The organism is Mycobacterium sp. 4858, from assembly GCF_900240975.1.
In the GTDB taxonomy this organism is placed as follows: domain Bacteria; phylum Actinomycetota; class Actinomycetes; order Mycobacteriales; family Mycobacteriaceae; genus Mycobacterium.
Genome location: NZ_LT968776.1, coordinates 734,170 through 963,343, shown reverse-complemented (window position 1 = coordinate 963,343; position 229,174 = coordinate 734,170). Strand labels below are relative to the sequence as shown.

The 229,174-nt window shown below is 68.4% G+C and carries 215 protein-coding genes, 1 tRNA gene, 1 other RNA gene and 4 pseudogenes (1 of these 221 cut by a window edge); 122 read left to right on the top strand and 99 right to left on the bottom strand.

Annotation, left to right across the window (positions count from 1 at the left end; genetic code table 11):
• Positions 1-98, bottom strand: the beginning of a protein-coding gene (locus tag C1737_RS12990) for an MmpS family transport accessory protein (RefSeq protein ID WP_102418588.1). 625 nt of this gene lie to the left of the window's left edge; only the first 98 of its 723 coding nucleotides appear in the window; it begins with the start codon at positions 96-98; the stop codon falls past the left edge of the window.
• A gap of 206 nt (positions 99-304) precedes the next feature.
• On the opposite strand from C1737_RS12990, the gene C1737_RS12985 reads away from it, so the two are divergent.
• Positions 305-574, top strand: coding sequence for a DUF3107 domain-containing protein (locus C1737_RS12985; RefSeq protein WP_067921359.1), 270 nt, complete (start codon positions 305-307; stop codon positions 572-574).
• On the opposite strand, the gene C1737_RS12980 is transcribed toward C1737_RS12985, so the two are convergent.
• The gene (locus C1737_RS12980) at positions 561-1,247 is read right to left on the bottom strand and encodes a TetR/AcrR family transcriptional regulator (RefSeq protein WP_067921339.1); all 687 of its coding nucleotides are present in this window, start codon (positions 1,245-1,247) and stop codon (positions 561-563) included. The two genes, C1737_RS12985 and C1737_RS12980, sit on opposite strands and share 14 nt — an antisense overlap.
• A gap of 201 nt (positions 1,248-1,448) precedes the next feature.
• Here C1737_RS12980 and C1737_RS12975 point away from each other — a divergent pair, with 201 nt between their 5' ends.
• The 3 genes from C1737_RS12975 to C1737_RS12965 all read left to right on the top strand — a co-directional run bounded on the left by C1737_RS12975 (position 1,449) and on the right by C1737_RS12965 (position 4,710).
• Positions 1,449-2,483 (top strand): DUF3152 domain-containing protein, encoded by a 1,035-nt coding sequence (locus C1737_RS12975; protein WP_231980525.1) that lies wholly within the window; start codon positions 1,449-1,451, stop codon positions 2,481-2,483.
• 93 nt (positions 2,484-2,576) lie between these two features.
• On the top strand, positions 2,577-3,764 hold the full coding sequence (gene moeZ, locus C1737_RS12970; protein ID WP_102418587.1) for an adenylyltransferase/sulfurtransferase MoeZ: 1,188 nt from the start codon (positions 2,577-2,579) through the stop codon (positions 3,762-3,764).
• A 91-nt stretch (positions 3,765-3,855) separates the two neighbouring features.
• Positions 3,856-4,710 (top strand): TIGR02569 family protein, encoded by an 855-nt coding sequence (locus C1737_RS12965; protein WP_067921345.1) that lies wholly within the window; start codon positions 3,856-3,858, stop codon positions 4,708-4,710.
• On the opposite strand, the gene C1737_RS12960 is transcribed toward C1737_RS12965, so the two are convergent.
• From C1737_RS12960 to C1737_RS12950, 3 genes are read right to left on the bottom strand one after another with little or no spacing between them, the layout of a single operon-like run.
• Positions 4,707-5,009, bottom strand: a complete 303-nt coding sequence (locus C1737_RS12960; RefSeq protein ID WP_067921347.1) for an MGMT family protein — start codon at positions 5,007-5,009, stop codon at positions 4,707-4,709. The genes C1737_RS12965 and C1737_RS12960 overlap by 4 nt on opposite strands.
• Before the next feature lie 2 nt (positions 5,010-5,011).
• On the bottom strand, positions 5,012-5,797 hold the full coding sequence (locus C1737_RS12955; protein WP_067921349.1) for an alpha/beta fold hydrolase: 786 nt from the start codon (positions 5,795-5,797) through the stop codon (positions 5,012-5,014).
• A gap of 40 nt (positions 5,798-5,837) precedes the next feature.
• Complete coding sequence (locus C1737_RS12950; protein ID WP_067921351.1) at positions 5,838-6,041, bottom strand: hypothetical protein; 204 nt, start codon at positions 6,039-6,041, stop codon at positions 5,838-5,840.
• A gap of 110 nt (positions 6,042-6,151) precedes the next feature.
• Between C1737_RS12950 and C1737_RS12945 the strand changes: the two genes are divergently transcribed.
• The 4 genes from C1737_RS12945 to nudC all read left to right on the top strand — a co-directional run bounded on the left by C1737_RS12945 (position 6,152) and on the right by nudC (position 14,657).
• Positions 6,152-9,289, top strand: a complete 3,138-nt coding sequence (locus tag C1737_RS12945; RefSeq protein ID WP_102418586.1) for an ATP-dependent DNA helicase — start codon at positions 6,152-6,154, stop codon at positions 9,287-9,289.
• The gene (locus C1737_RS12940; RefSeq protein ID WP_369807561.1) at positions 9,256-12,564 is read left to right on the top strand and encodes an ATP-dependent helicase; all 3,309 of its coding nucleotides are present in this window, start codon (positions 9,256-9,258) and stop codon (positions 12,562-12,564) included. The genes C1737_RS12945 and C1737_RS12940 overlap by 34 nt, the downstream gene beginning before the upstream one ends.
• A gap of 90 nt (positions 12,565-12,654) precedes the next feature.
• Positions 12,655-13,725: a TrkA family potassium uptake protein gene (locus C1737_RS12935; protein ID WP_068098002.1), complete on the top strand. Its 1,071-nt coding sequence runs from the start codon at positions 12,655-12,657 to the stop codon at positions 13,723-13,725.
• The gene (gene nudC, locus C1737_RS12930; protein WP_102418585.1) at positions 13,725-14,657 is read left to right on the top strand and encodes an NAD(+) diphosphatase; all 933 of its coding nucleotides are present in this window, start codon (positions 13,725-13,727) and stop codon (positions 14,655-14,657) included. Before C1737_RS12935 ends, nudC begins: the two co-directional genes overlap by 1 nt.
• Before the next feature lie 3 nt (positions 14,658-14,660).
• Here the strand turns inward: nudC and C1737_RS12925 are convergent, their stop codons facing one another.
• Positions 14,661-15,341, bottom strand: coding sequence for a sensor domain-containing protein (locus C1737_RS12925; RefSeq protein WP_102418584.1), 681 nt, complete (start codon positions 15,339-15,341; stop codon positions 14,661-14,663).
• A gap of 78 nt (positions 15,342-15,419) precedes the next feature.
• Positions 15,420-15,674, bottom strand: a complete 255-nt coding sequence (mrx1, locus tag C1737_RS12920) for a mycoredoxin Mrx1 (RefSeq protein WP_067923583.1) — start codon at positions 15,672-15,674, stop codon at positions 15,420-15,422.
• A 135-nt stretch (positions 15,675-15,809) separates the two neighbouring features.
• On the opposite strand from mrx1, the gene C1737_RS12915 reads away from it, so the two are divergent.
• From C1737_RS12915 to C1737_RS12910, 3 genes are all read left to right on the top strand, one after another.
• The gene (locus tag C1737_RS12915; protein ID WP_199182966.1) at positions 15,810-17,921 is read left to right on the top strand and encodes an ATP-dependent DNA helicase UvrD2; all 2,112 of its coding nucleotides are present in this window, start codon (positions 15,810-15,812) and stop codon (positions 17,919-17,921) included.
• 98 nt (positions 17,922-18,019) lie between these two features.
• Entirely contained in the window at positions 18,020-18,178 is a 159-nt protein-coding gene (locus C1737_RS26860; protein ID WP_199183016.1) for a hypothetical protein, read from the top strand.
• A 135-nt stretch (positions 18,179-18,313) separates the two neighbouring features.
• Positions 18,314-18,583 carry a WhiB family transcriptional regulator gene (locus tag C1737_RS12910; RefSeq protein ID WP_067923580.1) on the top strand — a complete coding sequence of 90 codons (270 nt, stop codon included), beginning with the start codon at positions 18,314-18,316 and terminating at the stop codon, positions 18,581-18,583.
• On the opposite strand, the gene C1737_RS12905 is transcribed toward C1737_RS12910, so the two are convergent.
• Entirely contained in the window at positions 18,580-19,923 is a 1,344-nt protein-coding gene (locus C1737_RS12905) for an AarF/ABC1/UbiB kinase family protein (RefSeq protein ID WP_067923577.1), read from the bottom strand. The two genes, C1737_RS12910 and C1737_RS12905, sit on opposite strands and share 4 nt — an antisense overlap.
• A gap of 140 nt (positions 19,924-20,063) precedes the next feature.
• On the opposite strand from C1737_RS12905, the gene C1737_RS26855 reads away from it, so the two are divergent.
• Positions 20,064-20,237, top strand: a complete 174-nt coding sequence (locus C1737_RS26855; protein ID WP_197516316.1) for a hypothetical protein — start codon at positions 20,064-20,066, stop codon at positions 20,235-20,237.
• Between the two features lie 10 nt (positions 20,238-20,247).
• On the opposite strand, the gene C1737_RS12900 is transcribed toward C1737_RS26855, so the two are convergent.
• Positions 20,248-21,054, bottom strand: a complete 807-nt coding sequence (locus C1737_RS12900; RefSeq protein ID WP_142393499.1) for a TOMM precursor leader peptide-binding protein — start codon at positions 21,052-21,054, stop codon at positions 20,248-20,250.
• A gap of 545 nt (positions 21,055-21,599) precedes the next feature.
• Positions 21,600-22,961 carry a zinc-dependent metalloprotease gene (locus tag C1737_RS12895; protein ID WP_199182835.1) on the bottom strand — a complete coding sequence of 454 codons (1,362 nt, stop codon included), beginning with the start codon at positions 22,959-22,961 and terminating at the stop codon, positions 21,600-21,602.
• Positions 22,962-23,038: 77 nt separating this feature from the next.
• Between C1737_RS12895 and C1737_RS12890 the strand changes: the two genes are divergently transcribed.
• From C1737_RS12890 to C1737_RS12870, 4 genes are all read left to right on the top strand, one after another.
• Positions 23,039-24,061, top strand: coding sequence for a PDZ domain-containing protein (locus C1737_RS12890; protein WP_102419927.1), 1,023 nt, complete (start codon positions 23,039-23,041; stop codon positions 24,059-24,061).
• 81 nt (positions 24,062-24,142) lie between these two features.
• The gene (locus C1737_RS12885; RefSeq protein ID WP_233214748.1) at positions 24,143-27,973 is read left to right on the top strand and encodes a UPF0182 family protein; all 3,831 of its coding nucleotides are present in this window, start codon (positions 24,143-24,145) and stop codon (positions 27,971-27,973) included.
• 76 nt (positions 27,974-28,049) lie between these two features.
• A complete protein-coding gene (locus tag C1737_RS12875) occupies positions 28,050-29,747 on the top strand; it encodes a thiamine pyrophosphate-dependent enzyme (RefSeq protein ID WP_158243967.1) in 1,698 nt (565 codons plus the stop codon).
• Positions 29,748-29,841: 94 nt separating this feature from the next.
• Entirely contained in the window at positions 29,842-31,089 is a 1,248-nt protein-coding gene (locus tag C1737_RS12870; protein WP_233214832.1) for an FAD-dependent oxidoreductase, read from the top strand.
• A gap of 163 nt (positions 31,090-31,252) precedes the next feature.
• Here C1737_RS12870 and C1737_RS12865 read toward each other — a convergent pair whose 3' ends face one another.
• Entirely contained in the window at positions 31,253-32,167 is a 915-nt protein-coding gene (locus tag C1737_RS12865; protein WP_233214831.1) for a GlxA family transcriptional regulator, read from the bottom strand.
• A 230-nt stretch (positions 32,168-32,397) separates the two neighbouring features.
• On the opposite strand from C1737_RS12865, the gene C1737_RS12860 reads away from it, so the two are divergent.
• From C1737_RS12860 to C1737_RS12830, 7 genes are all read left to right on the top strand, one after another.
• The gene (locus C1737_RS12860; RefSeq protein WP_102419926.1) at positions 32,398-33,048 is read left to right on the top strand and encodes an HD domain-containing protein; all 651 of its coding nucleotides are present in this window, start codon (positions 32,398-32,400) and stop codon (positions 33,046-33,048) included.
• A gap of 542 nt (positions 33,049-33,590) precedes the next feature.
• Complete coding sequence (locus C1737_RS12855) at positions 33,591-34,241, top strand: HD domain-containing protein (protein ID WP_068011544.1); 651 nt, start codon at positions 33,591-33,593, stop codon at positions 34,239-34,241.
• A 17-nt stretch (positions 34,242-34,258) separates the two neighbouring features.
• Positions 34,259-34,963 (top strand): nitroreductase family protein, encoded by a 705-nt coding sequence (locus C1737_RS12850; protein ID WP_102418578.1) that lies wholly within the window; start codon positions 34,259-34,261, stop codon positions 34,961-34,963.
• 100 nt (positions 34,964-35,063) lie between these two features.
• Positions 35,064-35,648, top strand: coding sequence for a cupin domain-containing protein (locus C1737_RS12845; RefSeq protein ID WP_369807560.1), 585 nt, complete (start codon positions 35,064-35,066; stop codon positions 35,646-35,648).
• 47 nt (positions 35,649-35,695) lie between these two features.
• Positions 35,696-38,407: an AAA family ATPase gene (locus tag C1737_RS12840; RefSeq protein ID WP_199182833.1), complete on the top strand. Its 2,712-nt coding sequence runs from the start codon at positions 35,696-35,698 to the stop codon at positions 38,405-38,407.
• A 27-nt stretch (positions 38,408-38,434) separates the two neighbouring features.
• A complete protein-coding gene (locus C1737_RS12835; protein WP_102418576.1) occupies positions 38,435-41,233 on the top strand; it encodes a LuxR family transcriptional regulator in 2,799 nt (932 codons plus the stop codon).
• A 108-nt stretch (positions 41,234-41,341) separates the two neighbouring features.
• Positions 41,342-42,247: an SDR family NAD(P)-dependent oxidoreductase gene (locus tag C1737_RS12830; protein ID WP_068093835.1), complete on the top strand. Its 906-nt coding sequence runs from the start codon at positions 41,342-41,344 to the stop codon at positions 42,245-42,247.
• Between the two features lie 37 nt (positions 42,248-42,284).
• On the opposite strand, the gene C1737_RS12825 is transcribed toward C1737_RS12830, so the two are convergent.
• Entirely contained in the window at positions 42,285-43,229 is a 945-nt protein-coding gene (locus C1737_RS12825) for a GlxA family transcriptional regulator (RefSeq protein ID WP_068093827.1), read from the bottom strand.
• Positions 43,230-43,401: 172 nt separating this feature from the next.
• Between C1737_RS12825 and C1737_RS12820 the strand changes: the two are divergent.
• From C1737_RS12820 to C1737_RS12780, 9 genes and pseudogenes are all read left to right on the top strand, one after another.
• Positions 43,402-43,843 (top strand): annotated as a pseudogene (locus C1737_RS12820) (HD domain-containing protein); the annotation flags it as partial.
• 73 nt (positions 43,844-43,916) lie between these two features.
• Positions 43,917-44,267, top strand: coding sequence for a hypothetical protein (locus tag C1737_RS12815; protein ID WP_102418575.1), 351 nt, complete (start codon positions 43,917-43,919; stop codon positions 44,265-44,267).
• Positions 44,268-44,580: 313 nt separating this feature from the next.
• The gene (locus C1737_RS12810) at positions 44,581-45,210 is read left to right on the top strand and encodes a UbiX family flavin prenyltransferase (protein WP_102418574.1); all 630 of its coding nucleotides are present in this window, start codon (positions 44,581-44,583) and stop codon (positions 45,208-45,210) included.
• Between the two features lie 35 nt (positions 45,211-45,245).
• Positions 45,246-46,838 (top strand): UbiD family decarboxylase, encoded by a 1,593-nt coding sequence (locus C1737_RS12805; protein ID WP_102418573.1) that lies wholly within the window; start codon positions 45,246-45,248, stop codon positions 46,836-46,838.
• A gap of 56 nt (positions 46,839-46,894) precedes the next feature.
• On the top strand, positions 46,895-47,803 hold the full coding sequence (locus C1737_RS12800; RefSeq protein WP_233214745.1) for an alpha/beta hydrolase: 909 nt from the start codon (positions 46,895-46,897) through the stop codon (positions 47,801-47,803).
• Positions 47,803-48,426, top strand: coding sequence for a DsbA family protein (locus C1737_RS12795; RefSeq protein ID WP_102418572.1), 624 nt, complete (start codon positions 47,803-47,805; stop codon positions 48,424-48,426). Before C1737_RS12800 ends, C1737_RS12795 begins: the two co-directional genes overlap by 1 nt.
• Positions 48,423-49,436, top strand: coding sequence for an LLM class flavin-dependent oxidoreductase (locus C1737_RS12790; protein ID WP_102418571.1), 1,014 nt, complete (start codon positions 48,423-48,425; stop codon positions 49,434-49,436). The genes C1737_RS12795 and C1737_RS12790 overlap by 4 nt, the downstream gene beginning before the upstream one ends.
• 28 nt (positions 49,437-49,464) lie before the next feature.
• On the top strand, positions 49,465-50,238 hold the full coding sequence (locus C1737_RS12785; protein ID WP_102418570.1) for an SDR family NAD(P)-dependent oxidoreductase: 774 nt from the start codon (positions 49,465-49,467) through the stop codon (positions 50,236-50,238).
• Positions 50,239-50,616: 378 nt separating this feature from the next.
• Positions 50,617-52,242, top strand: a complete 1,626-nt coding sequence (locus C1737_RS12780) for a GMC family oxidoreductase (protein WP_102418569.1) — start codon at positions 50,617-50,619, stop codon at positions 52,240-52,242.
• 28 nt (positions 52,243-52,270) lie between these two features.
• Here C1737_RS12780 and C1737_RS12775 read toward each other — a convergent pair whose 3' ends face one another.
• Complete coding sequence (locus C1737_RS12775) at positions 52,271-52,957, bottom strand: helix-turn-helix domain-containing protein (protein ID WP_199182831.1); 687 nt, start codon at positions 52,955-52,957, stop codon at positions 52,271-52,273.
• 251 nt (positions 52,958-53,208) lie between these two features.
• Here C1737_RS12775 and C1737_RS12770 point away from each other — a divergent pair, with 251 nt between their 5' ends.
• The 3 genes from C1737_RS12770 (at position 53,209) to C1737_RS12760 (ending at position 55,351) form a co-directional block, all read left to right on the top strand.
• Positions 53,209-53,919: a nitroreductase family protein gene (locus C1737_RS12770; protein WP_102418567.1), complete on the top strand. Its 711-nt coding sequence runs from the start codon at positions 53,209-53,211 to the stop codon at positions 53,917-53,919.
• A gap of 46 nt (positions 53,920-53,965) precedes the next feature.
• Positions 53,966-55,006: a methyltransferase gene (locus C1737_RS12765; RefSeq protein ID WP_102418566.1), complete on the top strand. Its 1,041-nt coding sequence runs from the start codon at positions 53,966-53,968 to the stop codon at positions 55,004-55,006.
• Positions 55,007-55,274: 268 nt separating this feature from the next.
• Positions 55,275-55,351 (top strand) — tRNA-Met (locus tag C1737_RS12760).
• A gap of 45 nt (positions 55,352-55,396) precedes the next feature.
• On the opposite strand, the gene C1737_RS12755 is transcribed toward C1737_RS12760, so the two are convergent.
• The 8 genes and pseudogenes from C1737_RS12755 to C1737_RS12730 form a co-directional block, all read right to left on the bottom strand.
• Complete coding sequence (locus C1737_RS12755) at positions 55,397-56,590, bottom strand: IS481 family transposase (RefSeq protein WP_102418565.1); 1,194 nt, start codon at positions 56,588-56,590, stop codon at positions 55,397-55,399.
• A 127-nt stretch (positions 56,591-56,717) separates the two neighbouring features.
• On the bottom strand, positions 56,718-56,924 hold the full coding sequence (locus tag C1737_RS27150; RefSeq protein WP_233214865.1) for a hypothetical protein: 207 nt from the start codon (positions 56,922-56,924) through the stop codon (positions 56,718-56,720).
• The gene (locus C1737_RS27145) at positions 56,858-57,445 is read right to left on the bottom strand and encodes an integrase core domain-containing protein (RefSeq protein ID WP_233214830.1); all 588 of its coding nucleotides are present in this window, start codon (positions 57,443-57,445) and stop codon (positions 56,858-56,860) included. Before C1737_RS27145 ends, C1737_RS27150 begins: the two co-directional genes overlap by 67 nt.
• A gap of 142 nt (positions 57,446-57,587) precedes the next feature.
• Positions 57,588-57,791, bottom strand: a pseudogene (locus tag C1737_RS27375) (helix-turn-helix domain-containing protein); the annotation flags it as partial.
• A gap of 150 nt (positions 57,792-57,941) precedes the next feature.
• Positions 57,942-58,829, bottom strand: coding sequence for a universal stress protein (locus C1737_RS12745; RefSeq protein ID WP_102418564.1), 888 nt, complete (start codon positions 58,827-58,829; stop codon positions 57,942-57,944).
• A gap of 53 nt (positions 58,830-58,882) precedes the next feature.
• The gene (locus tag C1737_RS12740; protein WP_067926538.1) at positions 58,883-59,314 is read right to left on the bottom strand and encodes a DUF2267 domain-containing protein; all 432 of its coding nucleotides are present in this window, start codon (positions 59,312-59,314) and stop codon (positions 58,883-58,885) included.
• 306 nt (positions 59,315-59,620) lie between these two features.
• Positions 59,621-60,109 (bottom strand): glutathione peroxidase, encoded by a 489-nt coding sequence (locus C1737_RS12735; RefSeq protein ID WP_068093803.1) that lies wholly within the window; start codon positions 60,107-60,109, stop codon positions 59,621-59,623.
• Positions 60,110-60,137: 28 nt separating this feature from the next.
• The gene (locus C1737_RS12730; RefSeq protein WP_102418563.1) at positions 60,138-62,876 is read right to left on the bottom strand and encodes a LuxR C-terminal-related transcriptional regulator; all 2,739 of its coding nucleotides are present in this window, start codon (positions 62,874-62,876) and stop codon (positions 60,138-60,140) included.
• 306 nt (positions 62,877-63,182) lie between these two features.
• Here C1737_RS12730 and C1737_RS12725 point away from each other — a divergent pair, with 306 nt between their 5' ends.
• The 10 genes from C1737_RS12725 (at position 63,183) to C1737_RS12680 (ending at position 73,328) form a co-directional block, all read left to right on the top strand.
• Entirely contained in the window at positions 63,183-63,857 is a 675-nt protein-coding gene (locus C1737_RS12725; RefSeq protein ID WP_102418562.1) for a TetR/AcrR family transcriptional regulator, read from the top strand.
• 288 nt (positions 63,858-64,145) lie between these two features.
• A complete protein-coding gene (locus C1737_RS12720; protein ID WP_102418561.1) occupies positions 64,146-65,438 on the top strand; it encodes an MCE family protein in 1,293 nt (430 codons plus the stop codon).
• A gap of 56 nt (positions 65,439-65,494) precedes the next feature.
• Positions 65,495-66,679 carry a cation:proton antiporter gene (locus tag C1737_RS12715; RefSeq protein WP_102418560.1) on the top strand — a complete coding sequence of 395 codons (1,185 nt, stop codon included), beginning with the start codon at positions 65,495-65,497 and terminating at the stop codon, positions 66,677-66,679.
• A gap of 87 nt (positions 66,680-66,766) precedes the next feature.
• Positions 66,767-67,033 carry a hypothetical protein gene (locus C1737_RS12710; RefSeq protein ID WP_068098411.1) on the top strand — a complete coding sequence of 89 codons (267 nt, stop codon included), beginning with the start codon at positions 66,767-66,769 and terminating at the stop codon, positions 67,031-67,033.
• A 111-nt stretch (positions 67,034-67,144) separates the two neighbouring features.
• Complete coding sequence (locus tag C1737_RS12705; protein WP_102418559.1) at positions 67,145-68,143, top strand: NAD(P)H nitroreductase; 999 nt, start codon at positions 67,145-67,147, stop codon at positions 68,141-68,143.
• 672 nt (positions 68,144-68,815) lie between these two features.
• A complete protein-coding gene (locus tag C1737_RS12700; RefSeq protein WP_102419923.1) occupies positions 68,816-69,940 on the top strand; it encodes a 4Fe-4S dicluster domain-containing protein in 1,125 nt (374 codons plus the stop codon).
• 19 nt (positions 69,941-69,959) lie between these two features.
• The gene (locus C1737_RS12695; protein ID WP_102418558.1) at positions 69,960-70,775 is read left to right on the top strand and encodes an FAD/NAD(P)-binding protein; all 816 of its coding nucleotides are present in this window, start codon (positions 69,960-69,962) and stop codon (positions 70,773-70,775) included.
• Positions 70,775-71,542 (top strand): oxidoreductase, encoded by a 768-nt coding sequence (locus C1737_RS12690; protein ID WP_067919841.1) that lies wholly within the window; start codon positions 70,775-70,777, stop codon positions 71,540-71,542. The genes C1737_RS12695 and C1737_RS12690 overlap by 1 nt, the downstream gene beginning before the upstream one ends.
• The gene (locus C1737_RS12685) at positions 71,539-72,831 is read left to right on the top strand and encodes a Ni/Fe hydrogenase subunit alpha (protein WP_102418557.1); all 1,293 of its coding nucleotides are present in this window, start codon (positions 71,539-71,541) and stop codon (positions 72,829-72,831) included. Before C1737_RS12690 ends, C1737_RS12685 begins: the two co-directional genes overlap by 4 nt.
• A complete protein-coding gene (locus C1737_RS12680) occupies positions 72,828-73,328 on the top strand; it encodes a hydrogenase maturation protease (RefSeq protein ID WP_102418556.1) in 501 nt (166 codons plus the stop codon). The genes C1737_RS12685 and C1737_RS12680 overlap by 4 nt, the downstream gene beginning before the upstream one ends.
• Here C1737_RS12680 and C1737_RS12675 read toward each other — a convergent pair.
• From C1737_RS12675 to C1737_RS12665, 3 genes are read right to left on the bottom strand one after another with little or no spacing between them, the layout of a single operon-like run.
• Positions 73,279-73,683, bottom strand: a complete 405-nt coding sequence (locus tag C1737_RS12675; protein WP_067919849.1) for a DUF302 domain-containing protein — start codon at positions 73,681-73,683, stop codon at positions 73,279-73,281. The two genes, C1737_RS12680 and C1737_RS12675, sit on opposite strands and share 50 nt — an antisense overlap.
• 17 nt (positions 73,684-73,700) lie before the next feature.
• Complete coding sequence (locus C1737_RS12670; protein WP_233214744.1) at positions 73,701-75,107, bottom strand: trypsin-like peptidase domain-containing protein; 1,407 nt, start codon at positions 75,105-75,107, stop codon at positions 73,701-73,703.
• 11 nt (positions 75,108-75,118) lie between these two features.
• Positions 75,119-75,316, bottom strand: coding sequence for a hypothetical protein (locus C1737_RS12665; protein WP_142393457.1), 198 nt, complete (start codon positions 75,314-75,316; stop codon positions 75,119-75,121).
• 217 nt (positions 75,317-75,533) lie between these two features.
• Here C1737_RS12665 and C1737_RS12660 point away from each other — a divergent pair, with 217 nt between their 5' ends.
• The 7 genes from C1737_RS12660 (at position 75,534) to C1737_RS12630 (ending at position 81,878) form a co-directional block, all read left to right on the top strand.
• On the top strand, positions 75,534-76,019 hold the full coding sequence (locus tag C1737_RS12660) for a flavodoxin family protein (RefSeq protein WP_102418553.1): 486 nt from the start codon (positions 75,534-75,536) through the stop codon (positions 76,017-76,019).
• Positions 76,020-76,173: 154 nt separating this feature from the next.
• Positions 76,174-77,004, top strand: a complete 831-nt coding sequence (locus tag C1737_RS12655) for a slipin family protein (RefSeq protein ID WP_067919855.1) — start codon at positions 76,174-76,176, stop codon at positions 77,002-77,004.
• A gap of 21 nt (positions 77,005-77,025) precedes the next feature.
• Positions 77,026-78,090 (top strand): acyltransferase, encoded by a 1,065-nt coding sequence (locus tag C1737_RS12650; protein ID WP_102418552.1) that lies wholly within the window; start codon positions 77,026-77,028, stop codon positions 78,088-78,090.
• Positions 78,091-78,130: 40 nt separating this feature from the next.
• Positions 78,131-78,931 (top strand): sigma 54 modulation/S30EA ribosomal C-terminal domain-containing protein, encoded by an 801-nt coding sequence (locus C1737_RS12645; protein ID WP_068098396.1) that lies wholly within the window; start codon positions 78,131-78,133, stop codon positions 78,929-78,931.
• Positions 78,932-79,024: 93 nt separating this feature from the next.
• Entirely contained in the window at positions 79,025-79,666 is a 642-nt protein-coding gene (locus C1737_RS12640) for a hypothetical protein (protein WP_102418551.1), read from the top strand.
• A 17-nt stretch (positions 79,667-79,683) separates the two neighbouring features.
• A complete protein-coding gene (locus C1737_RS12635; protein ID WP_102418550.1) occupies positions 79,684-80,475 on the top strand; it encodes a universal stress protein in 792 nt (263 codons plus the stop codon).
• Positions 80,451-81,878, top strand: coding sequence for a bifunctional lysylphosphatidylglycerol flippase/synthetase MprF (locus tag C1737_RS12630; RefSeq protein WP_102418549.1), 1,428 nt, complete (start codon positions 80,451-80,453; stop codon positions 81,876-81,878). The genes C1737_RS12635 and C1737_RS12630 overlap by 25 nt, the downstream gene beginning before the upstream one ends.
• A gap of 8 nt (positions 81,879-81,886) precedes the next feature.
• Here the strand turns inward: C1737_RS12630 and C1737_RS12625 are convergent, their stop codons facing one another.
• The 7 genes from C1737_RS12625 to acsA form a co-directional block, all read right to left on the bottom strand.
• A complete protein-coding gene (locus tag C1737_RS12625; RefSeq protein WP_067919867.1) occupies positions 81,887-82,303 on the bottom strand; it encodes a pyridoxamine 5'-phosphate oxidase family protein in 417 nt (138 codons plus the stop codon).
• Positions 82,304-82,403: 100 nt separating this feature from the next.
• Positions 82,404-83,396, bottom strand: a complete 993-nt coding sequence (locus tag C1737_RS12620) for an NAD(P)H nitroreductase (RefSeq protein ID WP_304442221.1) — start codon at positions 83,394-83,396, stop codon at positions 82,404-82,406.
• A 52-nt stretch (positions 83,397-83,448) separates the two neighbouring features.
• Positions 83,449-83,700 (bottom strand): acyl carrier protein, encoded by a 252-nt coding sequence (locus C1737_RS12615; RefSeq protein WP_102418548.1) that lies wholly within the window; start codon positions 83,698-83,700, stop codon positions 83,449-83,451.
• Positions 83,701-83,706: 6 nt separating this feature from the next.
• Complete coding sequence (locus C1737_RS12610; RefSeq protein ID WP_102418547.1) at positions 83,707-84,918, bottom strand: dihydrolipoamide acetyltransferase family protein; 1,212 nt, start codon at positions 84,916-84,918, stop codon at positions 83,707-83,709.
• Positions 84,915-85,892: an alpha-ketoacid dehydrogenase subunit beta gene (locus tag C1737_RS12605; protein ID WP_067919874.1), complete on the bottom strand. Its 978-nt coding sequence runs from the start codon at positions 85,890-85,892 to the stop codon at positions 84,915-84,917. The genes C1737_RS12610 and C1737_RS12605 overlap by 4 nt, the downstream gene beginning before the upstream one ends.
• The gene (gene pdhA, locus C1737_RS12600; protein ID WP_102419921.1) at positions 85,889-86,860 is read right to left on the bottom strand and encodes a pyruvate dehydrogenase (acetyl-transferring) E1 component subunit alpha; all 972 of its coding nucleotides are present in this window, start codon (positions 86,858-86,860) and stop codon (positions 85,889-85,891) included. Before pdhA ends, C1737_RS12605 begins: the two co-directional genes overlap by 4 nt.
• Before the next feature lie 50 nt (positions 86,861-86,910).
• Positions 86,911-88,710 (bottom strand): acetate--CoA ligase, encoded by a 1,800-nt coding sequence (acsA, locus tag C1737_RS12595; RefSeq protein WP_102418546.1) that lies wholly within the window; start codon positions 88,708-88,710, stop codon positions 86,911-86,913.
• Between the two features lie 194 nt (positions 88,711-88,904).
• On the opposite strand from acsA, the gene C1737_RS12590 reads away from it, so the two are divergent.
• From C1737_RS12590 to C1737_RS12535, 12 genes are all read left to right on the top strand, one after another.
• Positions 88,905-89,882 carry an NAD(P)H nitroreductase gene (locus C1737_RS12590; RefSeq protein ID WP_102418545.1) on the top strand — a complete coding sequence of 326 codons (978 nt, stop codon included), beginning with the start codon at positions 88,905-88,907 and terminating at the stop codon, positions 89,880-89,882.
• Between the two features lie 44 nt (positions 89,883-89,926).
• Positions 89,927-90,196 (top strand): DUF1918 domain-containing protein, encoded by a 270-nt coding sequence (locus C1737_RS12585; RefSeq protein ID WP_102418544.1) that lies wholly within the window; start codon positions 89,927-89,929, stop codon positions 90,194-90,196.
• Positions 90,197-90,204: 8 nt separating this feature from the next.
• On the top strand, positions 90,205-90,444 hold the full coding sequence (locus C1737_RS12580) for a hypothetical protein (protein WP_102418543.1): 240 nt from the start codon (positions 90,205-90,207) through the stop codon (positions 90,442-90,444).
• A 65-nt stretch (positions 90,445-90,509) separates the two neighbouring features.
• Positions 90,510-92,582 carry an erythromycin esterase family protein gene (locus C1737_RS12575; protein ID WP_197516445.1) on the top strand — a complete coding sequence of 691 codons (2,073 nt, stop codon included), beginning with the start codon at positions 90,510-90,512 and terminating at the stop codon, positions 92,580-92,582.
• Between the two features lie 15 nt (positions 92,583-92,597).
• Positions 92,598-93,602 carry a 1-phosphofructokinase family hexose kinase gene (locus C1737_RS12570; protein WP_068098403.1) on the top strand — a complete coding sequence of 335 codons (1,005 nt, stop codon included), beginning with the start codon at positions 92,598-92,600 and terminating at the stop codon, positions 93,600-93,602.
• A 70-nt stretch (positions 93,603-93,672) separates the two neighbouring features.
• Positions 93,673-94,443 carry a universal stress protein gene (locus C1737_RS12565; protein ID WP_068098404.1) on the top strand — a complete coding sequence of 257 codons (771 nt, stop codon included), beginning with the start codon at positions 93,673-93,675 and terminating at the stop codon, positions 94,441-94,443.
• 35 nt (positions 94,444-94,478) lie between these two features.
• The gene (locus C1737_RS12560) at positions 94,479-95,303 is read left to right on the top strand and encodes a universal stress protein (RefSeq protein WP_067919892.1); all 825 of its coding nucleotides are present in this window, start codon (positions 94,479-94,481) and stop codon (positions 95,301-95,303) included.
• Positions 95,304-95,361: 58 nt separating this feature from the next.
• Complete coding sequence (locus C1737_RS12555) at positions 95,362-96,030, top strand: response regulator transcription factor (RefSeq protein WP_067919894.1); 669 nt, start codon at positions 95,362-95,364, stop codon at positions 96,028-96,030.
• Between the two features lie 180 nt (positions 96,031-96,210).
• Entirely contained in the window at positions 96,211-97,857 is a 1,647-nt protein-coding gene (locus C1737_RS12550; RefSeq protein ID WP_199182965.1) for a GAF domain-containing sensor histidine kinase, read from the top strand.
• A gap of 87 nt (positions 97,858-97,944) precedes the next feature.
• Entirely contained in the window at positions 97,945-98,478 is a 534-nt protein-coding gene (locus C1737_RS12545; protein WP_158243966.1) for a GNAT family N-acetyltransferase, read from the top strand.
• A gap of 10 nt (positions 98,479-98,488) precedes the next feature.
• Entirely contained in the window at positions 98,489-99,367 is an 879-nt protein-coding gene (locus C1737_RS12540) for a universal stress protein (RefSeq protein WP_102418541.1), read from the top strand.
• Between the two features lie 30 nt (positions 99,368-99,397).
• The gene (locus C1737_RS12535; RefSeq protein WP_067919902.1) at positions 99,398-99,766 is read left to right on the top strand and encodes an STAS/SEC14 domain-containing protein; all 369 of its coding nucleotides are present in this window, start codon (positions 99,398-99,400) and stop codon (positions 99,764-99,766) included.
• 9 nt (positions 99,767-99,775) lie between these two features.
• On the opposite strand, the gene C1737_RS12530 is transcribed toward C1737_RS12535, so the two are convergent.
• Together C1737_RS12530 and otsB are read right to left on the bottom strand one after the other, a co-directional pair.
• Positions 99,776-100,591 carry a universal stress protein gene (locus C1737_RS12530; protein WP_067919904.1) on the bottom strand — a complete coding sequence of 272 codons (816 nt, stop codon included), beginning with the start codon at positions 100,589-100,591 and terminating at the stop codon, positions 99,776-99,778.
• Positions 100,592-100,713: 122 nt separating this feature from the next.
• Positions 100,714-104,349: a trehalose-phosphatase gene (otsB, locus tag C1737_RS12525; RefSeq protein ID WP_369807559.1), complete on the bottom strand. Its 3,636-nt coding sequence runs from the start codon at positions 104,347-104,349 to the stop codon at positions 100,714-100,716.
• A gap of 187 nt (positions 104,350-104,536) precedes the next feature.
• On the opposite strand from otsB, the gene C1737_RS12520 reads away from it, so the two are divergent.
• The 5 genes from C1737_RS12520 to C1737_RS12500 all read left to right on the top strand — a co-directional run bounded on the left by C1737_RS12520 (position 104,537) and on the right by C1737_RS12500 (position 110,034).
• Positions 104,537-105,424, top strand: a complete 888-nt coding sequence (locus tag C1737_RS12520; RefSeq protein ID WP_102419920.1) for a universal stress protein — start codon at positions 104,537-104,539, stop codon at positions 105,422-105,424.
• 15 nt (positions 105,425-105,439) lie between these two features.
• Entirely contained in the window at positions 105,440-106,900 is a 1,461-nt protein-coding gene (locus C1737_RS12515; RefSeq protein WP_102418539.1) for a bifunctional aminoglycoside phosphotransferase/ATP-binding protein, read from the top strand.
• 99 nt (positions 106,901-106,999) lie between these two features.
• Positions 107,000-107,998 carry an NAD(P)H nitroreductase gene (locus C1737_RS12510; protein WP_102418538.1) on the top strand — a complete coding sequence of 333 codons (999 nt, stop codon included), beginning with the start codon at positions 107,000-107,002 and terminating at the stop codon, positions 107,996-107,998.
• Between the two features lie 49 nt (positions 107,999-108,047).
• Positions 108,048-109,163 carry a 3-oxoacyl-ACP synthase III family protein gene (locus tag C1737_RS12505; protein WP_068096676.1) on the top strand — a complete coding sequence of 372 codons (1,116 nt, stop codon included), beginning with the start codon at positions 108,048-108,050 and terminating at the stop codon, positions 109,161-109,163.
• On the top strand, positions 109,147-110,034 hold the full coding sequence (locus C1737_RS12500; RefSeq protein WP_068096651.1) for a 3-oxoacyl-ACP synthase: 888 nt from the start codon (positions 109,147-109,149) through the stop codon (positions 110,032-110,034). Before C1737_RS12505 ends, C1737_RS12500 begins: the two co-directional genes overlap by 17 nt.
• 88 nt (positions 110,035-110,122) lie before the next feature.
• On the opposite strand, the gene ppsA is transcribed toward C1737_RS12500, so the two are convergent.
• Complete coding sequence (ppsA, locus tag C1737_RS12495; protein WP_102418537.1) at positions 110,123-112,528, bottom strand: phosphoenolpyruvate synthase; 2,406 nt, start codon at positions 112,526-112,528, stop codon at positions 110,123-110,125.
• Between the two features lie 247 nt (positions 112,529-112,775).
• Between ppsA and C1737_RS12490 the strand changes: the two genes are divergently transcribed.
• Positions 112,776-114,152 carry a wax ester/triacylglycerol synthase family O-acyltransferase gene (locus tag C1737_RS12490; protein WP_068096653.1) on the top strand — a complete coding sequence of 459 codons (1,377 nt, stop codon included), beginning with the start codon at positions 112,776-112,778 and terminating at the stop codon, positions 114,150-114,152.
• Here the strand turns inward: C1737_RS12490 and C1737_RS12485 are convergent.
• The gene (locus C1737_RS12485) at positions 114,147-114,827 is read right to left on the bottom strand and encodes a PAS and ANTAR domain-containing protein (RefSeq protein WP_067918088.1); all 681 of its coding nucleotides are present in this window, start codon (positions 114,825-114,827) and stop codon (positions 114,147-114,149) included. The two genes, C1737_RS12490 and C1737_RS12485, sit on opposite strands and share 6 nt — an antisense overlap.
• Before the next feature lie 88 nt (positions 114,828-114,915).
• A complete protein-coding gene (locus C1737_RS12480) occupies positions 114,916-115,365 on the bottom strand; it encodes an Hsp20/alpha crystallin family protein (protein ID WP_067918113.1) in 450 nt (149 codons plus the stop codon).
• 144 nt (positions 115,366-115,509) lie between these two features.
• Here C1737_RS12480 and C1737_RS12475 point away from each other — a divergent pair, with 144 nt between their 5' ends.
• The 7 genes from C1737_RS12475 to C1737_RS12445 all read left to right on the top strand — a co-directional run bounded on the left by C1737_RS12475 (position 115,510) and on the right by C1737_RS12445 (position 123,710).
• Positions 115,510-115,887: a helix-turn-helix transcriptional regulator gene (locus C1737_RS12475; RefSeq protein ID WP_067918087.1), complete on the top strand. Its 378-nt coding sequence runs from the start codon at positions 115,510-115,512 to the stop codon at positions 115,885-115,887.
• 78 nt (positions 115,888-115,965) lie between these two features.
• Entirely contained in the window at positions 115,966-116,502 is a 537-nt protein-coding gene (locus tag C1737_RS12470) for a DUF1360 domain-containing protein (RefSeq protein ID WP_068096658.1), read from the top strand.
• A gap of 287 nt (positions 116,503-116,789) precedes the next feature.
• Positions 116,790-117,497 (top strand): GAF and ANTAR domain-containing protein, encoded by a 708-nt coding sequence (locus C1737_RS12465; RefSeq protein ID WP_068096660.1) that lies wholly within the window; start codon positions 116,790-116,792, stop codon positions 117,495-117,497.
• Positions 117,498-117,551: 54 nt separating this feature from the next.
• Entirely contained in the window at positions 117,552-118,733 is a 1,182-nt protein-coding gene (locus C1737_RS12460) for a zinc-dependent alcohol dehydrogenase (protein WP_102418536.1), read from the top strand.
• 69 nt (positions 118,734-118,802) lie between these two features.
• Complete coding sequence (glgX, locus tag C1737_RS12455; RefSeq protein WP_102418535.1) at positions 118,803-120,953, top strand: glycogen debranching protein GlgX; 2,151 nt, start codon at positions 118,803-118,805, stop codon at positions 120,951-120,953.
• A gap of 143 nt (positions 120,954-121,096) precedes the next feature.
• A complete protein-coding gene (locus C1737_RS12450) occupies positions 121,097-122,851 on the top strand; it encodes a sensor domain-containing diguanylate cyclase (protein WP_102418534.1) in 1,755 nt (584 codons plus the stop codon).
• A 91-nt stretch (positions 122,852-122,942) separates the two neighbouring features.
• Complete coding sequence (locus C1737_RS12445) at positions 122,943-123,710, top strand: SDR family oxidoreductase (protein ID WP_102418533.1); 768 nt, start codon at positions 122,943-122,945, stop codon at positions 123,708-123,710.
• Between the two features lie 109 nt (positions 123,711-123,819).
• Here the strand turns inward: C1737_RS12445 and C1737_RS12440 are convergent, their stop codons facing one another.
• The 3 genes and pseudogenes from C1737_RS12440 to C1737_RS12430 all read right to left on the bottom strand — a co-directional run bounded on the left by C1737_RS12440 (position 123,820) and on the right by C1737_RS12430 (position 126,845).
• Complete coding sequence (locus C1737_RS12440; protein WP_102419919.1) at positions 123,820-124,788, bottom strand: aldo/keto reductase; 969 nt, start codon at positions 124,786-124,788, stop codon at positions 123,820-123,822.
• 10 nt (positions 124,789-124,798) lie between these two features.
• Positions 124,799-125,763 (bottom strand): annotated as a pseudogene (locus tag C1737_RS12435) (sensor domain-containing protein).
• Positions 125,764-125,807: 44 nt separating this feature from the next.
• Positions 125,808-126,845, bottom strand: coding sequence for a hypothetical protein (locus C1737_RS12430; protein WP_102418532.1), 1,038 nt, complete (start codon positions 126,843-126,845; stop codon positions 125,808-125,810).
• A 148-nt stretch (positions 126,846-126,993) separates the two neighbouring features.
• Here C1737_RS12430 and C1737_RS12425 point away from each other — a divergent pair, with 148 nt between their 5' ends.
• A complete protein-coding gene (locus tag C1737_RS12425; RefSeq protein WP_067918069.1) occupies positions 126,994-127,554 on the top strand; it encodes a hemerythrin domain-containing protein in 561 nt (186 codons plus the stop codon).
• Between the two features lie 67 nt (positions 127,555-127,621).
• On the top strand, positions 127,622-128,281 hold the full coding sequence (locus C1737_RS12420) for a UdgX family uracil-DNA binding protein (RefSeq protein WP_102418531.1): 660 nt from the start codon (positions 127,622-127,624) through the stop codon (positions 128,279-128,281).
• 12 nt (positions 128,282-128,293) lie between these two features.
• Here C1737_RS12420 and C1737_RS12415 read toward each other — a convergent pair whose 3' ends face one another.
• From C1737_RS12415 to C1737_RS12395, 5 genes are all read right to left on the bottom strand, one after another.
• Positions 128,294-130,087, bottom strand: a complete 1,794-nt coding sequence (locus tag C1737_RS12415; RefSeq protein WP_102418530.1) for a thiamine pyrophosphate-requiring protein — start codon at positions 130,085-130,087, stop codon at positions 128,294-128,296.
• A gap of 308 nt (positions 130,088-130,395) precedes the next feature.
• The gene (locus C1737_RS12410; RefSeq protein WP_102418529.1) at positions 130,396-131,451 is read right to left on the bottom strand and encodes a DNA topoisomerase IB; all 1,056 of its coding nucleotides are present in this window, start codon (positions 131,449-131,451) and stop codon (positions 130,396-130,398) included.
• A 120-nt stretch (positions 131,452-131,571) separates the two neighbouring features.
• Entirely contained in the window at positions 131,572-131,967 is a 396-nt protein-coding gene (locus C1737_RS12405; protein WP_102418528.1) for a heme-binding protein, read from the bottom strand.
• 280 nt (positions 131,968-132,247) lie between these two features.
• The gene (locus tag C1737_RS12400; RefSeq protein ID WP_068097025.1) at positions 132,248-132,655 is read right to left on the bottom strand and encodes an STAS domain-containing protein; all 408 of its coding nucleotides are present in this window, start codon (positions 132,653-132,655) and stop codon (positions 132,248-132,250) included.
• 239 nt (positions 132,656-132,894) lie between these two features.
• Positions 132,895-133,734, bottom strand: a complete 840-nt coding sequence (locus C1737_RS12395) for an SDR family oxidoreductase (protein WP_102418527.1) — start codon at positions 133,732-133,734, stop codon at positions 132,895-132,897.
• Between the two features lie 172 nt (positions 133,735-133,906).
• Here C1737_RS12395 and C1737_RS12390 point away from each other — a divergent pair, with 172 nt between their 5' ends.
• Complete coding sequence (locus C1737_RS12390) at positions 133,907-134,143, top strand: general stress protein CsbD (protein ID WP_067918059.1); 237 nt, start codon at positions 133,907-133,909, stop codon at positions 134,141-134,143.
• Positions 134,144-134,286: 143 nt separating this feature from the next.
• Positions 134,287-134,583, top strand: coding sequence for a DUF3349 domain-containing protein (locus tag C1737_RS12385; protein WP_102418526.1), 297 nt, complete (start codon positions 134,287-134,289; stop codon positions 134,581-134,583).
• Positions 134,584-134,593: 10 nt separating this feature from the next.
• Here the strand turns inward: C1737_RS12385 and C1737_RS12380 are convergent, their stop codons facing one another.
• The 3 genes from C1737_RS12380 to C1737_RS12370 are packed head-to-tail and all read right to left on the bottom strand — an operon-like array spanning position 134,594 to position 137,134.
• Positions 134,594-135,358 (bottom strand): endonuclease/exonuclease/phosphatase family protein, encoded by a 765-nt coding sequence (locus C1737_RS12380; protein ID WP_068097014.1) that lies wholly within the window; start codon positions 135,356-135,358, stop codon positions 134,594-134,596.
• A 52-nt stretch (positions 135,359-135,410) separates the two neighbouring features.
• Positions 135,411-136,184, bottom strand: coding sequence for a PIG-L deacetylase family protein (locus tag C1737_RS12375; RefSeq protein ID WP_068097012.1), 774 nt, complete (start codon positions 136,182-136,184; stop codon positions 135,411-135,413).
• An 8-nt stretch (positions 136,185-136,192) separates the two neighbouring features.
• Positions 136,193-137,134 (bottom strand): acyl-CoA dehydrogenase family protein, encoded by a 942-nt coding sequence (locus C1737_RS12370; protein ID WP_067918053.1) that lies wholly within the window; start codon positions 137,132-137,134, stop codon positions 136,193-136,195.
• A 341-nt stretch (positions 137,135-137,475) separates the two neighbouring features.
• On the opposite strand from C1737_RS12370, the gene C1737_RS12360 reads away from it, so the two are divergent.
• Positions 137,476-138,081, top strand: coding sequence for a nucleotidyltransferase (locus tag C1737_RS12360; RefSeq protein WP_068097009.1), 606 nt, complete (start codon positions 137,476-137,478; stop codon positions 138,079-138,081).
• Here C1737_RS12360 and C1737_RS12355 read toward each other — a convergent pair.
• A complete protein-coding gene (locus C1737_RS12355; RefSeq protein ID WP_007168278.1) occupies positions 138,075-138,332 on the bottom strand; it encodes a hypothetical protein in 258 nt (85 codons plus the stop codon). The genes C1737_RS12360 and C1737_RS12355 overlap by 7 nt on opposite strands.
• A gap of 155 nt (positions 138,333-138,487) precedes the next feature.
• On the opposite strand from C1737_RS12355, the gene C1737_RS12350 reads away from it, so the two are divergent.
• The 3 genes from C1737_RS12350 to C1737_RS12340 are packed head-to-tail and all read left to right on the top strand — an operon-like array spanning position 138,488 to position 142,152.
• On the top strand, positions 138,488-139,504 hold the full coding sequence (locus tag C1737_RS12350; RefSeq protein WP_068097006.1) for a chemotaxis protein CheB: 1,017 nt from the start codon (positions 138,488-138,490) through the stop codon (positions 139,502-139,504).
• Positions 139,497-140,255, top strand: a complete 759-nt coding sequence (locus C1737_RS12345; protein ID WP_102419918.1) for an STAS domain-containing protein — start codon at positions 139,497-139,499, stop codon at positions 140,253-140,255. The genes C1737_RS12350 and C1737_RS12345 overlap by 8 nt, the downstream gene beginning before the upstream one ends.
• Before the next feature lie 55 nt (positions 140,256-140,310).
• Positions 140,311-142,152, top strand: coding sequence for a CheR family methyltransferase (locus C1737_RS12340; RefSeq protein ID WP_068097003.1), 1,842 nt, complete (start codon positions 140,311-140,313; stop codon positions 142,150-142,152).
• 5 nt (positions 142,153-142,157) lie between these two features.
• Here C1737_RS12340 and C1737_RS12335 read toward each other — a convergent pair whose 3' ends face one another.
• The gene (locus C1737_RS12335; protein WP_068097000.1) at positions 142,158-143,042 is read right to left on the bottom strand and encodes a chemotaxis protein CheB; all 885 of its coding nucleotides are present in this window, start codon (positions 143,040-143,042) and stop codon (positions 142,158-142,160) included.
• A 184-nt stretch (positions 143,043-143,226) separates the two neighbouring features.
• Between C1737_RS12335 and C1737_RS12330 the strand changes: the two genes are divergently transcribed.
• The 3 genes from C1737_RS12330 (at position 143,227) to C1737_RS12320 (ending at position 146,350) form a co-directional block, all read left to right on the top strand.
• A complete protein-coding gene (locus tag C1737_RS12330; RefSeq protein WP_068096997.1) occupies positions 143,227-144,393 on the top strand; it encodes a glycosyltransferase in 1,167 nt (388 codons plus the stop codon).
• 42 nt (positions 144,394-144,435) lie between these two features.
• Positions 144,436-145,530, top strand: coding sequence for a helix-turn-helix transcriptional regulator (locus C1737_RS12325; protein WP_102418524.1), 1,095 nt, complete (start codon positions 144,436-144,438; stop codon positions 145,528-145,530).
• Positions 145,531-145,834: 304 nt separating this feature from the next.
• The gene (locus tag C1737_RS12320) at positions 145,835-146,350 is read left to right on the top strand and encodes an STAS domain-containing protein (RefSeq protein ID WP_082972992.1); all 516 of its coding nucleotides are present in this window, start codon (positions 145,835-145,837) and stop codon (positions 146,348-146,350) included.
• On the opposite strand, the gene C1737_RS12315 is transcribed toward C1737_RS12320, so the two are convergent.
• Positions 146,347-147,705, bottom strand: a complete 1,359-nt coding sequence (locus C1737_RS12315) for an FAD-dependent oxidoreductase (protein WP_068097061.1) — start codon at positions 147,703-147,705, stop codon at positions 146,347-146,349. The genes C1737_RS12320 and C1737_RS12315 overlap by 4 nt on opposite strands.
• 131 nt (positions 147,706-147,836) lie before the next feature.
• Here C1737_RS12315 and C1737_RS12310 point away from each other — a divergent pair, with 131 nt between their 5' ends.
• Positions 147,837-148,793 carry an alpha/beta fold hydrolase gene (locus tag C1737_RS12310; protein WP_068096996.1) on the top strand — a complete coding sequence of 319 codons (957 nt, stop codon included), beginning with the start codon at positions 147,837-147,839 and terminating at the stop codon, positions 148,791-148,793.
• Here the strand turns inward: C1737_RS12310 and C1737_RS12305 are convergent.
• Positions 148,788-150,134, bottom strand: a complete 1,347-nt coding sequence (locus tag C1737_RS12305; RefSeq protein WP_068097059.1) for a flavin monoamine oxidase family protein — start codon at positions 150,132-150,134, stop codon at positions 148,788-148,790. The genes C1737_RS12310 and C1737_RS12305 overlap by 6 nt on opposite strands.
• A 198-nt stretch (positions 150,135-150,332) precedes the next feature.
• Here C1737_RS12305 and C1737_RS12300 point away from each other — a divergent pair, with 198 nt between their 5' ends.
• Positions 150,333-151,571 (top strand): MFS transporter, encoded by a 1,239-nt coding sequence (locus tag C1737_RS12300; protein WP_102419916.1) that lies wholly within the window; start codon positions 150,333-150,335, stop codon positions 151,569-151,571.
• A 4-nt stretch (positions 151,572-151,575) separates the two neighbouring features.
• The gene (locus C1737_RS12295; RefSeq protein WP_102418521.1) at positions 151,576-152,952 is read left to right on the top strand and encodes an LLM class flavin-dependent oxidoreductase; all 1,377 of its coding nucleotides are present in this window, start codon (positions 151,576-151,578) and stop codon (positions 152,950-152,952) included.
• Here the strand turns inward: C1737_RS12295 and C1737_RS12290 are convergent.
• Together C1737_RS12290 and C1737_RS12285 are read right to left on the bottom strand one after the other, a co-directional pair.
• Entirely contained in the window at positions 152,935-154,050 is a 1,116-nt protein-coding gene (locus C1737_RS12290; protein WP_102418518.1) for a hypothetical protein, read from the bottom strand. The genes C1737_RS12295 and C1737_RS12290 overlap by 18 nt on opposite strands.
• Positions 154,050-155,186, bottom strand: coding sequence for a phosphotransferase family protein (locus C1737_RS12285; protein WP_067922136.1), 1,137 nt, complete (start codon positions 155,184-155,186; stop codon positions 154,050-154,052). The genes C1737_RS12290 and C1737_RS12285 overlap by 1 nt, the downstream gene beginning before the upstream one ends.
• A gap of 73 nt (positions 155,187-155,259) precedes the next feature.
• On the opposite strand from C1737_RS12285, the gene C1737_RS12280 reads away from it, so the two are divergent.
• Together C1737_RS12280 and C1737_RS12275 are read left to right on the top strand one after the other, a co-directional pair.
• Positions 155,260-155,862 carry a TetR/AcrR family transcriptional regulator gene (locus C1737_RS12280; protein WP_102418515.1) on the top strand — a complete coding sequence of 201 codons (603 nt, stop codon included), beginning with the start codon at positions 155,260-155,262 and terminating at the stop codon, positions 155,860-155,862.
• Positions 155,859-156,749 (top strand): SDR family NAD(P)-dependent oxidoreductase, encoded by an 891-nt coding sequence (locus C1737_RS12275; RefSeq protein ID WP_102418512.1) that lies wholly within the window; start codon positions 155,859-155,861, stop codon positions 156,747-156,749. Before C1737_RS12280 ends, C1737_RS12275 begins: the two co-directional genes overlap by 4 nt.
• Here the strand turns inward: C1737_RS12275 and C1737_RS12270 are convergent.
• The gene (locus C1737_RS12270) at positions 156,746-157,351 is read right to left on the bottom strand and encodes a class I SAM-dependent methyltransferase (protein ID WP_068096954.1); all 606 of its coding nucleotides are present in this window, start codon (positions 157,349-157,351) and stop codon (positions 156,746-156,748) included. The two genes, C1737_RS12275 and C1737_RS12270, sit on opposite strands and share 4 nt — an antisense overlap.
• A 194-nt stretch (positions 157,352-157,545) precedes the next feature.
• Between C1737_RS12270 and C1737_RS12265 the strand changes: the two genes are divergently transcribed.
• The 5 genes from C1737_RS12265 to C1737_RS12245 are packed head-to-tail and all read left to right on the top strand — an operon-like array spanning position 157,546 to position 161,667.
• Positions 157,546-158,487 (top strand): DUF4129 domain-containing protein, encoded by a 942-nt coding sequence (locus tag C1737_RS12265; protein ID WP_068096951.1) that lies wholly within the window; start codon positions 157,546-157,548, stop codon positions 158,485-158,487.
• On the top strand, positions 158,484-158,966 hold the full coding sequence (locus C1737_RS12260; RefSeq protein WP_102418509.1) for a hypothetical protein: 483 nt from the start codon (positions 158,484-158,486) through the stop codon (positions 158,964-158,966). Before C1737_RS12265 ends, C1737_RS12260 begins: the two co-directional genes overlap by 4 nt.
• The gene (locus tag C1737_RS12255) at positions 158,963-159,937 is read left to right on the top strand and encodes a MoxR family ATPase (protein ID WP_102418507.1); all 975 of its coding nucleotides are present in this window, start codon (positions 158,963-158,965) and stop codon (positions 159,935-159,937) included. Before C1737_RS12260 ends, C1737_RS12255 begins: the two co-directional genes overlap by 4 nt.
• Positions 159,938-159,944: 7 nt before the next feature.
• A complete protein-coding gene (locus C1737_RS12250) occupies positions 159,945-161,210 on the top strand; it encodes a DUF58 domain-containing protein (RefSeq protein ID WP_102418504.1) in 1,266 nt (421 codons plus the stop codon).
• Positions 161,203-161,667, top strand: a complete 465-nt coding sequence (locus C1737_RS12245; RefSeq protein WP_199182830.1) for a hypothetical protein — start codon at positions 161,203-161,205, stop codon at positions 161,665-161,667. The genes C1737_RS12250 and C1737_RS12245 overlap by 8 nt, the downstream gene beginning before the upstream one ends.
• 2 nt (positions 161,668-161,669) lie before the next feature.
• Here C1737_RS12245 and nuoN read toward each other — a convergent pair whose 3' ends face one another.
• The 27 genes and pseudogenes from nuoN to C1737_RS12110 all read right to left on the bottom strand — a co-directional run bounded on the left by nuoN (position 161,670) and on the right by C1737_RS12110 (position 188,659).
• Positions 161,670-163,259 carry an NADH-quinone oxidoreductase subunit NuoN gene (nuoN, locus tag C1737_RS12240; RefSeq protein WP_102418498.1) on the bottom strand — a complete coding sequence of 530 codons (1,590 nt, stop codon included), beginning with the start codon at positions 163,257-163,259 and terminating at the stop codon, positions 161,670-161,672.
• Positions 163,256-164,887, bottom strand: a complete 1,632-nt coding sequence (locus tag C1737_RS12235; protein WP_199182829.1) for an NADH-quinone oxidoreductase subunit M — start codon at positions 164,885-164,887, stop codon at positions 163,256-163,258. The genes nuoN and C1737_RS12235 overlap by 4 nt, the downstream gene beginning before the upstream one ends.
• Positions 164,884-166,770, bottom strand: a complete 1,887-nt coding sequence (gene nuoL / locus C1737_RS12230; RefSeq protein ID WP_102418493.1) for an NADH-quinone oxidoreductase subunit L — start codon at positions 166,768-166,770, stop codon at positions 164,884-164,886. Before nuoL ends, C1737_RS12235 begins: the two co-directional genes overlap by 4 nt.
• Before the next feature lie 21 nt (positions 166,771-166,791).
• Positions 166,792-167,091, bottom strand: coding sequence for an NADH-quinone oxidoreductase subunit NuoK (gene nuoK / locus C1737_RS12225; protein WP_007168303.1), 300 nt, complete (start codon positions 167,089-167,091; stop codon positions 166,792-166,794).
• Positions 167,088-167,876, bottom strand: a complete 789-nt coding sequence (locus tag C1737_RS12220) for an NADH-quinone oxidoreductase subunit J (RefSeq protein WP_102419915.1) — start codon at positions 167,874-167,876, stop codon at positions 167,088-167,090. Before C1737_RS12220 ends, nuoK begins: the two co-directional genes overlap by 4 nt.
• Positions 167,877-167,896: 20 nt before the next feature.
• Positions 167,897-168,460, bottom strand: a pseudogene (nuoI, locus tag C1737_RS12215) (NADH-quinone oxidoreductase subunit NuoI); the annotation flags it as partial.
• Positions 168,435-169,697, bottom strand: a complete 1,263-nt coding sequence (nuoH, locus tag C1737_RS12210; protein WP_067920082.1) for an NADH-quinone oxidoreductase subunit NuoH — start codon at positions 169,695-169,697, stop codon at positions 168,435-168,437. The pseudogene nuoI and the gene nuoH, both read right to left, overlap by 26 nt.
• 5 nt (positions 169,698-169,702) lie before the next feature.
• On the bottom strand, positions 169,703-172,129 hold the full coding sequence (locus C1737_RS12205) for an NADH-quinone oxidoreductase subunit G (RefSeq protein WP_102418487.1): 2,427 nt from the start codon (positions 172,127-172,129) through the stop codon (positions 169,703-169,705).
• Between the two features lie 7 nt (positions 172,130-172,136).
• Positions 172,137-173,465, bottom strand: coding sequence for an NADH-quinone oxidoreductase subunit NuoF (gene nuoF, locus C1737_RS12200; RefSeq protein ID WP_102418485.1), 1,329 nt, complete (start codon positions 173,463-173,465; stop codon positions 172,137-172,139).
• Complete coding sequence (gene nuoE / locus C1737_RS12195; RefSeq protein WP_102418482.1) at positions 173,462-174,220, bottom strand: NADH-quinone oxidoreductase subunit NuoE; 759 nt, start codon at positions 174,218-174,220, stop codon at positions 173,462-173,464. The genes nuoF and nuoE overlap by 4 nt, the downstream gene beginning before the upstream one ends.
• Positions 174,217-175,554, bottom strand: coding sequence for an NADH dehydrogenase (quinone) subunit D (nuoD, locus tag C1737_RS12190; protein WP_102418480.1), 1,338 nt, complete (start codon positions 175,552-175,554; stop codon positions 174,217-174,219). Before nuoD ends, nuoE begins: the two co-directional genes overlap by 4 nt.
• The gene (locus C1737_RS12185; protein ID WP_102418477.1) at positions 175,554-176,279 is read right to left on the bottom strand and encodes an NADH-quinone oxidoreductase subunit C; all 726 of its coding nucleotides are present in this window, start codon (positions 176,277-176,279) and stop codon (positions 175,554-175,556) included. The genes nuoD and C1737_RS12185 overlap by 1 nt, the downstream gene beginning before the upstream one ends.
• On the bottom strand, positions 176,276-176,830 hold the full coding sequence (locus C1737_RS12180; protein WP_066989771.1) for an NADH-quinone oxidoreductase subunit B family protein: 555 nt from the start codon (positions 176,828-176,830) through the stop codon (positions 176,276-176,278). Before C1737_RS12180 ends, C1737_RS12185 begins: the two co-directional genes overlap by 4 nt.
• A gap of 7 nt (positions 176,831-176,837) precedes the next feature.
• Entirely contained in the window at positions 176,838-177,215 is a 378-nt protein-coding gene (locus C1737_RS12175; RefSeq protein WP_007168313.1) for an NADH-quinone oxidoreductase subunit A, read from the bottom strand.
• Between the two features lie 272 nt (positions 177,216-177,487).
• Positions 177,488-177,901: a response regulator transcription factor gene (locus tag C1737_RS12170; protein ID WP_068062302.1), complete on the bottom strand. Its 414-nt coding sequence runs from the start codon at positions 177,899-177,901 to the stop codon at positions 177,488-177,490.
• A 30-nt stretch (positions 177,902-177,931) separates the two neighbouring features.
• Positions 177,932-178,468 carry a YceI family protein gene (locus C1737_RS12165; protein ID WP_199182828.1) on the bottom strand — a complete coding sequence of 179 codons (537 nt, stop codon included), beginning with the start codon at positions 178,466-178,468 and terminating at the stop codon, positions 177,932-177,934.
• 33 nt (positions 178,469-178,501) lie between these two features.
• Positions 178,502-178,891, bottom strand: a complete 390-nt coding sequence (locus C1737_RS12160) for a nuclear transport factor 2 family protein (protein ID WP_102418471.1) — start codon at positions 178,889-178,891, stop codon at positions 178,502-178,504.
• A 27-nt stretch (positions 178,892-178,918) separates the two neighbouring features.
• Complete coding sequence (locus tag C1737_RS12155; protein ID WP_068096916.1) at positions 178,919-179,266, bottom strand: DUF6285 domain-containing protein; 348 nt, start codon at positions 179,264-179,266, stop codon at positions 178,919-178,921.
• Positions 179,263-180,252: a phosphotransferase family protein gene (locus C1737_RS12150; protein WP_102418468.1), complete on the bottom strand. Its 990-nt coding sequence runs from the start codon at positions 180,250-180,252 to the stop codon at positions 179,263-179,265. Before C1737_RS12150 ends, C1737_RS12155 begins: the two co-directional genes overlap by 4 nt.
• Positions 180,249-181,484 carry an acyl-CoA dehydrogenase family protein gene (locus tag C1737_RS12145; protein WP_102418465.1) on the bottom strand — a complete coding sequence of 412 codons (1,236 nt, stop codon included), beginning with the start codon at positions 181,482-181,484 and terminating at the stop codon, positions 180,249-180,251. The genes C1737_RS12150 and C1737_RS12145 overlap by 4 nt, the downstream gene beginning before the upstream one ends.
• 17 nt (positions 181,485-181,501) lie before the next feature.
• A complete protein-coding gene (locus tag C1737_RS12140) occupies positions 181,502-182,116 on the bottom strand; it encodes a TetR/AcrR family transcriptional regulator (RefSeq protein ID WP_102418462.1) in 615 nt (204 codons plus the stop codon).
• Positions 182,116-183,012 carry a hydroxymethylglutaryl-CoA lyase gene (locus C1737_RS12135; RefSeq protein WP_102418459.1) on the bottom strand — a complete coding sequence of 299 codons (897 nt, stop codon included), beginning with the start codon at positions 183,010-183,012 and terminating at the stop codon, positions 182,116-182,118. Before C1737_RS12135 ends, C1737_RS12140 begins: the two co-directional genes overlap by 1 nt.
• Entirely contained in the window at positions 183,009-184,214 is a 1,206-nt protein-coding gene (locus tag C1737_RS12130; RefSeq protein WP_102418456.1) for a CaiB/BaiF CoA-transferase family protein, read from the bottom strand. Before C1737_RS12130 ends, C1737_RS12135 begins: the two co-directional genes overlap by 4 nt.
• Positions 184,211-185,392, bottom strand: coding sequence for a S9 family peptidase (locus C1737_RS12125; protein ID WP_102418453.1), 1,182 nt, complete (start codon positions 185,390-185,392; stop codon positions 184,211-184,213). The genes C1737_RS12130 and C1737_RS12125 overlap by 4 nt, the downstream gene beginning before the upstream one ends.
• Before the next feature lie 2 nt (positions 185,393-185,394).
• Positions 185,395-186,486, bottom strand: a complete 1,092-nt coding sequence (locus C1737_RS12120; RefSeq protein ID WP_102418450.1) for a homogentisate 1,2-dioxygenase — start codon at positions 186,484-186,486, stop codon at positions 185,395-185,397.
• A 180-nt stretch (positions 186,487-186,666) separates the two neighbouring features.
• Complete coding sequence (locus C1737_RS12115) at positions 186,667-187,638, bottom strand: NADPH:quinone oxidoreductase family protein (protein WP_102418448.1); 972 nt, start codon at positions 187,636-187,638, stop codon at positions 186,667-186,669.
• Positions 187,639-187,660: 22 nt separating this feature from the next.
• Positions 187,661-188,659, bottom strand: a complete 999-nt coding sequence (locus tag C1737_RS12110) for an acryloyl-CoA reductase (RefSeq protein ID WP_067919648.1) — start codon at positions 188,657-188,659, stop codon at positions 187,661-187,663.
• 22 nt (positions 188,660-188,681) lie between these two features.
• On the opposite strand from C1737_RS12110, the gene C1737_RS12105 reads away from it, so the two are divergent.
• Positions 188,682-189,539 (top strand): oxidoreductase, encoded by an 858-nt coding sequence (locus tag C1737_RS12105; RefSeq protein ID WP_102418445.1) that lies wholly within the window; start codon positions 188,682-188,684, stop codon positions 189,537-189,539.
• Between the two features lie 80 nt (positions 189,540-189,619).
• Here C1737_RS12105 and C1737_RS12100 read toward each other — a convergent pair whose 3' ends face one another.
• The 3 genes from C1737_RS12100 to C1737_RS12090 form a co-directional block, all read right to left on the bottom strand.
• Positions 189,620-190,825, bottom strand: coding sequence for an acyl-CoA dehydrogenase family protein (locus C1737_RS12100; RefSeq protein ID WP_067923985.1), 1,206 nt, complete (start codon positions 190,823-190,825; stop codon positions 189,620-189,622).
• Between the two features lie 36 nt (positions 190,826-190,861).
• On the bottom strand, positions 190,862-192,268 hold the full coding sequence (locus C1737_RS12095) for an acyl-CoA dehydrogenase family protein (RefSeq protein ID WP_068094533.1): 1,407 nt from the start codon (positions 192,266-192,268) through the stop codon (positions 190,862-190,864).
• 78 nt (positions 192,269-192,346) lie between these two features.
• The gene (locus tag C1737_RS12090; RefSeq protein ID WP_102418443.1) at positions 192,347-193,135 is read right to left on the bottom strand and encodes an inositol monophosphatase family protein; all 789 of its coding nucleotides are present in this window, start codon (positions 193,133-193,135) and stop codon (positions 192,347-192,349) included.
• Positions 193,136-193,168: 33 nt separating this feature from the next.
• Between C1737_RS12090 and C1737_RS12085 the strand changes: the two genes are divergently transcribed.
• A complete protein-coding gene (locus C1737_RS12085) occupies positions 193,169-193,498 on the top strand; it encodes a hypothetical protein (protein WP_068094524.1) in 330 nt (109 codons plus the stop codon).
• A 19-nt stretch (positions 193,499-193,517) separates the two neighbouring features.
• On the opposite strand, the gene C1737_RS12080 is transcribed toward C1737_RS12085, so the two are convergent.
• Genes C1737_RS12080 through C1737_RS12070 form a run of 3 tightly spaced genes read right to left on the bottom strand, consistent with a single transcriptional unit; the run spans position 193,518 to position 197,266 of the window.
• Positions 193,518-194,315, bottom strand: coding sequence for a slipin family protein (locus C1737_RS12080; protein WP_068094521.1), 798 nt, complete (start codon positions 194,313-194,315; stop codon positions 193,518-193,520).
• Positions 194,312-194,938 carry a hypothetical protein gene (locus C1737_RS12075; protein ID WP_102418440.1) on the bottom strand — a complete coding sequence of 209 codons (627 nt, stop codon included), beginning with the start codon at positions 194,936-194,938 and terminating at the stop codon, positions 194,312-194,314. The genes C1737_RS12080 and C1737_RS12075 overlap by 4 nt, the downstream gene beginning before the upstream one ends.
• Positions 194,939-194,941: 3 nt before the next feature.
• Complete coding sequence (locus C1737_RS12070) at positions 194,942-197,266, bottom strand: nitric-oxide reductase large subunit (RefSeq protein WP_068094518.1); 2,325 nt, start codon at positions 197,264-197,266, stop codon at positions 194,942-194,944.
• Positions 197,267-197,503: 237 nt separating this feature from the next.
• Between C1737_RS12070 and C1737_RS12065 the strand changes: the two genes are divergently transcribed.
• Both C1737_RS12065 and C1737_RS12060 read left to right on the top strand, forming a co-directional pair.
• Positions 197,504-198,301, top strand: a complete 798-nt coding sequence (locus C1737_RS12065) for a universal stress protein (protein WP_068094516.1) — start codon at positions 197,504-197,506, stop codon at positions 198,299-198,301.
• Between the two features lie 8 nt (positions 198,302-198,309).
• Positions 198,310-198,726: a group III truncated hemoglobin gene (locus C1737_RS12060; RefSeq protein ID WP_067916792.1), complete on the top strand. Its 417-nt coding sequence runs from the start codon at positions 198,310-198,312 to the stop codon at positions 198,724-198,726.
• On the opposite strand, the gene C1737_RS12055 is transcribed toward C1737_RS12060, so the two are convergent.
• Positions 198,727-200,094, bottom strand: a complete 1,368-nt coding sequence (locus C1737_RS12055) for an FAD-dependent oxidoreductase (RefSeq protein WP_102418438.1) — start codon at positions 200,092-200,094, stop codon at positions 198,727-198,729.
• A gap of 163 nt (positions 200,095-200,257) precedes the next feature.
• Here C1737_RS12055 and prfB point away from each other — a divergent pair, with 163 nt between their 5' ends.
• From prfB to C1737_RS26715, 10 genes are all read left to right on the top strand, one after another.
• Positions 200,258-201,379 carry a peptide chain release factor 2 gene (gene prfB / locus C1737_RS12050; protein WP_068094508.1) on the top strand — a complete coding sequence of 374 codons (1,122 nt, stop codon included), beginning with the start codon at positions 200,258-200,260 and terminating at the stop codon, positions 201,377-201,379.
• The gene (locus C1737_RS12045) at positions 201,369-202,364 is read left to right on the top strand and encodes a mechanosensitive ion channel family protein (protein WP_068094505.1); all 996 of its coding nucleotides are present in this window, start codon (positions 201,369-201,371) and stop codon (positions 202,362-202,364) included. Before prfB ends, C1737_RS12045 begins: the two co-directional genes overlap by 11 nt.
• A complete protein-coding gene (locus C1737_RS12040; protein WP_102418435.1) occupies positions 202,361-202,846 on the top strand; it encodes a hypothetical protein in 486 nt (161 codons plus the stop codon). Before C1737_RS12045 ends, C1737_RS12040 begins: the two co-directional genes overlap by 4 nt.
• 43 nt (positions 202,847-202,889) lie before the next feature.
• Positions 202,890-203,579: a cell division ATP-binding protein FtsE gene (gene ftsE / locus C1737_RS12035; protein WP_067920955.1), complete on the top strand. Its 690-nt coding sequence runs from the start codon at positions 202,890-202,892 to the stop codon at positions 203,577-203,579.
• The gene (gene ftsX, locus C1737_RS12030; protein ID WP_067920953.1) at positions 203,580-204,473 is read left to right on the top strand and encodes a permease-like cell division protein FtsX; all 894 of its coding nucleotides are present in this window, start codon (positions 203,580-203,582) and stop codon (positions 204,471-204,473) included.
• 2 nt (positions 204,474-204,475) lie between these two features.
• Positions 204,476-204,985: an SsrA-binding protein SmpB gene (gene smpB / locus C1737_RS12025; protein ID WP_067920951.1), complete on the top strand. Its 510-nt coding sequence runs from the start codon at positions 204,476-204,478 to the stop codon at positions 204,983-204,985.
• Complete coding sequence (locus C1737_RS12020) at positions 204,982-205,827, top strand: EamA family transporter (RefSeq protein WP_142393456.1); 846 nt, start codon at positions 204,982-204,984, stop codon at positions 205,825-205,827. Before smpB ends, C1737_RS12020 begins: the two co-directional genes overlap by 4 nt.
• A gap of 34 nt (positions 205,828-205,861) precedes the next feature.
• Complete coding sequence (locus C1737_RS12015; RefSeq protein ID WP_102418432.1) at positions 205,862-206,707, top strand: maleylpyruvate isomerase family mycothiol-dependent enzyme; 846 nt, start codon at positions 205,862-205,864, stop codon at positions 206,705-206,707.
• Positions 206,708-206,795: 88 nt separating this feature from the next.
• Positions 206,796-207,163, top strand: a transfer-messenger RNA (tmRNA) gene (ssrA, locus tag C1737_RS12010).
• A 1,802-nt stretch (positions 207,164-208,965) separates the two neighbouring features.
• Positions 208,966-209,196, top strand: a complete 231-nt coding sequence (locus C1737_RS26715) for a hypothetical protein (protein ID WP_158243965.1) — start codon at positions 208,966-208,968, stop codon at positions 209,194-209,196.
• Between the two features lie 122 nt (positions 209,197-209,318).
• Here the strand turns inward: C1737_RS26715 and C1737_RS12000 are convergent, their stop codons facing one another.
• The 3 genes from C1737_RS12000 to C1737_RS11990 form a co-directional block, all read right to left on the bottom strand.
• Positions 209,319-209,537 (bottom strand): ANTAR domain-containing protein, encoded by a 219-nt coding sequence (locus C1737_RS12000; RefSeq protein WP_067920943.1) that lies wholly within the window; start codon positions 209,535-209,537, stop codon positions 209,319-209,321.
• Positions 209,538-209,541: 4 nt separating this feature from the next.
• Positions 209,542-209,775, bottom strand: a complete 234-nt coding sequence (locus C1737_RS11995) for a hypothetical protein (RefSeq protein WP_102418429.1) — start codon at positions 209,773-209,775, stop codon at positions 209,542-209,544.
• Between the two features lie 187 nt (positions 209,776-209,962).
• On the bottom strand, positions 209,963-210,538 hold the full coding sequence (locus C1737_RS11990) for a peptidoglycan recognition family protein (RefSeq protein ID WP_255413416.1): 576 nt from the start codon (positions 210,536-210,538) through the stop codon (positions 209,963-209,965).
• Positions 210,539-210,879: 341 nt separating this feature from the next.
• Here C1737_RS11990 and C1737_RS11985 point away from each other — a divergent pair, with 341 nt between their 5' ends.
• On the top strand, positions 210,880-212,343 hold the full coding sequence (locus tag C1737_RS11985) for a serine hydrolase domain-containing protein (RefSeq protein ID WP_102419912.1): 1,464 nt from the start codon (positions 210,880-210,882) through the stop codon (positions 212,341-212,343).
• Here C1737_RS11985 and C1737_RS11980 read toward each other — a convergent pair.
• Entirely contained in the window at positions 212,340-213,026 is a 687-nt protein-coding gene (locus C1737_RS11980) for a M15 family metallopeptidase (protein ID WP_102418425.1), read from the bottom strand. The two genes, C1737_RS11985 and C1737_RS11980, sit on opposite strands and share 4 nt — an antisense overlap.
• A 209-nt stretch (positions 213,027-213,235) precedes the next feature.
• Here C1737_RS11980 and C1737_RS11975 point away from each other — a divergent pair, with 209 nt between their 5' ends.
• Positions 213,236-214,534, top strand: coding sequence for an MFS transporter (locus tag C1737_RS11975; protein WP_067920933.1), 1,299 nt, complete (start codon positions 213,236-213,238; stop codon positions 214,532-214,534).
• Positions 214,535-214,547: 13 nt separating this feature from the next.
• Here C1737_RS11975 and C1737_RS11970 read toward each other — a convergent pair whose 3' ends face one another.
• The gene (locus C1737_RS11970; protein WP_067920965.1) at positions 214,548-215,447 is read right to left on the bottom strand and encodes a universal stress protein; all 900 of its coding nucleotides are present in this window, start codon (positions 215,445-215,447) and stop codon (positions 214,548-214,550) included.
• A 208-nt stretch (positions 215,448-215,655) separates the two neighbouring features.
• Between C1737_RS11970 and C1737_RS11965 the strand changes: the two genes are divergently transcribed.
• The gene (locus C1737_RS11965) at positions 215,656-216,387 is read left to right on the top strand and encodes a class I SAM-dependent methyltransferase (protein ID WP_067920931.1); all 732 of its coding nucleotides are present in this window, start codon (positions 215,656-215,658) and stop codon (positions 216,385-216,387) included.
• 12 nt (positions 216,388-216,399) lie between these two features.
• Here C1737_RS11965 and C1737_RS11960 read toward each other — a convergent pair whose 3' ends face one another.
• Complete coding sequence (locus tag C1737_RS11960) at positions 216,400-217,599, bottom strand: glycosyltransferase (RefSeq protein ID WP_102418423.1); 1,200 nt, start codon at positions 217,597-217,599, stop codon at positions 216,400-216,402.
• On the bottom strand, positions 217,596-218,549 hold the full coding sequence (locus C1737_RS11955) for a UDP-glucuronic acid decarboxylase family protein (protein ID WP_102418421.1): 954 nt from the start codon (positions 218,547-218,549) through the stop codon (positions 217,596-217,598). Before C1737_RS11955 ends, C1737_RS11960 begins: the two co-directional genes overlap by 4 nt.
• 253 nt (positions 218,550-218,802) lie before the next feature.
• Between C1737_RS11955 and C1737_RS11950 the strand changes: the two genes are divergently transcribed.
• Positions 218,803-219,147, top strand: coding sequence for a hypothetical protein (locus C1737_RS11950; RefSeq protein WP_142393455.1), 345 nt, complete (start codon positions 218,803-218,805; stop codon positions 219,145-219,147).
• A 313-nt stretch (positions 219,148-219,460) separates the two neighbouring features.
• Here C1737_RS11950 and C1737_RS11940 read toward each other — a convergent pair whose 3' ends face one another.
• Positions 219,461-221,239: an NAD-binding protein gene (locus tag C1737_RS11940; RefSeq protein ID WP_102418417.1), complete on the bottom strand. Its 1,779-nt coding sequence runs from the start codon at positions 221,237-221,239 to the stop codon at positions 219,461-219,463.
• Positions 221,240-221,532: 293 nt separating this feature from the next.
• On the opposite strand from C1737_RS11940, the gene glnA reads away from it, so the two are divergent.
• Together glnA and C1737_RS11930 are read left to right on the top strand one after the other, a co-directional pair.
• Positions 221,533-222,969 carry a type I glutamate--ammonia ligase gene (gene glnA / locus C1737_RS11935; RefSeq protein ID WP_067920922.1) on the top strand — a complete coding sequence of 479 codons (1,437 nt, stop codon included), beginning with the start codon at positions 221,533-221,535 and terminating at the stop codon, positions 222,967-222,969.
• A gap of 56 nt (positions 222,970-223,025) precedes the next feature.
• Positions 223,026-224,015: a DMT family transporter gene (locus C1737_RS11930; RefSeq protein ID WP_199182827.1), complete on the top strand. Its 990-nt coding sequence runs from the start codon at positions 223,026-223,028 to the stop codon at positions 224,013-224,015.
• Here the strand turns inward: C1737_RS11930 and C1737_RS11925 are convergent.
• The gene (locus C1737_RS11925; RefSeq protein WP_102418414.1) at positions 223,934-224,797 is read right to left on the bottom strand and encodes a phytanoyl-CoA dioxygenase family protein; all 864 of its coding nucleotides are present in this window, start codon (positions 224,795-224,797) and stop codon (positions 223,934-223,936) included. The two genes, C1737_RS11930 and C1737_RS11925, sit on opposite strands and share 82 nt — an antisense overlap.
• A gap of 121 nt (positions 224,798-224,918) precedes the next feature.
• On the opposite strand from C1737_RS11925, the gene C1737_RS11920 reads away from it, so the two are divergent.
• The 4 genes from C1737_RS11920 to C1737_RS11905 are packed head-to-tail and all read left to right on the top strand — an operon-like array spanning position 224,919 to position 227,073.
• A complete protein-coding gene (locus C1737_RS11920; RefSeq protein WP_068094542.1) occupies positions 224,919-225,320 on the top strand; it encodes a DUF732 domain-containing protein in 402 nt (133 codons plus the stop codon).
• A gap of 31 nt (positions 225,321-225,351) precedes the next feature.
• A complete protein-coding gene (locus C1737_RS11915) occupies positions 225,352-225,771 on the top strand; it encodes a YkvA family protein (protein ID WP_102418411.1) in 420 nt (139 codons plus the stop codon).
• A gap of 46 nt (positions 225,772-225,817) precedes the next feature.
• Positions 225,818-226,240, top strand: coding sequence for a DUF4267 domain-containing protein (locus C1737_RS11910; RefSeq protein WP_102418409.1), 423 nt, complete (start codon positions 225,818-225,820; stop codon positions 226,238-226,240).
• A 5-nt stretch (positions 226,241-226,245) separates the two neighbouring features.
• Positions 226,246-227,073, top strand: coding sequence for an LLM class F420-dependent oxidoreductase (locus C1737_RS11905; RefSeq protein WP_102418407.1), 828 nt, complete (start codon positions 226,246-226,248; stop codon positions 227,071-227,073).
• A 2-nt stretch (positions 227,074-227,075) separates the two neighbouring features.
• Here the strand turns inward: C1737_RS11905 and C1737_RS11900 are convergent, their stop codons facing one another.
• Both C1737_RS11900 and C1737_RS11895 read right to left on the bottom strand, forming a co-directional pair.
• A complete protein-coding gene (locus C1737_RS11900) occupies positions 227,076-228,521 on the bottom strand; it encodes a YdiU family protein (RefSeq protein ID WP_197516337.1) in 1,446 nt (481 codons plus the stop codon).
• A 53-nt stretch (positions 228,522-228,574) separates the two neighbouring features.
• Entirely contained in the window at positions 228,575-229,147 is a 573-nt protein-coding gene (locus C1737_RS11895) for a hemerythrin domain-containing protein (RefSeq protein WP_068094462.1), read from the bottom strand.
• Positions 229,148-229,174: the final 27 nt, after the last annotated feature.

Sequence of the window (229,174 nt, the reverse complement as noted above, 5' to 3'; positions counted from 1 at the left end):
TAGTCGCCCTCGGGGTAGGAGTCGGCTTCGTAGAGCTCATCGGTCTCGTCGTCGGGGTAGTCCCGCACCCTGTCGAGATCGGCCAGTGTGGTACCCATGGTGCCGAAGTTAGCGATGTGAAAGCACGGATCGGCCGTCGAACCCCGCAGTGCACACAGCTGGAAGCGAATCGTTATCCGCCCGCGACCGGGGCTTCGCCCGCCGCGAACCGCGTGGCGGGGACCGTCGGGGATGCCGGCCCGCCGCGTCCACTAGCCTGCAGCTGACAGGTCTGTCGACTTCAATACCTACGGAAGGGGTGACCGTGGAGGTCAAGATCGGTATTACGGACAGTCCGCGCGAGCTGGTGCTCTCCAGCGCGCAGACGCCGGCCGAAGTCGAAGAGCTGGTCAGCGCGGCGCTGAGCGAGGGGCCGGGCCTGCTGAGGCTGAACGACGAGCGGGGCCGCCGCTTCCTGGTGCACACCAGCAAGATCGCCTATGTCGAGATCGGGCCGGCCGACTCGCGCCGGGTCGGCTTCGGTATCGGCGCCGAAGTCGGCAAACTCACCGGGAAGGGCGCTAAAGGCGAGTAAGCGGCACGTGTGACAGCCCGCCCCAGGCGAACTGGACGGTGCCCTCGACGGCGTCCGCCTTGGAGATCGGGCGGTCGGAGTCCAGCCAGTAGCGGGCGCAGTCGACGCTGATGCCGACCAGTCCCACCGCGATCATCCGGGCGCGGTGCGGGTCCAGGCCCGAGTCCGCGCTGATCAACGCGAACACCGCGTCGATGCACGACTCGGTGGCGACCCGCACCTGCGCGGCCACCTCGGGTTCGGTGACGTAGTCGTTCTCGAAGATCAGGCGGTAACCCTGGCTGTCGTGCTCGATGAAGTCGAAGAACGCCTGGACCGCCGCGTGCAACCGCCTGCGGTTGTCGGTGGTGGTGTTCAACGCCTGCTGCACGCCGGAGACCAGGTTCTCGACGTGCCGGGCGAGCACCGCCAGGTAGAGCTCGAGTTTGCTCGAAAAGTGTTGATACAAAACCGGTTTGCTGACCCCGGCGCGCTCGGCGATCTCGTCCATACCGGCGGCGTGATAGCCGCGGTCGACGAACACATCGCTGGCCACGATGAGCAGCTGGCCCCGGCGCTCGTCCCGGGGCAACCGGTTGCCGCGTCGGCTCGAGGCCGCGATGCCGTCCCCGGGCCGACCGCGGTCGGCCGACTTGACGGCACGCCGCGCCGCGGGTTTGGCGAGTTCGCTCATCGAGTCCTCATCTGATGTGTCGGCAACCGGCCGCCGGCACCAGTGGGCCAGCCGCGCGCGGCTCGTTGCGAGAGACATTACTACCCGAGCCATGCCCGCCGTTGTCGTCGCCGCCGTCGTCGCAGGCAGAAAGCGGTGTCGCCCGGCGCATTCGGGCGCGCCAAGGACGGCCGCACCGGCCGACTGTGTAATCCTGGGGAAATGACGTCCCAGCGGCCTTCGCGCGGCACCGGTCGCGTGCCGGTGCTGCGGGACGAGTGGCGGGAACCGCTTCGCGCCCTGCGCGACCCGGTCGCCCGCGACGCCGGACGGGCAAGGGCCGACCGGGAGCGGCCGCGGCAGTGGCGCAAACAGACCTGGCTGGGACGGTTCGTGTCCACCTACGGCTGGCGCGCGTACGCGCTGCCCGTTCTGGCGGTGGTGACCGTGCTGGTGGTCTACCAGACGATCACCGGCACCAGCGCCAGGAAGCCGGCAGCCAATCAGCCCATCCAGAGCCCGCAGGCGATCGGCGCGGTGGGCACGTCGATCATCGACGCGCCGCCACGCGGACTCGCGGCGTTCGACGCGAACCTGCCCGCCGGGACGCTACCGGACGGCGGCCCGTTCACCGAGGCGGGCGACAAGACATGGCACGTGGTGCCCGGCACGACGCCGCAGATCGGCCAGGGCACCGTCAAGGTTTTTCACTACACCGTCGAGGTGGAGAACGGCATCGACGAGACCATGTTCGGCGGCGACACCGCGTTCGCCGAGATGGTCGACCAGACGCTGGCCAACCCGAAGGGCTGGACCCACAACCCGCAATTCGCGTTCATCCGGATCGACGGAACCAATGGCGGAAACCCCGACTTCCGGATCTCCCTGGTGTCCCCGGTGACGGTCCGGGAGGGCTGCGGCTACGAATTTCGCCTTGAGACGTCCTGCTACAACCCGTCGTTCGGCAAGGACCGGCAGTCGCGGGTCTTCATCAACGAGGCGCGCTGGGTGCGCGGGGCCGTCCCCTTCGAGGGCGACGTCGGTTCGTATCGCCAGTACGTGATCAACCACGAGGTCGGCCACGCCATCGGGTACGTGCGCCACGAACCCTGCGAGCAGCAGGGCGCTTTGGCGCCGGTGATGATGCAGCAGACGTTCTCCACGTCGAACGACGATGCCGCCCAGTTCGACCCGGATTTCGTCAAGGCCGACGGGAAGACCTGCCGATTCAACCCCTGGCCGTTCCCGATCGCCTGACCGGTGAGTTGAATTCATTGCCGTGCACTTCTGCGGCTGGTGTGATGGTTGTGGACGACGAACCGCAGATCGAGACCGAGGAGATGTTCGGGCGTGTCGACATCCCAGACCGCACTGCCGCCTCTCGTGGAGCCGGCGGGGGAGCTGACCCGCGATGAGGTGGCCCGCTACAGCCGCCATCTGATCATTCCCGACCTGGGCGTGGACGGGCAGAAGCGGCTCAAGAACGCCCGGGTGCTGGTGATCGGCGCCGGCGGGCTCGGCGCGCCGGCGCTGCTGTACCTGGCCGCGGCCGGCGTCGGAACGATCGGCATCGTGGATTTCGACGTCGTCGACGAGTCCAACCTGCAGCGCCAGATCATCCACGGCGTGGCCGACGTCGGGCGGTCCAAGGCCCAATCCGCGCGGGAGTCGATCGCCGCGATCAACCCGCTGGTCCGGGTGCGCCTGCACGAGTTCCGGCTGGACTCGAGCAACGCCGTCGACCTGTTCGTGCAGTACGACCTGATCGTGGACGGCACCGACAACTTCGCCACCCGGTACCTGGTCAACGACGCCGCCGTGCTGGCCGGCAGGCCGTACGTGTGGGGGTCGATCTACCGGTTCGAGGGTCAGGTCTCGGTGTTCTGGGAGGATGCGCCCGGCGGTCGGGGCCTCAACTACCGCGACCTCTACCCCGAACCGCCGCCGCCCGGCACGGTGCCGTCGTGCGCGGAGGGGGGCGTGCTGGGCATCGTGTGCGCCTCGGTCGCATCGGTGATGGGCACCGAGGCGATCAAACTCATCACCGGGCTCGGAGAGTCGCTGCTGGGCCGGTTGATGCTCTACGACGCGCTGGAAATGTCCTACCGCACCATTGCGATCCGCAAGGACCCTGCGGCGCCGAAGGTCACCGAGTTGATCGACTACGAGCAGTATTGCGGCGCGGCGGCCGGCGACGTCGGTTCGCCCGTCGCCGGCTCCGCCATCACCCCGCGGGAACTGCGGGAGCTGCTGGATTCGGGCAGGAAGCTGGCGCTGATCGACGTCCGCGAGCCGGTCGAATGGGAGATCAACCACATCGACGGGGCCCAGTTGATCCCGCAGTCCTCGATCGATTCCGGTGACGGTCTGGCAAAGCTGCCGCAGGACCGGATGCCGGTGCTGTACTGCAAGACGGGTGTGCGGTCGGCCGCGGCCCTGGCGGCGGTGCGCAAGGCCGGATTCTCCGACGCGGTGCATCTGCAGGGCGGCATTGTGGCGTGGGCGCAGCAGATGCAACCCGACATGGTCATGTACTGACCCGATACGCCGTGCTTTTGGGCGGCGACCCGCCGCGCCCGGCTTCGCCGCGCTCGCGATCGCCGCAGGTCCCCTCGTCTAAGCTTCCCGTGTGAATGTCGAGCCACCGCCGGAGCATGTGCTGGCGGCGTTTGGTTTGACCGGTGTGCAGCCCGTCTATCTGGGCGCTAGCTGGGAGGGCGGCTGGCGCTGCGGCGAAGTCGTCCTGTCACTGGTAGCCGACCACGCCAGGGCGGCCTGGTCGGCCCGGGTGCGGGAGACGCTGTTCGTCGACGGGGTTCGGCTGGCCCGCCCGGTCCGCTCGACGGACGGCCGATACGTGGTTTCCGGGTGGCGGGCGGACACCTTCGTCGCCGGAACGCCCGAGCCCCGCCATGACGAGGTGGTCTCGGCGGCGGTACGCCTGCACGAGGCCACCGGCAAACTGGAACGCCCCCGATTCCTGACCCAGGGGCCCACCGCGCCGTGGGGCGACGTCGACATCTTCATCGCCGCCGACCGCGCCGCCTGGGAGGAACGGCCGCTGGCCTCCGTGCCCCCGGGCGCCCGGACCGCTCCGCCGACGGCCGACGCCCAGCGGTCGGTGGAGCTGATCAACCAGCTGGCCACCTTGCGCCGGCCGACCAAGAGCCCGAACCAGGTGGTGCACGGAGACCTTTACGGCACAGTGCTTTTCGTCGGCACCGCGGCCCCGGGCATCACCGACATCACCCCCTACTGGCGGCCCGCGTCCTGGGCGGCCGGTGTCGTCGTCGTCGACGCCCTGTCCTGGGGTGAGGCCGACGACGGACTCATCGAGCGCTGGAACGCGTTGCCGGAATGGCCGCAGATGTTGTTGCGCGCCTTGATGTTCCGGCTCGCGGTCCATGCGTTGCATCCGCGGTCGACGGCCGAGGCGTTCCCCGGGCTGGCCCGCACCGCGGCGCTGGTCCGGCTGGTTCTCTAGCGACCGAAGTCGTGACGGATTTCGCGCAGCGCGATCCTGCCGTCGGTGGCCAGGACGCCCTCGGCGCGCAGTAGCTCCAGCTGCCGGGTGGTCAGGTGACGCGCCGGGCGCCCCGAGGCGGTGATCACCCGGTGCCACGGCAAATCCGAGGAGTCGGTCCGCATGATCCACCCGACGATGCGCGGGCTGGAAAGCCCTGCGACGTCGGCGATGTCGCCGTAGGTCGCGACCCTGCCGGACGGTATCGCCGCGACCAGCGCGCGCACCCGCTCGATCTGCTCGTCGGTCACCGGCGCCACGATCAGCCGGCTCCCAGCAGCTCGCGCGTCAGCGCCGCCACCTCCGCCGGCGCCGCGTAGGGCACCATGTGGTTGCAGTCGAAGTCCAGCAGCCGGAACCCCGATCCCAACCGGTCCTGCAGGCCGGTGATCAACTGGTCGCCGACGTACGGCGGCGACGTGCGCTTGGCCCGCACCAGCACCGTCGCCGTCCCGGCTGGCGGGAACACGATGTCGCGAGCCAGCTCGCTCCAGTACGCCATCATCGCCGGCAGGCTGACGCGCCAGCCGTACCGGCCGCCCGGCAGCTCGATCAGGTGCTCGTCGATCTCGGCGTCGAGCAGGGCGGGGTCCACATCCGACCAGGAGCCGTGCAGCTTTTCCAGGCGCGCCTCCCCGGCGTCGGGGTAGTCGGGCGAGGACAACATCGCGTCGGCGATCTCGCGCATCCACGCGCCGTCCAGTCCGACCGCCGGGTCGAGGAGCAGCAGCGCGGCAACGAGGTCCGGCCGCGTCGCGGCCAGCTGCATGGCGAGCCCGCCGCCGAAGGAGTGCCCCACCACCAGCACCGGCGCCTCGGCCACGTCGTCGAGCAGCGCGGCCATCGCGGCGACGTTGGCGTCGATGCTCCACGGCGCGTCCCACGACGACCTGCCGTGGCCGATCAGATCCGGTGCAGCGAAGGCGATTTCGGGCAGCAGGCCGGCCAGCTGCTGCCAGCGCTGCCCGTGGCCGGTCAACCCGTGCAGCGCCAGCACGCGCACCGGACCGGGCGGCCCGTAACGGTGTACGTGGAGGTCGGCGGTCACCGGTCGACCGCGCCGGCCGTGGACACGGCCGCTCGCGGGCTCAGCGCCCGTCCTCCCACTCGTCGTCGGTGGGGACGACGTAGGCCTGCTCGATCACGTCGGCCTCGTTCGCCTCGCGGTCGGCGGTGGTCAGATATTCGGTGTCCAAGCCGGCCTCGTCATCGAAGTCGACGGGCTGCAGCTGTTCCGCGGCGTCGCCCTCGGGCGCTTCGTCGCTGGGAAAGCCGCGTTCGACGTCTGTCACGATTACCTACCTTCCTGACCGTTGGTCGGGCTGTTCGCGGACTCCAGCGTAGGGGCCGCCGGCGGTTCGGGTTGGACCGACTTGTCAGACCCTGGTGATTGCATGCAGCCATGTCGTACACCTGGGACAGCGAGGCGCGGGCTCTGCTGCTGCCCGGTGCGCGCGGGCCGGTCCGGGTGCTGGGCGGGCCCGGCACCGGCAAGAGCAGCCTGCTGGTCGATGCCGCGGTCGCTCAGATCGACGCCGGCCTGGACCCGCAATCGGTTCTGCTGCTTACCGGTTCAGGCCGGCTGGGGACGACGGCGCGCGCCACGTTGACGACGGCGTTGCTGCGGCCCCGGGCCACCGGCCCCTGCCGGACCGCCGTCCGAGAACCGTTGGTGCGCACGGTGCACGGTTACGCGTACGCGGTCTTGCGGCGGGCCGCCGAGCGGGCCGGCGATGCGCCCCCTCGGCTGGTCACCAGCGCCGAACAGGACGCCATCATCAGGGAGTTGCTCGCCGGCGACCTCGAGGACGGCCCGCGCGGGGCGACGGCGTGGCCCGCCCATCTACACCCCGCGCTGACCACCGCGGGCTTCGCCACCGAGCTGCGAAACATGTTGGCGCGCTGCGCCGAACGCGGAGTGGACCCGCAGGAGCTGGAGCGCCTGGGCCGTCGTCACCGGCGACCGGAATGGGCGGCCGCCGGCCGGTTCGCCCGGCAGTACGAGCAGGTGATGCTGCTGCGGGCGGCGGTGGGAACGGCGGCCCCCCAGGCGACGACGCCCGCCCTGGGCGCCGCCGAGCTGGTGGGCGCCGCCCTGGAGGCCTTCGCCGTCGACCCCGAGCTGCTGGCCGCCGAGCGGGCGCGGGTGCGGGTCTTGTTGGTCGACGACGCCCAGCAACTCGACCCGCAGGCGGCCCGCCTGGTCCGGGTGCTCGCGGCCGGCGCCGAGCTGGCGTTGATCGCCGGCGATCCCAACCAGGCGGTGTTCGGCTTCCGTGGCGGTGAATCCACCGGGCTGCTGGAGGGCGATGCACCGTCGGTGACGCTGACGGCCTCGCACCGCTGCGCGCCGGCGGTGGCGCGGGCCGTCAGCGGCGTCGCGCGCCGGCTGCCCGGCGGCAGCGGGGGCCGCCGGATCGAGGGCACCGGGCCCGAGGAGGGATCGGTCACGGTGCGCCTGGCCGCGTCGGCGCACGCGGAGGCGGCGATGATCGCCGACACGCTGCGGCGCGCGCACCTGGTCGACGGCGTGCCGTGGTCGCAGATGGCGGTCATCGTCCGCTCGGTGCCGCGGGCCGGCAGCCGGTTGCCGCGCGCGTTGGCCGCCGCGGGGGTGCCGGTGGCCGCGCCCACCGCAAGCGGACCGCTGTCCGACGAGCCCGCGGCCCGGGCGCTGCTCACCGTCCTGTCGGCCACCGCCGACGGGCTCGATGGCGAACGCGCGCTCGCCCTGTTGACCGGTCCCATCGGTCGCGTCGACCCGGTCTCGCTGCGGCAGCTGCGCCGAACACTGCAACGCTCCAACCCGGCCCCGGACGACGCCGCGGAGCTGCTGGCCGGCGCGCTCTGCGCTGACGCGCCGCCGCCGGGCCGGCAGTTCCGCCCGGTGCATCGCGTCCGCGCCGTTCTGGACGCCGCCGCGCGCTGCCATCGTGCGGGCCAAGACCCGCGCTACACCCTGTGGGCCGCCTGGCAGCGCTCCGGCTTGCAGCAGCGCTGGCTGGCGGCCGCCGAACGCGGCGGACCCGCCGGCGCGCAGGCCACCCGCGACCTGGAGGCGGTGACCGCGCTGTTCGACATCACCGATCAATACGTTTCCCGCACGTCGGGCGCGTCGCTGCGCGGCCTCGTCGAGCACGTCGCCGCGCTGCACCTGCCCGGCGTGAACCAGGAGCCGGTCTCGACCGTGGACCAGGTGCGGGTGCTCAGCGCGCACGCCGCATTGGGTCACGAATGGGACCTGGTGGTGATCGCGGGGCTGCAAGAGGGGTTGTGGCCCAACACCGCTCCGCGCGGCGGCGTGCTGGGCACCCAGCGGTTGCTGGACGTGCTTGACGGCGTCACCGGCGACGCGTCGGTGCGGGCGCCCCTTTTGGCCGAGGAACGGCGCCTGCTTGTGGCGGCCATGGGCCGGGCCCGCCGCCGCTTGCTGGTGACGGCCGTGGACAGCGACACCGGCGGAGCGGACTGCGAGGCCGCGCTGCCGTCCGCGTTCTGCGACGAACTTGCCCGGTGGGCAGACGACGGCGGCGACGCCGCGGCCGCGCAACCCGTCTCGGCGCCCCGGGTGCTGTCCGCCGCCGCGCTGGTCGGCCGGCTGCGAGCTGTCGTGTGCGCACCGGACGGCGCCGTCGACGACGCCGAGCGCGCCTGCGCAGCGAGGGAACTGGCGCGACTGGCCCGGGCCGGTGTCCCGGGCGCCGAGCCGGCGGCCTGGCACGGGCTGGTCCCGGTCAGCACCAGCGAACCGCTGCGTGGCGACGGCGAGGCGGTCACGTTGACCCCGTCGACCCTGCAGATGCTCAACGACTGCCCGCTGCGCTGGCTGGCCGAACGGCATGGTGGAACCAACCCGCGTGATCTGCGCTCCACCATCGGTTCGGTGCTGCACGCCCTGGTCGCCGAGCCGCAGCGGAGTGCAACCGAGTTGCTGGCCGAGCTGGACCGCGCGTGGCGGCATCTGCCGTTCGAGGCCGACTGGCATTCGGCCAACGAGCTGGAGCGCCACCGCGCGATGATCGAGGCCTTCGTCGAATGGCGGGTGCGGACCCGGGGCGAGCTGACCGAGGTCGGCGTCGAAGTCGAGATTGACGGAACCCTCGGCGCGTCCGCCGATGGCGGGGGCGAGGTCCGGCTGCACGGACGGGTCGACCGGCTGGAGCGCGACGCCGCCGGCCGCCTGGTGATCGTCGACATCAAGACCGGCAAGACGCCGGTCAGCAAAGACGATGCCCAACAACACGCCCAGCTGGCGATGTATCAGCTGGCCGTGGCCGAGGGAATTGTGACCGGGGAGCCGGCCGATTCCGAACCGGGCGGCGCGCGGCTGGTGTACCTCGGCAAGGCCGGGGCCTCGGGCGCCACCGAGCGCGAACAGGATCCGCTGACGCCGGCCGTCCGCGACGAATGGCGCCGGCTGGTGCGGCGTGCGGCCGAGGCGACCGCCGGGCCCCGGTTCGTCGCCCGGCGCAACGACGGGTGCTCGCACTGCCCCGTGCGGCCCTCGTGCCCGGCCCACGCCGACGGGGCGGCGCAGTGAACGCGCGCTACAGCCCCGCCCAATTAGCTTGCGCGCTAGGGCTTTTCCCACCCACCGAGGAGCAGGCTGCCGTCATCGCGGCACCGCCCGGTCCGCTGGTCGTCATCGCCGGCGCCGGCGCGGGAAAGACCGAGACCATGGCCGCGCGGGTGGTGTGGCTGGTCGCCAACGGCTACGCCGAGCCCGGCCAGGTGCTGGGGCTGACGTTCACCCGCAAGGCCGCCGGCCAGCTGCTGCGCCGGGTGCGGTCCCGGCTGGCCCGGTTGGCCGGCGTCGGGTTGGGCCCCGACGGGGCGGCTCCCGAGGAACCGGCGGGCGTGCCGACGGGCAGCACGTACCACGCCTTCGCGGGGTCGCTGATCCGCGACTACGGGTTGTTGCTGCCCATCGAGCCGGGCACCCGGCTGCTCGGCGAGACCGAGCTGTGGCAGCTGGCCTTCGACGTCGTGAGCGGGTACCGGGGCCAGCTGCATACCGACAAGACCCCCGCCGCGGTGACGTCGATGGTGCTGCGGTTGTGGGGGCAACTGGCCGAACACCTGGTGGACACCCGCCAGCTCGGCGATACCCATCTGGAGCTGGAGCGGCTGATCCACACCCTGCCGGCGGGTCCCTATCAGCGTGAGCGGGGGCCCAGCCAATGGCTGCTGCGGCTGCTGGCCACCCAGACCCAGCGCGCCGAGCTGGTGCCGCTGCTCGACGCGCTGCACGAGCGTATGCGCGCCGCGAAGACCATGGACTTCGGCGTGCAGATGGCCTGCGCGGCGCGGCTTGCGGCGAACTTCCCGCAGGTCGGCGAGGACCTGCGGGGCCGCTACCGGGTGGTGCTGCTCGACGAATACCAGGACACCGGGCACGCCCAGCGGGTCGCCCTGTCGGCGCTGTTCGGCGGTGGCGCCGACGACGGGCTGGCGCTGACCGCCGTCGGCGACCCGATCCAGTCGATCTACGGCTGGCGCGGCGCCTCGGCGACCAACCTGCCGCGCTTCACCACCGACTTCCCCCTCTCCGACGGCAACCCGGCGCCGGTTCTGGAGCTGCGGACGAGCTGGCGCAACCCGCCGCGGACCCTGCAGCTGGCCAACGCCATATCGGCGGAGGCGCGCCGCAGATCGGTCGCCGTCCATGCCCTGCGGCCGCGCCCGGACGCCCCGCCCGGGACCGTCCGCTGCGCATTGCTCGCCGATGTGCAGTCCGAACGGGAGTGGATCGCCGACGAGGTCGCCGCGCGGTACCGGGCGGCCCGGGCCGACGGCGTGAGCCCGCCGACCGCCGCGGTTCTGGTGCGCCGCAACGCCGACGCCGCCCCGATCGCCGACGCCCTGCGCGCCCGGGGAGTCCCGGTCGAGGTGGTCGGACTGGCGGGGCTGCTCTCGGTCCCCGAGGTCGCCGACGTCGTGGCGATGCTGCGGCTGGTCGCCGACCCGACCGCGGGCGCGGCGGCGATGCGGGTGCTCACGGGCCCGCGCTGGCGCCTCGGGGGCCGGGACATCGCCGCGCTCTGGCGGCGCGCCCGCCAACTCGCCGACGCCCCGAGCGCGGGTGCGGCCGCCGCGCCGGAATCGATCGCGATGGCCGCGGGCCCGGACGCCGACGCCGCGTGCCTGGCCGATGCCCTCGCCGATCCCGGCCCGGCCGAAGCGTATTCGGCCGCGGGATATCGGCGCATCGCCGCGGTGGCCGCCGAGCTGCGCGCCCTCCGCGGCCACCTGGGCCATTCGCTGCCGGACCTGGTCGCCGAGGTGCGCCGGGTGCTGGGCGTCGATTGCGAGGTCCGCGCCGCGGCGGGCGCGAACGCGGGCTGGACCGGCACCGAACACCTCGACGCGTTCGCCGACGTCGTCGCCGGCTACGCCGAGCGGGCCGACGCCGCCGGCGGACCGGACCGTTGCGCAACGACATCGGTGTCGGGGCTGCTGGCCTTTCTGGACGTGGCGGAGTCGGTCGAGAACGGGTTGCCGCCCGCCCCGGTGGTGGCCGCGCGTGACCGCGTCCAGGTGCTCACGGTGCACTCCGCCAAGGGGCTGGAGTGGCAGCTGGTGGCGGTGGCGCACCTGTCGGGCGGCGTCTTCCCGTCGACCGCCTCCAGGAGCTCCTGGCTCACCGACGCGGCCGAGCTGCCACCCCTGTTGCGGGGCGACCGCGCCTCGGCGGGCGCACTCGGCATCCCGGTGCTGGACATCACCGACGTCACCAATCGAAAGCAGCTGTCCGACAAGATCTCCGAGCATCGCCGCCAGCTCGAACAGCGGCGCGTCGACGAGGAGCGCCGACTGCTGTATGTCGCCATCACGCGGGCCGAGGACACCCTGTTGGTGTCGGGTCACCATTGGGGTGCCACCGGGATCAAACCGCGCGGCCCGTCGGACTTCCTGTGCGAGATCAAGGAGGTCATCGACCGTTCGGCCGCGGCCGGCGAGCCCTGCGGGGTGGTGGACCGGTGGGCGCCCGCGCCCGCCGACGGTGACCGGAACCCGTTGCGCGACAACACTCTCGAGGCCGTCTGGCCCGCCGACCCGCTGGCCGCCCGGCGCATCGACGTCGAGCGCGGCGCGGCGTTGGTCACCCGTGCGATGTCGGGCGACGGGGGAGAGCGGGGTGCCGACATCGAGGGTTGGGCCACCGACGTCGACGCGCTACTGGCTGAGCGTGCGCGGTTGGCCGCACCGCCCGCCGGGGCGTTGCCCAGCCAGCTGTCGGTGAGCGGCCTGGTGGACCTGGCGCGAGACCCCGCGGGCGCGGTGCGGCGTCTCAGGCATCGGCTGCCGGCCCGCCCGGATCAGCATGCGTTGCTGGGCAACGCATTTCACGCCTGGGTTCAGCAGTTCTACGGCGCCGAGTGCCTGTTCGATCTCGCCGACCTGCCGGGCGCGGCGGACTCCGGCGTGGGCGATACCCGGGAATTGGCCGGGTTGCAGGCCGCGTTCGCCGAATCGCCGTGGGCGGCGCGCACCCCGATCGCCGTGGAGGTGCCGTTCGAGATGCCGATCGGCGCCACTCTGGTGCGGGGCCGGATCGACGCGGTGTTTGCCGACCCCGACGGCGGCGCCACGGTCGTGGACTGGAAGACCGGCGAACCGCCGCACGGATCGGAGGCCATGCGGCAGGCCGCCGTCCAGCTCGCCGTCTACCGCTTGGCGTGGGCCGCGTTGTCGGGTGTTGCGGAATCGTCGGTGCGGACTGCCTTCTATTACGTGCGCGCCCGCACCACGATCGCTCCCGACGATCTGCCCGCTCCCGACGAACTGGCCGGGTTGGTGGCCGGTCCCGGGTGACCCGCGCTGCCCGAGTACCGGGGGCGGGATCGTGGTTTCATTGAGGCGTGCGTGTCTCCTGCGCTGGCGTCGAGCCGATCACGGACCGCCGTGCGCAACGGTAAGTCCCGGCAACTGAGCAGTCTGGAAGAGACGCTGTCCGCCCAGCGAGGCCATCAGTTGGTCGGCGTGGTGCGCATCCCCGAGGAGCACGCCAGCCCCATCCGCGTCATCACCCGCCGGGTGGCCATCGCCTTGGTGGTGTTGTTCGCCGCGGCCGTCATCGTCTACGCGGACCGCAACGGGTACCGCGATGTGCGGGGCCAGCCGCTGACATTCCTGGACTGCGTGTACTTCTCGGCGGTGTCGCTCTCGACGACCGGCTACGGCGACATCACCCCGTACACCGAAACCGCGCGCTTGGTGCACACCCTGATCTTCACGGCGCTGCGGATCGCCTTCCTGGCCGTGTTGGTCGGCACGACCTTGGAAGTGCTCTCCGAGCGGTCCCGGCAAGGGTGGAAGATTCAGCGTTGGAGGAGCAGAGTGCGCAACCACACGATCGTGATCGGCTACGGCACCAAGGGGAAGACGGCGGTCGCCGCCATCCTCGGTGACGAGGCCGCCCAGGGCGACGTCGTCGTCGTCGATACCGATCGGACCACCCTCGAGCACGCCGCCAGCGCCGGGCTGGTCACCGTGCACGGCGACGCCACCAAGGCCGACGTGCTGCGGCTGGCCGGCGCGCAACACGCGGCCTCGATCATCGTGGCCACCAGCCGCGACGACACCGCGGTGCTGGTGACGTTGACCGCGCGGGAGATCGCGCCCAACGCCAAGATCGTGGCGTCCATCCGGGAGGCCGAAAACCAGCACCTGCTACAGCAATCGGGCGCGGACTCGGTGGTGGTGTCCTCGGCGACCGCCGGGCGCCTCCTCGGCCTGGCCACGACCACGCCCAGCGTCGTGCAGATGATCGAGGACCTGCTGACCCCCGACGTCGGGCTGGCGATCGCCGAGCGGGAGGTGGAGCCGGCCGAGGTCGGCGGCTCCCCGCGGCATCTGCGCGACATCGTGCTCGGCGTGGTGCGCGACGGCCAGCTGCTGCGTATCGGGGCGCCCGAGGTGGACGCTGTGGAGGCCAACGACCGGCTGCTCTACATCCGGCAGGCCGGGCACTGATGGCGATCGCGGACTTTCAGCTGCACAACGTCCCGTTGCTGTCGCGTGTCGGTGCCGACCGCGCCGACCAACTGCGCACCGACGTCGAAGCGGCCGCCGCCGGGTGGGCCGACGCGGCGCTGCTGCGGGTGGATTCGCGCAGCCAGGTGCTGGTCGCCGACGGCCGAGTGGTGCTCGGCGCCGCGGCCCGGCTGGGCGACACGCCGCCACCGGATGCGGTGTTCCTGGGCCGCATCGACAACGACCGGCACGTGTGGGCCGTCCGCGGCGCGCTGGAGGCGCCCGAGGACCCGGACGTGCGCGCCGAGGTGGTGAACCTGCGCGGGCTCGGCTCCATCCTGGACGACACCAGCAGCCAGCTGGTGTCGTCGGCGCTCGCGCTGCTCAATTGGCATGACTCCGCCCGGTACAGCTCTGTGGACGGTTCACCGACCAGGCCGGCGCGGGCGGGCTGGGCGCGAGTCAACCCCGTCACCGGTCACGAGGAGTTCCCGCGCATCGACCCGGCGGTGATCTGCCTGGTCCACGACGGCGGTGACCGCGCGGTGCTGGCCCGCCAGGCGGTGTGGCCGGAGCGGATGTTCTCGCTGCTGGCCGGATTCGTCGAGGCCGGTGAATCGTTCGAGGTCTGCGTCGCGCGCGAGATCCGCGAGGAAATCGGCCTGTCCGTAAGCGACGTGCGTTACCTGGGCAGCCAGCCGTGGCCGTTCCCCCGCTCGCTGATGGTCGGCTTCCACGCCGTCGCGGACCCGGCGGAGGACTTCTCGTTCAACGACGGCGAGATCGCCGAGGCGGCCTGGTTCACCCGCGACGAGGTGCGCGCGGCGCTGGCGGCCGGCGACTGGTCCAGTTCGGCGGAGTCGAAATTGCTGCTGCCGGGGTCGATCTCGATCGCGCGGGTGATCATCGAGTCCTGGGCCGCGCTCGACTGACCCCTACTTGATGCGGTCGGTCACCGTCTGCAGGACCGTGTTGGCGACCTGCTCGGTGGGTTCGATGCCGAGCACGCCCACGGACACCAGCACCGAGGACTTCACCGCGTACAGGTGAATCCACCCGTCGGAGCCGAGCTTGAGCGTCTGCGTGTCCGGCTTGTTCAGGACGAAGTCGTAGCCGGTGTGATGCAGCGAAACGCACTGGTCCAGTGTCGCGTTCAGCTGGTTGAGCGCTCCGCGCGCGGCGGTCGCGTCGGGATAGACGGCGACGGTGTTGGTGATCTCGTTGATCGGGGCGATGCCGCCGGGCCTCAGGTCGTCGGTCGAGCCGCTGTAGCCCACCGAGCGGTATTCCTTCCAGCCCCCGGCGAACGTGAGGTCGGTGGATCCGACCGCGCGGCAGGGGCCGGGCGGGCTGCCGACGTTATCGCGCGGTGGTTCGTGCCGGTCGGCATACGAATACGGTTGCAGCCCTTCGAAATTGGCGATGCGACGCGCGTCGGCCAGGCTGATGACCAATGATTCGGCGTAGGCGTGTTCGGGAGCCGTCGCCGCGGTTTTGCTCGGCGGGTGCGAGCACGCCGACACGACCACCGCGGCGCCGCAGGCGATGACGGCCGAAGCCCTGCCCAGCACCGACAGGCGCCGGCGAAAACGGCTCGACCGCGAACTCGACGCCATGGTCACCTATGTTAGGGCCGCGCGGCGAGTCCGATGAGTACTTGGTCAACGCCGGCGGCGTGTCGACGCGCCGGGACCTCAGGCTCCGGTCTCGGCGAGTTTGGCCTTGACCTGGGCCGCACTCGGGTTGGTCAGCGTCGACCCGTCGGCGAACTTCACCGTCGGGACCGTCCTGTTGCCGCCGTTGACCGAACCGACGAACTCGGCCGCCGCGGGGTCCTGCTCGATGTCGACCGCCTGGTAAGGGATTCCGTTGGACTTCAGCACGGTCATCAGGCGGTGGCAGTAGCCACACCACGAGGTGGTGTAGACGGTGATCGGGGCAGAGGTCATAGCCCGTTAACGTAGCCGGGCGGCACCGTGTTCCGCGCCGGGGGCGTCGCGCGCGTGCCGGCGTGTCACGGCAACTCGCCGACGCGCACCGGGCGGCGCCCCGCTTTGTCGGCCTTCGCTGTCAAGATGGACGCCATGCCGACGGTCGCCGACGCCTTGACCGCCGGGCTGGACGACGAGCAGCGCGAGGCGGTGCTGGCTCCGCGCGGCCCGGTCTGTGTGCTCGCGGGCGCCGGGACCGGCAAGACCCGCACCATCACGCACCGCATCGCCCAGCTGGTGGCGAGCGGTCACGTGGCCGCCGGGCAGGTGCTGGCGGTCACCTTCACCCAGCGGGCCGCGGGGGAGATGCGTTCCCGGCTGCGCGCGCTGGACGCCGCCGCGGGCACGGACACCGGCGTCGGCGGGGTGCAGGCCCTGACATTTCACGCCGCCGCGCACCGGCAGCTGCGGTACTTCTGGCCCCGGGTGGTCGGCGACACCGGCTGGCAGCTGCTGGACACCAAGTTCGCGGTGGTGGCGCGGGCGGCCAGCCGCTCCCGGATCAACGCCAGCACCGAGGACGTCCGCGACTTGGCGGGCGAGATCGAGTGGGCCAAGGCGTCGCTGATCGGTCCCGAGGACTACCCGGCCGCCGTGGCGGCGGCCGGCCGGGACATCCCGTTGGACGCCGCCCGGGTCGCGACCGTGTACGCCGCTTACGAGGCGCTGAAGGTTCGCGACGAGTCCGTGACGCTGCTCGACTTCGACGACCTGCTGCTGCACACCGCCGCCGCGATCGAGAACGACGCCGCGGTGGCCGACGAGTTCCGGGGCCGCTACCGCTGCTTCGTCGTCGACGAATACCAGGACGTCACCCCCCTGCAGCAGCGGGTGCTCACGGCGTGGCTCGGCGACCGGGACGACCTGACCGTCGTCGGCGACGCCAACCAGACCATCTATTCGTTCACCGGGGCCTCACCGCGCTTCCTGCTCGACTTCTCGCGGCGCTATCCCGACGCCACTGTGGTCCGCCTGGAACGTGACTACCGCTCCACCCCCCAGGTGGTGTCGCTGGCCAACCAGGTGATCGCCGCGGCGCGCGGCCGGGTCGCCGGCAGCAAGCTGCACCTGGTGGGCCAGCGCCCGCCGGGGCCGGCGCCGTCGTTCCGCGAGCATCCCGACGAACCGGCCGAGGCCGCCGCGGTCGCGGCTTCGATAGCCCGGCTGATCGAATCGGGCACTCCGTCGTCGGAGATCGCCGTGCTGTACCGCGTCAATGCCCAGTCGGAGGCCTATGAGGAGGCGTTGACCGAGGCCGGCATCCCCTATCAGGTCCGGGGCGGCGAGGGGTTCTTCACCCGTCAAGAGATCAAGCAGGCGCTGGTGGCACTGCAGCGGGCGGCCGAGCGCGGTGCCGAAAACGGTTCGGCGGGGCCGCTGCCCGCGGTCGTGCGGGGGGTCCTGGAACCCCTCGGGCTGACGGCGGAGCCGCCGGTCGGCACCCGCGCCCGGGAGCGCTGGGAGGCGCTGACCGCGCTGGCCGAGTTGGTCGACGACGAGGTGGCTCAGCGGCCGCAGCTGGAGCTCACCGGCCTGCTCGCCGAACTCCGGTTGCGCGCGGACGCGCGGCACCCACCGGTGGTGCAGGGCGTCACGCTGGCCTCGCTGCACGCAGCCAAGGGTCTGGAGTGGGATGCGGTGTTCCTGGTCGGCCTGGCCGACGGCACCATGCCCATCTCGCACGCGCTGGCGCACGGCCCCGACAGCGAGGCCGTCGAAGAGGAGCGTCGGCTGCTCTACGTCGGAATCACCAGGGCGCGAACGCATCTGGCGCTCAGCTGGGCGCTGGCCCGCAGCCCCGGCGGGCGGCAGGGCCGCAAGCCGTCACGGTTCCTGAACGGCATCGCGCCGCAGGCGCGCGCCGACGCCACGCCGGCCAAGTCCCGTCGCAACAAGGGCACCGCGACGCGCTGCCGGATCTGCAACAAGGACCTGTCCACCGCGGCGGCGGTCATGCTGCGGCGCTGTGAGACGTGTGCGGCCGACGTCGACGAGGAGTTGCTACTGCGGCTCAAGGCGTGGCGGCTGGACATCGCCAAGGAGCAGAAGGTGCCCGCGTACGTCGTGTTCACCGACAACACGCTGATCGCGATCGCCGAGCTGCGGCCCGACGACGAGGACGCGCTGATCGCCATCCCCGGCATCGGCGCGCGCAAGCTGGAACAGTACGGGCCCGACGTCCTGGAGCTGGTACGCGCACGCTGACCGGTAAAGGCGCAGGTCAGAAAATCGGTTGTGGTGAACGGCGGCGACGATCTACCCTCGAAACCGCGTCCTGCGCTAATGGAAGGAGGGTGGCCGCGATGATCAACGACGTGTTCGGTGTGGGCGTGGCCGTCCTGGCGGCCGCGCTTAAGCATGCCGCCCACACCGCCGTGCCGGCGGCCGCGCTCAAGCATCGCGCCGCCGCCGCCGCGACGAACGCGTCCGTGCGACTCGGGGTCCACCGAATGGCTACGTAACTCCCCGGTTTTCACCGAATGGCCACGGACCCGAAGTCAAGGATCCGTGGCCACAGTCTTTTCGGGCGCAAGCCCGCTACCTGGTCCGGATCCGAACAAGAAGGAAGCCCCGACCAGGAAGCAGGTGAGCAGGACATGCCGGTACTGACCGTCCCCGGACAGCCGTCGGCGGTGTTGCCGTGTCACGCCGGCGACCCCGACCTCTGGTTCGCTGACGCCCCGGCCGACCTCGAGCGCGCCAAGGCCCTCTGCGGGGGCTGCCCGATCCGGCGGCAGTGCCTGGCGTCGGCGCTGGAGCGGGCCGAGCCGTGGGGGGTGTGGGGCGGCGAGATCCTCGACCGGGGCTCGATCCTGACCTTCAAACGACCGCGCGGGCGGCCCCGCAAAGACGAGGCCGCGGCCTAGACGATGGCGCTGTCGGGCTCGGCGAAGCCGGGGATCAGCTCCTCGGACAGCGCCTTGATCGGCACCCGGGCGTCCAGCTGGCACAGGATCGCGGCCACCGAGGCGATGACGCGCATCGGGATGGCCAGCTTGGGCGGCAGGTCCATCTGCCGGGCGGTCTTGATCTGCGACACCGACCGGTCGATCTGGCCCACGGTCATGCGCTGCAGCCACTTGCGCGTGTAGTGGAATTCGTCGACCTCGATGGGCTCGACGTACTGGCGCAGCATCTCGTCGATGTCGCGCACCGACACCTGCTGGCCTTTCTGGATGAACCCGACCTTCTCCATCGTCGGCAACAGCAGGTCGTAGTTCTTGTCGCGGGCCAGGCGGATCGTCATGCCCAGCTCGATCGGGTAGCCGCCCGGAAGGGGGGCGACGGCGCCGAAGTCGATGACGCCCATCCGGTCGTCGGGCAGCAGCATGAAGTTGCCCGGGTGGGCGTCGCCGTGCAGCATCCCCAGCCGTCGCGGCGCGTCGAAGGTGAGCTCGAGCAGCCGCGTGCCGATGAGGTCGCGCTGCTCGCGGGTGCCGGTGCGGATGATCTCGGCCAGCGGCAAGCCGTCGATCCACTCCTGGACCACGACCTTGGGTGCGCTGGCAACGACGTGGGGGATCGCGAAGTGCGGGTGTCCCTCGTAGGCCTTGGCGAACGCGCGCTGGTTGTCGGCCTCCAGCCGGTAGTCGAGTTCCATCTCGGTGCGTTCGACGAGTTCGTCGACGATGCCCTGGACGTCGGCGCCCGGGGCGAGCTGTTTGACCACGCCGACCATCCGCTGCATGGTCTTGAGGTCGGCGCGCAGCGCCTCGTCGGCGCCCGGGTACTGGATCTTGACGGCCACCGGGCGGCCGTCGGACCAGACCGCCTTGTGCACCTGGCCGATGCTGGCCGACGCGACGGGCTTGTCGTCGAACGAACTGAACCGTTCGCGCCACTTGGTGCCCAGCTGGCCGTCGAGCACCCGATGCACCTTGTTGGCCGGCAGCGGCGGGGCATCCTTCTGCAGCTTGGTCAACGCCTCGCGGTACGGCTCGCCGTACTCGTCCGGGATGGCGGCCTCCATGACCGACAGGGCCTGGCCCACCTTCATCGCCCCGCCTTTGAGCTCGCCCAAGACGGTGAACAGCTGGTTGGCGGCTTTCTCCATCAATTCGGCCTGGACTTCGTCCCTCGACTTGCCGGTCAGCCGTTTGCCGAAGCCGAGCGCCGCGCGGCCGGCGAAGCCGACCGGGATGCTGGCCAGCTTCGCGTTCCGCGCCGCACGGCCACGTTTGATGTCTGCCACGTATCCATCATCCATGACGGCCGGCTCGGCTCGCGCTTGATCTTCACAACATCTCCTAGCCGCGCGGCCGGCGGCCGGTGGCCCTAAGTTGTCCTTGCGGGTCGCACCAGCCGGCCCCGCGAAGGACGCTTCCGAAAGGCGGTATCGGCCAGGCTATGTCAGCAAAACAATCGCAGCACGACGCCGCGGACTCCCTGTTCAGGGCGATCATCGAAACGCTGGACAAACACCGCACCGACCGCACCCTGACCGCGGAGATCCTGCACCAGCTCGCGACGGCCTACGAATCGGTGTCGGCGAACGTTCCGGAGCAGGGGCGCCTGGGTTAGTTCCGCGCCGTCAGCACGCGCAGAGCGGATGCCGGGTCCATTCGCGCGCGACGATGACGCCCGCGTTGAGGTCGAATTCCAGTGTGGCGTTCAACGTCTGGGGCTCGGGTACGGCCTCTTGGTTGCGGACCGCCGCGATCACCCGGTTCACCTGGCTCAGCGCCAGCGCCGCGGTCGCCAGCAGCGTGGCCCGGTCGGCCACGCCGACGGTTTCCCGCAGCTGCGCCGAGATCGCCGGCCACGCCGCGTCGCGGTCGCGCCGATGCAGGTCGGCGCAGCCCAGGCAACTGGTGGTGCCGGGGATGACCAGCGGACCGACCAGCCCGACGCCGTCACGGACCCGTACCGGCAGGTGGGGGACGCGCTCGGCGTGCAACTCGCGGACCATGCGGGGATCGGCGACCAGGTAATCGGACAGCACCACCAGGTCGACGGCGCCGACCGACACGGCGGCGTGCGGTTGGCTGCTGTGGGCGATCCGTGCGCCCGAGCAGCGCAACGCCTCGACCAGCAGCTCCGAGAGCGGTCCGCGGCCGTGGATCCGGATGGACGGCGCCCGGCCGCGGGACGTCGCGCATTCGGTGGCGACGCCCGCACCGACCAGCCGGGCGACCAGGTCGCTCAGCCCCGCGGCGTCCTGCAGGCCGCGGTCGGCGGCCCGGCGGCGCAACTCCGAGAGCGGCATCGGTGATCGCATGGACCGCAGCAAGCCGGCCAGCTCCGCCGCGGTCAGGTCACCCGGGGGGCGCACCAGCACGGCCCGGCGGGGATCCCAGCCGACCTGCACCGCGCCGTCGGGGCGCAGCAGCACCGGCATGGCCGGGTCCAGCGCATAGGTGGGAACCGGTGACACGGGTGCACTGTGCCACGCCGGAGGCGATGGGCCCGGTCAGTTATCCACAGGACCAACGTGGGATCGCGTCGCCGTCAACCTTGGCCGTAAGCGTCAGGGTTGTCCGGCCGGTGCGGGCGGCGGCGGCGGCGGTGGTGGGCACGGCTTGCCGCCGCGTATGCCGATGACCGTTCCGTTCGTCGTGGTTACCGGTCCGACCGTCACGCCGCAGGGCCAGTTGGCTATGTTGCCGGGGTCATTCGGGTCCGGGGCAGGATCCGCTTGCGCGAGCCCTGCGCTGAAGGCCAGGGCGACTACCGCCAGCCCCGCAGCGAAGATTGGTTGTGTTCGCATTTCCCCACCTCAATCGATCCGTCCGTAGCCAGCATCGCGTTGCTAGCGTAGTGCACCGGGCCGACCCGATCGACCTTTGCCAAGCATCGCGCACGCTACCCGTAGACGTGGGGAACAGTGCGTGAACTATGCGCGAATTACCTTGTGAGGCAGGGTGTTTCGTGGTATGGCGCGAGTCAGTTTTGCACGGGACCGGGGCCCGGGTCCTCGGGGTTCTCCTCCAGCTTGGCGATCGCCTCGTCGATGCCGCTGGTGTCACCGCCGATGACCCGGTCGATGAAGCCGGCCGGGTCGTCGAGGTCCTCGGCGTCGGGCAACAGGTCGGGGTGTTGCCAGATGGCGTCGCGGGCGTCCACGCCGGCGGCCTCGGTGAGGCGCTCCCACAGGGCGGCGGCTTCGCGCATCTTGCGGGGCCGCAGCTCCAGGCCCACCAGGGTCGCGAACGTCTGCTCGGCCGGACCGCCGGTGGCGCGGCGGCGGCGCAGCGTCTCGCTGAGCGCGGCCGCCCCCGGGATGCGGTCGCCCAGGGCCGCGGTCACCACCACCTGCACCCAGCCCTCGATCAACGCCAGCAGCGTCTCGAGGCGTTCCAGCGCCTGCGTCTGCGCCGGGGTCGCCTTGGGCTCGAAAACGCCTTGTCCCAAGAGGTTTTCGATGGCAGCCGGATCGGACAACGTCGCCGGGTTGAAGTCGCGGGCCAGCTCCTCGATCCCGCTCATGTCGATCTGCATGCCGCGCGCGTAGGCCTCGACGGCGCCCAGCAGCTGGCTCGAGAGCCAGGGCACGTGGCTGAACAGCCGGTGGTGGGCGGCCTCCCGTGCGGCCAGGAACGTCAGGATCTCGCTGCGGGGCTGCTCGAGTCCGGCCGCGAACGACTCGACGGCGTCGGGAAGGATGGCGGCGACGCCCTTGGGCCCCAACGGAAGGCCGATGTCGGTCGACGTCAGCACCTCGCGCGACAGCCGGCCGAGCGCCTGCCCCAGCTGGGAGCCGAACGCCATGCCGCCCATCTGCGACATCACCGCCATCAGCGGGCCGGCCATGCTCTTGGCCTCCTCGGGCAGCGACGACGCCCAGACCGTCGAAATCTGCTGCGCCATCGGGTCGCACAACCGCTTCCACGTCTGGAGGCTGTTGTCGACCCAGTCGGCCGGAGTCCAGCCCACCGCCTTGCTCGTGCCCGCGGGCAGCGCGGTGGCGCCGTCCAGCCAGGTTTCGGCGAGGTGCACCGCGTCGGCGATCGCCGACTGCGTGGTGGCCGGGATCGGCGCCACGAACCCGATCGAGTTGGTCGCCACCCGGCGCGCCAACTCGTAGTTGACCGGTCCCGACGTCTCGCCGCCGGCCATCACGGTGCCGGCGCTGGAAAACATTTGACCGAGCTGGGTGAAGATCTGTCCCAGGTCGCCCATCCCGAACGCCCCGAACGGATCGGAGCCGCCGGACCCCGAGTGGGGGTCCTTCTTCCCGGGTTTGTCGGGGTCTTCTCCGGGGGAGAAGCCGAAAGGCAGGTCAGCCATACCGTCAACGGTACTCACCGCGGGAACCCGAGGGGCGGTCTCGGGTCAGCTTGTGGCTGAACCGGGCGCGTCGGGCGCCGTCTAGTGTGATCGGCGTGAACAGGCGGATTCTGACCTTGATGGTCGCGCTGGTGCCGATCCTGGTCTTCGGCGTGTTGCTCGCGGTGGTGACGGTGCCGTTCGTCTCGCTGGGCCCCGGCCCCACCTTCGACACGCTCGGCGAGGTCGACGGCAAGCAGGTGGTGGCGATCGAGGGCACCGCGACGCATCCGACCACCGGGCACCTGAACATGACCACGGTCTCTCAGCGCGACGAGCTGACCCTGGGGGAGGCGCTGACGCTGTGGCTCTCCGGCCAGGAGCAGCTGGTCCCGCGCGACCTGATCTACCCGCCGGGCAAGTCGCGGGACGAGGTCGACAAGGCCAACAACGCGGACTTCAAGGACTCCGAGGACAGTGCCGAGTACGCCGCCCTGGGCTACCTCAAGTACCCGGCCGCGGTCACCGTCGCGAAGGTCACCGATCCGGGCCCGTCGGCGGGCAAGCTGAAGGACGGCGACGCCATCGACGCCGTCAACGGCACCCCGGTGGCCGACGTCGAGCAGTTCACCGGGCTGCTCAAGGGCACCAAACCCGGTCAGACGGTGACGATCGATTACCGGCGCAAGAACGAACCGGCCGGCGTCACGCAAATTACGCTCGGCGCGAACAAGGACCGCGACTACGGCTTCCTCGGTGTGGCCGTCCTGACCGCGCCCTGGGCGCCTTTCGTGGTCAACTTCAACCTCGCCAACGTGGGCGGCCCGTCGGCCGGCTTGATGTTCAGCCTGGCGGTGGTCGACAAGCTGACCACCGGTGACCTGGCCGGGTCGAAGTTCATCGCGGGGACCGGCACCATCTCGGCCGACGGGAAGGTCGGCCAGATCGGCGGCATCACGCACAAGATGGTCGCGGCCCACGCGGCCGGTGCGACCGTGTTCCTGGTGCCGGCCAAGAACTGTTACGAGGCGAACTCGGACAACCCGTCCGGCCTGCGCCTGGTGAAGGTGGAGACCCTCGGCCAGGCGGTCGAGGCGCTGCACGCGGTCACGTCGGGGGGGCAGCCGCCGACCTGCTGAAAGCACGGCCGGGATCGCAGGTCGCCCGATGCGTAGAGTTGTCACCGTCGATCAATCGAGCAGGGAGCGTAGCCAGTGGGGATGCGGCCCACCGCACGGATGCCGAAGCTGACCCGGCGTAGCCGGATTCTGATCCTGATCGCACTCGGTGTGATCGCTTTGCTGCTCGCCGGTCCGCGGCTGATCGACGCGTATGTGGACTGGCTGTGGTTCGGCGAGCTGGGCTACCGCTCGGTGTTCACGACCGTGCTGGTCACCCGTTTCGTGGTCTTCCTGGTGGCCGGTCTGCTGGTGGGCGGGATCGTGTTCGCCGGTCTGGCGGTGGGCTACCGCACCCGCCCGGTGTTCGTGCCGAGCAACGACAACGACCCGGTGGCCCGCTACCGCGCCGTCGTCCTGTCGAGGTTGCGGCTGGTCGGCATCGGGGTGCCGATCGCGATCGGCCTGCTGGCCGGCATCGTCGCGCAAAGCTATTGGGTGCGAATCCAACTGTTCATGCACGGCGGGGACTTCGGCATCCGGGACCCACAGTTCGGCAAGGATCTCGGCTTCTACGCGTTCGACCTGCCGTTCTACCGGCTGCTGCTCAGCTACCTGTTCGTCGCCGTATTCCTGGCCTTCGTGGCCAACCTGTTGACGCACTACATCTTTGGCGGCATCCGGCTGTCGGGCCGCACCGGCGCGCTGAGCCGCTCGGCCCGCATCCAGCTGGTCACCCTGGTGGGGTTGTTGGTGGTGCTCAAGGCGGTCGCGTACTGGCTGGACCGCTACGAGCTGTTGTCCCACACCCGCGGCGGGAAGCCCTTCACCGGCGCCGGGTACACCGACATCAACGCGGTGCTGCCGGCGAAGCTGATCCTGATGGCGATCGCGTTGATCTGCGCGGGCGCGGTCTTCTCCGCGATCGTCCTGCGCGACTTGCGGATTCCCGCGATCGGCCTGGTGTTGTTGCTGCTGTCGTCGCTGATCGTTGGCGCCGGGTGGCCGCTGATCGTCGAGCAGATCAGCGTCAAACCCAATGCCGCGCAGAAGGAAAGCGAGTACATCGGCCGCAGCATCACCGCGACGCGGCAGGCGTATGGCTTGACCTCGGACGTGGTGACCTATCGCACCTACGCCGGCGACACCCAGGCCACTGCCCAGCAGGTGGCCGACGACCGGGCGACCACCTCCAACATCCGGCTGCTCGACCCGACGATCGTCAGCCCGGCGTTCACGCAGTTCCAGCAGGGCAAGAACTTCTACTATTTCCCCGACCAGCTGTCCATCGACCGGTACGTCGACCGCAACGGCTCGCTGCGCGACTACGTCGTCGCGGCCCGCGAACTCAACCCCGACCGGCTGATCGACAACCAGCGGGACTGGATCAACCGGCACACCGTATACACCCACGGCAACGGGTTCATCGCCTCGCCGGCCAACACGGTGCGCGGAATCGCCAACGACCCCAACCAGAACGGCGGCTATCCCGAATTCCTGGTCAACGTCGTGGGCGCCAACGGCAACGTGGTGTCCGACGGCCCGGCGCAGCTCGACCAGCCGCGCATCTACTACGGCCCGGTCATCTCCAACACGTCGGCCGACTACGCGATCGTCGGACGCAACGGTGCCGACCGCGAGTACGACTACGAGACCAGCGCCGACACCAAGAACTACACCTACACCGGGCTCGGGGGAGTGCCCGTCGGCGACTGGCTGTCGCGCAGCGTGTTCGCCGCCAAGTTCGCAGAGCGAAACTTCCTGTTCTCCAACGTGATCGGCTCCAACAGCCGGATCCTGTTCAACCGCGACCCGGCCCGCCGGGTGGAGGCGGTGGCGCCCTGGCTGACCACCGACAGCTCGGTGTACCCGGCGATCGTCAACAAGCGACTGGTGTGGATCATCGACGGCTACACGACCCTGGACAACTACCCGTATTCCGAACTGACCTCGTTGGAATCGGCCACCGCCGACTCCAACGAGGTGGCCTTCAACAAGCTGGCCCCCAATAAGGACGTCTCCTACATCCGCAACTCGGTGAAGGCCACGGTGGACGCCTATGACGGCACCGTCACGCTGTATCAGCAGGACGAGCAGGATCCGGTGCTCAAGGCGTGGATGCAGGTCTTCCCCGGCACGGTCAAGCCCAAGAGCGACATCACCCCCGAGCTGGCCGAGCACCTGCGCTATCCCGAGGACCTGTTCAAGGTGCAGCGGATGCTGCTGGCCAAATACCACGTCAACGATCCGGTGACGTTCTTCTCCACCTCGGACTTCTGGGATGTGCCGCTGGACCCGAACCCGACCGCCAGCAGCTATCAGCCGCCGTATTACATCGTGGCGAAAAACATTGCCAAGAACGACAATTCGTCTTCGTATCAGCTGACCAGCGCGATGAACAGGTTCAAGCGTGACTATCTGGCGGCCTACATCAGCGCCAGCTCCGACCCGGCGACCTACGGCAGGATCACCGTGCTGACCATCCCGGGCCAGGTCAACGGGCCCAAGCTGGCCAACAACGCGATCACCACCGATCCGGCGGTGTCCCAGGACCTCGGCGTGATCGGGCGCGACAACCAGAACCGGATCCGCTGGGGCAACCTGCTCACCCTGCCGGTGGGGCAGGGTGGCCTGCTGTACGTCGAGCCGGTGTACGCCTCCCCGGGGGCCAGCGACGCCGCGTCGTCGTATCCGCGGCTGATCCGGGTGGCGATGATGTACAACGACAAGATCGGCTACGGCCCGACCGTGCGCGACGCGCTGACCGGATTGTTCGGTCCCGGCGCGGGCGCGGCCGCCACGAACATTCAGGTCACCGACCCGTCCGGCACCGGCGGAACAGCCGCCCCCGCCGGCCGCAGCACCGGGTGCGCCGCCGCCGGTGGCGGCTGTTCCGCCGGTGCCGGACGGGTCGGTGACCCTGTCGCCGGCCAAAGCCGCCGCGCTGCAAGAGATTCAGGCGGCGCTGGGCGCGGCCAAGGACGCGCAGAAGAAGGGCGACTTCGCCGGCTACGGGGCCGCGCTGCAGCGGTTGGACGACGCGATCACCAAGTACAACAACACCAAATAGCTTGCCTTCGTGGTCTGCTGAGCCGCCCTGCGTTAACTGACTACCTGGCCAGACAAACAGATATTGGTTTCTCGGCACTCGGCATAGATCGGACGTGTTCGTGCGTTGCTATTGCGGGGCGTGATCTCGTTGCCGGCAACGGCAGGCTAAAGGAGTCGATGGTGGGCCAGTCCGAAACGGATCGGATGACCGAGTCTATGGCCGGGGGTAGGCATGCGGGCGCGACGGGCGGCTCGTTTCGCCACGACGGTCGCGGCGTCATCGAGAGCGCATTTGAACTGCTGGAACACGTGGGTGCGTTGGAACCGGTGCGGCTGCTTGAGTTGGCGAATGCGAGCGGGATCCCGCGGGAGACGGTCCGTCGACTGCTGCAGCAGTTGATCGCCGTCGGGGCGGTCAGGCGTGACGGTACCCGCTACCGACTCGGCGCGAGCTTGTTGGGGTTGGGTTCGCGGGTGAGCCCGGAGCGGCAATTGCGCGTGGTCGCCCGGCGACCGATCGCCGAACTCGCGACCGCCACGGGGGCTGCGGTTCAGTTGTCTGCGGTGATCGGCGGGGAACCGGTGTTCCTGGACGCGGTGGACGCCCGCGTACCGGTGGGATTCACAGCCGAACCCGGAGCCAAGGTACCGTCGGGCACCGCGGCGGCGCGCGCCTATGCCGAATTAGGCCGTGCCGCACCAATAGTGGATGCCGGCGGCGTACACGCGAATCTCAGCTGTGTTGCCGTAGCGATTCCTCTCGGCGGCAATGCGGCGGCAGCCGTGTCGACTGTCATCGCCCAACGGCGCCCTCCGCTCGGACTGCTGGCTGCCACCAGGGCGACCGGGACCCGCATCGTCAGCCTCCTTCGCACGCCGTGAAAGGGTGACCGGCGGGAAAACCCACTGAGTGGGCACGGGCTGGCCGTGGCCCCCGTCGCTTCTTAACGTCACAAGTGTGACGGGAGATGCGGCCAAGAACGGCGCGGAAGTATTACTGGCGCAGCTGCAATCTCAGGGCGTGGACTGCATTTTCGCCTCTCCCATCGCCGTGATGGCGCCGGTGTGGGAAGCGCTTGCCCGGCGGGCCGATGACATGACGCTGCGCTACTTCCGATGTCGTCATGAGTTGCTTGCGGTAAGCCTGGCATCGGGCTACTACAAGGCCACCGGCCGAAGCCAGATCGTCTTCTTGCCGACATCACTGGGAGTTCAAAACGCGTCGATGGCGCTGAGCACCGCGCTGCAGGAGCGCACACCGATGACGGTGCTGTCGCCCGACACGCTGAGCTATGGCGATGACCCCGACGGGGATCCTGGTGCCGAATGGCCCTCACTGCTCACTGACCATGCTGGCCCGGCCCGCCATGGCGAAGTCGTCGTCAAGTGGGCGAAGCGCGCACGCACGCCTTCGGATCTGGTTCATGAACTCCGGCGCGCCTGCTTCATCGCCGAGTCCGTCCCAACGGGACCAACGTTGCTCGAGGTTCCATTTCAGTTGTTGATGGCCGACGGTCACCCTGAAGTCCCCGCCTGGGTTTCCCCGGCGCCGATTGTCGCGACACCAGAACATATCGACCGAGTGGCCGAAATTCTCGTGGGCGCCACCAATCCCGTCATCATCACCGAACACGGCGGGCGCACCGACGCTGACCGCAACGCCCTAAAAGAAATTGCCGAGGCACTGTCGGCGCCCGTATTCGAATTCTGGAATCCCGCCTATCACAACTTCCCGCGGTCGCATCCGCTGTACGGGGCGGGGCCGGTGGAAGCGGTGTTGGGCGAAGCCGACGCCGTACTCCTGGCCGGCTGCAACGGACTATGGCACCCGCCAAATGCGGTGTTACGCCCAGGATGCGCCGTCATCCACCTCGAGCAAGACCCGCTGCGCCCGCGAGCCGCCTACTGGGGATACCCCACCACCGAGGCGGTCGCGGGCGACCTCTCGCTCAACCTGGCTGGCCTCGCGTCCAATCTGCGAACGCGGTCGGCTGCACGGGTCGAGGCCGGCGAGCGGTGGGCCGGCTTTACGCAGAGCATCCGCGCCCACGGCATCGAAGAGGCCCGCCAATTGGCCTCGCAGGCAACCGATTTCGTGCCAGCAGCCAGCTTGTTCGGCGCGTTGCACGATGCGCTGCCCGAGGACGCGATATGTGTCGATGAGATCACGTCTCAAGTGCCGCAGATGATTCAGTTCCTATACGCCCGCAAGCCTTTCCAGCAGTATCGCGGATGGGCCGGGGCGCTGGGCACCGGGCTGGGCACCGCGCTCGGCGTCAAACTGGCGCGCCCCGGTCAGCCGGTCGTCTGCATCGTCGGCGACGGGGCGTGGCACTACAATCCCGTTCCGGCTGCCCTCGGATTCGCAGAGGAACACGGCGCCCCGCTGTTCATCGTGCTGTGCAACAACCGGCAGTACGCATCCCAGACCCGGAATCTCCTCAAGTACTACCCCGATAGCGCCGCGGTCCGCGAAGCGAACTTCGTCGGCAACGTCATTGAGCCAATGCCCGACTACGTGAAGCAGGCCGAAGCCTACGGCGGCACGGGTGAACGCGTGCAGAAACCCGACGAGCTGGCCGGGGCGGTGAAGCGCGCCCTCGAAGCCGTCGCGTCCGGACAGACGTTCTTGCTCGACGTCATCGTCCAACCGTAGGAGCCAAATGAGTACGACCGATGCAATAGGCGCGGCCGCCGACGGTGTGCCGTTGATCTGGAACGGGGCGGTGCAACATCGTCCGGCTTTGATCGTGCGGGCCGAGTCACCGGGCGACGTACAGCAAACCATCCGTGTGGCGCGTGACCGAGGGATGCGGCTGTCGGTGCTCGGCGGCGGCCACGACTGGGCGGGTCGCGCTGTATGCGACGGCGGTCTGGTGATCGACATGTCCGGGATGCGAAGTGTCACCGTCGATAGCGGGGCCCGGGTCGCAACAGTGGGTGGGGGTGTCATCGCCGCCGACCTGATCGACGCGGTCGCGCCGTACGGGCTGGTCGCCGCTACCGGCAACTGCGGCGGCGTTGGCATCACCGGCCTGACACTCGGCGGGGGCTACGGGCCGCTCAACGGGCGGTTCGGCCTTGCATCAGACAACCTGCTCGGCGCCGAGGTTGTGCTGGCGGATGGTCGGATCGTGAAGGCCGACGCGACTCATGAGCCGGAGCTTTTCTGGGCGCTGCGCGGTGGTGGCGGCAACTTCGGCGTGGTCACTTCCATGCGGGTGCAATTGCATCCGCTCGACCGGTTGATCGGCGGAATGATCCTGTTTCCGTGGTCGCAGGGCGCGACGGTGTGGCGTGGGCTGGATGAGGTGTTGTCGACGGCACCGGATGAGTGGACCGTGCTGAGTGGACTGATGTCGGGCCCGGACGGAAATCCGGCCGTTTTTCTAGCCCCGGCCTGGAGCGGCGATCTTCTTTCAGGCCAAGCCGCCGTCGACGTGCTCACTAAACTCGGAACGCCGCTGAGCGGTCAGGTCGCGCCCATGACGTACCGCGAATGGCTGAGCCTATTCGACGCATGGGATGTCCGTGGACAGTGCTGGGCGATCAACACTCGCACGATCGCGGGCTACACACCGGAGGTCATCGACGCGCTCCTCGAGATCGGCCGGACACTGACCCCGCCGCGCAGCGGCATCTCCATCCATCACTGTCATGGCGCGTCGACCCTCGTCGCCCCGGACCAGACCGCGTTCGCGAACCGCCGCCCACATTTCGTCGTCGAGATCATCGCCGGCTGGGAGGGCGGGGACAGCGTCCGTCATCGCGCCTGGGCCGACGCGGCCTCGGCCGCACTTGCCCCACACGCGCTTCCCGGCGGCTACGCCAACCTGCTCGTGCCCGGCGACCATGAGCAGATCGCAAATGCTTACGGCGAGAACGCCATTCGACTCGTCGCCGCCAAGAAACACTACGACCCCGATGGCGTTTTCACCGCCATTCCACTTCCCGGCGTAAGCGAGGGCAAGAGATCAAATGCCATACATCGCCGATAGTCCGCCGAGATCGAGCCGGAAGTTCCCGCCGGTCGCTTCTTGAAGCTCCCATGCGGTGGCCGCCGCGATGGAGGTGCTGCGCGGGCCAAGTCACCGCCCTGTCCAGCGGCTGCGGGACCGCCATCACATCAATGTGCATGACGGATCAGTATTTCCCCGTCATTCAGCAGCGGGACGCGGTCCGGAATCTGTCCCGGTACGCCTTCGGCGAGACGCCGAGCTGGTCGACGAATACCCGGCGGAGGCTTTCGGTGCTACCGAACCCGGCAAGGCGCGCCGTGTCGGCGACGCTGCGCCCGGCGTCGAGCGCGGCACGCGCGGCGTCGATGCGCACCATCTCGACGTAGCGGGCCGGCGTGGTGCCGAATCCGGACTGGAACAGCCGGGTCAGTTGCCGCGTACTCAGCGAGGCCTGCGCCGCAAGCGTTTTCACGCTGTGATTGGCCGCCGGGTCGGCCGAGATCGCTTCGGTGACCTTGCGCAGCGGGGACTGGGGCGGGGGTTCGGCCTCGACCAGCACCGAGAATTGCGACTGGCCGCCCGCCCGCTTGAGATAGACAACCAACCATCGGGCCACTTCGCGGACCAGCTCGGTGCCGTGATCCATCTCGACGAGCGCCAGCGCCAGGTCGATGCCCGACGACACCCCGGCCGAGGTGAACACGTCGCCGTCGCGGACGAAAAGCGCGTCCGGCTCGACGGCGACGTCGGGAAAAGCGCGGGCGAACAACCGGGCTTCGTGCCAATGCGTGGTGGCGCGCCGGCCGTTGAGCAGGCCGGCCTGCGCCAGGATGAACGAGCCCGTGCAAATCGAGGCCAGTCGTCGGGTCCGCTCCGCGGCCGACTTGACCGCGTCGACAAGCGCGGGATCGATCGCCCGCCGCGGCAGGTTGTCGCTGCCGGCGACCATGATGATGTCGGCCGAATCGATCGACGAAAGCGCGTCCGTGACGCCCAACCGGGCGCCGATCGAGGTCGTGACGTCGCGACCGTCCACCGATGCGATCTTTATGTGATAGTCGGCACCGAATCGGTTGGCTTCGGCGAATACCTCCCCCGCTCCCGCGACGTCCAGCATCGTTACGTCGTCGAAGACGACGATGACCACAACCCGCGACCGCACACCGGCTTCAGCCACGGTCCCATTGTCGCAATCTGTGGGAAAGATGTCGCACCGGCCCGCGGTGACCGGCTAGCGATTGACGATCGCGTCGCGTTCTGTGGTGAAGACGGCTCAAAAGCCCCAGGTGCTCACAGCCGGACGCCCGGAGACTAACAGCCAGTATCGCCCAACTCAGGAGGTTGATCGTGGTCACCCAGCCGATCGAAGCCATCGCCGACATCGTCGTCCCGGACACCAAGCTGGTGCGCGAGGTCACCGACTACATACGCGACGCCGAAGACGATCTGCTCTTCGACCATTCCCGCCGGGTATTCCTGTTCGGTGTGCTGCAGGGCCGGCGCCGGGGACTGCAGCCGGACCTCGAATTGCTATACGCCGGGGCGATGTTTCACGATTTGGGACTCACCGATCGCTACCGCACCTCCACTCTGCGCTTCGAGGTGGACAGCGCCAACGCGGCGCGTGATTTCCTGTTGGAACGCGGGGTCGACCAGGCCGACGCCGCCAAGGTGTGGCTGGGCATCGCGCTGCACACCACGCCCGGCATCCCCGAATTCCTCGAACCCGAAATCGCCTTGGTCACAGCGGGTGTCGAAACCGACGTGCTGGGCATCGGCCGCGAGGACCTGTCTCCCGATGCAATCGCCGCCGTGACGGCCGCCCATCGGCGGCCGGACTTCAAGCGGCGCATCCTGGCCGCCTTCAACGACGGCATGAAGCACCGCCCGCACACCACGTTCGGCACGGTGAATGCGGATGTGCTGCAACACTTCGACCCGGCGTTCCGGCGTGACAACTTCGTGGAGATCATCCTCGACAACTCATGGCCCGAATAGGCGCCGCCCGGCTCGGTGGGTGATGTCGCGAACTGTTCCGCCCGTCGACGATGCTGCGGATCCGCGAAAGCGGTTGTAATCAACGAGATAAGGACACCATGCAACGAAGCGAGAACGACGCCTGCGATCTGGCCACGAGCGTGAGCGCCACCCGACACGATCACGGCGCCTAAGGACGCGTTGAGAACACATGTCGACTTACGTGCTGATTCCCGGTGCCTGGCACGGAGCCTGGTCGTGGCGGCCGGTCGTCGAGCGGCTTCGCGCGGCGGTCACCGGGTGATCACGTTGATGCTGCCCGGAATGACTGACGGTGATAACCCCTGGGGTTATCAGGCGGGGTCCGGCCCATCGTGGTTGCCGGGACGCACAACGGATTGCTCACCCGCCCCGACGAGGTGGCTAAGGCAATCCTCGCCGCTTGACCGGCCGCCTGAATACGCCGCCGATGTCAGATTCTGTGGGAAAGACGGCCGGAACGGCACCGGTGAATGTTTGTGCCGCGTCGCAAGATGGAGGCAGCCAGCGAAGGAGGAGCGATCATGGCAATCCAGTCCATCGAAACCATTGCCGGCATCGTCATCCCCGACACGGCAGTCGTCCGGGACGCAACCGACTTCATTCGCGGCGCCGAAGACGACGTGCTCTTCCACCATTCCCGGCGCGTGTTCCTGTTCGGCGCGCTGCATGGGCGCCGCCTCGGCCTGGTTCCGGACCCGGAACTGCTGTACGTGGGTGCGATGTTCCACGACCTCGGCCTCACGGCGCGCTACGGCTCCTCGAGCCAGCGCTTCGAGATGGACGGCGCCGACGCTGCGCGCGATTTCCTGCTCGAGCGCGGCGTGGAAAAGTCCGACGCCGACAAGGTGTGGCTCGGCATCGCCCTGCACTCGACGCCCGAAGTTCCCGCACGTCTTTGCCCCGAAACCGCCTTGCTTGCAGCCGGTGTCAAGACCGACGTGGTCGGCGTGGGCCGCGACGACCTGGCCCCGGACGCCGTCGACGCGGTGATCGCCGCCCACCCACGTCCCGACTTCAAGAACCGCATCCTTGCGGCTTTCAACGACGGGATGAAGCATCGTCCGGACACCACCTTCGGCACGATGAACGACGACGTGCTGGCGCACTTCGATCCCACGTTCAAGCGGGGGAACATGGTCGACTTCATTCTCGGCAGCAGCTGGCCCGAATAGCCGAAAGGAGCAGACAAATGGAGATCCACGAGGCGCTGTACACCACCAGGATGATGCGGCGGTTGCGGCCGGACCCGGTTCCGCTGGACGTGCAGGCGCGCATCCTCGACGCGGCCGTTCGCGCGCCCAACGGCGGCAACACGCAACGCTGGCACTTTGTGGCCGTTGACGATCCGGACCTGATTCGCGAGTTCGCCCAGCTGTTCCGCCAGGCCCGCGCCCTCGAATACGAGAACTTCCGCACGGGGCAGGGACCGATGGTAGTGCCGGGGCCCGGCGCTGACCCGGCCGCGCACGCCGAGACGATGCGCCGAATCAAGGGCTCGGGGGATTACCTGGCCGACCATTTCGAAGAGGTTCCCCTGTTGCTTTTCGTCTTCGCCATCGACGACCTGGGCGGCGCCAACATCTACCCGGCGATCTGGAGTGTGTTGCTGGCCGCCCGTGCCGAGGGCGTCGGCGGCGTCATGACGATGGTGCTCAACAACTTCCGGGACAAGGTCAACGAGTTGCTGGGCGTGCCCGTCGAGGAAGGCTGGAAGATGTCGGCCATGCTGACGCTCGGCTACCCGCGGGGAAAGTGGGGTGTGGCAGCCAATCGCCGCCCCGTGCACGAGGTTTCGTCCCGGAACCGATGGGACGCGCCATTCGGTGTCGAGGTGCCGCAACCGCTGTGGTCGCCTCAAGAGGTCCCGCGGACCGGATTGGCCGCGGTCGGATAGTGGTGCGGCGGAACCATTCCGCCGCCGGGAGCGAGAGGACAGCTTGACATCAGCTAACAGTCCGGACGCGTTGGAAGTCTTCGGACCCGTCGTGGAATTCATGACCCCACCGGACGAAGATCAGTTGTGCGTCATGCGCGCGGTCATCCCGCCCGGGGTGGTGGTCCCGCTCCACAGTCACAACGACTTCGAGGATTTCTACATCCTGGCGGGCAGCCACCAGGTACTTGTCGAGGTCGGCGGCGGCCTTCAATGGCGCGATGCTCAGGCCGGAGAGTACGTTCGGGTGCCGGGCGACGTCCCGCACGCGCACCGCAACGTCTCGCGCGAACCCGCCGTCGACTTGATCATCACGACAGCGCGCATGGGCCGGTTTTTTCGTGAGGTCGGGCGGCCCGTGGGCTCCGCGCCACCGACCACCCGGGAGGTGGCGCGCTTCGTCGAGGTTGCGGGGCGTTACGGCTACCGGTTGGCGACGCCGGACGAAAACGCTGCGGCATCACCGTGCCCACGTTCTCGGGGTGACGGGGCGCGAAACAAGGGGCGTGGCTGCGCAAGTGGAAATCGGTATAACAGGTCCGGGAGGTGGGTCACCAGGCCGGTTCGGGAAACCGCTTCCACTACCGTAGGAAGGCGGAGTCTTCGCACCGGATACGGTTTACCGGCCAGCGATGCAGTGGTATAGCGTCGGGTCGTGCCTATCCCGATTGAGGTCGCGGGGTAAGCGGAGTCGTGGAGCTTATCGGCCGGCAAGCCGAAACGGCGGTTCTCGACCAGCTTGTCCAGGCGATATCCGCCGGGGAGAGCCGCGCGCTGCTGATCTACGGCGAAGCAGGCGTTGGGAAGTCCGCGCTACTGGACTACTTGGAGGCGAAGGCTTCACGCTGCAGTGTGATACGTGCGGCCGGTGTCCAGTCCGAGATGGAACTAGCCTTCGCTGCGCTGCATCAACTGTGCGGGCCGCTGCTCGACCACCTCGAGCGCCTTCCCAGGCTGCAGCGTGAGGCGCTGCAGACGGCGTTCGGCATTATCGCCGGACCGCCACCGGACCGGTTTCTGGTCGGATTGGCATTTTTGAGCATGCTCTCCGAGGCGGCGGACGAGCGGCCGTTGGTCTGCCTGGTCGATGACGAGCAGTGGCTTGACCGTGCGTCCGCTCAGGTGCTTTCGTTCGTGGCTCGGCGTCTGCTCGCGGAATCCGTCGGATTGGTCTTTGCCACGCGAGTTCCGAGCCGTGATCTCGCCGGGTTGCCACACCTCGCGGTGGGTGGTCTGGCGGATCCTGAGGCCCGTGCGCTTTTGGACACGGTGCTGACCGGGCCGTTGGATGCGAAGGTGCGCGAGCAGATCGTCGCCGAGACGCACGGCAATCCACTGGCATTGGTGGAGCTGCCGCGCGGACTGAGTAACCAGGAACTGGCGGGCGGATTCGGACTGCCCACGGCCGCAAGGCTTTCCGGAACCGTCGAGGAAAGCTTTCGTCGGCGCATCAGTGCCATGCCAGATTCGACCCGCGAGCTGTTGCTTGTTGTGGCCGCGGAGCCGACCGGTGATCCGGCGTTGATTTGGCCGGCCGCGGCACAGCTGGGGATCGGCACCGACGCCGCGACGCCCGCGGTCGATGCCGGCCTGGTGGAGCTCGGCGCGCGGCTGTGGTTCCGGCACCCGCTAGCCCGTTCGGCGGCTTACCACTCGGCGTCGCTGTTGCGACGACAACGGGTCCACCGGGCCCTCGCCGGTGTCACGGATCCGGGGTCGGATCCAGACCGATGCGCCTGGCATCTGGCCCACGCCACGGCCAAGCCGGACGAGCACGTAGCGGCCGAGCTGCTTCGTTCCGCCGATCGGGCGCGCGCGCGTGGTGGCGTGGCCGCCGCGGCGGCCTTTCTTGAGCGCGCCACGGCTTTAACCGTCGACCCGGCCCAGCGAGCACAGCGGGCGCTCGACGCCGCGGCGGCCAAGGTCGAAGCGGGGGCATTCGACGCTGCGCTGGACTTGATTGCTCGGGCCGAGGCCGGGCCCTTGAACGACTTCCAGCGTGCACGCGTCGACCTGGTCCGCGCTCAGTTGGCCTTCGTCACCAACCGCGGCAGTGATGCGCCGCCGCTGCTGCTGAAGGCCGCCAAACAGCTCGAACGAATCAACTTAGCGCTTTCGCGCGCAACGTATCTGGAAGCAACGTCGGCGGCGATGTTCTCCGGTCGATTGGCGGCCGATTGCGGGGTCGTGGACGTGGCCCGCGCCGCCGCGGCATCGCCGCGGCCGCCGATGCCGCGACCGTCCGACTTGCTGCTCGACGGCTACGTCGCACGCTTCACCGACCGGTACGCGGTGGCGGTGCCGATCTTGCGCCGCGCGGTCAGTGCCGCCCTCGCGTCGTCGGGCGAGGCGCTGCGCATTTTTTGGCTGGCGAGCATCGCCGCGCTGGACCTCTGGGATGACAAGAGCTGGGAGCTGCTCTCGGAGAGGCACGTCGAGGTCGCCCGCACCACCGGCGTGTTGACGGAACTGCCGCTCGCTTTGAGCATGCGAGCGATATTGCTTCAATTCGCCGGGGAACTGACGGCCGCGGAGGCGCTTGTGCAGGAAGTGCGGGTGGTGACCGAGGCGACCGGCGCCGGGCTCGCGCCTTACGGCGCCCTGCTGCAGGCCGCATTTCGCGGCGACCAGGCCGAGGTGTCTGCGCTCGTCGAATCGACGACGAAAGACGTTACACGCCGCGGTGAAGGTATCGGGTTAGCCGTAGGCGAGCGCGCGGAAGCGGTGCTCAACAATGGAATTGGAAACTACAAGGTGGCGATGGCCGCAGCGCAATGCGCGGTCAAACATCCAGCGGACCTGGGCACATCGCCGTGGTGCCTGGTCGAGCTCGTCGAGGCAGCGATGCGCTGCGGCAGGGCCGACATCGCGACCGACGCCCTTGCTCGCCTTAGGGAGATGACGGATGCCTGCGGAACCGATTGGGCGCTGGGTGTCCAAGCACGTTCGCGCGCGCTGCTTTCCGATGGTGCCGAGGCCGAGCGCCAGTACCTCGACGCGATCGCGCGGCTCGGGCGCACCCGCATTCGTGCGGAACTTGCCCGCGCTCATCTGCTGTACGGCGAATGGTTGCGTCGCGAGCGCCGTCGCACCGATGCTCGGGCGCAGCTGCGAATCGCGCACGGCATGCTCGACGCCATGGGAATGGAGGCCTTCGCCGAGCGGGCCGGCCGCGAGCTGCAGGCCACGGGGGAGACCGCGCGCAAACGCACGACAGCTTCCGCCGATGGAGAACAGCTGACAGCGCAGGAAGCCCAGATCGCGCGGTTGGCCCGCGACGGGCTGTCGAACCCCGAGATCGGCGCGCGGCTATTCATCAGCGCTCGGACCGTTCAACACCACCTGCGGCAAGTGTTTACGAAGCTGGACATCAATTCACGCAGCCAGCTCGATCGCTTCCTTTGATTCGCCGTCGACGGGTAACCGCGCTGTATGCGGTGGGCTGGAGGCTCGGATAGCGTCGGTTCTGTGTCGCGGTGCGAGGGCACGGAGTTGAGGCTGATAGGTCGCCACGCCGAGTGTGGTGCTCTCGGTCGACTGGTGGCCGCGGTGTGCGACGGTGAGAGCCGGGCCCTGGTGGTGCATGGTGAGGCGGGTGTCGGCAAAACGGCGCTCTTGGAGTACCTGGCCGGGCAGGCGTCGGGCTGCAAGGTTGTGCACGCCGCCGGGATTCAGTCGGAGATGGAGCTGGCGTTCGCCGGGTTGCACCAGCTCTGCGCGCCCATGCTCGATCGACTGGCGCGCCTACCAGCGCCGCAGCGAGAAGCCCTGGAGACCGCATTCGGCGTGAGCACCGGGTCGGCGCCGGACCAGTTCCTTCTCGGCCTATCCGTCCTGAGCTTGCTGTCGGACGTGGCCGAGGAACAGCCGCTGCTGTGCCTGATCGACGATCAGCAGTGGCTGGACCGCGCCTCGTCGCAGATCTTTGCGTTCGTCGCCCGCCGCCTCGGCGCGGAAGCGGTTGGCGTTGTCTTCGCGACCCGAGTGCCCGGGGTGGAATTGGCCGGCCTGCCGGAGCTGGTCGTCAGCCGTCTGCCGAAAGGAGACGCGCGTGCGCTCCTGGACTCGGCACTGCCGGGGTCGTTGGACGGGCGGGTGCGCGATCAAATCGTCGCTGAGACGCGCGGCAACCCGCTGGCCTTGATGGAGCTGCCTCGCCGCATGACCTCGGCAGAACTGGCCGGAGGTTTCGGGCTGCCGGCAGCGGCGCCCCTTGCCGGTGCCGTCGAGGAGAGCTTTCGCCGTCGCCACGCCGCATTGCCCGCCGAGGCCCAACTCCTGCTTCTGCTCGCAGCGGCCGATCCCACCGGCGACCCGGCACTGGTCTGGAGTGCCGCGGAGCGGCTTGGCGTCGCGGCCTCGGCCGCGGCCGAGGCCGCCGACGCGGGTCTGGCCGAGATCGGCACCCAGGTGCGGTTCCGGCACCCCTTGGCTCGCTCAGCGACCTACTGGTCGGCGTCGCCGGCCGAGCGCCGAGTGGTCCACGGCGCACTCGCGGCAGTTACCGATCCGACACTCGATCGCGACCGCCGGATCTGGCACCTCGCCGAGGCCGCTCCCGGCCCGGACGAGGAGATAGCCGAGGAGCTGGAGCACTGCGCCGACCAGGTACGGGCGCGGGGTGGGCTTGCCGCGGCGGCGGCGTTCCTCGAACGCGCCGCGCGGTTGACGCTCGATCCGGGGCTGCGGGCCGGGCGGGCGCTCGCCGCGGCACACACCAAGGTGCAGGCGGGCGCCTTCGATGCGGCGGCGGCCCTGCTGGCGATGGCGAAAGCTGGGCCGCTCGACGATCTGCAACGGGCGCGCGTCGACCTTCTGCGGGCTCAAGTCGCGTTCGCCACGAGCCGGGGCGGCGACGCTCCACGCCTGCTGCTGATGGCCGCGAGGCGATTCGAGCCGATCGAGGCCGGTCTCGCCCGGGAGACCTACCTCGACGCCATCAACGCCGCGGCGTTCGCTGGCCGCCTGGCCAGCCGCGGCGGCGGGGTTCTCGAAGTGGCTCGAGCCGCAGCCGCGGCCCCGCAACCACCGCGGGGCCACCGCGCGCCCGACGTCCTTCTCGACGGCCTGGCGGTCAACTTCGTCGAGGGGTACGCCGCAGCGGTGCCCGGCCTGCGGGACGCGCTGACGGCGTTCGGCGCCGGCATGTCGGCGGACGAGGAACTGCGCTGGATGTGGCTCATCAACCTAGCGGCCCTGCACCTGTGGGATGACGCGCGCTGGGACGCACTATCGGTCCGCTACCTCCAGCTCGCGCGCAAGGTCGGCGCCCTGAACGAGCTGCCGCTCGCCCTGAGCACGAGGGCCATGATGCTGTTGTGGGTCGGTGACCTGACCGCCGCGAGCACGTTGATCGACGAGCAATCCACGGTCACGGAGGCGACGGGGAGCAATCTCGCGCCCTACACCGCGATGCGCCTCGCGGCGATGCGCGGCAGGAAAGCGCAGGCGTCCGCCCTGATCGAGGCCACCAACACGGAGGTGTCCAAGCGAGGCGAAGGCATCGGGGTGGCCTGCGCCGAGTGGACAAGGGCCGTGTTGCACAACGGCTTTGGCGATTACCCGGAGGCGATGGCCGCTGCCCAGCTGGCTCTCTACCATCAGGAGTACCCCGATGTGCGATACCCGGGCATTGCGAACTGGGCCGCGGCGGAGCTCGTGGAGGCGGCCGTACGTGGCGGGATGACCGAGACCGCGACCGTCGCTATTCGTTGGCTGGCCGAGATGACCGCCGCCAGTGGCACCGACTGGGCGCTCGGGGTGGAAAAGCGCTCGCGCGCACTGATGGCGGAGGGGGAGAACGCCGAGCGCCTCTACCGGGCGGCGATCACGCACTTCGGGAAAAGCCGTGTCCGCACCGAGCTCGCCCGAGCGCACCTGATCTACGGCGAATGGCTCGCCCGGGAACGCCGACGCGTCGACGCGCGCGAGCAGCTGCACACCGCTCACCACATGCTGGAGACCATGGGTATGGCGGGGTTCGCGGAGCGGGCGCGGCGCGAACTGGATGCCATCGGTGCAACCGCCCGCAAGCGCACAGCCATCACGAGCACCGTTGAACTGACCGCCCAAGAGACCCAGATAGCCCGTCTGGCCCGCGAAGGGCTGTCTAACCCCGAGATCGGAGCCCGGCTGTTTATCAGCGCCAAAACGGTCCAGTACCACCTGCGCAAGGTCTTCGCCAAGCTCGGTATCACCTCCCGAAGCCAGCTCGACAATGCCTTGACCTAGCGGAGAAGTGGTCGACTAGCCACCGGCGGATGCGATTGCCGGCCCGTTGGCGCCAGGATCTCATTGACGCACAAGACGCACAAGACCAGCGGGACGGGAGCTGCTTCGATGGGTCAGGACGTGATCGTGGTGACCGGCGCAGCGAGTGGCTTCGGTCGGCTGGGCTCCGAGGCATTGGCGCTGGCGGGCCACACGGTCTATGCGTCGATGCAAGACATCAACGGCCGCAATGCATCCCAGATCGAAGCGATCGGCTGCTTCGCGAAGGACAACGGGGTTGAGCTGTGGACCGTGGAAATGGACGTGCAGTCGCAGCCTTCGGTGGACGCAGCGATCGAAAGGATTTTCGTCGCCAACGGCCGTATCGACGTGGTGATACACAACGCGGGACACATGGCATTCGGGCCGGCCGAGGCCTTTACGCCGGAACAGCTGGCCGAACTCTATGACGTCAACGTTGTGGGGACACAGCGAGTCAACCGCGCGGTGCTGCCGCACATGCGACGACAGCGCCAGGGTCTTCTGGTATGGGTGTCCAGCAGCAGTTCCGCGGGGGGCATGCCACCGTATCTGGCGCCATATTTCGCGGCGAAGGCCGCGATGGACTCGCTCGCGGTGGCCTATGCATGTGAGTTAACCCGATGGGGCATAGAGACCTCCATCATCGTTCCCGGCGCATTCACGAGCGGGACCAACCACTTCACCGATGCCGGCTCACCCGCAGACCGCGTGATTGTGGGCCAGTACGAGGCCGGACCCTACGCGGGTTTAGGAACCCGGGTCCAGGAGGCCCTCGCCGTGATCGGGGCGCACGGAGCCGACGTGTCCACGGTTGCCGACGCAGTGGTCAACGTGGTCGACACCGCATTTGGGAAGCGTCCGTTTCGAGTCCACATCGACCCGGCCAACGATGGTGCCGATGTCGGCTTCGCCTTGCTCGACCGGCTCAGGGCCGAGATGTTGCATCGCGTCGGATTGTCGGACCTGCTGAAACCGGCCGGTTGGGGTAGGTAACGAGTGCGTCCTTGATCACCTTGCAGCAGAGGAGTTTTCAGGTGCAGGCCGTGCGGAATCTGTCTCGGTAGGCCTTGGGGGTGATGCCCAGATGATTGAGAAACACCCGTCTCAATGTCTCCGTACTGCCAAACCCTGCCAGGTCTGCGGCCTCGGCGATGGTGCGACCGGCTTCGAGTGCCGTGCGCGCGAAGTCGATTCGCACCAACTCGACGTAGCGCGCCGGCGTCAATCCGAGGTCCGACTGAAACAGTCGGGTCAGTTGACGTGTGCTCAGAGATGCCCGGGCCGCAAGCCTTTTCACGCTGTGGTCGGCCCCGGGGTCGGCGTTGATTGCGTCGGTGACCGCTCGCAGGGGGGAATCCGGCGGCGGATCGGCCTCGATCATGACCGAGAACTGCGACTGTCCGCCAGCGCGTTTGAGGTATACCACCAACGCGCGCGCGACTTCACGGACCAACTCCGGGCCGTAATCGAGTTCGACCAACGCTAACGCGAGGTCGATTCCCGACGACACGCCCGCGGAGGTAAACACGTCGCCGTCGCGGACAAAGATCGCATCCGGTTCGACCCCGACATCGGGAAAGGCTCGGGCCAAGCGTCCGGTATGCCGCCAATGCGTCGTGGCGCGACGGCCGCTGAGCAGCCCCGCCTGCGCCAGGATGAACGAGCCCGTGCATACGGATGCCAGCCGCCGCGTCCGGGCCGGCACCGTTTTGAGCGCCTCGACGAGCGCGAGATCGATCGGCCGCCCGACCAGATTGTCTCCGCCGGCGACCAGGACCGTATCGGCGGACTCGATGGACGAAATGCTCCGGGTGACGGCGAACCGCGTCCCTATCGAAGTGGTGACGTCGTTCCCATCCACCGACGCGATCTCCAGCGAATAGTTCGCGCCGAACCGGTTGGCTTCGACGAAGACCTCCGCGGGCCCTGCCGTGTCCAACAGCTTTACGCCGTCGAAGACGACGATCACCACCACGCGGGGTATTGCGCTGATGCCGACCACCCGCTCATCGTGTCGCGTCGGCGGCGTCAAGTTCAAGCCAACCGTGTCGCATTCTGTGGGAAGGACGGCGCGAATTCCAGCGCCGGGGTGGCCGAGGAACCCGGAAACTTGCCAGAAGGATCGCTCAAGGAGACGAGAAAAGATCATGGCCTTCCTGTTCGTTGCACTGCAGGGCCACCGCCGCGGACCGCGGCCAGAGCTGGAGCTTCTGTACGTCGGCGCGATGTTTCACGATGTCGGCCTTACCCAGCCCGGCCGCACCTCGAACCTTCGCTTCGAAGTGAACGGCGCCGACGCGGCGCGAGACTTCCTGGTGCGACGCGGCGTTGACAAAGCCGACACCGAAAAGGTGTGGCTGAGCATCGCCCTGCACACCCCTCCGGGGATCCCCGAGTTCCTCGAACCCGAAATCGCCGTGTTCACAGCAGGTGTCGAGACCGACGTCCTGGGCATCTGCCGCGAAGACCTCCCTCCCGAAGCCCTTGCCGTCACTGCCGCCGATCCACGCACGGATCTTGGCAGCCTTCAACGACGGCATGACGCATCGCCCGCACACCACCTTCGGCACCGTCAATGCGGACGTGCTTTCAGCTCGACATCGGCGAGTCCTTGATACAACTGAGCGGCGCCGTCCCCTGGTGGAACGTTGAGGGCGACACCATGACGACTCACAACACCCACGAGATTTTGTTCACTAATCTGCCGGCGGAAGATGCGGATCGCGCAATCGCCCGGATGAGGCCGTTCAGCAGCTTCGCGGTCACCGAGGTACTGACCGCCGCGGCCTGGCATGCCGTGCCATCCACGTACATCGTCTGCGAGAAGGACAGGGCGGTCGCCGACCAGGATGTCATCGCGGCGAGGGCGACCCAGACGCGTCGCTTGCCCGCCGACCAAACACCTTTGCTGTCGATGCTCCAGGCTCTGACCGACCTGATGGTGGAGGCGGCCAACAACGGCCACATGAGTCCGGCCCCGCATCCGACAAATCGAAGGCAGCAGGAGCTATGACCGCGGATGCCGACCCCGGCGGAGAGCAGGTACCACTGCTGGTCGTGTGCGCTGTTATCGGCATGACGATCACGTTCGAGCTGCCGCGACTCCGGATAGTCGCATCGATAGTTCGGGTTCTCGGCATGGTTCGTCGACAGCTCACCGCTGCACCCAAATTACCTGCCATGGCTAGCCACCGGCGGATGCGATGTCGGCTCGATGCGCCGCAAGCTGGTCAATGACCGGTGGAAGGACACGCGATGAGCAGCCGAATCGTCGCTTCGGTGCGCATTCGAGCAGATCCGGGCGACCGGCTGAGAGGAGGACGGCGATGCGCTTAGTGGTCGCTATGACCGGAGCGACGGGTGCCGCCCTGGGCATCCGTCTGCTGGAAGTACTTGGGCAGCTGGGGGTCGAGACACACCTGATTCTCAGCGACTGGGCACGGGCGACGATCAAGATGGAGACGAACACCGGCGTCGACGAGGTGCGGGCACTGGCCTCACACGTGTACAGCGCCCGTGATCTTACCGCGGGCATTTCCAGCGGGTCGTTCCGCACCGATGGCATGGTGGTGTGCCCGTGCAGCATGAAGACGTTGAGCGCCATCCGGATTGGCTTCAGCGACAACCTGATCACTCGTGCCGCCGACGTGACGCTCAAGGAGCGGCGCAGGCTGGTCCTGGTCGCGCGGGAGGCTCCCTTGAGCGAGATCCACCTGGAGAACATGCATTACCTGGCGCGCGCCGGTGCCGTGATCTTCCCGCCGATGGTGGCCTATTACACCAAGCCCACCTCGGTCGACGAGGTGACGAACCAGGTGGTCGGGCGGGTCATCGACCAACTGGGGATCGAGCACTGCCTGATCAAACGCTGGAAGGAAGATCCACCGCCGGTTGGGGTGAATGGGCACGGAAACCTCGCGGAATCCGATGACTGGCTCGTCACAAACGGCCGATAGAAGAACAGCCTCCAAAACCCTGTGAGGAGAACGAAATGACCGCGACGACAAGCCTTCCTGAAACCATCAACGTTTCCAGCGCCCAAGAATCGGGGCCAGATCAGCGCAGCTGGTTGGCCACCCTCGAAGCCGCGGGCCAGCTACGCCGCATCACGGCCCCCGTCGACTGGGATGAGGAGATCGGGGCGATCACCCGCGCCAACCTTGCCCTCGGCGGCCCGGCACTGCTGTTCGAGAACATCATTGGCCATGAGAACACTCGGTGCACAAAGCTTTTGACGTCGGCACTGGGCAGCCGGCGTCAGGTGCAGCTGATGCTGGGGCTGCCCGAAGGCACCAGTGACTCGGCGATCGTGCGTCACCTCCGGGAGGCGTTCAAGAATCCGATCCCGCCGCGGGTGGTCGATACCGGCCCGGTCAAGGAGAACATCCTCGAGGGCGACGACATCAATTTGTGGGAGCTTCCGGTCCCCAAGTGGCACGGCGAGGACGGTGGTCGCTACATCGACACGTTCTGCGGTGTGGTCACCGAGGACAAGGTGACGGGGCGCGACAACATCGGTTGCTACCGGGGCCAGATCGTCGACCGTGACAAGATCGCCAAGCTCCTGGTGCCCAGTCAGGGTTGGGGCGGCCACATGGAGGAGTACAAGCCGGAGCCGATGCCGGTCGCCGTCGTGTACGGGTGGCACGACGTGCTAGGGTTCTGCGCCGGGAGCCCGTTTCCGAAGAACATCTGCGAATGGGACATGATGGGTGCCCTGCTCGGGCGCCCGGTTGACCTGGTGGCCTGCGAAACGGTGCCGTTGCACGTCCCGGCGACCGCGGAAATCGTCGTCGAGGGCTTCATCGATCCCGACCCCTCGACCTTCGTCGTCGAGGGTCCCTTCGCCGAGTACCCCGGCTTCATTGGTGGCGCGGCACCGGCGCCGGTGCTGCGGGTCACCCGGATCACCCACCGCAACGATCCGGTGCTGCGCGGCACCCTGGAAGGGATACGGCCGGGATGCTTAAACGAAGACAGCATCGTCAACTTCGCGCGGTCGGCGATCACCTGGAACGTGCTCGACGACCTCGGGATCGGCGGCATCACCGACCTGTGGATGACTGAGGTGACAAACGGCCAAAACACTCTGGTGCAGATCCAGAAGCGCTACCGGGGTCACGCGCAGCAGATCGCCTCGGCGCTTTGGGGGACAGGCGGATCGGTGTGGTTTCACAAGAACGTCATGGTCGTTGAGGAGGACATCGACCTCCACGACCCGGTCGCGCTGGACTGGGCCATGTCATACCGGGTCAACGCCCGCCTCGGTGATATCGCATTCTTCGGCCCGGGTCTCGGCTCATCGCTCGACCCGTCGACACCGCCGGAGTTGAATGACACCAACAAATACGGCGCCGGCCAATGGACCCGGGTACTGATCGACGCCACCCGAAGCTGGGAGGTCGACCCGCGCCCGGAGTGGGGTGGGCGCCGCTTCCCGCCAACCGACAGGCTCACACCCGAGCTCGAGTCCAAAATCGCAAGCCGCTGGGAGGAGTACGGGATCGGCATCCCCTACCTCGACGATGGTGGGCGCGAAATGCTGACGCTGCAGAAACTGAGCAAACGGATGCCGGAAGTGTGATATCAGATTCCGCCCTCGAGCCGGCCGCCGCCGAATTCGCCGCAACGGCGGCCCACGTGCCACCGGTCTACGAAGTGACGCCAACCGAAGCGCGCGACGGGCTGGAGGATATCCAGTCGTCTCCGGCCGCCAAGCCCGACGTCGACAGTGCATGGATGACCGTCGGGGCCGGTGGCGCCCAGGTGCGCGTCCGCCTCGTCAAACCGGTTGGGGCAAAAGGCCTTTTTCCTGCCGTGCTATACCTGCACGGTGGCGGATGGGTGCTCGGCAGCGCTGCAACCCACGACCGCCTGGTGCGTGAGCTTTGTGTAGGCGTGCACGCCGCCGTCGTGTTCGTCGAATATGATCGCGCACCGGAGGCCCGCTATCCGGTCGCGCTCGAGCAGGCCTACGCGGCCGCACGCTGGATCCAGCGAAACGGCTCGAGTGCCGGTGTCGACGGCACCCGCGTGGCGGTCGCCGGTGACTCGGCCGGCGGCAATTTGGCCGCCGCGTTGGCCTTGCTGGCCCGCCGGCGCGGCGACGTCACCTTCGTTCACCAGTCGTTGTACTACCCGGTGACCGACGCCTCGCAAAACACCCCGAGTTACCGTGATTTCGCCGAAGGTCCGCACCTGACTGCCAAGGCCATGGCCTGGTTCTGGGATGCGTATCTGCCCGATCTGGATCGGCGCGACGACGTCCTCGCCTCACCGCTGAGGGCCGGCGTCGGCGAACTCGCCGGACTGCCTGAGGCGTTCGTCGTCGTGGACGAATGCGACGTCCTGCGTGACGAAGCAGAGGCCTATGCCCGCAAGCTGACCGCCGCCGGGGTGCATTGCACCAGCGTCCGCTACAACGCCACGATTCATGACTTCATGATGCTGAACGCCCTGCGCGAAACCGCTGCGGCGACCGCAGCGATCACACAAGCGATCGACGTGCTGCGGGGATCTTTGAAAGCGTCTCCGCCAGTGAGGAACTGATGAGTGACGCGCCGAGGCCGGTACTGCACTGGTACGACTTCATATGCCCGTTCTGCTACATCGGGCAGTCGAGGTCCGCCCTCCTGGTGGAGGCCGGCCTCGAGGTCATCTCACTGCCATTCCAGGCGCATCCCGACATCCCGGCCGGCGGTCTCGTTATCGGTCCCCGTCGTGGGCCGAGGTCCGAGATGCTCGAGCGGGAGGCGGCAGCGGAGGGACTGGTGCTGAACTGGCCGGATCGAATCCCCAACAGCAGGAGTGCTTTAGCCGCCGCCGAATGGGTTCGCCGCAATCAGCCGGCCGCCTTCGACGAGCTCCAGCGGGGGTTGTACCAGGCGCACTTCGCTCTCGGTGAAGACATCGAGGATCAACAGGTCATCGACCGACACGCGGTAAAGGCCGGCGTGGACCCGGGCGCACTGCACACCGCGCTCGCCGACGGCACTGCCTACGCCGCTGTCCATTTGTTGGAACGGACCGGGCAGCAGTGCGGCGTCTGCGGCACACCCGCGTGGCTGCTCTGCGGCAGGTTGGTAGCCGGGCTAGTGCCCATGTCGGAATTTGAGCGCATTGCCCACGATGCGTTGGCTCAGCGAGCGCGATTGGAGAGGAGCAACCAATGACCGCGATCGATGTAAGTGTGGCGCTGCCACCGTCATTCGAGTCGGCTGAGCACATTGTCGCGGCGGAGAAACTGGGCTATCGCCGGGCCTATCTCTACGACACCCCGTTCGGAGGCGATGACGTCTGGCTCGGCCTGCACCGTGCGGCGGAGCGGACCACGACGATCGAGCTGGGTCCCGCGGTATTGATTCCGACGCAGCGCCACCCGTTGGTCAACGCCGCCGAGACCGTCTCACTGCATCGACGGGCGCCGGGGCGGATTGTGACCTCTTTCGGCACCGGGTTCTCCAGCCGCGCGGCCATCGGCCAGCCGCCGATCCGATGGTCCTACATGGAGTGCTATATCCGTGCCTACCAGGCGCTGTTGGCAGGAGAGGCGACCGACTGGGAAGGCGCGGCCATCAAGTTGATGCTGACCTCGGCGCAAGCCGACGCACTGCCCCTGCGAATCCCGTTGCTGGTGGCGGCAACCGGACCCAAGGGTGCCGGCGTCGCCAAGCGGCTCGGCGCCGACGGGCTGATCTCCATGTTCGACGTCGTGCCCGGTCAGAGCGACTTTATTCGCGCGGTGGTCGCCACCATGGGTACCGTCCTCGACGAAGGGGAGGACTTGGCCGGCGAACGCGTCCGATCAGTGGTCGGCGCCCCATGGGCCGCGGCATATCACTTCATCTATGTCACCAAGGGCGCCGACGCAGTGCGTGGGATGCCCGGAGGCTCCGCCTGGCTAGGCGTAATCGAGAAGGTTCCTCAGCGCCTGCGCCACCTGCACATTCACCAGGGCACCATGGTCGAGATGAACGACGCCGACCTGGCCGGTTGGCGTGCCGGAGGTTACGCCTCGGTCCCCTCGGTCACCCTGAGCGGAACCGCCGAGACTGTCGGAAAGGCCGTGGCCGCAATGGCCCAAGCCGGCGCCACCGAGATCGTCATCGAGCCCTCGGGTCCCGACATTCCACGCGAACTCGACAGATTCATCGTGGCCGTCCACGGTAGCTCTGTCGGGTAGCTGATCGCACTGGCCAGTAGGAGGCGGTATGACCGATCGACGCGCGGTTGTTACAGGCGCAAACGGGGGAATTGGGTCGGCGATCTGCCAGCGGCTGCGAACCGACGGCATCGAGGTACGAACGACGGACATCGCCGGCCCAGCAGATGCCGTGCTGGATCTGACCGCTGACCCGATACCCGATTGGCTCGGCAGCGACGTCGACATCTGCGTGGCGGTCGCGGGCGTCGTCGACACCTACGCTCCCGCGCATTCGATGTCGGCCGAAAAGTGGTCGCGAGACATCGACGTCAACCTGACGGGCGCTTTTCGGGTCATTCAAGCATGTCTCTCGGGCATGCGAGAACGTGGTTTTGGTCGCATTGTCGCGATTTCGAGCGTCGCGGGACGCAATGGGGCGTTAGGCAAAGTCGCCTATGCCGCATCGAAAGCTGGACTGCACGGCATGATTCGCACCATCGCGATGGAGAACTGTTCCCTTGGAATCACCGCCAATTCAGTTCTGCCGGGCGTCATCGCCACGCCCAAAGCGATGACCCTCCCCGCGGCGGACCAAGAACGTATCTGTGCGGCACTGCCGAGCGGCCGGTCCGGGCGCCCCGAGGAGGTCGCCGATCTGGTCGCCTTCCTCGTCAGTGATCGCGCCGGGTACATCACCGCGCAGGACATTTCCATCGACGGTGGCATGGAACTGAATACGTTGTTTGTGTGGCCAATCCGCTTGCAGGACAAAGTTACTCCCTCGACACGTACGTCGGAAGGACACACGCCTTGCCCATCTACCAGTGTTACAGACCACTAGGATGCTGACATCCTCTGCGCTTTCAACGACGCCACGAACCCCTAGATCCGACCTCGCGCGCTGCAGCATCGTCGACGTCATCCTCAACAGCGGCCGGCCCGAATAGCAGGCCGCGAGGGCTTGCCCGGCACAGATGTCCAGCTTGGCCGGAGAGTTCGCTAACGCGTTGCGCGGTGTGAAGCGCGGGTGTGATGCGTTTCAGTTGGCGTTCGACACTTGTTCCGTCCTTCGGAACACCTAGTTGGATCCACGGCGACCTTTTGCGTATTCATAGCTATGTCGTTGGCCTGAACGACCTCGTCCTGGAGGCGGCTAACCACAACGGTTTGCAGTGGATCGGGCATCCCAGAAATCAAATTCTCCGAAAGGTGGTCATTAATGACGAAATCATTGCGGCACCGGGCATTTGATGATCCCGAAGCGGTGGCGCACGGAGACGTGCGGCGGCTGGCACATTCGACGCTGGCACCCGAATACGACTTCATCGTGTGCGGGTCTGGATCATCGGGCTCGGTGGTCGCCAGGAGGATCGCCGAAAACCCTGACATATCAGTGCTTCTCCTCGAAGCCGGCACTCACGACGCGACTCCTTCCGTGATGGTGCCTGCCTTGTGGCCGACAAATTTGGGATCCGAACGCGACTGGGGACATCGAAGCGAGCCCAATCCCCACATCAACAATCGCGCGCTGCCGATGTCTATGGGCAAGGTTCTCGGTGGAGGATCGAGCATCAACGTGATGGCGTGGTCGCGCGGCCATCGGGCGGACTGGGATTTCTTCGCCGCCGAGGCCAGGGACCCTGCTTGGAGCTATAGCGCGGTCGTCGATATTTATCGGCGTATCGAAGACTGGTTGGGCGCCCCCGATCCCCGATATCGGGGTAGTGGGGGACCTGTCGGAGTGCAACCGGCCACGAGCCCCGATGGTCTCGGCCGGACGACGCTCGAGGCCGCCAGAGCAATGGGTCTGCCCACCTTCGCGCATCCCAACGGCAGGATGATGGAGTACGACCGCGGCGCGGCCCTATGCGATGTCATCATTGTTGACGGCCGGCGCCAGTCGATCTTCCGCTCCTATGTCTATCCCATCTTGAGTAACCCGAATCTGACCGTCCTTACCGAAACCTCGGTCACCCGGCTTTCCATCGAAGGGAACCGAGTCACCGGTGTCGAGGTACGCCGCGATGGAAGACTGCAGCATGTCGCGGCACGCGGAGAAGTTGTGCTTTCGCTGGGAGCGATCAATACGCCGAAGGTGTTGATGCAGTCTGGTATCGGGGATGCTGCTGAGATGCGCGAGTTCGGCATCGAGGTTCGCCAACACCTGCCCGGCGTCGGCAAGAACCTCCAGGACCATGCATGCTTACCGGTCAATTACGAGTTTGCGCAACCGTTCGAATCGACAAACCAGGGGGAAGCACAGCTGTTCTGGACGAGCGATCCCGATTTGGACGCCCCGGATCTATTCTGCTGTCAGGCGGCGGTGCCGTTGGCCAGCCCGGAGAATATCGCCCGCTTCGGTCAACTGCCGGCGTCATGCTGGACACTGTGCGGCTCACTCACCCACCCCAGCAGTCGTGGATTCATCCGCTTGAGCGGCCCCGGGCCAGAAGATCCAGTCCGCGTGCACCTCAACTCACTGTCGCACCCGGATGATTTCGAGCTCGCGGTCTCGTGCGTGGAGTTCCTGCGGGACCTAGGGAATTCGTCCGCGCTTCGACCATTTATCAAAAATGAAGTCTTGCCAGGGAACCTCAAAGGTGACGATCTTAGAAGTTTCGTCAGAGATGGGGTGGTTCCTTACTGGCACACCTCTGGGACAGCCAAATTAGGCGAAGACCCACTTTCGGTGGTGGACAGTGATCTTCGGGTGCACGACTTGGAAAGTCTGCGAGTGGCAGACGCTTCCGTCATGCCGCGCGTCACGTCTGGCAACACGATGGCCCCCTGCGTCGTTATCGGTGAACGGGCCGCGGAATGCATCCGAGAACGGCACCACCTGTGACGCCGGGGCGCCGCGGGAGCCGGCTGTCTCAGGACACCATGCGATGCATGTCGGACTGGATGAGTTTGGCGACGCGGTCCAGCGGCCGCCTGAACGATTCGAGGTCTTTTCGCATGGGGAGAGCCAAAGCGACGATCCCGGGCTCTCCCGAGGGAAGCGCAAACGGAGTGGCAATGCACGAGCACTCTGGGTGTACCGTCCCGTACTCGGATGCCATGTGCCCGCGGTAAAGCGCTTGAGAGGCAGCGGATTCCGGGCTCTCGGCACCCAAGGACTGCTGTGAGGGGCTCAAGACGCCGGAAACGCCCGACCCATACGCGCGGCACATGGCTCTCAATCGGTTCCCCGGTGCGTCGTACAGAAATATTGACGCCTTAGTGGCCAGCGACATGAATCGCATCCGGGGTTGTGCCACGGCGGCCAGGTCGTGGCGCCGGCGGTCCAATTTATGCAGGCCCGCGGCGAAGGTCCACCTTCGGTTCTCACGCTGCACGACGTTCTCTTGTTCGAGCTGCTGAAGTAGCCTGTGCACCGTGGTTTTGGGGATACCCGTCTCCGAGGCGAGTCGTGTAACCCCGACCGGGTGCTGTTGAATCCGGCCGAGCGCTCGGAGTAGCGCAAAGGCGCTGTGCACCGCACTGGTGGGCACAGATCCCGGTTCGACCGATCTGAATAACCCATCGGCCGAGAAATCATCAAAACTTTCCGATCCCACTGGACGATGATAGCTAATCCTCGATCCGAATGCGGACCCGATAGACGCCATGGCCCGCTACCGAAACGCTGCGCGTGATCTTTCAGAGTTGCTGTCGTACAGCGGTATATCGCGCTGCGCTGAGCCGTTCCGGTCATCGGAACAGCCGTTCGGTCGTTTCGGCGCGGAGGGTCAGGATCATCCTCGAAACATCGTTTTCGCCATCGGGGAAATAGCGCGTCGGCGGGAGCTCTTCAGAGAGGAGGCGGTCAATGGATATCTATGAAGCGCTCTACACCACCAGAACAATGCGGCGGATGCGGCCGGATCCGGTTCCCCTGGATACTCAGGTACGCATCCTTGATGCGGCGATCCGCGCGCCCAGCGGCGCCAACACGCAGCGCTGGCATTTCCTCGTTGTCGATGAGCCGGCGCTCAAACACGCGTTGGGCGAGTTGTATCGGCGCGCCAACGAGATCGAGCACGAAGAGTTCAGGACCGGGAGAATGGCTGTGCAGGCGCCGGGCCGGGATCGCGCCGTCTACGCCGACACTCTGCGGCAGGTCATCCGATCCGGGGACTACCTGGCCGATCACTTCGACGAAGTCCCTTTGCTGCTCTTCGTTTTCGCAATCGACGACCATGGCGGCGCAAACATCTTCCCGGCCATCTGGAGCGCGTTGCTCGCCGCCCGCGCCGAAGGCGTCGGCGGCGCCATGACAACGCTGCTGCGCTACTTCCCGGACGAGGTCAACGACATATTGGGCGTGCCGGCCGACCAGGGGTGGACGATGTCGGCCATGGTGGCCCTCGGCTATCCGCTTGGCCGATGGGGAGTTGCGACCAACCGCTATCCGGTGCATGAGGTTTCTTCACGCAACCACTGGGACGCACCTTTCGGCGCCGAAGTCCCGCAACCACTGTGGCCCATGCGTGATGGGCAGCCCTTCGAGGCCAAACTGCAGCTGGGCAGCATCCACTGAGTCCCGACGTTTTCGCCTTTCGCGGCAGCCGAACTGAGGAGATCGCATGAGAATTTCTGAGGCACCGTCCTTCGACCAACCTACGTCTTCCCCGGCACGGGCGATGCAGGAGTTACTGCTCGGGGCGTGGGTATCGCAGACGATCACCGCAGTGGCCGACCTGGGAGTGGCGGATGCGCTCGCCGACGGGCCATTGCAACTCGATGAACTCGCCAACAGAGTGGGAGCCCATCCGGACGCCTTGCGCCGGGCTCTGCGGGCACTGATCGGCAAGGGGATATTCGCTCAACGCGACGACGGTCGCTATGAGCTGACTCCCCGAGCAGACACGCTGCGCTCGGACGCCCCGGTATCTGTGGCGGCCCTGGCCCGATTCGTGGGTGCACCGCAGCACCGTGAACACTGGAGCCTGCTGACGCGGGCCATCAGGACCGGGACATCGCCGGTCACCACGCTACGCGGTCAAGACTTCTTCGCCTATCTGCGCGACGAGCCCGAATTCAGCGCGATTTTCAACGAAGCGATGACGGGATTGTCGGCGTATATAGACGGACCGCTCGTCGAGGCGTACGACTTCACGCCATACCGCACGATCGTCGATATCGCGGGCGGCCACGGCCGTCTGCTCGCTGCCATCCTGAAATCGGCACCGAATGCGCAGGGCGTCCTGTTCGACCTCCCGGACGTGGTAGCGGACGCGCCATCCCTGTTGCGGAAGTTCGATGTGACGCATCGGGTTCGGCTCGTCGAAGGCTCGTTCTTCGACGAGGTCCCCGCCGGGGGCGATGTGTACGTGCTCAAGCAGATAATCCACGACTGGCCCGACGAGGCCGCCTTACGCGTCCTGCACAACGTGAGAAGGGCGGCGGCCACCGACGCATCGTTGCTGCTCGTCGAGGCCATAATCCCGGAGCACCACGGTGACGTCATCGGCAAGGTCACCGATATCGAGATGTTGCTGGTCAATGACGGGCAAGAAAGAACCGCAGCCGAGTACCGCCGACTGCTTGACCAAGCCGGATTCGAAATGACTCGAGTGATCGCCACCGGAACGGACTTCAGCATCGTCGAGGCACGCGCAATCTAGAGCCAGCCCGGCGATTCGCTACGTCACGGCTACCAGAAATGGTCACAAGCAGGTGCCACCGAGATCATCATCGAACCCTCAGGCCCCGCACCGCATGCGAACTCGAGACATTCATTTCAGCCGTCCGCGGCCAGCCTGACGTGTGACTGAAAGCCCGCTGGCGTCGGCGCGACTCGGCGAACTGACGCGCGTTCGGCGTTGAAAAACGAGCTGGTCAGGCCGCGATTTGGCTGGCGCGACGCGAGTTCGGTAACCTGTCATTTACCAACGCGGGGTGGAGCAGCTCGGTAGCTCGCTGGGCTCATAACCCAGAGGTCGCAGGTTCGAATCCTGTCCCCGCTACCATTGTGATGTCCCGAGACACCGTTGACAGGTGTCTCGGGACATCATTTACATGTGGGGCCTGTTGGTGGGGCTGTTTTCGGGTTTTACTCCGCGTGGTTGGTAGTCGCGGGTGGGATCGAGTGTGAGTTTGCGGATCAGTTGGCCGGTGTCGCGTGCCAGGACGCGGATGTCGAGGTCGTTGATGAGAACGATGACGTGGGTGCCGCGTAGGTGTTTGGACAGTCCGATGTGGTGGAGGCGGCTGTTGTAGCGCACGGTGATGGCGCCGGCGGCGTCGATGGTGTCGTGGCGGACGCGGAAGTGCGGCGGGATGTGGTAGCCGGTGGGGAAGGCTTTGGGTCGGCTGGCGAAGGCCTGGCGTGGGGTGTTGCGGCGTAGGGCTCGGTGGGGTCGGGTGGTGTTGTAGTAGTCGACGAATTCGTTGAGGTGGCTTTGTAATTCGGCGATGGTTGCTGCTGGGGGCAGGGCGGTGAGCCGCTTTTTGAGTGTTTGGTGGAAGCGTTCGACCTTGCCGCAGGTTTGTGGGTGGTAGGGCCGGGAGTTGATGTAGTTGATGCCCAATTCGCCGAGCAGGATTTGCAGTGCGGTGCGTCCGCCGCGGCGCGGTGTGGCGGTGAAGACCGCACCGTTGTCGGTGAGCAGGGCTGCGGGGGTGCCCCAGGTGGTGAAAGCGTGGGTGAAGGCGTGCACGACGTCGGGGCCGGTGATGGTGCGCTGAGCGAGGGAGGCGATCGCTAGGCGGGAGTGGTCGTCGATGATGTTGAGGATCTCGACTCTGGTGCGGTTGGCCAGCTGCCAGTGGGTGACATCGGCTTGCCAGCATTGGTTGGGTAGGTCGGCTTCGAAGCGTTTCCAGCTTGAGCGTGGCCGTTTTTGGGGTTGGGGGGTGATGAAGCCGCGTCGGCTCAGGACGCGCCAGATGGTGGCGACTGCGGGAACGGTGGTGATGGCGGAGTCGCGGGCGAGGTGTTCGGCGATGGTGGCGGCTCCGGCGTCGTAGCCCTGTTTGTGCAGGGTCTTGCGAAGCCAGATGATGCGTTCTTCCACCTGAGGATCCAGGGCGCGGGGGTTGGTGTGGGGCCGGCGTGAGCGCGGCTCGAAGGCAGCTGCACCTTCGGTTTCGTAGCGTTTGACCAGTTGGTGGACCCAGTAGCGGGAGACCTCATAATTGCGGGCAACCTCGCTTTTGCTGCGCCCTTCCAACACGACCGCGGTGATGACGAGCTGCGCCTTGGACATGGCCGACCTCCACACACAACGAGGTGTCAACTATGTCCCGAGACAGCTGCCAACTATGTCGTGAAACCAGACACTGTCCCCGCTACCATGTGATGTCGCAAGACATCGGAATAGCCGTGGACCTGCTTTAGGTCTGCGGTTTTTTCCGTGTGGGGCCTTTGGGGGCGCCGGTGGGTTGGTAGTCCCTGGTGGGGTCGAGGGTGAAGTCGCGCAGGACTTCTCCGGTGGCGGCGTTGATGACGGTGATGTGGTGGTCCTGGGCAAGGATCAGGACGCGGGTTCGGTAGTGGTGTCGGCCGATGCCGATGTGGTGCAGGCGGCCGTTGACGCGCAAGGTGATGGATCCGGCTTGGTCGACGCGGTCGGTGCGTACGCGGTTGTGGGTGTCGATGCGGGTTGCTGGGTCGGCTTTGGGTCGGCTGGTGTAGATGGTAGGGCGCGGTGGGGTCGGCGGTGGTTGTATTCGTCGGTGAAGGCGTCGAGTTGGGTCTGGAGCTCGGCGATGGTGGTTGGGCGTGGTTGGCCGGTGAGCCACTTTTTGAGGGTTTGGTGGAAGCGTTCGACTTTTCCGCAGGTGGTGGGGTGGTTGGGGGTGGAGTTGATCTGGGTGATGCCATGGCGGTGCAGTTGGGCTTCGAATCCGTTGCGTCCACCTGTGCCGCCGGCGAAGCGGGTGGTGAACACCATGCCGTTGTCGGTCAGGGTGGAGTACGGGATGCTGTGCTCGGCAATGGTTTTGGTGAATTCGGTGACGACGATGGCGCCGGTGATGCGGCGGTGGGCGGTCACCGAAAGCGCCAGGCGTGAGCAGTCGTCGAGCCAGCACAGGATTTCGACGTGGGTGCCGTTGGCCAGGCGCCAGTGGGTGAAGTCGGCTTGCCAGCGTTCGTTGGGTTGGTGGGCGGCGAAGCGGATGTAGGACGACTTGGTGCCAGGCGATGGTGTGTGGTCCGGCGTCGAGTCCTTTGCCGGCCAGGGTATGGCGCAGCTCGATGACCAGGTCGATGGTGGTTTGAGGTAGCCGTCGTGGGCTGGTGTGCGGCCGCCGTGATCGCGGTTGGAACGCGGCGTCGCCTTCGACGGTGTAGCGCTTGATCAGCCGTGAGATCCAGCCCTGAGAGACCCCGTAATCGCGGGCGACCTGCGATTGCGAACGGCCTTCGACGAGCACTGCGGTGATGACCAGACGAGCCTTCGACACCAGCTGAAACTGGCTGATTCACCTATTCCGATGTCTTGAGACAGCCCATTCCGATGTCTTGGAACACCACACTGTCCCCGCTACCAGCGAGACGGCCCCGGAGGAGACTCCGGGGCCGTCTTCGTGTCAACAGTGAGTGAATCTACACCGCTATGGCTCGCGGGCGACGATCACCACCGATTGCGCCGCGCGCGCGACGGCAGTGCTCACCGAGCCCAGCAGCATGCCGGCGAATCCGCCGCGACCGTAACTGCCGACGACGACGAGTTGTGCGGACTCCGAGTGCTCGATAAGTTGGCGAGCCGGCTGATCGCGCACCACCACAGGTCGCACCGCGACATCGGGGTAGCGCTCCTGAAATCCGGCGAGCCACTCGGCCAGCGCCTGTTGCGCCTGCACTTCCATCATCTCGAGATCCAGACCCGGCACTTCCGAGAGGCTGACGTCCGACCACGCATGCAGTGCCATCAACTCCACGCCCCGGCGAGAGGCCTCATCAAAGGCGATCTCCGCCGCCAGTTTTGATGCGGCCGAACCATCGATTCCCACCAGCACCGGCGCCTGCGGGCGCGGAGGGGCCTCATCATGGACGACCGCGACCGGGCAATGCGCATAGTTCACAAGGCCGGTGCTGGCCGAGCCGAACGGGACCCGGCTGAACGCGCCTTCGCCCCGGCATCCCACGACCATCATGTCCGCAATCTTGGACTCGTTGACGAGCGTGGAAACGGTGGGGCCATGTACCACCACGCTGTAGACGAACGGCGGGCCATGGTCGGCGGTGCTGTCGGCGACCACCTTGCGCGCGTCTTCGAGAATTCGTCGCGCTTTGTCGTCCTGGTGCTCCAAATAGTCTTGAGGAATCGGGATCGCCGGCCACGGCGCAACCGCCGGGACGACCGGTGCGATGACGTGCATGAGTGTGAGCGGAACATTGCGTATCGCAGCATCGCGAGCCGCCCAGTCGACCGCCGCCATCGACGAGGCTGATCCGTCAACGCCGACCAAGATGCCACGATGGGTTTCGTGCCCCGGCATTCTTTTCCCCGTATCTGTCGTTAGGCGATGAGAAATTGCATGACGCGCGAAGTTCAGTGCTGGGGTTGCAGTATCTTGCGAACTTCTATGGGGAGCTGACCCAGGGCCTTGTCGATCTGGGCGACCGGCAGATGGTGCAAGGCGGCCGCGGTCGTGGCTGCAGCGGCTTTGCGAACGTCGTCGGGGGCGATATTCGCCTCGCGCGCGAACCGGATGGTGTAAGCGTGGGCGTCGTACTTGTCGGGTACGGCATCGGGGTTCCATCCCTGGTAGAAAATTCCCCTGATCAAGTCGGGGAGCTGTGCCGCAAAATGAGCGCTCGCCTCTACAGTGAGCCGATCACGCAGGGTATGTAGCCAGGCCCGCAGGACTCGGTAGGCGAACTCGCGATCCTCGGTCTCGAACTCCTTCGCGACATCGTTGATCCAGGTGTGCGCGGAATCGATTGCGTGATCGAGCGCGGTGACCTTGGTCTTCGTTGACATGGTTGCCTCCGGCTCTAGTCGAGGACGAAGGTGACCAGCATGTTGACGCGAGCGACGCTGCCTCCCGACATGATGACCTCCCACGGTCGATGTTGAATGCTCCCAGATTGCTCCGGTGCGACCGAAGCAAAGAAGGGGCGATGTACTCCACGACGGAGGACTTTCGGCCACTCGAGCATCGTTGCCCGATCTGTGAGGGCGAAACGGAGCCGGTTTCGATCGGTTTTGTGCATCGGGACGGCGAAAATCAATCAGCGAGCCCGCCCGACGGCTAGCCGCACCGACCTCGGAGGTTCGTGCCGCCGTCTAACGGGGCAGCACGGCCTCGATGGCGCTGATGACTTCGGGGGCGTCGGGCTCGGTGCGGGGGCGGAACCGGCGGACCACCTCACCGCCGGGCGAGATGAGAAACTTCTCGAAGTTCCACTGGATGTCTCCGGCCTGGCCGGCGGCATCGGCGGCTTTCGTCAGCTCGGCGTAGAGCGGGTGGCGGTCATCGCCGTTGACGTCGGTCTTCGCCAGCAGCGGGAACGTCACCCCGTATGTCGTCGAGCAGAACTCCCGGATCTCCTCGGCCGTGCCCGGTTCCTGGCCCATGAACTGGTTGCAGGGGACGCCGACGACCGTCAGGCCGCGGTCACCATAGTCCTTCGCCAGCTTCTCCAGCGCCGTGTACTGCGGGGTCAGTCCGCACTTGGAGGCCACATTCACGACCAGCGTTGCGCCGTCGGACAATTCGGCCAGCGTGGTCGGCCGGCCATCGAGGGTGGTCAGTGCGATGTCGTTGAGGGTCACGCCGACGACGCTAACGCAATGCGACCGATTAGGGCAGCAGCCCTCGTCGCCTGGCCTCGGAGACCGATTCCCCGCGCCTGGCGGCGCCCAGCTTGATGTAGATGCCCTTGAGATACCACTTGACCGTGTTGATAGTGACCCCCAGATTGCGGGCGATCTGCTTGTTCGACAGGCCGCGGTCCAGGAGCCGCAGTACCTCGAGTTCGCGAGCGTTCAGCGGTTCCTCGGGCGTCGGGGCGCGGTCATCGGCGCGGGCGATAACGGGGATGGCCGCGTTCTTCGCGTCGGCGTGGGCGGTGGCCAACAATCGCGAGAGATACTCGGGCGGGACCTGGGGAAGCGTGGCCGGCCAGTGGCGGGTGCGACTGGCATCGCGAAGAGCGCCGACGATTTTCAGGATCTCCGGCCCCGCGTCGACGATGGTGCGCAGCAGTCCGGCCTCCGCGCCGAGGAGCAGCACGGGCGCCAGCGTTTCGGCCGCGGCTTCGGTGTCACCGGTCAGGCAAAGCACCCGGGCCAGTTCGATGGTGCTGACGGCCGCGGCGTAACGCCATCCGGCGGCGGCGCTTTCGTGATGTATCCGGGACAGCAGATCGTGGGCTGCGCCGTAGTCGCCTCCGGCACAGCAGATTTGCGCCTGCATGCCGAGCCGGTAGTGCCGGGTGGCCATGCCGATGCCGTCCACCCCGTCCGGTGTGCCGCCGCCCCGGCGGTCGAGGGTGTGTTGCGCGCGGGGGGTGTCGCCTAAGGCGAGGTGCAGACGCACGCACTCGTAGTCGAGCGCGGCCGACAGCCTGGGCAGACAAAGGTGTTGGGCCGCAATGTATCCCTCGTCCAACACGCAGATCGCGTCATCGATGTCCCCGCGCAGGACCTTGATGCGGGCCAGTGTGCCGTAGGTCGCGATCATGAAGTCGACGACACCGCTCTCGGCGCCCAGCTCGTGGCACCGTTCCAACAGCCGTTCGGCCGTGTCGATTTCACCGCGTTCGTAATGCAGCCTGCCCAGCAGCGCCCCCGCCAGCCGGGCCGCGTGCGAATGTGGGCCGGCTTCGTTGCGGGCCAGCACAAGGGCTTCCGTGTAGCGGTTCTCGGCGGTCGTCAGGTCGAGTTGGGCGAACGCGGCCAGGCCCGCGAAGCATCGCCCGTACACGCCGGCGAAGGGGCCGCCCGCTGTCTCGTGAAAGGCGTTGGCCCATCGCTGGCGTGCCTGGGCGCTCTGATAGGCGAAGGTATGGATGTCGACGAAGGTGGCGATGTTGGCGGACACGGCCACCAGAAATGGCCGGTATGGCGGGTTCTCCACCAGGTAGGGCGCGACGAGGGCGGCGGCGCGGTCGATGCGATCGCCGTACACGTCGGTGCAGGCCTGCACCACGTCGGCCTCGCCGAGTATGCCCGCGCTGACGTCATCGGCCGCCGGGGCCAGGGCGGAGCGAACGTGGTTCAGCGCCACCTGCACCTCCGGGGCCCGGTGCAGCAGGCAGTGGGCCCACGCGATGGCGATCTGCAGGTTGGGCCTGCCGGCCAGCGACGTCTTCGGCAGCTTGTTGACCAGCCCGAGCAGGGTGGCCATCCGGCTGTGTTCGACCAGGGACATGGCTTGGCGTTCCACCAGTTCCACCGCGCCGGCGGCATCACCTGCGGCCATCGCGTGCGTCACCGCCTCGCCGAGCAGCCCGCGCTCGGCGAACCAGGCCGACGCGGTGCGGTGCAGGTCGACTACCCATTCGGGATGATCGCATTCCAGTCGCCGGCGCAGGTGGTCGGCGAACAGATGGTGGTAGCGAAACCACTCGCGGTTTTCGTCGAGGGGCCGCAGGAACATGTTGCGGCGCTCGAGTTCTTCGAGGATCGACTGCCCCCGGGGCTGACCGGTGAGCGCCGAAGCGAGTTCGCCGCAGAGGCGATCGCAGATCGAGGTGGTCAGCAGGACCCGGAGCAGGTCGGCCGGTAACGCGTTGAGCACGTTTTGGGCCAGGTAGTCACCGATGGAACTGTGCCGGCCGGAGAAGGCGGCGATCAGCGCCGAGGGATCTTCGCTGTTCCGTAGCGACAGTGTCGCCAGTTGCAGGGCGGCGACCCAGCCGTCGGTGCTCGACCACAGTCGGCGCACGTCGTCGTCGTTGAGCCCCAGGGCATTCAGGCCGAGGAATGCCGCGGACTCTTCGCGGTCGAAGCGCAGCTGCGCGCTGTCGATCTCGATGACCTGGTTGCGCACCTTCAGCTTGGCCACGGCCGGCGCACGGGTCCGGCTGGTGATGATCAGGTGCAGATTGTCGGACCCGACGTCGAAGAGGAACTCCAATGCCCCTGCGGTGTCGACGTTCTCGATGAGGTGCCAGTCGTCCAACACGACCGCCAACGGTCGGCGGTATTCGGCGATCCGGTTGACGAGTTCGGCCAGCACGTAACGCCGGGCGTTGCCGGTGTGCTGTTCGAGGAGCTCGCTCAGGTTGGCGGCCAGCGACGGTTCGACGCGCCGAACCGCCTCGATGAGATGCGCCAGGAAGGACACCACGTCGTTGTCGTCGCGGTCCAGACTGAGCCACGCCACCGGCACCCCGTCGGCCTGGAGCGCCCGCTGCCATTGCACGGCCAGGGTCGTCTTGCCGAACCCGGCCGGGGCGTGGATCAACGCCAGCCGCTTGGCGCGGCCGGACCGCAGCAGCTCGATGAGCCGCGCGCGGGCTACCAACCCGTCGTCGTAGGCGGGGGATTGCACCCTGGTAGCCACCACCTGCCTCGGTTGGGCTCCCGTAGCCATCCCCATCGCCTCGCCTCGAGCCCGGGTCTCACGTAGCGCTTAGTGTAGTGAGCCGGGCCGCACCGACGGTTCCCCAGACTCCGCCACCCATTCGGGTAGCCGGAGCAGAAGTACGGGTGGAGGTGACGCCAAACCGCCGCTCGAGCGGCTACCGTTGGATCGCTTGGTTTTGCCGGCGCGGGGAGGCGACTGTCGTGACGAATCACACGACGCCATGACGACCATCACCGATGAAGCCGCACCGGGTACGGCCCGGGTCGGCGTATCTCGGCCGTCCGTGACGTACCCCGGGCGGACGCCCTAGCCATGGCGGGCCCCTCCGCCGATGCGACCCGCCGACAGATCATTCGGGCGGCCTCCCATCAATTCGCACGCCGGCCCTATCACGAGGTGGGCCTCGACGACATTCTCGCCGAAGCCGAATTGACCAAGGGCGCGCTGTATTTCCATTTCAAGTCGAAATACGCGTTGGCACTCGCGGTCATCGACGAACAGACCACCGCGGTGGCAGCCGCCGTGCGGGACCTGCTGACCCGGGGTCTTTCCGGGCTGGAGACGCTGATCGACTTCTCGTTTCTGGTAGCGGTCCAAGACATCAAGTCGGATCGGTTCCGGGCGGCGCTGAACCTGATCGAGTCGGCGGGCCAATCGGAGGGTTCGCATCAGGGTCTGTTCGACCAATGGATCGAGGACTTGGCCGCGGTCGTGGAACAAGCCATCGGTGAGGGCGACATCGCCGAAGGCTGTGCCCCCGAGGATGTGGGGCGAATGATGTTGTCGGTCCACATGGGGCTGCGGAAAGCGAGCAGTCTGGACGAGCCGGAGCGGTTCTTGCACGACGTGCAGAAGTGCTGGACCCTGCTGCTGAACGGAATCCTGCAGCCCGATCGCAGCGAGTATTTTCATCAATTCCTGCGGCGGCGGACGGCGCTTGCGGTGCAGCAGGCCCCGGTTTTCCATCGCGAGAGCGCCGCCGGTTAGACGGTCGGATCCCCGTCGCGGCGGCAACTGATCTTTGACGGGCGCGCGAGCCGTTTGCCGATTGGATTGGTGCACCGCCATTTTCCCCGTCCGGCCGCCGCCGGGTTCGTCCGCTCGGCCGGACTGTGATTCTGCGAACGGCGGTTCGCATGAAAAGCGGCCGCCAAGGTACATTCCTGTGGTCTTCGTTATTGCATGTGTGTACAGAGCCCCTGACAGGGGGAGGTTTCGCCGCGGCACCGGGACGCGGCGCAGAGGTGAGGGGCGCTGGTGACCACGTCTTCCCCGGTGCAGATCAATTCCCAGCGGCTCCCGCCGTACCGGTGGATCGCCGTCGCCGTGCTGGTGATCCTGGCCCTCGTCTTCACCCTGGTCTACGTGCAGTTCCGCGGCGGCTTCACACCGAAGACCGAGTTGACGATGTTGGCGTCGCGGGCCGGGCTGGTGATGGATCCGGGTTCGAAGGTCACCTACAACGGGGTGGAGATCGGCCGGGTGGGCAACATCGCCGAGACGGTGCGCGATGGCAAGCCGGCCGCCAAGTTCACCCTGGAGGTCTATCCGCGGTACCTGTCGCTGATTCCGTCCAACGTGAACGCCGATATCAAGGCGACCACGGTGTTCGGCGGCAAGTACGTGTCGCTGACCACCCCGAAGAATCCGTCGCCGCAAAAACTCAGCCCGCACACGGTGATCGACGCGCGGTCGGTGACCACCGAGATCAACACGCTGTTCCAGACCGTCACCTCGATCGCGGAGAAGGTGGATCCGGTCAAGCTGAATCTGACGCTGAGTGCGGCCGCGCAGGCGTTGACCGGGCTGGGTGACAAGTTCGGGCAGTCGGTGGTCAACGCGAACGCGATCCTCGATGACGTCAATCCGCAGATGCCGCAGGCGCGTCATGACATTCAGCAGTTGGCCGGGTTGGGTGACACCTACGCCAACGCGGCGCCGGATCTGCTGGACTTTTTGAGCAACGCGGTGATCACCTCGCGCACGATCAATGCGCAGCAGAAGGATTTGGACCAGGCGTTGTTGTCGGCGGCCGGGTTCGGCAACACCGGCGCCGACATCTTCAACCGGGGTGGGCCGTATCTGGCGCGCGGGGCCCAAGACCTGGTGCCCAGCGCCCAGCTGCTGGACACCTACAGCCCCGCGATCTTCTGCACGCTGCGCAACTACCACGACGCCGCGCCCCTGACGGGTGCCTCCGAAGGCGGGTTCAACGGCTACTCGCTGAACATGAACACCGAGGCGCTGTCCGGGCTGGGGTTGCTGGCCAACCCGGTGTCGGCGGTGGCCACCCTCGCCAGCCTGGTCGGCGGGCTGGCCGGCGTGGTCGGCGGCGCACCCAACCCGTACACCTACCCGGAGAACCTGCCGCGGGTGAACGCGCACGGCGGGCCGGGGGGCGCCCCGGGCTGCTGGCAGCCCATCACCCGCCACCTGTGGCCCGCACCGGAATTGGTGATGGACACTGGCAACAGCATCGCGCCGTACAACCACCTCGATACCGGATCGCCGTACGCGATCGAGTACGTGTGGGGACGCCAGGTCGGGGACAACACGATCAATCCCTAGAACCGCGCCCCGAAGAATGCAGAATGTCCTGATGCTGGCGCGCGGGGACCGCTGACGTGCCGGGGTTTGGCTTCCACACCCTGGCCCTGCTGACGGCCATCGGGTTGGCCGGTCCGCTGCTGGCCGCGCTGCCGCGCCTTCGGATACCGGTGGTCATCGGTGAGCTGATCGCGGGGCTCGTCGTCGGCCGGACCGGTTTGAACGTCGTCGACGTGACCAACCCGACGTTCCAGCTCCTCGCCAACGTCGGCTTCGCCCTGGTCATGTTCGTCGTGGGCACGCACGTCCCGGTCGGCGCCGGCACGCTGCGCGCGTCCCTACCGCAGGCGCTCACGCGGGCGGCGCTGGCCGGCGCCGTCGCGGCGGCGTTCGCCGCCGGGCTGGCGGCGGCCTTCGGGACCGGCCACACGGCCATGTACGCGGTCCTCATGGCCTCGTCGTCGGCGGCGCTGGCACTGCCGGTGATCGACTCGCTGCGGCTGCGGGGGCCGCAGGTCATTGCCGTCACGGCGCAGATCGCGGTCGCCGACGCGGCCGGTATCGTCCTGCTGCCGTTGGTGATCGACCTCCGGCATGCGGGCGCCGCCGCACTGGGCGCGCTGGCGGTGGCCGGCTGCTCGGTGCTGCTGTATGTGGTGTTGCGCCGATCCGACGCCGGCGGCTGGCGGCGCCGCATGCACGTCTACTCCGAGAACCACCGGTTTGCGCTCGAACTGCGGACCAACCTCATCGTGCTGTTCGCCCTGGCGGCGCTCGCCGTCAGCACGCACGTGTCCGTCATGCTCGCCGGCTTCGCGGTGGGCCTGGTGCTCGGCATGGTCGGCGAACCGCGACGGCTGGCCCGCCAGCTGTTCGGGATCACCGAGGGGTTTTTCAGCCCGCTGTTCTTCGTCTGGCTGGGCGCCTCGCTGCAGGTGCGCGAGCTGGGTGCCCACCCGAAACTCATCCTGCTCGGCGCGGGCCTGGGGCTCGGAGCCGTGCTGGCGCATTGCGCGGGCAGGTTGCTCGGCCAACCGTTCACCCTGGCGGTGCTCTCGGCGGCTCAGCTCGGCGTGCCGGTGGCCGCCGCCACCATCGGTACCGAGGAACACCTGCTGGTCGCCGGTGAAGCCTCCGCGCTGATGTTCGGCGCCTTGCTGACGATCGCCGCCGCCTCGATCGCCGGCGCGGTCGCGTCGCGCAACCAGGTGACCAAAGGCCCTTCCGCCGCGGGACCTCCGCATCCTCGAACGCACGACTGAAGCACTCGCCATCCGGTTGCGTTCGGCCCTGTGGCCGCAACCGGCTGAGTGGTCGGATGGAATCCACGCTCGATCGAGGAGGCCGTGATGAGATTCACCACACGACGCCACCACCTGCGGCCCCTGCCGACCGCGACGATGTTCCGGGTTACCGATCGCCTGCACTGCGGGCGCACCGTCCGGGTGCCGGGCCACGAGATCGCCCCCCTCGTGACGGCATGGCTGGCGGAGCTCGGCGCCCACAGCCCCCTGGTCGACGAGCTGGCACGGGCGGCGTGCGTGGGTGACTGGGCAGTCGCCTATGCCATCGGCGATCAGCTGTCCGTCGACGTGGTGATCTCGGCGGCCGCGTAGCGAGGGGATTGGCCCAAAGTCCCTCGGCCTAGTGCCGTCCTGCTCTCGCCGGGCGGGCAGCAAATCGGCAATCGTAGACAGTACGAAGCGATATCGAAGGGAACGACCGCCATGAACACCCGCTTTCCGGATGCCGGCACGGTCCGGACGGTCTTGAGTTTGGCATCCCGGGCACCCTCGGTGCACAACACCCAACCGTGGCGGTGGCGCGTGGACGCGGCGAGTCTGCATCTTTATTCGGACGCGAGCCGGCAGCTGCCCAACACCGACCCGGACGGCCGGGACCTCATGCTGAGTTGCGGTGCGGCGCTGCATCACTGCGTCGTCGCGCTCGCGGCGGTCGGGTGGCTTTCCAAGGTGACCCGGCTCCCCAATCCCGCCGACCCCAGCCACCTGGCGGCCATCGAACTCTCGCCACACCGCGCGGATACCGTCGACATCGCGCTGGCCGCCGCGATACCGCGGCGCCGGACCGACCGCCGCTACTACAGCTCGTGGCCGGTGCCAGTGGGCGATGTCGCCCTGATGGCGGCGCGGGCGGCGCGAAGCGGCGTGACCCTGTGCCAAGTCGAAGACCTCGACAATCTGCGCAACATCGTCGCCCAATCCGTCCGGGATCACTTGAGCCAGGACTACCTTGCCGAGCTCACGACATGGAGTGGGCGTTACGCGTCGGTGGCCGGCGTCCCCGCGCGCAACACGCCGGTGCCCGATCCGGCAGCGAAGATTCCGGGCCGGTTCTTCGCCGGGGCGGTATTGGCCATGCCGCCGGACTCGTCCTCGGCCGACGACAACGCCGTCGTCCTTGCCCTGGGCACCCGCAACGATGACCGCCTGGCCCAGCTGCGGGCCGGCGAGGCCACCAGCGTCGTACTCCTCACCGCGACGTCGCTGGGGCTGGCCAGCTGCCCGGTGACCGAACCGTTGGAGACGCCCGAAACGCGCGCGGCGGTCCAGTCCGACATCTTCGGCGACAGCAGCTACCCGCAGATGCTGCTCCGGGTGGGCTGGGCGCCGATCAACGCCGACCCCTTACCGGCGACACCGCGGCGCGAGCTGTCGGACTTCGTCGAGTGGGCGGTCGATCACGAACATCAGGTCGTCCACTGAGACGGCGAAATCACTCAAAACGGTTGCGGCGCAGAGGACATCATGGACACGTTCACCTTGGACCCGCGCCGCTGGCGGGTCGCCCGGCTTTTCGGTCGTAACCCGTTGCTGCGCCGGACGGACCGCATCGAGGCCCTGGTCGTTCTGGTCGCGCTGGTCGTGACCCTGATCGCCGTCCCCGTCGCCGGTGTGGTCGGCGCGGTGACCTACGAGGCGCGGGATCGGGTGTACACCAGGGAGGCGCACGAACGCCACCGCGTGATGGCAAGGGTGGTCGAGGCCAGGGCCGAGGACCTGGGTCTGACCGTCGTGCAGGCGAAGTGGCCGGGCCCGACCGGCGAGCGTGGCGGGACACTGGAACTCGCCGAGCGCGCCGAGGCGGGGGGAACCGTGGAGATCTGGGTGGACCGGGACGGTGTTCCGGTGGTCGCGCCCACCCCGACCTGGCTCGCCGCGGGCGAGGCGGTCGGCGTGGCGATGGTGACCGCGCTAGCGGCGACCATGGTGATGGCGACACTCGTCGCCGTCGTGCGGTCGCGGCTGGACCGGGCTCGCGACGCCCTGTGGGAACGTGACCTCGAGCTGTTCGCAAAGACACTGGTAGGCACTGGTAGTCCATGGCCCCGTTGTCAACCCCTATACAGCACAGTCGAATTGGCGGATGATGTGGCGATGAGCGGACACGGCGACCATTCCGATGCCGCATCGTTGGACACCGTCGGGCTGCACCGCCTTGTCGAGGTGCTGATCGAGCGCGGATACCGCGTCGTCGGTCCGACGTTGCGGGATGACGCCATCGTCCTCGACGAACTGGATTCCGCGGCGGACCTGCCGTGGGGGTGGGGCGTCGACGTGGCCCCGGGGCATTACCGGGTGCGCCGGCGCGACGACGACGCGGCCTTCGGGCATTCGTCGGGGCCCCAGTCGTGGAAGCAGTTCCTGCACCCCCCGCGGCGCCGGCTGTGGTCCGGCAGCCGGGACGGGTTCAGCACCGCCGATTCCGACGAGGAGGTTCCGCGGTACGCGTTCCTGGGAGTGCGTGGGTGTGACCTGGCCGCGATCGCGACGCTCGACCGGGTCCTCGGCCGCGGCCAGTTCCCCGACAACTCCTTCGTCCGCCGGCATCGGCAGGCCTTCGTGGTCGCGGTGAATTGCACGGAGCCGGGTGGGTTGTGCTTCTGCGCCTCGATGGGCACCGGCCCCGCGGCCGGACCGGGCTACGACCTGTCCCTGACCGAGCGGCCCGACGGCGATGGTGTGACCTACGTGGTCGAGGTGGGCACCGACGAGGGTGCCGACGTCCTTGCGGCCGTTCCCCATCGGGTCGCCGACGACGCCGAGATCGATTCGGCGCACGCCGCGGTGCAGGCCGCTTCGCACCGGATGGGCCGCGCGATGCCGGACGCCGACCTGCGCAACCTGCTGATCGAACACCGCGAGTCGCCGCAGTGGGAGGAGGTCGCCAGTCGCTGCCTGACGTGCGGCAACTGCACGATGGTGTGCCCCACCTGCTACTGCACCACCACCGAAGACGTCAGCGACCTGACCGGCGAGCATGCCGAGCGCTGGCAGCACTGGGCGTCGTGCTACGAGTTCGATTTCACCTACGTGCACGGCGGCGGCAGCGTGCGCCAGTCCCCGGAGTCGCGATACCGGCACTGGATCACCCACAAACTGGGCACCTGGCACGACCAGTTCGACATGTCCGGCTGTGTCGGCTGCGGGCGGTGTATTGCCTGGTGCCCCACCGGGATCGACATCACCGAAGAGATGAACAAGATGGCCCGCGATGACTGACGGCCCACCACCGTCCTCGATGGCGCCCAACCCCTACCGGGTACGCAGCCGCGTCGTGGAAAGCCCCGATTCGGCGACACTGTGCCTCGACCCGCTCGGCGAAGTCCTGCGCACGCCGCAGCCCGGGGAGTTCATGATGCTGTATGCCTTCGGCATCGGGGAGGCGGCGATCTCGATCAGCGGCGACCCCACGGTCACCGACGGCTCGATCACGCACACCATTCGCGCGGTCGGGGCGGTGAGCCGCGCCCTGCACGACGCGCAGCCGGGTGCCGTCATCGGGGTGCGGGGCCCGTTCGGCACCACCTGGGGGCTCGAGGAGGCCGCCGGGCGAGATCTGGTCATGGTCGCCGGCGGCGTCGGATTGTGCCCGCTGCGCCCGGCGGTGCTGGGTGCGCTGGCGGGCCGGTCCCGCTACGGCACGCTGACCCTGATCGCGGGCGCCCGCTCGCGCGAGGACTTCGTGTTCGCCGCCCAGCTCGAGAAGTGGTCCGCCGACCCGCAGATCGAACTGCACTTGACGGTCGACGTCCCGGTCCACGGCTGGCGCGGCGAAGTCGGCCTGGTCACCGAGCCGCTGAAGCGGCTCGCGCTGAATCCCGGCCGCACCACCGCGTTTCTGTGTGGCCCGGAGCCGATGCTGCGGTTCGCCGCGGAGGCGTTGTTGGCCAAAGGCATGGCCGCCAACGATATTCGGGTATCGCTGGAACGCAACATGCAATGCGGGATCGGAACGTGCGGCCACTGCCAGCTGGGCCAGTTGCTGGTGTGTCGCGACGGGCCGGTCGTCGGTTACGACGTCGCCGGTCCGCTACTGGCAGTCAAGGAGCTGTAATGGGCCCCACTCTGGCCGTGTGGAAGTTCGCGTCCTGCGACGGTTGCCAGCTGACGCTGCTCGACTGCGAGGACGAGCTGCTGACCCTCGCCGACCAGGTGCAGATCGCCACCTTCGCCGAGGCGTCGAGTTCGATGGTCGGCGGACCCTACGACGTGTCGCTGGTCGAAGGGTCCGTCACCACCCATCACGACGCGCAACGGATCCGCGAGATCCGCGAGCAATCCAAGGTGCTGGTCACCATCGGCGCATGCGCGACGGCCGGGGGAGTGCAGGCGCTGCGCAACTTCGCCGACGTCGACGAGTTCGCCTCCGTCGTCTACGCTCGGCCCGACTACATCGACACGCTGGCGACGTCCACCCCGGCGGCCGCGCACGTCAAGGTCGATTACCAGGTGCAGGGCTGCCCGATCGACCGCGGCCAGCTGCTGGATACCCTCGCCGCGCTGCTGATCGGGCGCAAGCCGCGGCTGCCGGCCAAGACGGTGTGCACCGAGTGCAAAATGCGCGGGGTGACGTGTGTCCTGGTTGCCGACGGCACCCCGTGCCTGGGGCCGGTCACCCACGCCGGCTGTGGGGCGTTGTGCCCCAGTCATCGTCGTGGCTGCTACGGCTGTTTCGGCCCGGCGGCGACGCCGCAGATCGGAACACTGATTCCGCTGCTGCGCCGCGACGGGATGTCCGACGGTGATGTCGACCGGGTGTTCTCGACGTTCAACGTCGCGAAGTTCGCCGCCGAACGAGACAGTGCGCGGAGCAAGCCGTGAACCCGGAGACCCGCACGCTGTCCGTCGGCACCCTGACCCGCGTGGAAGGCGAAGGGGCGCTGCATGTCACGCTGAAGGACGGCGCGCTGCAGACCGTCGAATTGAACATCTACGAGCCGCCACGATTTTTCGAAGCGTTCCTTCGGGGGCGCGCCTACACCGAGCCGCCGGATCTCACCGCCCGGGTATGCGGAATCTGCCCGGTCGCGTACCAGGTGAGCGCCTGCAACGCGATCGAGAGCGCCTGCGGTGTGGAGGTGGATCCAGAGCTCGTCGCGCTGCGCCGGCTGCTGTACTGCGGCGAATGGATCCACAGCCACATGCTGCACATCTATCTGCTGCACGCACCCGACTTCCTCGGCTACCCCGACGCGATCGCGCTGGCCCGCGACGAGCGCGAGATCGTCGAACGCGGCCTGCGACTGAAGAAGGCGGGCAATGCGCTGATGGACTTCGTCGGCGGGCGGTCGATACACCCGATCAACGTGCGCCTGGGCGGGTTCTACTCGGTGCCCAGCCGGTCGCAGTTCGCCCCCGTCGCCGAGCAGTTGCGCGGCGCGCTGGACGACGCGGTCGCGACGGTCGAGTGGGTGGCCGGTTTCGACTTTCCCGACCTCGAGCTCGACCATGAGATGTTGGCGCTGAGCCGCAGCGGCCGGTATCCGATCGAGAACGGCGTCATCGCGCGCAGCGCCGGGGAGCCGTTTCCCGTGACCGATTTCACCGAGCACGTGCGTGAGTCCCAGGTGCCCCACTCCACCGCCCTGCACGCGACACTGGACGGCGGCCGCTACATCACCGGCCCCTTGGCGCGCTACAGCCTGAACTCGTCGGCGCTTTCACCGATCGCGGCCCAGGCGGCCGCGGCGGCCGGGCTCTCGGGTGAATGTCGAAACCCGTTCCGCAGCATCATCGTTCGTGCCGTCGAGGTCGTCTACGCGATCGAGGAGGCGCTGCGCATCATCGACGAATACGAGCGGCCGCCACGGCCTTTCGTCGACGTCCCGGCCCGGCCGGGAACCGGGCACGGCGTCAGCGAGGCGCCCCGCGGCCTGCTGTATCACCGCTACGACATCGATCACGCCGGGCTGGTCTCCGCGGCGGAGATCATCCCGCCCACGTCGCAGAACCAGGCCGCCATCGAAGCGGATCTTGCCCGGGTGGTGTCCGACAACCTCACCCTCGATGACGCCGCGCTGACTTCCCTGTGCGAGCGGGTGATCCGCAGTTACGATCCCTGCATTTCCTGCTCGGCGCACTTCCTGACCCTGACGGTGCAGCGGCAGTGAGCGACGATGACCGACCGGTCGCCGTGATCGGGCTCGGCAACTGCTACCGGCGCGACGACGGCGTCGGTGTCGCCGCCGCCACCGCGCTCGGCGACCTCGCTTGGCCGAACGTCGTTGTGACAACCGGCATCGCGGAGCCGACCGGTCTTCTCGAGGCCTGGACGGGCGCGGGGCTGGCCGTGGTCATCGACGCGGCGGTCGCCGACAAAGCCACGCCGGGCCGCATCCATCGCTATGACCCGACCGGATTGCCCGACCAGCCCGACGGATTGAGCTCGCACCGCGTCGACGTCGGCCGCACCCACGCGTTGGGCCGGGCGCTCGGACGGGTGCCCGACGCGGTGGTGGTCTTCGCCGTAGAGGCCGCGGACACCGGCCCGGGCACCGGGCTGACCCCGCGGGTCGCCGCGGCCGTGCCGGCGTTGGTCGACATGGTGGCCGCCGAGATCAACGGCTTTCGGTCAGCGAGGCGATCGCGGCGCGCAGGTTCGCGCTGAGTTCGGCGGCGAGGGCGATGAGCGCCGGCTCGCCGGTGACCCCGATCAGGAGCCCGGGATCCATCGCCTCGACGATCACCACTCCCGCGGCGCCCGGGTCGCCGCGCACCAGCACGTTGCACGGCAGTATGAGTCCGATCTCGCGATCCACACTGATGGCTCGATGCGCCACGGCCGGATTGCACGCGCCCAGGATCCGGTAGTCCTCCATGTCCACCCCGACCTGATCGCGCAGCGTCGCCCTGACGTCGATTTCGGTCAGGGCGCCGAACCCGTTCTGCGCCAGGGCCGTTCGGGTGCGCAGCACCGCGTCGTCGAACCTGGTCGCCAATCTGGTTGACAATGCGGCGTTCATCGCGATGTACGCGTCGGTCAGGAGATGAGCCCGGTTCCCCGCGCCGCCGTGGGGGCCTCGATGTGTTTGCCGCAGTTCGGGCAGAACCGTTCGCTCGGATGGTGTTCGGCCCCACAATGAGCGCAGAAGTGGGGTTCCTCGGCGACCAGCTCGTGCCTGGGCATCAGGCGAAGGGGTTGGACGTCGGGTTCCGGCGGAATCCGGCGGTGCGTCCTGAGCCCCAGGAACGTCAGGCCGGCACCCAGGCCCAGCACCGCCACCACACTGACCACGAGATACCACAACAGGTTTCGGCCGCTCAGCGAGGAGAAATCGCCGTATTGTTGGCGCAGGTTGGCCGCGTTGGTCCGGAGGTCGTCGAGGCCGGGGTAGCCGGGCGACATGGCCAGCGTCTGGTCGAATTCGTCGATCGCAGCGGTGTAGCGACCCGCGTAGAAGTCGGCGAGCCCTTTGCGATAGGACCGGTCGGCGGGTCCGAGCGTCGGCTTGACGCCCTTGCTCGCCAGTATCGCGGCCACGCCGTCGGCCGGCGCGATGAAATTGAACGGCTGCGTCTCGCCTGCGGGCGCGAAGCTGTTCAGGCCGAGCACCTTGCCATTCAGCCCGATCGTTGGGCCGCCGCTCATGCCTTCGGTCATCGCGGCGTCGATTTCGTACGCGGGGTTCGACCCCGCGATGGTCTTCTTGTTGACCTTGCCGCTCTTGTACGTCGGGTCGAGCGAAGCGCCGGTGACGGTTTGGGTGCTCTCGGGGAAGCCCACCGCCAGAACGGGCGTACCGATGGTGACGTCGGCGTCGACGTCGAGCTCGGACGACGGAAGGTTGCCCTTGGCCACCTTGAGAAGTGCGGCGTCGCCCTTCCCGAGCGGCCGGAAGTCGACGACGTTGGCCACCACCTTGTCGGTGAGTTTCGTTCCGCTGCCGGACATCAGCGTGATGCCCACGTGGGGGCCTTGGCCGGGCGTGTCGCCTTCCACCCTGGCGTTCTTCTGCAGCCACTCCACAGTGGTCGCCGGATCGCTGGACTCGGGCGCGTCCGGAAACTCGCTGCGATATTCGTCGGCGGCGCGCTTGAGGATCAGTTGCGTGGCGCTCGCCGGGTCGACGCAGTGACCCGCCGTCGCCACCCAGCCGTCGGGGTTGACGACGAAAGCCGTGCAGTTCCAGGTGGCCAGGAAAGGCATGCTCGCACCTCGCCCGAACTGGGACAGGACCTCACCGCTGGGCAGCCGGACCAGGCCGTACCCTTCACCGGCGAGGTACATGATGGCCGGCCGAATCAGGGCCGCGGCCCGTTCCTCCGGCTTGGGTTGCGGACGCCCGCTGTCGGCGGCGGCCATGCCCGGCGTACCCGCCCACAGCATGAGGGCGGCCGCCGACAATGCCATCGTTCGACCCAGTGTCCTGCGGGCCCGCGTACCCATCAGCTCTCCCGTCATGGCAGGGGCCGCAGCAGCGGTGCTCGAGTCGGATGGGCCGGGCGGCCCATCGACGACGGATGACGGTGGATCGCCTCGAGCAGCTCGGCGGCGTGTCGTTGGGCCGAGGTCCATGCGGGATTCAACTCGAGGACGATCACTTGCGCGCCGGTAACGCACGCCACGGTGTTGCGCTCCGCTGCGGGAGCTGTCACGGTCACATCCCCTATTCCAGCCGTTCGCCGGACGCGTCGATAGGGACCGAAGTCCCGAGCGCGAAGGACCTCCGTTTGTCCCCGTTCCGGTGCTTCACCAGCGGTGATGACGCAAAGTGACCAAGGCCCCGCGCCGCGGTGCCTTTGCGCCCTTACCCCGTCGGCGGATCCGTGCGCAGCATGGAGTGTCCGAGCCGCCGTCGCGAAGGAGTTGGCCATGAGGGCGCTGATCGTGTGCGCTTCGAGATCCCACGGCAACACCCGTCTGGTCGCCGACCGGATGGCCGGGGTGCTGGATGCCGAGGTCGTCACGCCCGAGTCCGTCGACCCCGGCACCGTAGGCGACTACGACCTGGTCGGTTTCGGTTCCGGGATCTACTACATGACGATGGACGCCAGGCTGCGGAGGCTCATCCGCCGGCTGCCCGCCGCCGGGCACCACACCCCGGCGTTCACCTTCTTCACCAGCGGCGCGCGCGAGGTTCCGCTGTTGGGCTACCACCGGCCGATCCGGCAGACGCTCGAGCAGAAGGGCTTCGACGTGATCGGCTCCTTCTCCTGCCGGGGGTTCGACACGGTCGGGCCGTTCGGATTCATCGGCGGCATCAACAGGGGGCGGCCCAACGAGCACGACCTCGACCGGGCCGCCGCGTTCGCCGCCCGCATCCGCAAACGGGCCACGGGCTCGCAGGCGGCGTCCTGATGACGGGCGTTACGCCCCGTCGTACCCGGACCAGGGTCCTTCGCCGGACGGGTTGGGACTTTCGGCCGCTGACCGACGCGCCGTCGCGCCCCCTAGCGTCAGGGACAGCCGCAGTGGCGGCACTGGTAACGGATCGAGTCGAGGGGTGGTCCTCATGACCCACATTGCTGCCACTGCGGTGATCTCTGCGGTGGTCGTGGCGGTGTTGCTGGCCCTGGCGTCGATCAGGGTGGTGCAGGAATACCAGCGCGGTGTGCATTTCCGGCTCGGCCGGGTGATCGGCGTCCGCGAGCCGGGGTTGCGGCTCATCGTCCCGGTCATCGACCGCCTGTGGCGGATTTCGATGCGCATCGTGACCATGCCGATCCAGTCGCAGGGCATCATCACCCGCGACAACGTGAGCGTCGACATCGCCGCGGTCGCCTACTTCCGCGTCGTCGATGCCCGCAAGGCCGTCGTCGTCATCGAGAACGTCAACTCCGCCATCGACCAGATCGCGCAGACCACCCTCCGCAACGTCGTCGGGCAACATTCCCTGGACGAGGTTCTGGCCCAGACCGAGAAGATCAACGGCAGCATCCGCCAGATCCTCGACGCGACCACGGTGGAATGGGGCGTGGAGGTCACCCTGGTCGAGCTCAAGGACATCCAGCTGCCGGACAGCATGAAGCGCGCGATGGCGCGCGAGGCCGAGGCGGAGCGCGAGAAGCGGGCCAAAATCATTGCGGCCGAAGGGGAGGCGCGCGCGGCCGCCGCGCTGGGCGACGCCTCGGACACCATGATGAGACACCCGCTGGCCCTGCAGCTGCGCAACCTGCAGACGTTGATCGAACTGGGAGTCGAGAAGAACACCACCATCGTCTTCCCCGCTCCGCTGATGACCGCGATCGGAGAACTCACCGCCTTCCTGGCGCGTGAGACCGGCGCGGCCAAGAGCGGCGACCAGCCGGCGGACCACCTGGTGCGGGCGGCGGCGCTGCACTGAGCGCCCAAGAGGGGAGGCTTTGTGATCGGGCAGGCATTCGACCGGCATCACAATGCCCTCAACCTGTGGCGGCTGATGCTGGCCGTCGAGGTGATCCTGTGGCATTCGTTTCCCGTGACCGGCCACCACGTTTCGTCACCGGTTGCGGAGCGTCTCTTGTTCTCTCTGGGTGTGGACGGCTTTTTCGCGGTGTCGGGCTTCCTGGTCACCGCGAGCTGGTTCAACACACCCCAACCGAGGCAGTATCTGCGAGCCCGGGCGCTTCGCATCCTCCCGGGCTTCTACACCTGTCTGATCGTCACCGCATTCGTCTGCGCGCCGATCGGCGTCGCGCTGCAAGGCGGTTCCGCGGTAGGCCTTCTGCGCACCAGCGGACCCGTGAAGTTCGTGCTGTTCAACAGCGCCATCGCCCATCTCAAGCTCGACGTGGGCGGCACACCGCAGGGCGTCCCGCATCCCCGTACCTGGAATGCGTCGCTGTGGACGCTGGTGTACGAGGTGATGTGCTATCTGGCGGTGCTCGCCATCGGCGTCGCCGGGCTGGCGCGGCATCGCTGGATATCCTCGGCCATGTTGGCCGCGGGTGTGCTCGTGGCGGTGCTGTTGGGGCCCATGGCCGACCCGTGGTCGTGGACGATCCCGCAATGTCTGGCCCGCTTCGCGATCATGTTCGCCGCCGGCGCGGTGCTGTATCAGCTCCGCGATGTGATACCGGCCAAATGGTCCTGGGTCGCGGTGAGTTTCGCGACCGTCGCGGTGTGCGGCCTGCTGCTGCCCGACTACCGGATCGTCGGCGCGCTGCCCCTGGCCTACGGAATCATCGCGTCGGGCATCCTTTTACGCAGGTTCCATCTGCACAACGATCTGTCGTACGGCGTGTACATCTACGCGTGGCCCACCCAGCAGCTTCTCGTCATCGGCGGCCTCGGGCACCTCGACCCGCTCCTCTTCGCGGCGGTGGCGACCACGGCCACGCTGCCGCTCGCGGCGGCCAGCTGGTTCGTCATCGAGAAGCCGGCGCTGCGGCTCAAGGAGGCCAAATTGCCCGACCACGTGTCGCCGGCGGTGCGCCCCGGTGACCTTTGACCCTGCCCCGCAACCGGTTTAGTGACGTAGCACTTTAGCTATGCGCCACGGCACACCGTCACCACGCGATATCGACGTCCAGGTTGCCACCCGCGACGTGCTTCCGGCGGAAGCCGAATACGCCCGCAGCAAAGTCGGTGAGCTAGCCCGCTACGCAAGCCGGCCGGTGCGGCACGCCCGCGTGAGGCTCACCAGGCATCGCGATCCGGCGGTGCAGCGCCCCGTCGTTGCGCAGGCCAACCTCGACGTCGACGGCCGGCCGGTGCGCGCCCAGGTCCAGGCCGACACGGCACGGGAAGCGGTCGATCTCCTCGCGGCACGGTTGCGTCGACGCCTGGAACGCGCCGCCGCGCACTGGGAGGCGCGCCGTGGCGAGCGACCGGCGGGCCCCGACGAATGGCGCCACGAATCCCAGCCGGCACACCGGCCGAGCTACTTCCCCCGCCCGCCGGGTCAGCGCCGGGTCATCCGGCGCAAGTCATTCACGATGGCGCCCTGCACCCTCGACGACGCCGCGGACGAAATGGACCTGCTCGACTACGACTTCCACCTGTTCACGGAGAAGGGCACGGGCATCGCCGGCGTGCTGTATCGCGCCGGACCCACGGGATATCGCCTGGCGCTGGCGGCGCCGGCCCTGGCCGGCCAGGTGAGTGAGCATGCGCTGCCGGTGACGATCAGCCCGCAACCCCTGCCGTGCCTCACCGAAGAGGGAGCCGCCGACCGGCTGGCCGCGCTCGGCCTGCCGTTCCTGTTCTTCCTCCACGCCGACTACGGTTGCGCCAGCGTGTTATACCTCCGCTACGACGGCCATTACGGCCTGATCACCCCGGCGGGCTAGCTGCGCTGAGTGCGGCCCGCAGAGCACATCGGCGCGCTCACCGGGGACCAAGGACCCTCGCAGGCAGGGCGCCGCTCCGCGCAGACTGTGGCCATGGCCAACATGACGAAGCGGATCGCCCAGACCACCGCGCTGCTCGCCGTCCTGTACTGCGCCCGCAGGTACTACCGCAACTGGGGCGCGACCAAGGCGGAGTCGCAGATGCGAGTTCCCGGCGACGGCCTGGTGAGCGATCCGGCGGTCCAGACCACCGAGGCGACCGACGTGGACGCGTCCGTGTCCGCGGTCTGGTCCCGGTTGCTGCAGATGGCCCAGGACAGGGGTGAACGCGACGACATCGACGGGCTGAGAAGCCCCGTGGGGCAGGGCGATTCCGGGGGGCTGCGGGTGGGCGACGCGGTCCGCCTGGCACCCGAGGGATGGCTGGGGTTGCCCGACGGGGTGACGTTACGCGTCGCGGAGATCGTGCCGGAAAAGTACCTCGTGCTCACCGCCATGCGATCCGAGCGCTGGAATGCGGTCTTGTCGTTTCACCTGCAGCCGCACTGGGAGGACCGGGTGCGACTGCTCGCGCGCGCCCGAATCGCCTTGCGCTACCCGGGCGAAGTGTTCGTCCTGGAATTGGCCAGGCCGGTGATAGCGCTGGGGACGCGCGCGCTGCTGCTCGCGGTCAGACGCGGTGCGGAGCGCCTCGACCTGACACCGCCGGTCCGCTCCTCTGCCGGTACGAGTTGACGGGAGCGGGTCGGACGATGAAATCCATCCTGGTCGGAATCGACGGTTCGTCGGCGGCGATCGCGGCCGCGCTGTGGGGCGTCGACGAGGCGCTCACCCGCGGCGTGCCGCTGCGTCTGGTCTCCGTTGTCAAGCCGACGCATGAGTCCCCGGACGACTACGAGCGCGACGTCGCGCATGCCGAGAAGTCGCTCCTACAAGCAAGGCTCGCGGTCGAGGCCACCGGCAAGCCGGTCGCGGTCGAAACGGACATGCCGCGTGGCCCCTCCGGTTCGGTGCTGGTGGAAGCGTCCACGGCGGCCGACATGATCTGCGTCGGGTGCGTCGGCATCGGCCGTTACGCGCGCTCTATCGTGGGTTCGACGGCGACGGAACTGGCCGAGAAGGCGCATTGCCCGGTCGCGGTCGTGCGGACCGGCTCCGATCAGCCACCCCCGGAGGTCAATTGGATCGTGGTCCGGATGTCGGACGCGCCGGGCAACGACACCGTGGTGAATTATGCTGCGGCGGAGGCGAAACTGCGCCGAGCTCCCATACTGGTGCTCGGTGGCCGCCCCGAGGAGCTCACCGAGTACGGCGACGACGCGTTCGAACGCCGGGTGGCGCAGTGGCGGGAACACTTTCCCGACGTGCGGGTCTACCCGATCACCACCAGGCGGGGCGTTGCCGCTTACCTCAGCGCCAACGACGAGAGGGTCCAGCTCGCCGTCATCGGCGGCGATGAGGCGCGCCAGCTCGCGCAGTTGGTCGGGCCGCAGGGGCACCCGCTCTTCCGTCACCCCGAATGCTCCGTGCTCGTGGTGCGCTAGCGGGCACCGTGAAGATCATTCCCCGAAGCCGCCGAGCCGGCGGGGAACGGGTTCTGGTGGGGGCCGACGTCCCGGCAGCGCGTCGCCTCAGCGTGTTGCTGCTGCTGTGCGTCGTGGCGTGGCTGGTGGTGCTGGTCGCACAAGAACGTCTCGGCTACGAGCGCGTCGCCCCGGGCCGGTTCGGTTGGTCGGTGGCCCTGCTGGGCGCGGCCGCCCTGATCGCCCGCGGTATCTTTCTCGGCCGGCCGGTGACCACGGCGCACGCGACGTATGCGGCCGCCATGGTGGGCGCCGGCCTGGGCGCGCATTTCGTGTCCTGGCCGGTGCTGGGCAATGTCTTGATCGCGGGCAGCGGGCTCGCCCTGATGCTGCCGACAACGGCCCGGCCGCAGCCGGAGCTGCTGAGCCAGGTGTGGGGGCTGGTCAACGCCACGCGGGGGGACCCGTTGGCGCCGTTCGCCATGCATTCGAGCAAGAGCTATCACCTCAACGCGGACGGGAGCGCGGCGATCGCTTACCGCACACGGCTCGGGTTCGCGGTGGTCAGCGGCGACCCGATCGGCGACGCGACGCAATTCGACGAGCTCGCAGCCGATTTCGTCCGGATGTGCCGCAGCCGGGGTTGGCAGATCATCGTGTTGGCGGCCGGCGAACCCCACCTTCGGTTGTGGCGCAGGGACACGGTGGGGCAGCCGATGCTGTCGGTGCCGATCGGCCGTGACGTCGTCGTCGATATCCGCCACTTCACCCTGAAGGGGCGCCGGTTTCGCAATCTGCGCCAGGCGGTGCAGCGCACGCACAACTGCGGAGTCACGACCGAGATCGTCGACGAACAAGGGCTCAGCGGTGCGATACGGGCCGAGCTGACCGAGGTCCTGTACGCCGCTCACCGCGCGGCGCGCACCGACCGCGGGTTCTGCATGAACCTCGACGGTGCGCTGCAGGGCCGTTACCCCGGTGTCGACCTGGCCGTGGCGCGCGACCGCAGCGGGCGGGTGGTCGCGTTTCACCGCTATTTGACCGCCGGTGACGGATCGGAAGTCAGCCTCGACGTGCCGTTCCGCCGCCCGAACGCCCCCAACGGTGTCGACGAGCGGCTCAGCGTCGACATGATCGCTCACGCGAAAGATGCTGGAGGGCAGCGTCTTTCGCTGGCGTTCGCGGCGTTCCCGGAGATCTTCGAAGCCGTGCAACCGGGACCGCTACAGCGGATCGCGCTGTGGCTGATCCACTTGCTGGACCCGCTGATCCGCCTGGAGTCGCTGTACCGCTACCTCCGCAAGTTCCACGCCCTGTCGCAGCGACGCTACGTGGTGCTGTGCGCGCACCATATTCCGGCCGCGTTGATGGTCTTGCTCTCGCTGGAGTTCGTCCCGCGCCCACGCCACGTGCGGCCCGGGTAGCGGCGGGATCAGTCCACCGGCCCACCGAAGCGGAACCGGCGGCCCGTGACGATCTCGGGAATGATGCGCACATAGTGCGACTTGTCCGAGGGCGTCCAGGGCATGACCTGGGCGCGCTCGGCCTCCTCGATCTCCTCGTTGGTGCGAAGGGAGCGCGCGGTGCCCTTGATGATCACGCTCCATCCCTCGGCGACGTTGTGGTCGTCAACCTCGAACAGCACCTTGTTGTTGATCGCGGTGCTGACCAGCTTGGTGCCCTCCGCGGTGCGAAACAGCACAGTATGGCGCTGGACAACGTAATTGACCGGGAAGATCTCGGGTTGACCGCCGACGCTGGTGACCAGCCGGCCCAGCGTCACGCCCGCCAGGAGTTCCCAACATTCGTTCACCGGCAGGATGGAAACCCCGTCGTCAAGCAGTGGCATCGGTCATCCCCTTCATCGACAGCACGACATCCTCGATGGTATTGCGCCGGCCCACCGGGTGCGTCGGCCGAAAGTCCCGCGGGGCGGGGACCAAGGTTGTCTAGCGGATCTGCAGCACATCAGAAAGCGGGCGTCGCGGCGTCGCCGCCGGGAGGTGTTCCAGCGGCGGCGCTATGCCCACCCTGATCAGCACCTGCGGCTCGCCGCGCCCTCCGATGAGTTCGCGCACGATGTCCCGGCTCTCGTCCAGTTCGATCAGATGGGTGAGCGGGCACGTCGCCATCCCGGCCACCGTGCATTCGAGCAGCACCGTCGATAACACCTCGCCGCATCGCAACACGTCCGACCTGGTGTCCTGCGGGGTCGACAGCACAAGGATTCTGGCCCAATCCGCCTTGACCTCGCCGCGCCGGTCCGCGTGGCTCCTGGTCGGGAAGCTGCGGGCCACATCGACCCGCCAGCTCTCCTTGTCGGAGGCCAGGGCGCTCGGCGGCATCCCTTCGGCCAACGCGAAAGACGATGTCCACCAGTCCAGTTCGGCGTGATAAGAGGAGTCGTCACGGCGGATCTCCTCGGTGAGTTGCGACGCCTCCACCAGCAGCGGCCGCACATCCTCGCCGAGGACGTCCAGGGCGACCTCGGTGTCGTCAAAGCTGTCACGCAGCGTGGGTTCGAACAGGTCCCAATACGTCGGTCGCCCCAACGGAAGCCGGTCGGTGCGCCGCTGCAGGATGGCCTCGGCCAGGCGAAGCTGGGCTTCGGTGACGCGCTCTGAGCGGCTGAACGTGATCGAGGCCAGTCGGTCTGGGTCATCCGGGTCGGGAAACCGCTCGACTTTCGGCTCCCAGCCCGCGGCCGACATGGCGACGCACAGGTGGTTCAGGACGGCGCCGCAGGACAGGATCACCTCGCGGCCGGTCGAGTCGGTGGCCGCTATCGCCCGGCGCCGGTCGACGAAGAGGTGCAGGCCGCCGCCCTCGATCGCCCAGCGCCAGGGCTGGCTGTTGTGCACGGAGGGGGCGCGGCAGGCGAGCAGCACCGCCCGCTCGAGCACGCCGACGTCCGGTGTCTTGCCCTGCACAACAGCCATCATGCCAACCCCTGTCGAACGCGCCGAAATACGCGGCGCGCGTGGCGCTTCGCGGTCAGACCGCCGACGCCTTCGTTTCCACGTAGCCGACCACGTCGGCCAGTGTGCGCAGCGTCGCGTAGTCGGATTCGGGGATGTCGACATGAAATCGCTTGTGGATGCCGCGCAGGAAGCTCAGCCAGTCCATGGAATCCAGGTCGACCTGGTCGCGCAGCAGGACGTCGTCGCGAATGTCGTCCGGGTCGACTTCGGGGGCGATGGTGGTCAGCACCGACAGCACCACGGCGCGAGTGTCTTCATTGGTCATTGCACATCACTTTTCTAGGAGGTCGGGCTGCTGGAGCAGCTCGTTGATCGCGGAAAGGAACAGCGCGCCCCGGTGTCCGTCGCTGGCGCGGTGGTCGGCGGCCAGCGTGGCCTGAACCGTGGTGACGACCCGGATCCCGCCGTCGATGACACACACCCGCTCGGCCGGCTGGCCGAAACCGACGATCGCCACCTGCGGCGGGTAGATGACACCGAAGACGGCGTCCACGCCCTGGTCGCCGAGGTTGGTGACCGTGATGGTCGGGTCCGACATCTCCGAACTCCGCAGCGAGAAGGCTCGCGCCCGCGCCACCAGATCGGTCAGGTCGTCCATCAATTCGTCCAGCTTCTTCTCCGGCACGTCGTGGATGGCGGGCGCGACCAGGCCGCCGCCGCGCAGCGAGATGCCGACGCCGACATGGACGCCGTTGGCCGGCTCGAACCCGTCTTCGCGCCAGAACCCGTTGAACTCGCCGAACCGCTGCGCGGCGACGCCGACGGCCTTCAGGAGCAGGACGGCCGGCAGCACCCGTTCGTCGATGGACCGTTGCGCGTTCCTCGCCGTCAGCCAGGACAGCGCCTTTTCCAGCATGATCTCTTCGGCAAGGTAGTAGTGCGGAATCTCCCGCTTGGACCGGCTCATCGCCGCGGCGATCGACTTTCGCATCTGCGTCGCGCGGTCGGCCGCGGTCGGCTTGCCCGCCGGTTGGGTGACCGGCTTGGCCGGCTTGGCCACTAATCTGCTCGCCGCGTGCTCGACGTCGTTGATGGTGACGGCGCCCTGCGGTCCGGTGCCGCTCACCGCCTCGATGTCGACGCCCAGCGACGTCGCCAACCGGCGTGCGGCCGGCGACACCCAGCGGCGCCGCCCGGGCGCGGCCGGGGGAGCGCTGGGGGCCGGCGCCGGCTTGGGCGGTGCGGTCGCCGGTGTGGCGGCGGCCTTGGTCGGCGGGCGCGGCCGGGGCCGCTTCTCCGCCTGCTCGCCGGGTGCGGTCAGCGTGGCCAATGTCGTTCCCACCTGGACGGTTTCGCCGATCGGCACGACCAGCTCGTCGACGATGCCCTCCTGCCAGCACTCGACCTCGACCGCGGCCTTGGTGGTCTCGACGATCGCCACGACTTGGCCGCGGGTCACCTTGTCCCCGGGCTTGACCAGCCACTCGTTGAGGGTGCCTTCGTCCATGTCGGACCCGAGCGAGGGCATCTTGAATTCGATCACGACCGTTCTCCGAACAGGCCTTGCACGGCGGCGACGATCTTGGCGGCCTGGGGCAGGGCGGCCTCTTCGAGGTGCTTGGCGTAGGGCATGGGCACCTCGGTGCTGCACACCCGGGCCACCGGCGCGTCGAGGTCGTAGAACGCGCCCTCCATCACGCGCGCGGTGACCTCCGCGGCCAGGCTGCCGGTGCGCCACGCCTCGTCGATAACCACCGCGCGGTGGGTCTTGCGGACGGATTCAAAGATGGTGGCGTCGTCGAGGGGACGCAACACGCGCAGATCGACGACCTCGCAGTCGATTCCGGCCAGCGAGAGCTCGTTGGCGGCGTCGAGCGTCTTGGGCAGGCTGCCGCCGTAGGTGATCAGGGTGACGTCTCCGCCGCTGCGGCGGACCGCCGCCCGCGAGATGTCCGTGGGGGTGAGAACGTCGACGTCCGTCGAGGTGTTGTAGAGCTGGACGTGTTCGAAGATCACCACCGGGTCCGGGTCGGCCAGGGCCGGACCGAGCATGCCGTACGCGTCCTCGACGGTGGCCGGGGCGAGGACCTTGATGCCGGGGATGTGGGCGTACCACGGCTCCAGGCTGTGCGAGTGCTGGGCGGCGAGCTGGCGCCCGGCGCCCGTCGCCATCCGCACGACGATCGGCACCGAGAACTGCCCGCCGGACATATGCCGAAGGGCCGCGGCGGTGTTGACGATTTGATCGAGCGCCAACAGGCTGAAGTTCACCGTCATGACTTCCACGATCGGTCGCAACCCGTTCAGCGCCGCGCCGATCCCGATGCCGACGAAGCCCAACTCCGAGAGCGGCGTGTCCCGCACGCGGTCGGGGCCGAATTCCTCCAGCAGGCCCTTGGAGGCGGCGTAGGTTCCCCCGTAGCGGCCGACGTCCTCACCCATCAGCACCACCCGCGCGTCGTCGCGCAGGGCGTCGCGCAGCGCGTCGTGAACGGCGGTCCGGTAGCTGGTCTTCATCGCATCGCCTCTTCCGTCAGCACGTCGCGTTCCAGATCGGCCACGTCCTCCCACGTTCCGGCCTCGGCGAAGGCCACCGCCTCCTCGATCTCGGTGCTGGCCGCGTCCTCGATCTCCCGCACGTCGGCGTCGGACAGCGTGCCGTCGCCCAGGCACTTCTCGGTGAACGCCTGGATCGGGTCGCGCTCCCGCCACCGCTCGACCTCGGCCTTGTCCCGATACAGTTCGGGGTCGAACATCGAATGCGCGCGGAACCGGTACGTGCGGAATTCGATGAAGAACGGACCGCCGGTGTCGCGGACGTGATCGACGCCCTGCTGTGCGGCCGCATGGCAGGCCTCGACATCCATGCCGTCGACGGCCAGGGTGGGAACGCGGTAGGCGGCCGCCTTGACGGTGAGATCGGTCTGCGACTGGGCCCGGTCCAGCGCGGTGCCCATCGCGTAAAGGTTGTTCTCGCAACAGAACAGCACCGGCAGGTTCCACAGCGCCGCCATGTTCAACGACTCGTGGAAGGCGCCCTCGGCCACCGCGCCGTCGCCGAAGTAGCAGGCGGTCACCCGCTTCTGCTGCAACTGGGCGTCGGCCAGCGCGATGCCCACCGCGAGCGGCAGGCCGCCGGCCACGATCGCGTTACCGCCGTAGAAGCGTTTGGCCGCGTCGAACAGGTGCATCGAACCGCCCCGGCCGCGCGAGCAGCCCTCCTGCTTGCCGAACATCTCGGCCATGATCGAGGGCATCGGGATGCCGCGCAGCAGCGCGTGTGCGTGCTCGCGGTAGGTGGCGACCACCGCGTCGTCGTCGGCCAGCGCGCGCAGCGACCCGGCGGCCACCGCCTCCTCGCCGACGTAGAGGTGCAAGAAACCGCGAATCTTGGCCGCGCTGTACAGTTCCGCGCACTTCTCCTCCATGCGCCGCACGCGGATCATGTCGGACAGCAGTTCGTGGGCCAGCTTCACGGTGGTCATCGGGGGCCGCTCCTCCTCATCACTTCGTTCTGCATCGTCGCCGGCGCGGGTCATGATGGCACCCCTTCGGCGTGCTGGACGGGTTGTCGCTCGATGGTGGAGGTGTCACCCTCGGGTAGCCCGAGTTCGCGGGCCTTCAGCAGCCGTCGCATGATCTTGCCGCTGCTCGTGTGCGGCAACGAGTCGACGAACTCGATCTCCTTGGGCGCCACCGTGGCCCCCAGCCGTTTGCGGGCGTGGCCCAGCAGCTCCAGCCGCAGGTCTTCGTCGGCCACCACGCCGTTCTTCAGCGTGACAAAGGCTTTCACCATTTCGCCGACCGTCGGGTCGGGTATGCCGATGACGGCGGCCTCGGCGACCGCGGGGTGGTCGGTCAGGGCGCTCTCCACCTCGAACGGACCGATCAGATGTCCCGCGGACTTGATCACGTCGTCTTTGCGCCCGACGAACCAGAAATAGCCGTCGGCATCCTTTTTCGCCAGGTCCCCGCTCAGATACAGCCCGTCGGAGAACGAGTTCCGGTAGCGCTCCTCGGCGTTCAGGTACCCGCGGAACATCGACGGCCAGCCGGGCCTGAGCGCGAGCTCGCCCTCGACGCCGGGTTCGTCGATCACCTCGACGGGCCCGTCGTCCTCGCGCCGCACGATGAAGGCGTCCACGCCGGGCAGCGGCCGGCCCATGGAACCGGGCTTGATGTCGAACGCGGGCGTGTTGGCGATCATGATCCCGCCGGTCTCGGTCTGCCACCAGTTGTCGTGAATCGGCAAGCCCAGCACCCGCTTTCCCCACCACACCGCTTCCGGGTTGAGCGGTTCGCCCACGCTGGCGATGAAGCGCAGCCGCGGAAATTGGTATCGCGCGGGCAGTTCCGGTCCGGCCTTGATCAGCATCCGGATGGCGGTCGGCGCCGTGTACCACACCGACACCGCCTGGTCCTGCAGGATGCGGTACCAGCGCTCGGCGTCGAATTCCGCTTCGTCGACGATGGAGGTGACCCCGTGCAGCAGCGGGCTGATGATGCCGTACGAGGTGCCCGTCACCCAGCCCGGATCGGCTGTGCACCAATAGGTGTCGTCGGGATGAAGGTCGAGCGCGTACAGGCCGGTGACGTAGTGCATCGCGACGGCGCCGTGCACGTGGATGGCGCCCTTGGGCGTGCCCGTGGTTCCGCTGGTGAAGTGCAGCAGAGACGGGTCGTCGGCGGTGGTGGGCTCGATCGGTGCGTTCTCGTCGGCCGCGTCCAGCCACTGCCGGAAGTCGAGTGTGCCGGGCGGGGCGCCGCCGGCGTCGCCGTCGTCGACGACGAAGATGTGCCGCACCGACGGCAGCCGATCACGGATCTTGGCGACCTTGCGCTGATAGATCGCCCTGGTGGTCACCAGAACGTCGGCCTGCCCGATGTTGACGCGGGTGGCGATCGGCTCGGGTCCGAACGCCGAGAACAAGGGCGAGACGACGCTTCCGATGCGCAGCGCGCCCAGCATCGCGATGTAGAGCTCGGGGCTGCGCCCCATCAGCGTGAACACGCGATCGCCTTTGTTGATGCCCAGCGAGCGCAGCGCGCCGGAGAACCGCCCGGACAGCCGGCCGAGTTCCGCGTAGGTGAGGTCCTGGGTGGTGATCGCGCCGTCCCAGGGCCGGTCGGCGACGAACCGCAGGGCGGTGCGCGTCGCGGCCGGGCCGTCGGCGTGCCGGTCGAGGGCGGCGTAGGCGATGTTGCACAGGCCCGGCCCCATGCCCTCGCAGAGGTCCGGTACATCGGACCAGTGGAACCGGGCGCGCTCGTGCTCGTAGTCGGTCAGGTTGGGCCGAACACGAGAGTCGGCGGCCGTTTTGTGGATGACGTCCATAACAGGTCCTCGGTTAGCGGGGTCGACTTCATCGTTTGCCGCGCGGCCAGGCCGCAATAGAGACCAAGGTCATCAGTGGTCCTCAGTCGCGCCGGGCCAGCGGGCCCAATGACCCGACCCTGGGGACCAAGGACCCTGGCGCATGCTGCCCGAATGCCAGAGGGTCCAAGGTAAGACAGGAGAGGCGACGACGAATGACCCCAACGATGGTCGACAGCAAAGTGCTCACCAGGGCGGTGGAGCTTGCGTGCCGGGCACCTTCGCTGCACAACAGCCAGCCGTGGCGATGGATTGCCGGCGGCCCGACGGTCGACCTGTTCGCCGACCCGGACCGCATGGTGTCGTCGGCCGACAGCTCCGGCCGCGAGTCGATCATCAGCTGCGGCGCGGTGCTCGACCACTTCCGGGTCGCGATGGCCGCCGAGGGGTGGGACACCGCGGTCGACGAGTTTCCCAATCCCAACAACCTCGACCATCTGGCGTCGATCGACTTCGCCTCCGCCGACTACGTCGCGGTCGCCCGGCGAGACCGCGCCGCGGCGATCGTGCGTCGCAGGACCGACCGGCGCCCGTTCGGTCGCCCCAAGGGCTGGGCATCCTTCGAGCCGGTGCTGCGCAGCGCCTTCGATCCCGCCCTGGCCCGCGTCGACGTACTGGCCGACGACGCGCGGCCGCGGCTGGTGGAGGCCGCCCGCCTGAACGAGGCGTTGCGCCGCTACGACGACGTCTATCAGCACGAATTGCGTTGGTGGACCGCACCGGGCCGGCACGACGACGGCATCCCCGAAGCGCTGGTGAACCAGACCCACGCCGTCGACGTGAACCGGAAGTTTGCCCTCGACGAGCATGCCCGGGCGGGTTCCGGGGGTCCGCCGGATCAGGCGGAGGTGCTCGTCCTGTCCACCCCGGGCGACGCCCGCGCGGACGCGTTCCGGTGCGGTCAGGCGCTGTCGGCGATCCTGCTGGAGTGCACCATGGCCGGGTTCGCGACCTGCACCGTGACACACGTGACGGAGCTGCGACCCAGCCGCGACATGATTTCTGAACTCATACCCGACGCCGAAGCGGTACCCCAGGTGTTGATCCGGGTCGGCACCGCACTCCCGGGCCGGGGCGCTCCGGAACCGACACCGCGGCGGCGGATCAGCGACGTCCTGCAGATGCGCCGATAGAACGAGTCCGGTTGCACCCCAGCCTTTTCGAAGGGAGACGACAAATGAACGCCGACACGGGGGACTGGCTCGTCATCAAGAGCGGCACGGTCGGCCGCCCGGATCTGCGGGGACTGATCACCTCGGTGGGTTCACCCGACGGCGGACCGCCGTACCGGGTGCGGTGGCTGGCCACCGGCGAGGAGGCGACCGTGTTCCCCGGACCCGACGCGATCGTCGTCACGGCCGCGGAGCAGAGGGCGGCCGACGAGCGGGCGCTGTCCCGGCTGACCGCGATACAGGCCGCCATCAGGGACCGGGGCCGAGGGGCGTAGGAAGCCAAATGCCTTTCACCACCGACGGATGCCCCTCGTTGACCGATTCGGCCGTCGACGAGCTCGCGTACGAGTTCTTGCACTCGCAATATGCCGGTGACACCTACGTCGACTGGCGTCTGGACCAGCGTCTCGACGGCTTTCTGCGGCACCGCGGATTGGTCCGCCTGGTCGAGGACGGCGACGCCTACGGGCTCATCCTCAACCGCGTCATGGCCTACATCGGCGAGTTGCGCCGAAAACGCTGAGCCGACGAACGACCCGCCAGCCCGGGACTTCGGTCCCTACCGCCGATTGCGCGGGTGCTGGTCGGATGGACTGGTCAACGGTCAAGAAGGGGTGCGTGATGACCAGAGCAGCTGACGCCACCCGGCGCTCACCGAGGCGCGTGTTCCGGGACCGCGGCGAGGCCGGCCGGGTGCTGGCGAACCTCCTCGGTGCCTACCGCGATCGGCCTGACGTGATCGTGCTGGGGCTGGCGCGGGGCGGCATACCCGTCGCCTGGGAGGTGGCGGCGGCGCTGCACGCGCCGCTGGACGCCTTCGTCGTGCGCAAGCTCGGCGCTCCCGGCCACGAGGAGTTCGCCGTGGGCGCATTGGCGAGCGGGGGCCGCGTCGTGGTCAACGACGACGTCGTACGGGGTCTGCGCATCACCCCGCAGGAATTGCGCGCCGTCGCCGAACGCGAAGGCCGGGAACTGATCCGGCGCGAGGCCGCGTATCGCGACGGCCGTCCGCCCGTGGATGTCGCCGGCAAGACGGTCATCCTCGTCGACGACGGCCTGGCCACCGGCGCGAGCATGTCCGCGGCCGTGCAGGCGCTGCGCGAAGCCGAGCCCGCGCACATCGTCGTCGCCGTCCCGGCGGCGCCGGAGTCGACGTGCCGGGAATTCGCCGGACTGGTCGACGATGTCGTGTGCGCGAGCATGCCCACCCCGTTCCTCGCCGTCGGGGAGTCGTTCTGGGATTTCCGCCAGGTCAGCGACGACGAGGTCCGTCGGCTGCTGGCCACCCCGACCACCGGGGTCTCGACACGCGCCGCGGCGCGCACGCCCGCCGAGCTGATCGGCCGCGCGGCCGTCGACGCGCCCGCGGGCGTCCCGCCGCGCGAGACGCTTGAGGAGCTGATCGGGGATGCGCGCATCGTGCTGATCGGCGAAAGCTCGCACGGCACCCACGAGTTCTACGAGGCCCGCGCGGAGATCACCAAATGGCTGATCGAGGAGAAGGGCTTCTGCGCCGTCGCGGCGGAGGCCGACTGGCCCGACGCGTACCGGGTGAACCGCTACGTCCGCGGCATCGGCGACGACACCAGCGCCGACGGCGCGCTGAGCGGGTTCGAGCGCTTTCCCGCCTGGATGTGGCGCAACACCGTCGTCCGGGACTTCGTCGAGTGGTTGCGCGCCCGGAACCGGTTGCACCAGAACAACGGTCAGCGCCAGGCCGGTTTCTACGGCCTGGACCTGTACAGCCTGCACCGGTCGATGCACGAGGTGATCGGCTACCTGGACAAGATCGACCCGAAGGCGGCGGCGCGGGCGCGGGAACGCTACGCGTGCTTCGACCACGCATCGGCGGACGACGGCCAGGCCTACGGGTTCTCGGCGGCGTTCGGCGCCGGACCGTCGTGTGAGAAGGAAGCGATCGATCAGCTGGTCGACATCCAGCGCAACGCGTTGGCGTATGCCCGCCGGGACGGGCTGCTCGCCGAGGACGAGCTGTTCTACGCCCACCAGAACGCCCAGACGGTGCACAACGCCGAGGTGTACTACCGGGCGATGTTCAGCGGGCGGGTCACCTCCTGGAACCTGCGGGACAAGCACATGGCGCAGACGCTCGAGGCGCTGCTGAAGCACCTGGACCGCCACCAGGATATCCCGTCGGCGCGAATTGTGGTGTGGGCGCACAACTCTCATGTCGGGGATGCGCGCGCCACCGAGGTGTGGTCCGACGGTCAACTCACCCTGGGGCAGCTGGTCCGGCAGCGGCACGGCGACGAATCGCGCCTGATCGGCTTCAGCACCTACTGGGGCACGGTCACCGCCGCCAGCGACTGGGGTGGCATCGCCGAACGCAAGGTCGTCCGCCCGGCGCTCAACGGCAGCATCGAAGAACTCCTGCACGAGACGGGCCGCGGCGAGTTCCTGGTGTCGCCGCACGTCGGCTCGGGCGCCGCTGAGCCGCTGAGCGCGGTCCGGTTGGGGCGTGCCATCGGCGTGATCTACCGGCCCGAGACCGAGCGGCAGAGCCACTACTTCCACGTCCGGCCGGCCGACCAGTTCGACGCGATGATTCACATCGATAGGACCCGTGCGCTGGAACCGCTCGAGGTCACCAGCGTGTGGGTGGCGGGCGAAACGCCGGAAACCTATCCGAGCGGCCTGTAAGGGGCATCGAGAGCAATGGAGACCGCTGCCGAGCGGGGTACGGGCGGCACACAGATCGTGACGCTGACCATGAACCCGGCGCTCGACATCACCACCAGCGTCGGCGTCGTGCGGCCGACCGACAAATTGCGGTGTTCCGCGACCCGCTACGACCCGGGCGGAGGGGGCATCAACGTCGCCCGGGTCGCGCGGGTCCTGGGCGCCTCGGTGCTGGCGGTGTTTCCCGCGGGCGGCTCGCACGGCGGTCTTTTGACGACCCTGCTCGGCGACGCGGAGGTGCCGTTCCGGCGAATTCCGATCGACGCGCAGACGCGGGAGAGCTTCACCGTCAACGAGACCAGCACCGGCCAGCAGTACCGGTTCGTCCTGCCGGGCCCGGAGCTGACGGTTGCCGAGCAGGAGCGGTGCCTCGACCTGCTGAGGATCGCGGCCGAATCGGCCGGATTCGTCGTGGCAAGCGGCAGCCTGCCGCCGGGTGTGCCCGCCGACTACTACCAGGGTGTCGCCGATATCTGCCAACAGCTGGGCGTGCCACTGATCCTGGACACGTCCGGCGGGGGGCTGCAACACATCTCCTCGGGGGTGTTCCTGCTCAAGGCGAGCGTGCGGGAACTCCGCGAATGCGTGGGCCGCCGGCTCGCCACCGAGCCGGAGCAGTTCGCCGCCGCCCACGAGCTGATCGACCGGGGCCGGGCGCAGGTGGTGGTGGTGTCGCTGGGTTCATACGGTGCGCTGCTGGCCACCCGCCATACCAGCCAGCGGTTTTCGGCGATCCCGATGGCAAGCGGCAGCGGCGTCGGCGCGGGCGACGCGATGGTTGCCGCAATCACGGTGGCGCTCAGTCGCGGATGGCCGCTGACGAAGTGCGTGCGGTTCGGCATCGCTGCGGGCACGGCGATGCTGATGACGCCGGGCACGGCCGTCTGCGAGCGTGCGGACGTGGACAGATTGTTCGACCTCGTCGGCGAAGCCTGCGACGTCAGTGACGTTGGGACGAACGGCATCCGGGCTGAGGCCTAACGGCCCCTCCGCAACGGCGACGGGGCGCAATACCCTGGCGTTCAGCGATGAGAATCAGTCAGGAGCCGACATGACGGAGCTGGACGCGAAGTCAGTGGTCGTGGGCATCAACGGCTCGCAAGCCGCGGTGAACGCCGCCCGGTGGGCGGTCGACGAGGCGGTGAGCCGGCAGCTGCCCCTTCGCCTGGTCTATGTCATCACCGGCCGGGAGGCGGCCGGCGGGGTGGCGTCCACCTCCGAGTGGGACCTCGAGCGCGCGGAAATGGCGCTGTCGCAAGCGGAGTGGGCCCTGCAGCGGGCGCCGAAGCCGGTCGAGGTGGAGACGGCGATCCTCTCGGGCGACCCGGCGCAGGTGCTGGTGGGCCAATCGCAGGACGCGGCGCTGGTGTGCGTCGGCACCGCCAGACGGGGATGGGCCTCCGACGGGTTGTTGGGCCCCACCGCGGCGGGCCTGGTGGCGCACGCGCACTGCCCGGTAGCGGTCATCCGCACCAATCCCGACGGATCGCCGACGGAGCTCGGCGTGATCGCCGTGGTGCTCAACGACGACCCCGACAACGACGAGGTCGTGCACCAGGCCATGGAGGAGGGGCGGCGCAGGCACGCCACGGTGCGCCAGATCGACCGCCGCCTGAACAGCTGGGTCCGCCGTTACCCCGATGTCCACGTCCAGACCGTGGCCGCGGGAACCGGCGCCAAGCACAGCGAAATGCCCGGTGGCGCAATCGAACTGGCGGTGGTGGGCAGCGCCGATGCCGACGAGATCGTGGGCCTGGCCACGCCGAACTGCCATCCGATCGTCGGCTACCCCGACTGCTCGGTGCTTGTGGTCCGCCACTAGAAGAACGTCCGCCGCCAAAAGGCCACCAAAAGACGATGTCCGAGTCAGCCAGGGCCCAGTCGATCGTCGCCGGTATCGATGGTTCCAAGGCGGCGATCCGCGCTGCCCTGTGGGCGGTCGACGAGGCGGTGAGCCGCGGGGTTCCGCTGCGCCTGCTGCACGCGGCCGAGCGCGAAGACGGTGCCGAGCACGCGGAACTTGCGGTTCGGCAGGCGGTGACGGCGATCCGGGCGGCGGGCAAGCCGGTGCGGATCGAGACGGAGGTCGTCGCCGGGCCCGCGGTCGGGTCGCTGATCCGCTCGTCGGCGTCGGCGGCCATGGTCTGCGTGGGTGCCGTGGGACTGCGTCACTTCCAGCCGGGCCGGGTCGGCTCCACGGCCGCAGCCCTGGCCGTGTCGGCGCGCTGCCCGGTGGGGATCGTCCGCGGCCGGGACGGTCACCGCCCGCAACCCGGGGACAAGGCCGTCGTCGAGATCGACGCCTTGGCGGACCCGCATCTGCTCGATGCCGCCATCGACGAGGCCCTGCTGCGCGGCACCACCCTCGAGGCGGTGATCTCGCGACGGACCGGCCCGACGGAGCACGGTGTGGGGCTCGGCGAGGCCGATCGCCGGGCGCTCGCCGACCTGGATCGCCGGCTGGCCCGGTGGAAGCGGCGTCATCCGCAGCTGCGGGTCGAGTCGGTCGCCCTACGCGTCGGCCTGCTGGAGTACCTGTCCGGCCCGCGCGGGCCGGTCGGTTTGGTGATCGTCGGCGCCCACAATCGCGCGCATGTGGCCGAACTCGTCGGACCGGTCGGCAGTTCGGTGATGCAGGACGCCAACTGTTCGTTGTTGGTAGTCAACCGGCAACACTTGTGAGCCCGGAGGATGATGGATATGTGATATTGAGGTCGTATGACCGGCGGAAGGGCTCGTAATGGTTAAGGTTTTCCTGGTCGATGACCATGAAGTCGTCCGGCGCGGCCTCGCCGACCTGCTGGCCTCCGACCCCGAGCTGGAAATCGTCGGCGAGGCGGGCTCGGTCTCCGAGGCCAAGGCGCGGATACCGGCGCTGCGGCCCGACGTGGCCGTGCTTGACGTGCGGCTTCCGGACGGGAACGGCATCGAGCTGTGTCGTGACCTGGTGTCCGATCATCCCGACCTGCGTTGCCTGATGCTGACGTCGTTCACCTCCGACGAGGCGATGCTCGAGGCCATCCTGGCCGGCGCCAGCGGCTACGTCGTCAAGGACATCAAGGGCATGGAGCTGGCCCACGCCATCAAGGAGGTCGGCGCCGGGAAATCCCTGCTGGACAACCGGGCGGCGGCCGCGCTGATGGCGAAGCTGCGGGGTGCGGCCGAACGCGAAGACCCGCTGTCCGGGCTCACCGAACAGGAGCGAACGCTGCTGGGCCTGCTCAGCGAGGGCCTGACCAACAGGCAGATCGCCGCGCGGATGTTCCTCGCCGAGAAGACGGTGAAGAACTACGTGTCGCGGTTGCTGGCCAAGCTCGGCATGGAGCGCCGCACCCAGGCGGCGGTGTTCGCGTCCAAGCTTGACCAACACTCCGGTCATCCGCAGACGCCGGCGACGCCGCCCGAGTAGCGGGCATCCGCGAAACGCCGCGGTAACGGCTGTTCGCTTGGGTGCTTGACAGTTAGCGATTAGGCTGATCTCAAGTTCAGTCAACGCTCGCGTCTGAGGCATCGGGAGGTCTGTCGGGTGACGACCGACGATAGCGGCTCGGCATTTGCCGGACTCGGCCAGCGGGGGCTGGTGAGCAGGATGCACGAGCAACTCGACGAGTTGCTGGCGGCCCGCGACCAAATGGAGCAACTGCTGCGGGTCATCGTCGAGATCGGCGCGGGCCTCGACCTCGACGCCACCCTGCACCGGATCATCTCCGCGGCCAGGAGGCTGACGTCCGCCCCCTACGGCGCCCTGGCCATCCGTGACCCCGAGGGCAACCTGCTCTCCTTCGTCCACGAGGGAATCGATGCCGACACCGCGTCTCGGATCGGGCACCTGCCGGTGGGCAAGGGTCTGCTGAGCCTGTCGCTGCTGGACACGCCGGCGTTGCGGATGGACGACCTGACCACCCACCCGGCCGCTGTCGGCTTCCCCGAGCACCATCCCCCGATGCGCGCCTTCCTGGCGGTGCCGATCACCATCCGCAGCACCGTGTTCGGCAACCTCTATCTCACCCACGTCGAGCCGGGACGGGTGTTCTCCGACTCCGACGAGGTGGCCGCCCGCGCGCTGGCGTTCGCCGCCGCGGTCGCGATCGACAACGCGCAGGTGTTCGAACGCGAGCGGACGGCGGCCAAGTGGATGGAGGCCAGCCGCGAGATCACCACGGCGCTGCTGTCGGACGCCGAACCGCAGAGGCGCCCTCTGCAGTTGATCGCCGAACGGGCCCGGGCGCTGACCGAGGCCGAGCAGGCGATCGTCCTGGTGCCAGGAGATCCCGACCTGCCCGACGACGAGGTCGACACGCTGTTGGTCTCGGCGGCGGTGGGGCTGCACGCCGCCGAGGTGGTCGGCCAACGGGTCCCGGTGGACGGTTCCACCAGCGGCGCCGTCTTCCGCTCCGGCGAACCGCTGATCACCGAGAGCTTGCGGTACCCGATTCAGGCGTTCACCGACGTCGGGCAGCGCCCGGCCATCCTCATGCCGCTGCGCGCCCACGACGAGGTCGTCGGCGTCATCGCCATCGCCCGCGGCAGCCACGAGCCGCCCTTCGACGAGAGCTACCTCGATCTGGTCAGCGATTTCGCCACTCACGCCGCGATGGCGCTGGTGCTCGCGTCCGCCCGGGACGACGCGCGCCAGGTGACCATCCTGGCCGAGCGCGAACGCATCGCGCACGACCTGCACGACCACGTCATCCAGCGGCTTTTCGCCGCGGGCATGGATTTGCAGGGAACGCTCGCCCGCGCACGCTCCCCGGAGGTGTCCGAGCGGCTCAACCGCACGCTCGACGATCTCCAAACCATCATCGAGGAAATCCGCACGACGATCTTCCAGCTCAAATCCCCGCCGGGGAAGAACGACTTCCGGCATCGCATCCAGCAGGTGGTCGCCGACCTGACCGAGGACCGGGACATCGTGACCACCCTGCGCATGCACGGGCCGATGACCGCCGTCAGCGGCGAGCTGGCCGACCACGCCGAGGCGGTGACCGCGGAGGCCGTCAGCAACGCGCTGCGCCATTCGGGCGCGTCGCGGCTGACCGTCGAGGTCAGCGTCGCCGACATGTTCGTCCTCGACATCATCGACAACGGCTCCGGCATCCCCAACGGCAACACGCGTCACAGCGGTCTGGCCAACATGCAGCGCCGCGCCGAACAACTGGGTGGTGCGTGCGAGATCACCCGGCCTCCGGAGGGCGGTACCCGGGTCCACTGGGTCGCGCCGCTGATCGACCGGTAGCGATCGTCCCGCGACGGGACCAATGGGAGGAACCCGGGGGCCTAACGACCCTGCCCAACCGCGTCGCCCCGGATTAACCTCGGGCACGTGACTGATCGGCCGGTGGACGTCGCGGCTACGGCCCGGCTGCTCGACGGGCGCCTCGTGTCGCTGCGCCCCCTGACGGCCACCGACGCCGACGCCGTGCTGGCGCTGCATGAACACCTCTCCGACCACGACCGCTACTTCCGGTTCTTCACGCTGCAGCTGTTGCCGCTGCACGAGCTCGTCGCCAACCTCACCGAGCCCGCGGACGGCGTGTACGCCCTCGGCGCGTTCGACGCCGGCCGGCTGATCGGCGTGGCCCACTGCATCGTCGTCGACGACCCGAAGGTCGCCGAGGTCGCGATCGTGGTGGCGCACGAGGACCACGCGGTGGGCGTGGGCACCGCCCTGCTCAAGCACCTGGCTCCCATCGCCCGAGCCCACGGAATCGCACGGTTCATCGCGGACGTCCTCGGCGAGAATCACCTCATGCTCACGGTTTTCTTCGATCTCGGCTGGCCCTGCCGCCCGATCGATTACGGATCGGTTCGCCACCTCGAGATCGAGCTACCGGAATTCGACGAGGCACCGGCATAGAGGAGCAAAGATGACGGGAAACGGCAAGAAGCACGGGGTGCTGGTGTGTGTCGACGGGTCGGTCGCATCCGACGCCGCCGTCGCCTGGGGGACCCGCGAGGCCGTGATGCGCGGTATGCCCATCACGTTGATGCACGCCGTCCCGCCGGTCGTGGTCGGCTGGCCGGTCGGCCAGCTGTATGCGGACATGCCCGAGTGGCAGCAGGACAGCGCTCAGCAGGTCATCGACCGGGCCCGTGAGGCGCTCGGCGCCAGCCTGGGGGGCGCCGAACCACCCGAGATACGCACCCAGACCGTGTATTCGGCCATCGTCCCCGCACTGATCGAGGCCTCCGAGGACGCCTGGATGCTGGTCGCCGGGAGCCAGGGGCTCGGCGCCCTCGGACGCCTGCTGCTCGGCTCGGTGAGCACGGGGCTGGTGCACTACGCGCACTGCCCGGTGGCGGTCATCCACTCCGACGAGGACGCGGCCCCGGACTTCGGCGCGCCCGTGCTGCTGGGCATCGACGGATCCCCGGCGTCGGAAGCCGCGACCGCCCTGGCCTTCGACGAGGCGTCGCGCAGGGGAGTGGGACTGGTGGCGCTGCACGTATGGAGCGATGTCGGGGTGTTCCCCATCCTCGGCATGGACTGGCACGACCGCGAGAAGGAAGGGCAGGAGATCCTCGCCGAGCGCCTGGCCGGCTGGCAGGAACGCTATCCCGATGTGCATGTCGAGCGGAAACTGTTCTGCGACAAGCCATCCGAGTGGCTGCTGAAGGAATCCGAACAGGCTCAACTGGTGGTGGTCGGCAGCCGTGGCCGGGGCGGATTCCCCGGGATGCTGCTCGGCTCGGTGAGCTCCGCGGTGGCACAGTCGGCCCGGGTACCGGTGCTGGTCGTCCGTTGACGCAAAGAATCGATGGTTCGGAGGCTGGTGATGATCGAACTTCTGGAAGACATGCCGGAGAAGGTGATCGGCATTCGCGTGTCGGGCCGGCTACGCGGTGACGAGCTGCGCGACTTCAAGCCCGAGATCGACCGGGTGCTGCAGACCGGCGAGGTGCGGATCGTCGAGGTGATCGAATCCGATTACGAGGGCTTCGGGCCCGGCGGATTCCTCGAGGATCTCAAGCTCGGCTTCGGCACCGTCCTGCCGCATCATTCGGCGTTCAAGCGCATCGCGGTGGTCTCCGACAAGGACTGGGTCGCGCCCGTCCTGCACGCGCTGGCGTGGATGGTCCCGGGCGAGATCACCGTGTTCGGGCTCGACGAGCTTGCCCGCGCCAAGGCGTGGGCGGCCGGATAGCCGGTCCGCTCAATCGCGCACGACCAGCACCGAACACCCCGCGTGGCCGTTTGGGTGCGTGGTGATCGGGCCGACCATGCGGGCGACCTTGTCGGCGTCCTCGCTGCCCACCACCGCCAGTTGCACGGGTTCTGATGTGTGCGTGAGGAATTCGGCGGCACCGCGCCGCGCGGCGGCGGGCTGGACGTGCACCTCGCGGTGCTTCTCCACCCAGGGGCCGAGCCGGTGATTGAGCTGGGGGTAAGGAATCTCGCCGAGGCCCCACCGCCAGACCCCCATCGCCAGGATGGGTGCATCACGAAGACGCGCCTCGCGGAAGCCGTGCTCGAGCACCGCGTCGTTGGCGGCCGACTCCGCGACGGCCACGGCGACATACCCGCCGTCCGGCCGGGTGGCGTCGAGGCTGCTGCGGATGACGGCCACCGGGCAGTGCGCCTTCTGCGCCACGGTGTCCGCGGTCGAGCCGAGGACCTTGCGGGCCACCCAGCCGGTCCCCACCGACCCCACGCAAACCATTGCGGCGCCGCGGGATTCGTCGATCAACGCGCTCTCCGAGGAACCCCGCACGACGTCGCACTCGATCTTGACCGGCTGGCCCATGGCCTGAAGCGCCGCGTCGGCCGCGCGCAACGACGTCTGGGCATACTGGACGTCCAGGCTGTCGTCGTCGCCCGCGTCCGCGCGCCGCTCGGGGACGGCGTGGATCAGGCGCAGCGGGACGTTGCGGCTGACGGCCTCGGCGACGGCCCATTTGGCCGCGTTGATCGCGGCGTCCGAGCCATCGATGCCCACCACGATCCGCTGCGACGACTGCGGATTGCTCATCGAGTCCTCCTGTGTGACGTGCTGTCGGGCCGTCGAGGCCCGTCACCGCCCACGTTATGGGCCGCGTGGTGCGGTCCAGCAGGGCCGTTCGACCCCGGTTCGCGGGCTTTGGTCACCGGGCGTCAGGCGACCTCGACCGCGTGCCCGGGCAGCAGGTGATGCACCCGGCCGCGGCACTCGACCGCGATCGACGCGCTGTTGCCGGCCTCGGAGGTGAGGTCGGCCGCCCGGCCGCTGACCCGCAGGTGCAGCCGCTGGCCGCGATACACGAACGGGAACTCGATGGGGTCCAGCGCTTTCGGCCACTGTGGGCTCAGGATCAGCCGGTCGTCGCGGGTTTCCAGCCCGGTGAAGCAGCGTTGCAGCAGGTCGATGCTGCCGGCCATCGCGGCCAGGTGTATCCCCTCCGACGTGGTGCCGCCCTGGATGTCGACGACGTCGGAGGCGAGCACCTGCACGAAGTACTTCATGGCGTGATGCCGGTTGGCCCGGGTGAGGACCCACGAATGGACGAGCGCGCTGAGCGTCGATCCGTCCGAGGTGCGCGCGAGGTAGTAGTCCACGGTCTCCGGGATTCGTTCGGGCGCAACGCGATAGCCGAGCCGACCGAACAGGGCCAGCAATTCGTCCGACGACAGCAGGTAGAACAGCATCAGCACGTCGGCCTGCTTGGAGGCTTTGTAGTTGTTCACGCTGTCGTTCTCGGCCTCCAGAATGCGGTCGAGCCGCTGGATGTTGCCGTAGCGCCGCCGATAGTCTTCCCAATCCAGCTCGGCCAATTGGGAATAGCCTTCGAACTGGCTGATGACGTTGTCGTGGAAGGGGACGTACATGCGCCGCGTCACGTGGTCCCACCGGCTCAGCTCGTCGCTGGTGAGATCGATCTTGCCGACCAGGTCGAGGCGGTCGCGCAGCGGAAGCAGGTCCAGGGCGTCCATCGCGCGCAGGATCGTCCAGACCGCCATGACATTGGTGTACGCGTTGTTGTCGATGCCGTCGTACTCCTTGCCGGGGTAGCCGGAATGGAACTCGTCGGGGCCGATGATGCCGTTGATCGTGTAGCGGCCGCGACTCTCGTCGAAACCGGCCAGCCCGACCCAGAATCGCGCGATCTCGACCAGCATCTCCGCGCCGTAGTCGACGAGGAATCGCCGGTCGCCGGTCACCTGGTAGTGCTGCCAGGTGTTGTAGGCGATGGCGAGGCCCACGTGGTGTGCGCGAGCGCTGGCATCCGGATTCCACCGGCCGGACTGCGGATTGAGGTGCAGCTCCTGGCTCACCTCACGCCCGTCGCTGCCCGATTGCCACGGGTACATCGCGCCCAGGTAGCCGGCCCTGCGCGCCGCGCGGCGGGCCTCGGGGAGGCGCCGATACCGGTACAGCAGCAGCGAACGCGCCACGTTGGGCAGGCGCACGGATAGCACCGGCGAGACGAAAAGCGAGTCCCAGAAGACGTGTCCGCGGTACGCCTCGCCGTGCAACCCGCGCGCGGGGACGCCGGTGTCGAGTTCGGCGGTGTGCGGCGAGATGGTCTGCAGCAGGTGCACCAGGTGCAGCCGCAGGATGCGCAGCGCGTCGGGGCCCTCGGTCAGACCGATGGCGCACTGTTCCCACAGCAGGTCCCAGGCCCGGGCATGCTGGCGATGCAGTTCGTCGTACCGGTCGGCGGCGTCGAGGTGCAGCTGGGCGGTGCTGGCCGGTTCCGAGATCGCGCTGTCCCGGCCGGTGAAGATGGTCGCGATCTTCTCGCAGACGACCGATTGCCCGGTGGCCAGCGCCACCTGGATGTCGTGGCCGCCGCGGTCGGCTTCCCGCACGATCTTGTACTGCGCCACGGCGCGGGCGTCGCCGCACCACACGGTGCTGCGCGCCGCCACCGCGATGGCGATGCGCGACTGCGTCGTCTCGGTGCGCAGTATCACCGCGTCCTCCGCGGATTCGTCGATCACCGGTGAGGTGAGGTGGGTGCTCGACAGCGAGCGGTAGCGCTCCACCATGGTGTTGCGCACGCCGCCGTCCAGCAGCGACCGGAATTCCACGGTGCCCGACCAGTTCTCGGCGACGATGGTGGTTCGCATGGCGACCAGGTGCGGCTGGTCCATCGAGGCGAACCGCTCCTGGGTCATTCTCGTGATCTGCCCCGCGGCGTCGCAGAATCGCAGCGTACGGGTCAGCGTCGCGTGCCGCAGGTCGAACGTCTGCCGGTAGGACAGCACCTGGGTGTCGTCGATGTGAAACCACGGACCGCCGTTGATCCGAAACGTCAGCGACAACCAGTTGGGCAGGTTGACCAGGCTCTCGTTCTCGACGGTCCGGCCGGCGATCCGGTCGGTCAGCGTGTTGTAGACGCCGGCGGCATAGGTCCCCGGGTAATGCGACTCGGCGGCCGTCGCCTCCGGTGCGCAGCCCCGGGTGGCGACGTAGCCGTTGCCGACGGTGCACAGCGTTTCGCGCAGCCGCTCGTAGGCGGGGTCGTAGCCCTCGTAGACGATTTCCCACGGATCGTGGGGCGCGACGGCCGCGTCGTGCAGGTCGTCGGCGAGCCGCCGGACGAAGTCGCACACCGCGGGCGGGTCGGCCAGGCTGAACAGCGCCGCCGACGTGCGGTCCCCGTCTTCGTTGTGCCGCAACGCGATTCCCACCCCGTCGAAGTGCACCGCGTCGAAGGCGTCCTCGTCGGTGATGTCGTCGCCGATGTAGATCGGCAGCATGGCGGCGCGGCTCGCACCCTCGACCTGCTCGAGGATCCACTGCAGTGTTCTGCCCTTGTCCCAGTCCAGGCTGGGGTGGAGCTCGATGACCTTGCGGCCCGTGGTGATCCGCAGGCATTGGGATCGCCCGAGTTTGCGTGCCGTCGTGATCACGCGGTCGGCGTCGCGGGGCGCGACGTTGCGATAGTGGACGGCGACGGAAAACCGCTTGCGCTCCACGTAGATTCCGGAGACGTCGTCGAGGAGCTGCTCGAGGCGGTCGGCCGCGCGCACCAGCGCGCCCATGGCACCGATGGCGGCGGCGTTCTCGTGCTGGGTTCCGTCGGGTGCGACGAGTTCGAAGCCGTGACTGCCCGCGTACCAGATCCCGTCGACCTGCACGCGTTCGCGAAGGTCGCCCAGGTCGCGGCCGCTGATCACCCCGACGGGGCATTGCGCGGCCAGCGCGCGCAGCGCATCGCGGGCGCCGTCGACCAGCGCGGCGGACTCCGGGTGGGCGGCGATCTCCGCCAGCGTGCCGTCGAAGTGCAGGAAAACGGCCGGCCGCCGGCTCGCCACCAGTTCTTTCAACTGGCTGTAGACGCCCATCGCGTCGGCGATGGTCGACAAGGGGGAGCCCCCGCGTCGCAGCGCGATCTCCGCAAGATCGGCGGAGACGGTGTCCGCCCCGCACGACAGCAATCCGTCGCCGCCCCCGTTGCGTTCCAGGCCGATGACCAGGCCGAAGCCGGCGTCCCGTCCGGCCGCCACGCCCGCCTCGGCGCAGTCGATGAGGACGCAGCGCACCGGGTGCACGCCCAGGCGCGTGACCGTCATGGTCAGCGCCGCGTCGACCTGCTCGGCGGTGTCGGCCGCGCCGACGGCGACACCGACGAGTTCGTCGATTCCCGCGGCGCGCAACAGCGCCGCGCAGTCGCGGGTGGACGAGTAGACGGCGCTGGCGACGCCGATGTCGCGCAGCCGCTGCAGGAATCCGGCGGTCGAATCGCGGGCCTCGACGACGCCCGGTGCCGCCTGTGCGATCACACAATCGAGCCCCAGGATCACCGCGTCGTGGTAGCGCTTGTCAACAGTGACTGGCGATTCGGTCACGTGTGTGACGATGCCACAGCGCGGGCGCCGGTCAAGGCCGTCGGCGCAGCGGGGGCCTCATGGCCATGCGGTTGGTGACTAAAGCCTCATGCTCGACGGTGGTTCGCGCCATAGCGTTTTGGGCGAGGAGAGGGAGAACATCATGTCCGCACTGGCAAACCGGCATGGCATCGTCGTCGGAATCGACGGATCGCCGGCCTCGAACGCCGCCGTCTGTTGGGCGGCCCGGGACGCGGCCCTGCGGCACGTCCCGCTGACCGTGGTCCACATGGTGAACGCCACCGTGCCGATGTATCCGGCCCTGCCCCTGTCGACCGGTGTGGCGGTGTGGCAGGAAGAGCAGGGCCGCGAGGTTCTCGAGCAGGCCGTCAAGATCGCCGAGGAGGCCGTCACCACCGACCGTAAGGTCGACGTCCGCAGTGAGCTCAGGTGCGCGCCCCCGGTGCCCACCCTGGTCGAGATGTCCAAAGAGGCCGAGATGGTCGTCGTGGGCAGCAACGGCCGCGGCGCGCTGGGCAGGCTGTTGCTGGGCTCGGTGAGCGGCAGCGTGGTGCGCAGCGCGCGCTGCCCGGTCGCGGTGATCCGCGACGAAGACCCGCTCATGGAGCATCCCCAGCAGGCCCCGGTGCTTGTGGGCATCGACGGCTCACCCGCCTCCGAGGCGGCGGTGGACGTCGCGTTCGACGAAGCGTCGCGCCGCGGGGTCAGCCTGACGGCGCTGCACGCATGGAGCGACGTGGACGTCTTCGAACTGCCCGGGGTGGACTGGTCGGCGGTGAGGGCGGAGGCCGAGCGGAGCCTGGCCGAGCAACTGGCGGGCTGGCAGGAGCGTTATCCCGACGTCACCGTGCAACGGGTCGTGGTCGCCGACCGGCCGGCCCGGCAGCTCATCGAGCAATCGGAATCGGCCCAACTCGTCGTCGTGGGCAGCCACGGCCGTGGTGGCCTGTCCGGCATGCTGCTGGGTTCGGTGAGCAACGCCGTCGTCCACTCGGTCCGCATGCCGGTGATCGTCGCGCGGCCGTCCTAGGGCCGCGCCGCCGCCGTGCCGTATCTCGATCTGCACGAAACCCACACGGGCGTCGTCATTCTCGCCGGCGACCGCGCCTACAAAGCCAAGAAGCCGGTGCTGACCGACTTTCTCGACTTCCGCGCGCCGCAGCAGCGCGAGCACGCCTGCCGCCGGGAGGTCGAGCTCAACAGCCGGCTCTCGCCCGAGAGCTACCTCGGCGTAGCGCACCTCACCGATCCGCTGGGCGGCCCGGCCGAGCCGGTCGTGGTCATGCGGCGCTACCGCGACGAGGACCGCCTCGCGCACCTGGTGGCCCACGACACCGCAGAGTCCGTGCACCGCGTGCTGGACGCGGTCGCGGCCGCGCTGGCCCGCTTCCACGAACGCGCCGAGCGCGGCGAGGCGATGGACGCCCAGGGCGAGGCCGCCGCGATCGAGGGGCGCTGGCGGGAGAACCTGTCCGAATTGGAACGGTATGCGACCCAATCGATTCCGGGCATAGCCGAAAGTGAGGTGGCTCTTCTGCAGCGCCTGGTGACCCAGTTCGTCGCCGGCCGCGCGCCCCTGTTCGCGCGGCGCGTCCGCGAGGGGCGCATCGTCGACGGGCACGGCGACCTGCTCGCCGATGACATCTTCTGGGTGGACGGAAAACCGGCGCTGCTGGACTGCCTGGAGTTCGACGACCGGTTGCGCTACGTCGACTGCATCGACGACGCCGCCTTCCTCGCGATGGACCTGGAGTTTCTGGGCCGCAAGGACTTCGGCGACTACTTCCTACAGCGTTACGCCGAGCACGCGGGTCGGGCGGAGCCGCGAGCGCTGTCCGACTTCTACATCGCCTACCGGGCCGCGGTGCGGGCGAAGGTGGACTGCGTCCGCGTTTCGCAGGGCAGTCCGGGCGCCTCCGACGACGCCGCCCGCCACCTGGCCATCGCCACCCGGCACCTGCAGAGCGCCACCGTCCGGCTCGCGCTCGTCGGCGGCAACCCGGGCACGGGGAAGTCCACCGTGGCCCACGGTCTGGCCGAATCGTTTGGGGCGCAGCTCATTTCCACCGACGACGTGCGCCGGGAGCTCCGGGACTCGGGCGCCATCGCCGGTGAGCCCGGCGTGCTGAACGCCGGGCTCTACAGCCCCGACCAGGTCGCGGTGGTCTACGAGACCACGCTGCGCCGCGCGCGGCAGTTGCTGGGCGAGGGGCACTCGGTGATCCTCGACGGCACCTGGCGCGATCCGCGGGCGCGCGAGGCGGCTCACCGGCTGGCCACCGAGACGCACTCGGCGCTCGTCGAATTCGTGTGCTCGGTGACGGCCGACGTGGCGGCCGGCCGGATCAGGGCCAGGCCCGCGGGCAATTCGGAGGTGACCCCGGCGATCGCGGCCGCCCTGGCCGCCGGGCACGCCGACTGGGACGGCGCGCACCGGATCGACACCTCGCGGCGCCCGGACCTCGTCGCTCACGAGGCGCAGGACCTCTGGGTGCGCGCGACGTAACAGCCTCGGGAGGTTCCAACGTCCCGGCCGCCGGGGACCAACGGCCCTGCCCGCAGCCGCCGCGCGGCGCATACAGTTTGCCTCACCGAAAGCGACGAAATGGTGAAGATGGACGCGAAAGTGCCGACCGAGCAGGTCATCCGGGACGCGGTGGCGGTCGCGTGCCGCGCGCCTTCGCTGCACAACAGCCAGCCCTGGCGGTGGGTGGCCGACGGCACGAGGCTGCACCTGTGGGCCGATCCGCGCCACGCGATGCACGGCACCGACCACACCGGTCGGGAGCTGATCCTGAGCTGCGGCGCGGTCCTCGACCACCTGCGGGTCGCCATGGCCGCCGCGGGCTGGGAAAGCGTCACCGAACGTTTTCCCACCGAGGGCAGACCGGATCACCTCGCGAGCGTGGGCTTTCTGCCCGTGGAGAACGTGACGGCGCAATGCCGGCTGCGGGCCGACGCGATCCTTCGCCGCCGCACCGACCGGTTGCCCCTGGGCGCACCGACCGCGTGGCCCACGCTGCATTCTGCCCTGAGCCACGCGGTGACCCCGTACGACGTGTCGCTGGACGTGGTCGACGACGACGAGCGACCGAGGCTGGCCGAGGCGTCGCGGCTCACCGAGCAGTTGCGCCGAAGCGATACGTCCTACCTGACCGAATTGCGTTGGTGGACCTCGCCCTTCGAAGCGAACGCCGACCACGTGCCCGAAAGCGCTCTGCTGTCCAGTTCCGAGGCCGCGCGCGTCGACATCGCACGCGCGTTCCCGCCGGCGGGCGGGGGCCGCCGCCGCGCCGCGATCGAGGCGGACCACTCCAAGATCGTGGTCCTGTCCACCCAACACGACGATGCGCCGCCCGAAGTGCTGCGTTGCGGTGAGGCGCTGTCGGCGGTGCTGCTCGAATGCACTCTGGCCGGCATGGCCACCTGCACGCTGACCCACATGACGGAGATGTCGCTGAGCCGCGACATCATCAGGCGGATCACCGGCGGCTCCGGCCAGCCGCAGCTGCTGATCCGGGTCGGCCGGTCACCGGCCAAGGACCCGCACGCGAAGCCCACCGCCCGGCGCCCGGTGACCGAAATCCTCGAGATGCGTGGGTGACCGACATGCCCAGGACTACGGCAAGGACGAAGCCAAGGAGGTGCCATCGATGACTCGGCACTGGCTGGTGATGGAAACAACCGGGGAAGCGGCCGGGGAAGGTCCTGAGGCCCCCTTCGTCGCGCGGGTCGCGGCCGCGGGCCGGCATCTGCCCGGAACCCACCTGACGACCGACGAGCTGATGGCGTCGACCCGCCACCACACCCACATCGACCTGGAACGGCTGACCGGGATCCGCGAACGCCGGGTGTCGGTGGGCGACGAGGATTCCTACACCCTGGCCAGCTCGGCGGCGCTGAACTGCCTGGCCACCGCGCAACAGGACCCGGCGGCGCTCGACGTGGTGATCAGCTGCAGCATCACCAAGTTCCGCGACGGGCTGACCCAGTGGCTCGAGCCGACCATGAGCAGCGCCGTGGCGCGCGGGATCGGGGCGGTGAACGCGATGACGTTCGACGTGTCCAACGCGTGCGCCGGAATGCTCACGGGCGTAACGATTTTGAACAACTGGATCCGCCAGGGCGTCGTCGAGCGCGGGCTGGTCGTCAGCGGCGAGTACATCTCGCAGCTTTCCAACAACGCCGCCCGGCACATCCGCAACATCATGAGCAAGGAGCTGGCCTGCCTGACCCTGGGCGATGCCGGCGCGGCGCTGCTGCTCGAGCGGGCGCCGGCCGGTTCGGCCGGCATCGCCCTGGCGGGCTTCACCACCGTCGCCGACTACAGCCGGCTCTGCCTGGCGTATCCGCAGGGGGACGACCCCGGCGCGCGGATGTTCACCAACTCCCGCGCCATCCAGAAGGCCGCGATCGCCAACACCCCGCTGCTGTTGAGCGAAGTGCTTGACACCGTTGGTCTTTCGATCCATGACATCGACCACGTCATCACCCACCAGACGTCAGCGCGCGCCATCCGCAAGGGAATGGCCCGGATGTCGGAGGTGTTCGGCGACAGCCCGCGCCACGACGCGGTGATCACCGTCGACCGCTACGGGAACACCGCCTCCACGACCCACACGGTGGCGCTCGTCGAGGAACTCGAGGCCGGGCGGATCAAGCCCGGGGAGCGAATCGCGTTGCTGGCGTTGGCCTCCGGGCTGGAGATCGGTGTGGTCTTGTTGACCCTGGACGAGGATGTGGTGAGCCGCTATGGGCACGGTGATTGATCGGATCGACGTCTCGCATCCGCGGCTGCGGGGGCGCCACAGCGCGTTGCACCTGGCCGTCGTCGCCGCCAAGGACTGCCTGAAGCGGGCCGGATGCGAGGCCAAAGACCTCGACCTCGTCGTCAATGCCGGCATTTACCGCGACCGCAACCTCGGTGAGCCGGCGCTCGCCGCGCTGATCCAGGACGACATCGGCGCCAACCCGGAGGACCCGCACGCCGGCGCGCACGGCACCTTCTCCTTCGACATCGCCAACGGCACCTGTGGGCTGCTCACGGCGCTGCAGATCGTCGACGGGTTCATGCGCAGCCGCGCCATCCGGCGCGCGCTGGTGGTCGCCAGCGACGCCGACCCCGGGCACGGGATGAGCGAGCACTTCGGCTTCTCGGCCGCCGGCGCGGCGATGCTGTGCGGCTGGTCCGACGACGACTACGGTCTCAGCCGGGTCTCCTGGGTGAACGATCCGAGTGAAGACGGTGACGAAACCTTCACCGCCACGGTGGGTTTCGCCGATTCCCGCAACGTCCTGCGCTTCTCTCAGTCGGCGGCGATGGACGAGCGGTTCGCCGCGGCGGCCGGGCGGGCGGTGTCGGCGTGCCTTGCCGAGCAGTCGGTGCGGCTGTCCGACGTCGACGCGATCGTCGCCGCCCCCGCCCGGGCCGGATACCGCAGCGCACTGGGCGCCCGGCTGGGCGTGCCGGTCGAGTCGATCAGCGTCGCCGACGACGAACGCATGCACACCGCCGCCCTGGCCGCCGCGTTCGGGCGGCGGGCCGAGCGGTTGCCGGCGGGCGCGCGGGTTCTGTTCGTCGCGGCCGGGGCCGACGTCGTCGCCGGCGCCGCCCTCTATCGCCAGCCGCCGCGCGGGTGAATGCTGAGCCAGGCCGCGCCGAGATTGCGCTCAGGGTCGTGAATGCTCACGATCTTCAACCCTGAAGGCAATCTCGACGCTCAGTCGATTACTGCAGTTGCACCGCGCGCTCGAGGTCCAGGATCTGCCGAGTGGTCTTGACCACCACGTCGGGGTTCAGGCTGATCGAGTCGATGCCGCAGCGAACCAGGAACTCGGCCATATCGGGGTAGTCCGACGGTGCCTGACCGCACAACCCGGAGTGGATCCCGTTGCGCCGGCAGCCCTCCACGGCCAGGCGGATCATCTCCTTGACGCCCTCGTCGCGTTCGTCGTAGTCGAAGGCCACGATCTCGCTGTCCCGGTCGACGCCGAGGGTCAGCTGGGTGAGGTCGTTGGACCCGATGGAGAACCCGTCGAAGCGCTTGGCGAATTCGTCGATCAGGATGACGTTGTTGGGGATCTCGCACATCGCGTACACCTTGAGCCCGTTCTCCCCGCGGCGCAGACCGTGTTTGGCCATCTCCGCCAGGACCAGGTCCGCCTCGGCCACCCGGCGCACGAACGGCAACATCAGCACGACGTTGGTCAGCCCCATCTGTTCGCGCACCCGCTTCATCGCCCGGCACTCCAGCGCGAATCCCTCGGCGTAGGCGGGGTGCGCATAGCGCGAGGCGCCGCGGAAGCCGATCATCGGGTTGCTCTCGGCCGCCTCGAAGTCGCTGCCGCCGACCAGGCTGGCGTACTCGTTGGTCTTGAAGTCCGACATCCGCACGACGACGGGCTTGGGCCAGAAGGCGGCGGCGATGGTGCCGATCCCTTCCGACAGGCGCTCCACGAAGAATTCGGCGCCGTCGGAATAGGCGTACGTCAGCGTGTCGATGGTCCGCCGGGCCTCGGGATCGTCCACCCGGTCGGGGTGGAGCAGGGCCAGCGGGTGCACCCGGATGTATTCGCTGATGATGAACTCCATCCGGGCCAGCCCCACGCCGTCGTTCGGCAAGAACGACGTCTTGAACGCCAGATCCGGGTTGCCGAGGTTGAGCATGATCTCGGTGTGCGGGCGCTCCTGGTCGGACACCTCGGTGCGGTCGACGCGAAAGCCCACCTCGCCGCGGTAAACCCGCCCCGTGTCGCCCTCCACGCACGACACCGTGACGACCTCGCCGTCGGGCACGCGCGTGGTGGCGTTGCCCGCGCCGACGACGGCGGGGATGCCGAGCTCGCGGGCGATGATCGCCGCGTGACAGGTGCGCCCGCCGCGGTTGGTGACGATGGCCGCGGCGATCTTCATGATGGGTTCCCAGTCGGGCGTGGTGATGTCGGCGACCAGCACGTCGCCGGGCTGGAACTCAGACAGCTTCCCGAGGTTGTCCATCCGCCTGGCGATGCCCGTGGCGACCTTCTCGCCGACCGAGCGGCCCTCGGCGAGTATCTCCTTGCGTTCGCCGCCCTTGCCCTCGAGCACGTAGCTTTCGAGCACCGTCTGGCTGCGCTGGGAGGCCGCGGTTTCGGGGCGCGCCTGGACGATGTAGAGCCGCCCGTCGAGACCGTCCTTGGCCCATTCGATGTCCATCGGCCGTCCGTAGTGCCCCTCGATGGCGCACGCGTAGCCGGCCAGCTCGAGAACGTCGTCGTCGGTGACGCAGAACCGGGCCCGGTCGGCCCTCGGCGTGGGGATGTTGCGGGTGGTGTTCTTCGTCTCGCCCTCGACGAAGATCATCTTGACCGCCTTGTCCCCGATCAGCCGGCGCAGCACCGCCCGGTGGCCGGCCTGATACGTCGGCTTGTGGACGTAGAACTCGTCGGGGTCGACGGCGCCCTGGACCACGTTCTCGCCGAGTCCGTAGGCGCCGGTGATGAATACGACGTCGTGGAAGCCGGATTCGGTGTCCAGGGTGAACATCACCCCCGACGAGGCGAGGTCGGAGCGCACCATCTTCATGACGCCGATCGACAGCGCCACCTTGAAGTGGTCGAAGTCCTGGTCGATCCGGTAGTGGATGGCCCGGTCGGTGAACAGGCTGGCGAAACACCGGCGGCAGGCGTCCAGCAGGCTCTCGGTGCCCTTGATGTTGAGGAAGGTCTCCTGCTGGCCGGCGAAGCTGGCGGTCGGCAGGTCTTCGGCGGTCGCCGAGCTGCGCACGGCCAGGCTGACGTCTTCGCCGTATTCCTGCTGAAGCTGCCGGTAGGCGGCCGTGATCTCGGCGGTGAGCTCAGGGGGAAGCCCTGCGCCGTAGACGATTTCGCGGGCGAGCTTGCCCTTGCGTGCCAGCGCGGTGACGTCGTTGGGGTCGAGGTCGTCGAGCGCGGCGTGCAGCGCGTCCCAGGCGCCGGCGCTGTCCAGCACGTGCCGGTAGGCCTCGGCGGTGATCGCGAACCCATGCGGGACCCGCACGCCCTGTCCGGTCAACTTCTGGAACATCTCGCCCAGCGAGGCGTTCTTCCCGCCGACCAGCGGGACGTCGGAGATGCCGATCTCTTCGAAGAAGCGGACATAGGTGAAATCGCTCATGGTGTTCTTCCTCCGGTGGGTTGCATCGCGTCGTAGAAGCGGCAGCAGATCGATCTCGATCGGTCCGGCAGTGCGGTCGGGTCGGTGCGGGACGCGGCTGCGAAAGCATCTGCCGCGCTGCTCAATTGCTTTCCCGTCACCCCCTCACGATATGGCCGGGGGCGCGCCGCCACAGCCGCCGTTCGACCTCAGTAGTTGGGGACTTACGGCCCTGCCAGCGGGGCATTGCGGCGCGGAAAGTAGCACCATGGAGCAACTGACCGCCCTGGACGCCGGTTTCCTGGAGGTCGAGGACTCCGATCCCCACGTCAGCCTGGCGGTGGGCGCGGTGTCGATCGTGGAGGGACCGGCTCCGACGTACAAAGAGTTCGCCGCGTCGTTTGCCGAACGGGTCGAGACGATCCCGCGCTGCCGGCAGGTCCTGCGGACCCACCCACTCGACCTGCGGCCGCCGGAGTGGGTGGACGACCCCCGCTTCGACCTCGGGCGCCACCTGCACCGGGTCGCGCTGCCGCACCCCGGCGGCGACGCGGAGCTGTTCGACATGATCGCCACGCTGATGGAACACCGGCTCGATCGGGAGCGCCCGCTGTGGGAATGCTGGATCATCGAGGGGCTCGGCAAGGGCCGGTGGGCGGTGCTGACCAAGATCCACCACTGCATCGCCGACGGCATCGCGACCACCCAGCTGCTGGCGAAGTTCAGCGACGACGGCGACGAGGACAGCTTTGCCGCCGACGTCGGCGCCGCGAAGAAGCCCGCGCATCCCGATGCGCCGAAGGTGAGCCTCAACCCCTTGAGCTGGGTCGGCGGAATCGGTCGGAGCGCGTTCGGCGCGGTGGCCGCGGCCGAACACGCGGCGATCGGGGTGGCCGAGCTGGCGGCCGGCCTGCTGCACCCCGCCCCGGAGTCGTCGCTGCACGGGTCGGTCACCACGATGCGGCGGTACAGTGCCGCACGCGTCGGGCTGGCAGACATGAACAAGGTCGCCCGGGCATTCGACGTCACGCTGAACGACGTTGCGTTGGCGGCGATCACACACAGCTATCGGGCGATCCTGCTGGCGCGCGGGGAGCAGCCCGGCCCGGATTCCCTGCGCACCCTGGTTCCCGTCTCGGTGCGCGCGGTCGACCATTTCCATGTCGCGGGTAACCGGGTCTCGGCGATGCTGCCGTTGCTGCCGGTCGACGAGCCCGATCCGGTGCAGCAGCTCAAGCTCGTGCACCACCGGCTCGCCCGCGCCAAGGCGAGTGGCCAGAGCGAGGGCGGCAGCGCGGTGGTGGTGGCAGCCAAGCGCACCCCATTTGCGTTGTCCGCGTGGGCGATTCGGTTGCTGTCCCGGTTGCCTCAGCGGGCGGTGGTCGCGTTGGCGACCAACGTGCCCGGCCCGCGCAGCCGCCAGCGGCTGATGGGCCGCCGGGTGCTGGAGCTGCTGCCGATTCCGCCGATCGCGCTGCAGGTGCGCACCGGCATCGCGATGCTCAGCTACGCCGACACGTTCGTCTTCGGGATCACCGCCGACTACGACACCGCCCCGGACATCGACACGCTCGCCACCGGCATCGAGAAGGGCATGGGCCATCTCGCCGCCGCCGCCCGTGGCCGGCGCCGCAAGTCGTCATGACCCGTCGGCGGGGGCGATGCGTTGGTGTGCGGTGAGCATCAGGTGGTCGAACTGCGCCTGGGCGTTGGGGGGCAGGCCGGCGCCGCGGAAGTCTTGCGCGATCTGCTCGGCGAGCGCCCGCAGCTTGATATTCGCTTCCTGCGAAAGCCATTTGAGCAACTCGAAGGCCGCGCTTTCGCCGATGCCGTAGACCAGCATCAGCATGCCCTTGGCCTGTTCGATGCCGGCCCGGTTCTCGCTGATCTCGGCCAGCCTGGCGCTGACAAGCTCCTCGTTCGCCTGTCCCGGGGCCGGTGAGACGTCGATATAGAAGCCCTGCGTTCCGACCACGTCGCCGTCGTCGTCGAAGAACCGGTCGCCCACCACGACGACCTGGCGCACGTTGCCGGCGGTGTCGATGATGCGATGGCGGGTGCTGAACGCCTGGCGGGTGTTGACGATCTGATCGATGGTGGCCGCGACCTGCCCGCGGTCGTCCGGATGCTTGTGCGAGAGCACCAGTTCGGTGGTGGGGGTGACGGTCCCGGGCTCGTAGCCGTGCATCCGTTGGACCTGCTCCGACCACTCCCAGCGCTGGTCGGTGAAGTAGAAGCGAAACCAGCCGGCCGGTTGGGCGGCGCCGCCGGCCAACGCCCGTTCGACGTCAGCCGTTTGCCCGTCGAGTTCCCACTTCATGTCGCACCTGGTCTCCCTTGGGACCGTTGAGCAGGGGCGGGGCGGCGGCCGGTGTGCCCGGCACGACCCGGGCCGCCGCCCGCCCTCGTCAGGCGTTGATGACCTCGTGCTGCTTGGCGTTTTCGTCGATGGCCGTCTGCGCGCCGCCGTGCTCGACGGTGATCTTGCGCGGCTTGGCCCGTTCGGCGACCGGAATGCGCAGGCGCAGAACGCCTTCGCGGTAGGACGCCTCGATCTTGTCGGTATCGAGGTTCTCTCCGAGGACCAGTTGCCGGCTGAAGACTCCGCGCGGCCGCTCGGTGGCCAGCATCTCGCGGTCGGGGTCCAGGCCGGGCCGCTCGGCGCGCACGGTCACCACGTTGCGCTCGATGTCGATGTCGAGCGAGTCGACCTTGATGCCCGGGAGGTCGAACTCGACGACGAACTCCTCGCCCTGGCGCCAGGCGTCCATCGGCATCACCGCCGGCCGGGCGGCCGTGCCGAACGCCTGCTGGGTAAAGCGGTCGAGGTCACGGAAGGGGTCGCTACGCATCAGCATGGTGGTCACCTCTCACTCCGATCTGGGTTGTGGTCTGGCAATTACCTATGTCTAATGACATAGATTTCTTATAGCACCGTCGACACTATGTCGCAAGTGTGATAAATAGATTTTCTGAGCCAGCTAGCTTCGAGGAGACGCGTGATGACCGACCAACGCGGCGATTCCGGCGCCCCGGCGTCCGATCACGGCGTGTACGGCATCTCGGTGGCCGCCGAGCTTTCGGGCATCGCGGTGCAGTCGTTGCGCCTGTACGAACGCCATGGTCTGATCACGCCGGCGCGCAGCGACGGCGGCACCCGGCGCTACAGCGCCGACGACCTGGCCCGGCTCAAGCGCATCAGTGAGCTCGTCGACGCCGGCGTCAACCTGGCCGGGATCGCCCGCATCCTCGACCTCGAGGACCACAACGCGTCGCTGTCGGCGGCCAACACCGACCTGCGGTCCACCAACCGGACGCTACGCAACGCCGTCCGGGGCGCGAGGTTCACCGGCGCCGCCGCCGGTGAACAGGGTGTCTGACCGCCCCGCGGGTCCACCGATTGCACGCACCGCCACCGGGTATCCAGCCTGCTGTGCCCCTGAGGTGAAGGAGATGCAATGGCAGACGTGGCGGAAGCCAAGACCCAGGTGGTCGACGGCGCACGGCGCGAGGCGGACGCGTATCGCGGTGAGGCGTCCCGGCCGCTGGGCGGCTACGTGGCGGTGTTGGTGATCTACAGCGCCGTGGTGGCCATCGCGACCGCCGCCGCGCTGCTCAGCGGGCGCACGCTACCGAATCGCTGGCGAATCCAGGACTTGGTCACGGTGACCCTGGGCACCCACAAGCTCTCCCGCACCCTGACCAAGGACGCGGTGACGAGCCCGCTGCGCGCGCCGTTCACGCGCTATGCGGGCACCGGCGGGCCGGCGGAGGTTATGGAGGAGGTCCGCGACGAAAGCCCGCTCCGGCACAGCCTGGGGGAGCTGCTGACCTGTCCGTTCTGCCTGGATATGTGGGTGGCGACCGGCTTCGCGATCGGCCTGGTGTTCGCGCCGCGGTTCACCCGCCTGATCGCGGGCGTCTTCACGGTGCTGGCCGGCGCCGACTTCCTGCAGCTGGTGTACGCGAAGGCCCAGCAGTCGGCCGAAGGCTGACCGGTCCTCGACACCGACGGCGGTGGCCGGCGAATTCGGTAGTTGTGGCGAAAAATGTTTATTGCCAGCGCATTACGTGTATGCAGTGCTGCTGCCGAACCAAGCAGAGTGATTGGCGTGGGAGGTTGCGCTTCGCTAATTGGCCGATAGACTTCGCTTGGTGGGTTGACACACCGAACTCACGTTTTCAACGATCGAACCTGCGAGGCGTGGCTCTCGAAAAGAAGTGTGCCCTAATTCGCCCCTTGGGCGGTCACCCAGGGGGCAGACGTTCGAAGGGGGATGCTATGCAGAACGGCAGTGCGGTGGTGGTCGCCCAGCTCGCCGAGATGGTGTCGAACCTCGAACGCCGGGAAATCGACACCGCGGCAGGGCTCAACGAACTCATCGGCAACGGCGTTCTGCATGTGGTGGGCTCGCAGTACGCGGGGATCACCCTCGCCGAGCGCAGTAAGTCCGTCACCAACGTGGCCGCCACGCACCGTTACCCGGTCCTGTTGGACGAGATCCAGAACCGGTACGCGGAGGGGCCGTGTGTGGAGGCCGCCTGGCGTCACCACGTGATGCACGTCGAGGACCTCAGCGAAGAACAGCGGTGGCCGCGCTATCGGCGGCACGCGCTGGAGCAGACCCCCATCCGATCAATCCTGTCCTACGAGTTGTTCGTCGACCGCGGCAGCATGGCCGCGCTCAACTTCTACGCCGACGCCCCGCACGCGTTCCCCGACGACTCGCTGGAGCTCGGCGCCGTTTACGCCACCCACATCGCGCTGGCGTGGTCGATGTTGCGGCGCCAGGACCAGTTCCGCAGCGCACTGGCATCGCGGGACATGATCGGCCAGGCCAAGGGAATCATCATGGAGCGCTTCAACCTCGACGCCATCGAGGCGTTCGAACTGCTCACCCGCCTCTCGCAACAGTCCAACACCAGGCTCATCGACATCGCCCAGGGACTCGTCGACAGCGAGCATCCACTCAAGCGCTGTCACGGCTAGCGGGCCGCATCGGCCCGAGTTTCGCGCCCGCCCAGGCGGGGATGTGCCATCCTCATGAAAGCTGTCACGTGGCACGGCAAGCGCGACGTGCGGGTGGAGTCGGTGCCCGATCCGAAGATCGAGAAGCCCACCGACGCCATCATCGAAGTCACGTCGACCAATATCTGCGGATCCGATCTGCATCTGTACGAGATCCTCGGGGCTTTCATGAAGCCCGGCGACATCCTGGGGCACGAACCCATGGGAATCGTGCGCGAGGTCGGCGGCGAGACGGGCGACCTGCGGGTCGGGGACCGCGTCGTGATCCCGTTCCAAATCTCTTGCGGCAGTTGCTACATGTGCGACCACCAGCTCTACACCCAATGCGAGACGACCCAGGTGCGCGAGCAGGGCATGGGCGCCGCGCTGTTCGGCTACTCGGAGCTCTACGGCGAAGTCCCCGGTGGGCAAGCCGAGTTGCTGCGCGTCCCTCAGGCGCAGTTCACCCACATCAAAGTCCCTGTGGGACCGCCAGATTCGCGATTCGTCTATCTGTCCGACGTGCTGCCCACCGCGTGGCAGGCGGTGGCCCACGCCGACATCCCTGACGGCGGCACGGTGACGGTGCTCGGCCTGGGGCCCATCGGCGACATGGCCGCGCGCATCGCAGATCATCTCGGCTACCGGGTGTTGGCCGTCGACCTGGTGGCCGAACGCCTGGGACGCGCCGCGCAACGCGGTATTCACACCATCGACCTGGGGCGGCTGGATTCCTCGCTGGGCGACGCGATCCGGGACCTGACCGACGGGCGCGGCTCCGACTCGGTCATCGATGCGGTGGGCATGGAAGCGCACGGTTCCCCGGCGGCCCGGCTGGCCCAGCAGGCCACCGGCCTGTTGCCCGACGTCTTCGCCAGGCGGCTCATGCAGACGGCGGGGGTGGACCGGCTCAGTGCGCTGTATTCGGCCATCGACATCGTGCGCCGCGGCGGCACGATATCGCTGATCGGGGTGTACGGCGGGATGGCGGACCCGTTGCCGATGCTCACCCTGTTCGACAAGCAGGTGACGCTGCGGATGGGCCAGGCGAACGTGAAGAGGTGGGTGGACGACATCATGCCACTGCTCACCGACGACGACCCCCTCGGCGTCGACACATTCGCCTCCCACGTGCTGCCGCTCGACGCGGCCCCGCACGCGTACGAGATCTTCCAGAAGAAGCAGGACGGGGCGGTCAAGGTCATCCTCAAGCCCTGAAAATCGTTGGGGTGCAATCTCTTCCGCGCGACCGTTTGGGGGTGGCGCGGGTAGGGTATTGATTGCGCCATGACCTCCGCAGAAACACCCGCCCCCACGCCCACCGGAGAGGTGTGGCCGGGCCGGGCCTATCCCCTGGGCGCGACCTACGACGGTGCGGGCACCAATTTCGCCGTGTTCAGCGAAGTGGCCGAACGGGTGGAGTTGTGCCTGTTCGACGCCGACGGCACCGAGAGCCGGGTCCTTTTGCCCGAGGTCGACGGTTACATTTGGCACGCCTACATCCCCAACATCGAACCCGGTCAGCGTTACGGCTACCGCGTGCACGGCCCGTACGACCCGCAGAACGGCCTGCGGTGCAACCCGAACAAGCTGCTGGTGGACCCGTATTCGAAGGCCATCGACGGCTCGTTCGAGTGGGATCAGGCCCTGTTCAGCTACAACTTCGGCGATCCGGACAGCCGCAACGACGACGACTCGGCCGCGTTCATGCCCAAGTCGGTGGTGATCAACCCCTACTTCGACTGGGGCAACGACCGGCCGCCGGACCACCAGTACGCCGACACGGTCATCTACGAGGCGCACGTCAAGGGCCTGACGCAGACCCATCCCGACATCCCCGAGCAGCAGCGCGGCACCTACGCGGCCGTGGCACACCCGGTGATCATCGAGCACCTCAAGAGCATCGGCGTCACCGCCATCGAGCTGATGCCGGTGCACCACTTCGCCAACGACTCCACCCTGGTGGACAAGGGCCTCTCGAATTACTGGGGCTACAACACGATCGGCTTCTTCGCGCCCGACTTCAAGTACTCGAGCTCCGCGTCACCGGGCGGCCAGGTGCAGGAGTTCAAGGCGATGGTGCGCGCGCTGCACGAGGCCGGCATCGAGGTCATCCTCGACGTCGTCTACAACCACACGGCCGAGGGCAACCACATGGGCCCGACGCTGTCGTTCCGCGGCATCGACAACGCCGCGTACTACCGGCTGGTCGACGACGACAAGCGCTACTACATGGACTACACCGGCACCGGCAACAGCCTCAACGTCGGGCACCCGCACGCGCTGCAGCTGATCATGGACTCGCTGCGCTACTGGGTCACCGAGATGCACGTCGACGGCTTCCGGTTCGATCTGGCCTCGACGCTGGCCCGCGAGTTCTACGATGTGGACCGCCTGGCGACGTTCTTCGAACTCGTGCAACAGGATCCGACGGTGAGCCAGGTCAAGCTGATCGCCGAACCCTGGGACGTCGGGCCGGGTGGTTACCAGGTCGGCAACTTCCCGCCGCAATGGACGGAATGGAACGGCAAGTACCGCGATGCCGTCCGCGACTTCTGGCGCGGCGAGCCGTCGACGCTCGACGAGTTCGCCTACCGGCTGTCCGGGTCCGCCGACCTCTACGAGCACACCGCGCGCCGGCCGGTGGCCTCGATCAACTTCGTCATCGCCCACGACGGCTTCACGCTGCGCGACCTGGTGTCCTACAACGAGAAACACAACGAGGCCAACGGCGAGGACAACAACGACGGCGAGAGCCACAACCGGTCGTGGAACTGCGGCGCGGAAGGGCCGACGGATGACCCGGACGTCAACGCGCTGCGCGCGCGCCAGCAGCGCAACTTCCTGACCACGCTGCTGCTGTCGCAGGGTGTGCCGATGATCTGCCACGGCGACGAGCTGGGCCGCACCCAGAACGGCAACAACAACGGCTACTGCCAGGACAACGAGCTCACCTGGATCGACTGGGCGAAAGCCGACAACGGCCTGCTGGAGTTCACCCGGCTGGTGTCGGCGCTGCGCGGTAACCACCCGGTCTTCCGCAGGCGCCGTTTCTTCTCCGGCAAGCCGCTGGGCCGCCGTGGCCAGGACGGGCTGCCGGACATCGCCTGGTTCACCCCCGAGGGCACCGAGATGACCGAGGAGGACTGGGGCGCGGGGTTCGCGAAATCCGTCACCGTGTTCCTCAACGGGCACGGCATCCCCGACCGCGACGCGCGGGGGCAGCGGGTGCTCGACGACTCGTTCCTGCTGTGCTTCAACGCTCACCACGAGCCGATCGAATTCACATTGCCGGCAAAGGAATTCGGCGCCGCTTGGCAGCTCGTGGTGTTCACCGGCCCCGACGAGGAGACGCCCGCGGAGGAAGTGCCCGGGGGAGGCACCTTCACCGTGGACGCGCACACCGCCGTGGTGTTGCAGGCCCCCGACGGGGCCTGACCCGCACCGGCGGCGCGCCGCGGCGATCGTGCGCGAGCGGTGACCTTTCGCCCACAGATTGGTTACCTTGTGCCCTCCGCCGCCGGCCGCCCCTTCCCGCACACTGTCGGTTGCACCGCCGCGGGGGGAGGAAGGGGCAGTCGATGGACAGGTCGAGCCCCGACTCGTGTCTGAACGACGTGGCCTGGTGCAGGCGGATCGCCCTGCTGGTGGTGTTTGCCCTTGCCGCCCTGACCTGGGTGGGCTGGACGACCGGCATCGACCGGCTGACCCGGATCGACCCGGCCTGGCCGCAGATGATGCCATGGACTTCGTTGTGGCTGGTAGGGCTGGCTGCGGCGATCCTGCTCCAGTCCGGTCGCCCCTCGCGGGGGCGGGTGTGGGCCGGGCGGGGCCTCGCCCTGGCGGTAGGGGCCCTTGCGGCTGTCACCGTCGTGGAGTACGTCATCGGCGGGCCGTCGACCGGCCTGGACCTGGTGTGGGTCTCCGACGCGGTGCGCGCGTCGCAACAGACGTGGCCGGGGCGCCCCAGCGCGCAAACGACGTCGTCGGGCCTGCCCCTGGCGGCCGCGGCGGCATTGATTCGCGTGGGTCGCGGGACCCGCGTGGTCTGGCCCGCGTGCATGGCGGCCGGCGCGCTCATCCCATTCGTCACGGTCGGGGCCTACCTGTTCGGCGCGTTGGCGCTGGTGGGCTTCTCGCCGTCGACCGGCCAGGCGCTCATGACGGCCGTGGCCCTGCTGCTGCTCGGCGCCGCGACGACGCTGGCACGCCCCGACCGGTCTCCGGTCGCCTGGCTGCTCGCCCGGCCCGACAAGAAGACGCTGCTGCGGTTGGCGGTCCTGCTCGCCGCGCTTCCGGTCGTCGTCGCGCTGTCGCGGCCCTTCTTCCTGCGGCTTCGTCTGGGCGAGCACGCGGACTGGACGTTTTCCATACTGCTGGGCACGGCCGTCGTCGGGGCGATCACGTTCTTCTTCATCCAGCGCGAACAGAAACTGTTGATTGAGAAGGAGCTGGTCAGCAAGGAACGCGCCGACGCCGAGGCGCGCTACCGCCTCATCGCCGACAATGCGGTCGACGTCATCGTCCACCTCCGCGGCGAGGACGTCGCGTGGATCTCACCGTCGGTTGAGGCCGCGTTCGGCGGAGCACCCGAACACTGGACCGGTGCACAATTCAGCCGCCAGATCCACCGTGATGACCGCGATGCGATCGTGGCGGCGTTGCAGCGGATCGCCGGCGGTGCATCGGTCCTGCAACGGTTCCGGATCCGCTCCACCGACGGCAGTTTCCACTGGGTCGACGGCCACGGGAAGCCGTATGTCGACGCCGACGGCAGGACCGACGGACTGATCGCCTCGCTGCGCATCGTCGACGATCAGGTCGAGGCCGAGCAGCGACTCGAACGGCTGGCCCGGTTCGACACCCTGACCGGCCTGGTGAACCGGGCCGAGGCCATCGGCCGGCTCGCCGCGGCGCTGGAGCAACCGCAACCGCCGGGAACGTATGTCGGCGTGTTGTTCTGCGACGTAGACCATTTCAAGGACATCAACGACACGTGGGGGCACGGCATCGGCGACTTCGTGCTCGCGACGCTGGCCGCGCGGGTTCGCGGGAGCGTGCGCCGGGGGGACACCGTCGGCCGGACGGGCGGCGACGAAATGCTGGTCCTGTTGCCCGGCGTCCGCAGCATCGACGAGCTCACCCAGGTGGCCGAAAAGATTCGTTGCCGTGCCGCCGAACCCATTTATGTCTCCGACAAGGCGCTGTCCGCGACGCTGAGCATCGGCGCCACCCTCGCCCTTCCGGGTGACTCCGTCGACGCGGTCACGGCCCGGGCGGACGCGGCCATGTACCAGGCCAAGTTCGGCGACCGGAACACCGTCGTCCGGAATTGAGCAACCCAACCATCACCGCGTGACGGGCGATATCCGGTAGGTTCTTGCCGACGGCAGCTCGTTACAAGAGAGGGCAAATATGTCAAGGACAGTGGTGGTGGGCGCCTCGAGCGGACTCGGTCGTTGCATCGGCGTGGGCCTCGCCCAGCGCGGCGACCAGGTCGCCCTGTTGGCCCGGCGCCGCGATCGGATCGAGGCGGCGGCCAGGGAGGCCGGCCCGGGCGCGATCGCCATCGAATGCGACGTCACCGACGAGGCGTCGTGCCGGTCTGCGATCGCCGCCGCGGCCGACGCCCTGGGCGGCATCGACAACGTCGTCTACACCCCCGCCGTCGGCCCGCTGGTCCGCATGGTCGACACCGACGCCGCGACCTGGCGGCGCATCTTCGACACCAACGTCATCGGCGCCGCGCTGGTGACGGCCGCGGCGGTGCCGCACCTGACGGCCTCCGCGGGCAAGGCCGTCTACCTGTCCTCCGACGCCGGCACGTTCGGGCCGCCGTGGCCGGGCCTCGGCGCGTACGGCGTCAGCAAGGCGGCCCTCGAGCGGATGGTCGACGCCTGGCGGGCCGAACACCCCGACATCGGCTTCACCACCCTGATCGTCGGCGAATGCCCGGGTGGCGAGGGGGACGCGGCCACGGGAATGAACATCGGCTGGGACATGGACCTCGCGATGCAGGCCGTGCCGCTGTGGGCCTCCCGCGGCTGCATGCCCGGCAAGCTGATGCCGGTCGAGGACCTCATCGACGTGGTGCACACCATCCTGCGGACCAACGCCGCGACCTCGATGCCGGTGGTGGTGGCCAGGGGCGCGCCCGCCAGCCCCGCCGCGTTCGCCGATTCCGCCCAGTCCTAACGGGTCCGCGGGTCTGCGCGTCCGCGGGTCTGCGCGTCCGCGCCGAGATTGCCGTGGAGGCTGTTCTCGAGGGCCTGGCCACAGCCCTGATGGCAACCTCGGCGCGAAACTAGCGGCCCAGCTTCTCCCGGACCAGGTCGGTCAGGAAACGCCCGGCCGAGACCGGCCGGAAGGCGCGGGCCGCCCCGGTGAGCGCCTCACGGGCGTCCGGCGGCAGTTCGATGTCGGCGGCGGCGACGTTGAATTCGAGCTGCTCGACGCTGGACGCGCCGGGGATCGCGACGACCCCCGGGTAACTGATCAGCCACGCCAGCGCCACCTGAGCCGGTTTGGCACCGACGGTGGTCGCCACGTCGCGCAGCGTCTGCAACAGCGGCTCGACGCGGCGCAGGTTCTCCGTGCCGAACAACGAATTCAGCGCCCGGATGCCACCGGGCCGGTTGTCCAGGCCGTACTTGCCGCCCAGCAGCCCCTGCTCGAGCGGGCTGTAGGCGATCACGATGCGGTTCTCCCGCTCGGCGAAAGGCACCAAATCCTCCAGCGGCCCGGCGTGCGCCAGCGAGAAGTGCACCTGGTTGCTGACGACCGGCCGGCCGAGCGCGGCGTCGGCCTTCCGCCACCGCTCCAGCGAGTAGTTGGAGACGCCGACCGCGCCGATCTTCCCGCCGTCGAGCAGGTCGCGCATGCCCGGCATGATCACGGTGTCGGGGACCAGTGGATTGGATTGGTGGATCTGGTAGAGCGGGATGCGGTCCAGGCCCAGCCGTCGCGCGCTGGCGCGCTCGCGCTGCTTGACCACCGCCGGGAACGGCGCGACCGGCATGATCTTGCTGGCCACCGCGACGTCGGCGCGTTCGTCGCCGAGCGCCTCGCCGAGGATCCGCTCGCTCTTGCCCAGCCCGTACACCTCGGCGGTGTCGAACAGTGTCACCCCCAGGGCGAGCGCGCGGCGCACGATGTCACGCGCGGCGCCCGAGGCGTAGCCCTCGCCGTAGCCCCATTCGCGTGACCCGAACTGCCAGGTGCCCAAGCCGATCCGGCTGACCCGTCCGACTCCGTCGACGTCGAGATACTTCATGCCGCCCACCCTAGCCAGGGATCTTGCCCAGCACGTAGGTGGCGATGCCCACCCCGGCCAGCCGCGGCTGCTCGGCGTCCGTCGTGCCGCTGCAGGAGACCATCAGGTCGACGATCACGTTGGCCTTGGCCGCGATCGCCCGGGCCGAGTGGATCTGCAGCCCCCGGGGCGTCAGGTCCAGCGTGGTGATGCCGTTGCCCGCGTCGGCGGGCGCGCCCACCGCGAAGGGGAGCGCCTCCCCGCTGGGCGGTGTCAGCGTCACGGTCAGGCCGCCGCAGCGGCGCCACCCCGACAGCAACGCCGCGAGCTGCGACTGCGCCGCCGCCGGGTCCCGGAAGGCCACGACCGCCTCGATGACCTGGGTCGACTTGAGGAAGGTGTGCGTGTCGCGGTACTCCGCCGCGTGGTATCCGGCCACGTCGCCGGTGTAGGCGTCCGGCGTGCCCGGGGCGATGCTGCCCCAGCATTCCGGCCGGTCGATGGCCCCCGCCGCGCCCGGGCGGCCCGGGTTGTTCCAGGTCTGGCCCGCCTCGAGGTTCTGGTCGGTGGTGAGGTTCTTCAGGGCGTCGGCGCCCGGCAGCAGCGCCGCCAGGGCGTCCGGTGTGACCGGACCCGGACCGGCCGGGGTCGTCGGGCCCGTGGAGATGGTCGCGGGCGCGGCGGTCTGCGGGGACGGGGCGGGGCCCAGGGTGGCCCACGCGACCAGGGCGACGACGCCGACGGCGATGAACGCGTACGACAGCGCCAGCCCCGCCCGGGCGCGGTCCCGGCCGGGCTCGCCGGTGCGGCGGATCTGCGCCAGCCCCGCGTGCCCCAGGATCGCCCCGACCGGCGCGAACACGAACGCGAACACCAGCGACAGCGGGCCGGCGGCGTAAGCGGCGGCGGTTCCAGCGGAGGCGGGGTCGGCGGGACCCGGCCCAGTGGGTCGTAGGTGTACGGGTTCTGCCAATACCGGTCTTGCGGGTCGGTCACGCCAGCGCCTCCTTACCGGCCGAACCTGCCCGCAATGTAGCCGATCACAGGCGCGGTTTGGCCACGCTGACCACGTAGGGCCTGTCGGCCAGGGTCAGGTACACCCGATGCGGCCCGATCGCCATGCCCGACAGCGCCGCCGACTGGGCCGCCGGCGGCAGTCCGGCCCGGTAGCCGATGACGCGGATCACGGGGATGGTCCGGCTCGGGAAGCCGGTGAAGCTGGCGGTCTCGAGCACCACCACCTCGCGGTCGGTGGCGGCGTAGAGGCGGGTGTCGTCGGTGCCCAGCTCGCGGATGGGGGACGGCAGCCGGGTGCTGGCCAGTACCGTCAGGCCCTCACCGCCGCGGCGCGAGTCCACCGCGTACAGCGTGCTGTCGTCACGCCCGGCCACGTAGCTGCGAGTCACCGCGGCGCCGTCGCCCGCCGAGACCGCGACGTTCATGCGCAGCGACCCGCGCTCTTCGGCGGGTGACGAATGCCCTTGGTAATGGCGGATTCCCGAGGGCGCGTAGGCGTGGTAGTCGATCTCGCGGCCGCGGTTCGCACCGTCGATACTGTCAGCGGGCTCACCGGTGACCGGGGCGGTGGGCAGTTTGCGGAAGCCGTACTGGTCCACCGGCGTCACCGACGTCCCGTCCGACGACAGCGCCAGGAGCGTCCGCAACCCGGCGTCCTCGGACAGATACGCCGGGGCGGGTCCGGCGTCGAAATCGCCGACCTGGCGCAGGCTTTGGAGGTCGACCTCGGCGACCCGGCCGCGGTCGGGCTGCGGCACGAACACGACGCGATCGTCTTTCTGGCTGATCTGCAGGTTGCGTCCGGCCGCCATGGGCGCCGAGAACCGGGTGTCGGCGTCGCCCGGGCGGTCACCGGCGCTCACCTCGGCGACCCGCTGATCGCCGGTGAGCGCGACGAGGGCGTGGGCCCGATACGACCACACCGGCGCGCGCAAGGGTGCCGCGACCGACCACAGCACGACGTCGGGGGTGCTTTCCAACGACGCCCCGGGCGCGGCACACCCGGCGGTGACGACGAGGGCGCCGAGGATCGCCGCCCGGGTGCGGACACGGCCGGCCATGAGCGTCCTCCCTTTCGCGGCTTGACTTTCGCGACTTGGTGAGGAACTACCCACTGGTGGGCGGCCGTACCCGTTTGGTGGCGGATTTCGTCGGGTAGCCGAAAGAAAGCGCGCAACAGCCCGCGCGCCGAATCAGGGGAAGGACACCATGGCTCAGAGCGCCATCAAGTCGCCCACCGATGTGGTCGACTTTCTCGTCAGTCAACACCAGCAGATCAAGTCGTTGTTCGCCGAGACGTTGGCGGCTTCGGGGAAAGAACGTGAGAAGGCGTTCGTCGAGCTCCGGCGGCTGCTGGCCGTCCACGAGACGGCCGAGGAGGAGATCGTGCACCCGCGCGCCAAGCGGAAGCTCTCCGACGGCGCCGCGGTGGTCGGCGAGCGGCTCCACGAAGAGCACGAGGCCAAGACCGTCCTGCAGAAGCTGGAGAAGCTCGACGTCGACAGCGCGGAGTTCACCAGCATGCTGACGCAACTGCGCGACGCGGTCGTCGAGCACGCCGAGCACGAGGAGCACGAGGAGTTCTCCAAGCTCGGCCAGGAGCTGAGCGACGACGAACTCGAACGGATGGGCCGCGCAGCCAAACTCGCCGAGGCGATCGCGCCGACCCGCCCGCACGCCGGTGTCGAGTCGCAGGCCGCCAACCTCGCCGCCGGACCGTTCGCGGCGATGCTGGACCGCGCCCGCGACGCCATCGTCGGCAAGGGCTAGCACGGACTCACGGGGTGTCCCCACTCGAGGGGGAGTGGGGACACCCCGTCCCGCGCCGAACAAAAACATGACCGCCGCCAAGACCCCCGGCGCCGACCGTTACCTGCCCGCCGAGCGCGGGCTGGATGCGCTGCGGGCGGCGGCCGAATGCTGCCGCGGCTGCCCGCTTTTCGCCGACGCCACCCAGACGGTGTTCGGTCGCGGAGACCCCGGCGCGCCCATCATGCTGGTGGGCGAGCAGCCGGGCGACCAGGAGGACCGCGCGGGCGAGCCGTTCGTGGGGCCGGCCGGGCGCCTGCTCGCCCGGGCCCTCGAAGACGCCGGCGTCGACCCGGCGTCGACGTACGAGACCAACGCGGTCAAGCACTTCAAGTTCACCCGCAAGGGCGGCAAGCGGCGCATCCACCAAAAGCCGGGCCGCACCGAGGTGGTCGCCTGCCGACCCTGGCTCATCGCCGAGATCGAGGCGGTGCGGCCCCGGGTCATCGTCTGCCTAGGGGCCACCGCCGCGCAATCCCTTCTGGGAGCGGCGTTTCGGGTCTCCACCCAACGCGGACGACGCCTGCCGCTACCCGACTCGCTCGTCGACCTGGAGCCCGAGCCCGTCGTGCTGGCGACAGTCCACCCGTCGGCGGTGCTGCGCGATCGCAGCGACCGGCACGACGAGTCCTACCGACTCTTCGTCGACGACCTGCGCAGCGCCCGTTCCGGAGTCGCCGACCACTGAGCGATCCTTCGCTCACCCCTTCCTGTGCGGCATGAATTCCTGCGCCTTGGTTTTCAGGCCCACCTTGACGAAGCCCACGCGGTCCTCGTCGCCGGAGAGCACCGCGGTGGCCGACGACTTGAACTGGTCCCAGGTCGCGTGCGGCGGGATGGGCGGCATGTCCGGGTCGGTGAAGACGTCGAGCACGCTGGGGCGGTCGGCCGACAAGGCGTTGCGCCACGCGCCCCCGAGTTCGTCCGGGTCCTTGATGGTCATCGCGTTCAGGCCCAGGCTGGCCGCGAACGCCGCGAAGTCGACGTCCGGAAGCGCTTGGGACTCATGGAATTTCGGCGCACCGGCCATGGCACGCATTTCCCAGGTGACCTGGTTGAGGTCGTTGTTGTGCAGAATCGCGATGATCAGCCTGGGGTCCTCCCACTCCTGCCAGTACCGCTTGATCGTGATCAGTTCGGCCATGCCGTTCATCTGCATGGCGCCGTCGCCGACGAACGCGATGACGGGGCGGCGTGGCTGGCCGAATTTGGCGCCGATCGCGTACGGCACGCCTGGTCCCATCGTGGCCAGCGTGCCCGACAGCGAGCCCCGCATGTTGCCGCGGAAACGCAGGTTGCGCGCATACCAGTTGGCCGCCGACCCGGAGTCGGCCGTCACGATGGCGTCGTCCGGCAGCATCGGGGAGAGCTCGGAGTACAGCCGCATCGGGTTGATCGGGTCGGCGCTGACGTGCGCCTCCTTGTCCATCGTCTCCCACCAGCGCGCCACGTTCTTCTCGATGGTCTCGCGCCACGACCGGTCCTCCTTGCGGCGCAGGTGTGGAATCAGCGCCCGCAGAGCGGTTTTCGCGTCGGCCACCAGGTTGACCTCGTAGGGGTAGCGCATTCCGATGAGCCGGCCGTCGACATCGATCTGCACCGCGCGGGCCTGCCCGAAATCGGGCAGGAACTGCGTGTAGGGGAAGCTGGACCCGACGGTGAGCAGGGTGTCGCAGTCCCGCATCAGCTCGTAGCTCGGCCGCGTCCCCAGCAGGCCGATAGAGCCGGTGACCCAGGGCAATTCGTCGGAGAGCACGTCCTTGCCCAGCAGCGCCTTGGCGGCGCCGGCGCCCAGCAGGTCGGCCACCTGGCTCAGCTCCTCGTGCGCCCCGCGGGCGCCGGTGCCCACCAGCATGGCGACCTTCTTGCCCGCGTTCAGCACCTCGGCCGCGCGCGTGATGGCCGCGTCGTCAGGGGCGATCTCCGGGTACGCGATGCCCAGGCTGGAGGGCACCATCTTGAACGCGTGCTCGGGCGGCGAGTACGGCAACTCCTGCACGTCGCTGGGGATGATCAACGCCGTCGGCGCCCGCTGGGTCATCGCGATCCGGATCGCGCGGTCCAGCACGTTGGGCAATTGTTCGGGGACGGTGACCATTTGGACGTAGTCGCTGGCGACGTCCTTGAACAGGGTCAGCAGGTCGACCTCCTGCTGGTAGTTGCCGCCCATCGCGGTCCGGTTGGTCTGCCCGACGATCGCCACCACCGGGACGTGGTCGAGTTTGGCGTCATAGAGGCCGTTGAGCAGATGGATCGCCCCCGGGCCCGACGTGGCCGCGCACACCCCGAGCCGGCCGGTGAATTTCGCGTAGCCGACCGCCTCGAAGGCGCTCATCTCCTCGTGTCGCGATTGGATGAATTTCGGCTTGTTGTCCGCGCGGCCCCACGCGGCGAGCAGCCCGTTGATGCCGTCGCCGGGGTAGCCGAACACGTGCTCGACGCCCCACGCCCGCAATCGATCCAGCAGATAGTCCGAGACCTCTTGCTTGGCCATTGATGTCCCTCCTCGACAGACGGTTCGATGATGTTCGCTGCGTACGCCGGCCGACGCGGAGCCACGGTGACGCGTGGTTTGCTGCGAGGGCCCGCGGCCGTCTGTTTCGACCGCAATCTGGCGCGAATGGGCGGCTGGCGCGCATCCCACACGTCGGGCATACCCAGGATCGCCGTGATTATTCGTCGGTGTGACATCGCAGCCGACGGCTCTTCGGGTGCCGTTGAGGGTGCGGGCGATGTCCGCCAGGAGGTGTGGGCGAGAGGCGGTTTGCCGGAGCGGTTTCGCCGGGAGCTACCTGGCGTGGGTCACGCAATCGTGGCCAGGTCGGACGATCCGGACGCGCTATGGCCCTTGGCCACGCGCCGGATCAGCATGCGCGTGGCCTTGTCGAGGATCTCCTGCGCGGAGTCGGGATCGCGGGCGCGTTCGGCGCGCCGCGTGGCCGCGGCGATCGTGAGCCCCTGTTCATACCCGGTCACCACGCGCGGGTCGACGTAGGACCCGCGCGCCACCGCCGGCGTGTTGCCCAGCTCCTCGGCAACCTCCTTCATGACGGCGGATTCCACGCGTTTGGCCACCCGCCGGGAAACGGCGGGGTCCGCATCGGCGAACGCCGTTGCCGCCAGCACCGTCCCGTGCCAGGTCCGCAGGTCCTTGACCGTGTATTCGTCGCCGACGAGCTCCTTGAACCGGGCGTTGAGGTCGTCGGATCGTAACTCGACCCAGCCGGACGCGGTGCGGCACACCAGGAGTCGTTCCGTCCGGTCGGGCCGGCGCGTCAGCGCGCGCACCGCGCGAACCACCTGGGGATCCGCGATCTCCACGGTGCGGCGCACGCCGCTCTTGGCGGGGAAGTCGAATTCGACTGCGCCACTGTGGACCACCACGTGCTCGCACAGCAGGGTCGCCAGGCCGTACGACTCGTGCTCCTCGGCGTATTGTTCCCCGCCGGCGCGGAAGTAGCCGCGATCCAGCAGGCGCAGCGCCAGCCCCAGCACCCGGTTCCGGGTCAGCCCGCTGCGAGTCAGGTCTTTCGCGATGACGGCGCGCCACTGTGGCAACCGGGTGGACAGTTCCAGCACGCGGTCGAACTTCTCCTCGGCGCGTTCCTCTTGCCATGCGGTGTGGTAGAGGTACTGGCGGCGTCCCGCGGCGTCGACGCCGACGGCCTGAATGTGTCCGTTCGGGTGCGGGGAGATCCACACGCTTTTCCAGGCCGGCGGAATGACCAGATCCTTGATGCGCTGCAGGGTTTGCGGGTCGGTCAGCGGCTCGCCGTCGGGCCCGTAATACGCGAAGCCTTTCCCGCTGCGCTTGCGCGCGATGCCCGGCTTGTTGAGAACGCTGCGACGCAGCCGCATGATTTTCCTCCAGTTACGTTCGCTGACTGGACAATTACCCGTCGCGGTTGCCGTTCACACGTAGCGACGAAGCGGCCCGCCACGGCGTCGTGGCGGGCCGCTCGGCGGTCTCGGCGCGGCTCAGCCGGCCATGAACTCCTGGTAGGCCGACTCCAAGGTCGGCGGCAGGGCCGGGACGTTGCACTGCCGTTCGGTGTCGCCGATCGGCGCCAGGATGCCGCGCAGGTCGTAGTACTCCTGCGGATGCGCCGTGAAGTAGCTCCGCAGGTTCGCCGCCGCCTCTGGACGCGGCTGGCCGTAGGCGGCGGTGACCACCTGTCCGGCGCCCGGATGTGCCGCCAGGTACTGCTCGGCCGAGCCCCGCACGGACGAGACGGTGGCGTTGACTCCGCCGGGGCTGCAGTCGGGCGCCGCGGCCGCGGACGGCGCGACGACGCCCATGGTGATTCCCCCGAGCAGGCAGCCGGCACTGATGCCGGCCAGTCGCCGGCGCGCGACAATACTGCTGATTTTCATGATCAGTGTGTCCTTACAGAAATTGCGAATTGGTTCTCGACAGAGGCTCCCGATCCTCGAGAACCAAAGTAGCCGAGGTCTAAAAGGTGCCGAGCTCGCTCGCGACGAACGCGGGAGGCAAAATCCATGAATACGGCCAGGGAACGTGAGCGTTCACTAAGCGAATGGTCAATTCCCGCGGGCAACGTTGAGAATTCTTAAGGACCACAACGTGATTCTTAAGGAACCGTAATCGGGATCGTGATGGAACCGTTACCTGAAATCGGCGCCATCGCGGCCCTCACGGGGTGCGCACGGCGCCATGGATCCGTTGAAGTGCCTCGGCGACCGAATCGACCAGCGGCAAGCCGAGGCCGGTGATCAGTCGGGTGAGCCGACGCAGCGCGACGCAGCTGACCACGCTGTAGCGCACGCCGCAGAGCTGACACTCGTCCTGGATTAGCAGCAGCACGCGGAGGGCCGCGCTGCCCAGGTAAGTCACGCGGCCCAGGTCCAGGATCAGCGGGGCCCGCAACCGCACGAAGCGGCGGATCGCCGTGGAGACCAGGTTGGCATTGGACGCGTCGATCTCGCCCGTGATGCGCACCAGGTTGGCCAGGCTGTGCGCCTGCACGTACAGTTGCGCGCCGGCACAATCGATTTCATAGCAGTGGAGTCGTTCTTCGGCTCGGTAGGGTTGAGCAGTCATGTCGTCGCCCCTCGGATGCGGTGATCGGTGGTGAGCGACCGGTGCCCGCGGCCGCTCGAATGAGGGCAGCTGTGGATTCAACCTGAGGTGACCCTAGCGTCGATGCCGCCGCCGCGATATGCCAATGACTTCGCCTTGGCGTTACGGCCGCCCCGAAAGTGCCACCAACCAGCGGATTCCGGGCCGACCGCGCCGGCGTGGGCCGACAACTCTTCGTTTCCCGGCCGTGCGACGCCCGCTCAGATCCGGGAGAAATCCGGTCGGCGCGACGACGCGTGCGCGCCGTCGCCGCCGTCCTTCGCGTGGCCGTCGGCACCGGCCCGGGGCAGCGACCGCAGCCAGGTCTCGACATCGGGCCCGAGGACTATCGCCTGATCGGACGCCAGCAACGCTCCCGCGGCGAGTGCGGGAACGGCGGGCTTGACCGGCCGCACGGCGCGGCTATCACCGTGACGGGCAAGCACTTTCGAGGTCAACTCGGGCAGCCGGATGGCCTCCGGGCCGGTGATGGTGCGCGGCGTGGGCGTCTGGCCCAGGGCCGTCTCGACGAGCACGTCGGCGACGGTGTCGGCGGCGATGGGCTGAATCAGCCAGTCCTCCACCATCACCCGGTCCCCGTCATGATTCACCGGCCCCGCGGGGCCGGTGGCGAACTCGAACCACTGAGTCGACTTCACGAGCGTGGTCGGCACCGGACCGTCGAGCAGGATCTCTTTCGCCGCGCGCTTGGCCTCGTAGTACGGCGTCCCGTCGAACACGGGATCGTCGATGCAGGCCAACGTCGACACCACCAGGCGCTGGACCCCCCGCGCGGAGCAGACACCCATGACGTTGCGGGAGGCGGTGGTCAGGGCCTGGGTGATGGTGGGCTGCCCGTCGCCCGGCACGGGATTGGATACGTCGATCGCGACATCTGCCCCCTTGACCGCCCGGTACAGGCTCTCCCCGTCGAGCAGGTCGACGCCGTGAGCGCGGGAAACCTCGATGACCCCGACGTCCCGGGCCTTGAGCCTGGCGACGACGCGGGATCCGACCGTACCGGTCGCCCCGATGACGGCGATGGTGGTCAGAACCCTCACCCCCTTTCGTTGGTCGCTGAGCTACTACCCGGCAGATCCCGGTTGAAACTGTCCAATTCGGCGGCAAACGCTTTCCCGTGATCGCGCGCACACCGACACAAGCGTTTGGCGGGTCGGCCGGCGGGAACGCCGTAGGGGCCGAGTTGCACAGTAACCAAAGGGAGGTCGATCCATGGGGGATGACAAGAGCGGGCCGCAGGAAGCCGTCCAGGGCACCGTCGAGGGTGTGAAGGGCAAGGTCAAGGAGGTCGGCGGGGCCGTGCTCGGTCGCGATGACGTGGTCAAGGAGGGTCAGGCCCAGCAGGACAAGGCCGACGCTCAGCGCGACGCGGGCAAGAAGGAGGCCGAAGCCGAGTCCGCGCGGGCCGGCGCGGAGGCCGCCGAGCAGCGCGAGAAGGAAAACCAGTAAGTCGCCGGCGAAGGGGCCCGGTCCCGTTGGCGGCCGGGCCCCTTTTTCGTGCCCGCGCCGCGGTTTCAAACCGCCGAGCCGGGTTATCCCTGGCTAGAACCGACCGCCGGTGTGTAGCGTGCGGTGGACTAGCGAGGTGGACGATGAGCTTGACCGAACGGGTCTCGAGCGTTCTCGCGTTCTTGCGAGCGGGTTACCCGAACGGTGCGCCCGCGCTCGGGTACGCGCCGCTCCTGGCGCTGCTGCCGCGACGGGTGTCCGACGACGAGGTCACCACCATTGCGACGAAACTGGGTGCGCTCGAACGCGGTCCGATCACCAACGTTGACCTCGGGGTGGCGATCACCCGGGTCACCGACGAGCTGCCGTCGGTGGACGAGATCGAGCGGGTCCGCCGCCGGCTGAGCGCGATGGGATGGGCGGGGCGCCCGCACGCCTGAGCCCCGTGCTTCACGCGTGTGCGAGGTCGACCACCAGCGGTCGATGGTCGGAGATCCCCATGGGCTCGCTCTCGACGGCGCTGCCGCGCAGGCGGCGGTCGTCGGTCAAGATGTGATCGAGCTGGCGGTCGGGGGCATCCGCGGGGAAGGTCGCCGCGGATGCCAGCGCCCGCATACCCGACCACCGCCGCACCGTCTCGGGGGTCATGTTCAGGTCGCCGGTCAGCAGCCGCGGGCCCGGGAAGCCGCGCAGGTCGTGCACCAGCCTGCGTAGCTGGCGCCGATTCCAGCCCGGCACGAACGACAGATGCGTGTTCGCCACCGTCAGCCCGCCCATCGGGGTGTGGAGCTGCGCGATCACCGCCGCCCTCGGCTCCTCGTCGACGACCATCACCCGGTTGGGCCCGGGCAGGTACATCGGAAATCGCATCGGGATGCGGGGCAGCCGCACCACCTGCCAGCTGGCCACCGGATAGCGTGACAGCAGCGCGATCCCGTAGGCCGCCGTCCCCGGCTGCTCGTGACCCGTGGCGGCCATCCACGTCGCCCCCGGGGTGCCGGAGATCGCGGCGACGAACCGGTGTTCGACCGCCCCCATGGCCTCGGCCGCCACCGCGGTGAGGTCGGCGCGATCCGAGCGCGGCTGATCACAGTCGACCTCTTGCAGGCTCAGCACGTCGGGATCGAGGCGGCTCACGCAGTCGCGCAGCCGCTGCAATTCCACTCCGTCACCGACGGTGCGGCCGTGCAGGATGTTGAAGGTCGCCACGCGCATAGGGTCCTCCTACCCACTTCCCGGGTGGGCAGTCACGACCGCCAAGGATGTCTCACCGGAACACGACCTCTCCCACGGCGAGCAGTCGCTGCAGGACGAATGGCGGCACGACGGTCGCGCGCCCGGCACGGCTGGGCCCCAGCCTGCTCCGATAGCACTGCGCCGCAAGGCGTTTGCGGTTGACGGCCCAGCCGGGTGCGGGCACCGTGCGGGCGCGGTCCCACGGCACCGTCGGATCGGCCGGGGCGGCCCAATGCCACATCCATATCGGATATTCGAGCAGTGCGACGCCGGTGCGCGCGCACGCCGCCGCCGCCGACCGTCCCACGGCCTCGTGATCGGGGTGCCCGTCTCCCCGCCAGGTCGCCGCGCACCACGTGTCGGGACCGGCGGTCGCGAGGATGTCGACGAGCGACTCGGTGATCGCGTCCTCGTGGTCGGCCAGCTCGCCGCCGGGCAGGCCCAGCGTGACGGGCGGACTGACGCCCAAAACATCGCTCGCCCTGCGCAATTCGTATCGACGTGTGGTCGCCAGACGGATCCGGCCGGATCGCGTCGCACCGGGCTGGGCCGTCCCCCCGTCGCTGACCGAGACCACCCGGACGTCGACGTGCGACGCGACCAGTTGGGCGATCGTCGCGCCCAGGCCGAGGGTTTCGTCGTCGGGGTGGGGGGTGACGACGATGAGGCGCGGGCACTCGCTCAGGTCCAGCGGCGGCACCGGGTCGCGCTGGAAAGCGGCCAGCCACAACGGCGCCGGAGTGCCGCCGTGGGTAAGCGGCTTGGCGGCGAACCGGTCGCGGTTGCTGGTCGATGCGGTTCTCACGGCGCGCCTCAGCGCCGCTGGCCCGCGAGCCGCCCGAGCTCGGCGAGGTCCCGCTCGGCGTGGCTCTGCCGAATGTAGATGCTCAGGTCGGCGACGCGCTGGGCGTGCCGCCCGTCCTGGCAGAGCGGGCCGGGCCCCAGCGCACGGCCGGTGCGGGTGATGGCCTCGTCGACCGCGTGTTCCACGACCGAGCGGACGCGCCGGGCCAGCAGCTGCGCGGTACCGGCCCGGTCGAACGGGTCGCAGTCGACCTGGCTGGCCGCCACGGCCAGGATCGCGTCACCCGCGGCCAGCGCGGCGTCCACGGCGCCGAGGTGGGCCAACGAGTAGGCGTCGGCGGATTCGCTTGCGGCGCAACGGTACAGGGGGTCGGCCACTCTGCGCGCGCCACCCAGCCAGCAGGCGGCCACGCCGATCGCCGCGTGCCAGAACCCGGGTCGGTTCAGATAGTCGCCCGGGTCGCCGACGGCCACGGCGTGGGTGTTGGTGAACTGCACGGGCCGGGTGTCGCTGCCCGCCATTCCGGCGTTCCACCAGGTGCTGGGCAGGGGTTTGACGCCCGGATCCGTCACCTGGACGGCGAACAGGCCCGGCGTTCCGTCCTCGAGCCGGGCGGTCACCAGCGCATGGGTGCAAAACCCGGCGCCCGAGCACCACACCTTCGTGCCCGTCAGGGTGAACGCGCCGTTGACATCGGTCGCCGTCAACACCGCGTCCGGGGACTCGGCGGCCCAGACACCCCACAGTTGACCGGATTCCGGTGGTTTACCGCCCAATTCGTGCAGGATCGCCACGGCGTCGGCATGGGCTTCGGCGACCCTGGCCGCCACGATGTTCTCTTCGGCCAGCGACGCCAGGCGCTGCCAACGTTCGGCGGTGCGCCCGGAGGCGGGCAGCGGCAGCTCGAGTCGACCGGACTCCAGCCAATGCCTGACCAAACCCGCCGTCACGCGCAATCACCCGCCACCGATCTCCCCAGTTGCCTGGGGCGGTCAGCGAACCCGTGTGGCGCCCGAGCCCGGGTTCGCGCCGACGTGATGACGGACGATTCGGTGTCGCGGTGGCTGCGGTTGCCCGCGGCGCGAAGGCCGCCGATGCGCCCACACACCGACAATTCCGCGCGTTGTTCGTGGGCGGAGATCGGGGCGGCTGCGGCATCACGCGCATGGAGCCAGGCGGCTGACATAACCGTAAGACTTGCCCAAACGACCGCAACTTAAACGGCTTACCGTCCCCGCCGCCGCGTCCGCGCAGGTTCCGCCCCCCGCCCGCGGGGTATCACCTAGGCACGATGACACCCCACGAGACGACAACGCACGAGACCCACGTCGACCCGCCCGCGTCCAGCACGCCGCTGCGGGAGGCGCTGCGGGGTGCGGCCTCGGCCCTTAAGGAGAACGGACCGCGTTTCGCGTTGGCCGGCAGCTACGCACTGTGGGCCTACGGCGCTCCCGAGCCCACTCACGACGTGGACCTGGTGGTGGCCGAGTCGGACGTGGACGACGCCGTCGCCACCCTCAGCGACGCGGGCTTCACCGTCGAACGGCCGCCGGAGGACTGGCTGTTCAAGGCGCGCGCCGGCGAGACGGTCGTCGACGTCCTGCATCGCCTCAACGGCGTGCGGGTCGAAACGTCCACCCTGGACGACGCCGAGCAGCACGACGTGCTGGCCATCCGGATGCCCGTGCTGCCGCCCACCATGGTGCTGATTCAGCAACTGCGGTCCCTGGGGGAGCATTACTGCGACTTCGCCAGGCTGCTGCCCGCCGTGCGCGCGGTGCGCGAACAGCTGAACTGGGATCAGATCAGGGCGCAGACCGCCGACAACGACTACGCGGTGGCATTCCTGGTGTTGATCGAGCGGCTCGGCCTCACCTGCGCTCGCGACGGTCAGTGATTCCGCAGCTTGGCAACCAGCTTGTCCTTCGTCAGGCTCGAATACCCGGACATGCCAAGTTCTTTCGCGCGCTTCTTGAGCTGAGGGACGGTCCAGTCCTGATACGAGCCCGACTTGCCGCCCTTGCGCCCGACCGAGGACTTGCCCCGGGCGGCGGCCGCATTCGAAATGCGGGCGGCCTTCTCCTTCGAGTCGCCCTGCTTGCGGAGGTCCTTGTACAACTTCTCGTTCTTGATCGACGAATTCGGCATCATCCATCCTCCTGTCCACGATCACCAGAGCTGAAAGCAGGGTGCCCGCCCGGACCGGGGTGAAAACTCCTGCCCGCGAAGCCCGCCCCGGCCGATACGCGCATCTATTCCTCGCCGCGTGGGTTACCTACCATTGATGCGGGTAGTCGAGGGTGATGACCGGGACGATCAGCGACGACGGCGAATTGCGCGGTGTGGTGGCAGTCGGTGCCTCCGCCGGGGGAGTCGAAGCGCTGTCGAAGCTGGCCGCGGGACTGTCGCCCGACGTTCCCTACGCCTACGTGTTGACCCTGCACGTCCGGCCCGGTGCGCCCAGCGTGCTGTCCCGGATCCTCGACCGCTCCGGCCCCCTGCCGGCCGTCGCGGCCGAAGACGGCGCGAGGCTCGAACCGGGGCGCATCTACGTCGCCCGCCCCGACCACCACCTGCTCGTCGCCGACCACCGCGTGCTGTTGTCGCAGGGACCCACCGAGAACGGGCACCGGCCCGCGATCAACGCGCTGTTTCGCTCGGTCGCGCTGGCATTCGGCCCGCGCGCGGTGGGCGTCCTGCTCTCCGGGGTGCTCGACGACGGGGTGCTGGGCCTGGCCGCGATCCGCTCGCGCGGCGGCATCACCGTCGGCCAGTCACCCGACGACGCGCTGTTCCCCGCGATGCCGACCAACGCGCGCGACGCCGGCCTGCTGGATCACCAGGCCACGGCCGCCGAAATCGGCGCCCTGCTCAAGGAACTGTCGCACCAAGAGCGAGAGGATCCGGAGATGGAGCCCGACGCCGCAATGGAATTGGAGAATCGCATCGCCATGATGTCGCGGTTCTCGACCGATTTCGACACCCGGGAGCTGGGCGCTCCCTCGGGGTACACCTGCCCGGACTGCAATGGCTCCCTGGTTTCCCTCAGCGAGGGCAACTTCCGCTGCCAGGTGGGTCACGCGTGGACGGCCGAGGCGTTGCTCGCCGCACGGGACGACGAAGTCGACGGCGCGCTGTGGGTCGCCGTGCGCAGCCTGCAGGAAAAGGCGCGATTGGCGCGACAATTGGCCGACCGGGCCGCGCCAGGTCTGCTCAACCGGCGCTACACCCGCCTCGCCGAAGAAACCGAACGGGCTTTGAGAGTGCTCAGCGACCGGCTGTCCCACAACGCTCCGCATGGCGATGATGGCGATGGTTGAACCGCGGTCCGCCATCCGCATCGACACCGAGGCACACGATGAGGTGCCGGTGCTGGTGGTCGAGGGGTTGTTGGACAGCTCCACGTATCGGGCTCTCCGGGACGCGGTGATCAAGGCCGCCCTGGACGAGCCCAGCGCGGTGATCGTCGACGTCGACCGGCTCTCCGTGCCGACGGCGTCGGCCTGGACGGTCTTCACCAGCGCGCGCTGGCACGTCAGCGTCTGGCCGGACGTCCCGATCCTGCTGGTGTGCTCGGCACCGGACACGCGGCGGGCGATCGCCGCCGGCGGCGTGACCCGGTACGTGCCGGTGCACCCCACCCGGGAGTCGGCGCTGGACGCCGTGCGCAGTCAGTCGTTACGGGTCCGCCGTCGGGCCCGCACCGAGCTTCCGCGTTCACGCGGCAGCCTCGGCCTGGCCCTCACGATCGTCAGCGATTGGCTCACCGAATGGGACAGCCGGGAGGCGGTCCCCGTGGCGTCCACGGTGGCCACCGTGTTCGTCGAGAACGTGCTCGACCACACCGCGTGCGCGCCGGTGCTGATCGTCGAAAGCCTCGACGACGCCGTCACCGTCGCGGTCGAGGATTGCAGCGACCGGTTGCCGGGCCGGCACGAGGATGCCGGTCGTGGCGCCGAGCTGGTGTCCGGCCTGGCGATCGTCTCCGCCCTGTGCCGAGCCTGGGGCACCACGCCGACCTCGACGGGCAAGACGGTGTGGGCACTGGTCGGTTGCGAGAACCGGCTCTGATCACCGCGAGTAATGTTCAAGTCCTTCGGCCACGCTCGAGGCGGACGGGACTTGGATGGACGGGACGACTGACGAGGCTTTCGAGGCCCTGTTGCGCTACATGCGGGACTCGCGCGGCTTCGACTTCACCGGTTACAAGCGCACGTCCCTGATGCGCCGGGTCCGCCACCGGATGGACCAGGCGGGCTACAGCACCTTCGAGGAATACCTCGACTTCCTGCAAGCCAGTTCCGACGAATTCGCCGCGCTCTTCAACACCATCCTGATCAATGTCACCGCCTTCTTCCGCGACCCGGACGCTTGGGAATACATCGCCGCCGAAGTCATTCCGCGGATGCTGGCCGAGCGCGGTCCGGGGGACCCGATCCGGGTATGGAGCGCGGGCTGCGCGTCCGGCGAGGAGGCCTACACGCTGGCCATGCTGCTGGCCGAGGCGCTGGGGCCCGAGGCGTTCCGGCAACGGGTCAAGATCTACGCCACCGACATCGACGAGGACGCGCTGACCGAGGCGCGCGCCGCGTCCTATGACGCCAAGGCCGTCGAGTCGGTGCCGGCCGACCTGCTGTCCCGTTATTTCGAACAGGTCAACGGCCGCTACGTCTTTCACAAGGACTTGCGCCGTGCGGTGATCTTCGGCCGCAACGATCTGGTCAAGGACGCACCGATCTCCCGCGTCGACCTGCTGGTGTGCCGCAACACCCTGATGTACCTCAACGCCGAGACGCAGCGAAACGTGTTGGGCCGCTTGCATTTTGCGCTTGCACCGCAGGGCACGCTGTTCCTCGGACATGCCGAGATGCTGCTCAGCCACGGCGATCGGTTCGCCCCGCTGAACCTCAAACACCGAATCTTCCGCAAGGCGCTCGGTAGCCACGCCGGCGTGGAGCGCTACGACCCCGCCGGGGCGTTCTACGAACGCAACGTCGACCTGACGGGACTGACGACGGTGCGCGACTTGGCTTTTCGCGCCAGCCCGGTGGCCCAGATCGTGGTCACCGGCGAGGACACCGTCGCGATGATCAATCAACAGGCCGAGACGCTGTTCGGGCTTTCGGCTCGCGACATCGGCCGGCTGCTGCGCGACCTCGAGGTGTCCTACCGGCCGGTGGAGCTGCGGGCGTATCTGGAGCAGGCCAAGGTGGAGCGCCGGCCGGCGCGGATCCAGGACGTCAAATGGCAGCGGCCGGGCGCCGAGACGGTGTGGTTCGAGATCCACGTCAACCCGCTCGTCGACGCCGAGAACGGGTTGCTCGGCGTGTCGATCGTGTTCTTCGACGTCAGCGCGACGCGCGCCCTGCTGGACAAGGTGGTCCAGACCAACCGCCAGCTGGAAGCGGCCTACGAGGAGCTGCAGTCCACCAACGAAGAACTCGAGACCACCAACGAGGAACTGCAGTCCACCGTGGAGGAACTGGAGACCACGAACGAGGAGCTGCAGTCCACCAACGAAGAACTCGAGACCATGAACGAGGAGCTGCAGTCCACCAACGACGAGTTGCACACCATCAACGACATGTTGCGGGAGCGCGGCGTGGAACTGGACGAGGCGAAGCACTTCCTCGATGCGCTGATCGACTCGGTTCACATGGGCATGGTGGTGGTCGACCGCGAGATGAAGGTCATCCTGTGGAACCGTGGCTGCGAGGAGCTGTGGGGGCTACGCGCGGACGAAACGATAGGAAACAGGCTCACGAATCTGGACATCGGCCTGCCGTTGGAAAGCGTGCGGCCGCTGATCGGCAACGCGTTCGTCGACGCCGACAGCTCCGGTGAGACGGAGGTCGACGCGGTCAACCGGCGGGGGCGGCCCACCCGGGTACGCGTCACGTGCACGTCGTTCCGGTCGGGTGAGGAGACGACCCGGGGCGCGCTGCTGCTGATGGAGGTGGTGGTCTAGCCGCCTCAGCGCCCCCACCGCGCGGCCGCGTCCTCGGCGGCCTGGTGGGCCAGCTGCGCGCGGCGCCGCGACTCGGCGGCCCTGCGCCGCGCCGTCTCCACCGTTTCCGTGGTGGCGCCGAATCCCGCGGACAGGTCCCGGCGTCTGCGGCCGAGTTCGGCGGCGCGCGACGCGGCGAGTTCGGCGCGGCCTGCCGCGTTGTTCACGACCTCGTCGCGCAACAGCCCCGGCGCCGGCGTGTCCGCACCGGAGTCGTGCATCGGGGGGCCCCAGGACACCCTGGCGCCGTCGTGGGGCTGCTGCGCGGGCAGCGGCGCCCCTTCGACGATGGCCGTCAGCGCCCGGCCGATCTGGTGAATCGGCAACACCGGTTCGGCCCCGGCCCGCGCCGCCGCCACCGGCATCGACGAATACAGCGCGGTGTCCGGGCTCTCCGCGAGGACGACAGCGCCGGCGCGCTTCATCGCCGCCGTGCCCGCGGCCCCGTCTTGCCCGGAGCCCGACAACACCGCCGCCACGCTGCGCGGCCCGTACGACTCGGCGACCGACCGCAGCAGCACGTCGAAGCGCCGCACCCCGAAGTTCTTCATCGCGCCCAGGTGGCAGCGGCCGTCCGGGGTCAGCTCCAGCTGCATTCCCGGCGGGCAGATGACCACCTGCCCTGCCGCCAGGGCCTGCCCGTCGCGCGCCCAGCTGACCGGCCGCGCGCTCTGCCGGCGAAGAATCGCCGGCAGCACGCTGTCGTGGTCGCCGAGGTGTTGCTGTATGACGACCGCGGCCGGAAACTCGTCCGGCAGGTCCGTCAACACTCGTGACAGCGCGTCCAGGCCACCCGCCGACGCCAGCAGGACCACCAGCTCGACGACGGGCAGGTGCGCGTCGCTCGCCACCCGTCTAGTCTTCCAAAACGGCGGCCGCGGCACAGTCCCGCCAGCGATCCGTTCGGGTCGGGCCCCGAAGCGTTGTCCATAATGCGAAACCGCGGCGCCTGAGGCGAAACGGCTGCGCCGCCGAGTTTCGCCCATATCGGGCCGGGTACGCCCCCACGCCAAAGGCGACGGAAGGGGTTCGAAGGTGAGGATCGCGATCGTCAGCGGCGACGACGTCGTCGGCGACGACCCACAGCAACTGTCCGCCGCGCTCGCGGCCCAGGGCCACCAGGTCACCCGGTTCGTTCGGCACAATGGCCGCCGAGCTGCGGGTATCAGCACCGACGGCCGCACCGTATCGGTGGGCGTCGGCCCACGAGCGGCAAAGTCGGTCTCGGACGTGCTGCCCTACGTCGGCGACTGGGCGAGCGCCCTCGCCGGCCAATGGGCGGCCGAGGCGCCCGACGTCGTGCACGCCTACGGGTGGCTCGGCGGTCTGGCCGCGCAGCTGGCCGCCCGGCGGCAGGACGTCCCGACCGTCCAGACTTTCCCGGGCCTGGCCGCCACGAACGGGACGGGCAAGCATTCGGAGAGCGAACGGCTCCGCATCGAACCGCTCCTGGCGCGCAGCGCGAAGTGGGTGACCGGTGAGAGCTCCGATGACGTCGACGCGCTGACCCGGCTGCGCCGCAGCCGCGCCCGCGTGTCGGCTTTGACGAGCGGTGTCGACGTCGAGCGATTCACCTCGAGCGGTCCGGCGCTGGCCCGCACCGACCTGCATCGTGTCCTCTGCTTCGCGCCGAACCCGCTGCCGGACAACGGTTTTGATATCGCCATCGGCGCCCTGCGCAGGGTCCCCGCCACCGAGTTGGTGGTGGCGGAGACCGGCGCCACGAACCGGGCGCACGACGAGGCGCGGGTCCGGCTGCAACTGCTGGCCGCCAGGCTGGGGGTCGGCGACCGGGTTCGGTTCGCGGGCACCGTCGCCGATGACGAGCTGCCGACGCTGTTGAGATCCGCCGACGTCGTCGCCTGCACGCCGCGACGGCCGCCGCGCGCGACAGCGGTCCTGCAGGCGATGGCCAGCGGGGTGGCGGTGGCGGCGTTCGGGGTGGGGGTGCTCAAAGACGCCGTGGTGGACAACGTCACCGGCTTGGTGCTGTCGCCGGGATCGTCCGTCGGACTGTCCGCCGCGCTGAGAAACCTGCTCCCGCAGAGCTTTCAATGTGAGAGCATGGGCGCTGCCGGCCGCAGTCGCGCCGTGTCGCGCTATGCGTGGGACCGGATCGCCCTCGACACGCTCAACATTTACCGACAGGTGGGCTCCCCACGCTGGACACCGGCGCGCTTGCAGTCGTCGGGTGTCCGGTGATGCAATGATGACAGTGCGAAAGCCCTGGGGGGGCCGCAGACTATGACCGCCATGACGAGCATCACCGATAGCACCGGCCCTGGTGTGTCCGCCGGTGCCGGCTGTCAACGGCCCGACGCGCAGAAAGCCGACCCGGGCGCCCCGGCGCTCGTCGGCGATGCCGGGCGGCCGGCAGGTGTTCCCGGCTCGGCGATTCGGTTCGACCAGTTCCGCACCGTCGACGCGCAGGCCGCGCGGCGATTCTTTGCCGGCGTCTACACCCCCGGGTGGCGCATCACCGGGCTGATGGGCCGCTCGGCGGTGTCCCACCGCCGCTGCGAGGCCGGCTCGATGACGCTGGACGACGTGACGATTCAGGGGCGCGTCGCGCTGGAGATCCCCGCCTCCGCGGGCGTCGTCGTGATCCAGCCCCGCGCGGGGTCGACGAGCGTTGCCGGCGGCCCCCTCGCGTCGGTGGACTTGCCGGTGCTCGTCGCCGGCGGGATGCCGTGCGTGCTGCAGTGCAACGGGTCACGGTTCGATGTGGTCAGCATCCCCGGGGACGTGCTGCACCGGGCCGCCGCGGATTGGCGCGCGCCGTTACCCCGGCAGATCCACTTCCGGGACTGGCGGCCACGCTCGCGCGCGGCCGCGCGGGCGTGGCAGCGGGCGCTGGACTATGTGGTGGGGACCTTGGCCGGGCCGGACACGGCGCATCAGCCGCTGATCGTGGCGGGGTTGGCTCCGTTGCTGGCCGGCGCGCTGCTGGAGTGTTTCCCGTCCAACGTCACCGAACAGGATCTGGCTGACGAGCCGGCGTTGCCCGAAACGCTCAGGGAAGCAGTGTCTTTCATCCATCGTCACGCCGCCGCCGACGTCAGCATCAACGACGTCGCCGCGAAGGTTCATCTGACGCCCAGGGCGGTGCAGTACCTCTTCCGCCGCCAGCTCGCCACCACGCCAACGGAATACATTCGCCGCGTGCGCCTCAACCGCGCCCATCAAGAGCTGCTGGCGGGCGCGCCGTCCGACACCACCGTCACCGAAATCGCCCAGCGGTGGGGGTTCGCGCACACCGGCAGGTTCGCGGTGCTGTATCGGCAGACGTACGGCCAGAGCCCGCACACCACCCTGCGGCACATGACCCCGCAGCCGTAGCGACACGCCGCCAACGCGCAGGTCAGGCCCGTCGCGTCCCCTCGCGCGTCACCTTCGCGCCATGGTTGCGATGTGAACACGACGAAAGTTGTTTTTTCCCGCCCCGTGTCGTCGGTGTAACCCCTGGTCGGCCGCCGATTGCGGGCCGAACGGCGGGCGGGCCGGGCCGCCGATGTCCGCCGGCGGCCGCCGTAGCCGGTAGGCTTTGGTCAGGTTGAGTCCCCAGCTGCCGTTATCTACGGGCGCCACTTGGACACCGTCGTCGCTCGCCCTGCTCACTCTCAAGCCTGAAGGGCGCACAACCATGACCGCTTCACCCGATCTACGCACACCCCAGACGCATCCGCCCGCGCTGCTCGGCCAGCCGCGCAGCCGTTATCAAATCGATTGCGCCGGAGCGCAAATCCATGTTCACGCACGCAGCGTGGCCACCGTCTTGCGCATCGACGGTGAGGTCGACGCATCGAACGTCGACCTGATCACCGAGGCCGTTCGCCGGTTTTCGCGGCTGAAGGCCCCGCTGGTGCTCGACCTCGGCGGCCTGGATTTCCTTGCCGGCTCGGGCCTGCGCGCGCTGCTGGTCCTCAACGAGGAGCATCGCCGGGCCCAGCTGCGGTCCGTCGTCGTCGGCGGCGCGGCGCTGCGCCGGCTCACCCGGATCGTCACCGACCACGGGCTGCCGATCGCCGACTCGGTCGCCGTGGCCCTCGCGCACATCGAAGGCGCGACGACGGCCCGCCGTCGGCTGGTTTCGGGCCCCGCCCGGCAACACGAACCGCAAGGGGACACGTCGGCGCGGCTTCGGGGGCTGGCTTCCTAGCGGCCCAACCGGTGCATCAGCTGCTCGGCGGCGTAGCGCCCGCTGGCCAGAGCGCCGTGCACGGTGGCCGGATTGTCGACGCCGACGGCCTCGCCCGCCAGGTAGAGCCGGTCGCTGACCGGATCCTGCAGCCGGCGGCGGTCGTCGAGGCCCGAACCGGGAGCGTGAAAGGAGTAGGCACCCAACGCATACGGGTCCGCGCTCCAGTTCGACGTCTTGACGCCCACCGGCGAGACATCGCCGAACAGGCGGCGAGCGACGGGCAGCGCGGTGGCCATCAGGTCGCGCGGTGAGGCGGCCTCCGCGGTACGGCCGCGGTCACCGGCGTTGAACGCCAACACGATTGGACCCGCCGCGGCCGGCAGGGTGAACCACTGGGCCCAAGGGCCCCCGTCAGCGGCGAGGTATTCGTAGAAGGCGCTGTCCGCCGTCCACCCGCGCCGGTCGAACCGGAAGAAACTCTTGGACAGCACCCCGAAGCCCAGAGCGTCGATTGCGCGGCTGTGTTGGTCGGGCAGGGGCGGATCAAACGCGATGGCACCGGCTTTGAGCACGCCGAGGGGAACCGTGACGATGGCGGCGGGTCCCCGGAACGACCGATTCCTTGCCCGCACGACGACGGAGTCGCCCCGGTGCGCGATCGCGGTCACCGGCGTGTTCAGCTCGAGCCGCAGGCCATTGGCGAGCAGCCTGGGCAGGGCGTCGTAACCGTTCGTGACGACAACCTGATCGCCGCCGGTGTAGTCGCCCTCGTCAAAGGTGATGGCGGACAGCCGATCCGCGTCGGCGGCGAACTCATTCTCGATTTCGGTGGTGAGGTAGAAGGCCAGCTGCGCGCGATCGGAGGTGGACAGTGCCCGGCCGCCGACCGCGGCGTCGATGGCGGCGGCCAGGGAGCCGCCGTCGACTTGGTACCGCGCCCGTTCCACAAAGGCGCGCCACAGTGTCGGGTCGTAGTCGAGCGGGGCGAGTTCGGGGTCGATCACGAGCTTGGCCCAGCTGTAATAGTCGGTCGTGACCAGCTGCGCTTGCGCTTGCCGCGCCAGCGGCACCAGCGGGTTGTCGGTCGTTCCGTGGATCCACGACGCGCCCATTTCCAGCGGGGTGCCCCAGTCGCGGTCGGTGTGGACGCGTCCGCCGATGCGGTCGCGGGCTTCGATCACCCGAACCGGCCATCCCGCGTCGGCCAGACTGCGGGCGGCGGACAGGCCGGCCATCCCCGCGCCGACGATCAGGACCGACCGGGTTTCCGGCCACGGCGGTTGCGCCGGCGGGGGGCGTCGCGGTGAGCAGGCGGCCAGCAGCCCGCTGCCGACCACGCCCGTGGTTGCCGCGATGAATTCCCGACGGGACATCGGGTACACGGGTCTTAGCGTCTCACATCAGAATCGTTTGCCGGATTTACCGAATCCGAACGGACCTTAGGGATAAACTTGCGGGCGTCCTTAACTGCGGCGACGGGGCCGTGTTGGAGGGGGGTGCGGCGATGAGCGCTCGACGAACGGCTCGCGCAATCGATCCGTACCCCCACGTGCTGCCCCCCAGCCAGACGGTGGCCGTCCGGGCGACCGACGGCACCCGGTTGCACGCCGAGGTGTTCGGGCCGCCCGACGGCTACCCGATCGTGCTGACGCACGGCATCACGTGTGCCATCCGGGCCTGGGCCTACCAGATCGCCGATCTGTCCAACGATTACCGGGTGATCGCCTTCGATCACCGCGGCCATGGGCGCAGCGGCATGCCCCGGCGCAACGGATACAGCCTGAAACACCTTGCCTCCGACCTGAATTCGGTGCTCGATGCGACGTTGGCGCCGCACGAGCGCGCGGTGCTGGCCGGACATTCGATGGGCGGCATCACCATCGCCGCGTGGTCCGCACGGTACCGGCACATGGTTCGTCGGCGCGCCGACGCGGTCGCGCTGATCAACACCACCACCGGGGACCTGGTCCGCAAGGTGCAACTGCTGTCGGTGCCACACGGGCTGTCGCCGGCCCGGGTGGCCGCCGCCCGCGCCCTGATCCACGCGTTCGGCGGGTTCCCGATCCCGAGCGCCGCCCGCATCCCGAGCCGCTACTTCGTCGGAATGCTGGCGGTGGGCCGGGACGCCGACCCCAGCGTGGCCAGGATCGTGCACCAGTTCTTCGAACAGACCTCGCCCGCGGGGCGCGCCGGCTGCGCACGGATGCTGGTCGCGGCGTTGGGGTCGCGGTACCTCGAGCTGGACGGTTTGACGGTGCCGACCCTGGTGATCGGCAGCGAACGCGACCGGCTCACCCCGATCGGCCAGGCCCGCAGGATCGCGGGCACCGCGCCCAACGTGGTCGGCCTGGTCGAGCTGCCCGGCGGTCATTGCTCGATGCTCGAACACCCGCGTGAGGTCAACCGCCATTTGCGGGCGCTCGCCGAATCGGTGACCCAGGACGTGCGGATCAGCTCATAGCAGGGCGGTGATCTCGGCGGCCGCCCGCTGGCCGGACCTGACAGCGCCGTCGAGGAACCCGGTCCATTCGTCCGCGGTCTCGGTGCCGGCCCAGTGGATGGGGCCGACCGGCTCGCGCAGCCAGCGCCCGAACCGGGTCCACGATCCGGGCGGGACCGCGGCGGTGGGCCCGCCGGGCGCGAATTCCTCTGCGCCCCAACAGTGGTCGACGTAGTCGAGCGGCTTGAGCGCGTCGTCGCCGAACAGCGTCGCAAAGCAGCGCAGCGTCTCGTCGCGGCGCTGCTCCGGGGACAGCGAGTCGAACGCGCGCGCATCGACGAAGCCCATCAGCACACCGGGCCCGTCGGCGTGCGGGCTGACGTCGAAGGTGATGAACACCGGTCCGGCGTCGGACAGCGCCTGGCCGGAGAAGCCGTTGGCCCGCCAAAAGGGCGTGGAATACGCGGCGTACGCCTTGCTGAGCCGGCCCTGCGGCCAATGCCGGGCGAGTTCGTGGTACTCGGCGGGCAGCGGGGGCGCGAACTCGATCGATGCGCGATGTGCGGGCGGCACCGCGACGACCACGAACCCCGCCTCGGCCTGGCCGACGTCGGTGGTGACCGTCACCCCGGCGCCGTGCCGGTCGATGCGCCGGACCGGCGCGCCCAGCACGACCCGGGTGCCCAGCTCGGCGGCCGCGGCCTCGGCGATCTGCTGGGTGCCGCCCGGGAAACGGTCCTGTTGGGCGCCGTTCTCGACATCGAGCAGCCGGTCCAGGCCACCGGCGGCGTGCGTGTAGCGGGCCGCGTGCAGCATCGACACGTCGTCCGGTTCGCATCCCCAGGTCACCCGCGCCACGATCGCCAGTAGGTCGCGCGACGAGGCGGTGGCGTGCACGGCCCGCAGCCAGCCGCCGAGCGACACGTCGTCGAGCTCGCGCGCACGGCGCGCGTCCCACGGGGCCGACAACGGGACGCTGCGGGCGATCCGGTCGAATTGCCAACGCAGCCGGCCGATGTCCAGCAGCCCGGTCAGCGAGAGCTTGGGGATGGTGCCGCGGTAGGAATGCGTCCAGCCGCGCCAGTGGATCACGTTCTTGCCGTCGTGGTGAGTCGGGATGGTCGAGACGTCGAGTTCGGCCGCCAGCTCGAGGACCGCGTCCTGGGTCGGCCCGACGAAGGTGCCCCCGAGATCGGCGGGCAACCCCGCCACGCTGCCGGTGAAGGATCGACCCCCGACGCGGTCGCGGCCCTCGAACACCACCACGTCATGCCCCTGGCGGGCCAGCTCGCGCGCCGCGGCAAGCCCCGCAAAGCCCGCGCCGACCACGACGACGTCGACGATCCACGGCGGATTTGGCACGCGCACCAGTCAACAACACTTTCCGCGGTTCCGTGCGGCAAACGCCGGCGCCGGTTTCGCGCGTTCGCATCACGGCGAGGGCAAACATACGTTGACGTCGGGACTTTGGTTAGCGTGCGTCTACGTGATCGCCACGTGATTACCACCGCACCGGCAGCCGACGTCAGGCCGGACCTGCGAACCGTCGCCCTGGGCAGCATGGTCGGCACCACCATCGAGTGGTACGACTTCTACCTGTACGCGACCGCATCCGCGCTCGTCTTCAAGCCGCTGTTCTTCCCGCACGTTTCCCCCACCGCGGGGACGCTGGCCACCTTCGCGACCTACGCCGCCGGCTTCGGGGCACGCCCGATCGGCGCCGTCGTCTCCGGCCATTTCGGGGACCGGCTGGGCCGCAAGGCGGTTTTGGTGGCCGCGCTGCTGGTGATGGGTCTGGTCACCACCGCGATCGGCCTGCTGCCGACCTATGCGACGGCCGGGCTGCTTGCGCCGGTCCTGTTGGCGACGCTGCGGGTGCTGCAGGGGCTTGCCGTGGGCGCCGAGTGGGGCGGCGCGGCGGTGTTGTCGGTGGAGCATGCGCCGCCCGGCCGCCGCGGTTTGTTCGGCAGCTTCACCCAGCTCGGTTCCCCGGCAGGCATGTTGCTGGCGACGTCGTTCTTCTACGTGACCCGCAGCGCGACCGGCCCGGCAGCCTTTCTCGCGTTCGGCTGGCGAATTCCGTTTCTGTTCAGCGCGGTTCTGGTCGGCATCGGATTGTTTCTGCGACTGCGGCTCACCGACGCCGACGTCTTCGGCCGGCTGCGGGAGCGCGACGAGCTCTCGCGTCTGCCGGTGTTCGAGGCGCTGCGCCGCCAGCCGCGCAACGTGCTGATCACCACGGGGTTGCGCCTGTCGCAGATCGCACTGTTCGTCCTGCTGACCACGTATTCGCTTACCTACCTGCAGGATTCGTTCGGTAAGGGCAATAGCGTCGGGTTGATCGCGGTGTCGATATCGTCGGCTCTGGGTTTCGTGAGCACTCCGGGCTGGGCGCTGCTGTCGGACCGCGTGGGCCGGCGACCGCCGTACCTGTTCGGCGCGCTGGCCGGCGTCGTGGCCCTCGCGCTGTTCTTCATCGCGGCTTCAAGCGGCTCGGCGGTCGCGGTCGTCGCGTCAATCGTGTTCGGCGTCAACGTCGTTCACGACGCCATGTACGGCCCGCAGGCGGCATGGTTCGCCGAGCTGTTCGACACCCGGATACGCTACAGCGGCTCGTCGCTCGGGTACCAGATCGGCGCGGTCCTGTCGGGAGGGTTCGCGCCCTTGATCGCCGCGGCCCTGCTGGCGGTCGGCGGCGGCAGCCCATGGCTGATCGTGGGCTATTTCGGCGTGCTCGCGGCGATCACTTTCGCGGCGGCCTTCGCGGCGCGGGAGACGCGCGCGGACGAGATCGGGTGAGCTGATGAGCAGGATCTTTCTCAATGCCTTCGACATGGCCTGCGTGGGCCACCAATCGGCGGGGCTGTGGCGCCATCCCGAGGACCAGGGCTACCGGTATCGCGAACTCGGATACTGGACGGAGCTGGCCCGCATCCTGGAAGACGGCGGCTTCGACGCCCTGTTCCTCGCCGACGTGCTGGGCGTCTACGACGTGTACGGCGCCTCGCGGGACGCGGCGGTCATCGATGCCGCGCAGTTCCCGGTCAACGACCCGACCGCGGCGGTGTCGGCGATGGCGGCGGTGACCCAGACCCTGGGCTTCGGCATCACGCTGTCGCTGACGTACGAACAGCCCTACGCGTTGGCGCGCCGGCTCTCGACCCTCGATCACCTGACCGGTGGACGGGTGGCGTGGAACATCGTCACGTCGTATCTGGACAGCGCCGCACGCAACCTCGGGCTGGACACGCAGATCCCGCACGACCAGCGCTACGAGATCGCCGACGAGTATCTCGAGGTCTGCTACAAGCTGTGGGAAGCGTCGTGGGAGGCCGGCGCGGTCGTGCGCGACCGGGAGCGGGGAGTGTTCACCGATCCGGCGAAGGTGCACGACATCGAGCACAAAGGCCGGTACTTCTCCGTTCCCGGCCCGTTCCTGTGCGAACCCTCGCCGCAGCGCACCCCGGTGCTGTTTCAGGCCGGCGCCTCGCCGCGCGGTGTCCGGTTCGCCGCGGCGCACGCGGAGGCGGTTTTCGTGTCCGGCCCGACGCCGCAGATCGTGCGCGGCCCCGTGCGCGCCCTGCGGCAGGCCGCCGCCGAGCTGGGCCGCGATCCCCGGTCCATCAAGGTCTTCACCATGGTCACCCCGGTGGTCGCCGCAACCCATGAGGAAGCCGTCGCCAAACTCGCCGAATACCGGCGCTTTGTCAGCCCCACCGGGGCGCTGGCCCTGTTCGGCGGCTGGACCGGGGTCGACCTGGCCGAGCTCGACCCTGACGAGCCGCTGCGCTACGTCCAAACCGAGGCCAACCGATCCGCGCTGGCCTCGTTCACCACCGCGGATCCCGATCGCGCCTGGACCGTTCGTGAACTCGCCGACGAGATCGGCCTCGGTGGCCGCGGCCCGGTGCTGACCGGGTCGCCGGGGGAGGTGGCCGACGAACTCGAACGCTGGGTCGAGGAGGCCGACGTCGACGGGTTCAACCTGGCCTACGTGACCACCCCCGGGACCTTCGTCGACTTCGCGAAGCTGGTGGTGCCCGAGCTGCGCCGCCGCGGGCGGGTGCCGGAAGCCTTGCCCCGCTCGACATTGCGCGAGCGGCTGGGCGGGGCGGGGCCGTTGTTGCCCGACGACCATCCCGGTGCGGCGTATCGCGGCTCGTTACGGCGCGACGGTTAACCAGTCCTTGAATCCCGACGGGTCGTGGCGGCCCAGCGCGCCGTGCTCGTAGAGGCCCCAACCCTCTTTGGGTTCGCCGTCGCCGTCCCGGCACACGGCGCGCCCGACATGGTCGATGACCCCGAAGCCGGACCTCGCGACGATCGCCGGGTCGGTCATGTCGTAGGTCCGGCGTTCGACGAACTTCTCGCCCTTCCACATTCCGTGCAGCCAGTCCGAGTCGCCGCCGTAGCCGCCGCCGACGTGGATGGGCACCGGCAGCTTGGACTCCACGTCGAAGCGCACCGGCGTCCCGTCGGGGGCGGTGGCGTCGATCGTCGCCCCGGTGGGGATCCGGGTGCCCGACCGGTAGTGGATCTTGACCCGCGGCCAGCCCAGCTGCTCGACGCGTCCGTCGCGCCAGATCCGGGTGCAGTCGTTGAGCGATCGGAAGCCGTCGGGCGCTTCCTGGATGATCAGCACGATGGCGAAGTCGTCGAACGCCATCGGCACGTACAGCCACCACATGCCCTCGAACGGCGGGTCGGCCGGCCGGCCCGCGGGCTCGGGCTCGCCGATCGGCCGGATGCCCCAGGACCGGTCGCGGCTGCCGAGCCAGACCGCGGGGTCGACGGCGACCTCCTCGCCGTCGACGGCGATGCGGCCGCTCCAGCTGCCGAGCTGGGCGAACCGCTGGGCGTCCAGCGTCACCCGGTTGCCGGACCGCATGAGGTGCGGCTGCTCCTGCACGACGTCGAACAGGCCTTCCCAGGTGAGATCGGCTGCGATGCCTTCGGTTTCGTCCAGGACCAACCGCAGTTTGCGCAGCGGCTCGATGACCTCGATCCGGTAGCCGTTGACGTGCTGGTTGAGCCGGTCCTGGTCGATCGCGTCGCACAGGTGCACCGCGGTCTGGGTGTCCCCGCGCCGAACCAGGAAGAACGCGTCCTTGACGCCCAGGTTGGGGTAGTAGCCGATGCCGCTGATGACGAAGATGTCGCCCGTGCGGTCGTGGGCGTTGAAGTAGGAGCGGTCGTAGAAGTTGCGGTCCGAGGAGCCCGGCCAGGCGATCGGCTGCGGAACCTGATGGACCGGGAACTCGTCGAGCGGTCCGAGCATTAGTGGTCCTCTCCGATCAAACTGCGCATCAACCCGGCGTGATAGAACAGCGACTCGACGTCGTCGGGTTTCTCGGTTTCCCCGAAGTGCACCCGGCGCGCGCCGGTGCGCATGAACACGCAGGCCCACATGACGCCCGAGTAGACGTAGAACCAGCGCAGGTCACCGACTTCCACGCCGCTCAGCCGCCGATAGGTGGCGCGGACGTCGTCCTCGCGCATCACCTCGGGCAGGCCCGGCAGCCCCGCCAGCCCGGTCAGCTCCTGAAACACCATGTGCGCGTAGATCATCCACGCCACGTCGAGCTCGCGCGGGCCGAGGGTGACCATCTCCCAGTCCAGCACCGCCACCGGCTCGAAGTCGCGGTACAACACGTTGCCCACCCGTGCGTCGCCCCACAGCAGCACGGGTTCACGCGCGGCCGCGTCGGCCGGCCAATGGTCCTCCAGCCAGGCGAAGGTCCGCTCCAGCAGCGGCGAGCGGCCGATGTCGGGCACCGCGAAGTCGTACCACGACCGCACCCAGTTGAAGTGCCGGCGCAGCGCGGTGTCGCCGGCTTGGTCGTCGGTCAGGAAGCCGAACGCGTTCTCCGCGTTGGGGATCGAATGCAACTTGGCCAGCACCCCGACGGTCGCGTCCTGCAGTTCCCGCTGGCGCTCGGCCGGCGCGTCGGCGAACCAGTTGTTGCCGAAGGTGTAAGGCATCACGTCTGGGGGCACCACACCTTCGACGTAGTCCATCACGAAGAAGGGGGTGCCAAGCACGTCGCCGGTGGGCTCGAGCCAGCGCACCGGCGGGACGGGGACGTCGGTGAGTTCGCCGACCTTCCGGATGACCTCGAATTGGTGGTCCAGCCGGTAGGTCGGGAACACCTGGACGTCTTCGGCGGCCGGGGCCACCCTGGTCACCAGCTTCTGCTCGGTGGGCTTGCCGTCCTGGCGCCAACGGGCCGTCAGGATGATGGTCTCCGAGGACATTCCCGTCGAGTCGACGCCGCTTTCGACGGTCACCTCCGGCTCCGCGCCGGGGGGCAGGACGGTCGAGAGCCAGTTCGACATCACCGCGGGTAGCGTCGTGACGTCTCGGCTGGAACGCTGAAGCCGGTCGACCTTGTCGAGCACGGGTTCGTTGGCCACGGGGGCCTCCATTCTTTGAGCCTTCAACTCGTCGAGACGTCGGCGCGGCAATTACGATACGGTAGGTAGCGTTATGAAAGCAGACCCGTCCGCCATTGACAAGGCCCCCGGCGCCGGCCGCCCGCGGGACCCGCGTATCGACTCGGCCATCCTATCGGCCACCGCGGAACTGCTTGTCCAAATGGGCTATTCCAACCTCAGCCTGGCGGCGGTCGCCGAGCGCGCCGGAACCACCAAATCGGCGCTCTATCGCCGGTGGTCCAGCAAGGCCGAACTGGTACACGAGGCGGCCTTCCCGGTGGCGCCCACCGCACTGCAGGCGCCCGCCGGGGACTTCGCGGCCGACATCCGCATGATGATCGAGGCCACCCGCGACGTCTTCACCACGCCGGTCGTCCGCGCCGCCCTGCCGGGCCTGGTGGCCGACATGACCGCCGACCCCGCCCTCAACGCCCGGGTGATGTCCCGGTTCGCGGACCTGTTCGCGACGGTGCGGGTGCGGCTCAGTGACGCCGTCGACCGGGGTGAGGCGCATCCCGATGTGGATCCGGACCGGTTGATCGAGTTGATCGGGGGAGCCACGATGCTGCGCATGCTGCTGCGCCCGGAGGACTCGCTCGACGATGCGTGGGTGGAGCAGACCACCGCCATCGTGGTGCACGGGGTGACGCGGTGACGGCGCGGCTGGCCGGACGGGCCGCGATCGTCACCGGCGGCAGCCGCGGACTGGGCAGGGCGATCGCGCTGGCCCTCGCCGCGGAAGGCGCCGCCGTCGCGGTCGCGGGACGCACCGAGGAGGTGTGGGACGAGCGGTTGCCCGGAACCATCGGCGAGACGGTCGCCGCCATCGAGGCCGCGGGCGGACGCGCGGTGGCGATCCGGGCCGACCTGACCGAACGCGAGGACGTCGCCCGGTTGGTGGGCGCGGCGCGAGAAGCCCTGGGGCCCATCACGATTCTGGTGAACAACGCGGCCTTCACCGCGCCCGGCCGGCCCCGCCCTCCCGGCGGCGAACCTCGCGCCCAGTCCGCCAAGCCGGGAGGCGCCGCCAAGCCGGCAAGCGGTGCCGCCAAGCCGGGCTGGCCGGGATTCCTCAGCGTCCCGCTGACGGCGTATCGCCGGCATTTCGACATCGCCGTCTTTGCCGCCTACGAGCTGATGCAGCTGGTGTGCCCCGACATGATCCAGGCGGGCCGCGGGTCGATCGTCAACATCAGCTCGGTGGCATCGAGGCTGCCCGGAAACGGGCCGTACCCGGACCGCAGCGGCGGCGTGCTACCCGGCTACGGCGGATCCAAGGCGGCGCTCGAGCATCTGACCCAGTGCGCGGCATTCGATCTCGCCGATCACCACATCGCGGTGAATGCCCTGTCGCCGTCGAAACCGATCCTCACCCCCGGGCTGGCCTACTACGCCCGGGAGTTCGACGATACCGCCGAGGCGGACGAATTCGCCCGGGCCGCAGTGGAATTGACGGTGGTCGATCCCGCGAAGGTCACCGGACGCACGATCGGTCATCTGCAGGTGCTCGACGGCTCTTTCCGGCCGTTCGAGCCCGACTAAGCCGGTCTCGTCGCCGTGACCGCGTTGATGGTCCCGGCATGCAGCCGTTGCCATTTCGGCGACCGGAATCCCGCCTGCAGCAGCAGGCGCTCGGCGCGCCGCCGGGTGCGGGCCTTGCCGCGGCGGGTGATGGCCAGCGTCGGCACCAGCCACAGCGAGAACCGGTCGACGAGCACCAGGCTTCCACCCGGCCGCAGCACCCGGGCGCACTCCAGCAGACCCACCAGCTGATCGGACCAGTGATCGAATGACGTGGTGCTGACGACCAGGTCGAAGGCGCGGTCGGCGTAGTTGAGCTCCTCGGCCACGCCGCGGGTGAAGCTCAATCGCGGGTCGCGGGCAAGACCGGTTGCGATGGAGACCATCTGGGGGGCCGGGTCGATCCCGCACAGATGTTTGGCCCCCGGGTAGCGGCGGGCCAGCAGCCCCAACAGGTAGCCGGTGCCGCATCCGACGTCGAGCACATACTCGGGGGCGGTGACGGTCGCCACGGCCAGCTGCGCGGTGCGCTCGGCGATTTCGTGGTGCAGCCGACCGCGAAAGCCCTGGTCGTAGCGGGGGGCGCGGTCGTCGTACGCGGCGACGTCCCGATGCGGTGGCACGCGCTGAGTGTCTCACCGGGCGGGCCGCTTGGCGAGGATTTCAACGCGGGGTCCCGGGTCTCCAGCCGATCGGCGACCGCGACGCGAAGTCGCGGTGGATGAACCGCCGACTGTGGATAACTTCCCGCCTGACGTGCCAGGATGAGGCAAAGCAGTGCCGCAACAACCGGTCGGGTGGTATGCCGATGCCCGGTATGGACAAGCCCACGGGGCGAGCCGTCGCCCTGGTCGTGCTGCTGCTTGTCCTCTCCGCCGCCCTGCGCGGCTATCTGCCTTCCCCGCATCCCGCCGCACGTGGGGAGCCAACCGGCAGCCGGGCGGCGCTGATTTTCGTGGTGGCAGCCCTCGGGGTCACGCTCGCCCTGGTGACGATCGCGGTCATCGCGCGGCTGCGCGACCCGCGGGCAGCGGCGCCCCAGGCCGGTCAGCTGTCGGAGATGCTCGGCACCGGCAGGGGCCGGCCGAGCTGGCGGGTGCTGCTGATCGGGCTGGCGGTCATCGTGGCGTGGCTGCTGATCGTGTGGACGGCGTCCCACCTGTTGGCCTCCCACGACGTCGGCCGGGCGCCGCCCCCGCCGGCGAGCGGTGCGCCGTCGTCGGAGAGTGCGAACGCCCGGCCGGCACAGCCCCATCCGCGAAACGGCGATATGTTCGGCATCCTGCTCGCGGCCACCGTGCCGATGCTGTTGGTCATCGTCACCGGGACGGTCGTCGCGTCGCGGCGGCGGTGGCGGGCGGTGGCGACCGGCGCCGGGGCCGCCGCGGACGATCACGCCGAATCCCCGGCGCCACCGTCACGTTCGGAATCGTTGGCGCGCGCGGCCGAACGTGGCCTGGCCGAGATGGCCGACCCCAGCCGTGAACCTCGCGAGGCGATCATCGCCTGCTACGCGGCGATGGAACGCGAGCTGGCCAACGTGCCCGGCGCCGTCCCGCAGGACTTCGACACCCCGACCGAGGTGTTGGCCCGCGCCGTCGAACACCGCGCGCTGCACGCCGACAACGCCGTGCAGTTGGTGAACCTGTTCGCCGAGGCGCGGTTCAGCCCGCACGTGATGACCGAGGCTCACCGCGACATGGCGGTGCGCGTTCTGCAGCTGGTGCTCGACGAGCTGGGCTCACGGAGCGCCGCATGAAAAAGACTCTGGCCCTGGGCGTCTGCTTCATCGTCGGCATCGAGCTGCTCGCACTGCTGCTACCCGATCGCCGGGTGGTGCTGGCCGCCTCCGGCGGCGCACTGGCCCTGGTGCTGCTCACCGTCCGTCGCGTGCTCGGGCGCGGAATGCATCCCGAGGCGGACGCCGAACCCGACGATCTCGGGGATTCATTGCGCCGCTGGCTGTCCACCACCGAGACGACGATCCGGTGGTCGGAGTCCACCCGGGTGGACTGGGATCGGCACCTGCGCCCCATGCTTGCGCGTCGATACGAGATGACGACCGGCCAACGGCGATCCAAAGACCCGGTGGCGTATCAGGCGAGCGGCCAGATGCTGTTCGGGACGGAACTGTGGGAATGGGTCAATCCGAACAACGTCGCGCGCACCGGTGACCGGCGGCCCGGTCCGGGCCGCGCGGCGCTGGAGGAGATTCTGCGAAAGTTGGAAAAGGTATGACACTGCCGGCGGCAACAACCACTGCGCACTGCGAGGCGGTGCTCGACGAGATCGAGCGCGTGGTGGTGGGCAAGCGTTCCGCGCTCACCCTCATCCTCATCGCGGTGCTCGCGCGCGGCCACGTCCTGATCGAGGACCTGCCCGGCCTGGGTAAGACGCTCATCGCCAGATCGTTCGCCGCCGCGCTGGGCCTGCAGTTCACCCGCGTGCAGTTCACGCCCGACCTGCTGCCCGCGGACCTGCTCGGCTCCACGATCTACGACATGCAGTCGGGGCGTTTCGCCTTCCGGCCCGGGCCCATCTTCACCAACCTGCTGATGGCCGACGAGATCAACCGCACGCCGCCCAAGACGCAGGCGGCGCTGCTCGAGGCGATGGCCGAGGGTCAGGTGAGTATCGACGGCGAAACGCATCAGTTGCCAAAGCCTTTCGTCGTGCTGGCGACCGACAATCCGATCGAGTACGAGGGCACCTACCCGCTGCCGGAGGCGCAGCTCGACCGGTTCGCGATCCGCCTGGAGCTGCGCTACCTCTCCGAGCGCGACGAGACGGCGATGCTGCGCCGGCGCCTCGAGCGCGGGTCGGTCGAGCCGGCCGTCAACCAGGTCGTGGATGCGCACGACCTGCTCGCGATGCGCGAATCGGTCGAGCAGGTGACCGTGCACGAAGACGTTTTGCACTACGTCGTTTCGCTGGCCAACGCCACGAGGCACCATCCGCAGGTCGCCGTCGGCGCCAGCCCCCGCGCCGAACTCGACCTGGTGCAACTGGCCCGCGCCCGTGCGCTGTTGCTCGGCCGGGACTATGTGATCCCCGAAGACGTCAAGGCGCTCGCCGTGCCGGCCGTCGCGCACCGGATCACCCTGCGCCCGGAGATGTGGGTGCGCAAGATCCAAGGCGCCGACGTCGTCGGGGAGCTGCTGCGCCGCCTGCCGGTGCCCCGAACCGGCGAGGGCCACGGGAGCGGATGACAGCGGTGTGACCGGACGTGAGGCCGAATTCCGCTGGCGCGCATCGAACTTGACGCGGGCCGTCGCGACCTGCGCGGGCTTGGTGCTGGCCGTCGCGGTGATCACCGCGCGATGGCAGTTGATCGCCTTCGCTGCGCCCCTGCTCGGCGTGCTCTGCTCGATCAGCTGGCAACGCCCCGTGCCGACCATTCGCGTACACGGCGAGCCCGATGCGCAGCGGTGTTTCGAGAACGACCGGGCGCGGCTGCGCCTGTGGACGACGGAAGAGGGCGGGGCGACCGGGTTTTCGGCGGTCGAGGTCACGGTTCCGGCCGTCGAGGGAATGCAGCTCGAAATCCTGGACCCGGCTTCGACGCACGCCAAGACGGTTGTGGCCACGGCGCAGCGGTGGGGCCGGTACTTCATCCGGGCCCGGGTGGACGCGCTCGCGCGCGGTGGGTTGCTGTCGGGGACGGCCACCGTGGACGCCGCCGAGGTCATCGTGTTTCCCCTGACGCCCCCGCAGTCGACGCCCATCCCGCAGACCGAGCTGCTCGACCGGCTGGGCGCGCACCTGACCCGGCATGTCGGCCCCGGCGTCGAGTACGCCGACATTCGTGCCTACGTGCCCGGAGACCAACTGCGCGCGGTGAATTGGCCGGTGAGCGCGCGGCGCGGCCAGTTGCACGTCACGCAGCGCCTCACCGACCGCGCCGCCGACGTGATGGTGCTGATCGACACGTATCGGCAACCGGCCGGTCCGGCAACTGAGGCCACCGAGCGCGTCGTCCGCGGTGCCGCGCAGGTCGTGCAGACCGCGTTGCGGCACGGCGACCGCGCCGGGATCGTCGCCCTTGGCGGCAACCACCCGCGCTGGCTGGGCGCCGACATCGGGCAGCGCCAGTTCTATCGCGTGCTCGACACGGTGCTCGCTGCCGGCGACCGATTCGAGGGCACGACGGGGACTTTGGCGCCGCGGGCGGCGATGCCCGCGGGTGCGATCGTCATCGCGTTCTCCACGCTGCTCGACACCGAGTTCGCGCTCGCGTTGATCGATCTGCGCAGGCGCGGCCACGTCGTCATCGCCGTCGACGTCCTCGACAGCTCGCCGTTCGAGGCCCACCAGGATCCCCTGGTGGACCGGATGTGGTCGCTGCAGCGCTCCGCCATGTATCGCGACATGGCCACCGTCGGCGTCGACATCGTGTCGTGGCAAGGGGACAGCGGGCTGGAGCAGTCCATGGGTGTGCTACCGGACCGCCGCCGGCGGGTGCGGGGGCGGCTGCGTGGCTAGCGACTGCGGGACGGCACTGCCGCGGCTCTGGGCCCCGGTGTTCTCCGTCGTGTTCGGGCTGCTGATGGTGGGCCTGGCTGCCGACGGCTCGCACGAACCCGCGGTGGCCGGCTGGGCGGCGGCGCTGGGTGCGGTGGTGGCGGGAACGGTGTTTCGCCCCGCGGCGACGCTTGCCGTGCTGCTGTCGGTGCTCACCATCGTGCTGTCCGAACCGCCGCTCGTGTTCGTCGCGCTCTCCGGGCTGTGCGCCGCCGGGTACCTGGTCTGCCGGCACGCGGCCGGCGCCGGGGCCGGGGTGGTGCTGGGGAGCGTGCCGACCGTCGTCGGCGCCGTCGGCTTCACCGTCGCGGGGTGGGTCGCGGCGTCCTCCCCGCTGCAGTTGCCGTGGTTGCCGTTGGTCGCGCCGCTGGTGGCGCTGGCCGCCTACGTGCTGGCCGTGCGCCCGTTCCTGAGCTGATGTCAGTGCAGCAGCTGGGCGGCGTGGTCGGCCAGGTCGAGCAGCGGCTGCGGGAAAATGCCCAGAAGCACTGTGACCAAGGCGCACACCGCGATCGCGGCCTTGCTCAGAATGCCGGGCTCCACCACGTGGGGGGTGTCGTCGGTCGCCTCGGTGAAGAACATCGACACGATCACCCGCACGTAGAAGTAGGCGGCGATCCCGCTGGCGACCACACCGATGATCACCAGGGGCGCCGCGCCGCCCTGCGCCGCGGCCTTGAAAACCGCGAGCTTGCTGACGAAACCGCTCGTCAGCGGGATGCCGGCGAAGGCCAGCAGGAACATCGAAAACATCACGCCCACAATGGGCGAGCGCTGCCCGAGCCCGGCCCAATGGGACAGCGTGGCGTCCTCGACGCCGTCGGCATCGCGGATCAGGCTCACGATGGCGAACGCGCCGACGGTGCTGAAGCTGTAGGCGAGCAGGTAGAACAGCGTGGACGACAGCCCCGCCTGGTTGTCGGCGATGACGCCGGTGAGGATGAACCCGACGTGGGCGACCGACGAGTACGCCAGCATGCGCTTGACGTCGGTCTGGTTCACCGCGGTGATGGTGCCCACCGCCATGGTCAGAATCGAGATCGTCCACAGCACCGGCCGCCATTGATCGTGCAGCGGTGGCAGCGCGACATAGACCACCCGCAGCAGCGCGCCGAAGGCGGCGACCTTGGTGGCCGCGGCCATGAACCCGGTGATCGGGGTGGGGGCGCCCTGGTAGACGTCCGGGATCCACGAATGGAACGGGACCGCACCCACTTTGAACAGCAGGCCGACCGACAGCAGGGCCACGCCGACCAGCGCCATCGACGTGTCTCCGTGCGCCGCCAGCGCGTCGCGGATGCCGGTCAGCAGCAGCGTGCCGGTCGCGCCGTACAGCAGCGCCACGCCGTACAGGAAGAACGCCGAGGAGAACGCGCCCAGCAGGAAGTACTTCATCGCCGCTTCCTGCGACAGCAGCCGCCGATGCCGGGCCAGGCCGCACATCAGGTACAGCGGCAGCGAAAGAACCTCGAGCGCAACGAACATCGTCAGCAGGTCGTTGGAGGCGGGGAAGACCATCATGCCGCCGACCGACAGCATGGCCAGGGGGAACAGCTCCGTCTGCGCGGCCCCGGCCCGCTCGGCGTCACGCTCGGCGTCGCTGCCGGGCACGGCGGACGCCTGCGGGGTGAAGGAGTCCAGGCCGGCCGATCCGGCGGCGCCGACCCCCGCGGCGACCTTGCTCTGGGCCTTGGTCTGCGTGCGTTCGGCCATGAAGATGACGGCCAGCACCGCGACCAGCAGCACGGTGCCCTGCAGGTACAGAGTCGGCCGGTCGATGGCCATCGCCCCCAGCACGGCCGCCCGGCCGGAGGCCGGCAGCGACTTGGCCACCTCCACGGTCGCCACGAATGCCGCGACGAGGCCGGCCAGGGCGAGCGTCACCTGGGCGACGTAGCGAATTCGCCTGGGCAGGAACGCTTCCGCGAGGACGCCGACGACCGCGACGCCGAAGACGATGAGGGTCGGGCAGAGCAGGAAGTACTCGATGCTGGGGGTGGGAAGGGTCATTGGCGCGGTCCTTCGGCTGTCCGGGGTACGCGGTTGACTGCCGGCACGCTCGGCGCGGGATCGTGCTGACCGATGGTGGTCATGGTGTTCTCGACGGCGGGGTTGATGATGTCCAGCACCGGCTTGGGGTAGACGCCGAGAACGAGCAACAGTGCGATCAACGGTGCGACCACCAGCAATTCGCGGGCTCGCAGGTCACCGATCTTCTCGTTGCCGGTGGCCACCGGTCCGGTCATCACGCGCTGGTAGAGCCACAGCATGTAGATGGCGGACAGCACCAGCGCGGTGACACCGAACGCGGCGGCCAGCCAGTAACGGTTGAAAGTGCCCAGCAGGACCAGGAATTCGCTGATGAACGGCGCCAGGCCGGGCAGCGACAGGGTGGCCATGGCCGAGACCAGGAACGTCCCCGCCAGGACGGGCGCCACCTTCTGCACGCCGCCGTAATCGGCGATCGCCCGGCTGCCGTGCCGGGATATCAGGAATCCCGCGATCAGGAACACCGCCGCCGTGGACAGGCCGTGGTTGAGCATGTAGAGCGTCGATCCGCTCTGCCCCTGGCTCGTCATCACGAAGATGCCCAGGATGATGAAGCCGAAGTGCGAGATGGAGGTGTAGGCGATCAGCCGCATGATGTCGGTCTGCCCGATCGCCACGACCGCCCCGTAAATGACGCCGATGACGGCCAGCACGACGATCAGGGGGCGGAAATACGTTGAGGCGCCGGGGAAGAGCTGCAGGCAGTAGCGCAGCATGCCGAAGGTGCCGACCTTGTCCATCACCGCCATCATCAGCACCGCGGTCGCCGGGGTGGCCTCCACCGCGGCGTCGGGCAGCCAGCGGTGGAACGGCCACAGCGGCGCCTTGATCGCGAACGCGAACATGAAGCCCAAGAACAGCGCCTTGAACACCGCGGAGTCGGCGCCGTAGCGACCGGAGGCGACGCCGGCGACGATCTCGCGGAAGTCGAACGTGCCCGAACCGTGCTGCGCGGTGACGACGTAGAGCCCGATCACCGCGGCCAGCATGATCAGCCCGCCGAACAGGTTGTACAGCAAGAACTTCACCGCGGCGCGTGACCTGCCCGTCCCGCCGCCGAAGCCGCCGATCAGAAAGTACATCGGGATGAGCATGGCCTCGAAGAACACGTAGAACAGCAGCACGTCCAGCGCCACCACCGAGACCAGCACCATCGACTCGATCGCCAGCGTCAGCGCGACGTAGGCGTGCACACTGCGTGACGATCGCAAGGTCGGCGAAGCCGGGCGAAGCGGGTCGTCACCATTTTCGTGGTTGCGTTCTTCGCCACCGTCGTTCCAGCCGGCCACCTGCAGCACCGGGATCAGCACGGCGGTCAGCAGCACCAGGACCACCGCGATGCCGTCCACGCCGAGGGAGTAGGTGGCGCCGAAGGCCGGTATCCAGGAATGGCTTTCGACGAACTGGTAAGTGCTGCCCCCGGCCTTGAAGCCAACGGTGACGACGACCGCGATCGCCAGTGTGGTGACACCGAAGACCAGGCCCGTCCACTTGGCGAGCCCGCGCAGCCCGGGCGGCAGCAGGATCACGAGCACCGAGCCCGCCAGCGGCACCAGCCACAGGATGCTCAGCCAGGGAATGCCATTCACCACAGTTTCACCGCCAGGATCAGCGCGACCACCAGGACCGCGCCCGTCAGCATCGACAATGCGTAGTTGCGGGCGAAGCCGGTTTGCAGCCCCCGCAAGCGATTCGAAGTGCGGCTCACCAGCGCGGCCAGCGCGTTGACCGAGCCGTCCACGCCCGCGTTGTCGACGTCGACGAGCGCTTGGGTCAGCTCGGCACCGGGGCGCATGAACACCTCCTCGTTGAAGGCGTCGCCGTAGAAGTCCCTGCGGGCGGCCGTCGTGACCGGTGACACCGAAAGCGGGGCCACACTCGGGATCTCCGCGGTGGCGTACAGCCGGTAGGCGACCGCGATCCCGATGGCGACGACGCCCAGCGCCAAGGCGGTGCTCACCCAGGCGGGGAACGCATGCGTCACCTCTTCGTGTTTCCCGACCACCGGCTCGAGCCAGCGCTGCAGGGTGCCGCCCCACGCCAGCAGCCCACCGGAGAACACCGAGCCGAAGGCGAGCAGGATCATCGGCCAGGTCATCAGGCTGGGCGCCTCGTGGGGATGCGTGCCAGGCGCCCAACGCTTCCGGCCGAAAAAGGTCATCAGCATCACGCGCGTCATGTAGAACGCGGTGACACCCGCGCCCAGCAGCGCGGCCCCGCCCAGCACGTAGCCGCGGACGCCGCCCGCGCCCAGCGCGGCCTCGATGATGGCGTCCTTGGAGAAGAAGCCCGCGAACGGCGGCACGCCGATGATGGCGAGATACCCCAGGCCGAAGGTGGCGAAGGTGATCGGGAGCGCGGCGCGCAGGCCGCCGTAGCGGCGCATGTCCTGTTCCTCGTGCATCGCGTGGATCACCGCGCCGGAGCCGAGGAACAGCCCGGCCTTGAAGAAGCCGTGGGTGAGCAGATGCATGATCGCGAACGCGTAGCCGGCCGGGCCCAGCCCGGCGGCCAGCACCATGTAACCGATCTGGCTCATCGTCGACGCCGCCAGCGCGCGCTTGATGTCGTCCTTGGCGCAGCCGATGAACGCGCCGAGCAGCAACGTGACGGCACCGACGACGACCACGGCGGTCTGCGCGTCGGGGGCCAGGTTGTACAGCGGGTTGGACCGCACGATGAGGTACACGCCGGCGGTCACCATGGTGGCGGCGTGGATCAGCGCGGACACCGGGGTGGGGCCCTCCATGGCGTCACCCAACCAGGCCTGCAGCGGGACCTGCGCGGACTTGGCGCACGCGCCCAGCAACAGCAGCAGCCCCATGGCCGTCAGCGCGCCCCGGCCGGCGGCGGGCGCTCCGGCGAACACGCCGGCATAGGAGAGCGTCCCGAAGGTGCTGAACATCAGGAACATTCCCAGGGCGAGTCCCGCGTCCCCGACGCGGTTCATCACGAACGCCTTCTTGGCCGCCGTGGCCGCCGTGGGCTTGTGGTACCAGAACCCGATCAGCAGGTAGGACGCCAGGCCGACGCCTTCCCAGCCGACGTAGAGCACCACGTAGTTGTCGGCGACCACCAGCAGCAGCATCGAGGCCAGAAACAGGTTGAGGTAGCCGAAAAACCTTCGGCGGTCCGGGTCTTCGGCCATGTAGGCGACCGAATAGATGTGGATCAGCGACCCGACCCCGGAGATCAGCAGCACGAAACACACCGACAGCTGGTCGATCTGCAGGCCGAGGTCGACCTGCAGTTGGCCGACGGGGATCCAGGTGAACACCGTCTGGTGGATGACCCGGTCGTCCGCGGTGCGGCCGAGCAGCTCGTTCAGCAGGCTCAGGCCCACGCCGAACGCCGCGAGGGCGGTGGCGCAACCCAGCCAGTGGCCCCACGCATCGGTGCGTCGCCCGCCGAACAGCAGTATCGCGGCACCCGCCAGCGGCAGGGCCACCAGCAGCCAGGTGTAGTGAGTCATGTTGGCCCCATATTGGCGATGTCAGCCTTTGAGTAGGTTCGCGTCGTCGACCGAGGCGGACTTGCGAGCACGGAAAATCGTCATGATGATCGCCAGGCCGACGACGACCTCGCACGCGGCCACCACCATCGTGAAGAACGCGATCATCTGCCCGTCCAGGTGCCCGTGCATCCGCGCGAACGTGACGAATGCCAGGTTGACCGCGTTCAACATCAGCTCGACGCACATGAACATCACGATGGCGTTGCGCCGCAGCAGCACACCGGACGCCCCGATGGTGAACAGCAGGGCCGAAAGGTAAAGGTAATTGGCCGGATTCATGACGCACCGCCTTGTGACAGACTCGGGCTCGCCTGGCGGGAGGGGGTCTGTTTGCCGTCGGCGCCGCGGCTGCGCAGGATCGCCGGCACCGAAAGGTCCGAATACGAGCCGTCCGGCAGCAGCGCGGCCACGTCGACGGCGTTGTGGCGCGCGTACACACCGGGGCTGGGCATCGGGGTCGGGTGTCCGCCCGGCTGGAACCGCTCCTGGGCGAGCTCCCGTTGCGTCTTGCGGCGTTCGAAGCGCTCGCGGTGCGCCAGCACCATCGCCCCGATGGCCGCGGTGATCAGCAGGGCGCTGGTGAGTTCGAACGCCCAGACGTAGCGGGAGAAGATCAGCGCCGCAAGGCCTTCGACGTTGCCGTTGGCGTTGGCGGTGGTCAGTCCCGCGAAGCCGCCGGTCGCGCCGGTGCCGATGGCGGCGATCAGCAGGACGCCGAATCCGACACCGGCGAGCACCGCGGCGATGCGCTGCCCGTGCAGCGTCTCCTTCAGGGATTCCGCGGAGTCCACGCCGATCAACATCAGCACGAACAAGAACAGCATCATCACCGCGCCGGTGTAGACCACGACTTGGACGACACCCAGAAACAGCGCGTCCTGGATCATGTAGAACACCGCGAGGATGATCATCGTCATCGCCAGGAACATGGCCGAGTAAACGGCGTTGACCGCCAGCACCACCCCGATCGCTCCGATCAGCGCCAGCGCGCCCAGCACCCAGAACGCCACCGCTTCGCCGGTGGAGGTGCGGATGATGGTGTCGGAAGCCAGGTTTGCCGCCAGCACCTGGCCCGTCGCCCCGGTCACCGGGATTCTCCGGCCTTCTGGGTCTCCCGCAGGCCGTCGGCAGTGACATTGCCCAGGTAGTAATCCTTATCGGTGGCGCCGGGGGTCCGGGGGTGCGGCGGCGCGGTCATCTCGGGCTGCAGGGGCGCGAGCAGCCGGTCCTTCTCGTAGATCAGGTCGGCGCGGTTGTCGTCGGCCAACTCGTAGTCGTTGGTCATGGTCAGCGCCCGGGTCGGACAGGCCTCGATGCACAGGCCGCAGCCGATGCAGCGCAGGTAGTTGATCTGATAGACCCGGCCATAGCGTTCACCCGGCGAGTACCGCAGGTCCTCGGTGTTGTCCGCGCCCTCGACGTAGATCGCGTCGGCCGGGCAGGCCCAGGCGCACAGCTCGCACCCGATGCACTTCTCCAGGCCGTCCGGGTAGCGGTTGAGCTGGTGGCGGCCGTGGTAGCGCGGCGCGACCGGGCCCGGCTTCTCCGGATACTCCTCGGTGACCCTCTTTTTGAACATCGCCGCGAACGTCACGCCGAATCCGGCGACGGCGTCCAGGAATTTAGCCACGTACGTTCTCCTTACTCGCAGCCGCCAGGGACTTCATCGGCAGCGGCGGTGTCGGGAATGCCGGTGCGGCGTTCTCCAGCCCCGGCAATTGTTTCGACTGGTGGCGGAGTTGTTTCTCCAGCGCGCGGATGCCGGGCGTGCTGAACGGTTTTCGCAGTAGCAACACCAGCGCTGTGGCGAACACGATGCTGCTGACCACCAGGATCGGGGTCCAGTGCGCGTAGCCCTGGTTCTGCAGCGTGCGGATCACCGCCGCGATCAACACCCAGACCAGCGAGGCGGGGATCAGCAGCTTCCAGCCCAGCGCCATGAACTGGTCGTAGCGCAGCCGGGGCAGGCTGGCCCGCAACCACATATAGATGAACAGGAAGGTCCACATCTTGGCGGTGAACCACAGCACCGGCCACCAACCGGTGTTGGCGCCCGCCCACATGTTGAGCGGCCAGGGGGCATGCCAGCCGCCGAAGAACAGGACCGTCGCCAGCGACGACACCGTCATCATGTTGACGTACTCGGCCAGCATGAACATCGCGAACTTCAGCGACGAGTACTCGGTGTGGAACCCCGCGACCAGCTCGCCCTCGGCTTCGGGCAGATCGAATGGCGCGCGGTTGGTTTCGCCCACCATCGAGATCAGGTAGATCACGAACGACGGCAGCAGCAGGAACACGTACCAGACCCGGTCCTGGGCGGCGACGATCTGCGACGTCGACATGGTGCCGGCGTAGAGGAACACCGCCGCGAACGACAACCCCATCGCCACCTCGTAGGAGATGACCTGCGCGGTGGAGCGGACGCCGCCCAGCAGCGGGTAGGTGGACCCGGACGCCCAGCCGCCCAGCACGATGCCGTAAACCCCGATCGCCGAGAGCCCCAGGATGAACAGGACCGCGACCGGGAGGTCGGTGAGCTGAAGCGGTGTGCGGTGGCCGAACACCGACACCACCGGGCCGAACGGGATGAAGGCGAAGGCGGTGAACGCCGGAATGGTGGAGATCACCGGGGCCGCGAAGTAGACGAACTTGTCGACGCCGCCCGGGGTGATGGTCTCCTTGAGCGCCAACTTGATCCCGTCGGCCAGGCTCTGCAGCGCGCCCCACGGTCCCGCCCGGTTGGGCCCCGGCCGCCGCTGCATCCAGCCGAGGATCTTGCGTTCGAGCAGGATCGCGACCAGCACGTTGAGCATCAGGAACACGAAGATGGCGAGCGCCTTGCCCAGCACCAGCCACCAGGTGTCGTGTCCGAAGGCGGTCAGACCGGTCATGAGGCGACTCCGATTTGCACTGTGCTGCCCAGCGTTACACCCAGCCGCCGGTGCACGGCCGAACCCGGCGAGTTCAGCGGAAGCCACACCACCCGGTCGGGCATGTCGGTGATCACCAGCGGCAGGCTGATCGATCCGCGTGGGGTGCTGACGGTGACCGCGTCGCCGTCGGCGGCACCGATCTCGGCCGCCGTGCCCGGTGACAGCCGCACCACGGGCTTGCGCGCGGTCCCGGCCAGGTGCGGCTCGCCGTCCTGCATCCGGCCGTTGTCCAGCAGCATCCGCCAGCCGGCCAGCACCGCCTCCCCAGCACCCGGCTGGGCCGGCTGCGGGGTCGCGACCGCGGGCCCGGCGGCCCAGCCGCCGTCCCAGGTGCCCAGCGAGGACAGTTCGGCGCGGGCCGCTTCGGCGGTCGAGAGCCCCAGGTAGACGCCCATCTCGTCGGCCAGCGCGTCGAGCACCTGATGGTCGGATTGGCCGGCCCGCTGGGTGCTGCCGTGCAACGCCGGCCCGAACGGGCGGTAGCGGCCCTCCCAGTTGACGAAGGCTCCGGCCTTCTGTGTCGTCGGCGCGACCGGGAACACCACGTCGGCGCGCTCGGTCACGGCGCTGTGCCGCAGCTCCAGGCTGACCACGAAGCCCGCGGCATCGAGCGCGGCCAGCACGGCTTCGGGGTCCGCGAAGTCGTCGGGTTCGACACCGCCGACCAGCAGGGCGCCCAGCGTGCCGTCGGTCGCGGCGGCCAGGATGCCGTCCACGTCCCGCCCGGCGCCCGAGGGCAGTTCGGACACGTGCCACGCCGCGGCGATCTGCGCGCGGGCGGTCTCGTCGTCGAGCGGGCGGCCGCCCGGAAGCAGCGCGGGCAGCGCGCCGGCCTCTAGCGCGCCGCGCTCGCCGGCCCGGCGCGGCACCCACGCCAGCCGCGCGCCGGTGGCGTCGGCCAGCCGGGCGGCGGCGGACAACCCGCCGGGCGCCGTGGCCAGCCGTTCGCCGACCATGATGACGGCGCCGGCGGTGGACAGCAGCTCTCCCACCTCACCGGTGGCCAGCCCGTCCAGCGCGGCCGCCTCGTCCCCCGGGGCGGTGGCGATGAGCCGTCCGGACATCTTCTCCAGCGCCCGGGTGGCGAACGGCGCGACCGCGTACACCGGTAGCCCGTGCTTGCGCGCGGCCTTGCGCAGCCGCAGGAACACGATGGGCGACTCGTCCTCCGGTTCGAAGCCCACGAGCAGCACCACCGGCGCCGATTCCAGATCCGCGTAGCTGACGTCACGGCGGCCGGCGATCCGCGAGGCCAGGAAATCGGCCTCCTCGGCCGAATTCGGGCGGGCGCGGAAGTCGATGTCGTTGCTGTCCAACACGATTCGCGCGAACTTGGAGTAGGCGTAGGCGTCTTCCAGGGTGGCGCGGCCGCCGACCAGCACACCCGTGCGCCCGCGGGCGGCCTCGAGGCCCCGGATCGCCGTCGCCATCGCGTGCGACCACGAGGCGGGCACCAGCGAACCGTCGGCGTCGCGGATCAGGGGAGTGCTGACGACGTCCGGCTGCGTCGCGTAGCTGAACGCCCACCGGCCCTTGTCACAGTTCCACTCCTCGTTGACCTCGGGGTCGTCGCCGGCCAGCCGGCGCAGCACCTTGCCGCGGCGGTGGTCGGTGCGCTGGGCGCACCCCGACGCGCAGTGCTCGCACACGCTGGGGCTGGACACCAGGTCGAAGGGCCGGGCCCGGAAGCGGTAGGCGGTTCCGGTCAGCGCGCCCACCGGGCAGATCTGCACGGTGTTGCCCGAAAAGTACGAGTCGAACGGCTCATTGGCGTAGATGCCGACCTGCTGCAGGGCGCCGCGCTCCTGCATGTCGATGAAGATGTCCCCGGCGATCTGCTCGGAGAACCGCGTGCAGCGGGCGCACAGGATGCAGCGCTCACGATCCAGCAGCACCTGGGCGGAGATGTTGATCGGCTTGGCGAAGGTGCGCTTGACATCGGTGAAGCGAGAATCGGCACGGCCGTTGGACATCGCCTGGTTCTGCAGCGGGCATTCGCCGCCCTTGTCGCACATCGGGCAGTCCAGCGGGTGGTTGATGAGCAACAGCTCCATCACGCCGTGCTGGGCCTTGTCGGCGGCCTCCGACGTGAGCTGGGTGCGCACGACCATGTCGTCGGTGGCGACGGTGGTGCACGACGCCATCGGCTTGCGCTGCCCTTCGACCTCGACCAGGCACTGCCGGCACGCGCCGACCGGCTCGAGCAGTGGGTGGTCGCAGAACCGGGGGATCTGGACGCCCATCAACTCGGCCGCGCGGATCACCAAAGTCCCCTTGGGAACGCTGATCTCGTTGCCGTCGATGGTCAGCGTCACCATGTCCGGCGGACGCACCTCGCCGTCCTTGGGGTCGCCGGTCTCGGTCTTGGCCGCACTAGTCACGAGCGTGTCATGCCTTTCCGTTGGGCGTCAGCATGGAGTCTCGGGGGTCGAACGGGCACCCACCGTCTTCGACGTGAGCCACGTATTCGTCGCGGAAGTACTTGATCGACGACATCACCGGGCTGGCGGCCCCATCTCCCAACGCGCAGAACGCCTTTCCCAGAATCGAATCCGAGATGTCCAACAGCTTGTCGATGTCCTCTTTGGTGCCCTTGCCGCTTTCCAGCCGCTCGTAGATCTGATCCAGCCAGAAGGTGCCCTCCCGGCAGGGCGTGCACTTGCCGCACGATTCGTGCTTGTAGAAGTACGTCCAGCGCTGCACCGCGCGCACCACGCAGGTGGTCTCGTCGAAGATCTCCAGCGCCTTGGTGCCCAGCATCGACCCGGCCCCGCCGACACCCTCGTAGTCCAGCGGAACGTCGAGGTGCTCGTCGGTGAGCAGGGGGGTGGACGACCCGCCGGGCGTCCAGAACTTGAGCCGGTGCCCGGCCCGCACCCCGCCGGCGTAGGCCAGCAGCTCGCGCAGCGTGATACCCAGCGGGGCCTCGTACTGGCCGGGCCTGGCGACGTGCCCGGACAGCGAATACAGCGTGAAGCCGGGGGATTTCTCGCTGCCCATCGACCGGAACCACTCGACGCCGTTGAGGATGATGGACGGCACGCTGGCGATCGTCTCGACGTTGTTGATCACCGTCGGGCAGCCGTAGAGCCCGGCCACCGCGGGGAACGGCGGCCGCAGCCGCGGCTGGCCGCGACGGCCTTCCAGCGAATCCAGCAGCGCCGTCTCCTCGCCGCAGATGTACGCGCCGGCGCCCGCGTGCACCACCAGCTCCAGGTCGAAGCCCGAGCCGTTGATGTCGCGGCCCAGGTATCCGGCGGCGTAGGCCTCGGCCACCGCGTTCTGCAGGCGGCGCAGCACCGGCAGCACTTCACCGCGCACGTAGATGAACGCGTGACTGGCCCGGATCGCATAGGCGGCGATGATGACGCCCTCGATCAGGACGTGCGGCGTCGCCAGCATCAGCGGAATGTCTTTGCACGTACCGGGTTCCGACTCGTCAGCGTTGACCACCAGGTAGTGCGGCTTGGCGGCCGCGCCGGTGTCGCCCTGCGGGATGAACGACCACTTCGTCCCGGTGGAGAAGCCCGCGCCGCCGCGCCCCCGCAGGCCGGAGTCCTTGACGGTGGCGATCACGTCGTCGGGCGCCATGCCCAGCGCCTTCTTCATCGCCTCGTAGCCGTCGTGGCGCCGGTAGGTCTCCAGCGTCCACGACTGCGGGTCGTCCCAGAATCGGCTGATGACCGGGGTCAGCGGCGTGGCCTGTGAGCTGGTCATGACCGGCTCGCCGGGGGAGTGGGGGCGGTCATGCCGTGCTCTTTGGCGACCTTCAGGCCCGCCAGGGTGGCCTCGCCCGCGCCGCCTTGGCCCTGGTCGGGGCGCTGGTCGGGCAGGCCGGCCAGGATGCGCGACGTCTCGCGGAAGGCGCACAGCGGGGCGCCACGGGTGGGCGGTTTGGGCTCCCCGGAACGCAGCGAGTCGACGAGCTCGCGCGCCGACTCCGGCGTCTGGTTGTCGAAGAACTCCCAGTTGACCATCACCACCGGCGCGTAATCGCACGCGGCGTTGCACTCGATGTGTTGCAGGGTGACCGAGCCGTCGGGTGTGGTCTCGTCGTTGCCGATACCGAGGTGTTCCTTGAGGGTGTCGAAGATGGCGTCGCCGCCCATGACGGCGCACAGCGTGTTGGTGCACACCCCGACCAGGTAGTCGCCGGTGGGTCCGCGGCGATACATCGTGTAGAAGCTCGCCACCGCGGACACCTCGGCGCCGGTCAAACCCAGCTGCTCGCCGCAGAATTCGAGCCCGGCGGGGGTGAGGTAGGAGTCCTCTGCCTGCACCAGGTGCAGCAACGGCAGCAGCGCCGAACGCTTTTTGGGGTAGCGGCCCATGATCTCCTTGGCGTCCACCTCGAGCCGCGCCCGCACCTCCGGCGAATACGTCTGCGGCGCACCCTCGGTGACGAACGCGTTGGGTTCCTCGGGCGGCGGACCGAGCCGGACGAAGACCGGCTGGCCCTGCGGGCCGGTCACCGGTCCACCCCGCCCATGACCGGGTCGATGCTGGCGACCGCGGTGATCAGGTCGGCCACCATGCCGCCCTCGCACATCGCGGCCACCGACTGCAGGTTGGTGAACGACGGGTCTCGGTAGTGCACCCGGTAGGGGCGGGTACCGCCGTCGCTCACCATGTGCACGCCAAGCTCACCGCGCGGCGACTCCACCGCGGTGTACACCTGGCCCGCGGGAACCCTGATGCCCTCGGTGACCAGCTTGAAGTGGTGGATCAATGCCTCCATCGAGCCGCCCATGATCTTGGCGATGTGCTCCGGTGAGTTGCCCATGCCGTCCGGGCCCACCTTCAAATCGGCCGGCCAGGCGATCTTGCGGTCGGAGATCATGATCGGGCCCGGCTTCAGCTTGTCCAGACACTGCTCGACGATCTTGATCGACTCCCACATCTCGTTGACGCGAATCATGTAGCGCCCGTAAGCATCACACGTGTCGGCGGTCATCACGTCGAATTCGTAGTTTTCATATCCGCAGTACGGTTCGCTCTTGCGCAGATCGTGGGGCAACCCGGTGGCGCGCAGGATGGGGCCGGTGATGCCCAGCGCCATGCAGCCGGTCAGATCGAGGTAACCGATGTCCTGGGTGCGGGCCTTCCAGATGGCGTTCTCGTTGAGCAGATCGCCCATTTCGCGCAACACCTCGCGCAGCGGCTTGAGGGCTTCGGCGATGTCGTTCTCCGCGCCCGGCGGCAGGTCTTGGGCGACGCCCCCCGGCCGGATGTAGGCGCTGTTCATCCGCAATCCGGAGATCCTCTCGAACAGGGTCAGGACGATCTCGCGGCCGCGGAACCCGACGAACATCGGCGTCATGGCGCCCAGTTCCATGCCGCCGGTGGCCAGCGCGACCAGATGCGACGAGATCCGGTTGAGCTCCATCATCATCACCCGGATGACGTTGACACGCTCCGGGATCTGGTCGGTGATGCCGAGCAGTTTCTCCACGCCCAGGCAGTACGCGGTCTCGTTGAAAAACGGTGACAGGTAATCCATTCGGGTGACGAAGGTGACGCCCTGGGTCCAGTACCGGTATTCCAGGTTCTTCTCGATCCCGGTGTGCAGGTAGCCGATTCCGCAGCGCACCTCGGTGACCGTTTCGCCCTCGATCTCGAGGATCAGCCGCAGCACCCCGTGAGTTGACGGGTGCTGGGGACCCATGTTGACGACGATCCGTTCGCCGGGGTCGGCGTTGCGGGCGGCGTCGACGATCTGGTCCCAGTCCTGGCCGCCGGCGACCAACACGGTCTCGGGCCCTTCCGAGGCGCCGCCGTTGTGCGTCGAATCGGTGATTGTGCTCATCAGTTGTACGCTCTCCGCTCGTCGGGCGGGGGTATCTGCGCTCCCTTGTACTCCACCGGGATGCCGCCCAGGGGATAGTCCTTGCGCTGCGGGTGGCCGTGCCAGTCGTCGGGCATCTCGATGCGGGTCAGCGACGGGTGTCCGTCGAAGATGATGCCGAAGAAGTCGTAGGTTTCGCGCTCGTGCCAGTCGCACGTCGGGTAGACGCCGAACAGCGACGGGATGTGCGGATCACCGTCCGGCGCAGCAACTTCCAGCCGGACACGGCGGTTGTGGGTGATCGACTGCAGCGGGTACACCGCGTGCAGTTCGCGCCCTGTCTCGTTGGGGTAGTGCACCCCGCTGACGCCCAGGCACATCTCGAACCGCAGCTCCGGTTCGTCGCGGAGGCGCTGGGCGACGGCCACCAGCTTCTCGCGGCGAACGTGCAGTGTCAGTTCGTCGCGGTAAACCACGACTTTTTCTACCGCGTCGGAGAATTCGACACCGCTGCCCTGCAGCGCCCCGGCCAACCGGTCCACCACGTCGTCGAAGTAGCCGCCGTAGGGCCGGGGGCTGCTGCCCGGGAGGGTGATCGGCCGCACCAGCCGGCCGTAGCCGCTGGTGTCGCCGGAATCGGAGATGCCGAACATGCCGCGGCGCACGCCGATCACCTCGCCGTCGGAGCGGGGCGGCCCTCCGCCCTCTGTTGCGGCGTCCTTCGGGTCGTGGTCCGGTGAGCTCATCGCAGCAGCCCGCGCATCTCGATCGTGGGCCGGGCCGACAGCGCCGCCTGCTCGGCTTCGGCGATGGCGGTCTCCCGGTTGACGCCCAGCGGCATCTCTTGAATCTTCTCGTGCAGCTTGAGGATTGCGTACAGCAGCATCTCCGGCCGGGGCGGGCAGCCGGGCAGGTAGATGTCCACCGGGACCACGTGGTCCACGCCCTGCACGATCGCGTAGTTGTTGAACATGCCGCCGGACGAGGCGCAGACGCCCATGGCGAGCACCCACTTGGGTTCGGCCATCTGGTCGTAGATCTGCCGCAGCACCGGCGCCATCTTCTGGCTCACCCGCCCGGCCACGATCATCAGGTCGGCCTGTCGCGGCGTCGCCGAGAACCGCTCCATGCCGAACCGGGCGATGTCGAATCTTGGCCCGGCGGTTGCCATCATCTCGATGGCGCAGCAGGCCAGCCCGAACGTCGCCGGCCACAAGGAGTTCTTGCGGACATAGCCGGCCACCTTCTCGACCGTCGACAGCAGAATCCCACCGGGCAGCTGTTCCTCGAGACCCACGTCTACCTCAATCCCACGTCAGGCCGCCGCGGCGCCACACGTAGGCGTACGCCACGAAGACCGTGAGCATGAACACCACCATCTCGACCAACGCGAACGTTCCCAGCGCGTCGTAACTGACCGCCCAGGGATACAAGAACACGATTTCGATGTCGAAGACGATAAAAAGCATTGCGGTCAGGTAATACTTCACCGGGAACCGCTGGCCGGGCGTCGCATGCGGGCCACTGACCGACGTTTCGGTGGGCTCGATGCCGCATTCGTAGGGGGCCATCTTCGACTTGTTGTAACGCGACGGGCCGGCCAGGCTCGCGATCACCACCGACCCCACGGCGAAGGCCGCCGCGATCGCTCCGAGCACCAGGATGGGTATGTAGACGTTCAACTCGCTCCAAGATCTCCTCGTACGGGTCGCCGGTGCGGCGGCCGGGCGGGGGGCCGGGCTGCTGTGACGTACCCGGGCTGCGGGCTATCACAGTGACCTTCACAACATAGCGTCGTGAAGGCGAGTGTGTTTTGTCGGGGTGGGGGTATTCGCCTCGTTTTTGTGTCGCCGCAACCGGGCGGCTCGGCGCCGCGGGCGGTCCGCGTCGCGTCTGCGCGGACTTCGCGGCCGCCGGTGGGCCGGCGGTCGCGGTATCTACGCAGGTGAAAGCGCTAGCGGGTGGGGGTGCGGAGCAGTCCGAGCACCGTGCGGCCCAGCACGATCGGATCGATGGGATGCGGCACGGCGGCCTCGGCCCGCGACCAGTTCGCCAGCCACGCGTCGTCCGGCCGGCCGGTGAGCACCAGGATCGGCGGGCACGTCGCGAGTTCGTCCTTGAGTTGCTTGGCGATTCCCATCCCCCCGGTGGGGGTGGCCTCGCCGTCCAGGATGGCCAAGTCGATGCCGCCCTCGTCCATCTGCCGCACTACCATCGGCGCGGTCGCCACCTCGACATACGTCAGCTCGGGCAGGTCCGGATGCAGATGCCTGCCCAATGCCCGTATCACTTGTTCGCGGGTTCTGGCGTTATCGCTGTAGACCAGGATCCGCAGGGCGACGCTGGATTCGGGGGTGGAGTCCGACACGGTGCAGATGCTACTGGTGTCGCACCGGGTTCACTGGGCAGCCCGCGTGAAGACGGCTTCGGCCGCCGCGGTGGCCGTCTTGCCGATCATGCCGAACCGGTTCCAGCCCAGGTCGAACTGGGTGCGGTCGACCTTGGCCTCCGCCGCGATCCGAATCGACCCGTCCTCGAGCTCGGTGATCGTCGCGGGCAGGGGCAGCGGCGCGGTGACGCCTTTGATGGTGAAGGCCGCCCGGAGGTCGGCGGCCTTGCCTTTGGTCGGCTGCACCCCGGTGACGACGACGCTGATCTCACCGAAACGCTCGACGTCGAAGAAGTCGGCCGAGCGCAGATGCCTGTCGCGGCGGCCGATCCCGGTGTCCAGGGAGGCGGCGCGGATGTCGAGGCGGCCGAAAACCGCGCCTTTGCCCGTCAGCTGGCCGTCGCCGCTGAACTCGGTGAACCGGCCCTTGACGCGCAGCAGGCCCCACATGTTGGCGATCTTGAAGGTGATGGTTGACCGGTCCGGGACGAGGTTCCACACGCCGGCCAGGTCGGGATCGTTCAGCAGTGTTTCCAGAGTCGTCATCGTCACCCCCATCTCTCGTGGCGAATCTAGCGTCTAATCCAGCAACGGCGCGATCTCAGCGGGGTCGAAGTACTCGTCGATCCGCTCCAGCCGGCCGTCGCCGCCCACCCTGATCACGATGCAGACCCGCATCGAGATCGATTGGCCGGCACGGCCCGTGGCGTGCAGGAGGTGCTGCTGGACGAAGCCGCCGTCGAAGAACCGCCGGTCGAGAACCTCGTAGTGGCGCTCGGTGGTCGCGGAGATGAACCAGTCGATGACCCGCAGCGCCCGGGCCTTGCCGTCATCGCGGCGGGCGCCGACGCGCCAGACCGCGATGTCGTCGCTCCACATCCGCTCCACCGCCGCGAAGTCACCCCTTTCGATCGCCGCGAACAGGCGATCGGCGGCGTCGGCGACGAGTTCGGTGCTCACAGCGGGCATGACCTCGCTCCTCTCCCGATGACCCGGCTATTCGCTGTCGTCGCTGTCATATCCGGGGTGGGCGGCCGCCACCCGGCGCCGCACCAGCGTGCGCAGGCAGGCGGTGACCTCCCGGGCCCGGTCGTCCAGCTCGCCCGCCCGTATCGCGGCGGCCAGCTCCTCCTCGTCGGCGAACCCCAGGTCGGCCAGCGCGGCGAGGGACTCGGACTCGCTCTCGTCGAGCAGTTCGCGCTCGACGATGCGCAGCGCGTTGGCGGCCACCCGGGCGTGGAAGTTGACCTGCCCACTGGTCGCCGCCCGCACGTCGGTCTCCAGGAACTCGGCCACCGCGGCCACCAGCTCGGCCGCGAGCGGGCGACCGTACGGGCCGATCACTCCGGCACCTCTTCGAGGAGGTCGAGCAGGTCCCACTCGGTCTCGCACACGCGGCGACCGATCGCGGCCAGCTCCACCGAGCGGAACTGGCCGGTCAGATGCCGCTCCGCCTGGTAGCGACAGATGACGCCCCAACGCAGCGTGGCCAGCACCAGCCACCAGTGAAACGCCACCCGGTCGACGCTAGTCCCGCCGGCCTGCTCATAGGAGCGGAGGAAGCTCTCGACGCTGCCGAGGCCGCCGGCGCCGAGGCTGGCGGGGGCGCCGAAGCGCCAGGCGCGGATGCAGAACCAGGCGAGGTCGTCGTACGGGTCGCCGCGGTGCACCAGCTCCCAGTCGAGGACCGCGGCCAGGCGGGCGCCGTCGACGATGAGGTTGCCCATCCGGTAGTCGCCGTGCACCAGAACGTCCGCCGACGGCTCCGGACGGCGGGCCTCGAGCCAGCGAAACGCCCATTCGAAGGTAGCGGTGGTGTCACCCATGGCGTCGAGCCGCTCGCGCCACTGCGTGAGCGGGTCCTCATGGGCCAGACCGGGGATGCGCGGGTCGGCGCGGTGGATGGCCGCCAGGGCGCGCGCGCACTCCCGCATCAGCCCCGCGCGCGCCGCCTGGCCGCCCGCGGCGTCGAGCTGACGCTGAATGCGCCGGACGATGGTCTCGCCGGCGATGTGGTCGCAGATCAGAAACGGATTGCCCAGTGCGGCAGGGGAATCGTCGGCGATCAGGACGTGGGGGACCGGGGCGCCGGCGGCGGCCGCCGCGGCCTGGGCGCGCGCCTCCAGCTCCATGCCGGCGTGCATGTCGTCGGGCGCGCCGATGCGCAGGATCAGCGCTCGGCGCCGGTCGCCGGTGACGGCGTCGAACGCCCACGTGGAGCGGCTCGCGCCGCCGGTCAGGGCGCGCAGGTTCTCCACCGCGACGTCGGCGCCCAGGACGGGCGTCAGTTCGGCGGCGAGTCGAGAGGCCAGGTCCTCGTTCGGCGTCACTTGCCAAACTTAAACAGCCGCTGCGCCACCCGGCGAATCTGGATCTCCTCGGCGCCCTCGGTGATCCGGTAGCGACGGTGGTGCCGATAGATGTGCTCGAACGGCTCGTGCCGGCTGTAGCCCAGGCCACCGAAGATCTGCATGGCCCGGTCCGCGGCGTCGCACACGAGCCGGTTGGCGCGGTAGTTGGCCATCGACACCTTGTCCGAGACCTCCATGTGGTGGTCCCGGTCCAGGTGCCAGGCGGCGTAGGCCACCAGCAGCCGCACCATCTGGGCCTCGGTCTGCAATTCGGCCAGCGGCCACTGCACGGCCTGGTTGACCGACAGCGGCTTGCCGAAGACCGTCCGCTGACCGGCGTATTCGGCGGCGCGGTCGATGCAGTACTGGGCCGCGCCCAGGCTGCTGGCGGCCTGCCGAATCCTGTTCTCGTGCAGGAACGTCTGCGCGACCTCCAGGCCGCGGTCCACCTCGCCGAGCACCGCGTCGCCGGGCACCCGGACGTCGGTGAGCCGGACTTCGCCGTGATCGGTCGGCATGTTGAAGGTCCACCAGTAGTAGGGGACGTCGAAGCCGGGCGCGTCCGTGGGCACCAGGAACGCCGTGATGCCCCGCGCCTGCCCCGGCTCACCGGACGTGCGGGCGAACACCAGGTCGTGGGTGGCGCGGTGGACGCCGGTGTTGAACCGCTTGGCGCCGTTGATCACCCAGCCGTCTCCGTCGGCCTGCGCGCGCGTCGTTAGCCACGTGGCGTCCGAGCCGTGCTCCGGCTCGGTCAGGCCGAACGCCATGGAGCGCTCCCCGGTGATCAGCGCTTCGGACCACAGCCGTCGCTGCTCGGAGGTGCCGAAGCGCTCCATCATGATCACCTGCGGGAAATTCCCGACGATCGAAGACTCGTTCTGCAGGTCGTTGTGCAGGCCAAGGCCTTTGTGCGCCAAGTGTTCCCGGATGACGGCCATGTCGACGTTGGTGCCGTCCCGCCCGCCCAGGGCGGCCGGCAGCCCGTAGCGCAGCCAGCCCGCCTCATCGGCGCGCCTGCGCATCTCGGCGAGCAGGTCCTCCCACTCGCGTGTGGGGATGCCGTCGTTGTCCCAGTCGGTGCGGGCGTGTTCGCGGCGCTTGTCGAAGTACTGGATGTGTTCGCGTTCCAGGGGTTTGATCTCGGCCTCGATGAACGCGTCCATCTCGGCGAGCAGACCCGGAAGGTGTTCGGGGAGCGTGAAATCCACAGTTGTCTCCTAGAGGCTCAAGCGCCGTAGAGGGTTTTCTTCCAGATCGTCGACAGGGTGGCGATGGCGTCCTGGTCGCTGATCTTGATGCCCAGGTTGGAGGGCCCGACGAACACGGTGGTGAAGTTCTCGAAAAGCAGGGCGATGGCGGCCGCGGTGTGTTGCGGGTCGAGCTCGGTCCCATAGCCCTGCTCCTGGGCGCGGCGCACCGAGGCGGCGACGATGTCCATGCCGAAGCGGCGGAACTCGTTCTGCACGGCCGCGAAGCGGCGCTGGGTGGCGGCCAGCTGCGCCACGGCGATCATGATGCCGATGTTCTGCTTGAACATGTTCCAGTACCCGGTGACCACCGAGGTGAAGAAGGCGTCGTCGTCGGGCGATCCCGGTAGCTCGACGCTCAACCCGGACGGTGTCACGACGTCGTGCAGGAACGACTCCGCCAGGGCGGCGAGCAGATCCTCCTTGTCGGCGAAATACCGGTAGAACACCGCGGGCGACTTGCCCGCCGCCGAGGTGATGTCGGCCAGTGTCGTGCCGTGGAAGCCGCGCTCGGCGAACAGTTTGCGGGCGGCCTGCTCGATGGCCTGCCTGGTCTGGCGGCCCTTGGCGGTCGGCGCGTCCTGAGCGGGCATCAGGTGCGCATCCGGTCGCCGGCGCGCAGCAGCGCGCTCGGCAGGTCATGACCGACAACGGATCTCGCGACGCCGGCGGCGGCGATGGCGGCCTGCAGGTCGACGTCGACGTCGATGCCGCTGTCGTGCAGCAGGTACACCAGGTCCTCGGTGGCGATGTTGCCGGTGGCCCCCGGCGCGAACGGGCAGCCGCCCAGCCCCCCGACCGAGGCGTCCAGCCGGGTCACCCCGGAGCTGACCGCGGCGTAGGCGCTGGCCAGCCCGGAGCCGCGGGTGTTGTGGAAGTGACCGCCCAGCGGCAGGTCGCCGGTCACCGGACGCAGTTGTGCGATGAGCGAACTCACGCGCCCCGGGGTGGTGGTGCCGATCGTGTCGGCGATCGAGAGGCGGTCGACGCCGCGGTCGCGGGCGGCCGCGGCGATGTCGAGCACCCGCTGCGGCGGGGTGGGGCCTTCGAACGGCGAGTCCCACGCGGTGGCGACGATGACTTCTACCGTGACGCCGGCATCGTGCGCGATGGCGACGATCTCGTCGATCTGCTGGGTGGCCTCGGCGCTGGTCCGCCCGACGTTGGCCTGGCTGAAGGTGTCGTCGGCGGCGACCACGTATTCGATCGAGCGCAGCCCCGCCGCGACGGCCCGCTTGGCTCCGTTCGGGCTGGCGACCAGGGCGGAGAACTCGATGTCGGGGTAGTCGCGCAGGTGGGCGGCGACCTCGGCGGCGTCGGCCATCGACGGCACCTTCGACGGCGAGACGAACGCGGTGGCCTCCACCTCGCGCACCCCGGTCGCGGCGATCGCGGCCAGCAGTTCGAGCTTGGCCGACAACGGAATCGGCGCTTCGATCTGCAGGCCGTCGCGCAGCGCCACCTCGCGGATATCGACGTGGGCGTTCACAGCACCCCCTCGGCCCGCAGCGCCTCGAGCTCCTCGGCGGTCTTGCCCAGCAGCCCGATGTAGACGTCGTCGTTGTGCTGACCGGGGCGGGCGGGCCCGGCGCTGCGGACCCGGCCCGGGGACTCCGAAAGCACCGGCACGACGCCCGGGCCCAGCACGGTGCGCCGCACCCGCTCGTCGTAGTGCTCGACCAGCATGCCGCGGGCCCGCAACTGCGGGTCGTTGACCACCTCCGCGACAGTGTTGATCGGCCCGGCGATCACCCCTGCGGCGCTGAGGGTTTCGATGATGTCCCCGGGCTGGCGCTCCGCGGCCCACGCCCCGATGATCTCGTCGAGTGCGTCCTGGTTGCGCCCGCGCGCGACGTGGGTGGCGAACCGGTCGTCGACGGCCAGCTCCGGGCGCCCCATCGCCTTGCACAGCCGGGCGAAAACGGTGTCCTGGTTGGCGGCGATCACCACCCACGAGCCGTCGGCGCTGCGGTAGATGTTCGACGGGGCGATGCCGTCGAGCCGGGTGCCCGACGGTCCGCGCACCACGTCGCCCACGTCGTAGTCGGGGATGGTGGATTCCTGAACCGCCAAACAGGATTCGGTCAGCGCGACGTCCACCACCTGGCCGCGCCCCGTGACGCCGCGGCGGTACAGCGCGGCCAGCGCGCCCTGGGCGCCGAACATTCCGGCCAGGGTGTCGCCGAGCGACAGCGCCAACCGGGGAGGCGGGCCGCCGGGGAAGCCGTTGAGGTATCGCAGTCCGCTGGCTGCCTCGGCCACCGAGGCGTAGCCGGCCTTGTGGGCGTCGGGCCCGGTCTGCCCATAGCCGGACACCCGAACCAGGATGATGCCCGGGTTGCGGTGGCTGAGCACGTCGTAACCGAGGTCCCATTTCTCCAGCGTGCCGGGCCGGAAGTTCTCCACGACGATGTCGGACTTCGCGACGAGGTCACAGAACAGCTCGCGGCCGCGCGGGCGGCGCAGGTCGAGCGTGATGGCCCTCTTGTTGCGGGCGTGCACCGTCCAGAAGACGTGCTCCCCCTCGACTTCGGCCTGGCCCCAGGTGCGCAGCGGGTCCGGGGCGCCGGGGGGTTCCACCTTGATGACGTCGGCGCCCAGGTCGCCCAGCAGCCGGCCGGCGAACGGCCCGGCGATCAACGTGCCGAGTTCGAGCACCCGGATACCGTCCAGCGGCCCGGTGGGCGTCACTGCGCCGCCGCGAAGTCGTGGCGGACCAGCCAATCGGTGACGACGTCGACCGCCGCGCGCAGCTTGTCGCGCTGGTCGGCTCCCGCGTAATAGTGGGTGGCGCCGGGGATTTCGTGCATCTCCTTGTCATGATGGCCGATCGCGTCGAAGAGCCGCCGGGTGTGGCTGGGCGTGCAGGCGTCGTCGGCCAGGTTACCGATCACCAGTGCCGGGATCGCGATGTCGGCACCGCAGGCCACGCCATCGCCGCGGGCGTCGTCGTAGCTCCATTGCGAGAGCCAGCCGCGCAACGTGGAGAAGCGCGCCAGCCCGACCGGGCTCATGTTCACCACCTGAGGATCCCCGAGGTAGCAGGTCCCCGGGGTGCGTTCGTTGGGATCCACGGTCGGGTCCAGCCACCGCGGGTCGGCCATGGTGCCGTGCACCACGAAACAGAATTCGTCGTCCGGACGTCCGGCCGCCTTCAGCTCGGCGAGCTTGCCCTTGACCCACGCGGTGATGCGCCGGTTGCGCATCACCTGGGCGCTGCGATACCGGCCCAGGAATTCCTGGGTGTAGGGCGGCTGGTTCGGGTTGTCCGGGTTGTACAGGTCCAGCTCGGGATCACGCTTGGTGGGGTCGGATTCGTCGAGGATCGACGCATCCAGCCATTCGGTCAGCGTGCCGTGCCTGCTGATGTGCGCCGCCAGCAGCATGATGCCGTCGGCCGGGGTGAGGTCCAGGGCGGTCAGGTCGGGACCGTCGCCCGAAGGGCTCGACGTGATGGTCGGGTGCTGGGCCTGCTGCTGGTAGAACACCGACAGCGAGCCGCCGCCACTCCACCCCGCCAGCACCACCTTCTGGTAGCCCAGCCGCTTCTTGGCGTCCTTGATGCACTCGCCGAGGTCCTCGACCACCTTCTCCATCAGCAGCGCGGAGTCGGTGCCGCGGAACCGGCTGTTGCAGTAGATGACATGGTGGCCGGCCCGGGCCAGCGCGTTGATCATCGGCAGGTACGCGCCGCCGCCGATCGGGTGCATGAACACCAGCACGGTGTCCGACGGCCTGTCCGTCGGCCTGAGCAGGTAGCTCTCCAGCACGGTGATCTCGGCCAGGCCACCGTACACGTCGCGGACGCCGGAATTGTTCTGGAAGGCAACGAGATAAGGGATGCGCTCGTATTCGTGGCGGGTCGTCATGGTCAGTGTTGTCCTAGGTCGTGCGCCAGCACCTCGGCCGACGGGGTCAGTCGCCGGCGGGTGTCGACGGCGATCACTTGCCAATCGACGCGGGAGTAGTCGTCGAACTTGCGGCGCGCCCGTTCCCGCGCCTTCTCCGGTGCGCCGTGGTGAACGCCTTGCGGCGCATGGGAAATCAGGCCGGGCGGCATCGGGATGCCGTAGAGCGAGCCGCCATGGAAGAAGGCGATCTCGTCGTAGTCGACATTGCGGTGATACCACGGCGTGCGCTCGGTCCCCGGGACGCCTTCGGCCGGCTTCGGCAGAAAGTTCATCACGTAGACCCCGGTGGCCTGCATGAACAGGTGCACCGTCGGGGGCAGGTGCACGCTGTCGGACGTGACGACGTTGTAGTCGGCGATGTTGAAGCTGAACGCGAAATTGTCGCCGCGCCAGCCCTCGACGTCGAGCGGATTGTGTTGGTAGAAAAGCGTTGTCGGCCCGCCCTCGTGGACGAGCTGCACCTCGTATTCGTCGCGTCCGTCGTCGTCGATGGGCGCCGGGTCGGGGATGGTGGCCTGCGACGGGTCGAACGGGAAGTGGCGGCCCAGCGGCCCGGGCGGCGGCACGCGGAACTCGTCGGTCGCCTCGACCATGAGCAGCGTCGTCTCGCCATCGGGCACCTGGCGCCAGGTGCACGCCTTCGGCAGGTAGACCCAGTCGCCCTCGCAGTAGCGCAGCGGGCCGAACTCGGTTTCGAGCAGACCCGCGCCCCGGTGCACGAAGCACAGCAGGTCGCCGTCGACATGGCGGGTGTAGAACGGCATCGGCTCGTGGCGGCGGCTCAACAGGATTCGGCAGTCGGCGTTGCTGAACATCAGCAGGGGACCGCCGCGGGCGTCGGTGGCGTCTGCGGACTTGAGCTGGTCCGCGAGCACGTCGACGGGGCGCAGCGGGCCGACCGACCGGTAGGCGGTGGGGTCGTGGCGGCGGTAGAGGTTCGCGGTGCGGCCGGTGAATCCGCCGCGGCCCAGCTCGTCGTCCTTGAGCCCGTCGAGATCGGCGTGCAGGCGCCGCGGTGTCCGGCCTCTGCGCAGGTGGACGAAGGATTCCATGGCTCACTCCCGGCTCGGGCGACAGGACAAAACTGAAAGTGACATTACTTTTTGTTCCGGGCATACACAAGGGCGGCGGATCCGCCGACCATGTCCGGCTTCCCGGATTTGATAGCGCCCGCGCTATCAAATCCTGCGCATGCCACATGACCGAGAGCGGGCCGGTGCGGCCCCATCCCGTCAGTCGCGGACCCGCACCACGACCTTCCCCTTGGCGGTGCGGTTCTCCAGGGATGCCACCGCGGCGGCGGCCTCCTCCAGGGGGTAGACCTCCGGGATGGGGGCGGCCAGCCGGCCCGAGCTGAGCAGCTCCTCGAGCCCGGCCCACTGCTCGGCCAGCGCGTTCGGATGCGTCGCGGTCCACGCCCCCCAACCCACGCCCACCACGTCAATGTTGTTGAGCAGCAAGCGGTTCACCTTGACCGTCGGGATGTCCCCGCCGGTGAAGCCGACCACCAGCAGCCGACCGCCCGGGGCGAGCGAGCGCAGCGAATCCGTGAACCGATCGCCGCCGACCGGGTCGAGCACGATGTCCACGCCGCGCCCGCCGGTCAGCTCCTTGACCGTGTCTTTGAACCCCTCGGCCAACACCACATCGGTGGCCCCGGCGGCGCTCGCGACGTCCGCCTTGGCGCCGGTGCTGACGACCGCGATCGTGCGCGACGCCCCGAGCAGCCCCGCCAGCCGCAGCGTCGACGTCCCGATGCCTCCCGCCGCACCGTGCACCAGCACCGTCTCGCCCCGGGCCAGCCGTCCGCGCACGGTCAGGGCGAAGTACACCGTCAGGTCGTTGAACAGCAGGCCGGCGCCCGCCTCGAAGCTCACGTTGTCGGGGAGCTTGAACACCCGGTCGGGTTGCAGGATCGCGACCTCGGCCATCCCGCCGGACAGCATCGTCAGCCCGACGACCCGGTCGCCGGCCGAAACGTGCGCGCCCTCCGGCGCCGAGCGCACCACGCCGGCGATCTCGGCCCCCAGCACGAACGGCGGTTCGGGCCGGTATTGATAGAGGCCCCGGGTCAGCAGCGCGTCGGGGAACGCGGCGCCCGCGGCGTGCACGTCGACCACCACGCCGTCCCCGGACGGCTCGTCGACCTCGGCCACCTCTATCGCGTCCGGCCCGTCCAGCCGGGTCACCCGTGCAGCTCGCATGGTCGGACAGCCTACTGCCGACTCAAAATCCGTCGGCCACCCGCACCACCGCACGCCCGGTGAACTTGCCGGCGCGCACCTGGTCCAGCACATCGACCACGTCCTTGACGTCGACGTCGCTGGTGAGCGACTCCAGATGGCGCGGTCGCAGCGAATCACCCAGCAGCGCCCACAGTTTGCGGCGCCGGTCGATCGGCATCTGCACCGAGTCCATTCCCAACAGCGCGATGCCGCGCAGGATGAACGGCATCACCGTGGTGTGCAACGCCGGGCCACCCGTCAGGCCGCTGCAGGCGACCGCCCCGCCGTAGTCGACGGCGCTGAGCACGTCGGCCAGCGTCGCGCCGCCCACGCAATCCACCGCGGCCGCCCAGCGCGCCTTGGCCAGCGGGCGCGGCTTGGCGTCGGGATCCTCCGGCAGCCGGCCGATGATATCCGCGGCACCAAGCTCTTTCAGCAGCCCCGCAGCCGACTCCTTGCCCGTCGAGGCGACCACCCGATAGCCCGCGGCCGCCAACAGGTCCACGCTCACCGAGCCGACTCCGCCGGAGGCGCCGGTGACGACCACCGACCCGGCGCCGGGCTGGACGCCCCAGTCGATCAGCGCCTGCACGCTCATCGCGGCGGTGAAGCCGGCGGTGCCGATCGCGGCGCCGTCCCGTGGGCTCAACGCGCCGAGCGCGACGACCTGGTCGGCCGGCAGCCGTGCGTATTCGGCGTAGCCGCCGTGGTGGCCGGTGCCGATCTGGTACCCGTGGGCCACCACCGTGTCGCCGACGGCGAAGTCGGGCGACGCGGACTCGACGACCTCGCCGGTCAGGTCGATGCCCGGCACCACCGGGTAGCTGCGCACCACGCCGCCGCGCGGGGTCAGCGCCAGCGCGTCCTTGTAGTTGACGCTCGAATAGAGCACCCGGATCGTCACCTCACCGGGTGGCAGGTCCGAGGGGCTCAAAGTCTCGACCGAGGCGGTTATCCGGTCACCATCTTCGCGGGCGACGAGCGCCTGAAACGTGTCCATCCCTCGACGCTAACCTCACCGTATGGATTCCTTTCCACTCGGTCGCTTTTCGGTTTCCCGGGTGGGCTTCGGCGCGATGCAGCTGCCGGGCCCCAACGTGTTCGGCCCGCCCCGGGACCGCGACGAGGCGCTGGCCGTGTTGCGGCGGGCGGTCGAACTCGGCGTCGACCACATCGACACCGCGCAGTTCTACGGCCCCGACGTGGCCAACGAGCTGATTCGCGAGGCGCTGCATCCCTACCCGGAGAACCTGGCGCTGGTGAGCAAGGTCGGAGGGTGTCGCGACGACAGCGGCGGCTGGCTTCCGGTCGACGAGCCGGCCGACCTGCGCCACGACATCGAGACCAACCTGCGCGCGCTCGGCGTCGACCAACTGGCCGCCGTCAACCTGCGCGTGTTCGAGAGCGACGGTCCGGATCAGCTGTTCGACGAGCAGCTCTCGGTCATGATCCAAGCACGCGACGACGGGCTGATCGGCGGTATCGGGCTGAGCAACGTCAACCGCGAACACCTACTGCGCGCGTGCGGGCGCACCGAAATCGCCTGTGTGCAAAACGCTTTCAATCTCGTTGACCGATCATCGCAGCCGGTTCTCGACGAGTGCGCGGCGCGCGGCATCGCGTTCGTTCCGTTCTTCCCGCTGGGGGCCGCCTTCGTGCGGCCCAACCCCGTGCTCACCCACGAACTAGTGGTCGACGTCGCCGAGCGGCTCGGGCGGACGCCGGCGCAGGTCGCGTTGGCGTGGACGCTGGGCGTGGCACCCAACGTGCTGCTGATCCCGGGCACCTCGTCGGTGCGCCACCTGGAGGAGAACCTCGACGTCGCGTCCATCGAACTCGACGCGGACACCCGCGAGCGGCTGGACGCGCTCGGCGGATAGTTACGCCGAACGTGCACTCAGGGCGATGAAATCGCCGATTTTCCGCCGTGGTTACACGTTCGGCGCGGCGCGGACCGGGGCTACTTGAGTTCGGCGGACGACAGGCCCAGCAGGCGGCGGGCGACCACCAGCTGCTGGATCTGCTGGGTGCCCTCGAAGATGTCGAGGATCTTGGAGTCCCGCGCCCACTTCTCCAGCATCGATTGCTCGGAATAGCCGGTCGTGCCTGCCAATTCGACGCTCTTGAGGGTGACGTCGCTGGCCATGCGGCCGGCCTTGGCCTTGCTCATCGAGGCCTCTTTGGAGTTGGGGATCTTGTTGTCGGCCTGCCACGCCGCGCGCAGCGCCAGCAGGTAGGCGGCCTCCCAGTCGGCCTCCATCCGCAGGAACTCGGCCGCCGGGGCGCTCTGGGCGTGCGACGGTTTGTCGTAGGAGATCTCCACCCCGGCCTCGGTGAGGATCTTGCGGATCTCCTCCAGGGCGGCGCGGCCCACCCCGATGGCCATGGCGGCCACGATGGGCCGGGTGTTGTCGAAGGTCTCCATCACCCCCGAAAAGCCCTTGCCCACCTCGATTTCCGGGTTGCCCAGCAGGTTCTCCCTGGGAATGCGGACGTTGTCGAACCGGATCGCCGCGGTGTCGGAGCCCTTGATGCCGAGCTTGTGCTCGAGCCGTTCGACGGTGACGCCGGGGTGCTCCCGCGGCACGATGAACGACTTGATCGCGGCCCGCCCCGCCGCCTTGTCCAGCGTGGCCCACACCACGATGTGGGTGGCGCGCGAGCCGGCGGTGACGAAGATCTTCTCGCCGTTGATCACGTATTCGTCGCCGTCCAGCTTGGCGGTGGTCGACACCGCCGCCGAGTCGGAGCCGAAGCCCGGCTCCGTGATGGCCATCGCCGCCCACACCTTGCCCAGGCGCTCGAGCTGCTCCGGGGTGGCGACGGCGGAGATGGCCGCGTTGCCCAAACCCTGATAGGGGACCGAGAGCATCATCGCGACGTCGCCCCAGCAGGCCTCCAAGGTTTGCAGCAGCGCCGCCATGTTGGCGCCGTTGTGGTTTTGGTCCCTGTCCTGGTTTTCGTCGCCCAGGTTGTCGGCCCCGGCGAATTCGATCGACTCCGAGGCGCCCGCGAACAGGTTGTACAGGGTGTCGAGTTCGACGGGGTAGGCGTGTTCCTTCAGGTCGTACTTGCGGGCGATCGGCCGCATCAGCTCCGCGGCACCCTGATGGGTCTTGACGACGACCGCTTGCAGCTTGCGGGGCAGTTCCAGATTGATTGCCATGATTGGTCTTTCGGTAGTCCGGATCGGGGGAGGCGCCTAGATGACTACGACACCCTCGGCCACGCCGATGGCGCGCAGATCGCGATACCAGCGCTCGACGGGGTGTTCCTTGGTGAAGCCGTGGCCGCCGAGCAGCTGCACGCCGTCCAGGCCGATCTGCATGCCCTTGTCGGTGCCGAGTCGCTTGGCCAGCGCCGCCTCGCGGACGAAGGGCAGGCCCTGCTCGGCGCGGGCCGCGCCGCGCCAGGTGATCAGCCGCAGCCCGTCGAGCTCGATGGCGATGTTGGCGCACATGAACGCGACGGCCTGACGGTGCGCGATCGGCTCGCCGAAGGCCTCGCGCTCCTTGACATAGGGGATGACGTAGTCGAGCACCGCGTGCGAGGTGCCCACCGCCAGCGCGGCCCAGCCCAGCCGGGCCAGCGCGATCGCCTCCGAGTAGTCGTCATCGGTTGCCTCGTCCTCACCGAGCCGCGCGCTCAACGGCACCGACACCCCGGAGAGCTCGACGTGGCCCAGGGCCGCCGCGCGGATGCCCATGCTCGGATCCGCCCTGACGGTAAGGCCTTTCGTCGACGACTCGACGATGAACAGGGCCGGCTTGCCGTCGAGTTGTGCCCCGACGATGAACAGCTCCGCGTCGGCCGCCGCCGGGACCAACGACTTCACGCCGTCGAGGCGGTAGCCGCTCGGGGTGCGCACCGCGGTGGTCGTCAGGCGGGTGGGGTCGAACAGCGGCTGCGGCTCGGCGATCGCGACGCAGGCCTGCGGCACGTTCTCGCCGGCGAACTCGTGCAAGTAGGTGGCCTGCTGGTCCGCGCTGCCCCAATGGGTCAGCGCGGCGGCCACTCCGCCGGGCGCCAGGATCGGCAGCGCGAGACCCATGTCGCCGTACGCCAGCGCCTCGGCCACCAGCACGTTGGTGACGCTGGAGCGGTGCGCGGCGATGCCGTCGAAGTCCTCGGGGATGTTGATCGCGGTGATGCCCAACTCGGCGGCCTTGGCGATCAGGTCGGGCGGGTAGGTCGCCGCCTCGTCGGCGTCGTGCGCCGCGGGGCGCAGCACCTCCTCGGCGAATTCGGTGAGCGTCTCGACGATCATCTTCTGGTCGTCGTCGGGCGTCAGGTCGAAGTAGTCCTTGCCGCTCGACTTGAGCCGGGTCGGCCCGCCGCGCAGATTCTGCAGCCGCGTGAACTGCCGGGACGCGGCGGCGGCCGTGGAGAAGATCGTCTTCGTGCCGTATTGCAGGCCGCGGTTGACCGGGTCGCGCAGCTGGTATTTGTCCAGGAACTCCTGCCCCATCAGCGGGGTGAGCAGCGCGATGGCGATGTCGACGCCCGTGCGCTTGTGCGGTTGCAGCCCGATCCCGCTCTGCCGGTCTTTGCGCTTGCGTGAGCGGGCGGATTTGGACGTTTGTGGTGAACCGGAACGAGTGTCGGTCATGTCGGCAGCCTCTGCTGTTGGGGCAATGCGGATAAGCCTATCTTACTCCGGAGTAAGATCACAGAGAACACTTGTTAACTAATTCACAGGGCCGCCGAGGCTGCCGAGGACGCGCGCGTGCAGCGGCCCGTTCGTCGCCAGTGCGCTGCCCCGGTGCGGTCCGGCGACGCCGTCAAGGCCGGTCAGGTTCCCGCCGGCCTCGCGCACCAGGATGTCGAGGGCGGCGAGATCCCACACCGACACCTCGGGTTCGGTGGCGATGTCGACGGCGCCTTCGGCCAGCAGGCAGTAGGACAGGAAGTCCCCGAAGGCGCGCACCCGCCACACCGCATCGGTCAGCGCGATGAAGCGCTCGCGCAGTCCGCGCTGAGCCCAGCCGGACAGGCTGGAGAACGAGAGGCTAGCCGAATCCAGTTGGGCCACAGAGGAAACCGCCAGCCGACGTGGCGGTGCGCCGTCCACCGAGACGAAGGCGCCCCGGCCGCGCGAAGCCCACCAGCGACGCTGCAGTGCGGGCGCGCTGACGGCGCCGACGGTGGGCACACCGTCTTCGAGCAGCGCGATCAGGCTGGCCCACACCGGCACCCCCCGCACGAAGTTCTTGGTGCCGTCGATGGGGTCGATGATCCACTGCCGTCCGGTGAAGGTGGTGGTTCCGCCGAACTCCTCGCCGACGATGCTGTCGTGCGGGCGTTCGCGCCCCAGCGCCCCCCGCAGCTCCGTCTCGACCGCGCGGTCGGCGTCGGTGACCGGGGTCAGGTCGGGTTTGGTGTCGACGCGCAGGTCGAGCGCCCCGAAGCGGGCGGAGGTCAGCGCGTCCGCGCGGTCGGCCAGCGTCAGCGCCAACGTGAGATCGTCCCGGCTCATGACGCAGTCCTATCACGGCCTTACCATGGCGGCGTGTGGGAATTCGGTGTGCTGATCCTGCTGATGGCCGTTCTCGCGGTGGCACTCGCCCAGCGGTTCCTCCCGCGCGGGCCCAAGGGCGAACTGCTCAACGGCACGCTGCTGGTCACCGGGGTGAGCCCGCGGCCGGACGCCACCGGTGAACAGTTCGTCACCATCGCCGGAGTGATCAACGGGCCCACCGTCAGCGAGCACGCGGTGTATCAGCGCATGGCGATGGACGTCGACCACTGGCCCACCATGGGCCAGTTGTTCCCGGTGGTGTATTCGCCGAAGAATCCCGACAACTGGCGGCTGGCGCCCTCGGAGCCGCCCCCGGTGTAGCGAAAGGCCGCGACAGGACTCAGCGCCGATTGTTGAGGTTGTCGACGACGCCCCGCAGTACCTCGGGGTGGCGCAAGAACGGCGTGATGATGTCCACGGGCAGCGGGAAGACGACGGTCGAATTCTGGTCCGCCCCCAATTCCAGCAGCGTTTGCAGATACCGCAATTGCAGTGATGCGGGGCTCTTGGACAGGGTCTCCGCGGCTTCGCGCAGCTCTTCGGAGGCCTGCAACTCTCCGCGGGCGTTGATGACCTTCGCGCGGCGTTCACGTTCGGCTTCGGCCTCGCGGGCCATCGCCCGCTGCATCGACTCGGGAATCTCGACGTCTTTGATCTCCACGACGCGGACCTGCACACCCCAAGGTTCGGTCTGCTTTTCGATGATCGTGCGCAGGTCGCTGTTGAGGTCCTCCCGGTGCGCCAGCAGGGTGTCCAAGTCGGCCCGTCCCAGCAGCGAGCGCAGCGTCGTCTGGGCGATCTGCGAGGTGGCCACGGCGTAATTCTCCACCGCCAGAATCGCTTTCAGCGGCTCCATCACCTGGAACATGACGACGGCATTGACCCTGGCCGGGACGTTGTCGCGGGTGATCACCTCCTGCGGCGGAATGGTCAGCGTCACCAGCCGCTGATCCACGCGAATCATCTTGTCCAGGAAGGGGATCAGGAAGCGAAGGCCTGGACCATACAGGGGGCGCACGTGACCCATCCGAAAGACGACTCCGCGTTCGTACTCGCGCAGCACGGCCAGCGACCACATCGCGAGGACGGCGAGCCCGACAAACCCGGCGATGACGACGACGATCACGACGGAAGTCATGTGGCGTTGCCCTCCTTGCTCTCCCAGCTGCCCCAGCGAGTCGAATACCTGTCGATCGCCGCGGCCGCCTGGTCCTCGAGCGCGGTGCGGTGCGGCAGGTGATCGGGCGCATTGGACGGGGTGTTCCACAGGTGGCGGACCAGCGGCAGGCCGAGCAGCGCGACGATCGAAATGGTGCCGGCCAAGACCAACACGTCAGCGCCCGAGTGGTTGCTGAACATCGTCGCCAGGGGCAGCACGATCCCGAATCCGGCTACGCAACAGGCGATCCCGCGGTGGAACCGTCCGGCGTCCGAATGCGGCCACGGGTCCACCTCGCGGCTGATCTCCCGGCCGTGATCGGACGTCGTGCAACCGGTCTTGACGGGACAGCTGTTGCACACCACCGGCTGGGCGCGATACCGCATGACCCGGTGGCGCGGGTCGAACGAAGTCGGCCATAGCCAGTGGTCCTGCGGGCACACCCAGGCGTCGTGATCCGGCCGGTAGGTGAATTGCCCTGTGCGCCAACGCGCCGCGCGGGCCGACGCACTCCTGGCCATCGAGTCGAAACTCCAGCCGATGGCCACCAGCGCGAGGGAATACCCGGCGATCAGCCATACCGAGGCGGCCGGTTGAGTCACCTGTCAGTCCTTCGCCGCCACCGGGGCACCGGTCTCCGGCTCGGTCGGGGCTTCGACGTAGAGCGGATGTTCGGGCAGCTCTTGAACCGTCGAACCCGTGCGGAAATGCCGCAACGCCGTCCAGGCGATCCAGACGAACGGCAGCACACCGCCGACGATCAGAATGAGGTCGCCCGGCATCCGCAGCCATTCGATCACCGCATTCCCGGGTCTGGTGATGTAGCCCAGCGAACGAGCCTCGAAATAGCCGTCGTTGACCGAGTGATACAGCTGCAGCACGCCCAGCGGCAACAGGGTGACGAACACCATCCACGCCAGGCCGATGTTCATGCACCAGAACGAGATTCGCGCCAGCTGCTCCGGCCACTTGTCGGCCGGGATCACGTAGCGGAACGTGAACATCGCCAGGCCGACGGCGAGCATGCCGTAGACGCCCATCATCGCGCCGTGTGCGTGGTTGGCGGTCAGCGCGGTCCCGATCTGGTAGTAGGACACGATCGGCAGGTTGATCAGGAACCCGAAGATGCCCGCGCCCAGGAAGTTCCAGAAGCCCACCGCGACCAGGAACATGACCGCCCACCGATGCGGGAAGGGGTTGGTGTCGCCGGACTGCTGGCGCGCCCCCAGTTGCAGGAACGCCCACGCCTCGACGGTGAGGAAGGTCAACGGAATCACTTCGGCCGCCGAGAAGAACGCGCCCAGCGCCATGTGCTCCACCGGGGTGCCCGAGAAGTACAGGTGGTGCATGGTGCCGATGACGCCGCCCGCGGAGTACAGGATGACGTCAAGGAAGATCACGCCCAGCGCGATCCGTTCGCGCACCACGCCCAGCAACACGAACATGTAGGCCACCATCACCGTGGTGAACAACTCGAGGAAGTCCTCGACCCACAGGTGGACCACCCAGAACCGCCAGAACTCGGCGACGGTGTAATGCGTGCCGCTGCCGGCCAACAGCCCGACGGTGTAGAACGCCGGGATCGCCAGCCCGGAGAAGAAGAACAACCATGGCATGTTCATCTTCGACTCGCCTTTGAGCCGGGCCCGCATGCCCCGGAAGATGATCGCAATCCACACGAACAACCCGACGATCAGCAGGATCTGAAACAGCCGCGGCAGGTCCAGATACTCCCACTGCTGGGACAGCAGCCCATGTGGGATCACTCCGTAGATTGAGAGCGCCTCGCAAATCAGCGAACCGAACACCACCACCGCGACCGCGCCCAGCAGGACGTACGCCAGCAACCCCTGACGGCGCGGCTCGCGGCGGGCGATGAACGGCACCAGGAAGATGCCGCCGGCTAGGAAGGCCGCCGCGGTCCAGAACAGCGCCAGCTGCACGTGCCACGTGCGCGCCAGGTTGTAGGGCAGCACCCGGGCCAGGTCCAGCCCGAAGAAGGTCGACAGGTCGGCCCGGTAGTGCTCGGCGGCCGCGCCCAGCAGCGTCTGCGCCAGGAACAGCACAGAGACGATCGCGAAGAACCACACGCACGCGCGCTGCGCCGGCGTCAGGCTCACCTCGCCCGGTTGGCGGAATGACAGCGTGGACGACTCTGCGCTGTGCCAGCCGACCTTCTGGCTCCATCGCCCGTAGACGGCGAACATCGCGCCGATGCCACCGAGCAGCGCGATCAGCGACAGCGCCGACCACACGATCACCGGCGCGGTCGGGCCGTTGTCGACCCGCGGCTCGGCCGGCCAGTTGTTGGTGTAGCTGTACTTGTGACCGGGGCGTTCGGCCGCGCCTGCCCAGGCCGTCCACGCGAAGAACGCCGTCAGGTCGTGGATCTGCGCCTTGTCGGTGATCATCCGGGGCAGCAACCCGTACTTGGTCGAGTTCTCGCCGAAGTAGGTGGCGTAGTGGTTTTGGATGTGGTCGAACGCCGCGGCCTGCCGGTCGGTGAACACCAGCGTCTTGGAGTTGGGGTTGTATCGGTTGGTACGGAACTCGGTGACCACTCGATCGCGCGGGTCGGTCACCCCCTGCGCCCGCAGCTGGTCGGCGACGTCCTGCGTCGCCATCCGCAGGTATTCGGCGGTGTAGTCGGGCCCCAGGTATGCGCCGTGCCCCAGCACCGAGCCGTATTCCATCAGGCCCCGAGTCTGGTAGAGCTCCTGCCCCCGAGTGATGTCGTCGCCGGTGAACAGCAGCTGGCCCGATTCGTTGACGACCCTGTCCGGCATCGGCATCGACGCCGAGTAGGTGCGGTAGGCCAGGATGCCCATGACCAGGAAGCCGAAGATCATGACCAGGGCGACGCCCTGAAGCCAGCCTTTGCCTACCAGGGGCTGTGAGGAAGTCGGTTGAGCGGTCTGTTGAGCGGCCATACGCGAGTCTCCCGTCTCCGATGATGGGTGGTGACGCCCCGCCGTCCATCTGCGCAAACAGCTTGTATTCGGTTGTCATCGCCGGGGGAACGCCAATTCTTCGCCGTCACACGTCGCCAAGGGCCTATGGCATCTGTTTCGGGACCAATGCCCCTGGGCGAGAGTGGCTTCCCCCCATAACGTCATGGCTGGGCGACGCGAAAGTTCCCCGCTTACACCTCAGCAGAGGAGACCGCGATGAGCAATAGCCTCCCGGCTCCGGCAGTCGTCGTAGGGGTGGACGGCTCGAGGGCGGCGCAGCAGGCCGCCCTGTGGGCGATCGACGAGGCCGTCAGCCGCGATATCCCGATGCGATTGGTCTATGTCGTCGACCCGCAGGACGCCACCACCGCGCAGGCCTGCGAGGCGCGCCTCGCAGGCGCGAGGACGGCGCTGGCCGACGCCCATCGGTCCGTGGGCGCCACCGGCGCTCCGGTCAAGATCGAAACCGACATCCTGTGCGGAAGGCCGCTCACCAAGCTGCTGGAGGAGTCGCGGTCGGCGGCCATGATCTGCGTCGGCTCGATCGGGCTCAACCACGCCCGCCATGGCGGAACCCCGGTCGCGACGGCGTTGGCCGGCTCGGCCCGGTGCCCGGTCGCGGTCATCCGGCAGCCGGCAAGACGGTCGGCGGCGCCGAAGGTGACGACGGTGCTGGCCGAGGCCGACAACGGCATGGTGCTGCGGCATGCGTTCGATGAGGCGAGGCTGCGCGAGGCGACGCTGCGCGCGCTCTGGGTGTATCGCGGTGAGGACTCCCAGGACGACGGTGACGGAACGCGTTCGGCGCAAGCGCAATTGACTCGACGGCTCGCGCGTTGGACGCGGCTGTACCCGGACGTGCGGGCGGAGCCCGCGATCGTGCGCGACAGTGTGGAGCAGTACCTGCGCGCCAACCCGGAAGCCGGGCAGCTGCTGGTCACCGAAGGTCATACCGCTGAGCGGGTTTGCAACGCGGGACATTCCGTGCTGGCGATACGGTGCGGCAACCTGTGACCGCGGGAATGGCGGAAGCGAACGCCGATCTGGTCGGCCGCGCCGACGTGGAGGCGCTCCTGCGCCGCTTCTACGGGCGGGCGCTGGCCGACGAGGTGCTGGCCGAGCCGTTCGCCGGCTTGCGCGCCGTCGGTTTGGACGCACACATTCCGAGGATGTGCGATTTCTGGGAGACGGTGCTCTTTCGCGCGGGAAGCTACCGCGGCAGCGCGTTGCAGGCGCACCGCGACATCCACCGGCGGACCCCGCTGTCCAACCGCCACTTCCTGCGCTGGCTCAGCATCTGGCACACCACCGTCGACGACATGTATCGCGGACCGGCGGCCGACCGGGCGAAGGTTCAGGGCGCCCGGATCGCCTGGGCCATGCACCGCCGGCTCACCGGACTCGACGCACCCGAACTGCTCGCCACCGCGGCTTCGTGATCAGCCGTGGCTGATGCGCAGCAGCTCCTCGAGGTTGGGCAGCTTGACGCGGGGACGCCCGTGCGGCTCACCGGCGGCGCGCTCGTGACGGTCGATGACCTCCCAGTGCGCTGAGGTGACCAGCTTCGGCTGGCGTGAGGCCAGCCACTCGGCCAGCTTGTCGGCGTGGTCCTCGGGGAAGTCCGCCAGGTCGCCGGCTTTAGCGCGGTCCAGATCGGCCAGCAGGGTGTCGACCGTCTCCTGGGAGTCCTTCTTATTCGTGCCGATGACACCCGTCGGGCCGCGCTTGATCCATCCGGCGACGTATTCGTTGCGGCTTCCCTCCACCCGGCCGGCGGTATTGGGGATGGTCGCGGTCTTGTCGTCGAACGGCAGTCCCGGCGTGGGCATACCTCGGTAGCCGACCGACCGCACCACCAGCTGAACCGGCAGTTCCTCGCGCTCGCCGGTGTCCTTTGCGGACACCCGGCCGCTGTCGTCGTTGACCAGTTCGTTGCGGCCCAGCACGATGCTCTCCACTTTGCCGTCGCCCTTGATCTCGATCGGCGAAGTCATGAACCGGAACACGATTCGACGATGGCCGGGCCGTGGCGCGCGCCCGGCGTAATCGCGCAACACCTTGATGTTCAGCTTCGTCGTCTTGTCCGCGGCGGCCTCGTCGTCAGCTGTGATGCCCTCCAGCTGCGCTGGATCGACGATCACGTCGACGCCCTCCAGATCCGCCAGCTCGCGCAACTCCAGCGTGGTGAACGCGGTCTGAAGCGGCCCGCGTCGCCCGATCACCACCACTTCCTCCACACCACACGGCCGCAGCGAATCCAGGGCGTGGTCGGCGATGTCGGTGCGTGCGAGCACATCGGGATCGGTCACCAGGATGCGCGCGACGTCCAGGGCGACGTTGCCGTTGCCGACGACGACGGCCCGGGCGCCCGACAGGTCCGGGCCGGGTTCTTGGAAGTGCGGGTGCGCGTTGTACCAACCCACGAATTCGACGGCGGCCATGCTGCCGGGCAGGTCCTCGCCGGGAATCTTCAGCGACCGGTCGGACTGCGCCCCGACGGCGTAGACCACGGCGTCGTAGCGTTCGGTGAGCTCACCGGGCAGCACGTGCTCACCGACCACGACGTTGCCGAAGAATCGGAAGCGCGGATCCTCGGCGGTCTTTTCGAACTGCTTGCTGATCGACTTGATCTTCGGGTGGTCGGGCGCGACGCCGGAGCGCACCAGCCCCCACGGGGTGGGCAGCATCTCCAGCATGTCGACGGCCATATCGAGGTCCTCGGCCGCGTCGGCCGCCTTGAGCAGGGCTGACGCGGCGAAGAATCCCGACGGTCCGGAGCCGACGATTGCAACGTGGTATGGGCGCATACTCGACCTTCTATTCGTGCCCGGTGAGCGCGCGGGGGGCTGTCGGCGCGCAGTGCGGGGCGCACATGATCGTGATTCGATGCTAAACGCATGACCGCTGGTCGTGGGCGGGGCACTCGCCGGGAGACGAGGTGCCTGGCGGGCCCCGGTAACGTTGTCGGCTGTGGAACCCGACCGTCAAGCCGATATCGCCGCCCTTGACTCCACCCTGACCACGGTGGAGCGGGTGCTCGATGTGGACGGTCTGCGCAGCCGCATCGAGAAGCTCGAACACGAGGCGTCCGATCCCCAGTTGTGGGACGACCAGGCCCGCGCGCAGCGGGTGACCAGCGAACTGTCACACGCGCAAGGGGAGCTGCGCCGCATCGAGGAGTTGCGCCGGCGCCTCGACGACCTTCCGGTGCTCTACGAGCTGGCGGCCGAAGAAGCAGAAGGTGCCGCCAGCAAAACGGAAGCGCTCGCCGAGGCGGACGCCGAGCTGAAGGCGCTGCGCGCCGACATCGAGGCCACCGAGGTGCGCACGCTGCTGTCCGGCGAATACGACGAGCGGGAGGCGCTGGTCACCATCCGCTCCGGCGCCGGCGGGGTGGATGCGGCCGACTGGGCCGAGATGCTGATGCGGATGTACATCCGGTGGGCCGAGCAGCACAAGTATCCCGTCGAGGTGTTCGACACCTCCTACGCCGAGGAGGCGGGCATCAAGAGCGCGACGTTCGCCGTGCACGCCCCGTTCGCCTACGGCACGTTGTCCGTCGAGCAGGGCACCCATCGATTGGTGCGGATCAGCCCGTTCGACAACCAGAATCGACGCCAGACGTCGTTCGCCGAAGTCGAGGTCCTTCCGGTGGTGGACACCACCGATCACATCGACATTCCGGAAGGCGATGTGCGGGTTGATGTTTACCGCTCCAGCGGCCCGGGCGGCCAATCGGTGAACACCACCGACTCGGCGGTTCGTCTAACCCACATCCCAACGGGTATCGTCGTGACTTGCCAGAACGAAAAATCGCAACTGCAGAACAAGATTTCGGCGATGCGGGTGCTTCAGGCAAAGTTGTTGGAGCGCAAGCGTTCCGAAGAACGGGCCGAGCTGGACGCGTTGAAAGGCGAAGGCGGCAGTTCGTGGGGCAACCAGATGCGCTCCTACGTGCTGCACCCGTATCAGATGGTCAAGGATCTGCGGACCGACTACGAGGTCGGTAATCCGGCGGCCGTCCTGGACGGAGACATCGACGGGTTCCTGGAAGCGGGAATCCGGTGGCGCAACCGAAAAGATGACGACTAACACAACTCTTCTCGCCTCGCCCGCGGTGATAAAGGCGCTGGGCTGGCACGAATTCTGGCGCGGCGACGTCGGCCAATGGATCATCACCAGGGGTCTGCGGATCGTGATGGTGCTGATCGTGGCGGTGCTGGCGGCCCGGTTCGTCAACTGGGTCGCGCAGCAGGTGACCCGTCAGCTCAACCTGGGCTTCACCGAAAGCGACGCGCTGGTGCGCTCGGAGGCCACCAAGCACCGCCAGGCCATGGCCTCGGTGATCTCCTGGGTGTCGGTGGTCCTCATCAGTATCTGGGTCATCATGCAGATCGCCGACGTGCTGCAGTTCTCCGTCGGTGGGCTGGTCGCGCCGGCCACCGTGGTCGGCGCCGCGCTGGGGTTCGGCGCGCAGCAGCTGGTGAGGGATCTGCTGTCCGGTTTCTTCATCCTGGCCGAGAGGCAGTACGGCTTCGGGGACCTGGTCACCCTCACCGTCGTGGCGTCGACGGAGGCCAGCGGGACCGTCGAGAACGTGACGCTGCGGGTGACCCGGCTGCGCTCACCGGACGGCGAGGTGCTGACCATCCCCAACGGGCAGATCGTGAAGGTGGTGAACCTGTCCAAGGACTGGGCGCGCGCAGTGGTGGACATCCCGGTGTCCACCAGCGCCGACCTGAACCGGGTCAACGAGGTCCTGCACCAGGAGTGCGACCGCGCCATGGACAACCCGGTGCTCGGGGATTTGCTGTTGGATGCCCCCACGGTCATGGGCGTGGAGAGCATCGAAGTCGACACCGTCACCTTGCGCCTGGTGGCCCGGACCCTGCCCGGCAAGCAGTTCGAGGCCGGCCGGCAACTGCGCGTCCTGGTCATTCGCGCGCTGGCCCGCGTCGGCATCATGACCGCGGCGGACGCGACGGTGGGGCTGGTGGAAGACCCGTCGGTCCCGGCCGCCCAGGCCGCCGAAGACCGGATCGACGACGACGTGCAAGGTGCGGTGCAGAAGCGTTGAAGTTCACCCTGAGCATCTTCGAGAAGCGCAGCGGGGACTCCGACTCAGATCACCGCTGGCCGCAATACATGTTCGGCGGGCGAGTCCGCACATCGACCCTGGTGTTGATCGTCGCCTTCTTCGTCGTGTGGTGGGTCTACGACACCTATCGTCCCGAACCGGCGCCCAAGCCGCCGGCGCAGCAAGTCGTGCCCCCGGGCTTCGTTCCGGACCCCAACTACACCTGGGTGCCCCGCAGTCGCGTGCAGCAGCCGCCGGCCACGCCCACCTATACGCCGACCCCGACGAGCACGCCGCCGCCACCGCCGCCACCGCCGCCGGTGACGACGACCACGACGACGCCGCCGCTGCAGCTGCCGCAGTTGCCTTGCCTGCTGCCGCCGCCGTTCTGTCCACCCAGTACGAGCCCGACCACACCGCCTCCTCAGCTACCGCAGCCGGGGCCCGGTCCGGCGCCCAGTTCGCCGCCGCCAGCCAGTTGACTTGGCTTGCCAGCGAAATTCACGGCTACACTGGCGTGCCGTGATGATCACCCTGGACCATGTCAGCAAGAAGTACAAAGCGTCGGCCCGCCCAGCGTTGGAGGACGTCAACGTCAAAATCGACAAGGGTGAATTCGTCTTCCTGATCGGCCCGTCGGGCTCCGGCAAGTCGACGTTCATGCGGCTGCTGCTCGGTGAGGAGAACCCGACGTCCGGCGACATCCGGGTGTCGAAGTTCCACGTCAACAAGCTGCGCGGCCGTCACATCCCCAAGCTGCGTCAGGTGATCGGGACCGTCTTCCAGGACTTCCGCCTGTTGCAACAGAAGACCGTGTACGAAAACGTCGCCTTCGCGCTGGAAGTGATCGGCAAACGGACCGACGCGATCAACCGGGTGGTGCCCGAGGTGCTGGAAACCGTCGGCCTGTCGGGCAAAGCCAACCGGCTGCCGAACGAGTTGTCCGGTGGCGAGCAGCAACGCGTCGCGATCGCGCGCGCGTACGTCAACCGGCCCCTGGTTCTGCTGGCCGACGAGCCGACTGGCAATCTCGACCCGGACACCAGTAAGGACATCATGGATTTGTTGGAGCGGATCAACCGCACGGGGACGACGGTGGTGATGGCGACGCACGACCACCACATCGTCGACTCGATGCGCCAGCGCGTCGTGGAGTTGTCGCTGGGGCGGCTGGTTCGCGACGAGCAGCGCGGCATCTATGGGATGGACCGCTAAGTGCGCTTTGGCTTCCTGTTCAACGAGGTCCTGACCGGTCTTCGTCGGAACGTCACGATGACGGCCGCGATGATCCTCACCACGGCCATCTCCATCGGCTTGTTCGGCGGCGGCCTGCTGGTGGTCCGGCTGGCCGACAACTCGCGGGAGATCTATCTCGACCGCGTCGAGACGCAGGTCTTCCTCACCGACGACATCTCCGCCAACGACGCGACGTGTGCGTCGGCTCCGTGTAAAGCGCTGCGGGACAAGATCGATGCACGACAAGACGTCAAATCGGTGCGCTTCATCAACCGGCAGGACGCCTACAACGACGCGATCAAGAAGTTCCCGGAGTTCAAGGACGTGGCCGGCAAAGAATCGTTTCCCGCGTCGTTCATCGTCAAGCTGAACAATCCCGAACAGCACGCGGAGTTCGATGCCGCGATGCAGGGTCAGCCCGGGGTACGCAGCATCCTCAACGAAAAGGATTTGATCGACCGGTTATTCGCCGTTCTGGACGGTTTGCGCGACGCCGCGTTCGCCGTCGCGCTGGTGCAGGCCGTCGGGGCGATCCTGCTGATCGCCAATATGGTGCAAGTCGCCGCCTACACGCGACGCACCGAAATCGGGATCATGCGCTCGGTCGGCGCCAGTCGCTGGTACACGCAGTTGCCCTTCTTGGTGGAGGCGATGCTGGCCGCGTCCATCGGTGTGGCCATCGCGATCGTCGGCCTGATCCTGGTGCGGGCGTGGTTCCTGGACAACGCGCTGAGCCAGTTCTACCAAGCTCATTTGATCGCGAAGGTCGACTATGCCGACATCCTCTACATCTCGCCGTGGTTGTTCCTGCTCGGCGTGTCGATGGCCGGGCTGACCGCCTACGCGACGTTGCGCCTCTACATTCGGCGGTAGCTATGGCCAAAGATCTTGGCCGGGCCAAGGGGGCGGGCGGCAAGCGCGGCAGCAAACAGATTGTCGCCACCAATCGCAAAGCGCGGCACAACTATTCGATTCTCGAAGAGTTCGAGGCCGGAGTGGCTTTGCTGGGCACAGAGGTGAAGAGCCTGCGCGAGGGCCACGCGTCTTTGGCCGACGCGTTCGCAACCGTCGACGACGGCGAAGTGTGGTTGCGCAACTTGCACATTCCGGAGTATCAGCACGGTAGCTGGACCAACCATGAGCCCCGTCGCAACCGAAAGTTGTTGTTACATAGGCAACAAATCGACCGTCTGGTCGGAAAGATACGAGATGGTAACCTCGCCCTCGTGCCGATGTCTCTGTATTTCTCCGAAGGAAAGGTCAAGGTCGAGCTCGCGCTGGCGCGCGGCAAGCGAGCGCACGACAAACGCCAGGACATGGCCCGCCGCGATGCCCAGCGCGAAGTGGTCCGTGAATTGGGTCGCCGAGCCAAGGGCATGAACTGATCGGGGCCGCTTACGCCCAGCTGTCGGCCGTCACGTACGGCGTCAGCGATTTCGTGGGCGGTGTAGCCGCTCGACGGGTGGCCGCGCTACGCGTGATGCTGGTGGTCTACCCGATCGAGACCTTCTTGCTGGGCGCGCTGGCCCTCGTCGTGGGCGGGCCCATCTCGCGCGGCGCCATCTTCTGGGGCGGCCTGTACGGCGTCGGGATGGCGGTCGGCATGTGGGCGTTCTTCGCGGCGCTGGGCGCCGGGCCGATCTCCGTCGTCTCGCCGCTGGCCGCGGTCCTCAACGCCGCCGTGCCGGTGGCGGTCGGAGTGGCCCTGGGGGAGCGTCCCGGGCCGGGGGCCTCGGTGGGCGTCGTGCTGGCCCTCATCGCGGTCATGCTGGTGAGCCGGGAGGCGACGGCGCAGGGCGTGACACCGTATCGGTTCACCCCGAAGGTGGCCTGGCTCACACTGCTGGCCGGCTCGGCGATGGGGCTGAACCTGGTGTTTCTCCACCAGGCGCCGCACGCGTGCAAGCTGTGGCCGCTGGTCTTCGCCCGCCTCTCGGCCACCGTGGTGATCTTCGTGATGGCCGCGGCCAGCGACAACTTTCGGGCGCCGCGCGGCAAGCCCATGAAGCTCGCCTGGGCCGTGGCCCTGTTGGACATCTGCGCCAACGTCACCATGCTGCTGGCCCTGCACACCTGGCTGCTCTCGCTGGCCAGCATCCTGATCTCGCTCTACCCGGCCGCGACGGTGGTGCTGGCGATGGTCGTGCTGCGCGAGCGGCTGACCCGCTGGCAGGGCTTCGGCATGGTGATGGCCATGGGATCCGTGGCCATGATCGCGGCCAGCTGACGACCTGGCCGGCCGACCGGCCTACTATCCGAGCATGGCCGATCGCCCCGTCACCAAGCTGGACAAGTCCGATGTGCTCGCTGGTCTGTTCGCGGTGTGGGACGACATCACCACACTGCTGGACGGGTTGCCGGAAGCGGAATGGCAGGCGGCCAGTCCGTTGCCCGGCTGGGACGTCAAGGCGCTGGTGGCGCACATGATCGGCACCGAATCCTTCCTCGCCGGCGCCCCCGCGCCCCAGCCCGACATCGACGTCTCGGCACTGGAGCATGTCCGCAACGACATCGGAGTGATGAATGAGTGCTGGGTGCGTCACCTGGCCGCCGAATCCGGCGCGGACGTGCTCAAACGCTTCAAGGGCATCACCGACGAACGGCGCAGGGCGCTGGCGGGCATGCCCGCCGAGGAGTGGGACGCCGTGACGCTGACACCGGTGGGTCCGGAGAGCTACGGGCGGTTCATGCGGGTCCGCGTGTTCGACTGCTGGATGCACGAGCAGGACATTCGTCAGGCCCTGGGGCGGCCGTCGTCCGACGATCAGCTCGTCGGGCCCGCGTCGGAACTGTCCCTCGCCGAGATCGCCGCGACGATGGGCTACGTGGTGGGCAAGCGGGCGAACGCGCCCGAGGGTTCGCGTGTGCTGTTCGAGCTCACCGGGCCGCTTGCCCGCGGCATCCGCGTCAGCGTCGACGGCCGGGCCCAGGTGGTCGACGACTTCGGCGGTCTGGAGCCGACGGTGACGATCCGGCTGGACGGGCTGCAGTTCACCCGGCTCGCCGGCGGGCGCCCGATGTGTGCCTCGCGGTCACAGGACGTCGACCTCGGCGGAGACCAGGACGTGGCCGCCCGGGTCGTCGAGCACCTCAATTTCGTGATCTGATCGCCGCCGCTCGGGAAGACAACTCCGTTGCCGCGCGTTGATATCGGCGTACCATTGATTTTCCTGCCGAAAATCGGCGGGTGTGCGAGGGGCTGAAAGGTTTCGACATCGCGCATCGAATCAAGGGAAGCGTGCCGGTGCAGGCAAGAGACCACCGTAAGCGTCGTTGCAACCAGATAAGCGCCGATTCACATCAGCGCGACTACGCTCTCGCTGCCTAAGCGACAGCTAGTCCGTCAGACCGGGAAAGCCCTCGACCCGGAGCCTGGCGTCAGCTAGAGGGATCCACCGATGAGTCCGGTCGCGGGAGTCATCGGGACACCAACAGCGACTGGGATCGTCATCCTGGCTAGTCCGCGTGACCAGGAGATCCGAGCAGAGGCATAGTGGACTGCGCACGGAGAAGTCTTGAGGGAATGCCGTTGGACCCGGGTTCGATTCCCGGCAGCTCCACAACAGAAGGGCCGCAGAGATGCGGCCCTTCTTCTTTTCCTTCACGAAGCAAGGCCATTAAGGCGCAGAATCGTCCCCAGCGTCACGATTCCCGTCAAGATTGATTTATAGACTCCCGAATAGTAGTTCCGATTTGAACCGTGCAAGGGGTTCGATGGGGGCCAAAGTTTTCGCGAGATTCCCTGGGTGTGTTGGAACCGCTTATTCATCAAGTGAGCCCTTCATCGGCTGGAAACGCCGGGCCAGATCCTCATTCAGCCGAGCGCAGATATATCGAAGAGGATTCGCACTTCTGAGGGCCAAAGACTCTGTTGGCGGTTAGCGAGAAAATGCAACATCGGTGCACATCGTGATCGTCTTGTGAAGGGACTGCGCCTGTAGGCGCCTGGTTTCGCCGCAGGTCCGTGTCCGAGATATTGCAGCAGTCATATCGGCTGTTCTGAGGGTGAGGGGACACCGTGTCAGCAAAGGACACAAATCAGACGCCGCCGGACGACGCAGTCACCACTTCTCCCCGAAGCCGTTGGACGAAAATTCTGGTGTGGGTGGGCGGTGTACTGACCACAGCAGTTGTCGTTCCGGTTGTTGCTTGGGCCGTAGGCGGGCCCTTGCATTGGTTCACCAAGGTAATCAGTCCGGAGGAGTACTTGTCTGCCACCGCAAGGGTTCCGTCGTCCAGAGCCAGCTGTCAACATGGCGGGGAAGGATGGGTCTTCAATAAGGATCCGCAGCACTTGCCCATGGTGCTTCCCAGGGATGACGTGGACGCGTGGGCGGCCGCTAACGGAGGCATCCCAGCAAGCGGCAACTACGTCACGGTGGATTTGCAGGCGCGGAATGGACACACGGTTGTGGTCGACAGCATCTCGATCAATGTGGTCTCCCGTACAAACCCACTGCAAGCTACGTGGGCGAACACGTGGGCACAATGTGGGGGACTCAAGCCATATCGGTTCCAGGCAAACCTGGACACAACACCTCTCACTGTCACCGCTATCCCGGACGAGGGGGCTGTTCCAGAAGGCGAGGTGCGCCGTCCCGTGGAATTGCCGCACTCGATCAGCGCCTCGGACCCGACGGAAGTCTGGAATCTGACTGCGGTTACGACTAGTTGCACCTGCGAGTGGACCGCAACCCTGAACTGGACGTCAGAGGGTAGGCAGGGACACACCGAGATCACCAACAACGGTCATCCCTTCCGGGTCGCAGCCGTCACCCGCTCAACCCGTGTGCTGCCTGGTGACAACGGGTGGATGATCGTTAGACCGCAGGGTTAGACCGGCACCTGTTGTCACTTAGGACAGCCTCGATATTGGCCACCGGGCAGCATGACTGACAGCAACGACGCCCGCGCAGCATCGTCACACTCAACTCCACCAAGCCCGTTCGTCGAAGCACCGCCGGCGGGCTACACCGGATGGGTGTGGAAACGGCCGAGGGAGGATAAGACTAGGCAAGGCCGGTTGGATTTTGCCTGGGGTGAGCGGCTTTAATCGCCATACGACGGCGATGTCACGTTGTGCACGCCCGACACCGCATCGCGGGAACGTGTATCGGAAGAGCGAGTGAGGAGCTCTCATGACCTATCGCCGTCTTGCTTGGGCGCTCGGTGCGGTGGTGGCGGTGGCGGCGGCCCCCATTCCCGTCCAAGCCCATGGCGAGCCGCCGACGAAGTGTCTGACCAACACTCCCAAGGGCAAGCAGGTCTATGTGCCCTGCGATCTGCTCAACGCCGGCGCCAATTTCCCGCCGGGGCAGCGTTGTCCTCCACCGCTCGAGCAGTATCCGAAAGATGTGGCGGACTGGTGCGGCGAAGGCCCGGGCCTGGCGAGTACCACGCCCACGACTCCGACGAGCCCGACGAGCCCGACCAGCCCGGCGCGGACGACGAGCCCCACGAGTCCTACGACCTCAACGAGTCCTACGACCTCAACGAGTCCTACGACTTCAACGGGTCCTGCTACCTCAACGAGTCCTACTACCTCAACGGGTCCGACGACCTCAACGACCACCACGAGCCCGGCGGCTCCTGGTAATGCAGAATGACCAAAAGCCTTGGTGGACCTGACGTTTCGCTTCCAGCGGCTCCACTGACACACGCTGCGGGGTAACCCGACACGCGCCGGGCGATGGAACCCGCTTGGCAGCGCGTTGCTGTTCAATCAGCTCCGTTTTCCAGGCGGAGCACGGCGTCCACCGGCACATCGTGGTTGATGATCTGCTCGGCGACCACACACATTTGCATCCTGGTGTCGCGTGACATTCTGCGGAGCACTTCGAAGGCTTGCGTGCCGTCGAGTTGGAACCGGTCGGTGATGATGTCCGTGGCTTGGGCGATGAGGTCGCCGGGCCAGAGTTGACTGGCCCTGTCGGTCATCCTTCTAGCCAGTCTGTTCGCGGTCGCTGGGTGTCTCAGCGAGTTCGGTGAGCTCCCGGGCCTGAGCCTGCTTAACCGCGGCGAGCATGCGTGCGCTCAGGTCCAGGCATTCCCGCTCTCCGACGCCGCCGTTGACGGAATATCCGATCTGGCGCACCTGGATAGCGAATTGGGTTAGGTCGTCACACAGTTGTTTCATGGAAACCTTCTGGCTGTGAAAGGTCTTGGCATTGGCCATATGTGCCGCGGACGCCCACGTCCCGTCCGACTTAGACCCAATTCCGGACGCCTACGTCCCGCCGAATTGAGGGTTGTAACGTCCTGGAATTCTATACCCGCGAAGCGGCTTTGCACTAGTGCGCTTGTAGAAAATCCGCCGTGGTCGATTGCCGCCGGTCAACCCGGCCAACGGCGCGCAGCGCTCGTCAGTCGCCGGCCTCGATTGCCGCGACTCTTGCGGCGGCGTCGGGTCCGCAGAAGCGCTGGAGGTCGACTCCGCCCGCGGCCAGCAGATCGTCGATGCGGCGTTTCAGGTCACCCGAGGAAAGGTGGGCATAGAGATTTCCACCAGGGCAAGAGGTCTGGGCTAGGTCGCGATGGCCCGCCAACGTGGCGGTTGCTATACGGAAATTCTGGGCGGCCCATGCGAACGCGCGAGCCGCTCCCTGAAGCTGGGCCTCCGACACGGCCTCTTGATCGAAGTCTCCCTCGCACAGCACGAGGAAATGGCCCGTCGTGTCGTAGTCGGTCGCGGTGTCACCCGCGATTTCGGTGCTCCGGAGTTCGTAGATGTTGCCGTTGCGGTCCACGCCGACGTGATAGGCGATGTCGATCCAGCCGTGCTGATCCTGGTGGTACCGCTGATCCCGTCGCAGGTGGCCCGGGGCATTGCGGTTGTCGCCAAGGACGACGGCCTCGTGGTGCAGGGTCATCCGGGTGATGGTGTGGCGCCTTCCGCCAGCGCCCGCTGGGCGCGCGCCCCAGGCGTCGCGGCAAAGCAACGGTGCCGCACTCTCCGCCCTCAGGCTGACGCCGGTCGACGTCGGGGAAGGTCGCCGAGCCGAAGGCGGCCAGGATCGGATCATGGAAGCCACCCCCACGCCCACGCCGCCGGCCACCGCTAACAGCCGGCGACGGCTGACGACGGCTGGCGGCTTCTGGGGCCGGCCGGGTGCAGGCTCGCACACCGCCCTCACGATACGGGCGTGATCGCTTGACGCCGTCAAGATCCGGAAACAAAATCGCAGGTAACGAGATGGGCGCCACAATGAATCGACCGGTCGCCGCAGGCTTTCGCGGTGCGATCCGAAGCGCGATCGCCGCAGGGACCGTCTTCCTGGCAATGACCGCGGCTTGCGCGCGTGGCGACGCGGGACGCCCAGCCTTGGGTGCAAGCACGCGGGCTCCCGGACCGGACGTCGCGACAATCGTCAAACCGCCCGACCCGGCGCCCGCGGTTGACTTCACAAAAATCTCCCGGCTGATCAACGACGCGATCGCGGCGAACCGGTTGCCGGGTGCGGTTGTGGTCATCGGTCACGGCGGCAAGGTCGCCTTCCACCAGGCCTACGGTTCCCGCAAGCTGGCCGGCGAACCCGGCCTGGACGGGTCGCAGGCACCCGCCGAGCCGATGACCGAGGACACGATCTTCGACTTGGCGTCGTTGACCAAGAGCCTCGCGACGGCGACCGCGGTCATGCAGCTCTACGAGCAAGGCAAGGTTGCGTTCGACGACCCCGTGCAGCAGTACCTGCCCGATTTCAACACCGGGAACGATCCGCGCCGCGCAAAGGTGACCGTTCGCATGCTCCTCACCCACACGTCCGGGGAAACCGGGGACGTGAACCTGGGAGACCTGTGGGGGCTGGACAAGGCCGACAAGGAAGAGGGCCTTCATCGCGCGCTCACCACGCCACTGGAGTCGGACCCCGGCCAGGCTTTCCGCTACTCGGACATCAATTTCATCCTGCTGGGAGCGCTGATCGAGAAGGCCACCGGCGAGGCCCTGGACGTCTACGTTCAGCGACAGGTGTTTGAGCCGCTCGGCATGGCAGACACCCGTTACCTCCCCCCGGCGCAAGCGTGTGGTCCGCACACGACGCTGGGCGCCGCGGTCGCCTGGGCTCCCGCGCCGCAAGACCAAGCGCCGGCGGCCTGCCCAGAGGGCACCTGGAACACCGGTCTGCTGCCCCGCATCGCACCGACGGCACGAGACGAAGAGGGCAGAGGGGATCCGGGCAAGAATCCGGACCTTGATCACCTGCTCCGGGGCACTGTGCAGGACACGACGGCGCGGCGCATGGGGGGAGTGGCCGGGCATGCGGGCGTGTTCTCGACGGCCCACGATGTCGGCGTTTTTGCCCAGGCACTGCTTGACCGGCTCGCGGGCCGTCCGAGCCAATTCCCCTTGGCGCAAACAACTCTCGAGATGATGACCAGTCCGCAGCAACCGGGACACACGCTCGAGCAACTCAAGGCGGCCAACGCCGCCGCCCGAGCGGCCGTCGCGAAGAGACCGAACAGAGCGGATCCGCTGCTCGCCCCGCACTATCCGGCGATCGCGGGGCAGAACCTGCGCGGCTTCGGCTGGGATATCGATACGGGCCAGTCCGCGCCGCGGGGCGTCGTCTTCCCGATCGGTAGCTTCGGCCACACCGGCTTCACCGGAACCTCCGTGTGGATGGACCCGAGCTCAGACACCTACGTCGTGGTGCTCTCGAATTCGATTCACACCCGGGGCAGTCCACCGATGTCGGATCTGCGCGGTGAGATTGCCACGGCAGCGGCTCAGGCCCTGGGCCTTTAGGGCCGCTCGAAGTGTTGGTAATCGAGGGGAGCCGTCCACTCACCACCCCACCGCCAGCCACGATCTGTGAAGACCCGGACCGCCGGGTCGCCGGCGTGTAAGAGTCCCGGATCAGTGCGGCTGCGGTCCAGGTAGGCCGCCGCGTTGCGCGGTTCGAAATATCCGCTTGCGTACAGGCACGGATTGACAAGTGGATTGAGATCGATCGCCCGGCCGTAAGCGTGCGGAGACCATTCGTCGGTCCCCGGGATGGTTCGGCAGTTGAACGCCGACGTGTTGTTGTCCTCCATGGACAATTCGTCATCCGCATCCGGATAGTGGTCGACCGTGCGGATCTTCTCGACGGGAAAACGCAGCCGGTAGAGCTGGTCGAAGATCGCGGTGACGTCCGGCACCAAGTCCTCGTACACGATCAGCTCGCCCCGATGCGCCTGGCCGTCGAAACCGATGTGGTCGAAGGTGATCCGTCGCAGGCGCTCCGGCTCGACGGGGCAGCCCGGCCGCCAGCTCGCGCCGAGCTCGGCGGCGGTGACCGGTTCGACGGTCGCGCCGGCGGGTGCAAGCGGCGCACCGGCCGACGATGACCCATCGGCCGACGATGACGGTGGAGCGGACCGCGACGGTGCCGCCGGAGGCGGCTGCGCGGCGGTGCACTGCACCAGCACGAGACACGCTGCGAGCATTCCCGCCACCGCGGGACCCCGCCGCTCGGAGGGCGTCAACTGGGATGAGTCCTCACCGCTTGCTTCTTCCATCCCTACCAGGCCGCCGCGACAAGCCGTATGGCCCGGCGAGCCCGGTGCCAAGCTACCTCGGATCGGCGCGGCGCCGATTCCGATCAGGCGGATTGTGATCCTTTTGCGCACGGGGCCTCGCGCATACCTTCCCTCAGGTGACGTCAAATGTGGGCAGCCCCACGACCCAGGTACCTCGAGCCCTACCCGCCACGTTCAAGCAGGCCCTCTTCGTCGCGGTGACAGCCGGATTGGGTTATGGCTTCGACTCGTACGCGGTGAACATCTACGGCTTGGTGCTGCCGGACATAAAGAAGACGTTGCATATCACCGACGCCGAGGCCGGCTACATCGGCTCAATCTTCCTGCTGGGCTACACAATCGGCACCATCGGCTTCGGATACGCCGCCGACCGGTGGGGGCGTAAGACCACCCTCGGGGCGTCGATCCTGCTCTACGGCATCACCACCTCATTGGCCGGGCTCACGGCGAATGTCGCCGCCTTCACCGGACTTCGCTTCCTCACCGGGGTGGGCGGTGCCGGGGAACTGGCGGTCGGTGCGCCCTACACCGCCGAGGTCTGGCCTGCGAAGACGCGCGCCCTCGGAGTCGGCGGGGTGATCTTCTCCTTCTTCTCCCTGGGCTATGTCCTCGCAGCGGCCGTCGCGCTGGCCCTGGTGCCGCGGTTCGGCTGGCAGTCCGCCTTCATCGTGGCGATCGTCCCGGCCGTCGTCCTGTTCCTCGTCCGGCGGGGAATAGCCGAATCGCACCGGTACACCGACGTGCAGGCCCGGGTCGACAACGGGGCCAGCAAGCCGCGGCTGTGGCACCTTCCCGGCGTGCGTCGGCGACTGTTCTCCGGCTGGCTGATCTACACTGCCAACGCGGTCGGCTACTGGGGCGTGACCGTCTTCTTGACGACGTACATCGTCAAGAGGTTCCACGCCTCCTCGATCGAGGCGATCCGCTACGCGCTGCTGTTCTTCCTGCTCCAGGTCGTATTCGTCTACCTGGGAACCGCGCTCGCCGATTGGGTGGGCCGGCGCCCCTCGGCGATCCTCGCCGGAGTGATCGAATTGGTCTCGACCGTCCTGGCCGCCACCTCCCACTCGTTGGACCGCTACCTGGTCTTCGGTGCGATCGCCATCGCCACCCTCGGCTGGCTGTGGGGCGTCGGGGACACGTACGTCTCAGAGCTCTTCCCAACGGTGTTGCGCGGCACGGGTTTCGGCATCGCAGTTGGCGGCGGCCGCGTCGTCTCCATCGCGGCCCCGGCCGTGGTCGGTTGGGGCATCACGCATTACGGGCTCGAGGCGCCGTATCTGGCGCTCGCCGGCCTTTGGGCGCTGACGCTGCTCGGCTACGCGATCGGACCGGAGACGAAAGGCAAGGAACTCGAAGATCTGGCTGACGAGGCCCTCACCGAAGACCTCGTGCCCGTCAGGCCGGGGAACTAGCGAGCGGCCGCCGTCACGACCGGCGCGCCACGATCACCGGGACCTTGGCCCGGTTGACCACCGCCGCCCCGACCGATCCCAGCAACCTGCCCCTGACCCAGCCGCAGCCGTGGCTGCCGACCACGACGAGTTGCGCGCGCTGGGACGCCTCGATCAGCCAACGCGCCGGATCACCGATTTCGATCCTGCGATCGACCCCCACGTCGGGATAGCGTTCGCGCCAACCGGCCAGTCGCTCAGCGAGCGTCGCCTCCTCCTCGGATAGTTGAGCGTCCCATTTGGCGTCCTGGAACGACCCCTTGGAGCCGGCAACCCGGGGATCGGTCCAGGCGTGCATGGCCACCAGCCCGACACCGCGCCGGGAGGCTTCCTCGAATGCGATGGCAGTGGCCGCTTCCGACGCCGGCGAGCCGTCGATGCCCACCAGCACCGGTGCCCGCGCGCCATTGCCGGTCAGGGCTTTGTCGTCGTGGATTACGGCGACCGGGCAATGCGCGTGGTAAACCAAGTTCGAACTCACCGAGCCCAGGAAGTTGCCGGCCAGGACGCCGCCGTGTCCCCGGTAGCCGACCACGACCATCTCCGCGGCTTTGGAGAGGTCGATGAGCGTCGGGACGGTGGCAGAACGCAACACCTTGCCGTCGATCTGCACCGGATCGCGCTCACCGGTGTTCTCCTCGGCGACCTTGATCGCCGACGAGATGACATCGCGTGCCCGCTGCTCCTGCCATTGGCTGAAGCCGGCCAGCGCGGCGACCTCGAACCACTCCGGCAAGAGGGCGTCGACGACATGCACCAGGGTCAGCGGCGCCTTCCTCAGCGCCGCATCCCGGGCCGCCCACCGGACGGCACGCAGGGCCGCGGCCGAGCCATCAACGCCTACCAAGACGGCGCCACGTGGTGGTTGCCACATTTGGAGTTCTTCCCTGATCGGCCGTGTACCCACCGGCAGGATCACTCGGGGCGGCCGTGACTGTCAGGGCCGAAGAGATCCAAGCCGAAGGACCAAAGGCCCCGAGTGAGTCGCGTGACCCATTGATACCCTTCAACGCACGGCGCACATCTGAAAACGTCGGCCACCACGAACCTTCCTGGGAGGAGTTCATGCGCAGGAGCGCATCATGACCGATGCCGTATGGAACCTCTATGCCGAGCAGATGGACAACGTCGACGGCTGGTTCTTCGAGGCCGATGTCGCGCTTTTCACCAAGCTGCTCGCCTGCCAGACGGCCGAGCGCATCAAGGGGGACATGCTCGAGATCGGCACATACCAGGGCAAGTCCGCCATCCTGATGGGTTACGGCCTGCGTGACGACGAAGAACTGGTGATCTGCGATCTCTTCGATGCGGTGGTCGATCACGACGACCTCGCGCCGCTCCCGCGCCGGCAGTACGCGGGCCTGGACCAGCAGCAGTTCCTGGCCAACTGGGACCGGTTCCACACTCGCCGGCCACAGCTCGAGGTCTGCCCGTCGTCGGAGCTCGATCTTGGCGAACGGGCACTTCGGTTCACCCACATCGACGGCTGTCACAGCTACCGGTGCGTGGCGAAGGACATCCACCTCGCCGTGACCCACGCTGCGCCACGTGGCGTGATCGCGCTGGACGACTACCGGGGCGTCGAAACCCCGGGCGTGGCGGCGGCCGTCTGGCAGGCGGTCGGCAACGGCTTCTTGTTCCCGTTCGCGGCGACCTACATGAAGCTCTACGCCTGCGCGTCCGCCGCCGATCAGAGTTACTGGTTGGACCGGGTCCGCGACAGCGCCGACATCTGTGCCTCGCCCGACTTCGCGTTGCCGTCTTATGACAGCGTCTCGGCCGCGCAGATCCACCATTCGACCGCCCCGCGCTGACACGCGTATCGATCATTCCGCGGTCGGCGGCGCTTGCTCCTCGGTCGAGTGACCGCGACGGGCCTCATCCTCCAAGAGGTCGGCCGCCGTGGTGGCGCTCTGCGCGGGTGTGGCCATCAGGGCGGCGACCTCGCGGGTGCGGGCCATGCACTGCGGTGTGAGGATGGACCGCAGATCCGCGACCAACGAATTGAGCGTGGTTTCGCCGTAGAGCCGTCCAATGCCCACTCCCAGTTGGTTGACCGCGGCCGCCCAGAGCGGCTGGTCGACCGAGACGGCCAGGGCCAGCGTAGGGACTCCGGCCCGGATGCCCGCGAACGTGGTGCCGGGACCCCCGTGGTGGACGACCGCGCGGCAAGCGGGGAAAACGGTCGCATGGTTCACCGAGCTCACCAGCTTCACGTGCTCGGACTGCGGGAGGTCGCTGAGGTCGCTGACGCCGCTGCAAATCAACGCGCGTTCGCCTAGTTGGGCGCAGGCGGTGGTCATCGTGACTATGTCGACGGAAGATGCGACGCGCGCGCTGCTGCCGAAACCGAAATAGATTGGCGGTGTTCCCGCATCGAGCCATGACGCGACGTCGTCGTCGACCTCGGTCGGCAGCTCCAGCGTCAGCCCGCCGACGAAAGGTCGCCGGACACCGTGTTGCGCCCATTCGGCCGCCAGTCCCGGAAAGAAGAATTCGTCATAGGCCTGGATCTCCACTGGGTGCGGCGCGGATGGGCCCATTTCCGCTGACAGCCCCAGTGCTCGGCGCAGCTCGTCTTCGGCGTCTTTGGTTACGGGCGAAAGCGTTTCGCTCGGAGCGATGGGGTAGATGTGCATGGCGGCCTGTGGAATCCCATAGTATTCCGCAACGTTGGCTGCCAGCCCCTGCTCGCTGGCGTCCGTCAGCAGCAGGTCCGCCCCGTCGGCCAGCGACGTGAGCGCCCTGCCCAGCCCCGGCCACATTTGCGTGATGTCCCGGAAGATTTCCCACGCCATGGCAACAGGATTCGGCGTCGGCCCGTATTTGCGTGCGATTTCTGCGTTCTGCCGCACCTGGTCGGGGCCGTGGGAGACCGCGGTGAGGCCCGCCGACTCGATGAAGCCGACGTAGTTGGGCGGGACCGCCATCAGCACGTCGTGGCCCCTGCGTTGCAGTTCCCGGGCGATGGTGGCGCACGGCTCGATGTCGCCGCGAGTTCCCAGCGTTGCCAGCACGAATCTCATCGCGGGAGGCCCACTTTCGATCTGAAATAGTCGATCGTCCGCTCGAGCCCCTGCTCGAACGGGACGCGTGGGCGCCAGCCGAGGCTGGACTCGGCGAGAGAGATGTCCGGCTTGCGCCTCTTCGGGTCGTCCGGGGGCAGCGGCTTGAAGACGGTCGGCGAGGTGGATCCGGTCCTTTCCCTGATCATGGTCGCTGTTTCGAGGACGGTGAGTTCGGCTGGACTGCCGAGGTTTACGGGCCCGGTGAAGGAGGGTTCGCTCACCGCCATCTTCACGAGCCCGTCGACGAGATCGTCGACGTAGCAAAAGGACCGCGTCTGGCTGCCGTCACCGAAGATGGTGATCGGGTCGCCGCGCAGCGCCTGGACGATGAACGTCGAGATGATCCGCCCGTCCTCGATATCCATCCCCGGACCGTAGGTGTTGAAGATGCGGACGACCTTGATGGGGACACCATAGCGGCGCGCGTACTCGAGCATCAGCGTCTCGGCGACTCGCTTGCCCTCTTCGTAACATCCGCGCGCGCCGAAGCAATTGACGTTGCCCCAGTAGCTTTCGGCCTGCGGATGGATTGCCGGATCCCCGTACACCTCGCTGGTGGACGCCTGAAGAATGGTCGCCCCCGATTCGCGCGCCAACTCCAGCAGGTTCCTGGTCCCGACGTAGTTGGTGTCCAGCGTGGACAACGGATCCCGCTGGTAGGCCCGGGGCGAGCCCGGGCACGCCATGTTGAAGATGACGTCCAGCGGACCCGAGACGGCCGAGCCGACCGGCCGGGTGATGTCGTGCTCGAAGAAGCTGAAGCCCGGATCGCCCGCGAGTCGCTGCACGTTCGCGCGGCTGCCGGTGCAGAAGTTGTCCAGCCCGACGACCTCCATGCCGTCGCGGCGGAGCCGATCGCAGAGGTGGAACCCCAGGAAGCCCGCGGCGCCCGCAACCAGGGCTCTCACCTTGCCTCCTTAGCGACGGTTCGCTCGTCAACACGACGTAGCCTCGCATGGCCGGCCGGGGGCGCCGCAAGACGGCCGCCGGAACGGTTTCTGTCCACATGGCGGTGATAGGCGCACCGAACCGAACGCGCGCGTTGACTCCGTGCCCGGCTTCTGGCCCGGTCAACGCACCCAAGCCCTACCATTGATGAACGGGGGCCACCGCTTGTCGAGCCTCCGAATCATCGAGGCGCTGAATCGAGGAGAAGTGTCCGTGCAACTGTCGCTCACACCCCCGTCCATCACGAGAAGGCTGCTCATCGCCGTGTCGTTCGTGATCGCGTTCGTTGCTTCGGCGTCGCTGCCGGCCACACTCGCTGCGGCCCATGCCGACCCGATCGGTTTCCCGCCGGACTGGCCGAACTACGAAATGCAGACCGAACAGACGATGTGCAACGCCATGGCACAGGGCTGGTCACGCGCTCAGATCGTCGGCGCGATGCAACAGGCGAACAACCAGAGCATTACGGGGCTGACCCCGCAGCAGGCCGCCAAGCGCGCCAACATGTGGGTCGACCTCGGCCGGATCAAGTACTGCCCCGGCGCCGTCGCCAGCTAGCAGAGGGCGGCGGAGAACCACCCGCCGGCCACGACGGCGATCACGAGCGCGGCGGTGGTGTGCCCCGTCGAGGCGGCGACGACGACTCCGGTGATCGCTGCGATGAGGGCCATGACCACGACCAGGGCCAGCAGTATCCGATGTGAATGGACCGCTCCATTAGCGCGCGGTGCAACGACTACGTACTTGCTCGATCCGTGGGGTGCGGCCATGGAAGCTCCCATCGCGTTTGTGACCTCGGATACAAAGAAAGCACAAATGTGCTGCGCATCACAACAGGGCGCGATGAACTGGCTCGACTTTTAGCCGTTCGTTAACCGTCCGGATCGGGCGCCCACCTTGGTGGGCGCACCTCCGGCCGGCGCGTCGACCGTGCGGCCGCCAATGCCACGGTGCGCTCGCCGTTGATCGTCATCAGCGGCGGAGGCTGGCCCTTGCGCAGCGTCGCGATCAGTTCTCGGTACGGGCCAATGAGGTAGACGGTGTCACCGGCTTTCAGGCGGGCGTCGCGGCGCGGGCGCAACCTGACCGGCCCTTCCGGCCGGGTGATCGCGATGACGCGCGTCTGAGTGGACAGATCGACCATCCGCAGCCCGTCGAGCTCGCTGCCCGCCGCCACCAGCATCCCGCCGACCATGAAGGAGCGCTGGCCCACCCAGAACGTGCCGAGCACCTGCAAGCCCATCGCCGCGCCGATGAACCACGGCGCCGCCAGGTCGACGATCGAGCGCACGTTCTCGAAACCGAACCGCCGGTGCACCGCGGTGCCCAGCGCGCGGCCTTGAACGCGCATGACGATGGGCACCGTCGTGTCGGATCCCAGCATTTCGAGCAGCACGATCCCGGTTTCGATGTTCTTCATGTCGTCCTGCGTCACCAGCGCCACCCCGCGGGCGCGGTCGATGCGCGCCGACTGCAGCGTCTGGCGCATCGTCGGATCCCCGAAGATCACCGGCACATCGAGTTCGGCCACGGTCGGCAGGAAGCGGTTGCTGTCGTCCGGCTCGATGACCAGGACGTCGTATCCGGCTGCCGCGAGATCACTGACGACGCGCACCCCGATCGAACCCAACCCGACGACGACGACGTGGTCGTGCATGTGGCGCGCGCGCCGCAGTCCGGCCGATTGGACGAAGCGGCGCGACAGCAGGAGGTCGGCAAGGAACGCGACGAGGATGGCGGTGACGCTTGCGCCGCCGAACATCAACAAGACGCCGAACAGCCGCAGGGAAGTGGATTGTTGGGCGAAGCTGAAGTCGCCGTAACCCACCGTCGTGATCGTTTCGGACGCGAAGTACAGGGCGTCGATCCACGACATTTTGGGGTTGTGATAGGCGAAGCGCACCACGGCCGTCGAGCCAAGAGTGAGAAGCAGCGCGAACGCCAGCGAGGGGAAGAGCATGGGGTTCACTTCGTCTCGGATGGCGCGCGCCGCGTCGATGACCCGCCGGATCGGGGAGTGGCGAGCGCGCGTCGCGGCCGGGGGAGGCAAGGTGATTCCGCGGGCCTCCAATTCGTCCTTCACGCCGATCATCGACGTCCAGTCGCCGGCGTAGACCCGCAGATCTCGTCCGGGGCATGGCACCACCTCACCGGGAGCGGGCGAATTCTTGCCGTGAACCACCGCGACCGGTGCCAGGTCGGCGTAGATCTCCCGGAGCGTCGCGCTGTAAGGCGCCTCGGATCCCCAGACCACGAATTCGATACCCGCCGTGTCGAATTGGTGCGCGTTACGTGACAACACTGCCTCGACGATCGAGGGCGCCGCGAGGTCGGCGACGTCCAAGATCGCGCCGGGACCGTTGACAGCAACCACCGCTTCGCGCAGTACGTCGTTGGCCAACCGTGCCACCACCCGCACGTTCGGGCTGAACTCTCTTGCCAACAAGGCGATTTCGAGGTTCACTGCGTCATTGGGGCCCGCGCACACGACGGCACGTGCGCGATGCACCCCGGCCCCGAGCAGGTCGGCGGCGGTGTTGATCTTGATGATTCGCGCGCCCGCGCCCCTCAGCTCCTCGGCGATCGTCTTCGACAGCGCGTCGTCACCGCTGACGATTATCTCGCGGTGAAATTGAAAGAGCTCGCCCATCCCGTGGGGCTTCGTTCGATTCTTACGCGCGTCGATCGCCACGGCTGGTCGCCGGACGACCGCCGTTTGTGTTGCGTGGCATGACTACTCCTACTTCTGCTGCAGCTGCGTGGTCCATATGACTATCGGCCAACGCGCAGGGAAGTGCCACCGGAAGCCGGCCGCCGTGGAATCGATGCCATGGACTTTCTGTGACGCAACAGGTTCGACTTGCGGTGGTGACGCGGGCGAAATGGTCGAGGCGTACAAAACGCTCGCACGCCAGTGCCGACGATCAAGCTAAGGAGCGTTGCGTGTCCGATAAGACGCCCGACGATATTTTCAAACTCGCCAAGGATGAGAACATCGAGTACGTCGACGTCCGCTTCTGTGACTTGCCCGGCACCATGCAGCACTTCACAATTCCGATCTACGCCTTCGATGAGAGCGTCTTCGAGGACGGCCTGGCCTTCGACGGTTCCTCGATCCGCGGGTTCCAATCGATCCACGAGTCCGACATGGTGCTGCTGCCCGATCCGGAGACCGCGACCATCGACCCGTTCCGGGCTCGCAAGACGCTGAACGTGAACTTCTTCGTGCACGACCCGTTCACCCTCGAGGTGTACTCGCGCGACCCGCGCAACATCGCCCGCAAGGCAGAGAACTATCTGATCAGTTCCGGCATCGCGGACACCGCCTATTTCGGTCCGGAGGCCGAGTTCTACATCTTCGACTCGGTCAGCTTCGACTCGAGCACCAACGAATCGTTCTACAAGGTCGACGCGGCATCCGGGTGGTGGAACACCGGAGAGGACGCCGAGCCGGATGGGAGCCCCAACCTCGGCTACAAGGTCCGCCCCAAGGGCGGGTACTTTCCGGTGGCCCCCACCGATCACTACGTCGATCTGCGCGACGAGATCCTCACCCACCTGACCAACGCCGGTTATTCCCTGGAGAAGGGCCACCATGAAGTCGGCAGCGGCGGCCAGGCCGAGATCAACTACAAGTTCAATACGTTGCTGCACGCGGCCGACGACCATCAGATGTACAAGTACATCGTCAAGCAGACCGCGTGGCAGGCCGGGAAGACCGTCACGTTCATGCCCAAGCCGTTGTTCGGCGACAACGGTTCCGGTATGCACTGCCACCAGTCGCTGTGGAGGGACGGCGTGCCGCTGATGTACGACCCGACGGGATACGCCGGCCTGTCCGACACTGCGCGGCACTACATCGGCGGCTTGCTGTACCACGCCCCGTCGTTGCTGGCCTTCACCAACCCGACCGTGAACTCATACAAGCGTCTGGTTCCCGGCTTCGAGGCGCCGATCAATCTGGTCTACAGCCAACGCAATCGGTCGGCGTGCGTGCGCATCCCGATCACCGGCAACAATCCGAAGACCAAGCGGCTGGAATTCCGTTGCCCCGACTCGTCGGGCAACCCGTACCTGTCTTTCGCGGCCCAGTTGATGGCCGGGTTGGACGGCATCAAGAACAAGATCGAGCCGCCTCCGCCGGTCGATAAGGACCTCTACGAGCTGCCGCCGGAGGAGGCCGCGGAGATTCCGCAGGCGCCCACGCAGCTGTCCGCGGTGATCGATCGTCTGGAGGAAGACAGCGAATACCTGACCGAGGGCGGAGTCTTCACCCCGGACGTCATCGCGACGTGGATCAACTACAAGCGCACCTACGAGATTGCGCCGTTCAACCTCCGGCCGACCCCGTACGAATTCGCCCTCTACTACGACGTATGAGGTAGTTCGCTCCCGGCGCAGTTAACGTCGCCGAGGTCCCGGGTACCCGAACGGACATGGGGTGGGTGCAATCACACGCGATCGCGATCTTCTCGGCGTTGCTGTCCGCGTTCTGGGCCGCGGTCGGGATCGTCGTCCGGCAGCGCGCCGCTCAGGACGTTCCGGCCGATGACGGCATGTCGGGAACCATGGTCACCACGCTGGCCCGCAAACCGTTGTGGTGGGCGGGCACGGTCGGAGCGGTCGCCGGTTACGTCTTTCAAGCCGTGGCGTTGGCCCACGGATCCCTGCTTCTGGTCCAGCCGCTGCTGGTTTCGTCGCTGCTGTTCGCGCTGCCGATGAGCGCACGGCTGTGCCACCAACGGATCAGCGCGGCGCAATGGGGCTGGGCGACGCTGCTGACGGCGGCCTTGGCGCTCTTCGTGCTCGTCGGCCAGCCCCGCGAGGGCCACAACCGCCCCGCGGTACCGGCGTGGACCCTCGCGTTGTCGGTGACGGTGCCGTTGCTGGTTGTCTGCGTCATCGCCGCGAGCCGCGCGGTCGGGCGTGCGCGGGCGATGTTGCTGGGCGCCGCCGTGGCGGTCCTGCTCGGCATGATCGCCGTCTTGACGAAGATCTGCACGCACCGCTATGCCGTCGGCGGCTGGCACGGTCTCCTCACGGTCCCCGCTCCCTACCTCCTGGTGGGCCTGGCCGTCGCCGTGACGGTGGTGCAGAACTCGGCGTTCCACGCCGGGGCGTTGCAGGCGTCGGTGCCGATCATGTTGGTGGGGGAGCCCGTTGTCGCGGTCCTGCTCGGCATCGCGGTGCTGGGTGAACACCTGGCGGTGGGGCGCTCGACGGCCCTCGAGCTGCCGGTCTCGGTCGCGGCGATGGTGGCCAGCGCCGTCGCCCTGAGCCGCAGCCAGGCGATCGAGTCGCAGCGCCATCCGGCGCGGGCCTCAGTGCCAGATGGGAACGGGGCTTACGAGTCCTGCCCGGTTTCCAGCAGTCGCAGCGGGTGCAGACCGTCGACCGCGCCGACGAACGGCGGGTGGATGCTGTAGCCGAGCATGCGGCGAATGTCGTCGGAAACCGTCCGGGCGATGTCGCGCGGTACCGACAACGTGAAGGCTTCCATCGGCCGCAGCCACGGCTGGCAGTACTGGGCGGTGACGGCGAGGCGGTCGCGGTCCGTGCTGTTGGCGCCCCCGCCGTGCCACAGGGTCCCGACGAAGAAGACGCACGACCCGGCGGGCATCACGACGGGCACGGCCGCATCGTCGGGGCCGGGCCTGCGCTTGCCCCAACGGTGGCTGCCCGGGTAGAGCACCGTGGCGCCGTTGTCGGCGGTGAAGTCGTCGATGGCCCAGATCGTGGCCGCCGCCAACGGTTCTCGTGGCCGCGGAACCGGATAGAAGCCGTCGTCGTGGTGGGCCAGCTGCGCGGCCTCCCCGGGCTGAATGTTGATGGCCTGCAACGCCGAAAGCAGGTAGTTGGGCATCAGCAGCCGATCGAGCACCGCAAGCACGCGGGGGTTGTCGACCAGCCCGTCGCAGACCCGCGTTCGGCTCAGCAGGCTGTAGATGCGCTGGGTGCGCCGGCCCTCGAAGGAGTTGCGTCCCGTGTGGGCGAGCCACGGGCGCACGACCTCACGGATCTGCCGGCACTGCTCGCCGGTGAGCAGGTTCTCCCAGACGACGTAGCCGTCACGGTCGAGGGCCGCCATGTCCGCCTCGACGACGGCGCTGTCCACCGACTGCCCGCCGCTCGGCGTCCGCCGGTACCGCTGCGCGAGGTCGCCCCTGAGGTCTTCCAGCGTGGTGACGGGCTCGTCGTCGATGTTCATTGGCACTCGTCCTTCATCCCGCACCCACACTAAGCCGAGTTCCCCTCAACTCACACCGAATCGCGGGGGACGCACCCGACAGGACAACACCGGCTTTGTGTACAAGGATGAAGCGGTGCGGATGCTTCTCGTGCTGGCGAGCTTCGCCGCCCTCATCGGCGTCGCCGCTCCGGCGCAGGCCGATCCGCCCGGCAACAACGGGCCGGGCCCCGATGCGAGTTTCCTGGCGGCGCTCGATCAGGCGGGCGTTCCCGTCAAGAGCGGGCCGGTCGCGATCGGGGTCGCGAAGAAGGCCTGCCAACTGATGGACCAGGGCCACTCGCAGGCCGACGTCATCCAAAGCATGTCGGCGAGCAACCCGGGATTTTCCGTGGACGATGCAACCAAGTTCACGGTCAGCGCGGTGGCCGCCTACTGCCCCCAGCACCTCGGGGAACCGACCACCGAGCCACCGCCAGGTCCCACGCTGCCGCCGACGGGGATGTGGCCCATGTTTCCGTGGCCGACGCCGGGCGCCGCGTAGGGCGCGGGACCCCGTCCAGGAAGATCGAACGATGTGGTCTGACTGGTGGATGATTCTGATCGGCCTCGCAAGCGCGTTTGCGGTGATCTGGGTGATCCTCGCCATCACCCTCTGGTTGATGAAACCCCAGGCCAACATGCAGGACCTGGTGCGCCTGCTGCCCGATGTGCTTCGGCTGTTGAAACGCCTCGCCGCCGACGACGAACTGCCGCGACGGATCCGGATCGCGCTGGTCGCGCTCATCGCCTTCGTCGTGTCGCCCATCGACTTGATCCCCGATGCCATCCCGGTCATCGGGTTCGCCGACGACGTGATCATCGTCGGCCTGGTGCTGCGCTGGATCAGCCGCAAGGCGGGATCCGAGGCGCTCGCCAAGCACTGGCCAGGCACACCCGACGGGCTCGCCACCTTGTGCAAACTGTGCGGGCTGCCCGATCCCGCACTGGAGTGACGGCCTCGATACCGCTCGCGCGGGCGTGCCCATAGGCTGGCAGACCATGGCAATCGACCGAGCCGCTCTACTGGCGGGCAGCATCCGACTCACCTCCGGCATCTGGTTCCTCATCGACCCCCTGAGCGCGAACCGGTTCTGGGGAGACCCGGGCGACCCGGCTCCGACCGCGCGACTGTTGTTGCGCTCCATGGGATATCGCGACGCGTTGATCGGCGGCATGCTCGCGGCGGCGGCGGCGCTGCGCGGCAAGAACACCCGCGGCTGGTTCCTGGCGTCCGGCGGTGCGGACGCGGCGGACCTGCTCGGCGGCATCAGTGTCCACGACGAACTGAAACCCTCGCAACGGATCATCGGTCTCGGCGGCGCGGTCGTCGGCATCGGCGTCGGGCTGTGGGGTGCGGCGCGTCGTACCACCGGGGTCGAGCGGGGAGCCGGTCGCGGGGGCGAGCTGAATGCGGTTGACTGAGCACCATGGGTCTAGGCGTGCTGACATTCGTGACGGACGAGGGCATCGATCCCGTGGCGCTCGGGCAGGCGCTCGAGCAGCGTGGGTTCGAGTCGCTGTTTCTCGCTGAGCATTCCCACATTCCGGCGGGGGACGTAACGCCGTATCCGGCGGGCGGACCGATCCCGCCGAAGTACTACCGCACCCTGGATCCTTTCGTGGCGTTGACCGCGGCCGCGGTCGTCACCGAACGGCTCGTCCTGGGTACCGGCATCGCACTCGTTCCGCAGCGCGATCCGATCCACACGGCCAAGGAGGTGGCGTCACTGGACCTGTTGTCGCAGGGACGGTTTCGGTTCGGTGTCGGCGTGGGCTGGCTGCGCGAAGAGATCGCCAACCACGGCGTCGATCCCGCGGTTCGCGGCCGGGTCGTCGACGAGCGGATCGACGCGATGATCGAGATCTGGACGCACGAAACGGCCGGGTTCCACGGCGAATTCGTGAACTTCGAGCCGATCTACAGTTGGCCCAAGCCGGTGCAGAAGCCCTATCCGCCGCTGTACTTCGGCGGCGGGCCCGCGGGCTTCAAACGCATCGCCCGGCTGCATGCCGGTTGGCTGTCGATGACACCGTCCGCGGAGGTGCTGGCCCCGCAACTTCAGCGACTGCGCGATGTCGCCGGCCAGGACGTACCGGTGATCAGCTTCCACGGCGGCGCGCCGACGGCCAACGAGCTGGAGGGCTACCTCGCCCTCGGGGTGGAGCACCTGCTGGTGGAGCTGCCCACCGAGCCTCGCGACCAGACCCTCCGCCGGCTCGACGAGCTCCAGGCCGAGGCCGCAAAGCTGACGTAAGCCTAAGTGCCGCAGAACGTTTGGTACTTTCCGAAGTCCTCCGGGGCCGGGCTGGCGTAGCGCTCCAGACCCGGCCGCTCGTCGAAGGGCGCGGCCACCGCAGCGAGGAGCTGTTCGACGGGTCCCAGCTCGCCGGCCGTCGCGGCGGCCAGGGCCTCCTCGACCAGGTGGTTGCGCGGAATGTAGACCGGGTTGGCCCGGTCCATGACGTCGGCGTCGGGGCGCAGGCTCTGCCAGCGCGACAGCCAGGCGTCGAACCCGGCGAGGTCGACGAACAATCCGCGCGCGGGTTCGGCATCGCCGCGCGCCGCCCGGCCGAGGTGGCGGAAGAACGAGGTGTAGTCGACGTGGCTGTCCTTCAGCAGGGCAAGCAAGTCGTCGGCCAGCGCCGTGCAGTCTCGGGCTTCGATGTCGGCCGGTAAACCGAGTTTGGCGCGCATGCCGGACGACCACACGGCGTCGTACTCGCGCTGGAAGACGCCGAACGATGCCTCCGCAAGCGCGACCGCCTCCTCGATGTCATCGGAGAGCAGGGGGAGCAGCGTCTCGGCGAACCGAGCGAGGTTCCAGCCCGCGACCAGGGGCTGGTTGCCGTAGGCGTAGCGCCCCCAGAAGTCGATCGAACTGAAGACCGTGTCGGGGTCGTAGGCCTCCATGAAAGCGCACGGTCCGTAGTCGATCGTCTCGCCGGAGATCGTCATGTTGTCGGTGTTCATCACCCCGTGCACGAATCCGATCAGCATCCAGCGAGCGATCAGCGATGCCTGCACCGCGACCACGCCTTCGAACAGTGCGAGGTAGGGGCGTTCGGCCTGTGCGGCGCCGGGGTGGTGGCGAGCGATCGCATGGTCGGCGAGGCGCCGCAGCAATTCGCCGTCGCCGGAGGACGCTGCGTACTGGAAGCTGCCCACCCGCAGATGGCTGCTGGCCACCCGGGTCAGCACGGCCCCGGGCAATTCCGCTTCGCGCAGCACCGGACGGCCGGTGCCCACCACGGCCAGCGATCGTGTCGTCGGCACGGAAAGCGCGTGCATCGCTTCGCTGACGATGTACTCGCGCAGCATGGGACCGACCGCCGCCAGCCCGTCGCCGCCGCGCGCGAACGGCGTCGGCCCGGAGCCTTTGAGGTGGATGTCGCGCAGACGGCCCTCGGCGTCGACGAGCTCGCCGAGCAGCAGGGCGCGTCCGTCGCCCAGCCGGGGGACGAAGCCGCCGAATTGATGCCCCGCGTAGGCCTGGGCCACCGGAACGGCGCCGCTGGGCACCAGGTTGCCGACCAGGAAGCGCAGTCCGTCGGGACTCCGCAGCCAGTCCGCGTCCAGTCCGAGCTCCGCCGCAAACCCGTCGTTGAACGCCAGCAGCCTCGGCTCGGCCGGGGCCTCCGCTTGCCAGCGCATGGCCATCTCCGGCAGCTCACGGAAGAACCGGTGTTGCAGGGCAACGGTCATATCCGGAGCGACACTCACCTCGTCGAGCCTACGGAAAGTTCGGCGGTGCAGGCCTAGCCGACTCCGATGGCCTGCTTGATCACATCGCGGGCGCGGTCGAGCATCGACGCGAACGGCCCCAGGGCGAAATTCAGCTTCGCCGACTCGACGCCGGGGTGCGGGCGGGTCGGCGCGATGGCCTCGGCCGCTCGCACAGCCGCGCCCATCCGCTTGAGATCGTCCTCGTCGACTTTCCGGAGCAAAACGGGGAACTCGTCTTCCTCCTCGTGCCGTGCGTGCTCGAGAACGGCGTCGCGCAGCCTGGTCACGGCGTCGACGAACTGCTGCGAGGCGATATCGAGGTCCTCGATCTGTGACAGCAGCTCCTTGGCTTCGTGCTCTTCTTTGAGCCGGGCGTCGACGATGGCGTCCCCGTCGTCGGTCTCGCGGCGCACCCGCGGGTGCACCACCATTTCCTCGGCCGTCTCGTGGACGGCGAGCAATTGACGCAACTCGACGAACGGCTTCTCCCGCGCCTGCGGGTCGGACGCGTGCAGGACTTCGTCGAACATGTCCTCGATGAGGTTGTGTTGCGCCTTCAGGAAAGCGACGACCTCGTCGGGCGATTGCACAATCATGTCGGCCATCGCGATACCTCCAGTGTTCTGGGAGTT

Bases quoted from the DNA above. Each gene is read 5' to 3' on its own strand.
- C1737_RS12980 (WP_067921339.1), bottom strand. From the start codon at position 1,247: ATGAGCGAACTCGCCAAACCCGCGGCGCGGCGTGCCGTCAAGTCGGCC.
- C1737_RS12975 (WP_231980525.1), top strand. From the start codon at position 1,449: ATGACGTCCCAGCGGCCTTCGCGCGGCACCGGTCGCGTGCCGGTGCTG.
- C1737_RS12945 (WP_102418586.1), top strand. From the start codon at position 6,152: ATGTCGTACACCTGGGACAGCGAGGCGCGGGCTCTGCTGCTGCCCGGT.
- nudC (WP_102418585.1), top strand. From the start codon at position 13,725: ATGGCGATCGCGGACTTTCAGCTGCACAACGTCCCGTTGCTGTCGCGT.
- C1737_RS12925 (WP_102418584.1), bottom strand. From the start codon at position 15,341: ATGGCGTCGAGTTCGCGGTCGAGCCGTTTTCGCCGGCGCCTGTCGGTG.
- mrx1 (WP_067923583.1), bottom strand. From the start codon at position 15,674: ATGACCTCTGCCCCGATCACCGTCTACACCACCTCGTGGTGTGGCTAC.
- C1737_RS12915 (WP_199182966.1), top strand. From the start codon at position 15,810: ATGCCGACGGTCGCCGACGCCTTGACCGCCGGGCTGGACGACGAGCAG.
- C1737_RS26860 (WP_199183016.1), top strand. From the start codon at position 18,020: ATGATCAACGACGTGTTCGGTGTGGGCGTGGCCGTCCTGGCGGCCGCG.
- C1737_RS12910 (WP_067923580.1), top strand. From the start codon at position 18,314: ATGCCGGTACTGACCGTCCCCGGACAGCCGTCGGCGGTGTTGCCGTGT.
- C1737_RS12905 (WP_067923577.1), bottom strand. From the start codon at position 19,923: ATGGATGATGGATACGTGGCAGACATCAAACGTGGCCGTGCGGCGCGG.
- C1737_RS26855 (WP_197516316.1), top strand. From the start codon at position 20,064: ATGTCAGCAAAACAATCGCAGCACGACGCCGCGGACTCCCTGTTCAGG.
- C1737_RS12900 (WP_142393499.1), bottom strand. From the start codon at position 21,054: ATGCCGGTGCTGCTGCGCCCCGACGGCGCGGTGCAGGTCGGCTGGGAT.
- C1737_RS12885 (WP_233214748.1), top strand. From the start codon at position 24,143: ATGCGGCCCACCGCACGGATGCCGAAGCTGACCCGGCGTAGCCGGATT.
- C1737_RS12865 (WP_233214831.1), bottom strand. From the start codon at position 32,167: ATGCTGGACGTCGCGGGAGCGGGGGAGGTATTCGCCGAAGCCAACCGA.
- C1737_RS12855 (WP_068011544.1), top strand. From the start codon at position 33,591: ATGGCAATCCAGTCCATCGAAACCATTGCCGGCATCGTCATCCCCGAC.
- C1737_RS12850 (WP_102418578.1), top strand. From the start codon at position 34,259: ATGGAGATCCACGAGGCGCTGTACACCACCAGGATGATGCGGCGGTTG.
- C1737_RS12845 (WP_369807560.1), top strand. From the start codon at position 35,064: ATGACCCCACCGGACGAAGATCAGTTGTGCGTCATGCGCGCGGTCATC.
- C1737_RS12835 (WP_102418576.1), top strand. From the start codon at position 38,435: ATGCGGTGGGCTGGAGGCTCGGATAGCGTCGGTTCTGTGTCGCGGTGC.
- C1737_RS12830 (WP_068093835.1), top strand. From the start codon at position 41,342: ATGGGTCAGGACGTGATCGTGGTGACCGGCGCAGCGAGTGGCTTCGGT.
- C1737_RS12815 (WP_102418575.1), top strand. From the start codon at position 43,917: ATGACGACTCACAACACCCACGAGATTTTGTTCACTAATCTGCCGGCG.
- C1737_RS12810 (WP_102418574.1), top strand. From the start codon at position 44,581: ATGCGCTTAGTGGTCGCTATGACCGGAGCGACGGGTGCCGCCCTGGGC.
- C1737_RS12805 (WP_102418573.1), top strand. From the start codon at position 45,246: ATGACCGCGACGACAAGCCTTCCTGAAACCATCAACGTTTCCAGCGCC.
- C1737_RS12795 (WP_102418572.1), top strand. From the start codon at position 47,803: ATGAGTGACGCGCCGAGGCCGGTACTGCACTGGTACGACTTCATATGC.
- C1737_RS12790 (WP_102418571.1), top strand. From the start codon at position 48,423: ATGACCGCGATCGATGTAAGTGTGGCGCTGCCACCGTCATTCGAGTCG.
- C1737_RS12785 (WP_102418570.1), top strand. From the start codon at position 49,465: ATGACCGATCGACGCGCGGTTGTTACAGGCGCAAACGGGGGAATTGGG.
- C1737_RS12780 (WP_102418569.1), top strand. From the start codon at position 50,617: ATGACGAAATCATTGCGGCACCGGGCATTTGATGATCCCGAAGCGGTG.
- C1737_RS12770 (WP_102418567.1), top strand. From the start codon at position 53,209: ATGGATATCTATGAAGCGCTCTACACCACCAGAACAATGCGGCGGATG.
- C1737_RS12765 (WP_102418566.1), top strand. From the start codon at position 53,966: ATGAGAATTTCTGAGGCACCGTCCTTCGACCAACCTACGTCTTCCCCG.
- C1737_RS12755 (WP_102418565.1), bottom strand. From the start codon at position 56,590: ATGTCCAAGGCGCAGCTCGTCATCACCGCGGTCGTGTTGGAAGGGCGC.
- C1737_RS12745 (WP_102418564.1), bottom strand. From the start codon at position 58,829: ATGCCGGGGCACGAAACCCATCGTGGCATCTTGGTCGGCGTTGACGGA.
- C1737_RS12740 (WP_067926538.1), bottom strand. From the start codon at position 59,314: ATGTCAACGAAGACCAAGGTCACCGCGCTCGATCACGCAATCGATTCC.
- C1737_RS12730 (WP_102418563.1), bottom strand. From the start codon at position 62,876: ATGGCTACGGGAGCCCAACCGAGGCAGGTGGTGGCTACCAGGGTGCAA.
- C1737_RS12725 (WP_102418562.1), top strand. From the start codon at position 63,183: ATGGCGGGCCCCTCCGCCGATGCGACCCGCCGACAGATCATTCGGGCG.
- C1737_RS12710 (WP_068098411.1), top strand. From the start codon at position 66,767: ATGAGATTCACCACACGACGCCACCACCTGCGGCCCCTGCCGACCGCG.
- C1737_RS12705 (WP_102418559.1), top strand. From the start codon at position 67,145: ATGAACACCCGCTTTCCGGATGCCGGCACGGTCCGGACGGTCTTGAGT.
- C1737_RS12700 (WP_102419923.1), top strand. From the start codon at position 68,816: ATGAGCGGACACGGCGACCATTCCGATGCCGCATCGTTGGACACCGTC.
- C1737_RS12695 (WP_102418558.1), top strand. From the start codon at position 69,960: ATGGCGCCCAACCCCTACCGGGTACGCAGCCGCGTCGTGGAAAGCCCC.
- C1737_RS12690 (WP_067919841.1), top strand. From the start codon at position 70,775: ATGGGCCCCACTCTGGCCGTGTGGAAGTTCGCGTCCTGCGACGGTTGC.
- C1737_RS12675 (WP_067919849.1), bottom strand. From the start codon at position 73,683: ATGAACGCCGCATTGTCAACCAGATTGGCGACCAGGTTCGACGACGCG.
- C1737_RS12670 (WP_233214744.1), bottom strand. From the start codon at position 75,107: ATGGGTACGCGGGCCCGCAGGACACTGGGTCGAACGATGGCATTGTCG.
- C1737_RS12660 (WP_102418553.1), top strand. From the start codon at position 75,534: ATGAGGGCGCTGATCGTGTGCGCTTCGAGATCCCACGGCAACACCCGT.
- C1737_RS12655 (WP_067919855.1), top strand. From the start codon at position 76,174: ATGACCCACATTGCTGCCACTGCGGTGATCTCTGCGGTGGTCGTGGCG.
- C1737_RS12645 (WP_068098396.1), top strand. From the start codon at position 78,131: ATGCGCCACGGCACACCGTCACCACGCGATATCGACGTCCAGGTTGCC.
- C1737_RS12640 (WP_102418551.1), top strand. From the start codon at position 79,025: ATGGCCAACATGACGAAGCGGATCGCCCAGACCACCGCGCTGCTCGCC.
- C1737_RS12635 (WP_102418550.1), top strand. From the start codon at position 79,684: ATGAAATCCATCCTGGTCGGAATCGACGGTTCGTCGGCGGCGATCGCG.
- C1737_RS12630 (WP_102418549.1), top strand. From the start codon at position 80,451: ATGCTCCGTGCTCGTGGTGCGCTAGCGGGCACCGTGAAGATCATTCCC.
- C1737_RS12625 (WP_067919867.1), bottom strand. From the start codon at position 82,303: ATGCCACTGCTTGACGACGGGGTTTCCATCCTGCCGGTGAACGAATGT.
- C1737_RS12620 (WP_304442221.1), bottom strand. From the start codon at position 83,396: ATGATGGCTGTTGTGCAGGGCAAGACACCGGACGTCGGCGTGCTCGAG.
- C1737_RS12615 (WP_102418548.1), bottom strand. From the start codon at position 83,700: ATGACCAATGAAGACACTCGCGCCGTGGTGCTGTCGGTGCTGACCACC.
- C1737_RS12605 (WP_067919874.1), bottom strand. From the start codon at position 85,892: ATGAAGACCAGCTACCGGACCGCCGTTCACGACGCGCTGCGCGACGCC.
- pdhA (WP_102419921.1), bottom strand. From the start codon at position 86,860: ATGACCACCGTGAAGCTGGCCCACGAACTGCTGTCCGACATGATCCGC.
- acsA (WP_102418546.1), bottom strand. From the start codon at position 88,710: ATGGACGTCATCCACAAAACGGCCGCCGACTCTCGTGTTCGGCCCAAC.
- C1737_RS12590 (WP_102418545.1), top strand. From the start codon at position 88,905: ATGACCCCAACGATGGTCGACAGCAAAGTGCTCACCAGGGCGGTGGAG.
- C1737_RS12585 (WP_102418544.1), top strand. From the start codon at position 89,927: ATGAACGCCGACACGGGGGACTGGCTCGTCATCAAGAGCGGCACGGTC.
- C1737_RS12580 (WP_102418543.1), top strand. From the start codon at position 90,205: ATGCCTTTCACCACCGACGGATGCCCCTCGTTGACCGATTCGGCCGTC.
- C1737_RS12575 (WP_197516445.1), top strand. From the start codon at position 90,510: ATGGACTGGTCAACGGTCAAGAAGGGGTGCGTGATGACCAGAGCAGCT.
- C1737_RS12570 (WP_068098403.1), top strand. From the start codon at position 92,598: ATGGAGACCGCTGCCGAGCGGGGTACGGGCGGCACACAGATCGTGACG.
- C1737_RS12565 (WP_068098404.1), top strand. From the start codon at position 93,673: ATGACGGAGCTGGACGCGAAGTCAGTGGTCGTGGGCATCAACGGCTCG.
- C1737_RS12560 (WP_067919892.1), top strand. From the start codon at position 94,479: ATGTCCGAGTCAGCCAGGGCCCAGTCGATCGTCGCCGGTATCGATGGT.
- C1737_RS12555 (WP_067919894.1), top strand. From the start codon at position 95,362: ATGGTTAAGGTTTTCCTGGTCGATGACCATGAAGTCGTCCGGCGCGGC.
- C1737_RS12550 (WP_199182965.1), top strand. From the start codon at position 96,211: ATGCACGAGCAACTCGACGAGTTGCTGGCGGCCCGCGACCAAATGGAG.
- C1737_RS12540 (WP_102418541.1), top strand. From the start codon at position 98,489: ATGACGGGAAACGGCAAGAAGCACGGGGTGCTGGTGTGTGTCGACGGG.
- C1737_RS12535 (WP_067919902.1), top strand. From the start codon at position 99,398: ATGATCGAACTTCTGGAAGACATGCCGGAGAAGGTGATCGGCATTCGC.
- C1737_RS12530 (WP_067919904.1), bottom strand. From the start codon at position 100,591: ATGAGCAATCCGCAGTCGTCGCAGCGGATCGTGGTGGGCATCGATGGC.
- C1737_RS12520 (WP_102419920.1), top strand. From the start codon at position 104,537: ATGTCCGCACTGGCAAACCGGCATGGCATCGTCGTCGGAATCGACGGA.
- C1737_RS12510 (WP_102418538.1), top strand. From the start codon at position 107,000: ATGGTGAAGATGGACGCGAAAGTGCCGACCGAGCAGGTCATCCGGGAC.
- C1737_RS12505 (WP_068096676.1), top strand. From the start codon at position 108,048: ATGACTCGGCACTGGCTGGTGATGGAAACAACCGGGGAAGCGGCCGGG.
- C1737_RS12500 (WP_068096651.1), top strand. From the start codon at position 109,147: ATGGGCACGGTGATTGATCGGATCGACGTCTCGCATCCGCGGCTGCGG.
- ppsA (WP_102418537.1), bottom strand. From the start codon at position 112,528: ATGAGCGATTTCACCTATGTCCGCTTCTTCGAAGAGATCGGCATCTCC.
- C1737_RS12490 (WP_068096653.1), top strand. From the start codon at position 112,776: ATGGAGCAACTGACCGCCCTGGACGCCGGTTTCCTGGAGGTCGAGGAC.
- C1737_RS12485 (WP_067918088.1), bottom strand. From the start codon at position 114,827: ATGAAGTGGGAACTCGACGGGCAAACGGCTGACGTCGAACGGGCGTTG.
- C1737_RS12480 (WP_067918113.1), bottom strand. From the start codon at position 115,365: ATGCTGATGCGTAGCGACCCCTTCCGTGACCTCGACCGCTTTACCCAG.
- C1737_RS12475 (WP_067918087.1), top strand. From the start codon at position 115,510: ATGACCGACCAACGCGGCGATTCCGGCGCCCCGGCGTCCGATCACGGC.
- C1737_RS12470 (WP_068096658.1), top strand. From the start codon at position 115,966: ATGGCAGACGTGGCGGAAGCCAAGACCCAGGTGGTCGACGGCGCACGG.
- C1737_RS12465 (WP_068096660.1), top strand. From the start codon at position 116,790: ATGCAGAACGGCAGTGCGGTGGTGGTCGCCCAGCTCGCCGAGATGGTG.
- C1737_RS12460 (WP_102418536.1), top strand. From the start codon at position 117,552: ATGAAAGCTGTCACGTGGCACGGCAAGCGCGACGTGCGGGTGGAGTCG.
- glgX (WP_102418535.1), top strand. From the start codon at position 118,803: ATGACCTCCGCAGAAACACCCGCCCCCACGCCCACCGGAGAGGTGTGG.
- C1737_RS12450 (WP_102418534.1), top strand. From the start codon at position 121,097: ATGGACAGGTCGAGCCCCGACTCGTGTCTGAACGACGTGGCCTGGTGC.
- C1737_RS12440 (WP_102419919.1), bottom strand. From the start codon at position 124,788: ATGAAGTATCTCGACGTCGACGGAGTCGGACGGGTCAGCCGGATCGGC.
- C1737_RS12430 (WP_102418532.1), bottom strand. From the start codon at position 126,845: ATGGCCGGCCGTGTCCGCACCCGGGCGGCGATCCTCGGCGCCCTCGTC.
- C1737_RS12425 (WP_067918069.1), top strand. From the start codon at position 126,994: ATGGCTCAGAGCGCCATCAAGTCGCCCACCGATGTGGTCGACTTTCTC.
- C1737_RS12420 (WP_102418531.1), top strand. From the start codon at position 127,622: ATGACCGCCGCCAAGACCCCCGGCGCCGACCGTTACCTGCCCGCCGAG.
- C1737_RS12415 (WP_102418530.1), bottom strand. From the start codon at position 130,087: ATGGCCAAGCAAGAGGTCTCGGACTATCTGCTGGATCGATTGCGGGCG.
- C1737_RS12410 (WP_102418529.1), bottom strand. From the start codon at position 131,451: ATGCGGCTGCGTCGCAGCGTTCTCAACAAGCCGGGCATCGCGCGCAAG.
- C1737_RS12405 (WP_102418528.1), bottom strand. From the start codon at position 131,967: ATGAAAATCAGCAGTATTGTCGCGCGCCGGCGACTGGCCGGCATCAGT.
- C1737_RS12400 (WP_068097025.1), bottom strand. From the start codon at position 132,655: ATGACTGCTCAACCCTACCGAGCCGAAGAACGACTCCACTGCTATGAA.
- C1737_RS12390 (WP_067918059.1), top strand. From the start codon at position 133,907: ATGGGGGATGACAAGAGCGGGCCGCAGGAAGCCGTCCAGGGCACCGTC.
- C1737_RS12385 (WP_102418526.1), top strand. From the start codon at position 134,287: ATGAGCTTGACCGAACGGGTCTCGAGCGTTCTCGCGTTCTTGCGAGCG.
- C1737_RS12380 (WP_068097014.1), bottom strand. From the start codon at position 135,358: ATGCGCGTGGCGACCTTCAACATCCTGCACGGCCGCACCGTCGGTGAC.
- C1737_RS12360 (WP_068097009.1), top strand. From the start codon at position 137,476: ATGACACCCCACGAGACGACAACGCACGAGACCCACGTCGACCCGCCC.
- C1737_RS12355 (WP_007168278.1), bottom strand. From the start codon at position 138,332: ATGCCGAATTCGTCGATCAAGAACGAGAAGTTGTACAAGGACCTCCGC.
- C1737_RS12350 (WP_068097006.1), top strand. From the start codon at position 138,488: ATGACCGGGACGATCAGCGACGACGGCGAATTGCGCGGTGTGGTGGCA.
- C1737_RS12345 (WP_102419918.1), top strand. From the start codon at position 139,497: ATGGTTGAACCGCGGTCCGCCATCCGCATCGACACCGAGGCACACGAT.
- C1737_RS12340 (WP_068097003.1), top strand. From the start codon at position 140,311: ATGGACGGGACGACTGACGAGGCTTTCGAGGCCCTGTTGCGCTACATG.
- C1737_RS12325 (WP_102418524.1), top strand. From the start codon at position 144,436: ATGACCGCCATGACGAGCATCACCGATAGCACCGGCCCTGGTGTGTCC.
- C1737_RS12320 (WP_082972992.1), top strand. From the start codon at position 145,835: ATGACCGCTTCACCCGATCTACGCACACCCCAGACGCATCCGCCCGCG.
- C1737_RS12315 (WP_068097061.1), bottom strand. From the start codon at position 147,705: ATGTCCCGTCGGGAATTCATCGCGGCAACCACGGGCGTGGTCGGCAGC.
- C1737_RS12310 (WP_068096996.1), top strand. From the start codon at position 147,837: ATGAGCGCTCGACGAACGGCTCGCGCAATCGATCCGTACCCCCACGTG.
- C1737_RS12300 (WP_102419916.1), top strand. From the start codon at position 150,333: ATGGTCGGCACCACCATCGAGTGGTACGACTTCTACCTGTACGCGACC.
- C1737_RS12295 (WP_102418521.1), top strand. From the start codon at position 151,576: ATGAGCAGGATCTTTCTCAATGCCTTCGACATGGCCTGCGTGGGCCAC.
- C1737_RS12290 (WP_102418518.1), bottom strand. From the start codon at position 154,050: ATGCTCGGACCGCTCGACGAGTTCCCGGTCCATCAGGTTCCGCAGCCG.
- C1737_RS12280 (WP_102418515.1), top strand. From the start codon at position 155,260: ATGAAAGCAGACCCGTCCGCCATTGACAAGGCCCCCGGCGCCGGCCGC.
- C1737_RS12265 (WP_068096951.1), top strand. From the start codon at position 157,546: ATGGACAAGCCCACGGGGCGAGCCGTCGCCCTGGTCGTGCTGCTGCTT.
- C1737_RS12260 (WP_102418509.1), top strand. From the start codon at position 158,484: ATGAAAAAGACTCTGGCCCTGGGCGTCTGCTTCATCGTCGGCATCGAG.
- C1737_RS12255 (WP_102418507.1), top strand. From the start codon at position 158,963: ATGACACTGCCGGCGGCAACAACCACTGCGCACTGCGAGGCGGTGCTC.
- nuoN (WP_102418498.1), bottom strand. From the start codon at position 163,259: ATGACCCTTCCCACCCCCAGCATCGAGTACTTCCTGCTCTGCCCGACC.
- nuoL (WP_102418493.1), bottom strand. From the start codon at position 166,770: ATGACTCACTACACCTGGCTGCTGGTGGCCCTGCCGCTGGCGGGTGCC.
- nuoK (WP_007168303.1), bottom strand. From the start codon at position 167,091: ATGAATCCGGCCAATTACCTTTACCTTTCGGCCCTGCTGTTCACCATC.
- nuoF (WP_102418485.1), bottom strand. From the start codon at position 173,465: ATGACCAGCTCACAGGCCACGCCGCTGACCCCGGTCATCAGCCGATTC.
- nuoD (WP_102418480.1), bottom strand. From the start codon at position 175,554: ATGAGCACAATCACCGATTCGACGCACAACGGCGGCGCCTCGGAAGGG.
- C1737_RS12185 (WP_102418477.1), bottom strand. From the start codon at position 176,279: ATGAGCTCACCGGACCACGACCCGAAGGACGCCGCAACAGAGGGCGGA.
- C1737_RS12165 (WP_199182828.1), bottom strand. From the start codon at position 178,468: ATGACGACTCTGGAAACACTGCTGAACGATCCCGACCTGGCCGGCGTG.
- C1737_RS12160 (WP_102418471.1), bottom strand. From the start codon at position 178,891: ATGCCCGCTGTGAGCACCGAACTCGTCGCCGACGCCGCCGATCGCCTG.
- C1737_RS12140 (WP_102418462.1), bottom strand. From the start codon at position 182,116: ATGCCCGCTCAGGACGCGCCGACCGCCAAGGGCCGCCAGACCAGGCAG.
- C1737_RS12125 (WP_102418453.1), bottom strand. From the start codon at position 185,392: ATGACGACCCGCCACGAATACGAGCGCATCCCTTATCTCGTTGCCTTC.
- C1737_RS12120 (WP_102418450.1), bottom strand. From the start codon at position 186,486: ATGGAATCCTTCGTCCACCTGCGCAGAGGCCGGACACCGCGGCGCCTG.
- C1737_RS12115 (WP_102418448.1), bottom strand. From the start codon at position 187,638: ATGCGAGCTGCACGGGTGACCCGGCTGGACGGGCCGGACGCGATAGAG.
- C1737_RS12110 (WP_067919648.1), bottom strand. From the start codon at position 188,659: ATGGACACGTTTCAGGCGCTCGTCGCCCGCGAAGATGGTGACCGGATA.
- C1737_RS12105 (WP_102418445.1), top strand. From the start codon at position 188,682: ATGGATTCCTTTCCACTCGGTCGCTTTTCGGTTTCCCGGGTGGGCTTC.
- C1737_RS12100 (WP_067923985.1), bottom strand. From the start codon at position 190,825: ATGGCAATCAATCTGGAACTGCCCCGCAAGCTGCAAGCGGTCGTCGTC.
- C1737_RS12095 (WP_068094533.1), bottom strand. From the start codon at position 192,268: ATGACCGACACTCGTTCCGGTTCACCACAAACGTCCAAATCCGCCCGC.
- C1737_RS12090 (WP_102418443.1), bottom strand. From the start codon at position 193,135: ATGAGCCGGGACGATCTCACGTTGGCGCTGACGCTGGCCGACCGCGCG.
- C1737_RS12080 (WP_068094521.1), bottom strand. From the start codon at position 194,315: ATGACTTCCGTCGTGATCGTCGTCGTCATCGCCGGGTTTGTCGGGCTC.
- C1737_RS12070 (WP_068094518.1), bottom strand. From the start codon at position 197,266: ATGGCCGCTCAACAGACCGCTCAACCGACTTCCTCACAGCCCCTGGTA.
- C1737_RS12065 (WP_068094516.1), top strand. From the start codon at position 197,504: ATGAGCAATAGCCTCCCGGCTCCGGCAGTCGTCGTAGGGGTGGACGGC.
- C1737_RS12060 (WP_067916792.1), top strand. From the start codon at position 198,310: ATGGCGGAAGCGAACGCCGATCTGGTCGGCCGCGCCGACGTGGAGGCG.
- C1737_RS12055 (WP_102418438.1), bottom strand. From the start codon at position 200,094: ATGCGCCCATACCACGTTGCAATCGTCGGCTCCGGACCGTCGGGATTC.
- C1737_RS12045 (WP_068094505.1), top strand. From the start codon at position 201,369: ATGACGACTAACACAACTCTTCTCGCCTCGCCCGCGGTGATAAAGGCG.
- ftsE (WP_067920955.1), top strand. From the start codon at position 202,890: ATGATCACCCTGGACCATGTCAGCAAGAAGTACAAAGCGTCGGCCCGC.
- smpB (WP_067920951.1), top strand. From the start codon at position 204,476: ATGGCCAAAGATCTTGGCCGGGCCAAGGGGGCGGGCGGCAAGCGCGGC.
- C1737_RS12015 (WP_102418432.1), top strand. From the start codon at position 205,862: ATGGCCGATCGCCCCGTCACCAAGCTGGACAAGTCCGATGTGCTCGCT.
- C1737_RS12000 (WP_067920943.1), bottom strand. From the start codon at position 209,537: ATGACCGACAGGGCCAGTCAACTCTGGCCCGGCGACCTCATCGCCCAA.
- C1737_RS11995 (WP_102418429.1), bottom strand. From the start codon at position 209,775: ATGGCCAATGCCAAGACCTTTCACAGCCAGAAGGTTTCCATGAAACAA.
- C1737_RS11985 (WP_102419912.1), top strand. From the start codon at position 210,880: ATGACCGCGGCTTGCGCGCGTGGCGACGCGGGACGCCCAGCCTTGGGT.
- C1737_RS11980 (WP_102418425.1), bottom strand. From the start codon at position 213,026: ATGCTCGCAGCGTGTCTCGTGCTGGTGCAGTGCACCGCCGCGCAGCCG.
- C1737_RS11970 (WP_067920965.1), bottom strand. From the start codon at position 215,447: ATGTGGCAACCACCACGTGGCGCCGTCTTGGTAGGCGTTGATGGCTCG.
- C1737_RS11965 (WP_067920931.1), top strand. From the start codon at position 215,656: ATGACCGATGCCGTATGGAACCTCTATGCCGAGCAGATGGACAACGTC.
- C1737_RS11960 (WP_102418423.1), bottom strand. From the start codon at position 217,599: ATGAGATTCGTGCTGGCAACGCTGGGAACTCGCGGCGACATCGAGCCG.
- C1737_RS11940 (WP_102418417.1), bottom strand. From the start codon at position 221,239: ATGGGCGAGCTCTTTCAATTTCACCGCGAGATAATCGTCAGCGGTGAC.
- C1737_RS11930 (WP_199182827.1), top strand. From the start codon at position 223,026: ATGGGGTGGGTGCAATCACACGCGATCGCGATCTTCTCGGCGTTGCTG.
- C1737_RS11925 (WP_102418414.1), bottom strand. From the start codon at position 224,797: ATGAACATCGACGACGAGCCCGTCACCACGCTGGAAGACCTCAGGGGC.
- C1737_RS11920 (WP_068094542.1), top strand. From the start codon at position 224,919: ATGCTTCTCGTGCTGGCGAGCTTCGCCGCCCTCATCGGCGTCGCCGCT.
- C1737_RS11915 (WP_102418411.1), top strand. From the start codon at position 225,352: ATGTGGTCTGACTGGTGGATGATTCTGATCGGCCTCGCAAGCGCGTTT.
- C1737_RS11910 (WP_102418409.1), top strand. From the start codon at position 225,818: ATGGCAATCGACCGAGCCGCTCTACTGGCGGGCAGCATCCGACTCACC.
- C1737_RS11905 (WP_102418407.1), top strand. From the start codon at position 226,246: ATGGGTCTAGGCGTGCTGACATTCGTGACGGACGAGGGCATCGATCCC.
- C1737_RS11900 (WP_197516337.1), bottom strand. From the start codon at position 228,521: ATGACCGTTGCCCTGCAACACCGGTTCTTCCGTGAGCTGCCGGAGATG.
- C1737_RS11895 (WP_068094462.1), bottom strand. From the start codon at position 229,147: ATGGCCGACATGATTGTGCAATCGCCCGACGAGGTCGTCGCTTTCCTG.